This window comes from Rhizobium sp. FKY42, from assembly GCF_005222835.1.
Taxonomy (GTDB): Bacteria; Pseudomonadota; Alphaproteobacteria; order Rhizobiales; family Rhizobiaceae; genus Neorhizobium.
On record NZ_STGA01000044.1, the window covers coordinates 1 to 228,939 of the forward strand.

General features: G+C 57.6%; 216 protein-coding genes, 1 tRNA gene and 6 pseudogenes (1 of these 223 only partly in view). 113 read left to right on the forward strand and 110 right to left on the reverse strand.

Annotation, left to right across the window (positions count from 1 at the left end; genetic code table 11):
- Positions 1–788: 788 nt before the first annotated feature.
- The 4 genes from E8M78_RS16210 to E8M78_RS16225 form a co-directional block, all read right to left on the reverse strand.
- Positions 789–1,337, reverse strand: coding sequence for a formyltransferase family protein (locus E8M78_RS16210; protein ID WP_137136039.1), 549 nt, complete (start codon positions 1,335–1,337; stop codon positions 789–791).
- Positions 1,334–2,437 (reverse strand): GNAT family N-acetyltransferase, encoded by a 1,104-nt coding sequence (locus tag E8M78_RS16215; protein ID WP_137136040.1) that lies wholly within the window; start codon positions 2,435–2,437, stop codon positions 1,334–1,336. The genes E8M78_RS16210 and E8M78_RS16215 overlap by 4 nt, the downstream gene beginning before the upstream one ends.
- Entirely contained in the window at positions 2,434–2,610 is a 177-nt protein-coding gene (locus tag E8M78_RS23360; protein WP_170973448.1) for a hypothetical protein, read from the reverse strand. The genes E8M78_RS16215 and E8M78_RS23360 overlap by 4 nt, the downstream gene beginning before the upstream one ends.
- A 321-nt stretch (positions 2,611–2,931) precedes the next feature.
- Positions 2,932–3,153 carry a hypothetical protein gene (locus E8M78_RS16225; protein ID WP_137136041.1) on the reverse strand — a complete coding sequence of 74 codons (222 nt, stop codon included), beginning with the start codon at positions 3,151–3,153 and terminating at the stop codon, positions 2,932–2,934.
- Between the two features lie 20 nt (positions 3,154–3,173).
- Between E8M78_RS16225 and E8M78_RS23865 the strand changes: the two are divergent.
- Positions 3,174–3,317: pseudogene (locus tag E8M78_RS23865) on the forward strand (IS3 family transposase); the annotation flags it as partial.
- Between the two features lie 47 nt (positions 3,318–3,364).
- On the opposite strand, the gene E8M78_RS16230 reads toward E8M78_RS23865, so the two are convergent.
- The 3 genes from E8M78_RS16230 to E8M78_RS16240 form a co-directional block, all read right to left on the reverse strand.
- Positions 3,365–4,663, reverse strand: a complete 1,299-nt coding sequence (locus E8M78_RS16230) for an MFS transporter (protein WP_137136042.1) — start codon at positions 4,661–4,663, stop codon at positions 3,365–3,367.
- The gene (locus E8M78_RS16235; RefSeq protein WP_170973449.1) at positions 4,654–5,223 is read right to left on the reverse strand and encodes a 2OG-Fe(II) oxygenase; all 570 of its coding nucleotides are present in this window, start codon (positions 5,221–5,223) and stop codon (positions 4,654–4,656) included. Before E8M78_RS16235 ends, E8M78_RS16230 begins: the two co-directional genes overlap by 10 nt.
- 250 nt (positions 5,224–5,473) lie before the next feature.
- Entirely contained in the window at positions 5,474–6,316 is an 843-nt protein-coding gene (locus E8M78_RS16240) for a 2OG-Fe(II) oxygenase (RefSeq protein WP_137136044.1), read from the reverse strand.
- 228 nt (positions 6,317–6,544) lie between these two features.
- Between E8M78_RS16240 and E8M78_RS16245 the strand changes: the two genes are divergently transcribed.
- Positions 6,545–7,408, forward strand: coding sequence for a LysR family transcriptional regulator (locus E8M78_RS16245; RefSeq protein WP_205910254.1), 864 nt, complete (start codon positions 6,545–6,547; stop codon positions 7,406–7,408).
- A 220-nt stretch (positions 7,409–7,628) separates the two neighbouring features.
- Here the strand turns inward: E8M78_RS16245 and E8M78_RS16250 are convergent, their stop codons facing one another.
- The 6 genes from E8M78_RS16250 to E8M78_RS16275 form a co-directional block, all read right to left on the reverse strand.
- A complete protein-coding gene (locus E8M78_RS16250) occupies positions 7,629–8,015 on the reverse strand; it encodes a hypothetical protein (protein WP_137136046.1) in 387 nt (128 codons plus the stop codon).
- Positions 8,016–8,120: 105 nt separating this feature from the next.
- On the reverse strand, positions 8,121–8,543 hold the full coding sequence (locus tag E8M78_RS16255; RefSeq protein WP_137136047.1) for a secondary thiamine-phosphate synthase enzyme YjbQ: 423 nt from the start codon (positions 8,541–8,543) through the stop codon (positions 8,121–8,123).
- A gap of 13 nt (positions 8,544–8,556) precedes the next feature.
- On the reverse strand, positions 8,557–9,597 hold the full coding sequence (locus E8M78_RS16260) for a DUF930 domain-containing protein (protein ID WP_246658365.1): 1,041 nt from the start codon (positions 9,595–9,597) through the stop codon (positions 8,557–8,559).
- Between the two features lie 125 nt (positions 9,598–9,722).
- Positions 9,723–11,774: an RNA polymerase sigma factor RpoD gene (gene rpoD / locus E8M78_RS16265; RefSeq protein ID WP_062554043.1), complete on the reverse strand. Its 2,052-nt coding sequence runs from the start codon at positions 11,772–11,774 to the stop codon at positions 9,723–9,725.
- 395 nt (positions 11,775–12,169) lie between these two features.
- On the reverse strand, positions 12,170–14,206 hold the full coding sequence (dnaG, locus tag E8M78_RS16270; protein ID WP_137136303.1) for a DNA primase: 2,037 nt from the start codon (positions 14,204–14,206) through the stop codon (positions 12,170–12,172).
- Positions 14,207–14,654: 448 nt separating this feature from the next.
- The gene (locus E8M78_RS16275) at positions 14,655–15,104 is read right to left on the reverse strand and encodes a GatB/YqeY domain-containing protein (protein ID WP_137136048.1); all 450 of its coding nucleotides are present in this window, start codon (positions 15,102–15,104) and stop codon (positions 14,655–14,657) included.
- Positions 15,105–15,426: 322 nt separating this feature from the next.
- On the opposite strand from E8M78_RS16275, the gene carA reads away from it, so the two are divergent.
- On the forward strand, positions 15,427–16,632 hold the full coding sequence (carA, locus tag E8M78_RS16280; protein ID WP_137136049.1) for a glutamine-hydrolyzing carbamoyl-phosphate synthase small subunit: 1,206 nt from the start codon (positions 15,427–15,429) through the stop codon (positions 16,630–16,632).
- A 69-nt stretch (positions 16,633–16,701) separates the two neighbouring features.
- Here the strand turns inward: carA and E8M78_RS16285 are convergent, their stop codons facing one another.
- Together E8M78_RS16285 and E8M78_RS16290 are read right to left on the reverse strand one after the other, a co-directional pair.
- Complete coding sequence (locus E8M78_RS16285; RefSeq protein WP_137136050.1) at positions 16,702–18,096, reverse strand: MATE family efflux transporter; 1,395 nt, start codon at positions 18,094–18,096, stop codon at positions 16,702–16,704.
- A gap of 124 nt (positions 18,097–18,220) precedes the next feature.
- Positions 18,221–18,754, reverse strand: coding sequence for a DUF2306 domain-containing protein (locus E8M78_RS16290; RefSeq protein ID WP_137136051.1), 534 nt, complete (start codon positions 18,752–18,754; stop codon positions 18,221–18,223).
- 90 nt (positions 18,755–18,844) lie between these two features.
- On the opposite strand from E8M78_RS16290, the gene E8M78_RS16295 reads away from it, so the two are divergent.
- Positions 18,845–19,708: a LytTR family transcriptional regulator DNA-binding domain-containing protein gene (locus E8M78_RS16295; protein ID WP_137136052.1), complete on the forward strand. Its 864-nt coding sequence runs from the start codon at positions 18,845–18,847 to the stop codon at positions 19,706–19,708.
- Here E8M78_RS16295 and E8M78_RS16300 read toward each other — a convergent pair.
- The gene (locus E8M78_RS16300) at positions 19,703–20,611 is read right to left on the reverse strand and encodes a neutral zinc metallopeptidase (protein WP_137136053.1); all 909 of its coding nucleotides are present in this window, start codon (positions 20,609–20,611) and stop codon (positions 19,703–19,705) included. The two genes, E8M78_RS16295 and E8M78_RS16300, sit on opposite strands and share 6 nt — an antisense overlap.
- 199 nt (positions 20,612–20,810) lie before the next feature.
- The gene (locus E8M78_RS16305; protein WP_137136054.1) at positions 20,811–22,073 is read right to left on the reverse strand and encodes a phosphatase PAP2 family protein; all 1,263 of its coding nucleotides are present in this window, start codon (positions 22,071–22,073) and stop codon (positions 20,811–20,813) included.
- A 70-nt stretch (positions 22,074–22,143) separates the two neighbouring features.
- Between E8M78_RS16305 and carB the strand changes: the two genes are divergently transcribed.
- Positions 22,144–25,626, forward strand: coding sequence for a carbamoyl-phosphate synthase large subunit (gene carB, locus E8M78_RS16310; protein WP_137136055.1), 3,483 nt, complete (start codon positions 22,144–22,146; stop codon positions 25,624–25,626).
- Positions 25,627–25,725: 99 nt separating this feature from the next.
- On the opposite strand, the gene E8M78_RS16315 is transcribed toward carB, so the two are convergent.
- The 4 genes from E8M78_RS16315 to E8M78_RS16330 form a co-directional block, all read right to left on the reverse strand.
- Complete coding sequence (locus E8M78_RS16315; RefSeq protein ID WP_137136056.1) at positions 25,726–26,760, reverse strand: alpha/beta hydrolase; 1,035 nt, start codon at positions 26,758–26,760, stop codon at positions 25,726–25,728.
- Positions 26,761–26,887: 127 nt separating this feature from the next.
- Positions 26,888–28,348, reverse strand: coding sequence for a UdgX family uracil-DNA binding protein (locus E8M78_RS16320; protein ID WP_137136057.1), 1,461 nt, complete (start codon positions 28,346–28,348; stop codon positions 26,888–26,890).
- Entirely contained in the window at positions 28,348–29,580 is a 1,233-nt protein-coding gene (locus tag E8M78_RS16325) for a putative DNA modification/repair radical SAM protein (protein WP_137136058.1), read from the reverse strand. Before E8M78_RS16325 ends, E8M78_RS16320 begins: the two co-directional genes overlap by 1 nt.
- Before the next feature lie 85 nt (positions 29,581–29,665).
- The gene (locus E8M78_RS16330; protein ID WP_170973450.1) at positions 29,666–30,880 is read right to left on the reverse strand and encodes a pilus assembly protein TadG-related protein; all 1,215 of its coding nucleotides are present in this window, start codon (positions 30,878–30,880) and stop codon (positions 29,666–29,668) included.
- A 369-nt stretch (positions 30,881–31,249) separates the two neighbouring features.
- Between E8M78_RS16330 and greA the strand changes: the two genes are divergently transcribed.
- The 3 genes from greA to E8M78_RS16345 are packed head-to-tail and all read left to right on the forward strand — an operon-like array spanning position 31,250 to position 33,619.
- Positions 31,250–31,726 (forward strand): transcription elongation factor GreA, encoded by a 477-nt coding sequence (gene greA, locus E8M78_RS16335; protein WP_062554028.1) that lies wholly within the window; start codon positions 31,250–31,252, stop codon positions 31,724–31,726.
- A gap of 19 nt (positions 31,727–31,745) precedes the next feature.
- Positions 31,746–32,804 (forward strand): glycosyltransferase family 4 protein, encoded by a 1,059-nt coding sequence (locus tag E8M78_RS16340; RefSeq protein WP_137136060.1) that lies wholly within the window; start codon positions 31,746–31,748, stop codon positions 32,802–32,804.
- 5 nt (positions 32,805–32,809) lie between these two features.
- Positions 32,810–33,619 (forward strand): glycosyltransferase family 25 protein, encoded by an 810-nt coding sequence (locus E8M78_RS16345; RefSeq protein ID WP_137136061.1) that lies wholly within the window; start codon positions 32,810–32,812, stop codon positions 33,617–33,619.
- Positions 33,620–33,625: 6 nt separating this feature from the next.
- Here E8M78_RS16345 and E8M78_RS16350 read toward each other — a convergent pair whose 3' ends face one another.
- Positions 33,626–34,093, reverse strand: a complete 468-nt coding sequence (locus tag E8M78_RS16350; protein ID WP_062554025.1) for an Lrp/AsnC family transcriptional regulator — start codon at positions 34,091–34,093, stop codon at positions 33,626–33,628.
- A gap of 250 nt (positions 34,094–34,343) precedes the next feature.
- Between E8M78_RS16350 and trxB the strand changes: the two genes are divergently transcribed.
- From trxB to E8M78_RS16385, 6 genes are all read left to right on the forward strand, one after another.
- Positions 34,344–35,318, forward strand: coding sequence for a thioredoxin-disulfide reductase (gene trxB / locus E8M78_RS16355; protein WP_137136062.1), 975 nt, complete (start codon positions 34,344–34,346; stop codon positions 35,316–35,318).
- Positions 35,319–35,320: 2 nt separating this feature from the next.
- Positions 35,321–36,223 (forward strand): LysR family transcriptional regulator VtlR, encoded by a 903-nt coding sequence (locus E8M78_RS16360; protein ID WP_137136063.1) that lies wholly within the window; start codon positions 35,321–35,323, stop codon positions 36,221–36,223.
- Between the two features lie 339 nt (positions 36,224–36,562).
- Positions 36,563–37,729, forward strand: coding sequence for an FIST N-terminal domain-containing protein (locus E8M78_RS16365; RefSeq protein ID WP_137136064.1), 1,167 nt, complete (start codon positions 36,563–36,565; stop codon positions 37,727–37,729).
- Complete coding sequence (locus tag E8M78_RS16370; protein WP_137136065.1) at positions 37,726–39,636, forward strand: EAL domain-containing protein; 1,911 nt, start codon at positions 37,726–37,728, stop codon at positions 39,634–39,636. The genes E8M78_RS16365 and E8M78_RS16370 overlap by 4 nt, the downstream gene beginning before the upstream one ends.
- A gap of 488 nt (positions 39,637–40,124) precedes the next feature.
- Complete coding sequence (locus E8M78_RS16380) at positions 40,125–40,421, forward strand: metalloregulator ArsR/SmtB family transcription factor (protein WP_137136067.1); 297 nt, start codon at positions 40,125–40,127, stop codon at positions 40,419–40,421.
- 34 nt (positions 40,422–40,455) lie between these two features.
- On the forward strand, positions 40,456–41,577 hold the full coding sequence (locus E8M78_RS16385; protein ID WP_137136068.1) for an alkene reductase: 1,122 nt from the start codon (positions 40,456–40,458) through the stop codon (positions 41,575–41,577).
- Positions 41,578–41,626: 49 nt separating this feature from the next.
- Here E8M78_RS16385 and E8M78_RS16390 read toward each other — a convergent pair whose 3' ends face one another.
- Positions 41,627–41,890, reverse strand: coding sequence for a DUF2188 domain-containing protein (locus E8M78_RS16390; protein ID WP_137136069.1), 264 nt, complete (start codon positions 41,888–41,890; stop codon positions 41,627–41,629).
- A 324-nt stretch (positions 41,891–42,214) separates the two neighbouring features.
- On the opposite strand from E8M78_RS16390, the pseudogene E8M78_RS16395 reads away from it, so the two are divergent.
- Together E8M78_RS16395 and E8M78_RS16400 are read left to right on the forward strand one after the other, a co-directional pair.
- Positions 42,215–42,523: pseudogene (locus E8M78_RS16395) on the forward strand (calcium:proton antiporter); the annotation flags it as partial.
- 228 nt (positions 42,524–42,751) lie between these two features.
- Entirely contained in the window at positions 42,752–43,942 is a 1,191-nt protein-coding gene (locus E8M78_RS16400) for a PQQ-dependent sugar dehydrogenase (protein WP_246658374.1), read from the forward strand.
- Between the two features lie 61 nt (positions 43,943–44,003).
- Here the strand turns inward: E8M78_RS16400 and E8M78_RS16405 are convergent, their stop codons facing one another.
- Entirely contained in the window at positions 44,004–45,206 is a 1,203-nt protein-coding gene (locus E8M78_RS16405; RefSeq protein ID WP_137136071.1) for a pyridoxal phosphate-dependent aminotransferase, read from the reverse strand.
- Between the two features lie 312 nt (positions 45,207–45,518).
- Here E8M78_RS16405 and E8M78_RS16410 point away from each other — a divergent pair, with 312 nt between their 5' ends.
- From E8M78_RS16410 to E8M78_RS16420, 3 genes are all read left to right on the forward strand, one after another.
- A complete protein-coding gene (locus E8M78_RS16410) occupies positions 45,519–45,854 on the forward strand; it encodes a hypothetical protein (RefSeq protein ID WP_137136072.1) in 336 nt (111 codons plus the stop codon).
- Positions 45,855–46,006: 152 nt separating this feature from the next.
- Positions 46,007–46,918, forward strand: coding sequence for a DMT family transporter (locus tag E8M78_RS16415; RefSeq protein ID WP_137136073.1), 912 nt, complete (start codon positions 46,007–46,009; stop codon positions 46,916–46,918).
- Positions 46,919–47,333: 415 nt separating this feature from the next.
- Positions 47,334–47,549, forward strand: a complete 216-nt coding sequence (locus tag E8M78_RS16420) for a cold-shock protein (protein ID WP_006725577.1) — start codon at positions 47,334–47,336, stop codon at positions 47,547–47,549.
- A gap of 103 nt (positions 47,550–47,652) precedes the next feature.
- Here E8M78_RS16420 and E8M78_RS16425 read toward each other — a convergent pair whose 3' ends face one another.
- Together E8M78_RS16425 and E8M78_RS16430 are read right to left on the reverse strand one after the other, a co-directional pair.
- Positions 47,653–48,300, reverse strand: a complete 648-nt coding sequence (locus E8M78_RS16425) for an MBL fold metallo-hydrolase (protein WP_137136074.1) — start codon at positions 48,298–48,300, stop codon at positions 47,653–47,655.
- A 70-nt stretch (positions 48,301–48,370) separates the two neighbouring features.
- The gene (locus E8M78_RS16430; protein ID WP_137136075.1) at positions 48,371–48,562 is read right to left on the reverse strand and encodes a hypothetical protein; all 192 of its coding nucleotides are present in this window, start codon (positions 48,560–48,562) and stop codon (positions 48,371–48,373) included.
- A 330-nt stretch (positions 48,563–48,892) separates the two neighbouring features.
- On the opposite strand from E8M78_RS16430, the gene E8M78_RS16435 reads away from it, so the two are divergent.
- From E8M78_RS16435 to E8M78_RS16445, 3 genes are all read left to right on the forward strand, one after another.
- Positions 48,893–49,360: a MarR family transcriptional regulator gene (locus E8M78_RS16435; protein ID WP_137136304.1), complete on the forward strand. Its 468-nt coding sequence runs from the start codon at positions 48,893–48,895 to the stop codon at positions 49,358–49,360.
- Positions 49,361–49,362: 2 nt separating this feature from the next.
- On the forward strand, positions 49,363–50,067 hold the full coding sequence (locus E8M78_RS16440; RefSeq protein WP_062554011.1) for a response regulator transcription factor: 705 nt from the start codon (positions 49,363–49,365) through the stop codon (positions 50,065–50,067).
- Positions 50,068–50,167: 100 nt separating this feature from the next.
- Positions 50,168–51,520 carry an ATP-binding protein gene (locus E8M78_RS16445; protein WP_137136305.1) on the forward strand — a complete coding sequence of 451 codons (1,353 nt, stop codon included), beginning with the start codon at positions 50,168–50,170 and terminating at the stop codon, positions 51,518–51,520.
- Between the two features lie 13 nt (positions 51,521–51,533).
- On the opposite strand, the gene E8M78_RS16450 is transcribed toward E8M78_RS16445, so the two are convergent.
- The 4 genes from E8M78_RS16450 to E8M78_RS16465 all read right to left on the reverse strand — a co-directional run bounded on the left by E8M78_RS16450 (position 51,534) and on the right by E8M78_RS16465 (position 53,869).
- Complete coding sequence (locus E8M78_RS16450; protein ID WP_137136076.1) at positions 51,534–51,872, reverse strand: tRNA-binding protein; 339 nt, start codon at positions 51,870–51,872, stop codon at positions 51,534–51,536.
- Between the two features lie 3 nt (positions 51,873–51,875).
- Entirely contained in the window at positions 51,876–52,694 is an 819-nt protein-coding gene (proC, locus tag E8M78_RS16455) for a pyrroline-5-carboxylate reductase (RefSeq protein WP_137136077.1), read from the reverse strand.
- Entirely contained in the window at positions 52,694–53,194 is a 501-nt protein-coding gene (locus tag E8M78_RS16460) for a YbjN domain-containing protein (RefSeq protein ID WP_062554009.1), read from the reverse strand. The genes proC and E8M78_RS16460 overlap by 1 nt, the downstream gene beginning before the upstream one ends.
- 417 nt (positions 53,195–53,611) lie before the next feature.
- Positions 53,612–53,869, reverse strand: coding sequence for an accessory factor UbiK family protein (locus E8M78_RS16465; RefSeq protein ID WP_137136078.1), 258 nt, complete (start codon positions 53,867–53,869; stop codon positions 53,612–53,614).
- Between the two features lie 223 nt (positions 53,870–54,092).
- Between E8M78_RS16465 and lgt the strand changes: the two genes are divergently transcribed.
- The 6 genes from lgt to E8M78_RS16495 all read left to right on the forward strand — a co-directional run bounded on the left by lgt (position 54,093) and on the right by E8M78_RS16495 (position 60,048).
- On the forward strand, positions 54,093–54,935 hold the full coding sequence (lgt, locus tag E8M78_RS16470) for a prolipoprotein diacylglyceryl transferase (protein WP_137136079.1): 843 nt from the start codon (positions 54,093–54,095) through the stop codon (positions 54,933–54,935).
- Positions 54,936–54,953: 18 nt separating this feature from the next.
- Positions 54,954–56,057: a class I SAM-dependent methyltransferase gene (locus E8M78_RS16475; RefSeq protein ID WP_137136080.1), complete on the forward strand. Its 1,104-nt coding sequence runs from the start codon at positions 54,954–54,956 to the stop codon at positions 56,055–56,057.
- Positions 56,058–56,223: 166 nt separating this feature from the next.
- Entirely contained in the window at positions 56,224–57,015 is a 792-nt protein-coding gene (pgeF, locus tag E8M78_RS16480) for a peptidoglycan editing factor PgeF (protein ID WP_137136081.1), read from the forward strand.
- Between the two features lies 1 nt (position 57,016).
- Positions 57,017–58,171 carry a Xaa-Pro peptidase family protein gene (locus E8M78_RS16485; protein WP_137136082.1) on the forward strand — a complete coding sequence of 385 codons (1,155 nt, stop codon included), beginning with the start codon at positions 57,017–57,019 and terminating at the stop codon, positions 58,169–58,171.
- Positions 58,172–58,241: 70 nt separating this feature from the next.
- Complete coding sequence (locus E8M78_RS16490) at positions 58,242–58,979, forward strand: hypothetical protein (RefSeq protein ID WP_137136083.1); 738 nt, start codon at positions 58,242–58,244, stop codon at positions 58,977–58,979.
- 136 nt (positions 58,980–59,115) lie between these two features.
- Positions 59,116–60,048: a ribose-phosphate pyrophosphokinase gene (locus E8M78_RS16495; protein WP_062554002.1), complete on the forward strand. Its 933-nt coding sequence runs from the start codon at positions 59,116–59,118 to the stop codon at positions 60,046–60,048.
- A gap of 80 nt (positions 60,049–60,128) precedes the next feature.
- On the opposite strand, the pseudogene E8M78_RS16500 reads toward E8M78_RS16495, so the two are convergent.
- Positions 60,129–60,638 (reverse strand): annotated as a pseudogene (locus E8M78_RS16500) (EAL domain-containing protein); the annotation flags it as partial.
- Between the two features lie 509 nt (positions 60,639–61,147).
- Between E8M78_RS16500 and E8M78_RS16505 the strand changes: the two are divergent.
- From E8M78_RS16505 to pth, 4 genes are all read left to right on the forward strand, one after another.
- The gene (locus E8M78_RS16505) at positions 61,148–61,735 is read left to right on the forward strand and encodes a 50S ribosomal protein L25/general stress protein Ctc (protein ID WP_137136085.1); all 588 of its coding nucleotides are present in this window, start codon (positions 61,148–61,150) and stop codon (positions 61,733–61,735) included.
- Between the two features lie 257 nt (positions 61,736–61,992).
- Complete coding sequence (locus tag E8M78_RS16510) at positions 61,993–64,368, forward strand: EAL domain-containing protein (protein WP_137136086.1); 2,376 nt, start codon at positions 61,993–61,995, stop codon at positions 64,366–64,368.
- Positions 64,369–64,404: 36 nt separating this feature from the next.
- The gene (locus E8M78_RS16515; RefSeq protein ID WP_246658366.1) at positions 64,405–65,133 is read left to right on the forward strand and encodes a transporter substrate-binding domain-containing protein; all 729 of its coding nucleotides are present in this window, start codon (positions 64,405–64,407) and stop codon (positions 65,131–65,133) included.
- A 109-nt stretch (positions 65,134–65,242) separates the two neighbouring features.
- A complete protein-coding gene (gene pth, locus E8M78_RS16520; protein ID WP_137136087.1) occupies positions 65,243–65,974 on the forward strand; it encodes an aminoacyl-tRNA hydrolase in 732 nt (243 codons plus the stop codon).
- A gap of 4 nt (positions 65,975–65,978) precedes the next feature.
- On the opposite strand, the gene clpS is transcribed toward pth, so the two are convergent.
- Entirely contained in the window at positions 65,979–66,287 is a 309-nt protein-coding gene (gene clpS / locus E8M78_RS16525) for an ATP-dependent Clp protease adapter ClpS (protein ID WP_062553996.1), read from the reverse strand.
- Positions 66,288–66,535: 248 nt separating this feature from the next.
- Here clpS and ychF point away from each other — a divergent pair, with 248 nt between their 5' ends.
- Positions 66,536–67,639, forward strand: coding sequence for a redox-regulated ATPase YchF (ychF, locus tag E8M78_RS16530; RefSeq protein WP_137136088.1), 1,104 nt, complete (start codon positions 66,536–66,538; stop codon positions 67,637–67,639).
- 71 nt (positions 67,640–67,710) lie between these two features.
- Here ychF and E8M78_RS16535 read toward each other — a convergent pair whose 3' ends face one another.
- The gene (locus tag E8M78_RS16535) at positions 67,711–68,319 is read right to left on the reverse strand and encodes a LysE/ArgO family amino acid transporter (RefSeq protein ID WP_137136089.1); all 609 of its coding nucleotides are present in this window, start codon (positions 68,317–68,319) and stop codon (positions 67,711–67,713) included.
- A 93-nt stretch (positions 68,320–68,412) separates the two neighbouring features.
- On the opposite strand from E8M78_RS16535, the pseudogene E8M78_RS16540 reads away from it, so the two are divergent.
- Positions 68,413–69,317: pseudogene (locus E8M78_RS16540) on the forward strand (LysR family transcriptional regulator ArgP).
- Here E8M78_RS16540 and E8M78_RS16545 read toward each other — a convergent pair.
- Complete coding sequence (locus E8M78_RS16545; RefSeq protein ID WP_137136090.1) at positions 69,318–70,397, reverse strand: hypothetical protein; 1,080 nt, start codon at positions 70,395–70,397, stop codon at positions 69,318–69,320.
- A 235-nt stretch (positions 70,398–70,632) separates the two neighbouring features.
- On the opposite strand from E8M78_RS16545, the gene E8M78_RS16550 reads away from it, so the two are divergent.
- Positions 70,633–71,103 carry a MaoC family dehydratase gene (locus E8M78_RS16550; protein WP_137136091.1) on the forward strand — a complete coding sequence of 157 codons (471 nt, stop codon included), beginning with the start codon at positions 70,633–70,635 and terminating at the stop codon, positions 71,101–71,103.
- A complete protein-coding gene (locus E8M78_RS16555) occupies positions 71,100–71,567 on the forward strand; it encodes a MaoC family dehydratase (protein ID WP_137136092.1) in 468 nt (155 codons plus the stop codon). The genes E8M78_RS16550 and E8M78_RS16555 overlap by 4 nt, the downstream gene beginning before the upstream one ends.
- Positions 71,568–71,578: 11 nt before the next feature.
- On the opposite strand, the gene E8M78_RS16560 is transcribed toward E8M78_RS16555, so the two are convergent.
- From E8M78_RS16560 to E8M78_RS16605, 10 genes are all read right to left on the reverse strand, one after another.
- Positions 71,579–72,193, reverse strand: coding sequence for a LysE family translocator (locus tag E8M78_RS16560; protein ID WP_137136093.1), 615 nt, complete (start codon positions 72,191–72,193; stop codon positions 71,579–71,581).
- A 62-nt stretch (positions 72,194–72,255) separates the two neighbouring features.
- Entirely contained in the window at positions 72,256–72,798 is a 543-nt protein-coding gene (locus E8M78_RS16565) for an adenine phosphoribosyltransferase (protein WP_137136094.1), read from the reverse strand.
- A 90-nt stretch (positions 72,799–72,888) separates the two neighbouring features.
- The gene (locus E8M78_RS16570; RefSeq protein ID WP_137136095.1) at positions 72,889–73,767 is read right to left on the reverse strand and encodes a cytochrome c1; all 879 of its coding nucleotides are present in this window, start codon (positions 73,765–73,767) and stop codon (positions 72,889–72,891) included.
- Positions 73,768–73,789: 22 nt separating this feature from the next.
- The gene (locus E8M78_RS16575) at positions 73,790–75,061 is read right to left on the reverse strand and encodes a cytochrome b N-terminal domain-containing protein (protein ID WP_137136096.1); all 1,272 of its coding nucleotides are present in this window, start codon (positions 75,059–75,061) and stop codon (positions 73,790–73,792) included.
- An 11-nt stretch (positions 75,062–75,072) separates the two neighbouring features.
- Positions 75,073–75,651 carry a ubiquinol-cytochrome c reductase iron-sulfur subunit gene (gene petA / locus E8M78_RS16580; protein WP_137136097.1) on the reverse strand — a complete coding sequence of 193 codons (579 nt, stop codon included), beginning with the start codon at positions 75,649–75,651 and terminating at the stop codon, positions 75,073–75,075.
- A 392-nt stretch (positions 75,652–76,043) separates the two neighbouring features.
- The gene (locus E8M78_RS16585; RefSeq protein ID WP_137136098.1) at positions 76,044–77,912 is read right to left on the reverse strand and encodes an ABC transporter ATP-binding protein; all 1,869 of its coding nucleotides are present in this window, start codon (positions 77,910–77,912) and stop codon (positions 76,044–76,046) included.
- Positions 77,913–78,000: 88 nt separating this feature from the next.
- Positions 78,001–79,038 carry an ABC transporter ATP-binding protein gene (locus E8M78_RS16590; protein ID WP_137136099.1) on the reverse strand — a complete coding sequence of 346 codons (1,038 nt, stop codon included), beginning with the start codon at positions 79,036–79,038 and terminating at the stop codon, positions 78,001–78,003.
- The gene (locus E8M78_RS16595) at positions 79,035–80,561 is read right to left on the reverse strand and encodes an iron ABC transporter permease (protein ID WP_246658375.1); all 1,527 of its coding nucleotides are present in this window, start codon (positions 80,559–80,561) and stop codon (positions 79,035–79,037) included. Before E8M78_RS16595 ends, E8M78_RS16590 begins: the two co-directional genes overlap by 4 nt.
- A gap of 192 nt (positions 80,562–80,753) precedes the next feature.
- Complete coding sequence (locus E8M78_RS16600; protein ID WP_137136100.1) at positions 80,754–81,761, reverse strand: iron ABC transporter substrate-binding protein; 1,008 nt, start codon at positions 81,759–81,761, stop codon at positions 80,754–80,756.
- Between the two features lie 198 nt (positions 81,762–81,959).
- Positions 81,960–83,819: an ABC transporter ATP-binding protein gene (locus tag E8M78_RS16605; protein WP_137136101.1), complete on the reverse strand. Its 1,860-nt coding sequence runs from the start codon at positions 83,817–83,819 to the stop codon at positions 81,960–81,962.
- Positions 83,820–84,221: 402 nt separating this feature from the next.
- Between E8M78_RS16605 and E8M78_RS16610 the strand changes: the two genes are divergently transcribed.
- Both E8M78_RS16610 and E8M78_RS16615 read left to right on the forward strand, forming a co-directional pair.
- Positions 84,222–84,686, forward strand: a complete 465-nt coding sequence (locus E8M78_RS16610; protein ID WP_137136102.1) for a tRNA (cytidine(34)-2'-O)-methyltransferase — start codon at positions 84,222–84,224, stop codon at positions 84,684–84,686.
- Positions 84,687–84,839: 153 nt separating this feature from the next.
- Positions 84,840–86,117 (forward strand): hypothetical protein, encoded by a 1,278-nt coding sequence (locus tag E8M78_RS16615; RefSeq protein ID WP_137136103.1) that lies wholly within the window; start codon positions 84,840–84,842, stop codon positions 86,115–86,117.
- Positions 86,118–86,273: 156 nt separating this feature from the next.
- On the opposite strand, the gene E8M78_RS16620 is transcribed toward E8M78_RS16615, so the two are convergent.
- Together E8M78_RS16620 and E8M78_RS16625 are read right to left on the reverse strand one after the other, a co-directional pair.
- The gene (locus tag E8M78_RS16620) at positions 86,274–87,230 is read right to left on the reverse strand and encodes a flagellar hook associated protein (RefSeq protein WP_170973451.1); all 957 of its coding nucleotides are present in this window, start codon (positions 87,228–87,230) and stop codon (positions 86,274–86,276) included.
- Between the two features lie 123 nt (positions 87,231–87,353).
- A complete protein-coding gene (locus E8M78_RS16625; protein ID WP_137136105.1) occupies positions 87,354–87,611 on the reverse strand; it encodes a hypothetical protein in 258 nt (85 codons plus the stop codon).
- 149 nt (positions 87,612–87,760) lie between these two features.
- Between E8M78_RS16625 and hemF the strand changes: the two genes are divergently transcribed.
- The 3 genes from hemF (at position 87,761) to E8M78_RS16640 (ending at position 89,338) form a co-directional block, all read left to right on the forward strand.
- Positions 87,761–88,675, forward strand: coding sequence for an oxygen-dependent coproporphyrinogen oxidase (hemF, locus tag E8M78_RS16630; protein WP_137136106.1), 915 nt, complete (start codon positions 87,761–87,763; stop codon positions 88,673–88,675).
- 93 nt (positions 88,676–88,768) lie between these two features.
- Positions 88,769–89,041, forward strand: coding sequence for a hypothetical protein (locus tag E8M78_RS16635; RefSeq protein ID WP_137136107.1), 273 nt, complete (start codon positions 88,769–88,771; stop codon positions 89,039–89,041).
- A 96-nt stretch (positions 89,042–89,137) separates the two neighbouring features.
- A complete protein-coding gene (locus tag E8M78_RS16640) occupies positions 89,138–89,338 on the forward strand; it encodes a DUF1059 domain-containing protein (RefSeq protein ID WP_137136108.1) in 201 nt (66 codons plus the stop codon).
- A 6-nt stretch (positions 89,339–89,344) separates the two neighbouring features.
- Here E8M78_RS16640 and E8M78_RS16645 read toward each other — a convergent pair whose 3' ends face one another.
- The 3 genes from E8M78_RS16645 to E8M78_RS16655 are packed head-to-tail and all read right to left on the reverse strand — an operon-like array spanning position 89,345 to position 91,874.
- The gene (locus tag E8M78_RS16645; RefSeq protein WP_137136109.1) at positions 89,345–90,610 is read right to left on the reverse strand and encodes a CCA tRNA nucleotidyltransferase; all 1,266 of its coding nucleotides are present in this window, start codon (positions 90,608–90,610) and stop codon (positions 89,345–89,347) included.
- Positions 90,607–91,254 carry a CoA pyrophosphatase gene (locus E8M78_RS16650; protein WP_137136110.1) on the reverse strand — a complete coding sequence of 216 codons (648 nt, stop codon included), beginning with the start codon at positions 91,252–91,254 and terminating at the stop codon, positions 90,607–90,609. Before E8M78_RS16650 ends, E8M78_RS16645 begins: the two co-directional genes overlap by 4 nt.
- On the reverse strand, positions 91,251–91,874 hold the full coding sequence (locus tag E8M78_RS16655; protein WP_137136111.1) for a DUF1285 domain-containing protein: 624 nt from the start codon (positions 91,872–91,874) through the stop codon (positions 91,251–91,253). Before E8M78_RS16655 ends, E8M78_RS16650 begins: the two co-directional genes overlap by 4 nt.
- A 174-nt stretch (positions 91,875–92,048) precedes the next feature.
- Between E8M78_RS16655 and E8M78_RS16660 the strand changes: the two genes are divergently transcribed.
- From E8M78_RS16660 to E8M78_RS16680, 5 genes are read left to right on the forward strand one after another with little or no spacing between them, the layout of a single operon-like run.
- Complete coding sequence (locus E8M78_RS16660) at positions 92,049–93,062, forward strand: MoxR family ATPase (protein ID WP_137136112.1); 1,014 nt, start codon at positions 92,049–92,051, stop codon at positions 93,060–93,062.
- A gap of 42 nt (positions 93,063–93,104) precedes the next feature.
- Positions 93,105–94,019: a DUF58 domain-containing protein gene (locus tag E8M78_RS16665; RefSeq protein WP_137136113.1), complete on the forward strand. Its 915-nt coding sequence runs from the start codon at positions 93,105–93,107 to the stop codon at positions 94,017–94,019.
- Positions 94,019–96,826: a DUF4159 domain-containing protein gene (locus E8M78_RS16670; protein ID WP_137136114.1), complete on the forward strand. Its 2,808-nt coding sequence runs from the start codon at positions 94,019–94,021 to the stop codon at positions 96,824–96,826. The genes E8M78_RS16665 and E8M78_RS16670 overlap by 1 nt, the downstream gene beginning before the upstream one ends.
- A gap of 9 nt (positions 96,827–96,835) precedes the next feature.
- Positions 96,836–98,908: a hypothetical protein gene (locus E8M78_RS16675; RefSeq protein WP_137136115.1), complete on the forward strand. Its 2,073-nt coding sequence runs from the start codon at positions 96,836–96,838 to the stop codon at positions 98,906–98,908.
- Positions 98,909–99,328, forward strand: a complete 420-nt coding sequence (locus E8M78_RS16680; RefSeq protein WP_137136116.1) for a GNAT family N-acetyltransferase — start codon at positions 98,909–98,911, stop codon at positions 99,326–99,328. It begins immediately after the preceding gene.
- An 8-nt stretch (positions 99,329–99,336) separates the two neighbouring features.
- Here E8M78_RS16680 and E8M78_RS16685 read toward each other — a convergent pair whose 3' ends face one another.
- Positions 99,337–99,870: an N-acetyltransferase gene (locus tag E8M78_RS16685; protein ID WP_137136117.1), complete on the reverse strand. Its 534-nt coding sequence runs from the start codon at positions 99,868–99,870 to the stop codon at positions 99,337–99,339.
- A 244-nt stretch (positions 99,871–100,114) separates the two neighbouring features.
- On the opposite strand from E8M78_RS16685, the gene E8M78_RS16690 reads away from it, so the two are divergent.
- Entirely contained in the window at positions 100,115–101,098 is a 984-nt protein-coding gene (locus tag E8M78_RS16690) for a glutathione S-transferase family protein (RefSeq protein ID WP_137136118.1), read from the forward strand.
- A gap of 2 nt (positions 101,099–101,100) precedes the next feature.
- Here the strand turns inward: E8M78_RS16690 and E8M78_RS16695 are convergent, their stop codons facing one another.
- Positions 101,101–101,589 carry an NUDIX domain-containing protein gene (locus E8M78_RS16695; RefSeq protein WP_137136119.1) on the reverse strand — a complete coding sequence of 163 codons (489 nt, stop codon included), beginning with the start codon at positions 101,587–101,589 and terminating at the stop codon, positions 101,101–101,103.
- Positions 101,590–101,630: 41 nt separating this feature from the next.
- On the opposite strand from E8M78_RS16695, the gene E8M78_RS16700 reads away from it, so the two are divergent.
- From E8M78_RS16700 to E8M78_RS16710, 3 genes are all read left to right on the forward strand, one after another.
- Positions 101,631–102,584, forward strand: a complete 954-nt coding sequence (locus E8M78_RS16700) for a metallophosphoesterase (RefSeq protein ID WP_137136308.1) — start codon at positions 101,631–101,633, stop codon at positions 102,582–102,584.
- Between the two features lie 77 nt (positions 102,585–102,661).
- The gene (locus E8M78_RS16705) at positions 102,662–103,135 is read left to right on the forward strand and encodes a hypothetical protein (protein WP_137136120.1); all 474 of its coding nucleotides are present in this window, start codon (positions 102,662–102,664) and stop codon (positions 103,133–103,135) included.
- Positions 103,135–103,971 (forward strand): anti-sigma factor, encoded by an 837-nt coding sequence (locus E8M78_RS16710; RefSeq protein WP_137136121.1) that lies wholly within the window; start codon positions 103,135–103,137, stop codon positions 103,969–103,971. Before E8M78_RS16705 ends, E8M78_RS16710 begins: the two co-directional genes overlap by 1 nt.
- An 80-nt stretch (positions 103,972–104,051) precedes the next feature.
- Here the strand turns inward: E8M78_RS16710 and E8M78_RS16715 are convergent, their stop codons facing one another.
- The 3 genes from E8M78_RS16715 to E8M78_RS16725 all read right to left on the reverse strand — a co-directional run bounded on the left by E8M78_RS16715 (position 104,052) and on the right by E8M78_RS16725 (position 108,615).
- Positions 104,052–105,143, reverse strand: a complete 1,092-nt coding sequence (locus E8M78_RS16715; protein ID WP_137136122.1) for a helix-turn-helix transcriptional regulator — start codon at positions 105,141–105,143, stop codon at positions 104,052–104,054.
- Positions 105,144–105,349: 206 nt separating this feature from the next.
- A complete protein-coding gene (gene leuA, locus E8M78_RS16720) occupies positions 105,350–107,023 on the reverse strand; it encodes a 2-isopropylmalate synthase (RefSeq protein WP_137136309.1) in 1,674 nt (557 codons plus the stop codon).
- 407 nt (positions 107,024–107,430) lie between these two features.
- Positions 107,431–108,615 (reverse strand): benzoate/H(+) symporter BenE family transporter, encoded by a 1,185-nt coding sequence (locus tag E8M78_RS16725; protein WP_137136123.1) that lies wholly within the window; start codon positions 108,613–108,615, stop codon positions 107,431–107,433.
- 252 nt (positions 108,616–108,867) lie between these two features.
- Here E8M78_RS16725 and E8M78_RS16730 point away from each other — a divergent pair, with 252 nt between their 5' ends.
- A complete protein-coding gene (locus tag E8M78_RS16730) occupies positions 108,868–109,965 on the forward strand; it encodes a carboxynorspermidine decarboxylase (RefSeq protein WP_137136124.1) in 1,098 nt (365 codons plus the stop codon).
- Positions 109,966–110,015: 50 nt separating this feature from the next.
- Positions 110,016–111,254, forward strand: a complete 1,239-nt coding sequence (locus E8M78_RS16735; protein WP_137136125.1) for a saccharopine dehydrogenase family protein — start codon at positions 110,016–110,018, stop codon at positions 111,252–111,254.
- Positions 111,255–111,320: 66 nt separating this feature from the next.
- Here the strand turns inward: E8M78_RS16735 and E8M78_RS16740 are convergent, their stop codons facing one another.
- The 6 genes from E8M78_RS16740 to E8M78_RS16765 form a co-directional block, all read right to left on the reverse strand.
- Positions 111,321–112,205 carry a cobalamin B12-binding domain-containing protein gene (locus E8M78_RS16740; protein ID WP_137136126.1) on the reverse strand — a complete coding sequence of 295 codons (885 nt, stop codon included), beginning with the start codon at positions 112,203–112,205 and terminating at the stop codon, positions 111,321–111,323.
- Positions 112,206–112,434: 229 nt separating this feature from the next.
- Positions 112,435–112,671 (reverse strand): 30S ribosomal protein S21, encoded by a 237-nt coding sequence (gene rpsU, locus E8M78_RS16745; RefSeq protein WP_062553961.1) that lies wholly within the window; start codon positions 112,669–112,671, stop codon positions 112,435–112,437.
- 26 nt (positions 112,672–112,697) lie between these two features.
- Positions 112,698–112,985, reverse strand: coding sequence for a DUF1918 domain-containing protein (locus tag E8M78_RS16750; protein ID WP_137136127.1), 288 nt, complete (start codon positions 112,983–112,985; stop codon positions 112,698–112,700).
- A 312-nt stretch (positions 112,986–113,297) separates the two neighbouring features.
- Positions 113,298–113,507, reverse strand: coding sequence for a cold-shock protein (locus E8M78_RS16755; protein WP_062553960.1), 210 nt, complete (start codon positions 113,505–113,507; stop codon positions 113,298–113,300).
- A gap of 339 nt (positions 113,508–113,846) precedes the next feature.
- Positions 113,847–115,718: a HAMP domain-containing methyl-accepting chemotaxis protein gene (locus tag E8M78_RS16760; RefSeq protein WP_137136128.1), complete on the reverse strand. Its 1,872-nt coding sequence runs from the start codon at positions 115,716–115,718 to the stop codon at positions 113,847–113,849.
- Between the two features lie 457 nt (positions 115,719–116,175).
- A complete protein-coding gene (locus E8M78_RS16765; protein ID WP_137136129.1) occupies positions 116,176–116,763 on the reverse strand; it encodes an ATP-dependent Clp protease proteolytic subunit in 588 nt (195 codons plus the stop codon).
- 190 nt (positions 116,764–116,953) lie between these two features.
- On the opposite strand from E8M78_RS16765, the gene E8M78_RS16770 reads away from it, so the two are divergent.
- On the forward strand, positions 116,954–117,544 hold the full coding sequence (locus E8M78_RS16770; protein ID WP_137136130.1) for a HupE/UreJ family protein: 591 nt from the start codon (positions 116,954–116,956) through the stop codon (positions 117,542–117,544).
- Positions 117,545–117,652: 108 nt separating this feature from the next.
- Positions 117,653–118,465, forward strand: coding sequence for a DUF2076 domain-containing protein (locus E8M78_RS16775; RefSeq protein ID WP_137136131.1), 813 nt, complete (start codon positions 117,653–117,655; stop codon positions 118,463–118,465).
- Between the two features lie 43 nt (positions 118,466–118,508).
- On the opposite strand, the gene queF is transcribed toward E8M78_RS16775, so the two are convergent.
- Together queF and E8M78_RS16785 are read right to left on the reverse strand one after the other, a co-directional pair.
- A complete protein-coding gene (queF, locus tag E8M78_RS16780; RefSeq protein WP_062553955.1) occupies positions 118,509–118,973 on the reverse strand; it encodes a preQ(1) synthase in 465 nt (154 codons plus the stop codon).
- Positions 118,974–118,977: 4 nt separating this feature from the next.
- Positions 118,978–119,886, reverse strand: a complete 909-nt coding sequence (locus E8M78_RS16785) for a cation diffusion facilitator family transporter (protein WP_137136132.1) — start codon at positions 119,884–119,886, stop codon at positions 118,978–118,980.
- 257 nt (positions 119,887–120,143) lie between these two features.
- Here E8M78_RS16785 and E8M78_RS16790 point away from each other — a divergent pair, with 257 nt between their 5' ends.
- Positions 120,144–120,710 carry a tyrosine-protein phosphatase gene (locus E8M78_RS16790; protein WP_137136133.1) on the forward strand — a complete coding sequence of 189 codons (567 nt, stop codon included), beginning with the start codon at positions 120,144–120,146 and terminating at the stop codon, positions 120,708–120,710.
- Positions 120,711–120,766: 56 nt separating this feature from the next.
- On the opposite strand, the gene E8M78_RS16795 is transcribed toward E8M78_RS16790, so the two are convergent.
- On the reverse strand, positions 120,767–122,956 hold the full coding sequence (locus E8M78_RS16795) for an anthranilate synthase (protein WP_137136134.1): 2,190 nt from the start codon (positions 122,954–122,956) through the stop codon (positions 120,767–120,769).
- Between the two features lie 333 nt (positions 122,957–123,289).
- Between E8M78_RS16795 and E8M78_RS16800 the strand changes: the two genes are divergently transcribed.
- A complete protein-coding gene (locus E8M78_RS16800) occupies positions 123,290–124,168 on the forward strand; it encodes an extensin family protein (protein WP_137136135.1) in 879 nt (292 codons plus the stop codon).
- A 10-nt stretch (positions 124,169–124,178) separates the two neighbouring features.
- Here E8M78_RS16800 and E8M78_RS16805 read toward each other — a convergent pair whose 3' ends face one another.
- Positions 124,179–125,324, reverse strand: coding sequence for a GGDEF domain-containing protein (locus tag E8M78_RS16805; RefSeq protein ID WP_137136136.1), 1,146 nt, complete (start codon positions 125,322–125,324; stop codon positions 124,179–124,181).
- Positions 125,325–125,548: 224 nt separating this feature from the next.
- A complete protein-coding gene (locus E8M78_RS16810; protein ID WP_137136137.1) occupies positions 125,549–127,261 on the reverse strand; it encodes a formate--tetrahydrofolate ligase in 1,713 nt (570 codons plus the stop codon).
- Between the two features lie 460 nt (positions 127,262–127,721).
- On the opposite strand from E8M78_RS16810, the gene E8M78_RS16815 reads away from it, so the two are divergent.
- Positions 127,722–128,447, forward strand: a complete 726-nt coding sequence (locus E8M78_RS16815) for a LuxR C-terminal-related transcriptional regulator (RefSeq protein WP_137136138.1) — start codon at positions 127,722–127,724, stop codon at positions 128,445–128,447.
- A gap of 41 nt (positions 128,448–128,488) precedes the next feature.
- Complete coding sequence (locus tag E8M78_RS16820) at positions 128,489–128,956, forward strand: PAS domain-containing protein (protein WP_170973452.1); 468 nt, start codon at positions 128,489–128,491, stop codon at positions 128,954–128,956.
- Positions 128,957–129,018: 62 nt separating this feature from the next.
- On the opposite strand, the gene E8M78_RS16825 is transcribed toward E8M78_RS16820, so the two are convergent.
- The 3 genes from E8M78_RS16825 to E8M78_RS16835 all read right to left on the reverse strand — a co-directional run bounded on the left by E8M78_RS16825 (position 129,019) and on the right by E8M78_RS16835 (position 131,543).
- Positions 129,019–130,134 carry a DUF2333 family protein gene (locus E8M78_RS16825; protein WP_246658376.1) on the reverse strand — a complete coding sequence of 372 codons (1,116 nt, stop codon included), beginning with the start codon at positions 130,132–130,134 and terminating at the stop codon, positions 129,019–129,021.
- A gap of 83 nt (positions 130,135–130,217) precedes the next feature.
- On the reverse strand, positions 130,218–130,997 hold the full coding sequence (locus E8M78_RS16830; RefSeq protein ID WP_137136141.1) for a hypothetical protein: 780 nt from the start codon (positions 130,995–130,997) through the stop codon (positions 130,218–130,220).
- Between the two features lie 93 nt (positions 130,998–131,090).
- A complete protein-coding gene (locus E8M78_RS16835; RefSeq protein ID WP_137136142.1) occupies positions 131,091–131,543 on the reverse strand; it encodes a pseudoazurin in 453 nt (150 codons plus the stop codon).
- Positions 131,544–131,753: 210 nt separating this feature from the next.
- Here E8M78_RS16835 and E8M78_RS16840 point away from each other — a divergent pair, with 210 nt between their 5' ends.
- The 7 genes from E8M78_RS16840 to E8M78_RS16870 all read left to right on the forward strand — a co-directional run bounded on the left by E8M78_RS16840 (position 131,754) and on the right by E8M78_RS16870 (position 137,558).
- Complete coding sequence (locus tag E8M78_RS16840) at positions 131,754–132,704, forward strand: choline ABC transporter substrate-binding protein (protein ID WP_137136143.1); 951 nt, start codon at positions 131,754–131,756, stop codon at positions 132,702–132,704.
- A gap of 156 nt (positions 132,705–132,860) precedes the next feature.
- Positions 132,861–133,706 (forward strand): choline ABC transporter permease subunit, encoded by an 846-nt coding sequence (gene choW / locus E8M78_RS16845; protein WP_137136144.1) that lies wholly within the window; start codon positions 132,861–132,863, stop codon positions 133,704–133,706.
- Positions 133,703–134,761: a choline ABC transporter ATP-binding protein gene (gene choV / locus E8M78_RS16850; protein WP_137136145.1), complete on the forward strand. Its 1,059-nt coding sequence runs from the start codon at positions 133,703–133,705 to the stop codon at positions 134,759–134,761. The genes choW and choV overlap by 4 nt, the downstream gene beginning before the upstream one ends.
- On the forward strand, positions 134,758–135,252 hold the full coding sequence (locus E8M78_RS16855) for a HugZ family protein (RefSeq protein WP_137136146.1): 495 nt from the start codon (positions 134,758–134,760) through the stop codon (positions 135,250–135,252). The genes choV and E8M78_RS16855 overlap by 4 nt, the downstream gene beginning before the upstream one ends.
- Positions 135,253–135,610: 358 nt before the next feature.
- Positions 135,611–135,922, forward strand: a complete 312-nt coding sequence (locus tag E8M78_RS16860) for a metalloregulator ArsR/SmtB family transcription factor (protein ID WP_062553942.1) — start codon at positions 135,611–135,613, stop codon at positions 135,920–135,922.
- Positions 135,923–135,938: 16 nt separating this feature from the next.
- Positions 135,939–136,130, forward strand: coding sequence for a hypothetical protein (locus tag E8M78_RS16865; protein ID WP_137136147.1), 192 nt, complete (start codon positions 135,939–135,941; stop codon positions 136,128–136,130).
- A gap of 99 nt (positions 136,131–136,229) precedes the next feature.
- Positions 136,230–137,558, forward strand: coding sequence for an aspartate aminotransferase family protein (locus E8M78_RS16870; protein WP_137136148.1), 1,329 nt, complete (start codon positions 136,230–136,232; stop codon positions 137,556–137,558).
- Between the two features lie 42 nt (positions 137,559–137,600).
- On the opposite strand, the pseudogene E8M78_RS23870 reads toward E8M78_RS16870, so the two are convergent.
- Positions 137,601–137,837: pseudogene (locus tag E8M78_RS23870) on the reverse strand (CorA family divalent cation transporter); the annotation flags it as partial.
- 197 nt (positions 137,838–138,034) lie between these two features.
- Here E8M78_RS23870 and E8M78_RS16880 point away from each other — a divergent pair.
- From E8M78_RS16880 to ade, 3 genes are all read left to right on the forward strand, one after another.
- Positions 138,035–138,403, forward strand: a complete 369-nt coding sequence (locus tag E8M78_RS16880; protein ID WP_137136150.1) for a hypothetical protein — start codon at positions 138,035–138,037, stop codon at positions 138,401–138,403.
- A 304-nt stretch (positions 138,404–138,707) separates the two neighbouring features.
- Positions 138,708–139,814, forward strand: a complete 1,107-nt coding sequence (locus E8M78_RS16885) for a branched-chain amino acid ABC transporter substrate-binding protein (RefSeq protein ID WP_137136151.1) — start codon at positions 138,708–138,710, stop codon at positions 139,812–139,814.
- Positions 139,815–139,938: 124 nt separating this feature from the next.
- Positions 139,939–141,630: an adenine deaminase gene (gene ade, locus E8M78_RS16890; protein WP_137136152.1), complete on the forward strand. Its 1,692-nt coding sequence runs from the start codon at positions 139,939–139,941 to the stop codon at positions 141,628–141,630.
- 2 nt (positions 141,631–141,632) lie between these two features.
- On the opposite strand, the gene E8M78_RS16895 is transcribed toward ade, so the two are convergent.
- Both E8M78_RS16895 and E8M78_RS23365 read right to left on the reverse strand, forming a co-directional pair.
- Positions 141,633–143,432, reverse strand: a complete 1,800-nt coding sequence (locus E8M78_RS16895; protein ID WP_137136153.1) for a M23 family metallopeptidase — start codon at positions 143,430–143,432, stop codon at positions 141,633–141,635.
- Between the two features lie 157 nt (positions 143,433–143,589).
- Positions 143,590–143,727, reverse strand: a complete 138-nt coding sequence (locus E8M78_RS23365; RefSeq protein ID WP_170973453.1) for a hypothetical protein — start codon at positions 143,725–143,727, stop codon at positions 143,590–143,592.
- A 214-nt stretch (positions 143,728–143,941) separates the two neighbouring features.
- Here E8M78_RS23365 and E8M78_RS16900 point away from each other — a divergent pair, with 214 nt between their 5' ends.
- Complete coding sequence (locus E8M78_RS16900; RefSeq protein ID WP_137136154.1) at positions 143,942–144,859, forward strand: AraC family transcriptional regulator; 918 nt, start codon at positions 143,942–143,944, stop codon at positions 144,857–144,859.
- A 9-nt stretch (positions 144,860–144,868) separates the two neighbouring features.
- Here the strand turns inward: E8M78_RS16900 and E8M78_RS16905 are convergent, their stop codons facing one another.
- Positions 144,869–146,518, reverse strand: coding sequence for an alpha-glucosidase (locus E8M78_RS16905; RefSeq protein WP_137136155.1), 1,650 nt, complete (start codon positions 146,516–146,518; stop codon positions 144,869–144,871).
- Between the two features lie 181 nt (positions 146,519–146,699).
- Between E8M78_RS16905 and E8M78_RS16910 the strand changes: the two genes are divergently transcribed.
- The 3 genes from E8M78_RS16910 to E8M78_RS16920 all read left to right on the forward strand — a co-directional run bounded on the left by E8M78_RS16910 (position 146,700) and on the right by E8M78_RS16920 (position 150,205).
- The gene (locus E8M78_RS16910) at positions 146,700–147,611 is read left to right on the forward strand and encodes a sugar kinase (protein ID WP_137136156.1); all 912 of its coding nucleotides are present in this window, start codon (positions 146,700–146,702) and stop codon (positions 147,609–147,611) included.
- Positions 147,612–147,719: 108 nt separating this feature from the next.
- Entirely contained in the window at positions 147,720–148,769 is a 1,050-nt protein-coding gene (locus tag E8M78_RS16915) for a glycosyltransferase family 1 protein (protein ID WP_137136157.1), read from the forward strand.
- 173 nt (positions 148,770–148,942) lie between these two features.
- Entirely contained in the window at positions 148,943–150,205 is a 1,263-nt protein-coding gene (locus E8M78_RS16920) for an amino acid permease (protein WP_137136158.1), read from the forward strand.
- Positions 150,206–150,250: 45 nt separating this feature from the next.
- On the opposite strand, the gene der is transcribed toward E8M78_RS16920, so the two are convergent.
- Together der and E8M78_RS16930 are read right to left on the reverse strand one after the other, a co-directional pair.
- Positions 150,251–151,687, reverse strand: coding sequence for a ribosome biogenesis GTPase Der (gene der / locus E8M78_RS16925; protein ID WP_137136159.1), 1,437 nt, complete (start codon positions 151,685–151,687; stop codon positions 150,251–150,253).
- A gap of 33 nt (positions 151,688–151,720) precedes the next feature.
- Complete coding sequence (locus tag E8M78_RS16930; protein WP_137136160.1) at positions 151,721–152,401, reverse strand: tetratricopeptide repeat protein; 681 nt, start codon at positions 152,399–152,401, stop codon at positions 151,721–151,723.
- Between the two features lie 322 nt (positions 152,402–152,723).
- Here E8M78_RS16930 and E8M78_RS16935 point away from each other — a divergent pair, with 322 nt between their 5' ends.
- Positions 152,724–153,671 carry a polysaccharide deacetylase gene (locus E8M78_RS16935; RefSeq protein WP_246658377.1) on the forward strand — a complete coding sequence of 316 codons (948 nt, stop codon included), beginning with the start codon at positions 152,724–152,726 and terminating at the stop codon, positions 153,669–153,671.
- Between the two features lie 42 nt (positions 153,672–153,713).
- On the opposite strand, the gene sbmA is transcribed toward E8M78_RS16935, so the two are convergent.
- The 4 genes from sbmA to E8M78_RS16955 form a co-directional block, all read right to left on the reverse strand.
- The gene (gene sbmA, locus E8M78_RS16940) at positions 153,714–154,991 is read right to left on the reverse strand and encodes a peptide antibiotic transporter SbmA (RefSeq protein ID WP_137136161.1); all 1,278 of its coding nucleotides are present in this window, start codon (positions 154,989–154,991) and stop codon (positions 153,714–153,716) included.
- A gap of 134 nt (positions 154,992–155,125) precedes the next feature.
- Entirely contained in the window at positions 155,126–156,310 is a 1,185-nt protein-coding gene (locus E8M78_RS16945; protein ID WP_137136162.1) for a YbfB/YjiJ family MFS transporter, read from the reverse strand.
- Positions 156,311–156,415: 105 nt separating this feature from the next.
- The gene (gene map / locus E8M78_RS16950) at positions 156,416–157,171 is read right to left on the reverse strand and encodes a type I methionyl aminopeptidase (protein WP_137136163.1); all 756 of its coding nucleotides are present in this window, start codon (positions 157,169–157,171) and stop codon (positions 156,416–156,418) included.
- Between the two features lie 19 nt (positions 157,172–157,190).
- Positions 157,191–158,255 (reverse strand): LLM class flavin-dependent oxidoreductase, encoded by a 1,065-nt coding sequence (locus E8M78_RS16955; protein WP_137136311.1) that lies wholly within the window; start codon positions 158,253–158,255, stop codon positions 157,191–157,193.
- 310 nt (positions 158,256–158,565) lie between these two features.
- Between E8M78_RS16955 and E8M78_RS16960 the strand changes: the two genes are divergently transcribed.
- On the forward strand, positions 158,566–160,812 hold the full coding sequence (locus E8M78_RS16960) for a FepA family TonB-dependent siderophore receptor (protein WP_137136164.1): 2,247 nt from the start codon (positions 158,566–158,568) through the stop codon (positions 160,810–160,812).
- 63 nt (positions 160,813–160,875) lie between these two features.
- Here E8M78_RS16960 and E8M78_RS16965 read toward each other — a convergent pair whose 3' ends face one another.
- A complete protein-coding gene (locus E8M78_RS16965; RefSeq protein WP_137136165.1) occupies positions 160,876–161,895 on the reverse strand; it encodes an MBL fold metallo-hydrolase in 1,020 nt (339 codons plus the stop codon).
- Positions 161,896–162,183: 288 nt separating this feature from the next.
- Here E8M78_RS16965 and E8M78_RS16970 point away from each other — a divergent pair, with 288 nt between their 5' ends.
- The 11 genes from E8M78_RS16970 to E8M78_RS17020 all read left to right on the forward strand — a co-directional run bounded on the left by E8M78_RS16970 (position 162,184) and on the right by E8M78_RS17020 (position 174,065).
- Complete coding sequence (locus E8M78_RS16970) at positions 162,184–162,681, forward strand: invasion associated locus B family protein (protein WP_137136166.1); 498 nt, start codon at positions 162,184–162,186, stop codon at positions 162,679–162,681.
- A 107-nt stretch (positions 162,682–162,788) separates the two neighbouring features.
- Entirely contained in the window at positions 162,789–163,565 is a 777-nt protein-coding gene (locus E8M78_RS16975) for a 3-hydroxybutyrate dehydrogenase (protein WP_137136167.1), read from the forward strand.
- A gap of 21 nt (positions 163,566–163,586) precedes the next feature.
- Positions 163,587–165,059 carry a xanthine dehydrogenase small subunit gene (xdhA, locus tag E8M78_RS16980; protein ID WP_137136168.1) on the forward strand — a complete coding sequence of 491 codons (1,473 nt, stop codon included), beginning with the start codon at positions 163,587–163,589 and terminating at the stop codon, positions 165,057–165,059.
- A 3-nt stretch (positions 165,060–165,062) separates the two neighbouring features.
- Complete coding sequence (gene xdhB / locus E8M78_RS16985; protein WP_137136169.1) at positions 165,063–167,399, forward strand: xanthine dehydrogenase molybdopterin binding subunit; 2,337 nt, start codon at positions 165,063–165,065, stop codon at positions 167,397–167,399.
- A 59-nt stretch (positions 167,400–167,458) separates the two neighbouring features.
- Entirely contained in the window at positions 167,459–167,605 is a 147-nt protein-coding gene (locus E8M78_RS24145; RefSeq protein ID WP_348640126.1) for a DUF559 domain-containing protein, read from the forward strand.
- On the forward strand, positions 167,565–167,789 hold the full coding sequence (locus E8M78_RS24150; RefSeq protein ID WP_348640124.1) for a DUF559 domain-containing protein: 225 nt from the start codon (positions 167,565–167,567) through the stop codon (positions 167,787–167,789). Before E8M78_RS24145 ends, E8M78_RS24150 begins: the two co-directional genes overlap by 41 nt.
- Before the next feature lie 258 nt (positions 167,790–168,047).
- Positions 168,048–168,857, forward strand: a complete 810-nt coding sequence (gene xdhC / locus E8M78_RS17000) for a xanthine dehydrogenase accessory protein XdhC (RefSeq protein WP_137136170.1) — start codon at positions 168,048–168,050, stop codon at positions 168,855–168,857.
- Positions 168,858–169,200: 343 nt separating this feature from the next.
- The gene (locus tag E8M78_RS17005) at positions 169,201–170,157 is read left to right on the forward strand and encodes a LysR substrate-binding domain-containing protein (protein WP_137136171.1); all 957 of its coding nucleotides are present in this window, start codon (positions 169,201–169,203) and stop codon (positions 170,155–170,157) included.
- A 113-nt stretch (positions 170,158–170,270) separates the two neighbouring features.
- Positions 170,271–171,515, forward strand: coding sequence for a urate hydroxylase PuuD (puuD, locus tag E8M78_RS17010; protein ID WP_137136172.1), 1,245 nt, complete (start codon positions 170,271–170,273; stop codon positions 171,513–171,515).
- A gap of 1 nt (position 171,516) precedes the next feature.
- The gene (guaD, locus tag E8M78_RS17015) at positions 171,517–172,824 is read left to right on the forward strand and encodes a guanine deaminase (protein WP_137136173.1); all 1,308 of its coding nucleotides are present in this window, start codon (positions 171,517–171,519) and stop codon (positions 172,822–172,824) included.
- Positions 172,825–172,919: 95 nt separating this feature from the next.
- On the forward strand, positions 172,920–174,065 hold the full coding sequence (locus E8M78_RS17020) for an alpha-hydroxy acid oxidase (protein ID WP_137136174.1): 1,146 nt from the start codon (positions 172,920–172,922) through the stop codon (positions 174,063–174,065).
- A 64-nt stretch (positions 174,066–174,129) separates the two neighbouring features.
- Here the strand turns inward: E8M78_RS17020 and E8M78_RS17025 are convergent, their stop codons facing one another.
- The 10 genes from E8M78_RS17025 to E8M78_RS17070 form a co-directional block, all read right to left on the reverse strand.
- Positions 174,130–174,804 (reverse strand): hypothetical protein, encoded by a 675-nt coding sequence (locus E8M78_RS17025; protein WP_137136175.1) that lies wholly within the window; start codon positions 174,802–174,804, stop codon positions 174,130–174,132.
- A 130-nt stretch (positions 174,805–174,934) separates the two neighbouring features.
- A complete protein-coding gene (locus E8M78_RS17030; RefSeq protein ID WP_137136176.1) occupies positions 174,935–175,681 on the reverse strand; it encodes a metallophosphoesterase family protein in 747 nt (248 codons plus the stop codon).
- 1 nt (position 175,682) lies between these two features.
- Entirely contained in the window at positions 175,683–176,039 is a 357-nt protein-coding gene (gene uraH / locus E8M78_RS17035; protein ID WP_137136177.1) for a hydroxyisourate hydrolase, read from the reverse strand.
- Entirely contained in the window at positions 176,036–176,536 is a 501-nt protein-coding gene (locus tag E8M78_RS17040; protein ID WP_137136178.1) for an ureidoglycolate lyase, read from the reverse strand. The genes uraH and E8M78_RS17040 overlap by 4 nt, the downstream gene beginning before the upstream one ends.
- 6 nt (positions 176,537–176,542) lie before the next feature.
- Positions 176,543–176,911 (reverse strand): HepT-like ribonuclease domain-containing protein, encoded by a 369-nt coding sequence (locus E8M78_RS17045; protein WP_137136179.1) that lies wholly within the window; start codon positions 176,909–176,911, stop codon positions 176,543–176,545.
- Entirely contained in the window at positions 176,908–177,198 is a 291-nt protein-coding gene (locus tag E8M78_RS17050; protein ID WP_137136180.1) for a nucleotidyltransferase family protein, read from the reverse strand. The genes E8M78_RS17045 and E8M78_RS17050 overlap by 4 nt, the downstream gene beginning before the upstream one ends.
- A 32-nt stretch (positions 177,199–177,230) precedes the next feature.
- Complete coding sequence (gene uraD, locus E8M78_RS17055; RefSeq protein WP_137136312.1) at positions 177,231–177,731, reverse strand: 2-oxo-4-hydroxy-4-carboxy-5-ureidoimidazoline decarboxylase; 501 nt, start codon at positions 177,729–177,731, stop codon at positions 177,231–177,233.
- Positions 177,731–178,654, reverse strand: coding sequence for an allantoinase PuuE (gene puuE, locus E8M78_RS17060; protein WP_137136181.1), 924 nt, complete (start codon positions 178,652–178,654; stop codon positions 177,731–177,733). Before puuE ends, uraD begins: the two co-directional genes overlap by 1 nt.
- Positions 178,655–178,753: 99 nt before the next feature.
- On the reverse strand, positions 178,754–179,461 hold the full coding sequence (locus E8M78_RS17065; RefSeq protein ID WP_137136182.1) for a DUF1045 domain-containing protein: 708 nt from the start codon (positions 179,459–179,461) through the stop codon (positions 178,754–178,756).
- Between the two features lie 84 nt (positions 179,462–179,545).
- Complete coding sequence (locus E8M78_RS17070) at positions 179,546–180,748, reverse strand: FAD-binding oxidoreductase (RefSeq protein ID WP_137136183.1); 1,203 nt, start codon at positions 180,746–180,748, stop codon at positions 179,546–179,548.
- On the opposite strand from E8M78_RS17070, the gene mnmD reads away from it, so the two are divergent.
- A complete protein-coding gene (gene mnmD / locus E8M78_RS17075) occupies positions 180,747–181,472 on the forward strand; it encodes a tRNA (5-methylaminomethyl-2-thiouridine)(34)-methyltransferase MnmD (RefSeq protein WP_137136184.1) in 726 nt (241 codons plus the stop codon). The two genes, E8M78_RS17070 and mnmD, sit on opposite strands and share 2 nt — an antisense overlap.
- Here mnmD and E8M78_RS17080 read toward each other — a convergent pair whose 3' ends face one another.
- Positions 181,473–185,120 (reverse strand): response regulator, encoded by a 3,648-nt coding sequence (locus E8M78_RS17080; RefSeq protein WP_137136185.1) that lies wholly within the window; start codon positions 185,118–185,120, stop codon positions 181,473–181,475.
- Between the two features lie 371 nt (positions 185,121–185,491).
- On the opposite strand from E8M78_RS17080, the gene E8M78_RS17090 reads away from it, so the two are divergent.
- On the forward strand, positions 185,492–185,827 hold the full coding sequence (locus tag E8M78_RS17090; protein WP_137136187.1) for a hypothetical protein: 336 nt from the start codon (positions 185,492–185,494) through the stop codon (positions 185,825–185,827).
- A 346-nt stretch (positions 185,828–186,173) separates the two neighbouring features.
- Positions 186,174–187,859, forward strand: coding sequence for a DEAD/DEAH box helicase (locus tag E8M78_RS17095; RefSeq protein ID WP_137136188.1), 1,686 nt, complete (start codon positions 186,174–186,176; stop codon positions 187,857–187,859).
- A 62-nt stretch (positions 187,860–187,921) separates the two neighbouring features.
- Here the strand turns inward: E8M78_RS17095 and E8M78_RS17100 are convergent, their stop codons facing one another.
- Entirely contained in the window at positions 187,922–188,803 is an 882-nt protein-coding gene (locus E8M78_RS17100; protein WP_137136189.1) for a DMT family transporter, read from the reverse strand.
- 296 nt (positions 188,804–189,099) lie between these two features.
- Here E8M78_RS17100 and E8M78_RS17105 point away from each other — a divergent pair, with 296 nt between their 5' ends.
- The 6 genes from E8M78_RS17105 (at position 189,100) to E8M78_RS17130 (ending at position 193,934) form a co-directional block, all read left to right on the forward strand.
- Complete coding sequence (locus E8M78_RS17105) at positions 189,100–190,512, forward strand: circularly permuted type 2 ATP-grasp protein (protein ID WP_137136190.1); 1,413 nt, start codon at positions 189,100–189,102, stop codon at positions 190,510–190,512.
- A 6-nt stretch (positions 190,513–190,518) separates the two neighbouring features.
- Complete coding sequence (locus E8M78_RS17110) at positions 190,519–191,460, forward strand: alpha-E domain-containing protein (protein WP_137136191.1); 942 nt, start codon at positions 190,519–190,521, stop codon at positions 191,458–191,460.
- Positions 191,461–191,496: 36 nt separating this feature from the next.
- Positions 191,497–192,363 (forward strand): transglutaminase family protein, encoded by an 867-nt coding sequence (locus E8M78_RS17115; RefSeq protein WP_137136192.1) that lies wholly within the window; start codon positions 191,497–191,499, stop codon positions 192,361–192,363.
- 84 nt (positions 192,364–192,447) lie between these two features.
- Positions 192,448–192,909 carry a hypothetical protein gene (locus E8M78_RS17120; protein ID WP_137136193.1) on the forward strand — a complete coding sequence of 154 codons (462 nt, stop codon included), beginning with the start codon at positions 192,448–192,450 and terminating at the stop codon, positions 192,907–192,909.
- Positions 192,910–193,027: 118 nt separating this feature from the next.
- Positions 193,028–193,104: transfer RNA gene (locus tag E8M78_RS17125), tRNA-Arg, on the forward strand.
- Between the two features lie 89 nt (positions 193,105–193,193).
- Positions 193,194–193,934 (forward strand): hypothetical protein, encoded by a 741-nt coding sequence (locus tag E8M78_RS17130; protein ID WP_137136194.1) that lies wholly within the window; start codon positions 193,194–193,196, stop codon positions 193,932–193,934.
- A gap of 13 nt (positions 193,935–193,947) precedes the next feature.
- Here E8M78_RS17130 and arsK read toward each other — a convergent pair whose 3' ends face one another.
- Entirely contained in the window at positions 193,948–195,129 is a 1,182-nt protein-coding gene (arsK, locus tag E8M78_RS17135; RefSeq protein ID WP_246658367.1) for an arsenite efflux MFS transporter ArsK, read from the reverse strand.
- Positions 195,122–195,543: pseudogene (arsC, locus tag E8M78_RS17140) on the reverse strand (arsenate reductase (glutaredoxin)). Before arsC ends, arsK begins: the two are co-directional and overlap by 8 nt.
- 210 nt (positions 195,544–195,753) lie before the next feature.
- Between arsC and E8M78_RS17145 the strand changes: the two are divergent.
- The 5 genes from E8M78_RS17145 to E8M78_RS17165 all read left to right on the forward strand — a co-directional run bounded on the left by E8M78_RS17145 (position 195,754) and on the right by E8M78_RS17165 (position 200,166).
- Complete coding sequence (locus E8M78_RS17145) at positions 195,754–197,481, forward strand: glycosyltransferase family 39 protein (RefSeq protein ID WP_137136196.1); 1,728 nt, start codon at positions 195,754–195,756, stop codon at positions 197,479–197,481.
- A gap of 216 nt (positions 197,482–197,697) precedes the next feature.
- The gene (locus E8M78_RS17150; RefSeq protein WP_137136197.1) at positions 197,698–198,525 is read left to right on the forward strand and encodes an AraC family transcriptional regulator; all 828 of its coding nucleotides are present in this window, start codon (positions 197,698–197,700) and stop codon (positions 198,523–198,525) included.
- Between the two features lie 74 nt (positions 198,526–198,599).
- Positions 198,600–198,752, forward strand: a complete 153-nt coding sequence (locus E8M78_RS17155) for a DUF2256 domain-containing protein (protein WP_170973454.1) — start codon at positions 198,600–198,602, stop codon at positions 198,750–198,752.
- Positions 198,749–199,744 (forward strand): FAD-dependent oxidoreductase, encoded by a 996-nt coding sequence (locus E8M78_RS17160; RefSeq protein ID WP_137136198.1) that lies wholly within the window; start codon positions 198,749–198,751, stop codon positions 199,742–199,744. The genes E8M78_RS17155 and E8M78_RS17160 overlap by 4 nt, the downstream gene beginning before the upstream one ends.
- Positions 199,744–200,166 carry a DUF3429 domain-containing protein gene (locus tag E8M78_RS17165; protein WP_137136199.1) on the forward strand — a complete coding sequence of 141 codons (423 nt, stop codon included), beginning with the start codon at positions 199,744–199,746 and terminating at the stop codon, positions 200,164–200,166. Before E8M78_RS17160 ends, E8M78_RS17165 begins: the two co-directional genes overlap by 1 nt.
- Before the next feature lie 4 nt (positions 200,167–200,170).
- Here the strand turns inward: E8M78_RS17165 and E8M78_RS17170 are convergent, their stop codons facing one another.
- From E8M78_RS17170 to E8M78_RS17190, 5 genes are all read right to left on the reverse strand, one after another.
- On the reverse strand, positions 200,171–200,860 hold the full coding sequence (locus E8M78_RS17170; RefSeq protein WP_137136314.1) for an SDR family NAD(P)-dependent oxidoreductase: 690 nt from the start codon (positions 200,858–200,860) through the stop codon (positions 200,171–200,173).
- A 74-nt stretch (positions 200,861–200,934) separates the two neighbouring features.
- The gene (locus tag E8M78_RS17175) at positions 200,935–202,482 is read right to left on the reverse strand and encodes a cryptochrome/photolyase family protein (protein ID WP_170973455.1); all 1,548 of its coding nucleotides are present in this window, start codon (positions 202,480–202,482) and stop codon (positions 200,935–200,937) included.
- 71 nt (positions 202,483–202,553) lie between these two features.
- Positions 202,554–202,784: a hypothetical protein gene (locus tag E8M78_RS17180; RefSeq protein ID WP_137136200.1), complete on the reverse strand. Its 231-nt coding sequence runs from the start codon at positions 202,782–202,784 to the stop codon at positions 202,554–202,556.
- A 3-nt stretch (positions 202,785–202,787) separates the two neighbouring features.
- Positions 202,788–203,198 (reverse strand): DUF2325 domain-containing protein, encoded by a 411-nt coding sequence (locus tag E8M78_RS17185; RefSeq protein ID WP_137136201.1) that lies wholly within the window; start codon positions 203,196–203,198, stop codon positions 202,788–202,790.
- Positions 203,199–203,349: 151 nt separating this feature from the next.
- Complete coding sequence (locus tag E8M78_RS17190) at positions 203,350–203,781, reverse strand: hypothetical protein (protein ID WP_137136202.1); 432 nt, start codon at positions 203,779–203,781, stop codon at positions 203,350–203,352.
- Positions 203,782–204,025: 244 nt separating this feature from the next.
- Between E8M78_RS17190 and E8M78_RS17195 the strand changes: the two genes are divergently transcribed.
- From E8M78_RS17195 to E8M78_RS17215, 5 genes are all read left to right on the forward strand, one after another.
- Positions 204,026–205,387: an NAD(P)-dependent oxidoreductase gene (locus E8M78_RS17195; RefSeq protein WP_137136203.1), complete on the forward strand. Its 1,362-nt coding sequence runs from the start codon at positions 204,026–204,028 to the stop codon at positions 205,385–205,387.
- A gap of 20 nt (positions 205,388–205,407) precedes the next feature.
- Complete coding sequence (preA, locus tag E8M78_RS17200; protein WP_137136204.1) at positions 205,408–206,721, forward strand: NAD-dependent dihydropyrimidine dehydrogenase subunit PreA; 1,314 nt, start codon at positions 205,408–205,410, stop codon at positions 206,719–206,721.
- Between the two features lie 156 nt (positions 206,722–206,877).
- Positions 206,878–207,633: an alpha/beta fold hydrolase gene (locus E8M78_RS17205; RefSeq protein WP_137136205.1), complete on the forward strand. Its 756-nt coding sequence runs from the start codon at positions 206,878–206,880 to the stop codon at positions 207,631–207,633.
- Between the two features lie 160 nt (positions 207,634–207,793).
- The gene (locus E8M78_RS17210) at positions 207,794–207,994 is read left to right on the forward strand and encodes a type II toxin-antitoxin system VapB family antitoxin (RefSeq protein WP_137136206.1); all 201 of its coding nucleotides are present in this window, start codon (positions 207,794–207,796) and stop codon (positions 207,992–207,994) included.
- Positions 207,991–208,365 (forward strand): type II toxin-antitoxin system VapC family toxin, encoded by a 375-nt coding sequence (locus tag E8M78_RS17215; protein WP_137136207.1) that lies wholly within the window; start codon positions 207,991–207,993, stop codon positions 208,363–208,365. The genes E8M78_RS17210 and E8M78_RS17215 overlap by 4 nt, the downstream gene beginning before the upstream one ends.
- A gap of 20 nt (positions 208,366–208,385) precedes the next feature.
- On the opposite strand, the gene E8M78_RS17220 is transcribed toward E8M78_RS17215, so the two are convergent.
- On the reverse strand, positions 208,386–209,018 hold the full coding sequence (locus E8M78_RS17220) for a TetR family transcriptional regulator C-terminal domain-containing protein (RefSeq protein ID WP_137136208.1): 633 nt from the start codon (positions 209,016–209,018) through the stop codon (positions 208,386–208,388).
- A 291-nt stretch (positions 209,019–209,309) separates the two neighbouring features.
- Between E8M78_RS17220 and E8M78_RS17225 the strand changes: the two genes are divergently transcribed.
- A complete protein-coding gene (locus E8M78_RS17225; protein WP_137136209.1) occupies positions 209,310–210,563 on the forward strand; it encodes a Zn-dependent hydrolase in 1,254 nt (417 codons plus the stop codon).
- A 31-nt stretch (positions 210,564–210,594) separates the two neighbouring features.
- Positions 210,595–212,049 carry a dihydropyrimidinase gene (hydA, locus tag E8M78_RS17230; protein WP_137136210.1) on the forward strand — a complete coding sequence of 485 codons (1,455 nt, stop codon included), beginning with the start codon at positions 210,595–210,597 and terminating at the stop codon, positions 212,047–212,049.
- Between the two features lie 281 nt (positions 212,050–212,330).
- On the opposite strand, the gene E8M78_RS17235 is transcribed toward hydA, so the two are convergent.
- Positions 212,331–212,744: a cupin domain-containing protein gene (locus E8M78_RS17235; RefSeq protein WP_137136211.1), complete on the reverse strand. Its 414-nt coding sequence runs from the start codon at positions 212,742–212,744 to the stop codon at positions 212,331–212,333.
- A 133-nt stretch (positions 212,745–212,877) separates the two neighbouring features.
- Here E8M78_RS17235 and E8M78_RS17240 point away from each other — a divergent pair, with 133 nt between their 5' ends.
- The 7 genes from E8M78_RS17240 (at position 212,878) to E8M78_RS17270 (ending at position 222,108) form a co-directional block, all read left to right on the forward strand.
- Complete coding sequence (locus tag E8M78_RS17240) at positions 212,878–213,672, forward strand: ABC transporter ATP-binding protein (protein ID WP_137136212.1); 795 nt, start codon at positions 212,878–212,880, stop codon at positions 213,670–213,672.
- Positions 213,659–214,549, forward strand: a complete 891-nt coding sequence (locus tag E8M78_RS17245) for an ABC transporter permease (protein WP_137136213.1) — start codon at positions 213,659–213,661, stop codon at positions 214,547–214,549. The genes E8M78_RS17240 and E8M78_RS17245 overlap by 14 nt, the downstream gene beginning before the upstream one ends.
- Positions 214,546–215,412 (forward strand): ABC transporter permease, encoded by an 867-nt coding sequence (locus tag E8M78_RS17250; protein WP_137136214.1) that lies wholly within the window; start codon positions 214,546–214,548, stop codon positions 215,410–215,412. The genes E8M78_RS17245 and E8M78_RS17250 overlap by 4 nt, the downstream gene beginning before the upstream one ends.
- Positions 215,413–215,437: 25 nt before the next feature.
- Positions 215,438–216,430 (forward strand): ABC transporter substrate-binding protein, encoded by a 993-nt coding sequence (locus E8M78_RS17255; RefSeq protein ID WP_137136215.1) that lies wholly within the window; start codon positions 215,438–215,440, stop codon positions 216,428–216,430.
- 314 nt (positions 216,431–216,744) lie between these two features.
- The gene (locus E8M78_RS17260) at positions 216,745–217,950 is read left to right on the forward strand and encodes an efflux RND transporter periplasmic adaptor subunit (protein WP_137136216.1); all 1,206 of its coding nucleotides are present in this window, start codon (positions 216,745–216,747) and stop codon (positions 217,948–217,950) included.
- 14 nt (positions 217,951–217,964) lie between these two features.
- Complete coding sequence (locus E8M78_RS17265) at positions 217,965–221,300, forward strand: efflux RND transporter permease subunit (protein ID WP_137136217.1); 3,336 nt, start codon at positions 217,965–217,967, stop codon at positions 221,298–221,300.
- A 121-nt stretch (positions 221,301–221,421) separates the two neighbouring features.
- Positions 221,422–222,108, forward strand: a complete 687-nt coding sequence (locus tag E8M78_RS17270) for a Crp/Fnr family transcriptional regulator (RefSeq protein WP_137136218.1) — start codon at positions 221,422–221,424, stop codon at positions 222,106–222,108.
- A gap of 29 nt (positions 222,109–222,137) precedes the next feature.
- Here the strand turns inward: E8M78_RS17270 and E8M78_RS17275 are convergent, their stop codons facing one another.
- From E8M78_RS17275 to E8M78_RS17320, 10 genes are all read right to left on the reverse strand, one after another.
- The gene (locus E8M78_RS17275; RefSeq protein WP_137136219.1) at positions 222,138–222,956 is read right to left on the reverse strand and encodes an MBL fold metallo-hydrolase; all 819 of its coding nucleotides are present in this window, start codon (positions 222,954–222,956) and stop codon (positions 222,138–222,140) included.
- Positions 222,953–223,570 carry an urease accessory protein UreG gene (ureG, locus tag E8M78_RS17280; RefSeq protein WP_137136220.1) on the reverse strand — a complete coding sequence of 206 codons (618 nt, stop codon included), beginning with the start codon at positions 223,568–223,570 and terminating at the stop codon, positions 222,953–222,955. Before ureG ends, E8M78_RS17275 begins: the two co-directional genes overlap by 4 nt.
- A gap of 61 nt (positions 223,571–223,631) precedes the next feature.
- Positions 223,632–224,303: an urease accessory protein UreF gene (locus tag E8M78_RS17285; RefSeq protein ID WP_137136221.1), complete on the reverse strand. Its 672-nt coding sequence runs from the start codon at positions 224,301–224,303 to the stop codon at positions 223,632–223,634.
- Positions 224,303–224,791, reverse strand: a complete 489-nt coding sequence (gene ureE / locus E8M78_RS17290; protein ID WP_137136222.1) for an urease accessory protein UreE — start codon at positions 224,789–224,791, stop codon at positions 224,303–224,305. Before ureE ends, E8M78_RS17285 begins: the two co-directional genes overlap by 1 nt.
- 19 nt (positions 224,792–224,810) lie before the next feature.
- Complete coding sequence (gene ureC / locus E8M78_RS17295) at positions 224,811–226,523, reverse strand: urease subunit alpha (protein WP_137136223.1); 1,713 nt, start codon at positions 226,521–226,523, stop codon at positions 224,811–224,813.
- A gap of 64 nt (positions 226,524–226,587) precedes the next feature.
- Complete coding sequence (locus E8M78_RS17300) at positions 226,588–227,007, reverse strand: lysozyme inhibitor LprI family protein (protein ID WP_137136224.1); 420 nt, start codon at positions 227,005–227,007, stop codon at positions 226,588–226,590.
- A gap of 28 nt (positions 227,008–227,035) precedes the next feature.
- On the reverse strand, positions 227,036–227,341 hold the full coding sequence (locus E8M78_RS17305; RefSeq protein ID WP_137136225.1) for an urease subunit beta: 306 nt from the start codon (positions 227,339–227,341) through the stop codon (positions 227,036–227,038).
- 11 nt (positions 227,342–227,352) lie between these two features.
- Positions 227,353–227,655, reverse strand: a complete 303-nt coding sequence (locus E8M78_RS17310; protein ID WP_137136226.1) for an urease subunit gamma — start codon at positions 227,653–227,655, stop codon at positions 227,353–227,355.
- 21 nt (positions 227,656–227,676) lie between these two features.
- Positions 227,677–228,504: an urease accessory protein UreD gene (locus E8M78_RS17315; RefSeq protein ID WP_137136227.1), complete on the reverse strand. Its 828-nt coding sequence runs from the start codon at positions 228,502–228,504 to the stop codon at positions 227,677–227,679.
- Positions 228,438–228,939, reverse strand: partial view of a polyhydroxybutyrate depolymerase gene (locus E8M78_RS17320; RefSeq protein ID WP_137136228.1) — the 3' end only. The gene runs 707 nt beyond the window's last position; 502 of the gene's 1,209 nt are visible here — the last part of the coding sequence; its start codon lies off the right edge, out of view; it ends in the stop codon at positions 228,438–228,440. Before E8M78_RS17320 ends, E8M78_RS17315 begins: the two co-directional genes overlap by 67 nt.

A 228,939-nucleotide genomic window follows, 5' to 3' on the forward strand; every position in this document is an offset into this window, starting at 1 on the left:
GGTTCACATGGCTCAATTCTCAATGGAAATTATGCGCCTAACCGGCTCAGTTTCGCGCGGAAACCAACAGTTTCAGTCAAAAAGCTGGAAATGCCGCTTGAGTAGTTTGCGTTCTCTTTCGTCTTTTCAAAAAAATGTCTTAGAGCATCCATCCGGTCAGCCTTAGCCGATGTCCGTTGGTTGTAAATGTACTGCGCCAACCTCTCCCGCGCTAAAAAAAGCCGATCAAAGTTGGCCCATCTGTAAATTAGGTAATAGCAGCTCGAGTCGTATTTTAACTCAAGGGATCCTCGATATTGCGTGTACTCAATCTCGTAGTTGGTCAGATCATTGTTTGGAATCATTACTATCGAGCGTTGTTCGGAACCAATCGAGAGAGCTTCTCCCTCAACGCCCGCTGGAACAACCCTCTTAACAAATACAATGTTTGAAGGTCCGTTCCTGAGCAACGCGACTGTGTAGTCTCGCCGCCTTAAAACAGCAGGATCAGATAGGCTTATCTTCGTGGGCACCGGTGTACGCGTGGCCAATGATAACGCTTTACGAATTATAATAGACCTTATCCCCATCGCTTACCCTTCGCGGCACATCGGAGTTCCAATCGACAGCTATCTTCATTACGGTATGCATTGAAACTAGTGGGTCAAGCCAGAGCATTTCTTGGAAGTGGCAACGTTCGCGATAGATAAGCGAGCCGGACTTCGTATGTAAAACAATGGAAGCTGACAGCGAGTGGCGATCAATCGCTCTTATCTTCAAACCTTCTTCAAACCCTCTTTGAAGCCTCTTCAAACCCGCTCCTGCTCCTCCGCCGGAATGAAGCCGTAGACTGCCAGATGGTCTGCGGCTTTGAGCAGTAGCTCCAGTCCCATCGGGCCGAGCGCCCTCCTCCACAGATCGGCCGGTGTTTCGTCCGTTCCGATGAAGCACCAGTCCTGGAAAGCTATCGGCCCGCCATCCATGGCGTCGGTCAGATGATAGACCGTGCCGCCCGTAACACGATCTCCTGCCGCAACAGCATCAGCCACCGCATGCCTGCCGGGATGAAGCGGCAGCAGCGACGGGTGATAGCCAATGCAGTATTTTGCCTGATCCCTTATGTGGGCGGGCACGAAGACGAAGGCGTGGGCGCAGAGGATGAGATCAAACGCCTGCCCTGCCAGCGCATCCAGCCCACAACCGCCGTAACTATAGGCCGGAATATCCGCCGCCATCGCCATCTGCCAGAGCCGGTCCTGCGGGTTCGGCACGGCGACGAATGCGACCTCATAAACAGGCAGCAGCGCCTTGAAGACTTCGGCTGCCAGCCACTTCTGGCCAATAATGCCAATCCTCATGGCGCGTCCTCCGCACCCTCGACATAGCGGAAGCCTTGGATGGCTCGCAGATGCCCGCCATATCCGGTTTTCATGCCGCGCCCGAGCGCGCTCTTCTGCTTGCCTGGACCATAGAGCACGGCAGAGACTTGAGCCCACATCCGATCCCGGCGCAGCGCCGCCGCCAAACCGGGATGTGAGGTATGGAACAGCGTCAGAAGCGGCTTGCCGTACCGGTTGTTTCCCCGTCGCCATTGCGCACAAACCGCATTGAGGAACCGCACACCGACACCCGCACCCTGCCATTCCGGCATCACCACAAGGCGGCAGGCTCTGGCTTCCGCCATTCCCGGCCGCGTGGAGAAAGCCACATGCGCCACCGGCTCGCCCTCCACAAAGCCGACATAGCAGGTGGCCGCAATCATGTGCGGCAGTTTCAGATAGTGATGCGGCTCAAAATGCGGCCACCATCGCCAGTTGGTTTCGCGGATCTCCAGCTGGATCTTGGGTCGTCGCCGAAGATACCTCCCGGTAAACGCACCCGTTGCCGTGTCATAGATCCAGTCCGGATCGAGCCAGTCGATGATGTCATAATGGCAGGACAGCAGAACCGCCCTGCCACCCGTTCGCCGCCATGCCTTGCCAAAGGCCAGCGCACCAATGCGGGCGATCTGCCGATCGACCACACTGGTGAACTCATCGATGACGACTTCGGACGGTTGTTCGCAGATGATCCGGGCAAGCTCCGCCCGGAACTTCTCACCATTGGACAGCACATGGAAGGGCCGCAGCCAGGCGGGCACAGAGCCCAGCCCGACTGCCGCCAACGCTGCCGTCACATCATCAAAGGCCCGCTCCGGCGCGATGGCCTCAATGATCGGCTGATCGTCAGGCCAAGCCGCCTGATACCGCCGATCTTGCGAGAACACCCGCGCGCCGAGGCTTGTTTTGCCCGAACCCGACGGCCCGACGATGAGGCCAAGCGTCCAGTCCATGTCTTCAATCGGCAAGTCGGCGCTGATGGTAAACTGGTGCGCTTCCTCGACATTGAAGAGGGATTGAACCCGGCTGCTTCGATAGGTGTCGAACTCCGGGCTGGTGTGGGTGATCTCCAGCCTCATGTTACCACCACCTTGATCCTGGTGGTTCGAATGGCCGTCAGCGCATTGAACAGTGCCTCCTGAGACGCCTGATCCGGGCAGATCAGGATCACCCCATATTGCGACCGATACCTGAAGCCGTTTCGTTTAGGAGCCTTTGCAGGCAAAGGCGGCAGTTCGTCTTTCTCGTCCATAAGAAGCCTCGTCACCCTGTCGCTCGCGGCGATCTGAGACGGGCTCCGCTGGCCTCAAATGGTTGACTGTACCGCATCGGCGGCACTTGATTTCGATGGTGGCGGCAATCGCGCCACGATCCATTTTGAAGAGTAGTGCGCGGCAGCTGCCGCAGCGCATTTCCTGCATTGTTTCAATGTCTCGACTCAGTCACTGATCTCCACCTCGGCTTTGCCGGGGTCGGATGTGACAGTTATCGATCAGATCCCGTCGAGCGAGTCTGTACGCCAATCTTAGTCCCGCTTTCGGAGCCTTGGCTCCGGCATCCGTCAACCGAATCTCTAAGTCTTTGCCGCCAGTTCCGGCGTCATCAGCCAGCCTCCCTGTTCGTCGAATGTGAACTCGTGGGTGATGGTCTGGGCGACGAGATCGCGCCCGCTCCATCCGCCAAACCCGATCAGCTGAACCGGCGCTCCGGCCATGGCCGCAGGATCGCCCTCAATGGTCAGGCTGCCGGTGATCGTGGCGCGTGCCAGTGCGGTGGCTTCAGCCTTGCTCTTCACCTTGGCCTCAGAACCGGATGCTGCCGGAAACAGGAGCCAGTATAACGAAACGACTCCGCCGCAACCACAGTCCTGCCTTTAAGGCGAAAGTCGTGCCGCCGTGATTAAGGGCGAAACTGGTCGAGCTCGCGCAGCAGTTCGACGTGCATCAGAACCAGATCAGAGATCGCCACGTTCAAAGGCCATGATTGTGCAGCTGTTGAAAGCGTCTTCAATCTTCTGAAGCCGGAGCGATTATGTTGCGGTTTTTATCTCCTTTAGAGACTGAGGCGTCCAAATCAATGAGACGCGGTCTGGGTACGGCTGAAAGAAATACCCAGTAGCCGACGACCGAGAACGCCGCGAGCGAACCTAAGGCAATCTGATAGGATTGCGTCACTCCGAACGTCGGTGACATTGCGGAAACGAGCAAACCAAATCCCCACTGCCAGATAAAAACTCCGACAAACAACAACAAATTGAAAAATGCTATTGCACGCCCTGCTTCTGCTGGCTTGGATCGCTGGCCCACCAGTGGATGAGTGACCGATAACGGCCACGCGGCAACGCAATAGAGGGCGAACATGTACCAATCGGCCTTGTCACCCATGATCGTGATAACAATCAAAATCGTGATGCTCGCCGGCGTCCATCTGCGCAACAGGCGCTCTGCGTCCTGGGCAGACGTGTTGAACTTCGGAGAAAGGTAGCCCATGAGTAAAAATGTCACGAGCATGATGATGTTGATGAACAGAAGTTCCAGCGATGCCCCGCGAGCATCTTCCCCCCTCAGCTGCGTCAACCAGGGACCAATCCATAAGGTCTGCACAGCCACAAGGATTGCATAGTTGAAGAACCCAAGGGCACCAATCTTCCAAGTATAGGAAGTGGACATGATATTTTTATAGCCGAGGAAGAAGCTTCGGATACCTGCTGTCCCTTGGGGATTATGCTTCGGTGCCTTAACCGCAACCAGCAGGGCAACCGCCGCGAACAAAAGGCCCAGGGCCACGAACAGAGACGGCCAGCCGAATGAGGTTGCAAGGCTTTCGGATGGTAGCGTGCCGAGTACAAGACCGAGCGCACCCGCCATCAACATCCATGAATTAAGGCGCTGTTGCTGGGCGGCCGCCGTCCAGAGGCGGGCTGCCGTGAGCGGCGCAATAAGACAGGCGCTGACACCGATACCACTGAGCAATCGAGCGCCGAAAAGTCCATTGAATGAACTCGAATTGGCAAACAGGAAGCAGGACAGCGCGGCAACACTCAATGAAACCACGAGAACGAGCCGGACACCGAACCGATCCAGTAGTGCGCCCATAGGCAGCTGCATGATCGCAAAAGACACGAAATAAGATCCGGCAAGCAAACCTAGCTGGGCCGAAGATAAAGAAAACTCCGCCGTCAACATGGCCGCCAGCGCGGCTGTCACCCCCCGTAACTGGGATGACAGCAAATATCCAGCAGCAAAGACCACGAGGACGAAAATACCCAGCTGGCCGTTGGCCCGGTCTTGTTCTTTCAGCTCCATACCGTCAAAGGCTCCTTCTCGCCTCGATAGCCAAGGAAACCAGATATGGTTAGTCGATCCACGCCTTCGCCGGGCAAAACTGCGTGGAGTTTTCGGGCATTGAAGAGGATCAAATCGCCGTTTTCGGGTTTGGCCGAATAATCGCAAGGTCCGAGTTGTTCGAGCGGAATTGCATAATCGCCACCCCGCCGCTCCAGGAACTCGGCATCCGAAATCTCGTCGTTCCACATCCCTATTTCGCCGCCCTTCTCTGGCACATCAATGTAGATGTTGATCGCAAATTGGCTGATCAGGGATTCAGCTTCAGGCGTATTGGGTGCATGTCGTCCGAACATGTCATGATGCGCTTTGAGTGGAATTCCAGGCTTCATGCAGCGCGAAAGTCCTACAAACATTTTTTTCCCGAAGAGCGTTTGAAGCGTGCACCCCTGCGCCCAGGTTTCGTCCATCGCACAACGAAAGGTGTCCATCGGGCAAGGATAAGGCGCACAGGCGGCTCTCAGGAGATTGATGTTATCCATCGCCGTCTCAAAATAGTGGTCGATGATTTCCTGCTTCATGCCGGTCTCGAAATACGACATGCCGATACGGCCGACCTTCGGTGCGTTCAGATAGTCGTTATAGCCCGTGGACTTGAGCCCCTTGGTGATCTGCTTGCAGGCATCGCGCGAAATGAAATCAGGAATCCGGAGAACCTGAATTTCATTCCGGATCAATGCCCCCACGTCTTCAGCGGTCAGCCTGGAAGAGACACGGACCGGGTCTGTTGCGGATGCGGGAGCAGTCTTTTGAATAGCCACGTTCATGGGTTCAGCTCCAATATGTGAGCGGGCATTCTTCCCCGCGATATCCGATGAAGAATGAGACCGCCATACGCGACGATCCGCGCGGAGATGCGACGGCGTGGATCTTGCGGGAGTCGAAAATCAAAAGATCGCCCCGACCCGGCTTGATGACCACATCGGGCGGCGGAAGGTCTTCTATGGCAATGCCATATTTGCCTTTGCGACGTTCATTGAACTCTTCAGTGGTCATGTTTTTGTGCCACATCAGGAGTTCACCCCCGATGTCTGGCACCTGGAAGTAGATGTTTGCGGCAAATTGCGCAGTGAGCGACTCTGCTTCCTCAATGCCGGGAGCATCTTCAGAAAAAATGTCATGATGCGCGAGGAAGGTCGTATTGGGTTCGACCATGCGCGAAAGGCCTACGAACATTTTCCGCCCAAATATCGTTTGGAGATTAGCACCTGCGGGCCAGATTTCGTCCAGCAGCGCGCGCAGCGTGTCCAGCGGAGAGCCGAACGGTTCACAGGCCTTGCGAAAATCGTTTTGGTGGACACTGGCGACAGTGAAGTATTTGTCAATGAGTTCTGGTTTCATTTCGGTTTCGTAGAAGGCCATGCCGATTTTACGAACTTCCGAAACGTTTATATAAGGCTGAAAGCCAAGGCTCGTCTGCCCCTTGCTGATAAGGTCACAAGAAGGGCCGTTGGCAAACCCCTTCACCTTGACGACGCGCACTTCACCCCTGGCCAGCGCTGTAATATGATCCTTGTTAAGGCTATATTTGGTAGTCTCAATTACATAATCTCTATTGTCTGTTTCTTGGAAATCATGACAGTTTTCTTTTTTCACTGCCTGCAAATTATTCATATCCTCTCCTGATAAAATATTTTTATTATAATAAAAATTTTTGATAACAATATTATAGGACGCTCACGGTAAACCCCCGGAGGTTTCCGTCTTCGATGTTCCGACTTTTTCCTTTTATTGATGAGCGCAACTCTTAGTGTAAATAGAAACTCTTGAAAATCGCTCCGGAGGCAACTCTGTTTGGCGTCTGCGTCACGAATGTAGAAAGCAAAGATGCTTACATTAGAAATGCGTCTCTTTATTCGCCTTTCCGAACTAGGAACTTTCGCAGCCGTTTCCGACGAAGAAGGCATTAGTCCCTCTGCTGTGTCCCGAGTAATGACGCGGCTTGAAAATCGGCTGGGCGTAAAGCTGGTTCACCGCTCCACGCGAAGACTGGTGTTCACGCCAGAAGGCCATGTTCTTTTAGGCTACGCTCGTCAGATGACTATTTTGGCTGACGCAGCGGCAGCGGACATCTATCAAAAGGCCGGGCAGGTCAAAGGCCACCTGCGGGTGAACTGCGGAACCGCTTTTGCGCACTACAAACTGGCCCCCATACTCCCCGAATTTCTATCGCGATTTCCGGATTTGACGATTGATGTGGCCGTTTCGGACCAGCGGATCGACCCGATGGAAGAGCAAATCGACGTCACAATTCGGGTCGGTTCCTTACAAGATAGCGATCTGGTTGTTGCGCGCCTGGGAACCGTGAAAAGGATCATCGCCGCAAGCCCGGCCTACCTTGAACGTAGAGGCGTCCCGAAAACTCCAGCCGCTCTGAAGAACCATAATTGCCTGCTGCTTACAGGATTTGCAGGGCAAGCATTGTGGCCGATGATCAGCGACGGGGTCGTAGAAAAAGTGGCCGTTAGCGGATCGGTTTCATCGGATAGCGCAGACACATTGCTCAAAATGGCGATAGCTGGTGTTGGAATAATCAGGTTGGGAGATTTTCTAGGCGAGCCCGCTCTGGCTGACGGTCGCTTGATCAAGCTTCTGGAGGGGCAACACGATCCGGACCCAAAACCCCTTTCCGCACTCATGTTGCCAGGACGCCAAAACATTCCGCGAGTGCGGGCCTTCGTCGATTTCCTGAAGAAACATGTTTAGGCGCTTTTTTTTGAGATATTGATTGAACTAAGCAGATACAAATATTGCGACTACATCGAAATAATTTCCGATCTCCCCTTCATAGACTTCCTTTATATTGTTGTACTTGTCCCAACAGACCGGCTTCTGATCCACCTTCTCGCGACAAGCACAATGCCGTCGACATAGGGCCGAAACCCTCGCTATCGACGGCAAGAACAGATCAAAACAAGCCCGTTGTTCAGCGGCTCACGACCGGGCAACCACGCTCGTTGGCGAAGATGATGCGGTTTGGTCCGCCGCGATCATAGCCGTTGACGACAACGACACGACGATTGACATCAACCACATGCGCGCGGCGAAGGCCCATGCGGGATGCCTTTTCCTCAGCCATCCAGGAAGCACAGCCCCGGTCGCGATCACGGTCGCGGCCCCAGTCACGGCCACGATCACGACCCCAATCACGATCCGGGCCACGGTCCCAGCGCGGTCCTTCATCACGACGACCATCGAAGAACTGAACCTGAATGCGCAGCTCGTCAGAAGCTGAAGCACTGGCAAACGGCGCCAGAGCAGCCGTGGTGACAACGGCTACAGCAAGAACGGTCTTGGTGATGATCTCTTTCATGAGCGGGCTCTCCGGCTATTCCTTGGCCTCTTCGGCGATGATGGAGAAATAGCACCAAACTTCTGAACAGGTTCCGAATTTCGCGTTCAGAAAACATTCATCTGCTCACGAAGACAAATGCAAGACAACCTCACGCTGATGCGGTCTGTCACGATGTTCGAAAAGATATATGCCCTGCCATGTACCAAGCGCCAGACGACCGGCCATGACGGGAATTCCAATCGAAACCTGTGTCAGCGCCGATTTTACATGAGCAGGCATATCGTCCGGCCCCTCTGTCGTATGGATCATCCACCGCATTGAGGCATCGTCGCTGGGTGGAACCAGCCGCTGAAAGAAATGCTTCAAATCGGTCTGGACGTCAGGATCGGCATTCTCCTGAATGATCAGCGAGCAGGACGTATGCCGGACAAAGACCGTCAACAGGCCTTCCAGGATGCCGGACTGCCGCACAAAAGCGCTCGCTTTCTCGGTAAACTCGTAAAGCCCCTGGCCCCGCGTGGGGATCCTCAGCGTCGTCTGCGGCATGCCTGCCCCTTTCTTAATGAACCGGAAATCGGCGCGCCGCCCATTGGCTGCGAGGCACCTTGTCTCCCACGGCGAACTGGAAGCTCGTCACCCGCGTGGCGTCGCCATCCACCTCGCATCGATAGTGAATATCGTACCAGACGCCGGACGCACGAAAGGCTGCGAGATCGACCTGCATGACATTGCCTGTTTGCAGGCGGATATTCGGCAGATATTCCGGGTCGAACCTCTCTTTGCTGTGTTTCAACTGCTCACGCAATTCCGTTGCGCACAACTGCGATGCCCGCTGCTCACGCGGAACACCAGCCATTGCCATCATCGCTACCATTTCGCCGCTGGCGGAGGCGGAGTAGAGTTTCTTGGCCTCTCGCAGGGCAGTCTTGGTCTGGGCTGGCGGTGGCTTGCGTTCAGCATCGGCGGGCTTCTCCGGCTTTGCCTGCGGCAGGGGAACAACAGAGGCAAGAGCCTCACCCTGCCCCGCATTGGCCGGCGTGTCGACTTCCGGCAAAGCGATGTCCGGCTGTGCTGCAACAGGCTTTTCAACCTGATCGGCTGTCTTGGCGTCCGCGGGCGGCGGAGGTTCCTGCGACGCTTCGACGGGCTTGGCTTCAGCCTGTGCTTCGTGCGCCACAGGCGGCGCAGGCTCTGCCTTGGCTGCCTCGGCACCATCGCCATCAAGTGCCTTCTCCGGACCACTATCCTTTTCACCGAATTGGAATGCAGGTCGAAGCACCGGTGTCTGCATCGTAGTCACGGGCTTTTCCGGGTCTGGTTTTTCCTGCGGCGGCGGCGGCGGAGGCGGTGATGGAGGTTCTTTGGCCTTTGGTGCGGGAGGTTGCTCAGGCGACTTTTCCGGCTCAGGTTCTGGCGGCGGAACGATCTCGACTGAAACCGTCTCTTCCGTCGGCTGCGGCGGATCGGAATGAGGCAGACCGATCAGAATCACGCCAAGAACCACCACATGAATGACAACAGACGCCACGGTTCCCAGCGGGTAACCGGGCTTTGGAGCGGCCTCATTCATTGGCGACTGATGGTCAGGTTCATCCTGCATGCATCCACATGTAGGCGGATAGGCGCAGACAATCGAGAGCCTTGCGCATCAAAAGCAAGTGCACCAACAAAAAACCCGGCGGAAGGTCAATTCCGCCGGGTCGTAATCTTTCAGACAGGATCGGTTTAGCTATCCAGGAAGCTGCGCAGCTTGCGCGAGCGGCTTGGGTGCTTCAGCTTGCGAAGGGCCTTCGCTTCGATCTGGCGGATACGCTCGCGGGTAACCGAGAACTGCTGTCCGACTTCTTCCAGCGTGTGGTCCGTGTTCATGCCGATACCAAAGCGCATGCGCAGAACACGCTCCTCACGCGGCGTCAGCGACGCCAGAACGCGTGTCGTGGTTTCGCGCAGGTTTGCCTGAATGGCAGCATCGATCGGCAGAAGTGCATTCTTGTCCTCGATGAAGTCTCCGAGGTGGCTATCTTCTTCGTCGCCCACGGGGGTTTCGAGAGAGATCGGCTCCTTGGCGATCTTCAGAACCTTGCGCACCTTCTCCAGCGGCATGGCCAGCTTTTCGGCCAGTTCTTCCGGGGTCGGCTCGCGACCGATTTCGTGCAGCATCTGGCGCGAGGTACGAACGATCTTGTTGATCGTTTCGATCATGTGCACCGGAATACGGATCGTGCGTGCCTGGTCAGCGATCGAACGCGTAATGGCCTGACGAATCCACCATGTCGCATAAGTGGAGAACTTGTAGCCACGACGATATTCGAACTTGTCGACCGCCTTCATCAAGCCGATATTGCCTTCCTGAATAAGATCCAGGAACTGCAAGCCACGGTTTGTGTATTTCTTGGCGATGGAGATGACGAGACGCAGGTTTGCCTCGACCATTTCCTTCTTGGCAATGCGCGCCTCGCGCTCGCCCTTCTGCACCATATGCACGATACGGCGGAATTCCGTGACCGAAATACCGGTTTCCGTCGCCAGATTCTGGATTTCCTGACGGATGTCGCGGATCGTCTGGTTTTCCGACTTGGCGAATTCCTTCCAGCCGCGCGCAGCGAGGTTGGCGATGGACTTCATCCAGTGCGGATCGAGTTCGGCACCCTGATACTGCTCCAGGAAGCTCTCGCGCTTCACGCCATAGGACTCGGCAAGACGCAGCAGGCGACCTTCGTTCTGCACGAGGCGCTTGTTGATGTCATAGAGCTGCTCGACAAGGCTGTCGATACGATTCTGGTTGAGCGACAGCGACTTGACCGCCGTGATCAGCTGATCCTTCAGTTCCTTGTAGCGACGCTCCTGACCGGAAGAAAGCGTACCCGTGCAGGACAGGCGGGCTTCCACCTGCTGGTCCTGCAGCTTGCGCAGCTTCTTGTAGGTATCGGCAATCAGATCGAGCGTTTCCATGACCTGCGGGCGAAGTTCCGCTTCCATGGCAGCAAGGGAAAGGCTCGATTCATCATCGTCCTCTTCCTCTTCTTCCGGCATGGGCATGTCGCCGCCGACATTGGTGATATCGTCGTCATTGGCCGGAGAACGCGACCGGCGCGTCTTTTCCTTTTCCTCGGCAGCCTTACGGTCGGCCTCGATCTTTTCCGGGCTCTGGAACTGCGGCGCAGCCTTGGCTTCCGGACCAGAATAGGTGGTTTCCAGATCGATGATTTCGCGAAGCAGCGTCGTGCCTTCGTTCAGCTCGTCACGCCAGATGATCAGAGCCTGGAAGGTCAGCGGGCTTTCGCACAGACCCGCGATCATGGTTTCGCGGCCAGCCTCGATGCGCTTGGCGATGGCAATTTCGCCCTCGCGCGACAGAAGCTCGACAGACCCCATTTCACGCAGATACATGCGCACCGGATCGTCGGTACGGTCTGTCGGCTCGCGCTTCTTGGTTGCGGCAACAGCTGTGCCGGTCGTGGTGGTCAGTTCGCCACCTTCGCTTTCGGCCTCGTCGTCGCTGCTGTCTTCCTCGGCTTCCTTTTCCTCGGCGTCATCGTCTTCCACAACGTTGATGCCCATGTCGGACAGCATCGCCATCGTGTCTTCGATCTGCTCGGAGGTCACTTCTTCCGAAGGAAGCACCGCGTTCAGCTCGTCCATGGTCACATAGCCGCGCTTCTTCGCGAGCTTGATCATTTTCTTGACCGCGTCATCCGAAAGGTCGAGAAGCGGACCGTCGCTTGCGCCGTCGCGTTCGTTTTCAGCTTCTTCGTTTTCTTTGACTTTTGTTGCCATGTATTTCGTCTTTCCTTGGACGTCATTCGCAGCGCTTCGGCTAAGCCGCCACAACACAGTTAAAACAGCGTCGCGAATCGCACCAGAACACGTACCGGGTGGACAATTAATTCCCGATTAACCAAGGCGGAATTGAGCCACAAAACAAAAGCTGGTTATCGCGAAGGCGAAGGACCATGCTCGTATGTCGGTGTGCTTCACTCCGCCTATGAATGTCTAGGACGGTGATTCCCACAAATTTCCCTCCCGTCAAGCCTTTATCGGGCCAACACAGTGATTAAAGTGGAAAAATGCCTAACCACCGTGCTTCCTCACACCACATCACGGTTGTCGCTTAAATGGTGATCATTTTGCGTATGGCAAGATGCCCGAACGTACCAAGAACCGATCAGGCCTCAATTTCCATGGCTGACCGCCGCACCTTTCACGCGGCCTGACATGACACCGAACCCGTCGATAATAGCTTCCTGGTTTTCCATGCGGGTGATTTCCAGCTGAACTTCTGAAAGCGCACGTAACAAAGGCTCGATATTGTCTTCATCGCCGGCTTCCGTTGCGATCGCAATTTCGCGCTCAAGCCCCATTTTTTCGAAACGCAGAGCCTTGGTCCGTTTGTGCAGCGAAAGCGCCTGCCGATATCCCTCGCGTGCGTCTTCAATGGCGGCCTGTTCGGTTGCAATCCAGAGGCGCGCGTTACGAACCTGCTGATCCAGCGCCGCCACCAGTTGCTCGAAACCCTGGGCGCTCAGTTTTTCCAAAAGATAGTCCCGCGATAGATGCGGACCAGCCGTAGCTGCAACCGGCAGCATGGCGGACCAGAAGCGCTGGAGATCGCGATTCTCAAAATCGATGGCAGCGATCTCATCATATTCCTCCAGCAGCAATTGCGGGTGGTTGACGATGGTGATTGCCAGAACCACCTCGCGCAGAGCCGGAAGCTCCCGATATCCACGAACGACACCCGTCCGGGCCAAACGATCCGATACGCTCATGCCGCGGCTCGAGCCTGCCGCCTGCCCCTTGTTGCCGAAGCCACCGCCAGCACCACTCCCTGGCCGTCGGCCCTGCCCTCGCTGCGGCTGCCCGCCGAAGGCCTGTCCTCCAAACCCTTGCCCACCACCATATTGGGGGCGAAAAAGCGCGTTCAGCCGCTCGCGAACATCCTGCTGGTAAAGACGGCGCACGCTTTCGTCCGCAATCACCGAGACGATCTGCTTCAGGCGTGCCTCGAGCTCGGCCTTCTTCTCCGGCGTCTCGAAACCGCCACCCGCTGTCTCGCGCGACCAGATCATCTCGGAAAGCGGCTGGGCCTGTGCCATGACACGGTCGAACGGCTCCCGCCCCTCATGCCGCACGAGATCATCGGGATCCTTGCCATCGGGCAGAAGCGCAAAACGAACCGAGCGGCCGGGTTTCAAGTGCGGAAGCGCCAGATCGGCGGCACGATGGGCAGCACGAATACCGGCACCGTCGCCATCGAAGCAGAGAACAGGCTCCGATGTCATGCGCCAAAGCAGCTCGAGCTGGTTCTCCGTCAGCGCAGTGCCAAGAGGTGCCACGGCATTTTCAACACCCGCCTGATGCAGCGCAATGACATCCATATAGCCTTCGACGGCAATGATCGTGCCCTGCTCCGCCTGCCCTCGGGCGCCGATCTGCGCTGCCCTGCGGGCCCGCGTAAAGTTGTAGAGAACATTGCCCTTGTGGAAGAGCTCGGTCTCGTTGGAGTTCAGATATTTCGCAGGCGCATCCGGCGACATGGCGCGTCCGCCAAACGCTATCACCTTCTCGCGCGACGAGAGAATGGGAAACATGATGCGGTCACGAAACCGGTCGTAGGAAACGGCGATACCCTCGCCATGCACCACCAGGCCACAGGCTTCGATCTGATCCCTCGGAATGCCTTTGCTCGCCAGATGCTCCTTCAGCGCGTTGCGGCTGTCGGGAGCATAGCCGAGGCGGAACGTATCGATGGTCTTCGCACTCAGGCCACGGTCGCGCAGATAGGCCCGAGCCTTGGCTCCGACAGCGCTCTGAAGCTGATCCTGGAAAAAGCGGGTCGCCATTTCCATGACATCGATGAGGGTGGCGCGTTCCTTTTCGCGCTTTTCCGCTTGCACATCCGGCTGCGGCATTGCGATGCCCGCGAGATCGGCGATGGTCTGGACCGATTCGACGAAGCTCATGCCCTCGATTTCCTGCAGAAAGCGGAAATGGTCGCCGGAGACACCGCAACCGAAACAATGATAGCGTCCCTTGCGATCCTCGCAGTGGAAGCTCGGGCTCTTTTCACCATGAAATGGGCAGCACGCCCAGAAATCACCGCGAGAGACATTCGTCTTCTTGCGATCCCATGTGACGCGGCGCGCAATCACCGTCGAGATCGGCACCCGGTCGCGTATCTCGTCTAGGAAAGTGTTGGAAAAGCGCATCGGACCCTCAAGATTATCCATCCATGTAGTACGTGCCGGGGCAATGCGCCATCATCATCGACGGCAGCCCCCACTATCCACAGCTCCAAACGAGATAACCTCTCACTTCTTACCCGGCTTGTGACAAAACTAAGGCACATGCTGCAGAGCAAAAATTATAATTTTGTAATTTGATTGTTGGCGGCTGCAGGCGTTTTCTACAAGTGCCTTCTCGACGTCCCACTCTCCATCGGGAAGGCTGACAGAAAAGGCGCAGATGCAGCCCCCCCCCCGCTCGCGCCTTTAGCAACCGCTCTTCCCTGGGGCGCGTTGCGAATGTCCAGGCGTAGAGAGGCAGGGCCATCCCTAAGCCCTGCCTCGCTTGCCTTTATGGAACGACCTCCAAACGAAAAGGCTGGATCCTTGTCCCCGGATCCAGCCTTTTCGTGTTTCTGAACGTAGAAAGTGCTTACTTCAAAAGCTCTTTGACCAGCCCCGATGCCTTTGCAAAATCCATCTGGCCGGCATAGCGCTCCTTCAGGACACCGATGACCTTGCCCATGTCGCGCAGACCCTGAGCCCCAATTTCTGCAATCACCGCCTCGCAGGCAGCGCGCACGGCCTCGTCAGACATCTGTGCTGGCATGAAGGAACGAATGATTTCGATTTCCTCCCGCTCTTGCGCAGCAAGTTCCGCGCGACCGCCCTCGTCATAGATCTTGGCCGATTCCTCGCGCTGCTTGATCATCTTCTGCAGGATCTGCAGGATCTCATCGTCGGTTACCGGATCCTTGCCTACGCCACGATGGGCGATGTCGCGATCCTTGACCGCGGTCTGGATCAGGCGGACGGTGGAAAGGCGGCGACTATCCTTGGCCTTCAAGGCTTCCTTCATCGCATTGGAAAGTGTGTCGCGCATCATCTTCTTCTTATCTCCTTATAAAGGCGTCCGCGCATTTCGTTTCGCTGAAGCAAGACGCCTTTGGTGGGCGATCTCTTAAACCACCCGGCGATGCGGATCAATTCGGAGGTTGGAATACTTGCGTCTACCCTGTTCAAATGACAGATTACCTGGAGAACTCGGATTGACCATCGCAAACACTTTCACTATTTTCCCGCACCTGCACGAGAATTGTATCCAAAGCCAGGCGCGACCTTCCGCGCGCCATTTTTCGCGACCATAGATGGCCCTATGGCTCTGCCGCTTGAAGTGGCCGGGCAACGGGCGGAGACAAACTGTTATGACCAATACTGCACCCTGGACCTCTCGCAAGCCAACGGCTGTCCTTGTTCTCGCGGATGGCACGGTGATTGAGGGCGTCGGGATTGGCGCCACAGGCAAGGTGACGGCAGAAGTCTGCTTCAACACTGCGCTGACCGGCTATCAGGAAATCCTGACGGACCCCTCCTATCTCGGACAGATCGTTACCTTCACCTTCCCGCATATCGGCAATATCGGCACCAATGATGAAGATGTGGAAGACCTGACGCCCGCAGCACGCCGCGGCGCGGTCGGCACCATCTTCAAGGCGGATATCACCGAGCCATCGAACTATCGTACGGCGAAGCACCTGAACGACTGGCTGGCAAGCCGCGGCATCATCGGCCTTTCTGGTATCGATACACGCGCGCTGACCGCCTGGATCCGCGAGCATGGCGCTCCGAACGCAGTCATCGCCCACGATCCGAACGGCGTGTTCGACATCGAGGCGCTGAAGGCGGAAGCCCGCGCGTGGAGCGGTCTGGTGGATCTCGACCTCGCCAAGGAAGCGACCTCCGGTCAGTCTTCGCAGTGGACCGAAAAGCCATGGGTCTGGAATGAAGGTTATGACGAGCTGAAGGCCGAGGACGCCAAGTATCACATCGTCTGTGTGGACTACGGCGTGAAGCGCAACATTCTGCGCCTCTTCACGGGTCTTGATTGCAAGGTCACCGTTGTTCCTGCAAACACGACTGCAGAAGATATCATGGCGCTGAACCCGGATGGCGTGTTCCTGTCCAACGGTCCTGGCGATCCGGCAGCAACTGGCAAGTATGCGGTGCCGGTCATCCAGCAGATCATCAAGACGGAAACGCCGACATTCGGCATATGCCTCGGCCACCAGATGCTGGGTCTGGCACTCGGTGCCAAGACCGAGAAGATGCATCAGGGCCACCATGGTGCAAACCATCCGGTCAAGGATCATACCACCGGCAAGGTCGAGATCGTTTCCATGAACCACGGCTTCGCGATCGACTCGAAGTCGCTGCCGGAAGGTGTGGAAGAGACTCACATTTCTCTGTTCGACGGAAGCAACTGCGGCCTGCGTCTCGCAGGCAAGCCTGTCTTCTCGGTCCAGCATCACCCGGAAGCTTCGCCCGGCCCGCAGGACAGCCACTACCTGTTCCGCCGCTTCATCAACCTTGTGCGCGAGCGCAAGGGTGAGGCGGCACTGGCCGAACGGTAGAATTCATATTCATGAACCAAGATGGCCCGGTTGTTCTTCCGGGCCATTTGCATTCGAACTACCGGAAAATCATCCCCAGCGCCTGACCAGAATGCGGAAGCGCACGCACAGCATCACGGCTGCTGCCGTTAGGCCCGTCACAAACCCGATCCAGACGCCCGGCCCGCGCCATTCCAGAGGAAAGGCAAAGACCCAGGCAAATACGAAACCGATGGGCCAGTAGGCGATCAGGGCGAGCACCATCGGCACCTGCGTATCTTTCAAGCCGCGCAGAAGCCCTGCAGCAACCGCCTGAAGGCCGTCGAATAACTGAAATGCGCCTGCCAGCATGATCAGCGGCACCGCAAGCTCCAGAACACGCTGGGCATCAGGCAGGCTGGTATCGAGGAATAGCCTCCCAAGCGAAGCCGGCGTGACTGCGAAAACGGTACTTCCAATCGCAGAGAAGCCTAGGCCCACCACCAGCACAGTCACCGCCGCGCGCTTGACGCCGAGATGGTCGCCGCGACCATAGGCAAGGCCGACGCGCACAGTGGCAACCTGCGCCAGGCCAAGCGGCACCATGAAGGCAATAGATGCCAGTTGCAGGGCGATGCCGTGCGCCGCCAGTTCCAGCTTTCCAAGCATGCCCATCAGCAGTGACGCTGCCGTAAACAGGCCCGCCTCGGCAAGAATGGTAAAGCCGATCGGCAAACCCACCGAAAAGATCTCTCGAAAGGCGCTCCAGTCCGGACGCCAGAAACGCACGAAAATCTCGTAGGCGCGCATTTCCTTGCGGCTCTGGATATAGATCACCAGCAGCGCAAACCCCAGAAGGTTGGCGCTCAGCGAGGCGATCGCGGCACCGTTGAGCCCGAGTTTCGGCATGCCGAGATTGCCGAAGATAAGGCCGTAATCGACCACGGCATTGAAGGCGAACATGCCAAGCGTGACGTAAAGCACGATACCCGCCCGCTGCAAGGCACTGGCAAAGGAGCGCAGCACCATCACCAGCAGCGCCGGAAACATGCCCCATTGCAGGATGCGAAGATAGGATTGTGCAAGTTCAGCAACGTCAGGCGCCTGCCCCAGAGTCAGCAGAATCGCCTTGGAGAAGAACAGGATCGGTGCGGTGACGATGCCGTAGGCGATCACCACCCACATTCCCATCCGCACCGAACGGCGTGCCAGTTTCTGGTCCCCTCGCCCGACAGCCTGCGCCACGAGCGGAATCACAGCATTTGAAAAACCGCTGCCGAAAATGAAGACGACGAAGAACATCTGGCTTGCAAGCACCACAGCCGCCAGTTCGGTCGTTCCCAGCCAGCCAACCATTACCACGTCCGTCGTATTGATCGCCATCTGCGCCAATTGCGCGCCGACAAACGGAACGCCAAGCCCGATTGTCGACTTCACATGGGAGCCCCACGAATTATCAGACATCGATGAGGGCTGCGCTGACGCAAGAACGGTGGACATGACCATGCTCCGGAAACGAAAAAAGGCCGCTGCACGGAAATTGGGCAGTCGGCCTTAGCATGGACTTAGATCACGTCCTCCAGAGTAGCAACCCTTTTGCCTAATAAAGTAGAAACTTTGAATAAGGCCATCAGTTTGCGTGATGGTTCGCTCGAACCGAGCCTCCATTCGAGAACGGTCTAATTTTCCGGTTCTGTTGAAGATAGAAAACCAGCAAGGCAACAGCGGAAATCACAATCAGCATGGCCAGTTGCAGGGTCGAAGTGTCCTTGATGACAACAGCATGCATCAGTCTATGAGGAACAAGCGTGAACCCGCCGGCCACGACGATGCCCCAGAAATAGAGCTGACGAACGGTCGCGGTATGCGCGCGGATGTTTCCCGCACGCGCAGTACGGTAAACGCGCCAGCTGCTGAAAATCACCATGACCGACAACAGATGGATTGGAGAAAAGCCCCAGATCATATCAAGGCTATGGATGAAGAAACTGGAGCCCGCCGTAACGAGCATCAGGATCAGCCAGATCTTGCCGAACAGCCTGTGAAGCGGTGTTCCTCGTCCTTTCCAGATGAGAAGGAAAGCGCCGAGAACTGCGGCCGGCAAAACAGCTGCCACGTGGATTTGGACGGCGAGAGGCGCTTCAAGAAGAGGGGCAAGCATCATGACGGCTGTTCTCCGGTTGAATTTGTCCCCGAGATTGGCGAAAACCTGGGTTCGGCCAACCGGATTGGCGTCAATGTGAGGGTAAAGTTCGTGAGAAGCGTCTATTTACAATCCACGCTTCGCGAATTGCAGCGCTTTTTCGGATCGCCACGCTTCTGGGCGACAATCGTGATTGTCAGTATCGTGTTCACGGTTGTCGGACCGTTCGGCACCGGCGCATCGATGCCCGTCCTCCGCCGCCTGGCATTTTGGCTTTTCCTGCAGGTGACGGCCTTTTCCATCGCAAGCTTCGTCATCGTGCTGGCCCTCGCGATCTTGGGTCGTAGCGGCAGACACCGGCTAACCATCATGATGATCGGCGCGATCATTGCAGCCTTGCCTATCGGCCTTGCGGTGGAAGTGTTGCAAGCCGGGTTTACGGGTCAGCCCATATCTGTCCGGAGCGCGATGGAGCAGATCACGGTTTCGCTCTTGCTCAGCCCCCTGCTCTGCGCCCTGACCTATCTGACGATGAGCCCGCCTGCCTCTGAGAGGCAATCCGACGAGCAGATGGATTTGCGGCACGAGAGCAAACCTCCCGCTGTTTCTCAGCCGGAATCGTCATCAGCATCCGGTGCAAAACATCCTGCCGATCCGGCAATCCTGTCGCGGCTGAAACCGCAAAACCGTGGCAGGCTGCTGAGGCTCGCCGTGCAGGATCATTATACGGAAGTGGTAACGTCACGCGGCAAGGAACTGATCCTGTTGCGCTTCAGCGACGCGCTGAACGAAACCACGCCGGTTGCGGGCCAGCGCATTCACCGCTCGCATTGGGTGGCCGACGACCATATCGCCCATCTGAAACGCGAAAACGGTAGGCTGTCGGTCGTGACAAAAAGTGGCGAGGAACTCCCCGTCAGCCGACCCAACGAAGCGGCGATCCGCCTCAAATTTTCTGACCGGCAACCTTCATAGCTGCTGGTAGCTCGGCGTAAAGGTATCGCAGGACTGCATGTTGCCGCTTGCGAAACCCTTGCGGAACCATTTTACGCGCTGCGCCGAGGTTCCATGGTTGAAGCTATCCGGAACCACATAACCCTGCGAGCGGCGCTGCAATGTATCATCACCAATCTTCTGCGCTGCATTCAGGGCTTCTTCAAGATCACCCTTTTCGAGAATACCCTTCTGATCGGTGTACTTGCCCCAGACGCCGGCAAAACAATCTGCCTGAAGTTCGACACGCACAGACATCCTGTTCGCATCCATCTCGCTCATGGACTTGCGCATCTGGTTGAATTTGGGCAACACGCCGATCAGGTTCTGGACGTGGTGACCGACTTCATGAGCGATGACGTAGGCTTCGGCGAAATCGCCAGGAGCGCCAAACTGGTTTGATAACTGTTTGAAGAACGACGTATCGAGGTAGATCTTTCTGTCGCCCGGACAATAAAACGGGCCTGTTGCTGCCGACGCAAGTCCACAGGCAGATTCAACGCGTCCCGGAAAGAGCACAAGCTTCGGCTCGTCATACTGACCGCCACGCTGCTGGAAAATCTGCCTCCAGGTATCTTCGGTTTCCGCCAGGACAGTCGAAATGAATGCTTTCATTTCATCGTTCTGCGAGGTGCGCTGAACCTGCTGCTGGCCGGATGAACCACTGCCAAGATCGATATCGCCTCCGGAAAGAAGCGTGAGCGGATTGATGCCGAGGATGAGGCAGACAATCACGATAAAAATCAGCCCGCCGATCCCGATGCCACCGCCGCGACCCCCGCCGCCGATTGGAATGCGAAAGCCCGGACCGGAACTGAACCCGCCGCCGCCATCCGCGCGGCGATCTTCGATATTGTCCGATTGCCGTCTGCCACGCCATTCCATCGCTGCACCCTCTGCCGCTTTGCCGTATCCCGCGCGCACGATAATGGCGAAGTTAAATCATCGTTCCACATCGCCGCCTGCGATCTTCATCGGGTCGATCAACAGAACCTTATCTGTGTTCTTGCGGCAGGGTAAAGAGGCCCAAAGGCAGCATTTCGGCCTACGCATACTGTCAATATCGATGTTGCACCAACCCGGTTCAGAAAACGGACTCTGATCCCTGCCATTGCTGGCGTTGCGCAACCAAGCCCCGCCAACGGAATTTGAATGCCTGGTGAGCAACGATCACGACCAGAGCAGATACGTAGCCATCCAGCGCATAGTGCCAGCCGAGATAGACGGAGCTTGCCAGTATCAGTGCGCAGTAAGCGAAAGCGATTGTGCCCAGCCGTCGGGAGTAATCCCACAAGTAAAGAGAGTTCATCACGATCAACCCGACATGCACGCTGGGAAAGGCGGAAATGCCACTGCCGAACGCGGCTAAACCGCTTTCGTGCAGGGACCACAGATACTCCTGAAAAAGACGGGCCGATATGGAGGAGGTATCCGTAGCGAGCGCTGCGAGAAGGGTTTCGAAGCACGCATGATCCTGCGTGACGAAACCGTAGAAGGCCGGACCGGCCGAGATCCAGATACCTGCAACAATGTTTCCGAGGAAAATCCAGGTAAAAAAGTAGGAGGCGAAATACCTCACCCGGATACCATCGGCTTTGGGAGATGTCGCAACAAAAAACAATGCGCCAAAGCAGATCGCATACCACACGATGCCGTAGTTGAATTGTACGACAGGCAGGATCTGGCGGGCGTATGGAATTGACCAAAGCAATGACCACGGATGCACGCCCCCGTGAAGCCATCGATCAAGGTCCGCCAATTGACGATCATACAAAAATCCATGCGTCAGGGTTGGCAACAAGGTCTTGATGGAAGTGAACGCTCCGAAGAAAAGCGAAACTGAAAGCAACAGAATCATGCCGGCCAGGAGGCGTCCAATCCGGCGCAAACTGAACACGACCCGATAAGCAAGCCACCGTTTTTGATTATAACGCGTCACAACAAGAATCATGTCACCTGCCAGCACCAGGCAAGGCATGAAAAGAAAGAGAGTGCCCATCCGCTGCTGAACATAAACGAGCAATGACGCTGGGCTCTCGTTCGACAGGGAAAGTGTGATCGCAAGCGAAATCAGGCAATAGATCCATATGGCCACATGGACCGGGGCATCCTTGCGAACGGCGTCCCAGATGACGCTGGCAACTGATTTCGGTAGGAACACCTTGGCGCCTCTGGACTGATGAAGTACCTTTTTCACGAAATTGCCCGCCGACAATGAACTCTGACAGTTTATGAAATCTTGCACTCGCTGGGGATGAAGCAGAATAACAGCCCTCAGCCAGAATTTTGGGGGTTCCTTCCGCGGCAACATTTCCCTATAAGCCGCTTCTAGCCTTAAAAGACCCATCCATTGCGCCCGGCCGGTGTACCCTCACCCTGGCCGGTTTTTCGCGCAAGCTGTTTATGGAATTGAGCCGATGCCGAAGCGCCAAGATATTAAGTCAATCCTCATCATCGGAGCAGGACCGATTGTCATCGGTCAGGCCTGCGAGTTCGACTATTCAGGCACCCAGGCCTGCAAGGCGCTGAAGGAAGAAGGCTACCGGGTCATTCTGGTCAACTCCAACCCGGCAACGATCATGACTGATCCGGGCTTGGCCGACGCGACCTATGTCGAGCCCATTACGCCGGAAGTCGTGGCAAAGATCATCGCCAAGGAGCGTCCGGATGCGCTTCTGCCGACCATGGGCGGGCAGACCGCGCTCAACACCGCTCTCTCCCTGAAGCGCATGGGTGTTCTTGATCGCTACAATGTCGAAATGATCGGCGCAAAGCCGGAAGCGATCGACAAGGCCGAAGACCGCGCTCTCTTCCGTGAGGCCATGGCGAAGATCGGGCTGGAAACACCCCGCTCCATGCTGGCCAACGCGACAGAAATCAAGGACGCCGACCGCAAGAAGCACGAGGCAGAGCGCGCCAAGCTGCGCGAAACACTGTCCGGCGATGCGCTGGACAAGGCTCTGGACGAACTGGAGAACAAATGGAACCTGGGCGAGACAGACCGCAAACAGCGGTACATGGCGCATGCCATGGCAATTGCCGCGCAGGCGCTCGATCACGTTGGTCTGCCGGCCATCATTCGCCCGTCCTTCACACTGGGCGGCACAGGTGGCGGCATTGCCTATAACCGTTCGGAATTCTTCGACATCATCAATGGCGGCCTCGACGCTTCGCCGACCACCGAAGTTCTGATCGAAGAATCGGTTCTCGGCTGGAAAGAGTACGAGATGGAGGTCATCCGCGACCGTGCGGATAACTGCATCATCATCTGCTCCATCGAAAACATCGATCCGATGGGCGTTCACACGGGTGACTCCATCACTGTCGCACCGGCCCTGACGCTGACGGACAAGGAATACCAGATCATGCGCAACGCATCGATCGCGGTATTGCGCGAAATCGGTGTGGAAACCGGCGGATCGAACGTTCAGTTCGCCGTGAACCCGAAGGATGGCCGCCTCGTCGTCATCGAAATGAATCCGCGTGTGTCCCGCTCCTCCGCGCTCGCTTCCAAGGCAACCGGCTTCCCGATTGCCAAGGTCGCGGCCAAGCTCGCCATCGGCTACACGCTGGATGAGTTGGAGAACGATATCACCGGTGGCGCAACGCCCGCCTCTTTCGAACCATCCATCGACTATGTCGTCACCAAGATCCCGCGCTTTGCCTTCGAGAAGTTCCCGGGCGCAGAGCCGACGCTTACCACCGCCATGAAGTCGGTCGGTGAAGTCATGGCCATTGGTCGCACCTTTGCCGAATCGCTCCAGAAAGCTCTGCGTGGCATGGAAACAGGCCTGACGGGTCTGGATGAAATTGAAATTCCGGGTCTCGGCCAGGGTGACGACAAGAACGCCATCCGCGCCGCCATCGGCACTCCCACGCCGGACCGTCTGCGCATGGTGGTGCAGGCGCTTCGCCTCGGCATGTCGGAAGCCGAAGTACACGAAGGCTGCAAGATCGACCCGTGGTTCATTGCTCAGTTCAAGGCCATCGTGGACATGGAAGCGCGCGTGCGCGAACACGGCCTGCCGCAGGACGCAGACAACCTTCGCATGCTGAAAGCCATGGGCTTCTCTGATGCCCGCCTCGCCTCGCTGACGAACGGCAAGCCGAAGGATGTGGCGATGCTGCGCAACAGTCTGAACGTTCGCCCGGTCTTCAAGCGCATCGACACCTGCGCGGCCGAATTCGCTTCGCCGACGGCTTACATGTATTCGACCTATGAGACACCCTTCGTCGGTGCTGCCCGCTCGGAAGCCGAAGTCTCCGACCGTAAGAAGGTCGTCATCCTCGGTGGTGGCCCGAACCGCATCGGCCAGGGCATCGAGTTTGATTATTGCTGCTGCCATGCGGCCTTCGCGCTGAAGGATGCAGGCTTTGAAGCGATCATGATCAACTGCAACCCGGAAACCGTATCCACCGACTACGATACCTCCGACCGTCTCTACTTCGAGCCTCTGACGGCCGAAGACGTGATAGAGATTCTTCGTGCAGAACAGGAAAAGGGCGAAGTTGTTGGCGTCATCGTGCAGTTTGGTGGCCAGACGCCGCTGAAGCTCGCCGAAGCGCTGGAAAAGAACGGTATTCCGATCCTCGGCACGGCACCCGATGCCATCGATCTCGCTGAAGACCGCGATCGCTTCCAGAAACTACTGATGAAGCTCGATCTCGCCCAGCCGAACAACGGCATCGCCTACTCGGTCGAGCAGGCACGTCTGGTGGCGTCCGAAATCGGCTTCCCGCTGGTGGTTCGCCCGTCCTACGTTCTGGGTGGCCGCGCCATGCAGATCATCCACAACGAGACCATGCTCCAGGCCTACCTTCTGGACACGGTGCCGGAACTGGTGCCGGAAGACATCAAGCAGCGCTATCCGAACGACAAGACGGGCCAGATCAACACGCTTCTCGGCAAGAACCCGCTGCTGTTCGACAGCTATCTGACCAACGCCATCGAAGTCGACGTGGATGCGCTGTGCGACGGTGAAAACGTATTCGTCTCCGGCATCATGGAGCATATCGAGGAAGCCGGCATTCACTCCGGCGATAGCGCCTGCTCGCTGCCATCCCGCTCCTTCTCACCGGAATTGCTGGACGAACTGGAGCGCCAGACGACCGCTCTTGCCAAGGCGCTGAATGTCGGCGGTCTGATGAACGTCCAGTACGCGATCAAGGACGGCACGATCTACGTTCTGGAAGTCAACCCGCGCGCCTCGCGCACCGTGCCATTCGTCGCCAAGACCATCGGCGCGCCGATCGCCAAGATCGCCGCCCGCATCATGGCCGGTGAAAAGCTGGATGCCGCTATCGCTGCATATGGCACAAAGCCCGACCCGCGCAACCTTAAGCATATTGCCGTCAAGGAAGCTGTGTTCCCGTTTGCCCGTTTCCCGGGTGTGGATACACTGCTCGGCCCGGAAATGCGTTCGACCGGCGAAGTCATCGGTTTGGACCGCAGCTTCCCGCTCGCCTTCGCCAAGAGCCAGTTGGGTGCGGGCGTGGAACTCCCACGCGAAGGCTCCGTTTTCGTCTCGGTCCGCGATGACGACAAGACCCGCGTCCTGCCGGCCATCAAACTGCTGGTCGAGATCGGCTTCAAGGTTCTGGCAACCGGCGGCACGCAGCGTTTCCTCGCTGAGAACGGCATCGAAGCTGTGAAGGTAAACAAGGTTCTGGAAGGTCGTCCGCATATCGAGGATTCAATCCGCAACCGTCAGGTTCAACTGGTCATCAACACGACCGATAGCAACAAGGCGATCTCGGACTCCAAGTCGCTTCGTCGTGCTGCCCTGATGCAGAAGGTGCCCTACTACACCACCATGGCCGGTGCCATGGCCGCCGCAGAAGCGATCGAAGCCCTGAAGAAGGGCCAGTTGGAAGTCGCACCGCTTCAGAGCTACTTCTGAAACTGATAATAGGAGCCCGGAGAGCTCAGTCATCGCCTCTCCGGGCTCCTTCCTCTTGCGCCAAACCGAACCCGGCAAGCAGCCATCGCGACCCGTCACTCAGGCCGTTCGACGATCGGCATACTGGGCGGTGTCCTTGATATTCCATTCGGACTGGAATGCTGGCCGCGGCTGGTCCTGCAGGTATAGCTCACCATTGATCAGCTTGCGTGTTGGCAAAGCGCGCCGATCAATCGCCCCCTCAAGGGTCATAGCCAGATCTCGTGCGAAAACACGATCGCCGAAATGCCAGGAATGCGTCCAGCTTGATCCATCGCTGACAGCAGGCGGCTTGAGCCCGCTGAAATAATCAGAACAATTGACATTTACAGCCTTGGAAGAAGCGCCCTCAGGTAAACCGACGCGGCCAGTGCGTGGCGCCGTGCCGAGCCGCTTGGCATTCGAGACCGCCAAGGCAGCATCGTATGGCGAGGAATAATTTGTCAGCCTCATGATGCGTCGGAACATCGGATTACTCCAGTCGCTGGTCTCGGTCAGGCTTCTTGCCGAAACATCTGCGCCGATGAAGGCGACCTGGCCGATACGCCAATCGCGCTTGAAGAGTTCGCCATTTTTTTCCGCCTGCACGAAGGCTTCCATGGTGACATAGGCGCCGGCAGAATGCGCCAGAACATGAATGTTCGTTTCGCATTTGGCCTTCTGGCCTTCCGACAATAACCTGATGCCCTTCGTCACAAGCGATAGGGCAACCTCAGCACCATCGGCGCGGTCCTCCCGATAGTTGAGGACCTGATTGGCGCTTGGCCAGTCGAAGGAGATGATTTCCCCGCGCCAACCTTCCGCCCGAAGATTGTTTCGCAGACGTCGCATGCGATTGAGGACTGCCTCGATCGTATTGTTATAGCCGTGGACAAAGATCAGGACATCGCCTTTCGGACTGATCGAGAGCGGGTTCTGATCGCCATCTGCGAGACCCTGCACCTCGCGCATCCACTCCCCCGGCGACCCAATCACATCTTTCGGCCCATACTGGGACTGATCGGAAGGCACTTTGAGATAACGCACCGGTCCCGGCTCGCTGTCAAAAATGCCCCCAGTCAACTTTCGGGCAGTCATCACATAATCATAATGCATTTTAGCCCCCTCAAACATAAGTTGAATTAACAAACTTATAATTGCACAAGGACAAAGACTTGCAAGACCGTGGGCGCAAGCAGTTCATTGCAGGATTTGAAAACAGCTTCGACCTGGCTAGGGACTTTTACTGACGCTCCATCAGCCGCCGGACCGACGCCATGTCAGACTTGAACTTTTCCAGTTCCGCCGCCTTTCTGGCCTCGTCTGGAATTCGCAATAGATAGGATGGATGGACAGTGACAAACAGCGTGCAGCCACTGCTCATGGCGATAGGCTTTCCCCGCACATCCTGAAGCTTTTCCTTGCGATCTGTCAGAGCGTAATAGGCCGTCGCCCCCATGGCCACCACCAGAGACGGCTTGATCAGTTCCACCTCTTTCGTCAGCCACCACCGACAGGCCTGTATTTCCCCTTGGGTCGGCTTCTGGTGAATACGGCGTTTCCCCCGCGGTTCGTATTTGAAGTGCTTCACCGCGTTCGTAACGTAAAGCGCACTGCGATCCAGGCTCACCTCATGGGCAACTGAATCGAAAAGCCTACCCGCCGGACCAACGAATGGACGGCCAGCCAGATCCTCCTGATCCCCGGGCTGTTCACCGACGAACATAACCTTGGCCGATTGCGAGCCTTCACCGAAAACGGTCTGGGTTGCCCGGCAATGCAATTCGCACCGGTTACAGTAACGGGCATCCTGACGCAGAGCTTCCAGTGTCCCCTCAGGAAATGATGGCTCATTTAGTTCGCCAGCAGCCATGCGGTCCTGAAGCCGCTGGTGAAACGCTGGCGGTTGGGAGGCGGCACGTTCGGCCATCTCGCGCACCTTGGCTTCCGCATTGGCAATGAGGTCGGGAATAAGGTCCGCCTCCGGAAGGTTCTTCCAGTATTTTTTCGGCATTTCTGCCGTCATTGCCTTCACCTTCAGCCGCGCAGGATTGAAGATATTGGCATAATAGATGCGCCAGAGCTCATCGGCGTCGTCGCGGATTTCCGGTTTCTCGGAGGGTTCGTCGGAAACTGTCAGTTCATCCCCATCCCAGGCAGCCGACCCCTTGGGCGTTGCGATCACCCAGTCCATGTCGAAAAACCGACGTTTGAAGAACGGTGCCATCCGGGCCACGATGTAATGATCCGGCTCGAACCAGGCAAAGAACGCTCGTCGCCGCTCCATCGGATCGCGAGAAGGAACCTCCTTGAAACGCACGAAGGCCTTCATCTTGTGGCTGTCGCGGCGGACAGATTTCTCCAGCTTCCGCGCAGCGATGACATCCGGGTCTGAAAGGATACCGATCAGATGACGCTCGAATCGAATGCGCCAGAGCACCCGATACAGCAGCGCAAAGCGGTCAGGATCCGAATGACAGATCACCGTCTGCGCCAGATCGAGGAACGCTGGTGGCACGCTGGGCGGACAGGCTGTTGGCGACGGAACGGGCAATTCGCTCTCGCCAAAACCCAGACCGCTCTCGAGGGATGAGCCGCTTTCCCACACCACATCGGCGGGGCTGACATCGCACATCAGAAGAATACGCGCCGCATTGCGCCATTCCGTAAAGTCGCCGCATCCATTGAGACGGATCTTCAGCATCAGAATAATGTCAATTGCTCGGGCTGCGGCGAGAACATCTGTCGCAAATCACTGCGATCGATCATCCGGTGCGGCGTCCAGCCATCTGCTACGATGAAGGGCTGCACCTTCCGCAAGGACACGCCGAGACGACCGAGATCTTCAATCCGAAGCCGACGGAAGCGCCGCGACGACAGGATGGACCTGACCGTCTTGGTACCGAAGCCCGGCACCCGGAGAAGCAGTTCCTTCGCCGCCTTGTTGACATCGACTGGGAAGCGATCCCGATGCGCAAGCGCCCAGGCCAGCTTCGGATCCAGTTCCAGGTCGAGGTTTCCGTCTTCGGTTGCAGATGTGATTTCGCCGATATCGAAGCCGTAGAAACGATAGAGCCAATCCGCCTGATAGAGACGATGCTCCCGCACGAGCGGCGGCTTGATGAGGGGCAGCTTGGAGGATGCATCCGGTATCGGACTGAACGCCGAATAATAGACACGCTTCAGCCCATAACTTCCATAGAGACGGGCGCTCGTGCCGAGAATAGTCGCATCATTAGCGCCGTCTGCCCCGACGATCATCTGTGTGCTTTGTCCGGCCGGCACGAACTTCTTCCGGCGTTTGGTCTTCAGAGTCGGCTCGGATGCATCCTCGATCTTCAAGCGAAGATCACCCATGGCGCGGCGAATACCCTCGGGTTTCTTTTCCGGAGCAAACTGGCTGATGCCTTTGTCCGTGGGCAATTCGATGTTGATCGACAGACGGTCGGCATAAAGCCCCGCCTCCTCGATCAAGGCCGCAGACGCTTCCGGAATTGTCTTCAGGTGAATATAACCGCGAAAATTGTACACGGTGCGCAAGTCTCGCGCGATCTTGACCATCTCTTCCATCGTATGGTCAGATGAGCGGATAATGCCGGAGGACAGAAACAGGCCCTCAATGTAATTCCGGCGATAGAACTCCATCGTCAGCCAGACCACCTCTTCCGGCGTAAAGCGCGCGCGCTCTACATTCGAGGACGACCTATTGATGCAATAGGCGCAGTCATAGATACAGAAATTCGTCAGCAGTATTTTCAGAAGCGAGATACAGCGGCCATCGGGCGCATAGGCGTGGCAGATGCCAGACCCTTCTGTCGATCCCAAGCCGCCAGACGTCGTTGAATCGCGCCGCGTCGTGCCGCTGGATGCGCAGGACGCGTCATACTTTGCTGCATCGGAAAGGATGGCCAGACGTTCTTTCAGTGACTTCTTCATCACTGATGTTCACTAAACGTTCCAATCCTGACTGTCAATGCTGTCCGCAGGAACCAACTAATCGGGCTTGAACACGCGCCCTCACCTATTGAACGAGGCGCACTTTCCCCATGACCTGAGAGTAGATTTTGTCCAACGCGGTTCCAATCGCTATTCCGTTGTCGGCCATGAAATGGTTTTCGGGCTTCGACGCACAGGCCTCTATCGCGGCTGGAATACGCTCGAACGCTTCCTGGACACCGACGTCGCCGGATGGCGGGTAATAGGTTTGAACCGTAAATATTTCGACTCCATCGCTGCGAAGCGCTGTGCACTCGTCATCATAGAAGGGTCCAAAAGTTCTGGCCGGGACCGTGCTATCCAGTCCATCCGTCAGGAAGACAAAGTAGGTGTTGCGTTTGGCCGCCGAGGAACCGTCGCCAATGTTGCGGATTTTGGGACGCACGAGTCTCAACCCCTGCTCAAGGAAAGACCAGCCGTCATCCGTTTTAGAGCCTGGTCCAATGATCACACCGGGAGGGAAGGTCGGCTCCACCTCCAAGGCTGCGCCTATCGTCGCGAGTTGATCCGCACTGCTGGAATTTTCAAGCAATGCGTTGAATGTGGTTCCAACCGTATAGACGCTATAAGTTTGCAGTCCTGTCTGGCCGGAGCTTTTCGCCCGGGCGGCGAAGGCAGCCATCGAACTGCGAATGAAATCCATCTTCAACTTAATGCCCATTTCCTTTGCGACTTGAACTCCATCCTTGTAACCCGCTTTTCGTAGCAGACTGTCATGGCAAGCAAACTGACAACCACCGGAAACCGCCTGCCAGCGAACCATATCTGAATCTGTACCGGGAATGGACATGGAGTTTGAAACATCGACCAGAAACACGATCTGAGAATAGGCGGAAGAACCGACCGAAGCTGACGCCGAGAAGGCTATATCTTTGGAAGGCATGTTCCAGAGGGAGCCAAAGTAAAGCGGCACATTGACCTTGCCAGTTACTTTGACCCTCCTATCGGTCGCGGTTGGACGGGTAATTGCCATGTCTTTGATGGAGTAGCCAGATCCCATGTTTCCGACCACATGGGAGTTTGCCAGTGAAAGCAGGGCATCCTCTCCAGATATCCCTTTATTATATGCAATCGCAGCGGCAAGCGCAGCCGCATCAGCACTCTCTTGCGCGCGCCTCAACTCAACAGTCAGAACACTATAATCGACGGCAAAACCTGCACCTAGAAGTAGAATTGGTATCAAAAGCGCAGTTAGAATTCCAAAATTACCGTTAATACAGCAAATTATATTTCTTAACATCATAATTCACCTTAAATAACAAAATTGATCATGTATTACGAATATTAATCAATGGTAAAGTCGTGATTTTGACGAAATTATAATATAAACATCATAGACTTATTATATATTATTCTGATTATATATTTATGAGTATAACAGAAATGACAATCGGCCTTTGCAACACAAATGCGGTCATGAGCGAATTCTATGAAGTCCTCCCCTGTTCGACCGCAGAAGAAACCCTATCTCGAATTTGCTGGCTTTCCGCTTTGCGATTCTGCTATGTTCAGGGTCAGAAGAGTTTTCACATGGTTCCGGAGTCCTGCTTCGGGACCTGTTTCTTTTTGTGTCTGCCAGTTGTAGGCATAAGACTGAGGAAAATGAGAAATGGTTGAAAAGGTACCGATGACGCCGTCTGGCTTCACCAAGCTGCAGGAAGAACTGCGCTGGCGCCAGCAGGAGGAACGTCCCCGCATTATCGAGGCCATTGCGGAGGCACGCGCCCACGGCGATCTTTCGGAAAACGCTGAATATCATGCCGCGAAGGAAGCGCAGAGCCACAACGAGGGCCGCATTACGGAACTCGAAGACCTGACGGCGCGCGCGGAAGTCATTGACCTGACCAAGATGTCTGGTTCCAAGATCAAGTTCGGCGCCAAGGTCAAACTCGTTGACGAAGACTCTGACGAAGAGAAGACCTATCAGATCGTTGGCGATCAGGAAGCTGACGTCAAGGAAGGCCGCATCTCGATCTCCTCACCGATTGCCCGAGCACTGATCGGCAAGGAAGTGGGTGATTCGATCGAGGTCAACGCGCCGGGCGGCTCGAAGGCTTACGAGATCCTCTCCGTTTCCTGGGGCTGATAGAAGGCGCAAAGCACTCGTGCCCTCACTTCTTTCTCAGGTCGAGATCATTGCCCCGCACTTCAAGCGAAGATTGTCGGGCGTCACCTCGACCGTCATCCAGCTTGTCCCGGTCCAGAATGCACTCGGCCAGAAGGTCATTACCTTCGGGCCGGGACTGCCTTCGTCTTTACCTTCCATGAAGGCATGGCAAGTGCCTCAGCTTTGGAAGCCGCCTTCGGGCCAATCCTGTCGCGTCTGGCACGCCCGTCGCAACATCGAAATGCTGCCCGGCATCATCCTGCGAGATGTGTTTCGAATGCCGCTCAGGCTCCTGTTCACCTCGGCCTCGCAACGGCATCATAGCGGCTGGACGAAGTGGTTGATCTCGCGCATGGATGGCGTCATTGCCGTCTGCCAGAAAACGGCTTCATACCTTGAGCGTGAGAGCACGGTAATCCTTCACGGCATTAATCTCGAGCGGTTCTCACCGGCTCAGGACAAGGCTGCCGCAAAGTCGGCTGTCGGCCTTGATCCCGGTTTCCGCTATATCGGCTGCTTCGGTCGCGTCCGACATCAGAAGGGGACCGATCTTTTTGTCGACGCTCTGCTCCACCTACTGCCATCTCATCCGAATTGGAAAGGCGTGATTGCCGGTCGTGCCACTGCAAAGCACATAGCTTTCGAGGAACAGCTGAAGCAAAAGGTCAAAGCTGCCGGGCTTTCAGACCGTATCCTGTTCGTCGGTGAACACACGAATATTCCCGACTGGTATCGCGCTCTGGACCTGTTCGTTGCGCCGCAACGCTGGGAAGGCTTCGGCCTGACCCCGCTGGAAGCCATGGCGAGTGCGGTTCCGGTTATTGCATCCGATGTCGGTGCATTTCCGGAACTTGTCGTGGAAGGTCAAACCGGCCATATCGTTGGGCGCGGCTCCGTCGAGAATTTTGTGAAGGCTCTCGCTCCATACCTCGAAGATGATGGAAGCCTGGCGCAGGCGAGCAGCAATGCCCTGATCCATGCGCGCCAGAATTTCTCCGTAGAAGGAGAAGCGCGGGCAATCGGCGAAGTCTATGCTCGCCTGCTGGCGCGCGGTTGATCCCGATGCAGGTCTTCGTCATCAATCTGGACCGCGCCACAGATCGCATGCAGCGCATGCAGACTCTGCTGGACGGTCTCGGTCTCACTTGGACCAGAATTCCGGCGGTGGATGGCAAGGCACTTGAGGCAGAAGCCTTACGCACGTGGTCTGCCGTGCGAAACGACGGAAGCCTGATCCTGACACCCGGCGAAGTGGGCATTCTGCTGAGCCAGAGACAGGCTTGGCAAAATACCGTTGAGCAAGGCGAGCCCTGTGTCGTGCTGGAAGATGATGTCCATATTGCAGACAGCGCGCGTCACTGGCTGGCGCGTACGAACTGGCTGCCAGCCGATGCGGATATTGTCAAATTCGAAACCACCTTGCGTCCCGTCGCGGTTGATCGCCAGGAGGTCGATGCGGGGTCTGGCCTACGGCTGGCGCGTTTGAGATCGGGCCATCTGGGTCTGGCGGGTTACATCATCACGCCCAAAGCTGGACACCGACTTCTGAAAGCCATCGGACAAAGCGCGCATGCGGTTGATCATCTGGTCTTCGATCCGGTCTCGCCTCTGTTTGACGAGCTGGTGATCTACCAGACGCTTCCAGCCCTCTGCATCCAGGATCAGTTCCTGCCCAGCAAGCAGGTTGGGCTTGGCGGCGAAATCGAGCGGGCGTGGGCCGTGGAGAAGAAAAAACAGAAGAGAACGCTTCTTCGGAAACTTGACCGCGAAGTTCGGCGCCTCGCATTGCAGGCGGCGTTTGCCTGGCGCGGCAATCGGTTCAACCCGTTCAGCCGGGTTCGCAATCTTCGCGTTCCTTTTGCGCCAGACTGAGAGAGATCAGATCTCGACCAGCCCCAGTTTCTTGACCTGTCGAATGGTCAACATGGTGCGGACCGTGTCCACATGCTCGTTGGCCGCCAGGACCTCGATGACGAAATCCTGGAACTTGGTCAGATTTTCGGCCGTGCAACGCAGCAGAAAATCGCTGTCGCCGGACACCATCCATGCTTCGCGCACGATCGGCCAGCTTTCGGCCAGAGCAGCGAAGGCCTTCAGATTGGCTTCTGACTGATGCTTTAGACCGATGAGACAAAAAGCCACCAGATCATATCCGAGTTTTGGACCATTCAGGATGGCGGCATAACCTTCAATGATCCCCATCTCCTCGAGCTTGCGAACGCGTCGCAGGCAAGGAGGCGCAGAAATGCCAACGCGCTCAGCCAGTTCCACATTGGTCATGCGGCCATCACGCTGCAATTCACGCAAGATCTTGATGTCAGTGGTGTCGAGTTCGACTCGCAGCACGCGGAACTCCTCTGATATGTTTTCCAGTGGTATTAGCCATTGCGGCCCCGAACGCAAGAAATTCACGCCAATGTGCACCGAAAGACGCGCCTAATATTGTGCAGAACGCAAAGCTGGCCTGCCTGTGATGCAAGGCTGCCCTTGAACTGGCGCGGTGTTCGATCATAAATGGGGGCGAGTTCATATAATCGATGGATTGCCGCTGCTGAAACAGCGCTCTTCCCACTGCAATCCCTGAAGGATAAAAATCATGTCTGCCCGTCACACGCAGGTCCTGATCATCGGCTCCGGCCCCGCAGGATACACTGCCGCCATCTACGCCGCCCGCGCCATGCTGAAGCCCGTTCTCATTGCCGGCATGGAACAGGGTGGCCAGTTGATGATCACCACCGATGTCGAAAATTATCCCGGCTTTGCCGACCCTATCCAGGGTCCATGGCTGATGGAACAGATGCTCAAGCAGGCGCACCATGTCGGCACGGAAATCGTAAACGATCTGGTAACGAAGGTTGAGCTGTCGCAGCGCCCATTCGTTGTCAGCACCGATTCCGGCCAGACCTGGACGGCCGACACGCTGGTGATCGCAACCGGTGCCAAAGCAAAGTGGCTGGGCATTGAAAGCGAACAGCAGTTCCAGGGCTTCGGCGTTTCGGCCTGCGCAACCTGCGACGGCTTCTTCTATCGCAACAGGGATGTGATCGTGGTTGGAGGCGGCAATTCCGCCGTCGAAGAGGCGCTATACCTCTCCAACATCGCAAAGTCTGTCACGGTGGTTCACCGCCGGGATAGCTTCCGCTCGGAAAAGATCCTGCAGGAGCGCCTGTTCCAGCGTCCCAACGTCAATGTTCTCTGGAACTCGGAGATTGCGGAAATCATAGGCGAGCCTGCCAAGCCGCCAATGCCCCCATCGGTCACCGGTGCCCGGATCCGCGACACCAGAACCGGAGCGATAACCGAGATGCCGATCCACGGCGTTTTCGTGGCTATCGGCCACGCTCCGGCAACGGAACTGTTCAAGGATCAATTGAAGCTGAAATCCAACGGCTATCTTTGGACAGCGCCAGATTCGACAGCGACCAGCATTCCCGGCGTCTTCGCTGCGGGCGACGTGACCGACGACACCTTCCGCCAGGCTATCACGGCTGCTGGCATGGGCTGTATGGCTGCCCTTGAAGCAGAAAGGTTCCTTGCCGGAATTCAACCTATGGCTCAGGCTGCGGAGTAAATATGGGAGCGCCACTCGATTGGGATAAATTGCGTATCTTCCACGCGGCAGCGGAGGCGGGTTCTTTCACGCATGCGGCGGATAAATTGCACCTATCCCAGTCGGCTATCAGCCGTCAGGTCAGCGCGCTGGAACAGGATGTGGGCGTCAAGCTCTTCCACCGCCATGCGCGCGGCCTGATCCTGACGGAACAGGGCGAGCTGCTCTACCGGACGGCACACGATGTCTTGCTCAAACTGGAATCCGTTAAGGTTCAGCTGACCGAGACAACGGAAAAGCCGAGCGGGAAGCTGCGTGTCACCACCACGGTTGGCCTCGGCCAAGGCTGGCTGACCGACAAGGTGCAGGAGTTTCTGCAGCTTTACCCGGAAATGTCGATCCAGCTCATCCTCGATAACGAGGAGCTGGATGTGAACATGCGCCACGCCGACTGCGCCATCCGTCTGCGTCAGCCGCAGCAATCGGATCTTATCCAGCGCAAGCTCTTCACCGTGCACATGCATGTCTATGCAGCGCCCTCCTACATCAATCGTTTCGGAGAGCCGCAGACCATCGAGGATCTGGACACCCACCGCATCATCACCTTCGGTGAACCGGCGCCAAACTACCTGCTGGACGTAAACTGGCTCGAATATGCCGGTCGCTCGTCCGATAATCCCCGCCTGCCGCACCTGCAGATCAACAGCCAGACTTCCATCAAGCGCGCTTGCCTGCTCGGCATCGGTATCGCCGTCCTGCCGGATTACATCGTCGGTCGCGACCCGGGCCTTATCCAGCTTGCCATCAATGCAGATATTCCGTCGTTCGATACCTATTTCTGCTATCCCGACGAGATGAAAAACGCGGCAAAGCTGAAGGTCTTCCGCGACTTTATCGTCGCCAAGGCGAGGAATTGGAACTTCTGAAGCATCAAACCGCAGGCTTTCCGTTTTCCGCTGCGTGAGAGTAAAAGACGCACCCGCGCAAACTCTTGTCAAAGTTGCAAAATTAAACCCGAGTTTTGTCGCGACGTCCGCTCAACATTAGGCTTGCAGCATATTTTATTTCGTATCTTATAGAATAAAGGGAGAAGATTGGAGTAATGCGTCTTTCTGATGCAATATATTCAATTTCTTTTAACTCGCCTCTCCTAAAGTCCTCGAATGAATTGCCGAAATGCTCCGATCTACAAGATGTTACCGGAGCAAGATGCTTGAATTTTCGGCAATCCCGAGTGTTCGCTGTCTTTGGAGAATTGGACCGGTATGTGGGTTGAGCGGTTGACATGGGCGGATGAAGGTCACTCGAAGCATCTGACCGGTACCTTCAGCCGCAGTCCCCAGCTTGTTTTCTGCTTTGGTACTTTGGCAAGCCTGACAAGCGGCAGCCCTTACCTTTCCGCCATCGCAGACCTCAAGAACAAATATCCGGATTGCCTCATCATGGGGTGCTCCACCGGAGCCTTTATCGACAAAACCGAACTCGGTGACGAAGGCATGTCAGCGATTATGGTTGGATTTGAGAAAACACGTCTGCGAGCAGCAAGCAGGCAAATCGACAGCTTTCCCGACAATCGCGAACTCGGTCTGGCTTTGGCGAACGATCTTGCCGAGCCGGACCTTGCTGCCATCTTTGTTCTGGCCGATGGTTTGAACCTGCAAGGCTCTGCCCTTCTCAGGGGCATCAACGAAGTGTTTTCCGGCAAGGTTGTCGTGACCGGCGGGATGGCAGGAGATGGTGTCGATTTTGCCCAGACGCGCGTGCTTCTGGGCGATGACTCTGTAGAGAGGACCGTTGTCGCAATCGGCTTCTATGGTCACAGTATCAGGGTTTCCAGCGGAAGCGCAGGCGGCTGGGCTGCCTTCGGACCAGAGCGTATCGTTACGCGCGGCGAAGATAATACGCTGTTCACGCTCGATGGGGTTCCGGCACTGGATGTGTATGAGCGCTATCTTGGAGAGGAGGCAGCCATGTTGCCGGCATCGGCCTTGCTCTATCCTCTGATGATCTGGGACCCAGCCAAGCCTGACAAGACGGTAATTCGAACCGTTCTGGGTATCAACAGGGAGGCGCGCACCATGACCTTTGCGGGCGACATGCCCACAGGATGGCGCGCACGACTGATGCAGGGGCGCGCGCAAAGCCTGATTGATGGCGCAGCGGATGCGGCCTATGCTGCCATTGCAAACCCCGCTTCGGCGGACACGGCGCATGCGAGCCGCCTTTGCCTGATGGTTTCCTGCATTGGCCGTCAGCTCGCTCTTGGTCAGCGCACATCAGAAGAAATTGCCAGTGTCGCAAACGTGCTTGGTGAAGGTACAGTACTGGCAGGCTTCTATTCGAATGGCGAATTCTCCCCGCCGAAAAGCGGCGATGAATGCCATCTGCACAATCAGACCGTGACACTAACCCTGTTGTCTGAAACGGCATGACGGATCGACACCCTCTCCTTTTGAAACAGCTGGAGCGCGTTACAGCGGGTGACACCGTTGACCTGCCCCGTTTGCTCTCCCTGATCAGCGACGCCTATTTCGACCATGAACGGGAGCTGAAGCGCGCAGACCGCGCCCACAGGATCATGTCGGATGAGCTGGAGGAGGCCAATCGCAGTCTTCGCGAAGCAATGTGCGAAGATGTCCAGAACAAGCGGTTCTCGCAGTCGCTAGACCATATGCCGCAAGGACTGGCGCTCTACGACAGAAGCGGCCTGCTGATCTACGCCAACAAACAGTTCATCGCGCACTATTGCCTGCCGAGCGATTTCAATCCTCTGGCGAAACCGCTCGATGAAATACTGCGTCGAAGCAAAGCCCTTTCCGGCGCGGGTGAGCAGGAACATGTGCGCCTGATACAGGAATGCCTTTCACTGCCAATCGTGCGGTCGTCGGTGATCGAGCAAAGATGGCCGGACGGCCGCACGATAGCAATTTCTCGCGATCCCATAGAAGGCGGCGGTTATCTGGATACCCAAACAGATGTATCCGAGAGCCATCGCGCACGGCAGCAGATTGCGCACCTGGCAAATTATGATGTGTTGACCAACATCCCCAACCGGCGCCTTTTCCAGCAGCGGCTGGAGGAAAGTGCTGAGGCCGCGTCGGCAGGTGAACTGGTTGGTATTCTCTGCATTGATCTCGATCGCTTCAAAGCGGTCAACGATACGCTGGGCCACGCGGTGGGAGACGACCTCCTGTTGGCGGTTACCAGGCGATTGCGCAACCGACTGCGAAAGACCGACATGATCGCGAGGTTGGGCGGTGATGAATTCGCAGTCATTCTTCGCGATCTGCAAAGCAAGGATCAGGCATCAAAACTTGCAAGTCGTCTGATCACCAGTCTGTCCAGTCCCTTCAGCATCAAGGGATACCGGATCAGCATTGGTGCCAGCATTGGCATCGATTTCCTTGAAGAAGGGAGATCCTCAGCAGAGGCCGCTCTTCGTAATGCTGATCTTGCGCTTTATGAATCGAAGAACAACGGACGCAATTCTCACCACCTTTTTCAGCCAAACATGCATGACCGGCTGACAGAAAAACACCGCCTTGAGCAGGAGCTTCGGGAAGCTCTGGTGAAGGATGAATTTACTGTCCATTACCAGCCTCAATTCGATGCAAAGACAGGTCGGTTGAAAGGGTTCGAGGCCCTTGTTCGCTGGCACTCGCGGACAGGAAAGCTGATACCACCGGATGTCTTCATTCCACTGAGCGAAGAGATTGGCCTGATCAACGAACTCGGAGAATGGGTCATGCGCCGCGCCTGCCAGGATGCAGCCCAATGGCCTGAACCGGTTACCATCGCGGTCAACGTATCTCCGGTACAATTTCACGGAGGTCGCCTCACCCAGATCGTACGCGACATTCTGAAGGAAACGGGCCTCGATCCTTGCAGACTGGAGATCGAGGTTACCGAGAGCGTCACGATCGCTGATATTTCGAGTACGCGCCACGTTCTGGACGAACTGAGGGAGCTGGGTATCTCAATCTCGCTGGATGATTTCGGCACCGGCTATTCTTCTCTCAGCCAGCTGCGGAATTTTCCATTCAGCAAAATCAAGATCGACAGAGGTTTCATCAACGACCTTGGCAAGACGGATGACAGCCTTGCGATCATTCGTGCCGTTGCAAGCCTCTGCGGGGCGCTTGGCCTTGTCTCTGTTGCCGAAGGCGTGGAAACCGATGAGCAATTGCAGATCCTGAAGGATGAGCATTGCGACATCATTCAGGGATACCTCACCGGCAGACCCATGAATCTCGAGGCAACGCTTGCTCTTCTGGCCGATCACTTTTCAGAGCAGAACGAGGGCCCCCGCGCCAAGGGCCAGGCTCAGCACGCGCGGTAAAAAAGACGGGCATGTCAAGAGTGATGCAGTATCAGCATAGCTGCCCTGCACAGAAAAGCATTGCTCCCTGCTCAAGAAAGCATCATATCGCACACAGCTGATGCACATGGCGGCTTTCCTCCCAGTTCCGCCGCAGCAGCTGTTCCCCTCTGGAGGTTTATTGACCTTCACACTTACAAGGGCCCTGGAGCGATCCGGCGGCCCTCTTTTTTTAAGCTTCCATTGCCCTTGTTGAACAAAATTCTTGCCTCAGACGATCACGGCCCCTTGCTGTGGACGAGTGCAGCTTCCATATTCTGAACAGCTGTCCCGGCGGCCTCCTGTCGCCCCTCAGCTGTTCCCCTCTGGAGGTTTGGTAAACCTTCATCCTCACGGGCCCGAAGAAATTCGAGGCCCTTTTTTTTGCCCAGTCGCCTTTAAATCGTAAAATAACGATCTATATATCGCTCAGAAACGATTTATCCGGTCAGAGAACAGGAGGGCTAGGAATGGACAAGACAGAAATTCTGAAAGCGCTCTCTCACCCTGCCCGTGTCGAGTTTCTGGAATGGATGCGCGAACCGGAGGCACATTTCTCCTCCCAGGCTCATCCCCTGGAGATGGGCATCTGCGCCAAACAGTTTGAAATGCGCTGCGGCTTGTCCCAATCCACCGTATCCGCCCATCTGGCCACGCTTGAGAAGGTCGGCCTCGTGAAAACGAACAAGGTGGGCCAGTGGACCTTTTATCATCGTGATGAGGACAGAATTCGGTCCTTCATCGATCACCTGAAGACCTCGCTCTGAGGCAACCTCCCCTTTTCAATCTATGAGGAATATCATGCCTACACTGTTCGACAGCGTGAAGTTTGGCGATATCGAGCTTCGCAACCGCATCGTCATGGCGCCCCTGACTCGCAATCGCTCCCCGAAGGCGGTCCCGAACGACCTGAATGTCGTCTATTATGAGCAGCGCGCAACAGCCGGCCTCATCGTATCAGAAGGAACCGCCATCACGCATCAGGGCCAAGGTTACGCCGATGTCCCCGGGCTCTACAAGCCGGAAGCCCTGGCTGGCTGGAAAAAGGTCACTGACGCCGTCCACTCGCGTGGCGGCAAGATCGCTGCACAACTCTGGCATGTCGGTCGTATTTCCCACGTGTCTCTGCAGCCAAACGGTGCGGCGCCCGTCGCTCCCTCTGCGATCCCTGCGAAGTCGAAAACCTATATTCTGAACGAAGACGGCACAGGCGCCTTTGCCGAAACCTCGCAACCCCGTGCGCTGGAACTTTCCGAGCTGCCGGGTATCGTGGATGATTTCCGCAAGGCGGCCCGCAATGCCGTCGACGCCGGTTTCGATGGTGTCGAAATTCACGCGGCCAATGGCTACCTGCTCGATCAGTTCATGAAGGATGGCGCCAACCATCGGACCGATGCCTATGGCGGCTCCATCGAGAACCGTATCCGGCTGACCCTTGAGGTGGTCGATGCCGTGGCGTCGGAGATTGGCGCGGGCAAGACCGGCATTCGCCTGTCTCCGACAACGCCCGCCAACGACATCAGCGACAGTGATCCGCAGGCCGTGTTCAATGCCGTCGTCAAGGAACTGGCCAAGCACGATCTGTCGTTTATCCATGTGATTGAAGGCGCAACAGGCGGCCCGCGTGACCACCAGTACGCAGGCACATCGTTCGACTACGCCGCCTTCAAGGCAGCCTATATCGAAGCCGGCGGCAAGGGTGCCTGGATGGTCAACAATGGCTATGACGCAGAGACTGCCGCCAAGGCAATCGAGACCGGCCATGCGGATCTGGTCTCCTTCGGCAAGCCATTCATCGCCAACCCAGATCTCGTCCGCCGCATCAAAGATGGCGCTGCCTGGAACGACGTGAACCCGCAGACGCTCTATGGCGGGGGTGCCGAGGGCTATACCGACTACCCGACACTGGAAGCAGCCGAGTAAGGCGCTTTAGGAAGGCCCGCTCCGGCGGGCCTCACCGACCCCCAAAGCATCACCGCATCGGGCGGCCTTCGCCGATGTCTTCCACCTCGGCCTCGGGCCTGTCTCCGCCATCACTATGCTCGACATGCCAGATGCCCTTGGCATCCTGCCAGCTGATCTCCTCTGAATCCCCACCGACCTGCTGCTCCGCGGCGACGATCTTGGCCGCCTGTAGGGCATCGGAATGCGTGGCAAAGGTCTCGGAATAGACGTCACCTTGGCGATAGGCCCAGCCACCGTCATGCTGCACCACCTGATAGACGACTTTGGTCATGGTTTCCTCCTGATCGAGTTCGTTTTGGGTTGCACCTGCCGGAAATCGAAAAGCAGCACTTCCGGTTCCGGAAGAATGCGACAGGCAGAAATTCAATACCCTAGGAGCAGGCTGAATAGACGCTAACCTGCTCGCTTGATGGTTATGCGCACTGCCATAGATATTGCTCCCATCACACCGGAGCACATCTCAGCATGCCATCTCTTCTCAGCCGCGAAAAGTTTCTTGTTCTGGCAACACTGGTCGCAGTGTCAGGCTTCTTTGCGGAGCACACTATTCTGGAGATGGGCAAGCTGGCGGCCATCATCGCCGCGATTGCAATGATCGGCGGCACCCGAAATTCTCACAGCGCTTCGAGCAGCGCTCAGAAACCGCATGCAGGCCACCGTCAACATTGCCATGGGCGCGTCGCTCTCAACGGTGCTCCTGACGGCGCCAGTGATGGAGGGCATTGCCCTCTACAGTGGTCAGCCCTTCGTGATGGCGATGACGCCCGTTCAGACGGTGATGGTCACCATCACGCTGATTGCCGCAGCGATCAACCTCAATGACGGCGAGACAAACGCCATCGAAGGCATGACGCATTTCGTTCTTTTTGCCACTTGCGTCATGCTGACAGTCCTGGGACTTTGAGAATGATTTGAGCATGTTACCGGCAGGCGTGGATTCTGGCCCGGAACAACCTGAATCAGAACATGAAGAAATGTTTTCGATAAAACAAACTTGAACGCTTCGTGTAGAGCAAAAGGCGACACCTGACCCTAGATCAGATCAAACGTCGCGGAAGCGGCAGTCCATTGATTGATTTGGGAGAACATGATGAACCGCTTCAAAGTCCTGGCCGCAGCGACCTTCCTCGGCATGACAGCAGTCGCGCCGATGTCCGTGCAGGCGCAGACCGCAACCGCGAAACCCGCAGAGACCAAGCCCGCCAATGCGCCAGACCAGAAGCCAGCCTTCGCCGGTCAGACGCGCGCACCGCAGCCAGCACAGATGGTGAAGGTCAAAAAAGAAGTGGTGGCGCAAGGCCTCCCACATCTCTGGGCCATGGAGTTTCTGCCTGACGGCCGGATGCTGGTAACCGCGAAACAGGGCAAGATGCATATCATCTCGAAGGACGGGAAGCCCGGCCCTGCCATTGACGGCGTCCCGAAAGTTCTGGCAAGCGGTCAGGGTGGCTTGCTGGACGTAGCACTTGCGCCAGATTTTGCCTCATCCGGCATAATCTTCTTCTCGTTCTCCGAAGAGCGGGAAGATGGCAATGGCACCTCCGTCGCCTCCGCCAAACTCGTTCCCGACGCAAATGGCGGCGCGAAGCTGGAAAACGTGAAGGTCATTTTCCGCCAGACGCCAAGTTATGACGGCAACAAGCATTTCGGCTCTCGCCTCGCATTCGGGGCTAAAAACGAACTCTACGTGACGGTCGGCGAGCGTTCGGACCCGGAACCCCGCGTCCAGGCGCAGGATCTTTCAAGCGGTCTTGGCAAGATCTTCCGCATCACGACGGATGGCAAACCATTCGCTGGCAATCCGTTCGCGAACCAGAAGGACGCACTCCCGGAAATCTGGTCACTGGGCCATCGTAACTTGCAATCCGCAACAATCGACGACAAGGGCCGCCTATGGACAGTGGAGCACGGCCCGCGCGGCGGGGATGAGTTGAACCGGCCCGTAGCTGGCAAGAACTATGGCTGGCCGGAAGTAACCTATGGTGTGGAATACAGTGGTAGACCAGTCGGTGAAGGCATCACTCAAACATCAAAGACCGAGCAGCCGGTTTACTACTGGGATCCGGTCATCGCGCCTTCAGGCATGGCTTTCTACAATGGCAATGCCATTCCTGAATGGAAAGGCGCCTTCCTCGTTGGCGGCCTTGTCAGCCAGGGTGTTGTTGTCCTGCACATGGAAGGCGACAAGGTGAAATCCGAAGAGCGCGTGCCGCTGGACGCGCGCATCCGCGATGTCAAGGTCGGTCCCGATGGCGCGGTCTATGCCGTCACCGAGCAGCGCGGCGGTGGAGCTTCAACCATCATCAAACTGACGAAGGCTTGACCCATACAATAAAGGGCTCGTCGCACTGACGAGCCCTTGATTTCAAGGCAACACGCAAGGCTTACCTGCAATTGTTGCAGAAGCGCTGAATACGACGGCAGGCTTCCTCAAGCAGATCTTCCGACGTTGCATAGGAGATGCGGAAGTTGGGGCCAAGACCGAAGGCAGAGCCGTGGACAACCGCCACGCCTTCCGTTTCCAGAAGTTCGGTTACGAAATCTTCGTCCGTTTCCAGAACCTTGCCCGAAGGTGCGGTCTTGCCGATCAGGCCTGCGCAGGAAGGATAGACATAGAACGCGCCTTCCGGCGTCGGGCAGGAAATACCCTGTGCCTGGTTCAGCATCGAAACGACGAGATCACGGCGCGCTTCGAAGATTTTCTTGTTCTGCGCCACGAAATCCTGCGGACCGTTGAGAGCTTCGACAGCGGCCCACTGTGCGATGGAAGCTGCGCCGGAAGTCTGCTGACCCTGGATCATATCCATAGCCTTGATCAGTTCCAGCGGACCAGCCGCATAGCCAATACGCCAACCCGTCATGGCATAGGCCTTGGAAACGCCGTTCATCGTCAGCGTGCGATCATAGAGCTTCGGCTCGACCTCCACCGGCGTCACGAACTTGAAGTCGCCAAAGGTCAGGTGCTCGTACATGTCATCGGTCAGGATCCACACATGCGGATACTTCACGAGAACGTCCGTCAAGGCCTTGAGCTCGTCATGGCTATAGGCCGCGCCCGATGGGTTGGATGGCGAATTGAAAACGAACCACTTGGTCTTGGGCGTGATCGCCTTTTCCAGATCTTCCGCCTTCAGCTTGAAATTGTCTTCCTGCTTCGTCTTCACGAAGACCGGAGTACCGCCGCAGATGGACACCATTTCCGGATAGGAAACCCAGTAGGGAGCAGGAATGATGACTTCATCGCCCGCGTTCAACGTTGCCATGAAGGCGTTGAAAAGAATCTGCTTTCCGCCGGTCCCAACGATCGTCTGCGCAGCGGTGTAATCGAGACCGTTTTCGCGCTTGAACTTGGCGGCAATCGCCTCGCGCAGCTGCGGGATACCGGAAACCGGCGTATACTTCGTCTCACCGCGATTGATGGCGTCGATGGCGGCTTTCTTGACATTATCCGGCGTATCGAAATCCGGCTCACCTGCGCCGAGACCGATGACATCGCGGCCTTTCGCTTTCAGCTCGCGCGCTTTCTGGGAAACGGCGATAGTGGCGGACGGCTTCACGCGGGAAAGTGCATCGGCAAGAAAGGCCATGGTGGATAGATCCTAAGACTGTTGAAACGGCAGACCAGCTCGGTATTGCCGGATGTTTCTATGAATAATGTTCGTGCGCGTTTCAAGCAGAAACGGTAATTTTCAAAATCTGATCGAATACTGAAACGGCCGCCAGGCCTAAGCTGGACCAGCATGATCAGAGCCGCTTTTCGCAAGCAACGTCACCCCCGTTAACCAATGTCTTGATTTTGCCACAATAAATGCCGGTGCCTGCCTCAATCTTGTCTTTGTGGCGTCTCTTTCGCACGGCTTTTTCTAAAATCAGGTCAAGTGCAACGAAGGGAAGAGAAAATGTTTCTGGATGATGAGGAAGCGACGGTTCGCATTCGTATCCGGCAAAGCTTCTCGACGCTTTGGGTTGCCGCAACAGCGCTTCTTGCCTGCGTGGTGATGATGCTGGCCATGATCGGCAATGCCCGCGCCGCGGACATGCGAAGCATAAGCGAGATCGTCACCCCACAACTACTACTGGGTAATACCGCTGGCTTTGATACGCGTGCGATTTTTTCGGCCCTGATTGTGGTATTCTCTGTCGCTGCGGCGGGACTGTGGCTCCGGATCTTTCGGATGCCTGTCCCCGGCACATCTCTGGATCGGTTCGACGATCAGACCAGCAAGTCACGATAGCCCGCCCTCTCTCGCTTGAACCTTATCCGCACTCCTGCTAAAGCCCGGCACAACACAGGGCGCGCCGCAGACAGACGAAGCGGCATCCATATTCCCGGTCTTATCTGATCGGTGAATGTTCCGGCGCCTGACCTCCAGGTATCAGGCCCGCAATGACACGCGTACAGGCAAATCTCGTTCTTCTTCTCGCCGCAGCCATTTGGGGCGGCGGCTTCGTGGCCCAGGCAACGGCCATGGATGCGATCGGCCCGTTCTGGTTCGTGGGCCTGCGCTTCGCCATCGCCGCCCTTGCCTGCCTTCCCTTCGCGCTGCTTGAGCACCGCAAACTCGGCAAGCCTGCCCAAGGCCGCGATTTCGGCGCCTTCGTGCTCGTCGGGCTTGCGCTGTTCGGAGGCGCAATAACGCAGCAGATCGGATTGCAGACGACGACCGTCACAAACTCCAGCTTTCTGACCGGACTGTATGTCGTCTTCGTCCCTGTCATCTCTATTATTCTGTTTCGCAAGGCCCCTCACTGGATCATCTGGCCAGTTGCATTAATGGCGCTTGCGGGGATCTTCCTTCTGAGCGGTGGCACGCTGGCACATATGACCGTTGGCGATCTCTGGAGCATTGTCTGCGCTGCCTTCTGGGCCATGCAGATTGTGCTCGCCGGCCACTTCATCGCACGCTCGCCGCGTCCGCTTGGACTGTCGGCAACGCAATTTGCCACCTGCTCCGTTCTGTCGCTGTCAATGGCAGTCGCACTCGAGCCGATTTCGCTCGCCGCCATCGAAGGCGCCTTGATCGAAATCCTGTATGTCGGACTGATATCCTCTGGTCTCGCCTTCGTACTCCAGGTCATTGGGCAGCGCTATACGACTGCACCGCAGGCAGCCATTTTCCTGTCTTCAGAAGCACTGTTCGGCTCGTTTTTCGGCGCCCTTTTCCTCGGGGAAAAACTGCCTGCTATCGGTTATGTCGGCTGTGCCCTCATCTTTGCGGCCATGCTAATCGTGGAAGTTGTGCCGGAACTGCTAAAGCGGAGACGGGGCGGCAAAAGCATCGGCGCAGACTTCACTTAAGCCGAATCGCGTTGCATCTTTTTGGCACGAAATCGACCGCAAGATACAGTTCCGACACACAATCTCATCCTTTGGTTGCGGTAATTTCGCTGATTTTTCAGCATGAAGAGCAATAGTTCATGTGTTGCTAATTAGTTGCACAAAAGTTTTTCTTGCCAAGTAGCGATTTACACAGCACTCTGTGCATGTTCGGGCAATTTACGAGCATGGGAAGAGCTATAATAAGCGCTCCGGAAGCGCCAAAACTTCCGGGTAGGAGATAGGAGGCAGATCTGCAATGATCCTTACTCATATTTCCTGCGGTAACACGGGCCCCTTTCCTCCATTTTCGAAATGCCTGCCGCCAAGCCCCTCGTGGGCAATATCGTGATGCTGTCCGCCGCTGAACACGGACAGAGGAAAAAGGACCTGATGCATGGCCGAGACTGGCACTGTAAAATTCTTCAATACGGACAAGGGCTTTGGTTTTATCAAGCCAGATAACGGCGGCGCCGATATCTTCGTCCACATCTCTGCTGTACAGGCTTCTGGCCTGTCCGGACTTACCGAAAACCAAAAAGTAAGCTTCGACACGGAACCGGATCGTCGCGGCAAGGGCCCGAAGGCAGTCAACCTGCAGATTTCTGGCTGATATCCGCTACGGATCTCACGAGTTGAAGCCCGGCAGGAATGCCGGGTTTTTTTATGCCCGATTGAGAGATATCCGGCGCCCTTGAGGGCACCGGAGGATCAAGTCAAATTCCTTGAAGGAATGGATTGCTGCGGCGTTCGTCGCCAATTCGGCTGCCGGGACCGTGACCGCAGATAAAGCCGAAGTCATCGCCCAGAGGCAGAACCTTGTCGCGGATCGATGCCAGCAGCTGATCGTGGTTGCCGCCCGGAAGATCGGTACGCCCAATCGAACCATTGAACAGCACATCTCCCATGACAATGAAGCGCATGTCCTTGTTGACGAAGATGACATGGCCTGGCGCATGTCCCGGGCAGTGCAGCACATCGAAGCTATGGCTGCCGAGCGTCACCACATCACCGTCCTCGAGATAGCGGTCGGAAACCAGATTTCGTGCTGGCGCCTTATAGCCGAATTCCTTGGCTCGGCTTTCGAGCGCATCGAGAAGATACTGGTCATCCTGATGCGGACCAATCACGGGAGCCCCAGTCATTTCCCTCAATTCATCGGCACCGCCCGCATGGTCGATATGGCCATGCGTGATCCAGATTTCCTTGATGGTTATGCCTTCCCGACGGGCAGTTTCGGCAATGCGGTCTGCATCGCCACCCGGATCGACGACAACGCCTTCCTTCGTTTCGGTATCGAAAATGATCGTGCAATTCTGCTGGAAGGGAGTGACGGGAATAATCCCTGCTTGGAGCTGTCCCATGATGCCTCACTGAAGGATGCTTGCGAAAGGTTCCCTATAGCGCCCTTCGCACTGCCCTGCAGCGAAAAAATCACTCGGAGACGAAGTAGCTGCCTTCGGCGGATACGGAGGGAGCAAAGGCGGCCGCACCGATCAGGAGAGAAGCAACCGCGATCTTCAGCGCGAATACGGCAACGAAAACGGGGCGAAGCGGGTGATGTGTTGTTTCGGTCATGCTGCGGTCGTCCAATTGCTCCGCTATATCGCTTGTGATCAGGGCCATGGTCTCTCTCCTTATTCCGGCCAAAAAACGGCAGAGCGCAGAGAAAGGTTCCGCTAATGATCCAACTCAAAATATGATGTTGCATGAATTCAACACGTGCCTTGAGCCAGGCTGACGTGCGCTTTGTCCTTGTGGGTTGGCAGGATACTGACAATCCGGAGAGGAGCCCATAATCCTGTTGATTCTGGAGGCACTTCGCGCTTTATCAGGCGCGATGAAACCAGAAAGACAACCGTGACGCGGAAAGCGCCGCCATCGGTTTGCCGAAGAGGAAACATAAACGTGCCATCGGGTTCGACAGGGAAAGCCGCTGCAAAGGTTCACCCGCCAATGCCTGCCGTCGATGAGGCGCAGATCGATTTCGAAACGATAGAGCTGTTCTTCTTCGCCTATCGGGATTTCGTGTCCGATCCCGACGCTATTCTCTCCAAGATTGGCATGGGGCGTGCCCACCACCGCGTGGTTTACTTCGTCTGCCGTCAACCCGGCATGATGGTGACGGATCTTCTCGATACCTTGCAGATCACCAAACAGAGCCTTGCGCGCGTTCTCAAGCAATTGATTGATAGTGGCTATATCCGGCAGATGGCAGGCGCAAAAGACCGGCGCCAGCGACGGCTTTATCCCACATTGGCGGGGCGCGAACTGGCGCTGGCTCTTTCGGAACCGCAATCCCGCCGCATAGCGCGCGCATTGGAAGAGTTGACGCCGGAGCAACGCGGTGGTGTGCTAGCGTTTCTAAAGGCTATGCGTGGTCGCGAAGAAGGCGTAGTGCCGGTTGAAACCGAGGTAGAGTGAGTATGGCGAATGCAGCAGTGTCACCATCCGATGACGCCGCCCACCTGCTGGTGGTCGATGATGACCGGCGTATTCGCGATCTCCTCCATCGCTACCTGATGGAACAGGGCTTTCGCGTCACGGTGGCGGGCGATGCTGCCGAAGCCAGACGCCGGCTCGAAGGAATAGAGTTCGACCTCATCATTCTCGATGTCATGATGCCGGGCGAGACGGGCATATCGCTCACCCAGTCCATGCGCGAAAAGCGGGCAATCCCGATCATTCTACTCACAGCACGGGCCGAAGCGGAATCACGTATAGCCGGACTGGAAGCGGGTGCCGACGACTACCTGCCGAAGCCCTTCGATCCGCGCGAACTCGTCCTGCGTATCAACAACATCCTGCGACGCAACTCCAATCCCGAGGTTCCCAAGATCGATCAGATCATGTTCGGTCCCTTTACCTTCTCCATTGCCCGCAAGGAACTGCGCCGCGCCGCCGAGACGATTCGTCTGACGGACCGCGAACAGGAAATCATGCTTCTGTTTGCGCTGCGCGCGGGAGATACGATTCCGCGCCATGAACTGATCGGTGACGATGCCGAGGTGGGAGAGCGAACGATAGACGTGCAGATCAACCGACTGCGCCGGAAGATCGAAGATGATCCGGCCAACCCGGTCTACCTTCAGACCGTTCGCGGCATAGGCTACCGCCTGAGCATTGACTGATCTTCGTCCACCACTCAACCGCTCTCTCGATCAGGTCAAGCGGCTTTCCGCAACCCTATCCCACGCAGCCGGTAGCCTGAAGCAGCGGGTGGAGCCTGTGATGGACCGTCTCCAGCCTCCCGGCTGGACGAAAGCAACCCGATGGCTGAAACGTCGCATGCCAACCGGTCTCTACACCCGGTCTGTTCTGATCGTCATCATTCCGATGCTTCTATTGCAGACTGTTGTATCCGCCGTTTTCATGGAGCGGCACTGGAGAAACGTGACCGAGCGCCTGTCGCAGGCCGTAACGCGTGACATCGCGGCAATCATCGAGATCATCAAGACCTATCCACCCGCCAATGGCGATTATTCCGAGATAACCCGCATCGCCCGTGACCAGCTATCGCTGAACATATCGGTTCTGGCCGATACCCAGCTGCCGCCTCCACGCCCGAAGCCGTTCTTTTCGATCCTGGATGATATCCTTGCGGACCAGATCAATCAGCAGATCCGCCTGCCCTACTGGATCGATACGGTCGGCGACAGCCGTCTGGTGGAGATCCGTATCCAACTGGATGACAAGGTCCTGCGCGTCTTCACCATTCGCAACCAGACCTATGCCTCCAACACACACATCTTCCTGGTCTGGATGTTCGGCACATCGCTTCTTCTGATCGGAATTTCCATCCTGTTCCTGCGCGGTCAGATCCGGCCCATCCTCATGCTGGCGGATGCCGCCGAAAGCTTTGGCAAGGGCCAGCGCAATGATGGCTTCGTGCCGCGTGGGGCCGATGAAATTCGCCGCGCAGGCATTGCCTTCAACCAGATGCGCGAGCGCATCGAGCGGCAGATTGAGCAACGCACTGCCATGCTGACCGGCATCAGCCACGACCTTCGAACGATCCTCACCCGCTTCAAGCTGCAATTGGCACTGGCTGGCAACAATCCGGATCTGCATGGCATGGAGGCGGATGTCGAGGATATGCAGAGCATGCTGGAAGGCTATCTCGCCTTTGCGCGTGGCGAGGCCGAGGAGGATTTTGGTGAACTTCGCCTGAGCGAATTGCTGGAAAAGATCAAGACTGACTTCAGTCTTTACGGGAAAGAAATGAGCTACACGATTGACGGTGAGGATCTTCTGTCCGTGCGCCCGAATGCCTTTATGCGCCTGGTCGGCAATCTCGCGTCCAACAGCCAGCGCTATGCGAACCGCCTGACAATCGAAGCCCGACACAGCGCCAAATGGCTGACATTGATCTTCGATGACGATGGCCCCGGCATTCCGGAAGCCTCACGCGAGGATGTGTTCAAGCCTTTCTACCGGCTGGATGAAGCACGCAACCTCAATGCATCCGGCACGGGACTCGGGCTTGCCATCGCCAGAGACATTGCCCGTGGCCATGGTGGCAATGTCACGCTGTCGGATAGCCCTCTCGGTGGCTTGCGCGCCGTGGTGCGCGTACCAGCCTGAAGACTGGACAAGATCACATCATCTTCTTGCCGTCCGGCACACCGCGCTCGACGCTGGCCAGTACGATTGCGCCATTCTCATCGGCAAAACCAAGCGTCAGCACTTCGGAACGCACCGGCCCGATCTGACGCGGCGGAAAATTCACGACGCCTAGAACCTGCCGCCCGAGCAGGGTTTCAGGCGTGTAATGCACGGTGATCTGTGCCGAGGAACGCTTCACGCCGATCTCTGGACCAAAGTCGATCCGCAGCTTGTAGGCGGGTTTGCGCGCTTCTGGAAAATCCTCGACCTCGACAATGGTGCCGACACGGATATCGACCTTTTCGAAGTCGTCGAAGGTGATCTCGGCCATGTTTCAGCTTCCGAGTTCCTGCGCCCGCGTGCGCGCCGCTTCAATTGCCTTGTCGAACAGCGGCTGCATGGCATCATCCGCCATCAGCACCGAAAGGGCCGCCGCCGTCGTTCCGCCGGGAGACGTCACGTTCTTGCGCAGTTGAGCCGCCTCGTCGGGCGATTGATGCAGCAGTTCCCCTGCCCCTGCCACGGTTTCCCGCGCCAGGCGCATAGCAAGATCTGCGGGAAGACCAAGCTTGCGGCCTGCTTCCGCCATGCATTCAACGAGATAGAACACATAAGCCGGACCGCTGCCTGAAACCGCCGTGACGGAATCGATATCTGCTTCCGTCGCGACCCACTCGACAGGACCGCTGACCTTCAGAAGATCATGCACGGATTGCTTCTGCTCGGCGGAAACCTTGGCATTGGCGAAGGCACCCGTCACGCCGCGACCGACCATCGCAGGCGTGTTCGGCATGGCGCGAACCATGCCCGCATCTCCAAGCGCATCTTCGATCGATTTCAAGGTTTTGCCAGCCGCGACCGATACCACAACGGTTTCAGGCCCCAGCAGGCCTTTCAGCGGCGGCAGGACCGCATCCATCACCTGCGGCTTGACCGCAATGAACAGGACCGAAGCGGAAAGACCCGCAGGCGCTTGCGTGGCATGGCGTACACCGGCCTCAGCCAGTCGGCCCTTTGTCGCATCGGAGGGCGCCGGATCGATCACCAGAATGGTATCCGGTGAAACGCCATTCTTCAGCCAGCCAAACAACATGGCGCCACCCATGTTGCCGGCGCCAACCAGCACGATAGGATTTTGGGCAGACACGGGCATCAGCACTCACCAACAGTCTCGAACAGCACGGCCTCCATGGCCGATTTTGCATCGAGCCCGGACCAGACGACGAACTGGAAAGCCTGATAATAGGTTTCGCAGGTCTCCAGCGCGTTGGAGAGCAGAACCTCGACCTGCTGGTTTGTCGGCTCCGCGCCGCCTGCCAAAAGCAGAGATTGGCGGAAAATGACCACATCCTCCTGCCGCCACAGATCGAAGTGCCCCATCAACACCTGACCGTTGACCTGTGACAACAGCCGGATAACCTCGTTCACACGAATTTCGGGCACTTTCAGATCGAAGGCACAGGCCAGATGCAACGCTTCGAACTCTTCCATCCAGGAAAAGGAAACGTGATAATCCGTCCAGTGACCCTCTACGGTCATGGCAATCTCGTCTTCGCCGGAACGCTCGAACGTCCAGTCGTTCGAGGCGGCGACGAACTCGATCATGTCGACCGGGTTCGAGTGACGTTCCGTCTGGATCTCAATTAGGCTCATGCGGCACCTTCTAAACCGGAATGGAAGCGGCATTCGTGCAAGGACTACGCACCAACAGACGCACACACAATAACCGGAAACTGATAGTCTCGATGTTCCCCGCAACGACCACACTAGAGCGTCAGCCCTGTCTGGAGCTTGTGGCCGCTGTTTCGAATCATCATTTAAAATCAGTGTATAGGCACAGAATCCGAGTACCAGTCCCTCGTGCCACATTTTGCGGGGACGACTCAAAAATCACCCTCTCACGAGGGTTAAGATTTCATGATTAAGCGACTCTGTGACTTGCGTTTTTCCAAGCTGTCCACAGGCCCGAAATTTGTTTGTACGAGCTGCTGGATGAGGCCGGTCAACACTAAAAAAGGCGCATCCCCTGTTAACAGGAATGCGCCTTCGAATTTTGCTCGGCGAAACGTTTCAGCCGTTATTGGCGAGCCTGGCTTCCAGCGCCTCGATCCGCGCCTTCAGGGCGTCGTTCTCGTCGCGCGCCTTGATTGCCATTTCGCGCACGACCTCAAATTCCTCGCGTTTCACCACGTCCAGCGAGTTGATGAAACGCTCCATCTGCGCATGGATTGCCGTTTCTGCTTCCTTGCGCACACTTTGCGCCGCTCCCGCCGCATCCGTCATCAGGCGGGCGAATTCATCGAGAATGCGATTGCTGCCGGTCGACATGGATCTCTACTCCTTATGCGGGCCGCCGCCGCGGCAAGCCGTTGATCTTCCCAACTGAGGTAGGCGCAGACGAACCTGCTTGCAAGATTTTTGGCACTCTGCGGATCGGATTCCTGTAATTGTCTGAGGATGACCAGAGCTTTGGCGAGATAGGCCTTGACCCGTTCCGGCACGAAAGTCATCTTCCGCGAAAGAAATGGCTTTCCGGCCGAGGTATTTTCATTTGTACTCAGCACCTGGTCTTCTCGCCATACTACCCTATCCGAACATAGACCCGATCGCTTTCTCGATCGGCCCTCTTGCCGTGCACTGGTATGGTATCGCCTATGTCGTCGGCATCATGCTGGGCTGGCACTATGCCAAGCGCATGGTTGCCAGGCCGGAGCTATGGCCGAATGGAACATCGCCGATGACCGCGGAAAAACTGGACGATTTCCTCGTCTGGGTTGCCGCTGGTATCATTCTGGGCGGACGGATCGGCTACATCCTCTTCTACGATATGGGCGCCGTGATCGAGAATCCGGTCCGGGCCATCCAGATCTGGAATGGTGGCATGTCCTTCCACGGAGGATTGATCGGCACCACTCTGGCGATGATCTTCTTTGCCAGACGCAACGCCATCCCGGTCTGGAGCATGTTCGATACGGTCGCGACCGTTGCGCCCTTCGGGCTCTTCTTTGGTCGCCTCGCGAATTTCGTCAATGGCGAACTTTGGGGCCGTATCAGCGATGTTCCATGGGCCATGGTCTTCCCAACGGGTGGGCCGTTTGCACGCCACCCCAGCCAGCTGTATGAGGCCGTGCTCGAAGGCATCGTTCTTCTGCTCGTTCTTCGTGTCCTGACCCATCGCGTCAAAGCACTGCGGAAGCCCGGTACGGTGGCAGGTGCCTTTGCCTGCGGCTATGCGCTGTCGCGCATTTTCGTCGAATTCTTCCGGGAGCCAGACCCGCAGCTCGGTTATCTCGCGTTCGGCTGGCTGACCATGGGAATGGTGCTTTCCCTGCCCATGCTGGCCATCGGCATCTGGGCAATCCTCCGCGCACGTGTCGCGGTTCCCACTCCTTGAGGCGAAGACGAGGCAAGCATGACCACGCCGCTCGCAGACAAAATCAAGAACCTGATCAAGCTCAACGGCCCCATCAGCGTTACAGACTATTTCGCCCTGTGCCTTGCCGATCCGGAACACGGCTACTACCGGACGCGCGAGCCTTTCGGCCAGTCGGGTGATTTCATCACGGCTCCGGAGATCAGCCAGCTTTTCGGGGAAATGATCGGCGTCTTCCTGGTTCACGCATGGCAGCAGCACGGCAGCCCGACACCCGTCAATCTGGTGGAGATCGGGCCGGGACGCGGCACGATGATGCTGGACATCATGCGAGTCGTGCGGCGGCTTGCGCCGGCACTGTTTGACGGACTTCAGATCCATCTTGTGGAAACCAGCGATCGTCTGCGCGGTGTACAGAGGGTGACGCTGGAAGCCTTTTCCGCAAAGATCAACTGGCATCGCGGTTTTGACGATGTCCCGCCCGGTTTCACGCTGATTGCCGCCAACGAGCTGTTCGATGCCATACCCATCCGTCAGTTCGTGAAAACCGGCACCGGTTTCCGCGAACGCCTTGTCGGCCTCGACGCGGATGATGAATTGGCCTTTGGCGTTGGCATGGCCACCATCGATCCTGCCCTTCTTCCGCAGGGAAGTGGGGGCGAACCGGAAGGCACGGTCTATGAGATTGCCCCTGCACGGCAGGCGGTGATGCAGGCCTTGTGCGACCGGCTGACACAAAACGGCGGCACCGCAGTCATCATCGATTATGGCCACATGGCAACCTCCTTCGGCGATACGCTGCAGGCGGTCCTTCGTCATGAATATGATCATCCCCTCGCCCATCCCGGCGAAGCGGATCTGACCAGCCATGTGGATTTCGAGGATCTGGCGCGTGTTGCTCGCAGCTCGAACCTGCAGATCAACGGCTGCCTTCATCAGGGCGATTTCCTCTACGGCCTGGGCCTGGCTCAGCGTGCGCAGGCGCTGGCCTCCGGCAAGGCCGAGCAGGAGCAAAGAGCAATCGCGCTGGCGGCAGACCGCCTGGCAGGTGCCGGTGAAGGCAAGATGGGCGAGTTGTTCAAGGTCATGGCAGTCTCCTCGCCCAAGGTAGCGCTGGCCCCGTTCAAGCCGGTCACCCGCTGACTTTGATCTTCTGAACTGAGCGGTTGACAGGTTCGCAGCGGTCGGGCCAGAGTCCGCACCGAACGAAGCAGTGAACGGCGTATCGAGATACATCCGCCTGCCTCGCATGTTGAGCGCAACTTTTGGCTCAAGCCGCGTCGGATCACACCTCAAGCAGCGGAAACCCATGCCAGATCACGTCCTATCGCCCATCCAAAGCCCGCTCCTGTCGCAACTCGAAACCCACGGCATTCGCCACGGCTTCTTCACGAAGGGAGGCGGCGTCTCAGATGGCATCTATGCCAGTTTGAATGTCGGCCTCGGCTCGAATGACGACGCCAACAAGGTGCTGGAAAACAGACGCCGTGTCGCCGCCTGGTTCGGGCAACCACTGGAACGGCTGGCGACCGTGCATCAGATCCATTCGACCGATGTCATCGTCATGGATGACCGATATGACGGATCGCGCCCTCAAGGCGACGCCATGGTGACGGCAACACCCGGACTGATTCTCGGCGTCCTTGCCGCCGATTGCGGTCCCATCCTGTTTGCAGATGCTAAGGCCGGGATAATTGGCGCGGCCCATGCCGGTTGGAAAGGCGCGCTCGGCGGGATCGCGGAAAACGTCATCGGCGCGATGATGTCGCTGGGCGCGAGCCTTGAGAACATCACGGCGGCACTTGGCCCATCCATAGGCCCGGCGAGTTATGAAGTCGGCCCGGAATTTGTGGAGCGCTTTGTCACGCAGGATGCACGGTTTCAGCGTTACTTCACACCATCGACCAAGGCGGGGCACGCCATGTTCGATCTGCCATCGCTCACGACGCAGCGGCTTCTCGACGCGGGCATCCGGGCTGAAAATCTCGCAATCGATACCTATCCCGATCAGGATCGCTTCTTTTCCTACCGTCGAACGACACATGCCATGGAACCGGATTACGGCAGACAGATTTCAGCCATTGCAATAATGGAGACGTGACATGGCGCTGCATTTCGACAGAGGCGAATATACCGAGCGCCTTCGACGCCTGACAGAGGTCATGGAAACGCAGAAGCTGGACGCGCTTTTGCTATTTGCGCAGGAGAGCATGTACTGGCTGACTGGCTACGACACCTTCGGCTACTGCTTTTTTCAGTGCATGGTCGTGAAGGCAGACGGCTCTATTTCGCTCCTCACCCGTTCTGCGGACATGCGGCAGGCTCGACATACGTCGACGGTCGAAAACATTGTCATCTGGGTGGACCGGGTGAATGCTGATCCGACGCTGGACTTGAAGAACCTGCTAAGCGATCTCGACCTTTTGGGCGCAAGGATCGGCGTCGAATACGATACGCATGGCATGACGGGCCGGGTTGCGCGGCTTCTCGATAACCAGCTTTCCACGTTTGCATCCTTGAGCGATGCGTCCAATCTCGTCGGCGAACTGCGCCTCATCAAGAGCCCCGCAGAGATCGCGCATATCGTTCGCGCGGCCGAACTGGCGGATGATGCGCTGGATGCCGCGCTCGATCTGATCGCTCCCGGCGCAGATGAGGCAGAGATTCTGGCTGCCATGCAGGGCGCGGTTCTGAAGGGTGGCGGAGACTATCCCGCCAACGAATTCATCATCGGCTCTGGATCAGACGCGCTTCTCTGCCGCTACAAGGCAGGTCGCCGCAGACTGGATGCCATCGATCAATTGACGCTGAAATGGGCGGGCGTTTCCGCACACTATCACGCTGCGATGATGCGCACCGTACTCATCGGCGAGGCAAGCAGCCGCCATCGCGAACTTTATAATGCATGCCGGGAAACCCTGCTCGCAATCGAAGATGTTCTGAAACCCGGCAACACGTTCGCGGACGTATTCGACGTGCACGCCCGCATCATCGATGAGCGGGGCCTGACACGGCATCGCCTGAACAGCTGCGGCTACTCGCTCGGTGCGCGCTTTTCGCCGTCCTGGATGGAGCAGCAGATGTTCCATGCCGGAAACGAACAGGAGATTCGGGCCGATATGTCGCTGTTCGTGCATATGATCATCATGGATTCCGATAGCGGTGCCGCCATGTCGCTCGGCCAGACCTATCTCACCACAAATGACACACCGCGTAGCCTTTCGCGACACAGTCTGGATCTCATTGTGCGTGAATGAGACACCGGCGTTGACTTGAAGCTTTTCTCGCCTCTACTCTCTTTTCCCGGGAGACGGCAGGAGGAACGGGATGCGAAAGCACCAACTGCAGGTTTGGGCACCGCTGGCGGCCATTCTTCTCTGTGGCTGCAACACGTCCGATGCTCTGACACCCAAGGTCGATGTTGGTGGTGGATTGCATCCGACAAGCCCGGTGACTCAAGCCGAAGCGCAGCGCATGGCCGGAAGCCCCGGACCGCAGGCAAGATCATTCCCGCCAGCCCCCTCCTATCCGGCCGGACCGCAAAATTCCCAGCAGGCGCAATCCCGTGCCATGATTGAAGGCGCTTCGGGCTCAAGCCAGACCACGGTCCAGAGCGCACCTCTTTCATCTCCGCAGCCACCCGCTTCCGCGCAAAGCGCACCAGCCGTTGCATCTGTCCCCGCCGCCTCGACAGCGGAGACAGAAAGCATCCGTTTTCTTCCCATCATCGGTGCTCCCGTTCAGGCCGTCACCCCCTTGTCGAAAGAGCTCGGCTCCTCGGCTCGCGCGGCTGGCCTGACCATCAAGGCCGCGGCGGATTCCTCTGCCGGACATATCCTCAAAGGCTATCTCTCCGCTTTTGAGGACGGTGGCAAGGTGACGGTCGTCTATGTCTGGGATGTGCTGGACGGCGCAGGTGCTCGCCTCAACCGGATCCAGGGACAGTTATCCACACCCTCGCGCGGCGGCGCGGATCCGTGGACCTCTGTTCCAGCTGAACTCATGCAATTGGTCGGCCAAACCACGATAAAGAGCTATCTTGAGTGGCGAAACAATCGAGCCTGAGCATTCTGAGTTGAGGTAAATTTACCACCTCTAACACTGGTTACATAAAAATCCAGCCTCTGAAGCTGAACAGTCTTGCATTCGAGGCACGCCTCGGTAAAAGGCCCGCATCCAGCGTCAAAATAGGCGGACCCAAATGAAGGTTTTCGCAGGCAATTCGAACCGGCATCTGGCCGACGCGATCTGTTCTTACCTTAATGTACCTCTTGGAAGAGCCAGCGTACGGCGGTTTGCCGACCAGGAAATCTTCGTGGAGATCCAGGAAAATGTACGTGGTGAGGACGTTTTCGTCGTCCAGTCCACATCGTTTCCCGCAAACGACCACCTGATGGAACTGCTCATCATGATTGATGCGTTCCGTCGCTCCTCCGCACGGCGCATCACCGCAGTGCTGCCCTATTTCGGTTATGCCCGCCAGGACCGCAAGGCGGGTCCGCGCACGCCGATCTCGGCCAAGCTGGTCGCAAACCTGATCACGGAAGCCGGTGCGGACCGCGTTCTGACGCTTGATCTTCATGCGGGGCAGATCCAAGGCTTCTTCGATATCCCGACGGACAATCTTTACGCCGTGCCGATCCTGGCGCGTGACGTGAAGGAACACTATGACCTGAAGAACGTCATGGTCGTTTCGCCGGATGTCGGCGGTGTGGTTCGCGCCCGCTCGCTTGCGAAGCGCCTGGATTGCCAGCTGGCGATTGTCGACAAGCGCCGTGAGCGTGCTGGCGAATCCGAAGTCATGAATGTCATCGGTGACGTGACCGGCAAGGACTGTTTGCTGATCGACGATATCGTCGATTCCGGCGGCACCCTGTGCAACGCCGCCGAAGCACTGTTGAAGAACGGCGCAACCAGCGTTACCGCCTACATCACACATGGCGTTCTGTCGGGCGGCGCAGTCGCCCGCGTCAGTTCGTCGAAGCTGAAGGAACTGGTGATCACGGACTCCATTCAGCCGACGACGGCGGTCCAGTCCGCTCCCAATATCCGCGTCGTGACCACAGCCGGCCTGCTGGGCGAAGCCATCAACCGGACGGCGCTTGAAGAGTCGGTCTCCAGCCTGTTCGACTAATGTAATCACGACCCGATGTTAGCATCATTGGCCGCACGGCGCTTGAAGCACCGTGCGGCCAATGTGTTTATGGGCTCTCGTCAGGCCACGTGCGGCAGGGCATTTACATCCGCAAATTCTTCAACCGGATTGACCAGACCATTGATGCCGGAATGGGGCAAAGGCTTGCCGAAGAAGAAGCCCTGCATTTGCTCGCATCCCTCTTTGCGTAGAAAATCCGCGTGTTCAGCCGTCTCAACCCCTTCCGCCAGGACAGGGATGTTGAGGCTGTGCGCAAGAATGACCGTAGAGCGAACGATTGCTGCAGCCAGACGATCATGGTTGACCCGATCCACGAAGGAGCGATCGATCTTGATCTTGTCGAAAGGAAAGCTCATCAGGGTCGAAAGGGATGAATAGCCGGTGCCATAATCATCCATGGCGATCTTTACGCCGAGATCCTTCAACTGTCGGATGATGATCAGCGCCCGCTCCTGCTCCTCAATGAGGCCGGACTCAGTTATCTCCAGTTCAAGGCGATGCGGCGAAAGGCCAGTCTTTTCGAGCACCGTCGCGACCTTGAGCGGGAATTGCGGATCGGAGAGCTGCTGAACCGCAGCGATGCCCGGCAGATAACCAAGCATCGCGAGAAAATGGGTGGTCCATATCGCGCCTCCACTGACAAAGCCCGTCAGCAGGACCCATACCAGCCGTTCGCTGCGGCTGGATGCTTTAAACGAGCGTGCGAAAAGGCGCATGCTGAGGTAGGATCCGAAGATACAGACCAGGGCAACAGCCGCAACATAACGAAGGTCGTGATCCTGGATCAGGCAGGAGATTACATACAGCATTGAACCGACACACATTTTAACATTTTAAACATCTAATAAAATGTAAAAAGCTTTCGAGAGAAGGGTAACCGAATTATCATGTTATAATTCGTTGACTTGGGAGCGCACGGCCAGCGCTTGCACATTGAGGACATATCGTCTATAGCGCGGGCGTCCGCGTAGACACCCTTGGAGGCAACGCGGATGAAGCGCGTCGGACGATGCCCTTCAAATCCGGCAGGGACTGGTTCCCGGTCCGGGTTCTCCAATAACCTCGAAAAGGATATGCCATGAGCAACGCTACTTATGAGCTCAAGGCCGAGGCGCGCGATCGGGTTGGTAAGGGGTCCTCCCGCGAACTTCGCCGCAACGGTTTGATTCCTGCTGTCATCTATGGCGACAAGCAGGCCCCGATTTCTATCGCACTGTCCACGAACGAAGTAACCAAGCGTATCCACGCTGGCGGTTTCATGACCACCGTTGCTACGATCGATGTGAACGGCCAGAAGATCTCGGTTCTCCCGAAGGACTACCAGCTGGACCCGGTTCGCGATTTCACGATGCACGTCGACTTCCTGCGCGTTTCCGCAGACAGCCGCGTTACCGTTGAAGTCCCGGTTCACTTCATCAACGAAGACAAGTCCGCCATCAAGACCGGTGGTGTGCTGAACATCGTTCGCCACGAAGTCGAACTCGTATGCCCGGCAAACGACATTCCGGAATTCCTGACGGCTGACCTCACAGGTCTGCAGCTCGGCGATTCCATCCACATCTCCAACATCAAGCTTCCCAAGGGCGTAGAGCCGACGATCGACCGCGACTTCACCATCGCTTCCATCGTTGCTCCGGTTGCTGCAGAAGGCGAAGCTTCAGAATAAGCTTCATTATCAACTTCTGATTGATTTTAACCCGCCAGGCGACAGCCGGGCGGGTTTTTTGCTGTTTACCACCGCTTAAGGCTCTTGCGTCGAAACATTTCCAAAATCGCAATACTGCACGTTAAGGTGACGCTTGATCGTGCCATCATTGAACGGGATTCGCCCGGTTTCAGTGAAATTTAAAGAATACATGCCACGGTCCGGGAAGCTTACGTCGAGATCCGGCGACACTGCTGGAACGCGCGAGGGAGAAACTGATGACACGATCTGTCGAAAGCCGCTTCATTGCGATCATTTCTGCAGCTCTGGTCATCGTTGTTGCTCCGCTTTTCTCCCTGTTTCTTGCTTTGTCTTCCCAGCAGGCCAGCGAGAGCCAGCATGAGCGTATTCAGGTTCTGATCGGGGCCAATGCCCAGGCGCTTTCCAAACCGCTCTGGGATCTCGACATCGAGAGTATCCGCCAGATTACCGAGCAGCTTGTGGGCGAAGGTGCGATCCGCGTCGTTCAGGTCACTGACACGATCGGCAAATTCGATGTCACGGAAAGCAACCTTCGCGATAGCGGCGAAGATCTGGAGAAGATGTCGCGGCCTATCGTCTACCGTGCGCCCGACAGTATCCAGCGCATTGGCACCATCACCATCCATTATGATAGGGTTGGGCTGTTTTCGGCATTGAACCGGATGGAGATCACATTGATCTCCATATTCGCGGTCGCGATCCTGGTGGTATTCGCAGCGGCGATCGTGGGCAACCGGCTCATGGTCATAAGGCCCCTCCTCCGCCTGACGGCAGCAGTGGAGGCGACGCGTCGCCTTGGCTCGCGCCACCACGTCGACTGGCGCTCGAAGGACGAGATGGGCCGGTTGGCGAAAAGCTTCAATGAAATGCAGATCCAGCTGGACCGTGAGGAGCGGGAACTCAAGCGCGCCCACCAACAGACAACCGAGATCTACAATCTGACTCCGGCCATGCTCTTCTCGCTGGATGCCGATGGCATGATCTGGGCGGTCAGCGATTATTGGCTACTTGCTACAGGCTACAGCCGTCGCCATGTCCTGGGCCGGCACTTCGTTGATCTCATCATTCCGGAAGATCGCCGTACCTATCTCGACCGCGGGACAGGAACCAACGGCAGCAACGCCAGCCATGGCGTAACAGTACGTTTTCAATGTGCAGATGATCGCATCATCGACGTCTTGATCATGGAAACGCTCCTCAAGTCGACATCCGCCGAACTACCGACCTCTCTCAGCGTCATGACAGATGTCACAGAACTAAAGCAGTCTGAAATCCGCAACCATCATCAAGCCATCACCGATCACTTGACCGGCCTTCTAAACCGTCAGGGGTTCGAGATCGCGCTCGACGAAAAGATCGCCGAGGCCGACGAAAGCAAGACCGATGTCGCCTGCCTGTTCATTGATCTCGACCGATTCAAGTCGATCAACGATACGTTGGGACATGCGGCCGGAGACCGTGTGCTGTGCGAATTCGTGGAGCGTGTGTCTCCGCTGATCACCGCCGAAGATTGCGCCTCCCGTTTGGGCGGGGACGAATTTGCTCTTCTCATTACCGGCAAGGATGCAAAAGCGAGAGCATCGCGGATCTGTACGCAGGTCGTCGCGGCTTTCGACACCCCTTTCGAGCTCGACAGCGCCTCGGTGCGCCTTAGCGCCAGCATCGGCCTTGCGGTCTATCCGGAGCACGCCCAAAGCGCCGCAGAACTTCTTCAGCGGTCCGACATGGCCATGTACGCCCGCAAACGCGATGGCAAGAACGGCGCCAGCATCTATGATGAGGCAATACTGGATCGCACACGCCAGAGGGCCGAAATCGAGGCTGATATCGAGGCGGCACTCGCGAACAGCTGGTTCGAAGCGCATTTCCAGCCCATCGTCGATACGCGTACCCGCTCTACCATGGGCTTCGAGGCCCTGATGCGCCTGCGCCATCCCCGCAAAGGTTTGCAGTCTCCAGCCGCCATTGTCAGCGTTGCCGAAGAAACCGGCTCGATCGATAGGATTGGCAATGAGATCCTCGAGGATGCGCTGGAAAATCTCGCAAAGGTATGCCGCATACCAGGCATGGAACGCTGCTACGTGGCCGTGAACTTCTCGCCACTACAGTTCGAACACAGCCTGCCGACACGCATCGCAGCCCATGCGTCACGTTTCGGCCTCAGTCCCAGCCAGGTCGTGATAGAGATCACCGAAGCGGTTCTGATGCACGACAACCCGGAAATCCGTACAATCCTGGATCAGTTGCACAGTTTCGGCTGCCGCATCGCACTGGACGATTTCGGAACCGGCTATTCTTCGCTGAGCTATTTGAGCCGCTTCCCGGTCGACATCGTCAAGATCGACCAGTCCTTCGTGAAATCTCTCGGGACCGATGCAGTCGAGATCAAGCAGAAAAACCGCATGCTGATGGAAGGTATCACTGCCATCTCGCATAAGATGAACTGTATCGTGGTCGCCGAGGGAGTGGAAACAGAGGAGCAATTCACGCAGTTGCGCGCCATCGGCGTGGATTGCGCGCAGGGCTATCTCTTCTCCAAGCCCATGGCCGTACCGGATCTCATCACGAATCTGAACACAACCGCGAACTTGCTGGAATCTCGCATTGCATAAGCTTAAACTTTATTAGAGAATAAATTGGGGGTGAGTGTGGGACGACTTCTCCTGACAGGCATACTGGCGCTGATGGCATCGTCGGCGCACGCCGAGCATCTGACCTTCACCACGGAATCCTACCCCCCCTACAGCTTTCTTTCGTCGACCGGAAAACCATCCGGCGTCGGCGTCGATCTGGTGGATGCGATCATGCGCGCCAGCAGCGTGAAGGCCAGCTACACAATCGAAGTCATGCCTTGGGCCAGAGCTTTGGCGCTTGCGGAAACCTCCAAGAACTATTGCGTGTTTGCGGCCGCCCGCACTAAGGAACGCGAGAAGACCTTTCAGTGGGTGACCCCATTCTTCTCGGATATCAACTTGCTCGTTGCGCTCAAATCATCGCCTGTGGATGCCCGTACGATTGAGCAGGCAAGAAAATATACCGTCAGCACCCAGCGAGGCGATTATACGCAAGGACTGCTGAAGGAGAACGGGTTCGAGAAAATCGACATCAGCGCAAATTTCGAGACGTCGCTGGCAAAGCTGATGGCGGGCCGCATCGACCTGATCCCGATGTCGGAATCGGTCTACAACAAGCTGATCCGTGATGGTGCAGAATTGCGTCGTCTGATGATCTTCTCGGAGCAAAAGCTTGGTATTGCCTGTAATCGCCAGATCTCGCCCAACCTGATCGCCAGAATGCAGGCCGCTCTGGATACGCTGCGCTCCACCGGGGAGCAGGATCGTATCCTGCGCAAATACGGCCTCCAACCTCCTCGTTGAACTGCGCAGCCACATGTCTGCCCAACGTAGACCAGCCTGACGACATCGCTCTTGACTCTGCCGCCCTTTCGGGGTGGGAAGGCATTTGAGAGCAAGGGTCCGCACTATCATGATCATCATCGCAGGCTTGGGAAATCCAGGCAGTCAATATCGCGGCAATCGTCACAACATCGGCTTCATGGCCGTTGATGCAATCCAGCGGTTGCCTGGCTTTGGCTCCTGGTCGAAGAAGTTCAGGGCCGAGATTTCCGAAGGCGACATCGACGGCGAAAAGGTGCTGCTGATGAAGCCGCAGACCTTCATGAATCTCTCCGGTGAAGCCGTCGGTGAAGCCATGCGCTTCTACAAGCTCGGCCCCCAAAACATTGTCGCGGTCTACGACGAACTTGACCTTCCTCCCGGCAAGGCACGCATCAAGACGGGTGGCGGACACGGCGGACACAACGGCGTAAAATCGCTGGATGCCCATTGCGGCAAGGACTATCGACGCCTTCGGCTGGGCATAGGCCATCCCGGCTCAAAGGAATTGGTGCACAATCATGTTCTGGGCGACTTCGCCAAAGCAGATCAGGCCTGGCTTGAGACACTGCTCGATGCGATCGCCGCCAACATCGGCCATCTGGTGAAGGGTGAAGATTCGCAACTGATGAACAAGATCGCGCTGGCGACCGGCGATCAGAGTGCAGACGCGACGACAAAACCTGCAAAGGCGCCAAAGCCACCCAAGCCCGCCAGCCAGTCCCACATCCATCAGGCGCGAGGCAATCGCGGTCCTGCCCTTCCGGCGTCCGGCCCCATGGCAGACATGCTGAAAAAGATGTTCGGCCCGAAGGGGGAGTGAAGGTTCACTCCTCCGGTTCAGTGATGAACATCAGCGGAAACCCGGCCTCCTTGGCGAGATCTACCGCTTCCTTCGCCTTCGTCTCGGCAATATCCTTGGCGCAGACCACGACAACAGCAAGCCCCATGCGATGCGCCGTCATCATCACGCGATGTCCGGCCTCCGCACTCATTCGGAAAACCGACTTCAGCACGATCGTCACGAATTCGCGTGGCGTGTAATCGTCGTTCAGGAGAATGACCTTGTAGAGCTTGGGTCTCTCGAGCTTGGGCTTTGCCTTGGTCGTCGGCTTGACAGTCGTATTCTCACTCATGGCCGCGTTCCCAACGGGCTGACTTGTCGCTCACAAGCGATCAGCACGAATATTGATAGAAGGCAAGGTGCGCGACGGGTATCAACCCCGCGTAAAACCAGATCATAATGCCTGCAAAGGTCGCGGACAAGTCGCACAGCCCTTTGAGGACGGGATTTAAGCCTCTGCTCTGATCGCTTGCCCTTGACCCGATGGCCTTCTTCCCCCATAGCCGAGGCCAAATCGAAATCAACGACGGGTCAACCCTTATGGGCTTTAAATGCGGCATCGTCGGCCTGCCCAATGTCGGCAAGTCGACACTCTTCAACGCGCTGACGAAAACGGCTGCTGCACAGGCCGCCAACTATCCCTTCTGCACCATCGAACCCAATACGGGTGAAGTGGCCGTGCCGGATGCACGCATGCAGAAACTGGCTTCCATCGCAGGCTCGAAGGAAATTATCCCGACCCGCATTTCCTTCGTGGATATTGCCGGCCTGGTGCGCGGCGCCTCGAAGGGTGAAGGTCTCGGCAACAAGTTTCTGGCCAACATCCGCGAAGTGGATGCTGTGGTCCACGTCCTGCGTTGCTTCGAGGATGACGACATCACCCACGTCGAAGGCCGCATCAACCCGGTCGGTGATGCCGAAACCATCGAAACGGAGCTGATGCTGGCGGACCTCGAAAGCCTTGAGCGCCGCGTGGAACAGACCCGCAAGCGTGCGACCGGCAAGGACAAGGAATCGCTCGCGCAGCTTCCGGTCATGGAAGCCGTGATCAAGCTTCTCAATGAGGGTAAACCGGCTCGCTTGCTGCTGAAGACACTGGGAACAGATGAGATTGCCGTTCTCAAGGGTCTCAACCTGCTAACCTCCCATCCGGTTCTCTATGTTTGCAACGTCGCGGAAGCAGATGCCGCCACGGGTAACAAGCATACCGAAGCGGTTGCTGCCATGGCGAAGGAACAGGGCGCAGAATGCGTCATCATTTCCGCTGCCATCGAAGCCGAAGTCGCTCAACTGCCGGAAGAGGAAGCCACGGAATTCCTCTCCGCGCTTGGCCTTGACGAAGCGGGCCTCGATCGTTTGATCCGCGCTGGCTACCACCTGCTCGATCTGATCACCTACTTCACCGTTGGCCCGAAGGAAACGCGTGCCTGGACCATCGTTCGCGGCACCAAGGCGCCACAGGCAGCAGGCGTCATCCACTCGGATTTCGAACGCGGCTTCATCCGCGCCTTCACCATTTCCTATGACGACTACATCGCCTTCAAGGGCGAAGTCGGTGCCAAGGAAGCGGGTAAGGGCCGCGATGAAGGCAAGGAATATGTCGTGAACGACGGCGACGTCATCCATTTCCGCTTCAATACCTGATCAGGGCAACCTTCACTCGACACAGGCCGCCGCTGCACCCGCACCGGCGGCCTTTTCGTTTTCCGGCAGTCTCAAATCTCGAGCAGCAGCGTCATGGCAATCGCCCACATGATGAGGGCAATGCAAGTGTCGAGAACGCGCCACGCCAGAGGGCGTGCAAAAAGCGGCCTCAAAAACGTTGCGCCGTAAGCAAGCGAGAAGAAGAAGGCCAGTGAAGCCGTCGAGGCACCCGCGGCAAATATCAGTTCTTCGCCCGGAAACCGCGTCGAAAGCGTTCCCACCAGCACGACCGTATCCAGATAGACATGCGGATTAAGCCAGGTGAAGGCAAGACAGGTGGAGATCACCGTCGAAAACGGCAGTCCGGCGCCCTCCTCAATCACGAGGCTGGCAGCTCCCGTCACGGCTGAACGGAGACTGCGCGCGCCATACCACAGCAGAAACGCCGCTCCCGCATAGCGCATGACGGGATCAATCCATGGTGCAGACGCAAGGATTTGCTGAAAACCGCTCACACCGAAGAAAATGAGCAATGCATCGGAAAGTGCGCAGGTCAGGGCAACGGCCAGAACGTGCTCGTTTCGCAAACCTTGCCGCAGCACGAAGGCATTCTGAGCCCCAATCGCGACAATGAGGCTAAATCCGATACTGAAACCAGTCGTATAGGCCGTTGAGATCACACCATTACCTCAGATTGAATGGTATGGAATTAAGCGAACAAACGAGTTAAGTAAAACGAAGGATACTAAAGAAACTTAAGGAAAACTAATTCAATGCTGGACTATGGCAGCTTGCAGGCGGTGGCAATGGTGGTGCGCACCGGCAGCTTCGAGAAGGCCGCCCAGCAGCTCTCCGTCACGCCCTCTGCGGTTTCCCAGCGGGTGAAAGCGCTAGAAGAGCGGATGGGCACTATCCTGATTGTTCGCGGCCAGCCATGCACGGCAACCAGCGAGGGCGAGCTGGTCTGTCGCCATGTGGAACAGGTTTTGATGCTGGAGCAAGAGCTTTCCAGCACCCTCCCTGCCCTGCCTTCCAAACGCGACATTCAGGACCGGGTCACCATTCCGCTGGCGGTCAATTCAGACAGTCTCGCAACCTGGTTTCTCAGCGCCGCCGCCACCGCCAGTTCCAGTACGGGCTATCTGTTCGATGTTATCGTGGATGATCAGGATCATACGACGGAAATCCTGAAAGCAGGCCGAGCTATCGGTGCAGTCACGGCGCAGCCGGAACCTGTTCCGGGGTTCAGGACCTATCCGCTCGGTTCGATGACCTATCTTGCGACCGCATCCCCGCATTCCGGCAGAGATATTTCAGTAACGGACTGACAAAGGATGCGCTGCAGAAAGCGCCGGGTATTGTCTTCAATCGTAAAGACAGACTGCAGGACATCTGGGCTCGCAAGGTCACCGGCCAACACTTTACTTTTCCCAACCACTGGCTTCCTTCCAGCCACGCCTTCATCAATGCCTGCCAGCTGGGACTGGGATGGGGCATGAGCCCGCTTCATCTTTTGGCCCCTCATCTCGCCAACGGCACACTTGTGGATCTGGCACCCGAATATCCTGTCGAAGTTACGCTGTACTGGCAGATCAAATCCTCCGCCGCGGGACAGCTGAGAGCACTGACTGAGACAATCACTGCCTGTGCCAGAGCGACCATGAATGGAGCTGGATAATCACGCCACAGGCGGCAGGCGATCCGCCATGGCGCGCGGCACCAGTTCCAGAACTCGGCTTCGCAAAAAGCGCCAGCCAACGCCCACCAGAAGCACGACGATACCAACGAATGCAAGCGCCATGAAGACGATGAGATCGCCGGTCAGTTGTTGATCCCTCAAAAGGCCTGCGACCGCCACAATCAACGCCACCAGACCTGACGTTGCAAAGGCGCGGCGATCAATGATGATACCCATCAACATGAGGCAAGACACCACGCAAATGACAGGAAGCGCCAGTTCACCCTGCCATGTGTCCGGCGTAATGCGCAGAGCACCTGTCCGCAGATAGACCACGAAGGATAGTACTGCATAGAGCAATGCAGGCGCGGTCATCAGATGCAGCCAGAAGGCAATATCCGCACTGCGGGAAGCCCGATAGCGATCCGCCAGGTCGAAACGCATGGCAATCGCAAACAGCCCCCCCGCCGAGATCAACAGGATGCAGACGAGCGTGAAGGGATAGCCTGTGATGAAATGCTCAACGCCGAGAAGCCGTTCCAGAAGGGCAAACACCAGCATCATGATCAGGCCTAAGCATGAGGTGATGAACAGCGCGACCGCAAGCGGCACGCGGTAGCGCAGCGCATACAGCCCGAGCACGGCCGGAAACGCGGCAAGATAGGCAGCAAGGCCGAGGGATGTATCCGCATCGACATAATCATCGAGCATCACCATGCCTGAAACCCAGGTGACAACCACCGTCGAGATGGTCAACACCACGGCAGGCAGCGCCAGACGCTGGCGGGCAACCAGTATTTCAGAAAGCAAGATGATCGCCGGCGTGATGACGAAGATATTGCCGAGCCCCCACAATCCGGCAAACAGAATGAGGATACCGATGCTGATCAGGACGTCATGAAAACCCCGTAAGAAGCGCGGAGCCTCCGTATCGGGCGGGCTTTCAAGCAGACCTTGCGCCTGGGAAGGCTGCGGTAGCGAAAGAGCCTCAGCCAAATGGCGTTCAAGGTCTTGAACGTGAGCCGGACTGACCAGCCCCTTGGCCACAGCGCCCTGTAGCGCAGAACTCAGCGTGCTCATAATTTCGCTTACCCTCGGGTTTCATCGGGTGTAGCCCGGCCAATATCACCTGCATAATCTGCCGTGCCTGCCATTGTCCATGCGCGCAAACGACCTATCCCTTCGTAAGAATCTTCGAATTCACGTAAACTTTGCCGCAAATCTGAAAATCAATTACCCCGTGCACTCACCATGGACCCGATGAAAAAATCATTGCATAACATGCCCCCGCCCAGTTTCAGGAAGGAACCCAAGCATGACTGATGGGAAGCTTCACTTCGAAGACTTCACCCCGGAGCGCGCATTTCCGCTCGGGCCGCTTACGGTCAGCGCTGAAGAGATCATCGAATTCGCTTCCGAATACGATCCGCAACCAATGCATCTTTCCGAGGAAGCCGGCAAGGCGAGCATTCTAGGCGGCCTGGCGGCTTCCGGCTGGCATACGTCCGCGCTGCACATGCGCATGACAATCGACAGCTTTCTGATCAACTCCACCTGCGAAGGTGCGCCAGGCGTCGACTTCATGGACTGGAAAAAGCCGGTTCTGGCAGGCGATACCCTCTCCGGACAGGCGGTGGTTCTGGAAGCAAGAACACTCCGCTCGAAGCCCGGCATCGGCTTGATCCGCATGCGAAGCGAAGTTGACAACCAGCACGGCGAAACCGTCTGCGTGCTGGAGCAGGCAATCATGTTCCGCATGCGTGATACGCAGGAGACCGCACAATGAGAATGGAAGAATTGAACGCGGTCGGAACACGCCTGAACCTCGGCACGATGGCATTTACCGCTGAAAACATCATCGAGTTCGCACGGAAGTTCGATCCGCAACCATTCCATATGGATGCCGAGGCCGCCAAGGATTTCGTGTTTGGTGCCCTCTGCGCATCTGGTTGGCAAAGCGCGGCAGGCTGGATGAAAACCTTTCTGGCCTACTGGACCAAGGAATGCATCCGATTGCACAAGCAGGGGATCGCCCCGCCCAAGCTTGGCCCCTCGCCCGGCTTTCGCAAGCTCCAGTGGCTTAAGCCGGTCTATGCCGGCGACCGGATTACCTACTATACAACGCTGCTCAACAGCCGCGAACTGGCCTCACGCCCCGGCGTCTGGCTGAACTCGACCCTGAATGAAGGCGTCAACCAGAACGGCGAAACCGTCATTCGCTTCGAAAGCAGCGTTCTGGAATTCACCTGAGGAGCACGATTTCAACGGGACACAATCACCGTGGCCCCGGCTCCCATCATCAAAGCGCCTGTGCCTCGGTTGAGACGGCGCAGGACCACCGGATTGCGCAGTAATCCGCGTGTACGCACGGCCAGCAGAATGTGCCCGCCAATCACAACGGCCTCGACGATCAGGATTGCCGCCGCCAGCAGACTGAAATCGCCGAGCGAGAGATGAGTATCAACGACGTTTGGCAGCAGAGCGATGTAGAACAGCGGCATCTTGGGGTTTCCAAGATTGAGAAACACCCCCGCCAGATAACCGCGCCATAATTCGCCGTGACCCGGCAGTTCCCGCGCCTCTGGCAGCCGCACGGGCGCTGTCCACAGCCGAAAACCCATCCAGATGAGATAGGCGGCGCCGAGATAGCGCAAGCTCACCATGGCCCAACCCATCTCGGTAGCGAAGGCAGATAGGCCGAAGGCGGCAAGCGTGAGAAAGATGAGGATACCCGTAACAGTTCCCAATCCATAGGCGAGCCCGGATGCCGCTCCCTGATGCAGTGTCCGGGCCAGAATAGTCATATTGTCCGGACCGGGACTCGCGGCAAAGACGAAGAACGCAAGTGCGAAGGCAAGCAATGCGGCGAATTCCATCTGCCTCTCCTCTGGAGATCAAGGTCACTCCAATTGCAGCAGAGCAGAGGGTGTGCCTACCGTCAATGCCCGTCGAAGGACACGAGCGTGCGAACCTCGACGCCAAGCGCCTCCAGCTTCTTGCGCCCACCCAGTTCCGGCAAGTCAATGACGAAACAGGCGGAAACCACCTCGGCCCCCAACTGACGCAGCAGTTTCACAGCGCCTTCGGCAGTGCCGCCCGTCGCGATCAAATCGTCGCAGAGAATGACCTTGTCCCCCGGCTTCACCGCATCGACATGCATTTCCATCTCGTCCACGCCGTATTCGAGGCTATAGGCCACGCGAACGGTTGTGTGCGGCAGCTTGCCCTTCTTGCGGATTGGAACGAAGCCTGCCGAAAGCTGATGCGCCATGGCACCGCCGAGAATGAACCCGCGCGCCTCGATACCCGCGATCTGGTCGACAGCCAGATCCGCATAGGGACGCACCAACTCATCGACTGCGCTTCGAAACGCTGCAGCATCCCCAAGCAGCGTCGTGATATCGCGGAAGATGATTCCCGGCTTCGGATAATCGTGAATGGCGCGGATCGAGGCAGCAAGGGTCTGTGGGATATCAGCCATGGGATTCAAACGTCCAGAAGGGTGAACAGGGATGCCGCCAATAAAAAAAGGCGGCCGAAGCCGCCTTTCTAGAGAATATGAGCGCTGGGCTCAATGTTCCTTGTTTGCATAAACCGACTTCTTCGTCAGGTACACCAGGATCGTGAAGATCGCCAGGAACACCATGACCATGAAGCCTGTGCGCTTGCGGTCTTCGAGATGCGGCTCCGCAGCCCACATCAGGAAAGCAGAAACGTCCTTGGCATACTGGTCCAGCGTCTGCGGCGAACCGTCGTCATAGGTTACCTGACCATCCGAAAGCGGAGATGCCATAGCCAAGGCAACTGCACTGCCGAAATAGGGGTTGAAATGTGTACCGGTCGGCACTTCAACACCCTGCGGCGGTTCCTGGTAACCGGTCAGCAGCGAGTAGATATAGTCCGGGCCGCCTTCCTGATACTGCGTGAAGATATCAGCCACGAACAGCGGAAAACCACGGGTTACACCGCGGGCCTTCGCGATTAGCGAAAAGTCCGGAGGCGCGGCGCCGCCATTGGCTGCCGCGGCAGCCTGGCTGTTCGGGAATGGAGACGGGAAGTAATCGGACGGAACCGCTTTGCGGGTGAACATTTCACCTTCATCATTCGGTCCGTCCTGCACCTCGTATTCAGAAGCGAAGGCCTTTACCTGCGCATCCGAATAGCCAAGATCCTTGAGCGTGCGGAATGACACCAGCTTCATCGAATGACAGGCTGCGCACACTTCCTTGTAGATCTTGAGGCCGCGCTGAAGCTGCCCCTTGTCATACTTACCGAACGGACCGGCAAATGACCAATCCACATTCTTCGGCTTCAGGACGGGGAAATGCCCCCCCTGAATTGCGTGCTGCGTTGCTTCCGCCAGACCGTGTCCCTCTTCGGCCCGTGCCGAAGAGGTGCCAAAGGCTGCCAGAGAGGCGACCAGAGCGAGGCTCGTTACAAGCTTTTTCATTATCATTGTCCTCTCTCTCGTCTCAGGCCTGAGCCGCCGCAGGTTTACCCTGCTTCTCGAGAACCGCTTCGGTAATCGAGTTTGGAATTCTGCGCGGCGTTTCGATGAGGCCAAGAAGAGGCATGATGATAAGGAAGAAGCCGAAGTAATAGGCCGTTCCGATCTGCGAGAACACAACATACAGGCCTTCTGCCGGCATGGCGCCCAGCCAGCCAAGCATGATGGAATTGGCCACGAAGATCCAGAAGAAAAGCTTGTACCACGGACGATACACAGCAGAGCGGACCTTGGACGTATCCAGCCATGGCAGGAAGAACAGCACAATGATCGCACCGAACATCACCAAAACGCCACCCAGCTTGGAATCGATCGGACCGACGTTGAAAGTGATCGCACGCAGCATGGCGTAGAACGGCAGGAAGTACCATTCCGGAACGATATGTGCCGGGGTCTTCAGCGCATCCGCCATGATGTAGTTATCCGGGTGGCCCAGATAGTTCGGCATGTAGAAGACGAACCAGGCATAAACCATCAGGAATACGGACAGGCCGAGCGCATCCTTCAACGTCGCATAGGGCGTGAAGGGCACCGTATCGGTTTTGGTCTTGACCTCAACGCCCGTCGGGTTGGTCTGGCCCGTCACATGCAGCGCCCAGACGTGCAGGATGACGACACCCGCGATCATGAACGGCAGCAGGTAATGCAGGGCAAAGAAACGGTTCAGCGTCGGCTGATCAACGGCAAAGCCGCCGAGCAGGAACTGCTGGATCCACTCGCCCACCAGCGGGAAGGCCGTGAAGAAACCGGTGATGACCGTTGCACCCCAGAAAGACATCTGGCCCCAGGGCAGAACATAGCCCATGAAGGCGGTTGCCATCATCAGCAGGAAGATCACCACGCCCAAAATCCAGAGGATTTCGCGCGGCGCCTTGTAGGAACCGTAATACAGACCGCGTGCAATGTGCAGATAAACTGCAATGAAGAAGAACGAGGCACCGTTGGCATGCATGTAGCGCAGCAGCCAGCCGTGGTTCACGTCGCGCATGATCTTTTCGACGGAATTGAAGGCAACGGTGACTTCCGCCGCATAATGCATGGCCAGAACCACACCGGTCAGGATCTGCACCACCAGCATGACAGCCAGCATGCCACCGAAGGTGTAGGCATAGTTCAAGTTGCGCGGAACCGGATAGGCGACGAAGCTGTCATACACCAGACGCGGCAGGGGAAGCCGCGCGTCGATCCATTTTTCGACAGCCGTCGATGGTTGATAGTTGGAATGCCCACCACTCATGTCGTGTCCCCTCACCCGATCCGGATCACAGTATCGGAAGCAAATGTAAATGTCGGAATTGCAAGGTTCTGCGGGGCTGGACCCTTGCGAATACGGCCCGCCGTATCATAGTGCGAGCCATGGCAGGGACAGAACCAGCCGCCGAAATCACCGGCCTGACCGAGCGGAACGCAACCTAGATGGGTGCAGGAACCGATCATGACGATCCAGTTTTCCTTATCCTTGCCCGCGGAACGGTCCAGATCCGTTGCCTTGGCATCGGCCGCAAGGTTGGCGTTGCGCGCAACCGGATCCTTGAGGTCCGCCAGAGCCACGGCCTTGGCTTCCTCAACTTCCTTCGGCGTGCGATTGCGGATGAAAATGGGCTTGCCGCGCCACTTCACCGTCAGCGACATGCCCGGCTGGACGCTGGCCACATTCACCTCGATGGAGGCGAGCGCAAGCGTCGAAGCATCAGGCCGCATCTGATCGATAAAGGGCCATGCAACCGCAACGGCACCAACCGCACCCGCCATACCTGTTGTCAAATAAAGGAAATCACGGCGTGTGGGCTCGCCCACGGTGCCGCTATTCGTGTCGTGCTCGCTCACGTTCAACCCATCCTCTGCGCAGAAATGTACTGAATTTGCATTGCCCCTCACCCTTGCGAGTCCAATTCGGACACAATTGGTCGCTATTCTCCCCGAAATTTGTCTAAGCGTGATCGGAGGATATGTCCAGCCTCCCCTCTCAGCTATAGGCAGATTGTCGCGCCCAGATGGCGCAACGCAACACCGCTCCCCCCTGGAACGATGGTCACGGCACGCCCTGTCCCGGACCTTATCAACTCTCACTAGCATGATTCGCTGGAACGGGGCTGTGCGCCAGTGAGATAGAATGTCGCACATCTTGCGAATGTCAGGTTTTACACCCATAAAGGCGGCCCGCATACCACACTTGATATAAATCAAGTCGAGATGGCGCTCCCCAAAGAGTGTATGCTTCAGTTCGGACCCGGCTCAGCCGCAATGAAGCCGCCGGATTGCCGCGCCCATAGTTCCGCGTAGAGACCGCCGCTTGCAATGAGTTCCGCATGCGTGCCTTGCTCCGCGATGCGGCCTTGGTCCATCACAATCAGCCGGTCGAGAGCAGCAATCGTGGACAGGCGATGGGCGATGGCAAGCACCGTCTTGCCCTGCATCAGCGCATCGAGATGCGCCTGAATGGCCGCTTCCACTTCCGAATCGAGCGCGGATGTCGCCTCGTCCAGAACGAGGATAGGGGCATTTTTCAGCATGACGCGCGCAATGGCGATGCGCTGGCGTTGGCCACCGGAAAGCTTCACACCGCGCTCTCCCACATGCGCATCGAAGCCGGTACGGCCGCGCTGATCCTGAAGCTTCTCGATAAAATCATAGGCTTCGGCGCGTTTTGCCGCCTGCACCAGCAGCGCTTGATCGGCATCCGGACGTCCGAACAAGATGTTGTCGCGGACGGAACGATGCAGAAGCGACGTATCCTGGGTGACCATGCCGATCTGGGCGCGCAGGCTCTCCTGCCGGACCTTGGAGATATCCTGCCCGTCGATGAGGATGCGCCCGCCTTCGACGTCGTAGAAGCGCAGAAGCAGATTGACCAGCGTGGACTTTCCAGCACCCGAACGCCCAATAATGCCCACCTTTTCCCCAGGGCGTATCGTCAGATTGAGATTTTCGAGCACGCCTGTTCCACGGCCATAGTGGAAGCTGACATCTTCGAAACGGATTTCCGGCTCGCGCACCACGAGCGTCGGAGCGTTTGGCGGATCCGCGAGATCGATTGGCTGAGAAATCAGGTCGGCTGCATTCTGCACGGTACCGTAGTTTCGCATGATGCCGTTGAACTGCGTCATCAGGCGCCCCAGCAGAAAGTTCAACCGAAGCACCAGTGCAAGCGTGAAGGCCACGGCACCGGAACTGATCCGCCCATCCAGCCAGAGATGAATGCACAGTGCGGCCATGCTGGTGATCATCACGCCCGAAAGCAGCGCCATAGACGCGCGCACGCCGGTAATGAACCGCGTGAACATCAGCGTCGTGTTCTGGAAGACCTCGAAGCCCTCGCGCATATAGCGATCATTGGCTTCGTCTCGCCCGAACAGGCGTAGCGTCTGGATATTGCTATAGGCATCGACCATGCGCCCGCTCAGCATGGACGAAGCTTCTGCCGTCTCGCGCGAATGGAAGCGGATGCGCGGCACGAAATAACGCGCAAGCATCGAGAAAATGCCAACCCAGACCAGCACGATAACCGCCAGACGCCAGTCGAGACCGCCGACAAGCGTCAGCATTGAGACCGAATAAATGCCGACGAACCAGACACTTTCCATGAGGGAGGTGACAAGATCACCCGTCGCCTGCCCACCGGACCAGACCTTGGTGACGATACGCCCTGCAAAATCATTCTGGAAAAACGAAAGCGATTGGCGAGCCACATGCTGGTAACTCTGCCAGCGCACGAGATTGTAGAAGCCGGGTGTTATGATCTGCTGGTCCACCAGTGCATTGGCCATGGCCACAAGAAAGCGCACCACCGCAATCAGAACCAGCATGCCAGCCAGTTCCCAGCCATGCGCGGCCAGAAGACCGGCCCATCCGGCGGCTCGATCCGTTCCCGCCAGAATATCAACTAGCCGGCCGACAAACCAAAAGAGTGCCGCCTCAATGGCGGCGGTCATTCCGCCCAGCACGAGCATGGCGATAAAGGGCGATTTGGCTTGGCGGATGTAGAACCAGATGAAAGCAATCGTACCGGATGGCGGACGCAGATTGTCCTTGTGTGCGAAGGGATCCAGCCAGGTCTCGAAACGGCGTGCGATGGATGAAAATATCATGGAACCCGATATAGGCGGATTCCACGACGAGGCAAAGTTAAAGCCTCTTCATCTTGCAGCCGGGTCATCTTGCAACAGGGAAGGAAAATCATTCCACCAGCACATGCGCCTTTTCCGCCACATCGAGGCGCACATAGGAACCGGGTGACGGAAGTGCCACGCTGGAGGTCTTGATGCGGATGGGCGGCAAAGCTGCGCCATTCAGCGCAACGGCGATTGAGGAGGTGGCGCCTGAAAATTCCACATCGACAACCTGCCCCGTGGTGTCGTCGGAGCCGCTATCGCTTGCGATGCGGATCTGCTCGGGCCGAAGCATGATCTCAACCTTGCCCTTATGATCACCGGCAATGGACACATTGCCGAGGGCACAGTTGGCAACATTACCCTTGGCGATGGCCGGAAGCAGCACGGCATCGCCCATGAAAAGAGCCGTGGCGCGATCCTTCGGATGGAAGTAGAGCTCCTGCGGCGTACCCGCCTGCGCCACCCTGCCCTCCCGCATCACCACCACGCGATCAGCGAAGGATAGTGCCTCTTCCTGATCATGCGTTACCAGAATGGTGGTGACGCCCGCCGATTGCAGCAGACGCGACACCGTCTTGCGCATGTTCTCGCGCAGGCCAGTATCGAGCGCGGAAAAAGGTTCGTCCAGAAGCATCAGTCGAGGACGACAGGCCAGCGCACGCGCAAGCGCCACACGCTGCTGTTGCCCGCCGGAAAGCTGGTGCGGCCGCCGCGACAGCATGCCCTGATCCAGTTCCACCATATCCAGAAGAGACAGGATTCGCTCGTTGCGCTGACGATCAGCACGGGCAATGCTGAAGCCGATATTGTCCCCGACCGTCAGGTGGGGAAACAGCGCGCCATCCTGCGCGACGATGCCAATCGAGCGAAGATGTGCCGGCACGCTTGTCGTGGCATCGGCCAGCCGCTCGCCACCGGCAGAAATCCGCCCGCTATCCGGCGTCTCGAAGCCTGCAATCATCCGCAAAAGCGTCGTCTTGCCGGAGCCGGAGGGACCAACGACGGCGGTGCGCATGCCAGACATGGCTTCGACACTGACCTGATCCAGCGCCTGCACCTTGCCATAGCGCTTGGAAACGTTTTCGATGGAAAGCACAGTCATTGTCCTGCCACCCGCTTGGACTGGAGATGAAGATAAAGCGTCATCGGCATGGAAAGCACCACCATCATCACCGCATAGGGCGCGGCGGAAACATAGTCGATCTCGCTCGTCAGCGACCAGAAGCGGGTGGCAAGCGTATCCACGCCAAGTGGCGAAAGCATCAGCGTCGCCGTCAGCTCGTTGGCGATACCGAGAGCGGCGAGTGCCACGCTGGCCGCGGCTCCCGGTGCCGCAAGCCGGAAGGTAATCTCGAACACTGCCCGCCGCGGTGGCCTCCCAAGCGCGGTCGCAGCTCGCTCCAGCTCCACCGGCGCCTGGGCAATGCTGGCGCGCAAGCCCACCATGGCGCGGGGTAGAAACAGAAGCACATAGGCCGCCAGAAGCGTGGCGAATGTCTGGTAGAGCGGCATGAAGTAGCGCACGGTAACGGTCACCAGCGCCAGCGCCACGACGACACCCGGAAGTGAGCCGACATAATAATGGCACGCTTCCAGAACCCGCTGCAAACGACCGGGCGCCCGCACGGAGAGCCAAGCCATCGGTGCGGCGAGAGCAGTCGCCAGCACACCGCCAAGCAGGGACAGCACAAGCGTCTGAAGCAGGGCGTTGCCCAGCATGTCGGCCTGCCAGATGGCAAGCCCGCCGAGCCAGAGCCAGCGTCCCAGCGTGTAAAGCGGCACACCGATGGCAAGAGCTGCGACAATTACCGGCAGCAGAAAGCACGGCAGCGTCAGCGCGCCGAGTGCATGAACAACAGACGGACGGGCCGTACCAGTGCCAACCCGCGCATAGCGCTCATTGCCGCGCAGGATTATTTCCAGCAGCAGAAGAAGCAGGCAGCAGAGTACCAATACCCCGCCCAGCATATTGGAGGCAGGGCTGTTATAGGAAGACTGGAACTGATCGACGATCGCAGTCGCGAAGGTATCGAAGCGGATCATCACGAACAGCCCGTATTCTGAAAGCAGATGCAGCGCAATCAGCAACGACCCACCGCAGATGGCAAGGCGAAGCTGCGGCAGGACCACACGCAGGAAAACCTTGAACGGTGACAGACCAAGCGAAGCACCGGCATCTTCCAGCGCCGGATCGAGCCTTCGCAGCGAGGCGGCGACCGGCAGATACAGAAATGGATAATAAGCCAGAACCGCCACGAAGACGGCACTCCACAGGCCGCGCATGCCGGGCAGGAACGTGATCCAGGCATAGCTGTGAACGAAGGCCGGAATGGCGAGAGGCGCAACGGCAAGCCCCGCAAAGAAACGCCTAAACGGCAGATCTGTCCTCTCCGTCAACCAGGCAAGCCCCACCGCCACGACAATCGAGATCGGGATGGTGACGACTTCGAGATAGACCGTATTGATCAGCAGTTCACCAACGCGCGGACGAAACACCAGTTCGCGGACTGTCTCCCAACCGACATCGAAAGTCACCAGCACAATGAAACCCAGCGGCAGCAGACTGAACAGCGCGACACAAAGCGCCAGCAGCGTCGCGACCGGATGCGGACGAAGCGCAGGCAGAAACCGATGTCCGCCGATGCGGCCACTCGACCGCCTCAGCGATGAGGCACGCTGCAACAAGGGTTCGCTCGCTCCGTTCAGGCCGCGCTCTCAAAAACGCGCGGGAAATGCCAAAACGACCGGGCCTTACGGCCACGGTCGCTCACTCTGATTAAAAGTTTGTCGGTCAGAACTCAACAGGCTTGAGGCCGATCAGAGAATGCCCGCCGCTGTCATGAGTTCGACAACCTTCTTGCTGTCCAGCTTGGAGGCGTCCACCTTGGGCGCCTGAAGATCCTTGATCGGAACCAGTTTGGCATTGGCATCACCGTTGATGGCGTATTCAAAGGAAGTGCCGTTCTTCAAAATGTCCTGTCCGCCTTGGCCAGTCACAAACTTCAGGAACTCCTGCGCTTCCTTCTGATGCTTGCTGGACTTCAGAACACCACCGCCGGACACGCTCAGGAAAGCGCCCGGATCCTGATTGCGGAAGTAGTGCAGGCCGACATTCTTGCTGTTCTCGCCGGTCTTGGCCTGATCGCCGAACCAGTAGTAGTGATAGATCACCGCACCTTCGACTTCATGCGCGTTGACGGCCTTCATGGCAACGCTGTTGCCCTTGTAGGCAACGGAATTTTCCTTCATCGCCTTCAGCCACTGCGCGGTTGCCTGCTCACCCTTTGTAGCAAGAAGAGCGCCGACAATCGCCTGAAAATCGGCACCGGCGGGAGACGCACCCCAGCGACCCTTCCAGGCCGGATCGGCGAGATCCAGCATGGACTTCGGCAGCTTGTCTTCCGTCAGCTTCGTCTTGTCATAGGCAAAAACCGTGGAGCGGCCGGCAATACCCGTCCAGTTGCCATTGGCAGGACGGAACTGTTCCGGAACCTGGGCAAGCGTGGCAGCATCCACCGGCGCAAAGAGACCGGCCCCATCGACCAACGTCATGGCAGGCGAATTCTCAGTCAGAAACACATCCGCCGGAGAAGCCGCACCTTCCTGGATCAACTGATTGGCAAACTGCATGTCGCCGCCCTGCCGCATGGTTACCTTGATGCCCGTTGCCTTGGTGAAGGCTTCGATCCACTCACGACCGAGGCTCTCATGCTGGGCATTGTAAATGACGATGCCTTCGCCATCCGCCGCATGGACGATGCCTGCGAAACCTGTGCCTGCAAGCGCAATTGCAAACAGCGTGGACAAGCGGCTGAATGACTTCATCGATAAATCTCCTTCAACGAGTCCTGCGGCTCCGCAGGTGTGAGGCTCTATAGATTTATTTGATTCGGACTTTCAAGTTTGAACACCCGCTCATGCAAGGAAATTGGACGAACTGCGTCAAGATATCGCCGCACCTCTAAGAATGCGACGATCATACGATGAAGAACGCTTCGCGTTTCGCCGCTCGATTGAGGCGACCTATTCGGCCGCTTCTGTCTCGTCCTCGATGTCCTCGTCGCCCAGAAAACCACCGGACTGCCGGTTCCAGAGATCGGCATAGACGCCACCATGGCTAACCAGCTCCGCATGCGTTCCCTGCTCGATGATGCGGCCCTGATCCAGAACGATCAGGCGATCCATCTGCGTGAGCGTGGAGAGCCGGTGTGCGATGGCAATCACCGTCTTATCCTCGATCAACTTGAACAGGCTTTCCTGAATGGCCGCTTCCACTTCAGAGTCCAGCGCCGAGGTCGCCTCGTCCAGAATAAGAATTGGCGCATCTTTCAGGAAAACGCGGGCAATGGCGATGCGCTGGCGCTGGCCGCCGGAGAGCTTGACGCCACGCTCGCCCACATGGGCGCTTAAGCCCGTGCGGCCCTGCTGATCGGCGAGCGTCTGGATGAACTCCCAGGCATTGGCGCGCTTTGCTGCCTCGATCACTTCCTCATCGGTCGCCTCGGGACGGCCATAGGCAATGTTGTCGCGGATCGAGCGATGAAGCAGAGAAGTGTCCTGCGTCACAACGCCGATATTTGCCCGCAGACTGTCCTGCGCGACGTGCGAGATATCCTGTCCATCGATCAGGATCTGCCCCTTCTCGACATCGTAGAACCGCAACAGCAGGTTCATCAACGTCGTCTTGCCCGCACCGGAGCGTCCCACAAGACCGACTTTTTCACCTGCACGAATTATCAGCGAGAAATCCTCGATCACGCCCTTTTTCTTGCCGTAGTGGAAACGGACGCCGTCGTAGACAATCTCCCCCTTGGGAACAGTGAGCGCCTTGGCCGCCGGTTTATCGACGATGTCATGCGGCTTGGTCATCATGCCCATGCCGTCATAGATCGTGCCGATGCTCTCAAACAGTGCCGCCACTTCCCACATGATCCATTGCGACATGCCGTTGATGCGCATGGAAAGGCCAATGGCAACCGCAATGGCGCCGACAGAGACATTGCCCTGCAACCAGAACCAGACGCCGAGAGCCGCAACGGAGAACTGAACAAGCGCGTTGTTAACATCGACTGCCATGTTGAGCAGAGAAATCTGCCGCATCTGGCGGTGAACCGTGCCCAGGAACTCATCCATGCCTTCCCGTGCATAGGTCTCCTCACGCCCGGCATGGGAGAAGAGCTTCACCGTGGCAATGTTGGTATAGCTATCCACGATCCGGCCCGTCATCATGGAGCGCGCATCCGCCTGCTCGCTGGAGCTCTTGCGCAGCCGCGGGATGAAATAACGCAGGATCAGACCGTATATGACGATCCACGCCACAAGCGGCACACCAAGCCGCCAGTCCACCGTCGCGACCAGCGCGAGCATGGAGACGAAGAAGCTGATGGCATAGACGAAGACATCGATGATCTTGAGCGTCGCTTCTCGCACGGCCTGCGCCGTCTGCATGACCTTGGTGGACACGCGACCGGCAAACTCGTTAGCAAAGAAAGCCATCGAGTGGCGCAGCAGGAAACGGTGCATTTGCCAGCGGGCGATCATGGGGAATTTGCCAGCCAGAACCTGATGCATGGTGAGCGTATGCACAACGCCAAACCCGGGAAGAGCCAGCAGCAGGAGCGCCGCCATGCCTGCCAGACGCCAGCCTTCATTGGCCAGAAACGTCGCGCGGTCGGCATTGCTCAACCAGTCCACGATATTGCCGAGGAACTGGTAGAGAAACACTTCCAGTACGGCGATGCCCATGGAGCAGAAGCCGAGCAGCAGCAACCAGGGCCAGACCGGCTTGGTGTAATACCAGCAAAAGGCCAGAAGTCCCTTGGGTGGCAAAGCCGGATCACCCGCCGGATAAGGGTTCACACGTTGTTCGAACCAGGAAAACATGAAGAGGAGCTCCGTCGATCGGAACGCATTGCCTGCGCTGTCAAACACTTTTCGCGGGACATGGTGAGGCGAATGCAGAATTCAATTGGCGAGGCCAGGACGCGGCCACGAGATGGACTAGAAACGGGAGTTTTGCGAGAACCGCTAAGCGCTCACACCAGTGCCACAAGATTGGGCTGGAGAAGGCGCATACGCACGGTCATATCCATGTAAGGCCTCCTTGTCTGGTGTGATGGTTGTCTGGCATTCGGGTTGTGAAGCGTGTAGCACCTTCGGGAAAAATTGGGAAGCCGCAATCTCGGAGCGCCCTTCAATGTCTGCTATCCTGTGAAGGTTGCGTGACAGGCCCTGTGGATGAGCAACTCCCCCGTATCTCGTTCGTTTCTGAATTGGTGACTTCGCATGACCACAGCCCTACGCATCGCGCTCTATCAGCCGGATATTCCCGGCAACACCGGCACCATCCTCCGTTTGGCGGCCTGCATGGGCATCGGCGTCGACATCATCGAGCCCGCCGGCTTCGTGCTGTCAGACAAGAACCTGAAAAGGGCCGGCATGGATTATCTCGCAAGCGTCACCATGACGCGTCACGTCAACTGGCAGCGGTTCGACGCGTGGCGGCTGAGCGAAGGCCGCAGACTTGTGCTTGCATCGACAAAGGCTGCAGAGCGCTACACCGATTTTCCCTATGCTGAAAACGACATACTACTCTTTGGAAGAGAGAGCGCGGGCGTGCCGGATGATGTTCACGATACGGCCGACGCGAGGATCATCATCCCCATGGTCGAAGGACAGCGTTCGATCAATGTGGCTATGTCCGCAGCCATGATCACCGGCGAGGCTCTGCGGCAAATCGCCTGGCGATGAAAAGCAGCTAGAAGTAGTATTGGCGAACGCGAAAGTTTATGACACACTCTGTGTGCAGCGCACAATCATGATGGCGTGAGCGGGCCTGAACGTCTGCCGCACCAGTGTCACGAACATAATTTAGGAACGAACACCGAAACCGGAGACACGTCGATGTTCCCTTCAGCCTTTACGCATAACATCACGCAGTTTGCCCGTACCCTCAGCCTGCCAGAGCGTTTCCAGCACTCACCCATCCGCAATCTCTCGCTGGAACATCTGCGACGCCGCAACGCAACGCTCGACTCCCTGTTCTACGACGTCAAATGCGTGACGGCGGAAGAAGCATTCTATATCAGCAGTTGTCTTGCAGCCGAGGGCGCGATCCTGATCGTTCCGCCAACAGGAGCCGAGCCCCTGCGGCTTTGCGATACTGTTGACGATTTCTTCCAGGCGGGTGGAGCAACGATCGAGACGCTTGCGATCGCAGGTGTCGGCAGCTCTGCTCTCGGCTCCGCGGCGCTGGGTCGCAATATCGCAGATGCGACAGGAAAACCGGTCGCCGTGGTCATTTCGGGTTACGGCCTTGCAGATGCGGTGACCGAAGCCATGGGCGGCTACTTCCTGTTCGGCTACATGAACTCGGTGCGCCATGCCTTTGAACAACTGGATGAATTCTTCGGCCGTCCGCAATTCGGCGTCGCCACCCGTCTGAGCACGGACAAGCTTTGCCAGGGCAGCCTGGACACCCAGACGGTGCGGGCTCTGCTGGTCGATCCTCGCCTGTCGCTGAAGCTCCTCGTCGGCCATTCGAAGGGCAATCTGGTCCTGTCGGAAGCGCTTTACGATCTGGCCGAGAATGAGAAGGAACGCGCCCGCCAACTGGCGGAAGCACTCAAGATCGTGACGATCAGCGCCCGCATCGCCATGCCGCCGCTGTTCAGCGATGTCATCGACATCATGGGCGAATGGGACTGGTTCGGTGAACTGAATTCGCGCAAGTCTATTTCGACCGACCACATTGTTCCGCAAGCAATGCATCACACGAACACGGAACTGCCGAACCACATTCCTGTCACGACGATCCTCACCGAACTCCTGTCCAGACCGGCCATCACGACGGCACCGGAACAGGATCAAAACGCTGGGGCGGAGACAGTTAAACTGCAGTCCGGATCCACTGAGCAGGCTACTGCACTTGACGTGGCCCAGCCGGAGGCGGTGGAAGCCAGCCCGGACATTCCGACCGAGGCAGCAAGTGAACCGCTCGCGGAAACCGTTGAGCAAGCAGATGTCGCAATCGAAGCGACCTCTTTGCCAGCCGAACCGGAAAATACGCACGAAACCCTCGCGACTACTGCTCCAGTTCCCGCAGCAAATGCCGCAACAGAAAGGCCTGTTGCGGCACCCCTTCCCTTCAAGCCGAAGCGCGGCTTTCGCAGAGGAAAGTAAGCGTTCGGCGCTTCACTGAGCGACAGCAGAAGAACAAATTGAAGAGGCCGGTAGAACGCTCTACCGGCCTCTTCTCTCGAACCACCTCCCTCGGCATTACTAGGGACAAGGGGCATGCCGAAGGCAGGTTCGAACACAAACACTTATTGCAGGCACTTATTGCAGGGCACGCAGCGTAGCCGCCATTGTTGCATTGGTAATGTTGAGGCCTGTTTCTCGAAGTCTCGCCTGCACCGAGAGCGCGGCAAGCCTTGCGGCGTCTTCACCCATGCCCGCATCAATCATGGATCGAACCTCGCCATCAACACTGTCCATGATCCGCGCAACCGTCGCTGATGCGCCGCCGACACGAGCGCCCGCGGCATTGACGTCCACGGTGGCATCGGTCAGGCCGCGCATCATGCTGCCAACGGCGGAAAGCATGCCCTCGATCTCATCATTCCCGACCGAGCGTGACACCGATATCTCTCGGGAGGACGGAGGAACTGCTATCTGCGCACCTGCTTCGAGCAGGTGATAATCATACGGCGCACCCGATCTGGTGATGCCGGAATAGGATCGCGTCAACAGTCCGTCGCTCGCATCCTCCTTGGCAACGAGGGTCGATTTCGCCGTATCGAAATCGATGATGTTTATCGCCACGTCGCCATTCCGATCAGAGCTGACGGAGCCCACCAGCGACTGGACCTTCGGCACTTTACCTGTTTCGCTCTGAAGCCAGTTCTGACCCTGGAAAGATCCCGCCTGGGCGATGTCCAACAGTCTGCCCTTCAGGTCGGAAAGGGCCGAGTTTACACCGTCTTTATCGACGCCGGGCGTCTTTGCGAGGTAGAGCTTCGACTGAATGTCGGACATGACCTCGGTGGCTGCATCGAGCGCGACGGACGCCTTATCGGTCAACGCCGCGGAAAGAGCCTGCGCATCCTCGACGCTGGAAAGCGAAATGCTGCTGGACTTCATCGTGGTTGCGATGGACCAGTAGGCCTCGCTACCTGCCGTTTCCGAGACCCCGCCTGCTGGCCCGGCCCGCTCTGATCTCACAAGCTGTGCGCGCGTCGACTCGGTCCGTCCGGAAATCGGTAAACGGGTCAAATCAGTGAGGATACTCGACATCATAACTCCGCTGAGCAGAACCGGCTACAGGTGGCCGGTTCAGTGCATCTTTTAGCGAAGAATGTTTTTGGGTTCCGTTTCGGAAATAGTTAAAGCTTTACGGAATAGTGCACGATCGCTGCATCAATCAGCACTAGGTAGTCGCCGCATGGTGAATTCGATCTCGTCGCCGTCGAGCTGACGCCAGCTTTCAACCTCCGTCCAGTAGGCGGCCTTGGGAAAGGCATCGAACCACTCGCGTGCCTTCTGGCGGGCTTCCGGTCTGGAAAGCCGAAAGGTTTCCCGTACAAAATGGCTCCGACCGGCTTCACCCTGTGACTGCCGGTGTCGGTCGATCCGTCGTTTCAAGCCGTCGAGCGGCGGTGCTGTGAGTTTCGCCATGCGCTCTTACCTCTGACAGTCTGATAGTAGCAGAAAGAGATAAAGCGAGTCGAATCGTCTGCGACACCGGTTGCGATTGCGTCCGGGCGCCTGCCTGTTTAGAACCCCTCCAGTTCATCACGCATGTATCACTGGATTTCGAGGACAAAATGGAACGACCGCAGATTCCAATCGGCTTGCCCGATGACATCGAGGACAAGAAGCTGCGGGCACGTCGCTGGTTCGAGAGCTTGCGGGATGAGATCTGTGCCTCGTTCGAAGCATTGGAAGATGAGCTGTCCGGCCCATTGTCGGATCGCGCTCCCGGTCGCTTCCAGCCAAAGGACTGGCTACGCGAAGACGGTGCCGGGGGGGGTGGCCGCATGTCAATGATGGAAGGCCGCGTTTTCGAAAAGGTTGGCGTCCATACGTCCACGGTGCATGGCGAATTCTCGAAGGAGTTCCGCAAGCAGATGCCGGGCGCGTCCGAGGATCCGCGTTTCTGGGCATCGGGCATCTCACTCATCGCGCACCCGGTGAACCCGAATGTTCCCGCCGTGCATATGAACACGCGCATGGTCGTCACCTCGGGCCTCTGGTTCGGCGGCGGCGCAGATCTGACCCCCGTGCTCGACAGGCGCCGGAAGCAGGACGATGCTGATTCGCAGGCTTTCCATCGCGCCATGGAAGAACCGTGCCGAAAGCACGCACACGTCGCAGATTACGAAAGGTTCAAACTGTGGTGCGACGACTATTTCTTCCTCAAGCATCGCAACGAGGCACGCGGGATCGGCGGCATCTTCTATGATTGGCTCTATCCCCGCGAAGAGGCTGGCGGTTGGGAGGCAAATTTCGCCTTCACCCAGGATGTCGGAAAGGCATTTCGCGATATTTATCCGCAGCTTGTCCGTAAGAACTTCAACACGCAATGGACCGAGCAGGACCGCGATGAGCAACTGGTTCGCCGCGGACGATACGTGGAGTTCAATCTCCTCTACGACCGTGGAACGATCTTCGGCCTGAAGACTGGCGGCAACGTCGAGTCCATCCTGTCGTCTCTGCCCCCCTTGGTGAAATGGCCCTGACGCGCCCGTGAAGGGGTGTGACTGCAAAGTCCATTGACAAACTAGAGATCCGTATCATCCTCATCCGCGTTACTACACTGGAGGAGGATCATCATGGTCGCGTCAGGCAGCGTAGCAGTCCCCCCGAACACCTCCCAGCAGACGGACAAAAATCGTTTGCTGGCAACTCCCGAACTGATTGATCGATTGGCTGCGGAACTCAGAGCCCGCAGTGACACAGACCTGCCTCATGCGTTCTATGTGGCGCAGGTTCGCCAGCAACTCGCATCGCAGGCGAACGAAAACATCCCCGGTTCGTCGGAACAACAGCGTCGGGCGGGCTCGGCTCACCCCTCCGTTTTCCACGCTTGGGCGCTTTCGGACTAAACACAGCTTTCGGGAACCGTCAGGTTTCCCGCCCGTTTAGACCTCGAAGGCACGTTGAGGAGCGTGTTTCCGAGAGTTAGAAACGGGAGATACATCATGAGACAGTTTGAATGCGGAACGCTGGTTCCCGGTTGTGATTGGCATACCCGCGCGGATGAGGACGCTGAGATCGTGCGCCGCGCGGTGGATCACATGCGCACTGCCCATGGCGAGACACTTATTCGCGAAACCATGGTCGAGCACATCAAGGAGCGCATCCGCGACGAACGGGCCGAGCCTGTACAACCCGCTGGCTGATAGCGGTCAGTGGCCCTGATGAATGATCGTTGCCAGCCGGGCGGTCAATGCTGCCCGGTCGTCAATAAAGTTGCGCTCGACCCACTCCGCCTCGAGCTGCCCCAGCACCTTTCCAAATTCCGGACCCGGCTTCAGTCCCAGTTCAACGAGATCTGCACCGCTGATTGGAAAGTGCGGCTTCACAAAAGCGATGGCCCGCTTCAACAGGGCGTCAAGCTTGGCTGCCTTCAGCATTTCGGCATTGTCGTCAACGGCCTTTGCCCTTGCACTGGCCAATGCAAGCCGCAGCCTCATAATGATACCGGTCCCGCCATTCTGATAGAGCGCGCGATCAAGGGCAGCACCTGCCATGTCTGGCGTGATTGAAGGTGCGGCAGCGAAGGATTGAAGACTATCCGCCTCCGCGCGTGAAAAGCGCAGCCTGCCTGCCATCACGCGAATACGCTCGCTATCCGGTGGGATGATCGCAGCCAGCCGCAGCATGGGATCCGGCTGCCATTTCAGGGCAGTCTCCGTCGCGACCAGACCATGGATCGCGTCGATGCCCCATTTTTCCGTTTCAGGCAGCACCGCCGTCAGCACGCCGGAGGTGCGCATCCACAACAGGGCGCGCGAAGGATCAGGCGCTGCCAGCAGCTTTCGCAGTTCCGACCACACACGCTCGGCAGACAGACTGTCCAGTTTCTTCTTGGCCCTCGCACTGGCGCGCAGACCATCGGCATCCGGCCTTCCCGATCCGTAATAGGCAAAGAACCGGAAAAACCGCAGAACGCGCAGGTAATCCTCGGCAATGCGCTGATGCGCATCTCCGATAAACCGCAAGGTCTTCGTTTCGATGTCAAGCAGGCCGTTGACGAGATCGACGACCTGGCCATCGGCCGTCGCATAGAGCGCATTGATGGTAAAGTCTCGCCGTTCGGCATCCGCCTGCCAGTCGGTTCCGAAACTCACCTTTGCGCGCCGCCCGTCGGTTTCCACATCCTGACGAAGTGTGGTGACTTCAAAGCCGCGCCCATCGATGACAAGCGTAACGGTCCCATGGTCTATACCGGTCGGCACAGCCTTGATGCCCGCACCAGCAGCCCTTTCCATCACCACTTTAGGAATATTGGTCGTGGCAAAGTCGACATCACTGATCGGGGCACCCATGAGAGCATTGCGCACCGCGCCGCCCACGATACGGCCCTCTCCTCCATCTGCATTCAGCAGCGCAAACACGCGCTGCACGGCTGCATCCTGCAGCCATGCCGATTGACCGAGATTCACCGTCATGCGTAAAGCCTTTCATAGAGCGTGCGCAGAATGCCTGCGGTAATGCCCCAGATATTCCATTCGCCATAGGGCATTCTGTAAAAGTAATGGGTCGTGCCGTTGAAGTCGCGGCTGTCGCGCTGATGGTTGGCGGGGTCCATCAGAAAGGACAGCGGCACCTCGAATACATGCTCCACTTCCGTCGGGTTCAGTTGAAGCTCGAAACCTCGTTCAACCACTGACAGCACAGGCGTGATGCGGAAGCCCGTGGCGGCAAAATAATCGGGCAATCGCCCCACTGGCTGGACGAAGCGTGGATCGAGGCCGATTTCTTCCTCAGCCTCCCGCACGGCTGCCCTTTCAACAGAACCATCCTCCGGATCAACGGCACCGCCCGGAAAGGCAATCTGACCCGAATGCTTGCGCAATGTCGCGGTACGTTTCGTGAAAATGATCTTCGCGCCGTCGGCGTCATCGACAACGGGTATCAGCACTGCCGCATCTTTCAGCTTGCGGGCAGCAACCTCCGCAATGATAGCAGGGTTGAGTATATGGTCCCCATGCTCGGCAGATGCGAGGTCAAGCGGGCTGCCCGACTGGTTAAGGGCGCGACGCCGGAACTCGGCAGCGGAGTAGAAGGCTGGGTTCAGCAGCAGCTCGCTCATTGGCTCAAAGCATCCAGTTCATCCGCGGGCATCACCGGAAAAAGACAGGCACCGGATCGTAGCGCGAACATCTCTCTGCCACCGATCTCGACCGTCTCGCCGCGTTCGACCAGATCATACATCACGGCACGCGATACAAGCGCCTCCAGCCGCCCGCGGACCAGGACATAGGGTTTCAGCTGCCGCTTCTCGCCAACAATCTCGAAACGAAGAGGATGCTCGGCATCGACGGTTACGAGGTCACCGACATTTGTGCGAAACGTGATGACCGGCAATCCGCCCTCGTCGGCCACATTCATCTCGACGGCCAGAAACGGCGCATCCTCCACGCGAATGCCGACTTTTTCCACAGGTGTGACGAGATAGGTCTTGCCGTCCTCATCCTTGCGCAAAACCGTGGAAAACAGGCGCACCAGCGCCGGCCTGCCAATCGGTGTACCAAGATAAAACCAGATGCCGTCAGCACGAATTTCCATGTCCAGATCACCGCAAAAAGGCGGGTTCCAACGCTCGACAGGCGGTAAACCCCGTTCACGATTGCCGGTCTGATCGGCAGCGCGTGCAATCATGGCTGCCAGTCCCGCAGCGTCGCCTGCCGCTCTTATTGTCTCGTCTGCCATAATTTCATTCACGCTTGCTGTTAATGCAGTGCTCTGTCACGAGATAGTCATTCACAACGTCCTTGTCAGCCGCTATCGCGGGAATAAGTTGAAAAGGGCGAATTCTACACTTGATCGAGACGATTCGTTCGCCCGGCATAATGCCGGGTCAGAAGAGCCAGATGGAGACCGAAAATGGGCGTCATGACTTCCACCGAAACTCCGCTGGACGAAAAGGCGATCGTCGCTGCCGCCGGGCAGGCGCTCGCCGATATCTCAACGGTTCGATCGGAAGTCTCCAAGGTCATCTTCGGCCAGGAGCACGTTGTCGAAAACACCCTTGTTGCCGTACTTTCCGGTGGTCACGCCCTTCTCGTCGGCGTGCCGGGCCTTGCCAAGACGAAGCTGGTTACGACCCTTGGCACAGTGCTGGGGCTTGATGCCAACCGCATACAGTTCACGCCGGACCTGATGCCCTCGGATATCCTCGGCACCGAAGTGATGGATCAGGATGAAAACGGTCGCCGGTCTTTCCGCTTCGTCAAGGGGCCGGTCTTCGCGCAGCTTCTGATGGCGGACGAAATCAACCGCGCCAGCCCGCGCACCCAGTCCGCACTGCTGCAATCCATGCAGGAATATCACATCACGGTCGCTGGCCAGCGTTATGATCTGCCCTCGCCGTTCCATGTTCTGGCAACACAAAACCCGCTGGAACAGGAAGGCACTTACCCACTACCGGAAGCGCAGCTCGACCGTTTCCTCCTGCAGGTGGATGTTCTTTATCCGGATCTCGCCGCCGAGCGCCAGATCCTGCTGGAGACCACCGGCATTGCCGAGGCACGGGCAACCAAGGTCATTGAGGCATCGCGCCTCCAGGAAATCCAGAAGCTCGTCCGCCAGATGCCGGTGAGCGACAAGGTGGTGGATGCGATCCTGTCCATCGTGCGCTCCGCCCGTCCGGGTCAGGGCAATACGATGATAGACCGTCATGTGGCCTGGGGGCCGGGTCCGCGTGCCGGTCAGGCATTGATGCTATGCGCGCGCGCCCGTGCGCTCTATGAAGGCAGGCTCGCACCCTCTATCGATGATGTGCACGCTCTTGCCGAACCTGTTCTCCAGCACCGCATGGCCCTGACATTTGCCGCGCGTGCCGAGGGCATGTCGGTCCGTGATGTCATCAGCGGCCTTGTGAAGCAATCGAACGCCTGATCGGCGATCCTGTAACATGCGTCATCGTTCAAAGGAGCAGGCGTGGCATCCATAGGCCAGATCGTTTCCCAGACACCCGGCAGTGAAGTTCTTGCGCGTGCGCGCCAGCGGGCAGCACTCGTGCCGGATTGCATGGTGGAGGCGAAGCGGATTGCCAATACGGTGATCTCCGGCTGGCATGGTCGCCGCAAGCGCGGCATCGGCGAAAATTTCTGGCAGTTCCGCCCCTATACCGATGGCGAAAATCTTTCCCGCATTGACTGGCGACGGTCTGCTCGAGATGACCACGCTTATGTGCGCGACCGTGAATGGGAGGCAGCGCATACAGTCTGGCTCTGGGCCGACATGTCCCCTTCGATGATGTACAAGTCCACCTATGGCATGGTGTCAAAGGAAAGCCGGGCGCTGGTTCTGATGCTGGCACTGGCTGAAATCCTGGCGCGGTCGGGTGAGCGCATCGGCTGCCCGGGCGTGATGGAGCCGGTTTCCGCCCGCAACGCCGCCGAGAGACTGGCAACTGCGATCATGCATGCGCCGCCAACCGAAGGCCTGCCGCGAACGGACATGATCCGCGGCGCAAGCGATGTCGTTCTCATCGGTGACTTTCTGGACGATGCGGACAAAATCATGGAACGCCTCTCGCCGCTGGCAAAACGCAGTCTGCGCGGCCACGTGATTGAGGTAGCCGATCCGGCGGAAGAGATTTTCCCCTATGCGGGACGCACGGAATTCACCGATCCGGAAACGGGCGAAAAGCTGACCTCCGGTCGTGCCGAAACGCTGCGAGACGATTACCAGCGCGCCTATCTCGCGCGCCGTGAAAATCTTGGGCAGTCGCTGCGCCGGATGGGCTGGAGTTTCATCTTCCATCGCACCGATCACCTGGCTTCAGAGGCACTGGTGGCCGTTCACGGTCATCTGTCCGGCAATCCGCCGCGCCTGGCAGGAGGCCGCTGATGGGAGCCCTCGCCTTCGCAAGCCCATTCATATTGATCGCGCTTGTGGTTCTGCCTGCCATCTGGTGGTTGCTGCGTTTGACACCGCCGAAGCCGCAGTCGGAAGTGTTTCCGCCGCTGGCCATTCTCGCCAAGGTTCTGAAGCGGGAAGAAACCCCTGCCCAGAGCCCCTGGTGGCTGACGCTTTTGCGGATACTGATGGCGGCAGCCCTGATTTTTGCCATCGCGAACCCCATTTTGAACCCACGGACCGGCTCCTTGAACAATGGGGGGCCACTTGCTCTGATCGTCGATAACAGCTGGTCCACGACTGCGGACTGGCAGCGCCGCGTGGAAACGGCAGCGATGCTGATTGACGATGCGGAGCAGGCCAATCTGCCGGTCTCCATCGTGTTCACGGCGGATGCGACGCATGACGGGGTCCCTGCAAGTGCTGCCGCTGCCCGTGAGAAGCTGGCCGCAGCACAACCAAAGCCACTTCCGCCCATGAGAGAACGAGCCGCAGATGCGCTTGTTGAGGCGTTCAATGGCTCCCGGCCTGGTACGCTCGCATTTCTCAGCGATGGCATAGCCACGGCTGAAGACGAGAACATGGCGGCAGACCTCTCCAGTCTTTCGGCTGCGGATGTGCGCCTGATCACTGGAGACGGCACGAACGCGGTTGCGCTGACACAGGCCGCAAACGATTCCGGCGCCATGAAGGTAACCGTCGAGCGCCTGTCGCGTGATGGCGCCCGCAGCCTCACCGTCAACGCGCTCGATCAGCAGGGTCGTTCGCTTGCGACGGCACCGTTGAACTTCGTCGCAGGCGCCGCAACGGCGACCGCCGAAATTGCAGCACCGTTCGAACTACGCAATGACTTTGCAAGACTTGCGATCGATGGTCTGGCCACCGCCGGATCGACCCACCTTCTGGATGACGGTTTCAAGCGCCGCCGTGTTGCCCTTCTCTCCGGCGATAGCAGCAATGAAGTGCAGCCGCTTCTTCAGCCACTTTACTATATCAGCCGCGCCTTGCAGCCCTATGCCGATATCATCGAGCCGAAGAGCTCGGATCTGACGGCATCGCTGCCGGAGGTTCTGAATACCAACCCGTCCGCCATCATCATGGCAGATATTGGCCGCTTGCCTGCGGAAACCTATGAGCCGCTGCAACGCTGGCTGTCGCGCGGTGGCGTGTTGATCCGTTTCGCCGGTCCGCGTCTCGCAGCGGCACCAGCAGACGATCCGCTGGTTCCTGTCAATCTGCGCCGCGGCGAGCGTGCGCTGGGTGGCGCTCTTTCCTGGGCGGAACCGCAACCGCTCGCCGATTTCCCGTCTATCGGACCCTTTGCCGGAATGCCCCGCGCGGAGGACGTTACGGTCAACCGGCAGGTGCTTGCCGAACCCTCGCCGGATCTGGCAGAGCGCACCTGGGCAAGCCTTGCTGATGGAACGCCGCTGGTGACGACGCGTGAGGTGAACGCCGGTCGCATCGTGCTTTTTCACGTCAGCGCCGAAGCAACCTGGTCAGACCTGCCTCTGTCCGGATCCTTCGTTGAAATGTTGCGCCGCCTGATGCAGGTTGCCCGCGCCGGTGGAGCACAAACCGCTTCGCAGGGCGGAGAGGCGGCCGTCGCTCTGCCTCCCTATCGTCTGCTGAACGCGGAAGGCGTTCTGACGACCCAGATCGACTCGGCAAAACCGCTGACGACGGCACCGGGCAAGGTTACATCCGCGTCTTTCGATCATCCGCCGGGGCTCTATGGCAATGAGGACGGTTTCAGCGCCGTCAACCTTCTGCCACCCACAGCCAAGCTGGAACCCGTCAACATCTCTGTCGAGGGCATGACCGTCGCCCGCGAGGGTCTCATTGGCCGCGAAGCCGTGTCGCTAAGGCCTGCGCTGTTTACGCTTGCGCTGATGCTCCTGCTTCTCGATACGCTGATTGTCCTCCTCATGAATGGTGCCTTTTCCAGAGTTACACGGCGCGGCCGGATTGCGGCCGTCTTGGCTGCCTTGATTGCTCTGCCCTTTACCCTGCCCGCTCCAACCGCCCATGCGGCGGATACGAGACCCGGTGACGAACAGGCACTGGAACGGCTGGATACGACCCATCTTGCCTATGTCATCACCGGCGAGCCGGAAGTTGACCGCATATCTGAAGCGGGCCTCGAAGGTCTGACCCAGTTTCTGACCTTTCGAACGGCACTGGAACCCGGCGCACCGGTTGGCCTCGACATTTCAAAGGATGAGCTGGCCTTCTACCCGATGATCTATTGGCCGATCTCCGCAACCGCACCCATGCCCAGTGCGGCCACGATTTCGCGTATCGATGCCTATATGCGAAACGGCGGCACGGTTCTGTTCGATACCCGCGATCAGATTTCGTCTTTCGATGGCAGCTCGACCTCGGCCAATGGCCAGCGGCTGCAGGACATTCTGGCCAACGTCGATATCCCGGCACTGGAGCCGGCGCCCGCAGACCACATCCTGACGCGCGCCTTCTATCTGTTGTCCAATTTTCCGGGTCGCTACAGCGGAAGCCCCATGTGGGTGCAGGCTCGCCAGGAAGCGCGCAATCCGGATCGGCCGCTCGCTGCCTCCGGGGATGGTGTCAGCCCGATCCTGATTACGGCAAACGATCTGGCGGGTGCCTGGGCGATCGATGAAAACGGCATCCCGCTGCTGCCGACCGTGCCCTCGGACGAAATGCAGAGGGAATATGCCTATCGAACCGGCGTGAACATCATGATGTACATGCTGACCGGCAACTACAAGGCGGATCAGGTGCATGTGCCGGATCTGCTGCAGCGGCTCGGCCAGTAGGATATCGGGATGAATATTGAATTGTCACCCTTTCTGCCGTGGTCTGTTCTCGCCGTTCTCGGCCTCCTCGCGCTGGTGCTGGTTACCCTTTCGCTTTGGCGCGGCATGCGGGGCGCAACGCTTCGCGCCGTCGCGCTTGCTGTTCTTCTCCTGTCGCTGACCAATCCAACCCTGACGCAGGAAGACCGCGAGCCACTATCGACCATCGTTCCTGTGATTGTGGACCGCTCCCAGAGCCAGCAAACTGCCGAGCGTACCCGCCAGACCGATCAGGCATTACAGGCACTTACCGACCGTCTTTCACGCTTTCCACGCATCGAGCCTCGCATCGTTGAAGTGAAGGATGAGGATACCGACACACCCTCGACCCGTCTCTGGTCCTCGCTCAACGCAGCAACCGCCGATGTTCCGCCTGCGCGGGTGGGCGGCGCGATCTTCCTGACAGACGGACAGGTGCATGATCTGCCCGGCACCAATCAGGATCTTGGCTTCACTGCGCCCATCCATGGCCTCATCACCGGCCGCGCAGGCGAATATGACCGACGGGTACAGGTTGTGAAAGCGCCACGCTTTGGCATCGTGGGCGAAGAGCAGGAAATGACCCTGCGCGTGGTGGATGAAGGTCCGGCACCGGGCGGGGCTGCATCTGTTACGATCCGTATGAATGGTGAAGTGATTGGCACTCTGCAGGCGAATCCGGGCGTCCCGCTCCCCTTCCGCTTCAATGTGCCACGCGGCGGCAACAACATCATGGAGTTCTCCGTGCCGGAAGTGGCAGGCGAAGTCAGCGCCGCCAATAATCGCGCCGTCCATGTCATCGATGGAATTCGCCAGAACCTGCGCGTTCTGCTGGTATCCGGCGAACCACATGCAGGTGAGCGAGCCTGGCGTAACCTGCTGAAATCAGATGCCTCCGTTGATCTGGTCCATTTCACCATTCTTCGGCCAAGCTTCAAGCAGGATGGCACGCCGATCAACGAGCTTTCGCTGATCGCCTTTCCAACACGCGAATTGTTCATCGAGAAGATCAATGATTTCGACCTGATCATCCTCGACCGCTACCAGAATCTCGGCACGACCCCCATCCTGCCGATGCTCTATTACGATTACATCGCGCAATATGTGGAAAAGGGTGGCGCCCTGCTCGTTGCAGCGGGCCCGGAATATGCCGGCGAATCCTCCATCGCCTTGACACCACTTTCCACCGTCTTGCCTGCTTTGCCGAGCGGCAGCGTCCACAATGCCCCGTTCTTCCCGCGCCTTTCGGATGAAGGCAAGAAGCATCCCGTGACGCGTGGACTGGATGGCGCAGCCGCAGAGCCGCCCGCCTGGGGACGCTGGTTCCGCACGGTGGATGTGGATCCGCCACAGGGCCAGACTGTCATGCTTGGCGAGGGCACCCGCCCCCTTCTGGTTCTGAACCGGAAGGGCGAAGGCCGCATTGCAACTCTGTTATCGGATCAGGGATGGTTGTGGGCGCGCGGGTTTGAAGGCGGCGGCCCGCATGTGGCTCTCTACCGGCGCATCGCACACTGGCTGATGAAGGAGCCGGAGCTTGAGGAAGAGGCTCTGACCGCCCGCACCGTCGGCCGAACCCTGGAGGCGACGCGCCAGACCATCGGCGACGATCCGGGGCCAGCCACCATCCGCTATCCTTCCGGAAAGACGGAGACGGTCGTCTTCACCGCCGCTGGACCGGGGCTCTACCGGATCGAGAAGCGGATGGATGAAACCGGCCTTTTCGAGATCCGAAACGGCGAGTTGTCCACGCTTGTCCACATCGGCAATGTCGATGCACCTGAATTTCAGGCCATGATTTCGACCGGCGATGTACTCGCGCCCTATGCCCAGAAGACGCGTGGCCTGATCAGCCGCGTGGCCAATGGCGACGGTGTGACGATACCAGACCTGTTGCCGGTTCGGGGTGAGGTCAGGATCAATGATCCGAACCGTATGGTCATCCGCATGACGGACGAGACTGTGCTAAAGGGCATCGATTCGACACCGCTTTTTGCCGGTTTTGCAGGACTGGCAGCGCTTCTCTTGGCGATTTCCGCCATGTGGTGGCGCGAAGGACGGTAAATGGCGTTTGATCTGGTTGTTTCCGACATCGTGACGCCGGATCTGGAAGAGGCCATCCGAAAGCCGCTGCTCGATTATAACACTGCCCGATTTGGCGACAGTGGTAAGCGCGACCTTGCGATCTGTCTGCGGTCAGAAAACGGAACAGTCGTCGGCGGTCTCATCGGATGGACCGCGCGAGACTGGCTTTACGTGCAGCTTCTCTACATTCCTGAAGAAAACCGGGGCCATGGCCTTGCAGGTCGACTTTTGTCCATGGCGGAAAAAGAAGCCAAGGTGCGCGGCTGCGTCGGTTCCTATCTCGATACAATGAACCCGGACGCGCTGCAAACCTATCTGAAATACGGCTACAGGGTTATCGGCAAGAATGGCCCCATGTCCGGCGGCCAGTTCATTCATTGGCTGAACAAGGTTTTCTGAAAAACAGCTTATTCGGCGGCCATAGCCAGCGCCACCGGCTGCCAATCCTGCCAGGCAATTTCGCCCTTCAGGCGAGCATGAACATTTTCGCCAAGCGGCACCACCAGAATGCGCGCCGGATCGGTCGGTCCTGGGAAAGTCAGGGCGTTATAAGCGACGCGTTCGAAACCAAGCGGCATGTAATAGGGCGCGTCACCAACCAGAATGACGGCCTCAGAGCCCTTGCGCCGTGCAGCTTCAATTGCGATGCGGACCAGTTCGCGCCCGATACCGCGGTTCTTGTGCGATGGCCGTACGGCAAGCGGCCCCAGCAGGTGCCCGTCCACCTCGCCTGCCCTCACGGCGGTCATCCGCACAGAGGCAATCGTCTCGCCGTCATCTGCGCAGATGAAAGACAACGAACGATCATGCGGACCCTGTTCGCGAATACGCTGCGATGACTTGGTAAATCGACCGGGACCAAAAGCCTCGGCATTGATCAACTCAATGATTTCATCGTGAGAAGCATCTTCAGTGAGGTAGACAAGATCGTGCTTGTTCATGAGCAGCCAGACCAGAAAAGACAAAACAACAGCATTGTGAACGACGCCAAGGGGGCGTCCGGCAGTTCAATCAACGTCGTCGAAGTGTCAGGGTCTGGGCCATTAACGATTTCCTCGCTTGGAAAATCGCAATAACAGTAAAATTTATGGTCGTCTATCGAAAACACACTGTCTTCATTGCGGAACTCGCTTTTCATTCGAGGACTTGTATCGTTGCAACGACGACAGCGAGGAGATTGAACGCATGGGAATGCTTGTCGAAGGCCAGTGGCAGAATGTCTGGTATGATACGAAGTCGACGGGTGGGCATTTCAAGCGCGATGCCTCCCGCTTCCGCAACTGGATCACGCCGGATGGCTCTCCGGGTCCGTCCGGTGAAGGCGGTTTCCAGGCGGAGGCGGGCCGCTACCACCTTTATGTATCACTCGCCTGCCCCTGGGCGCACCGCACGCTGATCTTCCGCAAGCTGAAGCAACTGGAAGACATGATCAGCGTCTCTGTCGTCAGCCCTCTGATGCTCGACAATGGCTGGGAATTCAAGCTGGAAGACGATGCGGATGCGACACCTGACCACTTGTTTGGCAGCCAAGCGCTATGGCAGCTCTATGTGCGCGCGTATTCGACCTATTCAGGCCGCGTAACGGTGCCGGTTCTATGGGACAAAAAGAACGACACGATCGTTTCAAACGAATCGGCGGAAATCATCCGCATGTTCAATTCGGCCTTCGATGCACTGACCGACTCGACCCTGGATTTCTATCCGCCGTCACTCAGAACGGAAATCGACGCACTGAATGCTCACATCTATGATGCGGTCAATAACGGCGTCTACAAGGCTGGATTTGCGACGACGCAAGCTGCCTATGAGGAAAACGTCACTGCGCTGTTCGATATGCTGGATGAGCTCGACCGCCGCCTGGCAAGCCAGCGCTATCTCTTCGGCAGCCAGTTGACGGAAGCGGACTGGCGCCTGTTCACCACCCTTGTGCGGTTCGATCCGGTCTATGTCGGCCACTTCAAATGCAACATTCGCCGTATAGCCGACTATCCGGCGCTCTCAGCCTATCTGCGGGATCTGCATCAGCACCCCGGCATCAGGGAGACGGTCAACCTGCGGCACATCAAGCATCACTACTATCGAAGCCACAAGACCATCAATCCCACAGGTGTGGTGCCGGTTGGACCACAACTCGATCTCGACGCTCCGCACGAGCGTGATCGCGTCTGACGCTACCAGATCTCCTGCTTTGGCCGCTCACCAGAAAGCTCCTTCAACCGCCGCAGCGTTGCGGCGGTCACATCCGCAGGCAGCTGGTCGAGAGAAAAGAACCCGCTCTCGGCAATTTCCCGGTCAGGTGCTCGTGGCGCCGTTTGCCGGACATTCACCCGATACAAGATCACGTGATCCCGCTTGCTGGCGCGACTGTTCTGATAGACCTGAAACAGCTGCGGCTCGCCATCGATCTCCAGATTGCCCTCCTCGCGGAGTTCTTTTGCCAAAGCGAAGGCTACGGTTTCGCCGTGTTCCACGCCCCCGCCGGGAAGATACCAGCCCGGAACATAAGTATGACGAACCAGAAAGATGCGGCCTTGCGCATCGAAACAGGCTGCGCGAACCCCAAGCGTCATGCCTCGCGTGAAGGCAAATAGCCGATGAAGGACCGAAACGATAAGCCTCGTCCGTAATCCGCTGATTTCCTGTATTCCTTCATTGCTCATGCGGGTTGCCCCCTTGGCCTGCAAGCTCTATGTCTCGAGCAATGTACACCTTCGCGCACATTTCAGATGTTCACCTCGGCCCGCTTCCTCGCCTGACAGTGCGCGAACTGGCCTCTAAACGCATCACCGGCTTTATCAACTGGCACCGCAACAGGCGCAAGCATCTGCTTGTGAATACACTGGATCTGCTGTTGAGCGATATACGCACGCGGCAGCCGGACCATCTGATGATCACCGGCGATCTTGTCAATCTCGCAACCTCCATCGAGATCCAGCTGGCGGGCGAATGGCTGCGCAGCATCGGCGATCCGCTCGATACGACCGTGGTGCCCGGCAATCACGACGCCTATGTGCCCGGCGCTCATGATCGCTCCGTACGCGAATGGTATCCGTTCATCGCCGCGGACAATGATCCGAATGACTGGTCGGACGAGGATCACATTTTTCCAACCTATCGCCGCCGCGGACCGATTGCCATTATCGGTTGTTCCACCTCGAATGCGACCCTGCCCTTTTCCGCCAGCGGCCTGTTCAGCAGCAGGCAAGCCCGCGAAACTGTCAATCTCCTGCGCAGGGCGGGAGAAGAAGGTCTTTTTCGCGTCGTGATGATCCATCACCCACCCATTCGTGGCGCGGCTGCTTCCCACAAGCGCATGCTGGGCATTCGCCGTTTCAATGCGGCAATCTCCACCGGCGGCGCGGAGCTTGTCCTCCACGGTCATACGCATCTCAATACGCTCTACCATTTGAAGACACATGCAGGCAGCGTGCCGGTTGTCGGCATCGCTTCAGCCTCGCAGGGGCCGGGTGGACACAAACCTCCAGCCGCCTATAATTTCTTCACATTGTCGGGCCAACCTGGATCCTGGAACCTCGCATGTGATCGGTTCGGACTGACTGAAGGAGCGGATGCCATTGCTCACGAGCAACGCCGTGTTCTTTACGGGACACCGGCACCACTTCTGGAACCGCCACCTCTTGGATTGGAAGTATAGCCAGTTTGGCGAAAGCCTTGGCCTGTAGAGATAATTCGGAAACTTTGACGATTGACAGATTCGGTACCAAGGAATTCATGGACGTAAAGCCACACAACACGGACATTCGACGGGACCTCGTTTCCCTGCTGCCCCGTTTGCGGCGTTTCGCGCTTGTTCTCGCGCAGAACGGGGCGAAGGCGGATGATCTTGTGTCCAAGGTGTGCGGCCAGGCTCTCCTGAAGGCACCTTTTCAGGATACGGAAGACCGGCTTGATCTGCGTCTGTTTGGCGCGATCTGCTCCCTATGGCGAACGGAAATCCGCAAGAAGAAGGCATCCAGCGAGACAGTCGTCTGCCTCCATTCCTCTACTACCACTTCACCACAATTGCCGATGATCCTCTCCGCGGAACTGGCTGCGGCCTTTCTGCTCTGCGCGGTTGAAGAACTTTCCTATCGCGAAGCGGCAGCAGTCATGGCAACGACGGAGGACAGCATCGCCGAAACGGTTCTAGCCGCCCGACGCGAACTCGCCATTGTCACCGAAAGCGACGCGGAGCGCAGAGCCTGATGTCCGACAATCTGCGCCAGCCCTCGCTCGATGCCCGCCTGTCCGCCATGCTGGATGGAGAAGTGACTGAGGCGGAGAAGTCTGAACTCGATGACCTTCTCGCGAATGATCCAAACGCAAAGCTGACCGCGGACAAGCTCCGGCAAGCCACGGAACACGGCCGAACGCTGTTCAATGAAATGCTGAAAGAGCCTGTTTCGCTCAGTCTTGTCAGAAGCATCAAGACGGCGCCGGAAGGCCGCCGCGCCTTGCGCTTTCCAAAGCAAGACACGGTAAGGCAAAAGCTCAAGCCCACCTACCGCCTCGCAATCACCTCGTCCGTCATCATGTTCGCGCTCGGAGCAGCGGCCGGCTACATGGTCGGCGCTCCATCCCACATGATGACCTATGCAGACATTGCGGGTGATCCGAGCAAAGCCTGGCTGGATGATGTTGCATCCCATTACCGGCTCTTTTCCCGTCAGTCGCGACATCTCGTGGAAATTCCGGCAAACGAATCCGCGCATATCGTCGAATGGCTGATGGCGACCACGGGCATTTCGTTCCGCATACCGGATCTCACCTCGGAAAAGCTCGTTTTCATGGGTGCTCGCCTGTTTTCGGCAGGTGGAAGGCCCGTGGGGGAACTGATCTACCAGAACCGGGATGGCGAGGTTATCGCGATATCCTTCACCAAATTCATTTCGCCCATGCCGGAAAAAGACATGCGCGAGAGCATCCGAGACGACATTGGCATGGTGACCTGGCAGGGCTTGCAGGCAAGTTACGTGCTCACCGGCCCCTCTTCCGATGCCGATCTGGAAGGGCTCGCAACCAAGATCGCCGGCATTATCTGACAGCAGGGTTCATGCAAGGAGCGTTAGGCTGAAAGCCTGGCATTTCACCCCCGATGGAATTCGGCGATACACATCTGATATCAACCGAGACGAATGTTTCCGAGCAGGAGACAGAGTTCGGCTTGGCGTTGAGTGCCCGTCTTTTTAAGGATCGATCGCATATGTGCACGGGCGGTTTCGTAGTGAACCCCGCAGCGCTCGGCTATCGCCCTGATATCTTCGCCCTCGCCTAAAAGGCAAGCAACCCGACATTCCGAGAGTGTGAAGCCAAAAAGTTTTCGCAGTACATCGTGCGATATGGACTGAGGCTGGTCAACGTCCTCCAGCAGTACCATCGCGCAGGCGTCCGCGAAAACGTCGCGCAGATTGGAGCCAACCCGCTCGATGCGTGCCAATATAGGTCTTTTGTCCCCGCGCTCGAATGTTACTACTTGGCGAAGCGTCGGGTCCGCACTGCCGATGACTCTGTTTAGCGCCGCTTCAAAGACCGAGGCTTCTCTTGAAGAGGCCACTGTCAGCTTATTGCGAAAAACATGGACGTCGTCCTTCAAAAGTCCTTCAGCTTTCTGATTTGCTGCCACGACAGAACCGCGACGGTCCACGAACAGGCATGCAACATTTGCACGCTCAAAGGCTGCCAGATAGCCCCGCATTTCGCTTTCCGCGAAGATGGACATGATGCGCGACGCCATCTGTAGCTGAGAGCGAAGAGCGCTGAAGTGCTCCCGATCTTTGTCGGAAAATCCTCCATCAGCCAATTTGCGGTGGAGGACAAAAAAGCGATCATTGGTTCCAGACGAAAAATTGACAACCGCAGAATGCTGAAATCCGAATTTCGCGACAAACTTATAATATTCCAGCTCGAATAAATCCTGCTCGGAAGCAAAATCGGATTCAAGAACCACCCCGGACCGCTTCATCAATGGCATGAATTTCGCACGATGATCGCGGTGGGTCCAACCATTGCGCTGGTGTTCATCCATGATGGAGGACATGCTATTGGTGAACATGAGCCCCGTTACCGAACCACGATCAGCAGGTGCCATGACGTTGATACCTGCGGCTCCACTGGCAGCAGCTATTTGCTCCAAAAACGGTTGCCATCTATGAGGTTCGACAGCAACATCCTGTAGCTGTCCCAAAAGAGTATAGAAGGCACCTACATCTTTCATTGTCGGTACTTCATAACTGATTTTTCAGGGTCTGCGTCATTCCCTTCCTCCGTCGAGAAACAAGCCTAAACCGAAAGCAATTCTAGCCGAAACGCAAGGCAGCTACGACGCACGCGACCTGTACAAACGGAATAAATTTTCACGCAAAACGCCCGGCGTAAAAACCGGGCGCTGCAGGGTCAACCCCAATTCCATCCTGTGGCTGTTTAGTTGCCTGCGAGCACGCGGTTCGCGGCCGAGACGATCGCCTCAAGCGAGGCCGTCACGATATTGGTGTTGATACCCGCTCCGAACAGCTTGCCCCCCTGGTACTCCATCTCGACATAGGCGATGGCCGACGCATTAGAGCCATGCTGGAGGGAGTGCTCGGAATAATCCGCAACCGAGAGTTCCTTGCCGAGATAGATCGAAAGAGCATTGATGAAGCCGTCGATCGGCCCCGTGCCCTTCCCTTCGATGCGCTTGGTCTCGCCATTGTCGGTGATTTCAGCCGCCACGATACGGATCCCTCTCTGGTCGGTTCCAGCAGGATAGGTGTGGTGATCCACGAACTTGATGCGCCCTTCCGGCTGATCGACATAGCGCTCGATGAAGCGCTCGTAGATACGCTTGGACGGCAGTTCCTTGCCTTCCTCATCGGTGATCCTCTGGATATCCTCGCGGAATTCGACCTGCAGGTTTCGTGGCAGGTTGATGCCGTAATCCTGGGAGAGGATATAGGCGATGCCACCTTTGCCCGATTGCGAGTTGATGCGAATGATCGCCTCATAGGTACGGCCGACATCCTGCGGATCGATCGGCAGATAAGGTACTTCCCAGACAGGCGAATTGGCCTGCTTGATCGCCTTCATTCCCTTGTTAATCGCATCCTGGTGAGAGCCTGAGAAGGCAGTATAGACCAGCTCGCCAACATAAGGATGACGCTCGGGGATCGTCATTTCGTTGGAATATTCGTAAACCGCCTTGATGCGCTCGATATCAGTGCAATCCAGCTCAGGATCGACGCCTTGCGTATACATGTTCAGCGCCAGTGCGACGACATCGACGTTGCCCGTGCGCTCGCCATTGCCGAACAGTGTGCCCTCCACGCGGTCGGCACCGGCCATCAGGCCCAGTTCCGTTGCAGCAATGCCCGTGCCGCGGTCGTTGTGCGGATGCAGCGAGATCAGCACGTTTTCACGGTTGTCGATATTGCGGCACATCCATTCGATCTGGTCCGCATAGATGTTGGGCGTTGCCATCTCAACCGTGGAAGGCAGGTTGAGGATCAGCTTGTTGTCAGCCGTCGGCTTCACCTCTGCGATGACGGCGTTGCAGATCTCCAGCGCCACTTCCAGCTCTGTGCCGGTAAAGCTTTCCGGCGAATACTCAAAACGATAGCCTCCGCCTGCCTTGGCAGACATGTCCATGATCATCTTCGCAGCATCGACAGCGATCTGCTTGATACCTGCAACGTCCTTGGCAAACACCACGCGACGCTGCAGTTCGGAAGTTGAATTGTAGAAGTGAATAATCGGCTGATGCGCGCCTTCCAGCGATTCAAACGTACGCGTGATCAGTTCCGGGCGGCACTGCACCAGAACCTGCAGGGAAACATCCTGCGGCACACCACCTTCTTCAACACACCAGCGGGCAAAGTCGAAATCCGTCTGCGAGGCCGAAGGGAAACCGATTTCAATTTCCTTGAAACCCATATCCAGCAACAGCTTGAACATACGCGCCTTGCGATCGTGCCCCATCGGGTTGACCAGCGACTGATTACCGTCGCGCAGATCCACGGAGCACCAGATCGGCGCCTTGTCGATCACCTTTGATGGCCAGGTACGATCCGGAATATTGATCGTGGGATAAGGGCGATATTTGCGGGATGCGTCCGGCATTCCCCGGCTCTGGCCCTTGTCCCGGCCTTGGCTCAATGTCGCGGCTTGCGTTGCGGGAGTATTGGCACTCATTCGTCTTCTCCTTCGCGTCCAGCGTCACGCTTATGGCATCAGCCTGTTACAGCGTTGAAACGGTGGATCAAGACCTCTATCGAGGCATTCGGTCTGCAAATCAGGGATTTTGTGAAAAGGAGCTCTAGCCGGCAGGCTCTTTCGGCCGCCGGGCGCTCCTTAACGGACCCGGCAACCGCCGATAAGGCCGAGAAGAAGAAGCGAGTTTAGGGCAGCAGAAGACGCGCGGTGTGCCATCTGGCCCGCGACGCAAGAAGTCGTAAATGTGCTGCCCGTGATCTTCATGGAGAATTTGATAACGCGGGATGCGGTGATGCGCAAGATGGGTTGCGCCTTCAGTGACTATTTTGCTGCACGAAGCGGCGAAGGCCCAACATAAACGCACCTGCGACCAGCCCCCAGAAGGCACCGGAAACACCCAGGAAAGCTGTTCCGGAAGCCGTGACCAGAAAGGTTATGGCCGCCGCCTCGCGGTGATCTGCATCCCGAAAAGCGGCCTGGGCAGAGCTGGAAAACGCTCCCACAAGCGCAAGTCCGGCAACAGCCTGCAGAAGAATGGGCGGAGCAAAGGCAACAAAGGCAATGATGGCGGATGCCAGAAGGCCGAACAGAATATAGCCAATGCCGCCGATGATCGCAGACCAGTAGCGCCGCTTCGGATCGGGATGCGCCTCATCACTGGCGCACATGGCCGCAGTGATCGCTGCGAGATTAACGGGCACAGCTCCGAAAAGCGCGGCAACCAGCGAGAATACACCGGTTGAAGCAAACAGCGGGCCGGGAGCCGGCTCGTAGCCATAGACTTTGAGGATCGCAATGCCGGGAATGTTTTGCGAGGCCATCGTCACGACGAACAATGGAATGGCGACTGAGACGAAGCCATGCCAGGTGAAGGTCGGCATCACGGGCACAAGCGTCGGATGAATGGAGCTGCCCAGCTGCGAAAGCATGTCCGGCGGAAGATCAACGCCAAAGACGAGTACAAGCGCAAAGGCACCGAGTGCGGCGGGCACCGCCCAGAGCCGTTTCCACATCAGGAACACCATCCAGGTTCCGACAATCGGTAGCCCCAGCCAAGGGTTGAAGGCAATGGCCTTGACCGGCGCAAGGCAAAGACTGAGCAAGATACCCGCCAGCATGGCATTGGCAAGCGAAGCGGGTATCATGCGCATGGCTTTGCCCAGAGGCTGGAACAGGCCCGACAGAATGATCAGCACGGCGCACAGGACAAAGGCGCCAGCCGCTGCGGAAAAACCGCCTTCTATCATTCCAACATTGGTCAGAAGCGCCGCACCGGGTGTCGACCACGCACAGCTGATCGGCATGCGCTTCCAGAGTGGAAAGATGATGCCGAGCAATCCCATCAAAGCTGCCAGCACGAAAAGCGCGGACGCCACCTGATCCGGCGCCGCCCCCATGGCTGTCAGCCCTTGCATGACAACGGCAAACGAACTGATGAACCCGACAAAGGCAACCAGCGTCCCCATGATGGTGGCCTGGATGGAAAAGTCTTTCAGCATGGCATGCAATCCGCGGCAGTGAATCCGTATCGGAAGTCACACCAGATTGCAGCGATGCGAGCAAGCTTATTGCGGGGTAATTCAGTTCTCTGAGCAGATTCTCTGAAAGCCGCCCAAAATCCAAGAATCCTTGAGGTTTGCCTGCTTTGCCTCTTGCCTTCTGCCCCCCTTTTGCATAAGCCCCCAGCCGACGCATTCGGGGCGTCCCGTTCACTTCCGCCGGAAACGGCTGGGTTCACGAAGGATGAAGCCTTGATCCAGACTCCATATTATCTAATCGACAAGTCTAAGCTTCTCACCAACATGGAGAAGATCGCGAAGCTGCGCGAGCTTTCGGGCGCAAAGGCCCTCCTGGCTCTGAAATGCTTTGCCACCTGGTCCGTGTTCGACTTCATGCGCGATTACATGGACGGCACGACGTCATCCTCGCTCAATGAGGTGCGCCTTGGCCATCAGCGGTTCGGCAAGGAAACGCATGCCTATTCGGTTGCCTATGCCGATTACGAGATCGATGAGGTCGTCTCCCATGCCGATAAGATCATCTTCAACACCATCGGTCAGTTGCAGCGCTTTGAAAAGCAGTCTTCCGGCATCATTCGCGGCCTGCGTCTCAACCCTGGCGTCTCGTCGTCCAGCTTCGATCTGGCAGATCCTGCCCGCCCCTTCTCTCGCCTCGGCGAGTGGGACTTGAAACAGGTCGAGCCGGTCATGGACTTCATCACCGGCTTTATGATCCATAACAACTGCGAGAACGGCGACTTCGATCTGTTCGACAAGATGCTCGGCCAGATCGAAGAGAAGTTCGGCCCGCTTATGAAGAAGGCGGAATGGGTGAGCCTCGGTGGCGGCATTCATTTCACCGGCGAGAACTATCCGCTTGAAAAGTTCGCCGAGCGCCTGAAGCGCTTCTCCGGGGAGTACGGCGTACAAGTCTATCTGGAGCCCGGCGAGGCCTCCATTACAAAATCGACGACGCTGGAAGTCACCGTTCTCGACAAGCTCTACAACGGCAAGAACCTTGTCGTGGTGGATTCGTCCATCGAGGCACACTTGCTGGATCTTCTGATCTATCGCGAAAATGCCAAGGTTCATCCCAACCAGGGACCACATCGTTACATGGTCTGCGGCAAGTCCTGCCTGGCTGGCGATATTTTTGGCGAATTCGATTTCCCGAGTGAGCTGAATGTCGGCGACCGCATTTCCATACAAGACACCGCCGGTTACACGATGGTCAAGAAAAACTGGTTTAACGGTGTGCAAATGCCGGCAATCGCCATCCGTGAACTGGATGGCAGCATCAGGACGGTTCGTGAATTTTCTTACACGGACTACGAAGAAAGCCTTTCCTGAAATACCTCAGGTTGGTCTCTGACGATTGGACATAGGAGTTGGTCCCTATCATGAGAAAGAACGTGCTCATCATCGGCGCGGGCGGCGTCGCGCAGGTGGTCGCCCACAAATGTGCGCAGAATAACGACGTGCTGGGCGATCTCCATATCGCATCCCGCACCAAGTCGAAGTGCGACGCGATTATCGCGAGCGTACACGAAAAGAAGGCCATGAAGCAGGAGGGCGTTCTTGAAGCCCATGCGCTCAACGCCCTCGATATCGAAGCCACCAAGACGCTGATCACCAGGCTTGGCATTCAGATCGTCATCAATGTCGGCACAGCCTTCCTGAACATGTCAGTCCTGCGGGCTTGCATGGATACCGGCGCTGCCTACATCGACACGGCCATCCACGAAGAGCCGAACAAGATCTGCGAAACGCCACCATGGTACGGTAACTACGAGTGGAAGCGCGCCGCAGAATGTGAGGAAAAGGGCATCACCGCCATCCTCGGCGCCGGTTTCGATCCGGGCGTCGTCAACGCCTATGCCAAGCTGGCCAAGGACGAGTATCTCGACAAGGTCACCGATGTCGATATCGTCGACATCAATGCTGGCAGCCACGGCAAGTACTTCGCCACGAACTTCGATCCGGAAATCAATTTCCGTGAATTCACCGGCGTCGTCTACTCCTGGCAGAAGGGCCAGTGGCAGGTGAACAAGATGTTCGAGATCGGTAAGGAATATGACCTGCCGGTTGTCGGCAAGCGCAAGGCCTATCTCTGCGGCCATGACGAAGTCCATTCGCTGGCCAAGAACATGGACGGCGCAGACGTCCGCTTCTGGATGGGCTTCGGCGATCACTACATCAACGTCTTCACGGTCTTGAAGTCGATCGGCCTTCTCTCCGAACAACCGGTCAAGCTGGCCGATGGCTCTGAAGTCGTGCCGCTCAAGGTCGTCAAGGCCTGCCTGCCGGACCCGGCATCGCTGGCACCAGAGTATGAAGGCAAGACCTGCATCGGCGATTACGTGAAGGGCCTGAAGGACGGAAAGGAAAAGACCGTCTTCATCTATAATGTCGCCGACCATAAGGAAGCCTACAATGAAGTGGGCAGCCAGGGCATTTCTTACACGGCAGGCGTTCCACCGGTCGCAGCGGCCATGCTGGTTGCAACAGGCGAATGGGATGTGAAGAAGATGGCGAATGTGGAAGAGCTTGCTCCGAAGCCGTTCATCAACCTTCTGAACAAGATCGGTCTGCCGACACGCATCCAGGATGAGAACGGCGATCGCGCTGTCGAATTCTGAAACGTCACGCCGTAAGCGTATTCCAGGATCCGCCGGAGCAATCCGGCGGATTTTTTTTACCCAGTTTTATGCAATACGACGGGAGAGATAGGCGGAAAAATCGTGCATGTCCTGAAGCAGGATGATCCGTTCCGGCGCGATAAACGGCTGCGATACCGGACCGCCGATGACAATATCCGCATGGGCCGGAACTGTCGCATGCAGGTCAGCGAGGATTTTCTCGAACGCCCGGTACGCCAGGGAGATACTGCTGAGACAAACGCAACGGGCGCCATGGCGCTCTGCCGCATGCGCGATCTCCATGACGGAGAGATTTGGGCCAAGGTACAGCACGTTCCATCCGGCTTGCCTGGCGAGGACTGCGGCGCAAAGCGCGCCGATTTCATGCGCTTCACCCTCCGGTGTCGTGGCGATGATGAGAGGCGCAGACGAACAGGGGGCCTCATAAAGATCGAGGCTGTCGAGCAACAGCTTCCTGATCTGCATGCTGGCAAAGTGTTCATCGGCAACCGACAACCGGCCTTCAGCCCACAACGCACCCACCAGGTTCATGAGGGGTGAAACCGTTGTGAAAATAAAGTCTTCCGTCTCCTGAAGACGTCGGCGATCGGTCAGCCAGAGCGCGAAATCCGCGAACCTGCCGACACGAAGAAGTTCGACCCCGGGACGCAGCGCGTTTCGGAGCACGACATCCTGTGTCATGGATTGCAGATCCTTCGCGTCCAGTCTGACGAGCGTACTGATCCGGTAGCCAGCATCAATGCAGAGTTTGAGGGATCGAAGCCGTTCGGCATGGCGCAGGGTATAAGTATGTGGCTTCAGTTCCGCGCTGGTAAAGTCGGTCAAACCATAGCGCTCTTCCCAGACGCGTATCTGACGACTGGATAGGCCGGCATGCCGTGCCGTATCAGCAAGATTTAAAAGAGTTTGGTCAACATCTTCGGTCAACACGTCGAATCATCCGCCGTAATGCTTTCGGCGAGTATGGAATATTTTCCGCAATTCACAACAATTAAGGTTGAAAAGATAAAACGAATAAAACCTGAGCAAGTAATAGATGTGCGCCACAAGTATTTATGACAATGGCACACATCTTGATATCGAGCCGATACCCAAAGTGTTTCGTTTTATCGCATGTCGTTAGCGCGCAACCGCTGCACACTTATGGCTACGACATGCTTTAGCGCGGGCGAACAGCCTTCTTCGGCATGGGCAACAGGCCTTCACGCTGCATCTGCTTCTTCACAAGTTTGCGATGGCGGCGAACGGCTTCTGCTTCTTCGCGAACACGGCGCTCGGAGGGCTTCTCGTAGGAAGTCCGGGCACGCATCTCGCGGAAGATGCCTTCACGCTGCATGCGCTTCTTGAGCACACGAAGCGCCTGTTCGACGTTGTTGTCTCTGACGATGACCTGCAAGATGGCTCCTTGGTGCAGACGTGCTGCTACTTCTTGATTTTCATTGAATTGAGGTTGATCCAGCCGGACGCGGGCTTTTGCTCTCCACCGGCTTTTGGTGGTTGCTTCCCGGAACTGGACAGTGAGGCGTCAATGTCATCTTCGCCGACGGTGCGGTCGAAGCTTTCCTCACTGAACCGAACACGGTAGCGCGTTGGCCCACCACTTTGCGACTCGGGCTGGACCGATATAATCTGCCCCTTGCCCTGAGCTTGGCCGGAAGGACCTGCCTTCAGAACGATGCGATCACCAGCTATGTAGCGGTTTCTCGCCACGGCACTCTCCTTCTGCATTTCATTACAGCGCGGCGCGTTCAATTGAACGCGCGAACGACGCTGTAAGACTTTGACTTGATGCATGTTCGTTCCGCTCAACCGGATCCGGTTAAGCACGACATGCATTGGCTGAACAAAAACAAAAGGCCGGGAAGAACCCGACCTCATAATGCTTCCTGCTTCAACGCCAGTACATCCGTGGTCGAAGAGAGCAGTTTTCAGCCAGCAAACTCGAATGCGCGAGGCGCACCGAGAAATCCGGGTACCGATCCCTGACGCCTCGCCACTCGAAGAGTGACAGGCAGCGGGAAATCAAGCAGCCTGAAGGTTGTCTGCAGAGCTCTTGCCAGAACGACGGTCCTGGACGATTTCGAAGCTCACCTTCTGACCTTCCACCAGAGTGCGCATGCCAGCGCGCTCAACAGCAGAAATATGGACGAAAACGTCCGCATTGCCGTTCTCAGGCTGAATGAAGCCGAAACCCTTGGTGGTGTTGAAAAACTTGACTGTGCCGATATTCATAACGATTTCCTTTCATCAAATCGTTGTAGGGCCCACGATACCTTGCGGGCAAAGATCGAAGATTTGAGAGGAAATCTGACGAGAGCATCAAGCTCCGGGACGACGTCACAAGCAATTGTCGATGGGCTGAGGGTACGCTTTTATTGGATATATTCAACCTCAACGGCTGTATTTATTTGCAGACCTGCACAAAATTAAAGGTAACTACCTGAAATAAAACCCCTAAATTTTCAATTCCGATGAACGTAGGCGGCGTTGTGTGACGATTTTCTCATCGAATTCTAACCCGGCTGCCTAGCAGCCGGGTCTTCTCCTCAGCTTTTTCGATAAAGGAAGCAATTAGGAGGCCCGGAGGAAAGGCAAAGACCCTGCGCTGGCGGCGGCTTGCTTTGACTGCCGCGTCGTTCTATCCTTGTCATCACGGCTTTGATTGAGCTGGAATCTACCAACCATGCTGCTGAGCAGATTCGAATCAGCGGCCAGAGAATTGCTGATCAGGGTCGTTTCCTCCACCATCGATGCATTCTTCTGGGTCATTTGATCAATGGAGTTGACCGCATCGCTGATCTCCGAAAGACCGATCGCTTGCTCTCGCGACGCCGTGGTAATGGCCTCTACCTTAGCATCGATTTCCCCGACGAATGTTTCAATCTGCTGCAAGGCTCCGCCCGTCTCGACAACGAGTTGCACGCCGGCGGCAACTTCTGTCCTTGACTTTGCGATGAGGGCATTGATTTCCTTCGCCGCGGTCGCCGAGCGCTGGGCAAGATCGCGAACCTCTTGCGCAACGACGGCAAAGCCCTTGCCGGCCTCCCCGGCGCGCGCAGCTTCAACCCCCGCATTGAGGGCGAGAAGATTGGTCTGGAAGGCAATCTGGTCGATCACATCGACAATCTTGCCGATCTCGCCAGATGCGCCTTCGATACGTTTCATCGCGTCGATTGCATCGGCAACAACACCGCTGGACTTCGATGTGCATGTCCGCGCATCCCGCACCAGATTGCGCGTTTCAGATGTACGCTCCACCGAAGCCTTCACTGTCGAGGTAACCTCTTCGAGAGATGCGGCGGTTTGCTCAAGGGCCGCAGCCTGCTGCTCGGTACGCCGCGAAAGATTGTTGGCCGCCTCGCTCATTGCCATGGCACTGCCGTTGATCTGCGCAGTCTTCAGAAGAACCTGCTCCAGTGTCTGCTGAACTGTAGCGATGGAATGGTTGAAGTCTTCGCGCAAGGCTTCGAACTGCGTGGCAAAAGCCTCATCCAGCGGCTTGGAAATATCGCATTCCGCCAGTCGGCGCAGACCCGCGCCCAAACTGTCGACGACCTGCTTAAGCTGTACCGCCTCCTCGAGCCGGTGCCGTTCCTGCAGGGCCTTTGCCTCGTCTGACAGGAGACGGCCAGCCTCCATCTCCTCTCGAAGACGTTTGCGTTCCAGCGCTGCGGCGCGAAACGTCTGAACCGAACGCGCCATGTCGCCGATCTCGTCGCCACGCTGCGCGAAAGGAACATCCTGGCTATAGTCACCGGCGGCAAGACGGCTCATATATCCGCCGATGGCAGTCAACGGCCCGATGGCACGCATCTTCATGAACCACAGCCCCACCAGAAAGATGAGAAGCGACAGGATGCTGCCTCCCAGAGCAAGTGCGCCGAACTTTCTGTTGGCCTCTTCCGCCTCTGCTTCAGTGGCTTTCATCCATGCATTCGCCATATCGACCAGACGAACGACCGCGGCCTGATGGTCACGAAACTTCTGTTGCAAGGCATCGAAGCTTATGTGGGCAGTCTCGACATCGGCATCGGCTGCGAGCACGGCAAAGCTCGCGTCAATCTGCTTCCAGAAAGCATCACCTTTGACGAGCACATCATTCAGAAGAAAAGACTTCAGTTCATCCGGCAAATTGGAAGCCTTCCAATAAGAACGCCTTTCCTCATAGTCCTTCTTGAGTTTGTTGATCAGTTTGACGTTATCCGGAAGCTCGTCACGATGGATCACCACTTCCGTCGCCAGTCCATAGGCCTCCACCAAGTAAAGCGGCGGAGGAAGAATATCTGCCACCAGATCTTTTCCATCGACGATCTGATTAAAAACCGGACCACCAACTTTCAACTCACCTAAAACAATACGCTGGATACCGAGCGAGCCGAGAATCCCTGTTGCTACAATAATACCAAACAAAACGGTCATGCGAGAGATGGTCAATGTGAACATGAAAATCCTCATCCGCGTGATGGAACCTGTTATGATGCCTCCATCCTGGCACTTCTTCTAAATCCAAAAATATGCATATATTTATTAACGCAATCTATATCCTGTTTACCGTCTTAAGGAGAGACTACAGCTCGGCGAGTATAAAAGTATATCTGCAGGCAATTTCGGATGATGTGGATAGTTGTTACCGCTATCATGAGCTTCACTCACTTTTTCCCGCATGGATTGCTTTTTGCCCGCCAAAGGTAGCATGGCTAGCTATCTGTCCGTGCATCGCCATCTACAGGACATCCAGCGGCGTGAGTGGTTGTTAACCGAACGAAATCGACATCGGGACACCAAAGGGCACAAGAATTTTTTGAGCAATTGCTCAAAAAAGATCAATTTGCGGCAAAGAAAAAGCCGTGCCGGAGGAACTCCGGCACGGCTTCTCGCAGAATAAGAACTTAGCGTAACGTCAGTCGATCTCGGACTGACTCTCGACGATGCGGTTGACGAGGCCGTAGGACACAGCGTCTTCCGCGCCCAGCCAGTAATCGCGATCAATATCCTTGGCGATTTTTTCCTCGCTCTGGCCGGTAGCCTTGGCGAAGATCTTGATCAGGCGCTGGTTCATCTTGATGATTTCGCGAGCCTGGATCTCGATATCAGAGACCATTCCACGCGTTCCACCAGAGGGTTGATGAAGCAGGAAGCGGGTGTTCGGCAAGCAGATGCGGCGCTCTTTCGGCGCCGCGACGTAGATCAACGCACCGGCAGAGGCTACCCAACCCGTACCGATCATCCAGACGTTCGGCTTGATGAACTTGATCATGTCATGAATCGAATCGCCTGATTCGACGTGACCGCCGGGGGAGTTTACGTAAATGCGAATGTCTTCATCGCTCGCGGCAGCCAGCGCAACAAGCTGGGTGCAGACCTTCTGGGCCAGCTCTTGGGTAATCGGGCCATAAATGAAGATCGAACGCGACTTGAAAAGATTCGCCTCCGTTTCCTTGCCGAGCGGCAATTCCTTCGTCTTGTCGTCTTCATTCTCGTCGTTCATCGAACAGTCTCCAGAGTGAATTTGCTCTCCTCGGACATAATGTGTTCGCGCGCACAAAACAATCAGCCAGCGACGTTATGATGAATATGGCCTTCGTCATTTTACGCATAGACAACTTTTTAGGCAGTGCCTAATCTCGCGCCGAACGCAATGAATTCCGTTGCGCCGCGCATTTCGAAGGGGAACATTCATGTTCAAACGTCTTTCACTGGCTGTCGCAGTATCCGCCCTGACCGCCGTCCCGGCATTCGCACATCTTGATCCACTGGAACATGGTTCGATCGCGGCAGGGCTGTCCCACCCCCTCTTCGCAGCAGACCATGTTCTGGCCATGGTTGCGGTTGGCCTCTGGGCGGCCCAGATCGGCACGGATCCCGAGCGTCGTCAGGCTCTCTGGCTTGTTCCCTCCGCCTTCGTGGGCATGATGATTCTCGGCTTTGGTCTTGCGGTTATAGGGGCGCCCCTTCCCTTCGTCGAACCCGCAATCCTGGCCTCTGTGATCGGCCTTGGCCTACTGGTGGCCCTGGCTGTGCGCGTGCCTCTGGCAGCATCGGGAACGATCGTTGGCATGTTCGCGCTATTCCACGGCTACGCGCACGGTGGCGAGTTGGGGTCCGCGGCGGCACTTCAGTTTGGCCTGGGCTTTGCCGTCGCAACGGCTTTCCTGCACCTGATCGGCGTCGGACTTGGCGTGACGACCGCCCGCCTGTCTCCCGCCATCGGTCGCATTGCAGGCGCAGCAACGGCTCTTGCCGGTCTTTCGCTTGCATTTGGTGGCTGAAGTAAGGCTCTCTTACCAAGATTTAAGCTTCGGGCCTGCTGACAAGGCCCGAATTTCTCCCTACTTCCTCCTCATGGCTGTCGTTAAACGAGCCTTGAGGAGCTGACCATGTCACCTGAAGAACGCCAACTTCTGACTGAACTGTTTCAACGAGTCCGAGGTGCCACTGCCACGCCGCGCGACCCGGAAGCGGAAACGCTGATCGCGGGTGCCGTTCGTCAGGAACCCGCCTCGCCCTACTATCTGGCACAGGCCGTCATCGTGCAGGAGAAGGGTCTCGAAGCCGCATCCAAACGGATTTCAGAACTTGAGGCGCAAGTTCGGCAGTTGCAGGAAAAACAGGCAGCTGCGCCGCGCGAAACGGAGCAGCGTGGCGGCTTTCTCAGCTCCATCTTCGGCTCCAGCCAGCCGCCGCAACCGCCCGCACAATCGCGACAGCAGCCATCGCTTCGTCCCTACAATGGCGCACCAAGCGGCCCTTGGGGTCAATCGCTCGAAGTGCAGCAGCAACCAGCCTATGGACAACCGGGAGCAATGGCACCATCCGGCCCTTGGTCTTCCGGCGCTTCCGCCCCTGCCATGCGCGCGCCGTCGGCTGGCAGCAGCTTCCTGACGGGCGCGCTCGGCACGGCCGCTGGCGTTGCAGGCGGCATGCTTCTTGCCAACTCCCTTAGCGGAATCTTCAGTCATCATATGAGCGGGCTTGGTCTGGCCTCTCCGGCAGCCGAAGGGTTCAGCAGCAACCCGATCGAGGAAACCACGGTCATCAACAACTATTATGGCGACGCCCCTCCAGCCCAGGCCGATCCAATTCCGGCGCAGGCTGACCCTAAGCCGGACAATGATCTCCAGCAGGCATCCTATGACGACTGGAGTGCCGACGCCAGTGATTCCGGCGGCGACGATAGTAGCTTCGCGTGATGGACAGAAGCCGGGTTCAGCGCCCGGCTTCCCTTAACTGTTTTCACCCACGGCCGCGATAGGTCGGCACGCCCTGATCCGGCAACCAGACACCTTCCGGCGCTGCACCGGTCTGCCAGAAAACATCGATCGGTATTCCGCCGCGCGGATACCAGTAGGCACCGATGCGTAGCCATTTCGGCTCCAGCAGATCAACGATCCGCTTGGCGATGTACACGGAGCAATCCTCGTGGAAGGCGCCGTGATTACGGAACGAGGTGAGGAACAGCTTCAGCGATTTCGATTCCACCAGAAAACCATTCGGGATGTAATCGATCACGATATGCGCGAAATCCGGCTGTCCGGTCATAGGGCACAGCGATGTGAATTCCGGCGCGGTGAAACGCACGACGAAATCCGTTCCTGCATTGTTGTTGGGCACCTTTTCCAGCACCGCCTCTTCCGGGCTGGTTGGCGCATCCACCTGGCGGCCGAGCTGGGAGAGCCCGCTGACATCGGTCTTGCTCATCTGACTAACCTTCTATCTGAACTTTGACACCATGGGCACGCTCGCCCTCGGGCTCCACGTGAATGGCCAATGATGCACCGGGAATAGCCTGCTTGATCGCATCTTCCAAGCGGTCACAAATATCGTGCGCCTGGCCCACTGTCATCATGGCTGGCACCACAAGATGAAAATCGATGAAGGCAGCCGCACCAGCGCGCCGTGTTCTAAGATCATGAACGCCCAGCGCTCCTGCGGAATGGGCAGCAATCGCCTCCTTGATTGCTACCTCTTCTTCCGGCTCGACCGCCTTGTCCATCAGCGCGCCGAGAGATGAAGTAATCAGCTTGTATCCCTGCCAGAGAATGTTGACTGCTACGATCAGCGCCAACAGCGGATCCAGGATGGCGTAACCCGTCAGAACAGCCAGAACCAGCCCGACAAAAACGCCGCCGGAGGTAACGACATCCGACATGACATGATGACCGTCCGCCTTCAGGGCAGGAGAACGGTTGGCCGTCCCCACGCGGATGAGAACAGTCGCCCAGACCGCATTGATGACACCGGCAAAGCCATTGATGCCAAGACCGAGCCATGGCGCTTCCGGTAGCGCGGGCTGCAGGATCCCGGCATAGGCTTCCTTGACGATCAGAAGTGCCGCAACCACGATCAGCACGCCCTCCAGGACCGCGGATATGTATTCTGCCTTGTGATGCCCGAACTGGTGGTCGTCATCGGCGGGGCGCTGCGCATACCGAATGACGAAATAGGCAACCACCGCCGCAGTCACATTCACCGATGACTCAAGGCCATCTGAAAGCAGAGCCACGGATCCCGTGACCCACCAGGCCAGAAGCTTCAGGCTCATGACAGCTAAGGAGAGTGGAATACCCCAGAAGGCAAGGCGCTGAACGAGTGTGTGGTTTGGCTGTGACATCATGTTCTCTGCGTATGCGAATGATTTGCAATAGCTCTGAAACGGCGAAACCGCCGGGGCGTCAGCGCCCGGCGGTTCCTGTTGGGTCTCTATCGCTCACTTTTGCTCGGCTGTCAAAGCATCGTGATGCTGGTCCAGTAGCAGCACTTGGGAGGAAATGTTGGTGGCCTTGCAACAGACATAAATTCGCCACAGGCCAGGCTCTCTGGTCGTAACCGCTCCAGACAAGACGAAATCCAGACAGGACGCATATTCCCATGATAATCATCAGAATTGCAAAAAAAGTTACACTGGCGGTTGGCGCCGCTGTGCTTGGGCTTGGTGTCTATCTCGGCTATCTTCAACTTGTTGGAAATTTCCACGAAGTCATTCCCGGAAAATTCTACCGCTCCGCGCAGCTTTCTCCTGAAAACCTTGGAAGATACATCGACGAATACAAGATCAAGACAGTCATCAACCTTCGCGGCGGCAATCCCAATGCAGCATGGTATCGGGCAGAGGAAGCCATGGTGACTGAGCATGGTGCGAAGGAACTTAACTTCGAGATGTCCGCGCGCAAACCGCTGGGGCTGGATCGCACATTCCAACTGCTGGACCTGATGCGCAGCGCGGAAGGTCCGGTGCTGGTTCACTGTCGCAGCGGTGCCGATCGTACGGGTTTCGCCACCGTCCTGTACCTCCAGCAGATTGCCGGCGTCGATGAGGAAACGGCAGAATGGCAGCTTTCGCCACTCTTCGGTCACTTGAACCTACCCTTCCTCAAGGAATATGCGATGGACGATACCTGGGAAGCCTTTGAGAAAGTCATCGGACTCCATAGCTGATCGGAACAAAAAAGGGGCGAGAAACCGCCCCTTCCAAAAGCAAGATGAGGCAGCGATTACGCCGCCTGCTCCTTGGCCTTCCGCGCCAGATGCGCCACGACGTTCTCAATCATCCGCATACCAGCGTCACCGCCAAGCGTCATGATCGATTCCGGATGGAACTGCACAGCTGCGACCGGCTCCTTGGCATGCTCAATGCCCATGATGGTGCCGTCTTCACTTTCGGCCGTGATGATGAAATCCGGGTGAAGCGTTTTCGGGTCGGCAAAGATGGAGTGATAACGTCCGACCGTCACCTCCTTGCCGAGGCCCGAGAAAACAATTCCCGGCTCCAGAACGCGAATACGCGATGGCTTGCCATGCATGGGTACGGCCAGATGACGCAATTCCCCACCATATGCTTCCGCCAGCGCCTGCAGGCCAAGGCAAACACCGAAGATCGGCAGACCCTTGGCTCGCGCCGCCTTGATCGTGTTCTTGCAGTCGAAATCCTGCGGATTGCCCGGTCCGGGTGATAAGACGACGAGATCAGGCTTGATGCGGTCGTAAATTTCGGCAGGCACTGGCGTGCGCACTGTAGAGACTTCGGCGCCGGTCTGGCGGAAGTAGTTCGCCAGCGTATGAACGAAGCTGTCTTCATGGTCGACCAGCAGAATTTTCACACCCTTGCCAACAGCCGCAACATCACGGCCCGCCTTGGCCGCATTGCCCGCGCGCGCATCACGGATTGCAGAAATCATGGCAGATGCCTTCAGTTCGGTTTCAGCCTCTTCCTCGTGCGGATCGCTGTCGTTCAACAGCGTCGCTCCGGCGCGCACCTCCGCAATACCATCCTTGATGCGAATGGTGCGGAGCGTAAGCCCCGTATTCATATCGCCGTTGAAGCCTACCATGCCGATGGCGCCGCCATACCAGGCACGCGGGCTCTTTTCGTGCTTCTCGATAAAGCGCATGGCCCACAGCTTCGGAGCACCCGTCACGGTGACTGCCCAGGCATGGCTGAGGAATCCATCAAAGGCATCCATGTCGGGACGCAGGCGGCCCTCGATATGGTCCACCGTATGGATAAGACGCGAATACATTTCGATCTGGCGACGACCAATGACCTTTACTGAACCCGGCTCGCAGACGCGGCTCTTGTCGTTGCGGTCGACATCCGAGCACATGGTCAGTTCGGATTCGTCCTTCTTCGAGTTAAGCAGCTTCAAAATCTGCTCACTGTCGGAGATTGCATCCTCGCCACGGCGAATGGTTCCCGAAATCGGGCACGTCTCAATGCGTCGGCCCGAGACACGGACGAACATTTCCGGCGAGGCGCCCACCAGATATTCCTGATGACCGAGGTTGATGAAGAAGGAATAGGGCGACGGGTTGATCGCCTTCAGCCGATTGGAGATCTGCGAAGGCTTGCTGTCGCATCGCTCCATGAACTTCTGCCCCGGCACTACCTCGAACAGGTCACCGCGACGGAAGCTTTCCTTGGCCTTGACCACGAGTTCGGAATACTCGCCGGGACGATGATCGCCCTTCGGCGGGATGACATCCGTGGTGCGGAACGGATCGGGCGCAATTTCCTCGCTCTTGCCAACGGTGGTCAGGTCGCCGCGGCTGAAGTCGTAGCGGTCGATCCAGGCCTTGGCGGAATAGTGGTCCACGACGAGGATCTCGTCCGGCAGGAACAGTACCATGTCGCGCTGATCGTCCGGTCGCTGCAGCGATAGCTGGATTGAATCGAACTGGAATGCGAGATCATAGCCGAAGGCACCGAATAGGCCGATTGCACTGTCGGCATCGGAGTAGAAAAGATCAACAACTGCACGCAGCACCGTAAAGACGGTCGGCATCTTCGAGCGCTCTTCTTCCGTGAAGGCGCGCGTCGGCAGATTGACGGAGAGATCCAGGCGGCGCGCAGTACGTTCCCCCAGCGTCAACTCGGTCTCGCTTGCCAAACGCTCTGCAATGAGTTGAAGCAGCACTTCGCCGCGCCCGTTATAGGCCTCGATCCAGACCTGACGTCCGAAGGAGGAGATGCCGAGCGGCGGATCGACGATGGCCGTGTCCCAGCGCGTGTAGCGACCCGGATACTCGTAGTTTGAGGAGAAGACGGCGCCCCGACGCTCATCAAGCTTGTCGACATAGCTGGAAATTGCATCGACATAGGGTGCAGCACGACGTTTGCGGCTGACCTTTATACCACCGCGGGTCTCGTAGACCTCGGATCCATCATCTTCAATAATCGTGACCATAATCCACCTCTGAATATCCCGCGTTCTTATCCTGTCCTCGACAACCGCGAAAGCTGTTTTGCGGCGCAAGCGTTCGGCGTTTGCCCGGTTTGCGAGGGGGGTCTTGGGGAACAAGAAAGCCGCCTCGGTGGTCGGGCGGCTTTGTCTTGTCTTTGAACATGACTGGTCAAGGCCGCTTAAGTGCGCGCCCACCACCAGATAGCCATGATCAAAGACGTTTTCATGTCTGGATTGATAGCGGCTCCAAACCCGCTTCGCAAGAGCCTCCAGCAGGGAGCATGCGACCAATTTGATCCTTAAGCGTTGTTCGCCGGCACCTGGAGGACGATGTTCATGATGATGCGCATAGCTGCAGCCTTGTTGGCCACGATTTCGCTCACGGCGGCGAACCTGCCGACAGAAGGCCCGCGTCCTGAAGCAAAGCCAGCTGAGGCCCAAGGCTCGTCGGAAAAATCTCTGTCGGACAATACGGGCATTCCGGAGACGAAAGACGTTCCAACACCTGCAGCAAAGCCACAGCCGCCGGCAGAGCCTGAAACGCCTGGCAAGCAGCCAGCCAGTGAACCTCAATCGGCGTCCAAGCCAGCCACAGATGTCGAGACCGAGAGCAAGACACCGGAAGAACCTGCCGTCCAAAGCATCATCAAGGAGGATTCGCAAGCCTATGCTGCCTGCCTGTCGGAATTGAAATCAATGGGGGCCGAGTTCTTCGAGGCCGAACCGATCTCCGAGGAAGACGGCACGTGCGGAATTGAAAAGCCGATCAGGCTCACAAGTCCCCTTCCCGGCATCAAACTCTCCGATCCTTCCCCCTTGCGATGCGAGACAGCGCTGGCGCTATCCCACTGGCTGAACGATACGGTACAGCCGGCCGTGAAGGTTGCGTTTCCGGACAAGAAAATCATCGGCGTTCGCAATGCTGCATCCTATGCCTGCCGCAAGCGCAATCACGCCGAGACAGGCAAGATTTCAGAGCATGCGAAAGGCAATGCGATCGACGTGATTGCACTGGAACTCGACAAGGGTGACGTGATTGGAATGAAGCCTAAAGCGGAAGACCCGACAATGGAGGGCGCGTTCCAGAGAACAGCAACAACGGGTGCGTGCCTTCACTTCCGCACCGTTCTATCACCGGGAAGCGACGCAACCCATGAGGATCATCTGCATCTCGACGTGCTAAGCCGGAAGGATCAATATCGGTATTGTCGCTAAACTTCTGTGCTCAGGCCGGAACCTTCGGTGCATCCGCGTTTCGGGGGTCGTGAAGCAGCGCACAGCCGCGGCCTGCACGTTTGGCGCGATAGAGTGCCTCGTCTGCTTCCACCATGGCGCGCTCAAGATCGACCGCTTTCGGATCGAACAGCGAAATGCCGATACTGACACCGACAGATGCCTGACCTGCGCATGTTACGCTCGGCATAGAAATCGTCTGAATGATCCGCGCACCAATGACAGCGGCTTCCTGCCGACTGTGACAGTCGACAAGCACGATGAACTCGTCTCCGCCCATACGACAGATGGATGCATTCGGGAGACAAATGGAAAGACGTCGTGCCGACTGCCTGAGAATTTCATCGCCCACACCGTGCCCCAAGCGGTCGTTGACCTGTTTGAAGCCATCAAGATCAAGATATAGAAGAGCCTTGGTCGTTGAGGTCTGCCGCATCGACTGCGCCTTTTCCGCAAGGCCTCGCCTGTTCAGAAGACCCGTGAGCGGATCCAGTAGCGATTGCGTTCGGCTCTCGATTTCACCCGCAATTGCCCGGACAGTCGTTTCGCGCTGCTGGCGCATGATCCAGATGGCAATACCGATGAAACCAATGCCCTGAATGAGAATGAGCGGAGTGAACTCGGGATGATGAATACAGAAAGGGATCTTGAACGATGTATCGATCAGGATCACCTGGGTCAGGGCCAGACGCGGCGCCGCATAATTGCGTGCAATGATGCCGGCACAAGACCCGAGGCCGGAAGCGATCACCACAATGAGCATCGGCGTATCATTGCTGAAGCCAAGGACAACCATAGTCGCAGCCATCATTGCTGCCCAGCCGATTCCGGAGATGACAACGAGATCGGCCGCGAATGTGCGCAGCGATTTTATGTTTGTCGCCGAAACGCGTACGATCCCAAAGGCAAGATCGAGAAGTGCGACACACACGAGAATGGGGTTCTCGATACGCGCATAGGCCAGCATGGTGATGAAGATGGAGTTGATAGAGCCGAGAATAGCCGGGAGAGTGGACGACGCCAGCGTCGCGCAGAGCCTGCTGCGGGTTTCCTCCGAAATGTCGGAGCCCATGTCAGCGATCCAGTTCAGGATTGGCGTTCGGGGCTGCAACAGATTAGGGTTATGCGATAGTGGCATGCCTTCACTCCATCAATAGCTCAAAGCATAGAGAGGAATTACTGAAGACAAGTTAGCAAACTTGCACAAATTTCTTGCCCGAACAGAACAGAAAACTATCGTGAATCATAAATTAATCTCGAAAATTCGCGTAAAAATCATTGGAATCCATATTATAACTATGATTAACAATCATATTTGAGTGCTGACATCAAGCTACAGCTTTGGATGACTAATTCCTCATCCTAAAAAAGCCCTTCGATCTGCCCGAGTTCGTTCAAGGCAATTCGCTCTGCCGAAGGTGATCGAGGTAAACCGGGCATGGTTCGGATCTCGCCCGTGATGGCGACCACGAAGCCCGCGCCCGCCGAAAGCCTGACCTCCCTGATTGGCAGACTATGTCCCGTCGGCGCTCCGAGCAGAGAGGGGTCACTGGAAAAGGAGTATTGCGTCTTGGCAATGCAAACCGGAAGACATCCATAACCCTGCGCTTCGAAAGCCAGCAACTGTTCAAGAACCGATGCGTCGGCAGTAACCCCGTCGGCGCGGTAGATCTCCCGCGCAACCCTCTCGATCTTCGCCAAGAGCGGCAGGTCATCGCCATACAAGGGACGAAAGTCTGCTTCACCGGAATTCGCCAGTGCAGCCACCTTTTCAGCAAGTTCAGAAATGCCTGCAGACCCCTGCGCCCAATGACGGCAAAGTACAGCATCGACACCCTGACCATTCGCGTAATCAACAATGGTCTGAACCTCTGCATCGGTATCAGACGAAAAATGATTGATGGCCACGATAACGGGAACGCCGAACTTGCGGATGTTCTCGATATGACGACCAAGATTGACGCATCCCGCCCGAAGGGCGTCGACATCTTCGCGCCCAAGATCCGCCTTCGCAACGCCGCCGTTCATCTTCAACGCACGAATAGTTGCGACCACCACGGCGGCCGCAGGCTGCAAACCTGCCTTTCTGCACTTGATGTCGAAAAATTTCTCTGCACCGAGGTCCGCGCCGAAGCCCGCTTCGGTCACAACAAAATCCGCGAGCCTCAAGGCAGCCTTTGTCGCCACGATGGAATTACAGCCGTGCGCAATGTTGGCAAATGGCCCGCCATGCACGAAAGCCGGATTGTTCTCCAGCGTCTGCACGAGATTGGGCTGCAAGGCATCTTTCAACAGCACGGCCATGGCACCGTCCGCCTTCAGATCCCGCGCGAAAATAGGCGTCTTGTCACGGCGATAGCCAACGATGATGGCGCCGAGACGCGCTTCCAGATCCGCAAGGTCTTCGGCAAGGCAAAGGATAGCCATGACTTCGGAGGCAACAGTGATGTCAAAACCGGTTTCACGCGGAAATCCGTTTGACACACCGCCGAGCGAACCGACGATCTCCCGGAGTGCCCGGTCGTTCATGTCGACCACACGCCGCCAGGCAATGCGCCGAAGATCAAAGTCGAGAGCGTTACCCCAGTAGATGTGGTTGTCGATCAGGGCGGCCAGCAGATTGTGTGCCGCGGTAATGGCGTGGAAATCACCCGTAAAGTGCAGGTTGATATCTTCCATGGGAACGACCTGCGCATAGCCACCTCCGGCAGCACCCCCCTTAACTCCGAAGCAAGGCCCCAGCGACGGTTCGCGCAGGCATATCATGGCGCTCCTGCCTATCCGGTTCAGTCCATCGCCGAGACCCACAGTCGTCGTTGTTTTGCCTTCGCCAGCGGGCGTCGGATTGATCGCCGTTACCAGGATGAGCTTACCATCGGGTCTGTCACCAAGAGAGCGCAGAAAAGCTGCTGCCACCTTTGCCTTGTCATGACCGTATGGAACCAGAGATTGGACCGGTATTCCAATCGCAGATCCAATCTCCGTGATCGGCTTCATGGCAGAGTTACGCGCAATTTCGATGTCAGACGGCACGATCACACCAAGTCTCCGTTTCCGATGCGTTTCAATCTGCATAGCGCATTGCATCGCTGGCGCCTACCAGTGCCGGGATGCCACTCAAAACGAGTTTTGTTCGCGTAGAGGATGATCTGATCCAAAGGGTAGACAGTGACGCCGTTCTCATAGACAATTACTTGTGCGCTCAATACTTTTTGCTCCACTGATCAAAATTTATTGAATTTTTCGTCGTAACTCTTCCCGTGTTTACAGAACCCTCACCAGATTGTATCAGCAAGACCCATGCAATCTCGAAAAATGAGAGCAAGGATTGGACAACGGCCATCGTGTCGAGCAAATACTCATCCAACCGAGACCAATTGCATCGAATTGATACAGGCGGGCTCCAGGTTAAATCGTATTGACTCAGTCGAACCCCAGTATAGATGTGAAAATGCGAAAATAACGTTGGCAAGGTTTTACGGTTCGGCTATCGTCGACCCATTGCAGTTTAGCGCAGGCAAACGATCGGGAATTCATGATTACGCTTGAACGGCATTCGCTTTTGAGTCGGGAAATTTCTACGGCGGATTCACGCGCGGCGGTCGTGGCTGTTCTGGCGAAACTTGCAAAACAATTTGGCTTCAAATACTTCGCGCTCATGAGCGCGCCTGCGGCGTCGGACTCTCTACTGGAACCACTTATCGTAGAGGCGAATGTCCCTCGCGCCTACCTTCGCGACTTCGACCGTCTGAGGCTGCTCACTGCTTGCCCGCTGGTCCCGCTGTTGAAGAACATGGCTCTTCCGCTGTGCTGGAGTTATGAAGAGCAGTATGATGACGGTTGGCCGCTGGATTTTCCGGAACCGTTTCGACGCCTTGCGAAAACCTACGGCATGACCACCGGCGTCGCCATGCCTTTCAGTTCGTCAGATGGATCCATGTTCGTCATGCGCCTCGACGGAGACCGTCCGGTTCTGACCCTGCCTCAACTCAATGAGGTTGGAATGCTGATGCTTCAATGTTTCAGGGTCTTCGATCGCGTGCGCCGCACGGAACCGCCACCGAAAAGCATTCTGACGGCCCGCGAACTGGAGGTGCTGAAATGGACCTCACAGGGGAAGACGTCGTCCGAAATTGGTGACATTCTTTCCTTGTCCGATCATACCGTTAATGCGTATCTGAATAAGGCAATCAAGAAACTGGATTGTGTAAATCGAACCCAACTGGTAGCAAAAGCTATCCGCCTACGTTTAATCACCTAACAACGGGGCGTATTAGATAAGTGTCAATAAGGGTTCGACCATTGCTGTCAAAATCCGGATCCATTGCTGGAAAGATCGACACGCTGCAGGACTTCGGTTTGTCGACAGACGAATTCTTTGAAATTTTTTCTACCTTCAATCTTGTAGGTTTATGGCGTCTCGACCTGGATAGCGGTCACACATTTTGCAGCGCCACCTACAGCAAACTTTACGGCATCAGGCATACGGATGGTCCCATCAACATGATGGATATCATTGCCCGTATTCACCCGGATGATCTGAGCAGCGTCATGGAGAGCCACGAGGTTGCCTCTGCCCATCCCATGGCTTATCAAAAGATCCACCGCATTTCATCGGACAGGATCACCTACCGATACGTCTGCTCGATTGGTCGCTTTCGCACAAAGCCCGGCACCAGCGGCGAAATCGTCGGTATTGCCTTCGAGGTGCCGCCCCATCGGTGCGACTTCCGTTATGAAACAGACAGTACCGCCGACCTGAAGCTCTGAACCTGGGTTCAGATTGGCGTATCCTTAATGCAGATTCAGCCCTGAATCCCGACGGCAAACGCCTATCGATCGAGAATGGCTCTGATCTCCACGAGATTGGAACGCGTGCGCAAGGTGTAGAAACCGATCGTCGCCAGATGTGACGGCATGATCAACCCATCTTCCGCACCGTTGGAAATGATCAAAGGACGAATCTTCAGGGCACCGCGGAACTGTTCCAGTGTATCGTTCCAGATCGAACCCAGATTGCGCTCACGAATGACTTGATTGAAGTCGGCACCCGCCGCACTCATGATGGCATAGTAGCCATAGAGCTGGCCATAGGCGAACCAGAACCGGTCGTCTGCCCGCGCGTCAAACCATCCGCCATTGTAGTTTTCAGAACGCTCCCGCAGGATCGCGGAGGTTGACCCCAGGTCGTTTGCAATCCGGTCTACGAACTGGACCAGATTGTCGGCGCGGCCATCGAAAACGGCATTGCAGGCGGCCAGATCGCCGTTGAACTTGCGAAGACTGTCAATGGCTGCACGATAATAGCTGGGGGTCGGCGTTTTGAATCCAAACGGCTGGAGACCGAAGTACCAGGAATATTCGTCGAACTGAAGGTTACCGCGCGCATCCTGCAGGTTTCCGTTTATCCCGGATGTGCCGCGCACGCGGCCCAGCGAATCGACCAGTTCGACGGCGGTGCGGCGAACGGTCTGGTTCACGCCGCGCTGGAACGCAGCCTTGTTGTCGAGAAACGGTGTACGATCCCAATCGAGCCCGAAGAACCCGAGCCGGTACATCAGCATGGACGAGATCCATGCGTTCTGGTTCACGTTGGTATCCGTCAGATCGGCTGCAACTTCCACAATGCCGGACGGCTGGCATTGACGCGGCTGAGCGGGAGCAGGAGACGTAGCAGCGGTCGTCGGCTGGCTGGCTGGCTGCACTGAAGAGGGCAGTTCCTGTCCGGCTCCCACATTGCGTGTCTGGAACGTGTAGCGATCAACGAAATTCGGATCAAAGCCGCTCCACATCTGCGTCTGCCATACGAAATAGCCATACAGACCAACGAAGAGAACAAGGAAAGCGGCGAGCGGCAGCTTGATCAGCAGATTGCGTTGCCGGTACCAGCCGTGCGCAGCCATGATCGGCCACAAAAGCCATGCGCCAAAGAGCTTCACGCCTCGCATAATGGTTTCCTCTGAGCGTCGCAAAAAGGCTGAAAATGCACTCATGCCCGATGGCTCTCCTGTCGTTTTCGTTCAGGTAAGCATCAATGGCCCGCTTGTCGAGTGGTTGACAGCTTGCGTTGAAACGCTTCGTCGAGAACTGCCCTGCGGTGAGCGATGCCCCGAACCGACAAAAGCCCCCTCTCCGCTCGCTGGCGCAAGGTATCGAAATGCGGTAGCGCGAAGTCGGACCGTGCATGTCGACCGGCTTCCAGCGATGTCAGGGCAAGGATATTTGCTTCCGAATCCACAAGGATCTTGTTGTAGAAAAGGTTGGCGCTTGCCGTCATGTCGATCACGCCGTCGACCAGATCCTGCAGCACGTCGATACGTACTGAAATAGCAGCGGCCGGATCACCCTTGCCGACAGGGATCGACTGCAGTTGCGTGAACCGCTCTTCCAGCTCCTGTTCCAGCAGGATCAGTTGTCGCTGCAGGAATTCACGATGATGTATGATCAAGACAAGAAGCCGGTGACTTTCGGCAAGCCCATCCAGGAGAACTTTCGCCGTCTCCTGATCGCTGTGCTGGCGCTGCTGCAGTCGCGAGCGAAGCCATCTTTTGACAAGATCTCCGGTCGCCGATGGTCTGCGTCCTGATGCGTCATCAATGGCAAGCGCGGTTTGACGGGCGATCTGTTGTGCAAGACGCGCAAGATGGCTTTCGATCCAGCGCCATTCCAGCAGACATATATCAACCTGTTCCAGTGCTGCAGGGTCCAGCGCTTCCGCTGCCAATTGCTGCACCGCCGTTTCCAGCCCTTCGCGAAGCGAAAGCATGCGCCGTTCCAGAGGGTCCGGCGCAATGGGCTCAGCTTTCTGCATTGGCGTTTCCATACTGACTCCAGCAGACCACTCACATGCTGAAGTTTTTTACAGAGAGCTCGGCCTGACACAAGACGGCGGTGCGCTGTAAATTTAGAAGCCGAGCGTCTTCAGTTCGGCATCCAGCCTGTCTCGTGTCTTTTTCGCCATCTTGGCGGCCTTCACCGTCTCAATGTTGGCAGGCTTTTCCCCGGCCACGATGAGCGCAACCATGCCCATTCCCCAGTGTGGCGTGCACTTGATGACATAAGCACCTTCCTTGTCGATCTTGAGAACCAGCTCCTGGTTCATCTTGCCCTTGGTTTCCTCGACACCCTCGGGAAGCAATTCCTTGACTGTCGCCGCATCATGCCCCTTGTCGACGGGTACAAACTTCACGGTGTCGCCCACGGCAACCTTCACCGCAGCGGGTTCGAACACCATGGCCTCGCCATCAGCCCCCTTGTTCAACATCTTGATTTCGTGCTCGGCGGCCTGCGCCGTTCCTGCAATCAGGGCTGCGAATACAAGTGCTGTGGCGGCAAGACTTCTGTTGAAACTGGTCATGATCGTTTCCTGTTTATCCGGCGGAGCAATTCCGCCTCTGAATTTCAGGAGAACCAAATACGCTGGCGTCAAAAACTCTCCTTGATCAAGATCAATCGCGCTCCGCTGCAATTGTCGCAAATCCACCGCCTTTTCCGGCGCGTTTGGGCAAGCTTGCTTGCGTAGGTCAGATATTGATAATGCTGGGGAACCAAAAAACGGAGCAGTTCAATGCACGCAAAAACCTCGCTGAAACTCTCGCTATCTGTCAGCCTTCTGATAGCGGTATCCGGTCAGGCGCTCGCCGCCGAACCTGCAAGCTGCAGCTCCGTTCGATTTTCGGACGTCGGCTGGACGGACATAACCGCCACGACCGCAACCGCATCGGTGATCCTGGAAGCGCTCGGCTACAAGCCGCAGGTTCAGGTTCTGTCCGTGCCGGTCACCTATCAGTCACTCAAGAACAAGGATATCGACGTTTTCCTCGGCAACTGGATGCCGACGCAGGAAAACGATGTTCGGCCCTTCCTGAATGACAAATCTGTTGAGTCCTTCGGTCCCAACCTTGAAGGCGCGAAATACACCCTTGCAACCAACGCCAAGGGTGCTGAACTCGGTATCAAGGACTTCAAGGACATCGCGAAATTCAGCAAGGAACTGGGCGGCAAGATTTATGGCATCGAGCCCGGTAATGATGGTAACCGCCTGATCCTCGACATGATCGCCAAGAATACTTTCGGCCTCAAATCCTTCGAGGTCGTGGAATCCTCCGAACAGGGCATGCTGGCGCAGGTCGCCCGCGCCGACCGCTCCAAGGAGCCCGTTGTTTTCCTCGGATGGGAGCCGCATCCGATGAACGCGAATTTCAAGCTCACCTATCTGATCGGCGGCGATGATGTGTTCGGCCCGAACCTCGGCGGCGCGACGATCTTCACCAACACACGCGCAGGCTATACCAAGGAATGCCCCAATGTGGGCAGGTTCATCACCAATCTGAAGTTCAGCCTGGCCATGGAAAACGAAATCATGGGCGGCATTCTCAACGATGCGCTCGAGCCGCAGGCGGCTGCCAGGAAATGGCTCAAGGCGAATGGCAAGGCCGTTGAGCCTTGGCTGGCCGGTGTGACGACCGTGGATGGCAAGGAAGGCTTAGCTGCGGTCAAGGCCAAGCTCGGCCTCTGATACGGCCTACCAAAGTCAGGCGGCCCGGTGGGCCGCCTCGCATGCTTCTGGCATTTCCGCGCTGGGCTCTCCTGCCCGGCCGGCTTCATCGCCGGGTTTAGCGCCTCCCAGGCGTCTTGCCCTTTCGTCGTGACGACTCAACACGGGAAGAAGCCTTTGGAATTCCTGACTGAACACCGTATTCCTATTGGAATGTGGGCCAAGAAATTCGTAGACTGGCTGACACAGAACGGCGCCTGGTTCTTCGACCAGCTCTCTGCCCTCCTCTCCAAAGTTATCAACGCTCTTCTGTTTCTGCTGCAATGGCCGCATGCGCTGGTGATTGTGGCGCTGATGACAGGCCTGTCCTTCTATCTGCGCAGGTCAATTGGCCTTGCACTGTTTACCTGTCTCGGGCTCCTGCTGATCATCAATCAGGGCTACTGGAAGGAAACGACCGAAACACTCGCGCTGGTTCTGGCTGCCACGGCCGTCAGTATGGCGATCGGCATTCCGCTTGGCATCGCTGCTGCACGCAGGCCATGGCTCTATGAATTCATGCGTCCGATTCTGGATCTGATGCAGACCATTCCCACCTTCGTCTATCTGATTCCAGCCCTCATCCTGTTCGGGCTCGGAATGGTGCCCGGGCTGATCGCCACCGTCATATTTGCGGTTCCCGCTCCTATCCGCCTGACCCGGCTCGGAATCGTCTCAACGCCGGGAGCGTTGACGGAAGCAGCCATTGCCTTCGGTGCCACGCCTTCTCAGGTCTTGCGCAAGGTGGAACTGCCCTTCGCCATGCCGCAGATCATGGCTGGCCTGACCCAGACCATCATGCTCTCGCTGTCCATGGTGGTGATTGCGGCTCTGGTCGGCGCCAATGGTCTCGGCGTTCCGGTCGTCAGGGCTCTCAACACCGTCAACATCGCACGTGGCTTTGAGGCCGGGCTCTGTATCGTCATTCTCGCCATCATTCTGGACCGTATGTTCCGCACCGATACCGATGGAGAAGGCGCATGAGCGACGCAATCATATTCGGCGCTGTCGACATCGTCTTCGGCGATCGCTGGCAACAGGCGCTGTCTCTCGTCGACGAGGGAAAGACACGCGACCAGATCAGCGCGGAAACCGGTCAGGTTCTGGGGGTTGCCAACGCATCGCTCACCATTCGCGAGGGCGAGATCCTGGTGCTGATGGGGCTGTCGGGTTCCGGAAAATCGACACTTCTTCGGGCAGTAAACGGTCTGGCGCCGGTGGTCCGCGGCAGCGTGACCGTGATGAACGACAAGGGAAGCGTAGACCCCTATCGCTGTTCCGCCAAGGCGCTGCGGGATCTGCGCATGAACACGGTCTCCATGGTGTTCCAGCAGTTTGGCCTGCTTCCGTGGCGAACCGTTGCAGACAATGTCGGATTTGGTCTGGAACTCGCGGGCGTCGGGGAAGCAGAACGCAAGCGCCGGGTGGCCGAACAACTGGAACTGGTCAATCTTGCCAAATGGGCGGGCCGCAAGGTGGGAGAACTGTCCGGCGGCATGCAGCAACGCGTCGGTCTGGCCCGCGCCTTTGCCACAGGTGCACCGATCCTGCTGATGGACGAGCCGTTCTCGGCACTTGATCCTCTCATCCGCACCCGGCTGCAGGATGAGCTTCTGGAGTTTCAGGCGAGACTGAAGAAAACGATCCTGTTCGTCAGCCACGACCTCGATGAAGCCTTTCGCATCGGCAATCGCATCGCGATCATGGAAGGTGGTCGCATCATCCAGTGCGGCACGCCGCAGGAGATCGTCAGGGCGCCCGCGGACCAGTATGTTGCCGATTTCGTTCAGAACATGAATCCGATTTCGATGCTGACGGCGGCCGACATCATGCGGCCAGGCACGCAGGGACCATCTCAGTCGCTGCCGATCACCGGAACGACGAGGCCGGCAACACCGCTCGTCGATATTCTCGATGCGCTGGCGCGACAGCCAGGCGTGATCGGCGTGATAGACAATGGTGAAATCATCGGCTCCATTTCCGCAGACGAGGTGATCACGGGGCTTACTCGCCACCGCCGCAGGGAGGCGCTGTCATGAACGAAAAAACCTCCGTCCTGCGCCCGACAGATGACGAGGCGCGCCAACTGGCGCGTCGGCTCATTTCAGAGGCACCCCATGTGGCGCTTTCCGTTCTGGAGCCGACAACGGGCTGGCCCAGCATCAGTCGTACGATCATTGCTCTCGATGAAGACGGCGTGCCTTTCATTCTCGTCTCCGCACTCGCAGCCCACACCGGTGCATTGAAGACAGATGGGCGCTGCTCGTTTCTGGCAGGGGAACCTGGCAGGGGGGACCCACTCGCCCACCCTCGCCTCAGCGTCCAGGCTCAGGCCCAGCAAATTGCGCGTGAGCACCCGTATTTTTCCGCGTTGCGAGATCGCTTTCTCAACCGCCATCCGAAGGCCCAACTCTATATCGACCTTCCCGATTTCTGCTTTTTTCGCCTGATGCCGCAATCAGGCTCCTTAAATGGCGGTTTCGGGAAAGCTTTCCGCCTCGAAGGTCAGGATTTAGTAGGCAGAGCATAGACCGGGCTACAGGCAGGGTTGCGCAAGAAATCATGGATGATTTCTTCGGTCGAAAAAAGATTCACATGAAAAACACCTTCCTAAATTAGGTTCTCCTTCTGGTTGTGTATTTATCACTTTTTCAGCATAGTCGACAATGATCAAACACTTAGATTTAACGTTTTATCTTGCCAGTTAAGCGATTAAATAGTTGATTCGCCTAAAATGTCATACTTATCAGGACCTACCAGTAGGTGTGCACTCGATACGTAGAATTTAGGGATATACAATGGGTGCCTGAAGTTGGTATTTTATAGTTACATTGTTATCTCGCATTAGGAGATAACAACGTAACTGGGGAAGACTTGAGGGAACAAGAATGATGTCACTGTCAGAGAATTCCGCCGCGGCTGCAAACCTGCTGTCTGCTATGGCAAATCCCAAGCGACTGATGATCCTGTGCTGCCTTGTAAAGGGCGAAGTTGCTGTCGGCGCATTGGCAACCAAGGTTGGCTTGAGCCAGTCGGCGCTGTCTCAGCATCTCTCCAAGCTTCGCGCACAGAAGCTGGTCAACACCCGCCGTGATGCGCAGACGATTTACTATTCGAGTTCTGCTGAGTCGGTGATGAAGGTTCTGGAGACCCTCGAGTCGCTGTACACCGAAGCTGAACCGGCGAAATCAGCTGCCTGATTTTTTTTGAGCGGCAATGACAGCGCTGACATCGGGGGATGTCGGCGTGGTGGGACGCGTACAGCGTCCCGCTCTTGCAGCCAACATGGCTACAAGATTCCTGAACGTCAAGATTGTACCGGGTGGATTGGCACAATCGCAGCTTCCTGCGATAGCTCGACGCCTCGAGCGCCACGTCCATGCGTTCATTCCGCCAGGTCTTGCTTGACCATTGAACAGCGATTGTTAACCTCCTCTTCCAGCCCGACCTGTCATAGGTCAGGTCGGGAATGGCCTCCCCGGAATTGCTGGGGCCATGGAGATCCTCATGTCAAATCGCCTCAACACTGTGCCGAACGACCTGCGGGCGTTCTGGATGCCATTTACCGCAAACCGCCAATTCAAGAAGGCACCTCGCCTTTTCGTCAGTGCCAAGGATATGCACTACACAACGCATGATGGCAGGCAGGTACTCGATGCGACGGCAGGTCTCTGGTGTGTGAATGCGGGCCATTGCCGCCCAAAGATCACCGAAGCGATTCGGGAGCAGGCTGGCGAACTCGACTACGCGCCAGCGTTCCAATTGGGGCATCCCAAGGCGTTCGAACTTGCCAATCGCCTTGTCGATATCGCACCCGAAGGTCTGGATCATGTGCTCTATACCAATTCCGGTTCCGAATCGGTCGATACGGCGCTGAAAGTTGCCATTGCCTATCATCGTGCCAAGGGGAACGGCGCCCGTTTCCGACTGATTGGCCGCGAGCGCGGCTACCATGGCGTCAACTTCGGCGGCATTTCCGTCGGTGGCATTGTCGCCAACCGCAAGATGTTCGGCACGCTGCTAACCGGCGTCGACCATATGCCGCACACGCATCTGCCGGGCAAGAATGCCTTCACCCGTGGCGAACCGGAACATGGCGGCGATCTTGCGGCAGAACTGGAACGCATTGTGACGTTGCATGACGCATCAACCGTTGCGGCTGTGATCGTCGAACCCGTGGCCGGTTCTACCGGTGTGCTGATCCCGCCGAAGGGATACTTGCAGAAACTTCGCGAGATCTGCACCAAGCACGGCATCCTCCTGATATTCGATGAGGTCATCACCGGTTATGGCCGCCTCGGCGCACCCTTCGCGTCGCAATATTTCGACGTGAAGCCGGACATTATGGTCACCGCCAAGGGCCTGACCAACGGCGTCATTCCAATGGGCGCTGTCTTCGTGACCGCCGAAATTCACGATGCCTTCATGAATGGGCCGGAACATCTGATCGAGTTTTTCCACGGCTACACCTATTCCGGTAACCCGATTGCCTCTGCCGCAGCGCTCGCCACGCTCGATACCTACAAGGAAGAAGGCCTGCTGACCCGTGCGCAAGAGATGGCCTCCTACTGGGAGGACGGACTGCACTCGTTGAAGGACTGCAAGAACGTTATCGATATTCGCAACATCGGATTGATCGGCGCCATCGAACTCGACCCCATTGCCGGAGAGCCGACCAAGCGCGCCTTCAACGCGTTCCTGGCGGCCTATGAGGATGGCCTGTTGATCCGCACGACGGGAGACATCATCGCCATGTCGCCGCCGTTGATCATAGAGAAACATCACATGGACGAAATCTTCGGCAAGCTGCGGACGATCCTGAACAACAATATTTGACAAGGCATGCGGGCGGAGGCAAATCCTCCGCCCGCCAAAATGTCACAACCAGCCGCGCCGCTTGAAATACAGAAATGGCAGCGCTGCTGGCAGGATCATCAGGACGACGGCCCAGGGATAAGCCAACTGCCAATGCAGTTCGGGCATGGCCTGAAAGTTCATGCCATAGACGGATACAACCAGCGTAGGCGGCAAGAACACGACGGACGCGACCGTGAAGATCTTGATGATCTGGCTCCGCTCCAGATTGATAAGCCCCAAGGTTGCGTCCAGCAGAAAAGTGATCACGCAGGACAAGGCGATCTGTGTCACGCTCGTAGATACGCAGCATGGGCATGCTCCTTCGCAGGCTTGATCTTGCCTGCAGGGAACAGAAACGCTATCCGACAGGCAGGAAAAATGATGTCGATAGTCGGCTGTCGGGGTCCATTTTCGGGTTCCTGGAATGAGATGAAGAACTCATCACGATCCCTCACATGCGCCCGAACTGGTCGCAGTTCAAAACGCTTTCGACCCTGACATCGGAAGGGAGTGCCGTGAAACGCTTCAAGCACCTGACCTTTTTCGTCCTGCCTTTCCTATTGATGGAAACTGGAACCGCATGGACGATCGATTGGGGCAATGCAGGCCGCGGCACAGAGGGAAAGCCGGTGCCAGGCCAGGCGATGTCACCGCCTCCAATAAATGAACCGAGCTTGCCCGATGGCAGCTTCAATTGCGACACGGTGACCCGGATGTCCTGGGAGCAAAGCCGCGCGCTTGAAAACACCGGCACCGGCCCCCGGCAGGTCAGGCGCTGTAGCCGCGACGGATTGAGCATTGAGGTGACACCGCCCTCCAATTGATCAAGGCATAAAAATTCGAGTTTTCTAAATCAACCGAAAGCAAGCTTCATCGGTGAACTCTGGCGAGCCTGAAGCCTACGCAGCAGGCAAATGCGCATTTTCTACGCAGAAATTGATATTTTCTTGCTTTCGATCCTCCGAATTTCTACAGAAGGTTGCCGCCTGAAAGCCAAAAATGGCTCGGGTGAAAGACTGCACTTCCACTCGTATTGGCGCCGGAGGACCGCCCCTTCGGGACACGAGCGCCGGAAGAGCGCGGTCGCCAGATGGGCCACACATTGGCTCGACCCAAGGAGAAGAACTGATGAACCTCAAGACCCTGCTGACCGCAACGACGGCAGCCTGCCTTCTGATGGCTTCTACTGCCCGCGCCGACATCGTGATCGGCCTCATTGCGCCAGTCACCGGCCCCGTCGCAGCCTATGGTAACCAGGTAAAGAACGGCGCAGAAACCGCTGTCGCGGAAATCAACAAGAAGGGCGGCATTCTGGGAGAAAAGGTCGTCCTCAAGGTCGCCGACGATGCGGGCGAGCCAAAGCAGGGCGTATCGGCAGCCAACCAGCTGATCGGTGAAGGCATTCGCTTCGTCGTCGGCCCGGTCACCTCCGGTGTGGCCATGCCCGCCTCTGATGCGCTGGCCGAGAACGGCATTCTCATGGTCACCCCGACAGCAACTACACCTGCCCTGACGAGCCGCGGCCTGACCACGGTGCTACGCACTTGCGGACGCGACGACCAGCAGGCGGAAGTTGCGGCCAATTATGTGCTGAAGAGTCTGAAGGACAAGCGCATTGCCATCATCAACGACAAGGGTGCCTATGGCAAAGGTCTGGCGGACGCCTTCAAGGCAACGCTCAACAAGGGTGGCGTCAAAGAAGTCATCAACGACGCCATCACTCCCGGCGACAAGGATTTCAGCGCGTTGACGACCCGCCTGAAGGCTGAAAATGTCGACGTCATCTATTTTGGCGGCTACCATCCGGAAGGTGGTCTTCTGGCCCGCCAGCTGGCCGACCTCGGCATCAAGCCGCTGATCATCGGCGGTGACGGCCTTTCCAACACGGAATATTGGAGCATCGGCAATAAGGCTGCAGCTGGCACCATGTTCACCAACGCTTCCGATGCGTCCAAGAGCCCGAACTCCAAGGCTGCTACCGAAGCGCTTGCCGCACGCCAGATCCCGGCAGAAGCCTTTACCCTAAATGCCTATGCAGCTGTGGAGGTCCTCAAGGCAGGCATAGAAAAGGCCAAGGCCAAAGAAGACGCCCAAGCCGTTGCCAAGGCCCTCAAGTCTGGTGAAAAGATCACGACCGCAATTGGCGACCTCACCTATGGCGAGACCGGCGATCTGACCTCCCAGACTTTCGATCTTTTCAAATGGGAAGACGGAAAGATCGTTGCCGCCAAGTAAGTTTGAAGACGGGGCGGCTCCGGCCGCCCTGTCCCAGCCATGCCTGAGCCATCGATTCTCATCGCAATTATCGTGAATCGGCTATAGTCTCCTTGCACTGCAAGAAGACCAGGAGACAGCGAAAATGCGCCTTGAAACCTACATCGATCAGGGAACAGGGCGGGAGCCCGCCGATATCGTTTTGAAGGGCGGCCACTTTTTCGATCTCGTCACCGGCGAACTCGTGCAGTCGGATATCGCGATTTGCGGTGATCGCATCGTCGGCACAGGTGAGGCCTATCGGGGAAAGACGGAAATCGATATCTCCGGCCAGATCGTGGTGCCGGGCTTCATCGATACCCATCTCCATATCGAAAGCTCGCTGGTCACGCCGCATGAATTTGATCGCTGCGTTCTGCCCTATGGCGTAACCACCGCGATTTGCGATCCCCATGAGATTGCCAATGTCATCGGCACCGAAGGCATCCAGTTCTTTCTCGATTCCTCGCTTGAGACAATCATGGATATCCGTGTCCAGCTTTCCTCCTGCGTGCCAGCCACACATCTGGAGACCGCAGGCGCCGATCTTCCCATCGAGCGCCTCCTGCCCTTTCGCCATCATCCGAAGGTCATCGGGCTCGCGGAATTCATGAACTTCCCCGGCGTGATCCATAAGGACCCGGTCTGCATGGCAAAGCTTGAGGCGTTTCAGGGCGGCCATATCGATGGTCACGCCCCGCTCCTGTCCGGCCTTGGCCTGAACGGCTACCTGTCGGCGGGCATTCGCACGGAACACGAATGCACGACGGCCGAAGAAGCCTTGGAAAAGATCCGCAAGGGCATGCACATTCTGGTGCGCGAAGGCTCGGTATCCAAGGATCTTCATGCGCTGATGCCCATCATCACGGAGCGCCTGTCGCCCCACCTGGCGCTGTGCACGGATGATCGCAACCCGCTGGATATCGCCGAGGAAGGCCACCTGGATTTTATCATCCGCACGGCCATTGCCCACGGTGTCGAACCGCTCGCCGTCTACCGCGCAGCCTCCATCTCCGCTGCACGCGCCTTCGGCCTGAAGGACCGCGGATTGATCGCACCCGGCTGGCGTGCAGACCTTGTGGTGGTCGATAACTTGGCCAACTGCAAGGCGCAGATGGTTTTTTCGGCTGGCAGACTCGTGAACGACGATTTGTTCGCAACCCGCAAGCCGGTTGCGCCTGTGGGCTTGGATAGCGTCAAGGCGCGAATCGTGAAGGCGGCGGATTTCTCCGTTCCCGCACGGCAGGAGGAGCAGCCGGTCATCGGCGTCCTACCGGGCAAGATCATCACTGAGCATCGGCGCTTCCGCCTGCCCTCCTCCGGCAATCAGAGCACGGTGGATCTCGCCAACGATATCATCCGTGTTGCCGTCATCGAGCGGCATGGCAAGAATGGCAACCACGCCAACGGTTTCGTGCAGGGCTTCGGCCTGAAGAAGGGTGCCATCGCCTCAACCGTCGGGCATGACAGCCACAATATCTGCGTCGTCGGCGTATCCGAGGAAGACATGGCGCTTGCCGCCAACCGTCTGGGAGAAATCCGCGGCGGCTTCGTCGTGGTGGAAGACGGCAAGGTGACGGGCGAAATCGCCCTCCCCGTGGCGGGCCTCATGAGCCTTGAACCCTACGAGACGGTTCGCGACATTCTTCATGAACTGAGAAAGGCTGCCTATGCCCTTGGCACGACCCTGACGGAGCCCTTCCTTCAGGTCGCGTTCCTGCCGCTGCCGGTGATCCCGCACCTGAAGATATCGGACAAAGGCATGGTGGATGTCGACAAATTTGCCCTGATCGGCTGAGGCTATTTCCGCTCACCGACTGGTGTCAAAGCGGATGCTGCAGAATGGGCCACGGATGTGGCAGTCGCACGAATGGTGCTGGCAATGGTTTCCACACGGCCAATCTGCTGACGGAACTCTTCCAGTGCCCTGCCCCGCAGTGTCGTGCCCGCTGGCATCTCCACCTTGGTGGGATCCTTGTAGGTATCGCCGACGCGCAGTTCGTAATAGAGATGCGGTCCAGTGGACAGCCCGGTCGAACCCACATAGGCGATGACCTGCCCCTGTGCCACGTGATCGCCCACCGTCAGCCCCTTCGGCGTACCCTCGATGTGGGCATAGGTCGTGGTATATCCGCCATCATGCTGGATGCGGATGTATTTTCCGTATCCGCCTTCGGAACCGATCTTCACCACAACACCATCACCCGCCGCAACGATCGGCGAGCCCATGGGCGCACGATAATCGACACCGTTGTGGAATTTGCGGGTTCTGAGGATTGGGTGCACGCGCCAGCCGAAACCGTCGCCCAATTGACCGGCGGAGACGGGCTTGTGCATCAGCGTCTTCGAGACCGAGTGTCCCGCATCGTCGAAAAATTCCGGTTTTCCGCTATCGGAAACGTAGCGATAAAAACGGCGATCCCTGCCTTTGCCCTTCAGCGTCACGGAAACCAGCTCCTGCTCGCCCCGCTCTGCTGTGCGGAATACGAAATCCAGTTGCGGTACGTCGGCCGTTTTGGACCAGTGAATGCCATTGGCGCGCAACAGCTGGACGATCTGCAGACTGACCTTCACTGGCACGTTTCTGCGCGCCAGATGCTCGATAAGCTTCGGATAATCGGCTGCAGCATCCTGCAATGCGGCGATATCCTTCGGCACGGCCTGCGCAGGCCCGGAACGCGCCTCTGCCGCCGGATGCGCCAGCGCTTCGGCCACCATGCGGTCATAGGGCCGGTGATCGGTTACCAGCTGAAAGTGGCCATCATCGCAGCGTGCCAGAAGACGTTCCCGACCATCTGCCGCCACATGACGCGCAAACAGGATTTCCGAAAGCCCAGGCCGGGCAGGACGTTGACCGATGATCAGGTCGAGCTGTTCGCCCTTGCGGACGATATCGGCACCCAAACCAAAGGCGAGCTGGGCAAAATCCTGCTCGGAAACTCCGATGACACCTTTGATATCGCGAAGCCGTTCCGGCTGGACCGGCAGGGAGACAACCCGCCTGACAGGCATCGCCTCCTGCGCGGGGGTCACCGTCACATTGGACTGGTCAGCGAAACGTACCGCCTTTGTTGCATCCGCAGCATAGCCGAGCCCGGAATGGCGCAACAATTGCCGGGCATCCAGCGCATCCTTGAGAACCAGATCGAACGAGCTTGCACTCGAATCTGCCCCCTGCGCAACCACCGGAGTGCTGGAGGTCGACGAACTCGGCGCATTTTCATTCAGATCGAGAGAAATATCGAAATAAGAGGTCTGTGAGATCGAACCGTCTCCCATCCGCTCCACAAGATCGAGCGTTTCCGACCGTCCGGTTCGGGGCATCCACAGCCGAGCCTTCTTCGGGCTGGCAACAGACTGCCTCCGTGTACGAGCCAGCACAACGGGCTTTTTCTGCTCTGGCCCTATGGGAGAAGCGACATCCGAAAGCGGTTCGAGGAGGGCGGTTGAGCTGAGGGTTACGAGAAGAATAGCGGCGATGGCACATCCGCTGCTTCGCATCCAGAACCGTCGGGTTTTCAGTCGAGAGGAGCCGGGGGAAAGGTCATGGCTGACGCAACTCTCATCGCGCACAGCAACTGTGCTTCCCCTCGCACCCATGTGAAATGATCCCGCCGCCGTCAAAAGTTAGAGCGGGGTTCGATCTGATTGGATCAATTCTGTTGGCCCAAACCGGGTCGAACCCCGCTCTGAGCAGACGTTATCATTCCACATGGCGAAAATGTGTCGGACCTGGATTTTGAACAGGAGATCGCGCTCATCCATTTAGAAAGCGTCGACGAAGCTCCTCATCCCGCCGCCGCTCGACGGATCTGCGATACCGCACCATGAACTGCTCGACATGCTCTTGAACCCAGACAAGTGGGCTTTCGAGTAACCGCTGGAAGTTGTGCATCTCCGTCTCCTTTCTTTGGATTGTTTGCTGTGTGTCTGCACTTTGCTTATGCCAGACCAAGACAGGAATCCGGTAGATCGTTCCTCCGACATGATTGCACAAAAATCCGAAAGGCCAGATTTGTAAAATTCCGAGATCGCGCATATGTGGAAGGAAAGCGTGAGAAATCCGCGATTAAATCTCAAAGATTCAAGGTATATTCGAGGTGATACAAATGCATCAACTTCAAACCCTTGCCGATATCATTGCACGACACACCGAGAATGACGGAGTTTTTGCAACCGAAATTCCTCGTTTGAGCCTTGTGCGCATGTCCAAGCGCACAGAACCTATGCAGGGTGTCCAGCACCCTTCACTGTGTCTGATCGCGCAAGGCACCAAGCAGGTGCTGCTGGCGGATGAAGTGTTTGAATATGGCCCGGCACGTCACCTCATTGCCTCGGCAGACCTGCCCATCACCGGCCAGGTGATTGAGGCGAGCCCGCAAGAGCCCTATCTCAGCATCAAGCTCGATCTGGATCTGTCGGTGCTGGGCGCGATGATGATCGAAATGCCACCCGCGCCTGAAGCCTTCACCACCGCTAAAACCTGTGGCAAGGCAATTTGTCTGAGCCGAACCGATCCGCAATTGCTGGAGGCTGCCGTGCGCCTTCTGCGTTTGCTCGACACGCCGGAAGACATTCCGTTTCTGGCTCCGCTTGCCGAGAAGGAATTGTTGTACCGCCTGATGCGCGGGGACCAGGCGAAGAAGCTTCATCGCATGCTGATGCCGGAAAGCCGCTTGCAACAGGTGAACCGCGCGATTGCATGGATACGGCAAAACTACGCAAAGCCCTTCAGCGTAGACCGCGTGGCGCAGGAAGCGCGCATGAGCACATCTTCCCTGCATGAGCATTTCAAGGAAGTGACCGCCATGAGCCCGCTGCAATATCAGAAGCAGCTCCGGCTTCAGGAGGCACGGCGGCTGATCCTGTCGGAGGCGCTGGACGCGGCAAGTGCGGCCCACCGCGTGGGCTATGACAGCCCATCGCAGTTCAGCCGAGAATATCGTCGCCTGTTCGGAGCGCCGCCGATACAGGACGTATCCCGCCTGAAGACGGAGCCGGCGAGTTTTGCGCCGGCATCCGCATAATTTTAACCGTCACAGCCTGGCGCAGAAGGCACCCAAAGCGCCAAGCCGCACCACCTTCTCTTCCAGTGCCGGGGCAAAACCTGGCATCGCAAGCGGGGTCGCAGATGCAAACTGTGCAGGCAACAGGAAGTCCTGCACTGAGCGCGTCAGGTTGAACACGAAGAGCAATCGCTCATTGCCCTTCTCGCGTACAAAAGCCAGAAGATCGGCCTGCGTATCGAGGAAGGTCAGGTCACCGTCGTGAAGGCTTGCATGCGCTTTACGAAACGCCAGCGTCTGCCGATAGTGGTGGAGGACGGAATTGGCATCCGTTTCCTGCGCATCCACGGCTAGTTTCGCATGGGCGGGCGGCACGGGAAGCCAGGTCTTAGCCCCCGGAGAGAAACCGCCATGCGGTGCATTGGCTTCCCAGACCATGGGCGTGCGGCATCCGTCACGACCCTTGAAGGCGGGCCAGAAACGAATGCCGTAAGGGTCCCGCAGATCCTCGAAGGCCAGTTCCGCCTCTTCAAGACCAAGCTCCTCGCCCTGATACAGGCAGATGGATCCGCGAAGGCTTGCAAGCACGCTGATGGCGAGCTTTGCGATGCGCTCCCGCTCATCCGGCGCTTCCATGAAGCGCGTCACATGACGGATCACATCATGGTTGGAAAAGGCCCAGCAGACCCAGCCATCGGTCACGATCTCCTGGCATTTTGATACGACACTGCGGATGTGATCTGCCGTGAAGCGCGGGCTTAAGAGATCGAACGTGTAGCACATGTGCAGCTTGTCATTGCCGCTCGTGTAGATCGACAGCGTGGAAAGCGAACGGTCGCCATCGCCGACTTCACCCACGGTGGTGCGGCAATCATATTCATCGAGAAGAGAGCGAAGCTTTTTCAGGAACTCGATATTTTCCGGCTGGCTCTTGTCGTAGAGATGGTTCTGCATCGAGTAGGGGTTGGTATCGGTCTCCAGACCCGTCGAATCTGGATGGTAGACCATGGGCGGATTATTCCGCAGCTGCTTGTCGTGGAAGTAATAGTTCACGGTATCCAGACGGAAGCCATGAACGCCGCGATCCAGCCAGAACTTCACTGTGGAGAGAACCGCCCTCTGCACATCAGGATTGTGGAAGTTCAAATCCGGCTGCGAGATCAGGAAATTGTGCATGTAATATTGCTTGCGCACACCATCCCATTCCCAGCCCGGACCGCCGAATATCGACAGCCAGTTGTTGGGCGCCGTTCCATCCGGTTTCGGATCGGCCCAGATGTACCAGTCCGCGCGGGGATTGGTTCTGCTCGCCCGGCTCTCGATGAACCAGGGGTGCTGGTCGGACGTGTGCGAAATCACCTGATCGATGATGACCTTCAACCCCAGTCTTTCGCACTCGGTCATCATCTCGTCGAAGTCTGACAATGTGCCGAACATCGGATCGACATTGCAGTAATCGGAAACGTCATAGCCCATGTCGGCCATGGGAGACGTGAAGAATGGCGACAGCCAGATTGCATCCACGCCGAGCGAGGCAATGTAAGGCAGGCGTTGCGTTATCCCTTTGATATCGCCGATGCCATCACCGGTCGTATCCTGGAATGACCGTGGATAGACCTGATAGATAACTGCGCCGCGCCACCAGTCGGGATCGCCCTTGCGTGCCGTTACTGTCGTCATGCCTGCTCGTCTCCTTCAATCGTTTCGTCTCGTCAACAAACTAGCCAGACTGCATGAAAAGACAAAGGCAAAGCGGTGGATGTTTGGCATCAATTTGAAAAAGCGAACCGATCAGATCATTCGCGACTTGTCATACAGCTTTCTCCGTCCTATTCCCGGATGAACGGGTGGAGACGGCAAGATGACGAAGCGGGTTCTTTCGATCGGCGAGTGCATGGTGGAACTCTCGCAGGCAGGCCAAGGCCTGCTGCGCAAGGGCTTTGCAGGGGATACGTTCAATACTGCCTGGTATCTGCGCGCCGTGCTGTCTACAGACTGGCAGGTAGATTACCTGACCGCTCTCGGCGATGATCCGCTGTCTGAAGAACTGCTGGCCTTCATGCAGAAAGCCGGGATAGGCACAGGCCTCATTCGCCGTATTCCAGGCAAGACACCCGGTCTCTACCTCATTTCGCTGAAGGACGGCGAACGCACCTTCAGCTACTGGCGCGATACCTCAGCCGCCCGTCAGCTTGCCGATGATGCCGACCATCTGCGCAAGGCGATTGAAAGCGCTGATGTGCTCTATTTCTCCGGCATCACGCTCGCTATCCTTTCTCCCCATGCGGCAGACACGCTGCTGTCTGAACTGCGCCGCGCGAAAGCGGTGGGCAAACATGTGATCTTCGACCCCAATATTCGGCCTCGTTTGTGGAGCGAAAAGCAGCGCATGCTGGACACGATTACGGCCGGTGCCGCAGCCTCAACAATCGTGCTGCCAAGCTTTGATGATGAGGAAACGCATTTCGGCGATGCCAATGTGGCCGAAACAATCGAACGCTACCAAGCAGCCGGCGTGCAGCGCGTTGTCGTCAAGAACGGCTCGCAAGGAGCCACGGTTGCCGAAGGCTCTCAGCGCACTTTCGTACCTGCCGTGCCGCCGGAAAGACTGGTGGATACGACCAGTGCCGGCGATAGCTTCAACGGCGGCTTCATTGGAAAACTTCTGGATGGCGCACCGGCCGCGGAAGCGGCAGCGCGCGGCGCGGCAGTGGCATCCGTGGTGATTGCCCATCACGGCGCCCTGATCGAGCCCGCACTCCTCCCCTCCTGAAACCCGTGACATCACACTGTAACAGAACGCGCCGATAGAAAAGGTCGTCAGGCCATTGCGGCGCGGGTCGAGCGCGTCTGCTGACCGCCTGAATCAAGGGGCGCGAGCATGACCAGGATCACCATCGTCACCGATGCATGGTACCCGCAGATCAACGGCGTGGTTCGCTCCATCGAAAACACCAACCGCGAACTGGAACGAATGGGCGTTGAGGTCTCCATGATCACGCCGCAGGGGTTTTCCAGCATACCCTGCCCCACCTATCCGGAAATCCGGCTGTCCGTCGCAACCTATGCATCTGTCGCCCGCGCGATCGAAGCCTTCGGGCCGTGTTCGGTTCACATCGCCACCGAAGGGCCGCTGGGCCTGCTCGCCAGACGCTGGTGCCTGAAGAACAACATGCCCTTTTCCACCAGCTATCACACCCGTTTTCCGGAATATGTCGCCGCCCGCTTCCCCATTCCGATCTGCTGGCTGCGCGCTTTCGCTCGCTGGTTTCACAATGCGGGCAATGGCTGCATGGTTGCCACGGCAAGTCTGGAACGCGAACTCTCCAAATTGGGCCTTCGCAATCTGCGCCGCTGGAGCCGAGGCATCGATCAATCGCTATTCCGGCCAATGCCGCAGGAAGTGGAACCCTTCGGCCTTGCGCGCCCCATCTTCATGACGGTTAGCCGCCTCGCGGTCGAAAAGAACATCTCCGCCTTTCTCAGCCTTGATTTGCCGGGCTCGAAAGTGGTGGTGGGAGACGGGCCGGAACGCGCAAATCTTGAGCGACGATTCCCAAACGTACACTTTACCGGCATGAAAACCGGCGAGGATCTGGCGCGGGCCTACGCGCAGGCCGATGTCTTCGTCTTCCCGTCCCTTACCGACACCTTCGGCAATACCATTCTGGAGGCTCTCGCCAGCGGCGTGCCAGTGGCAGCCTATCCGGTGACTGGACCAATCGATATCATAGAGGATGGCAGCGGCGCAGGCGCCCTCAATGAGGACTTGCAGGCTGCCTGCCTCGCTGCCTTGTCCTGTTCGCGTAACGATGCACGTCGTCTTGCGGAACACTATTCATGGCAGGCAGCCACCCGGCAGTTTCTGGAAAACGTGCTGTCCGCCTGCCGCACGGAGAAGCTGCGCTACCTCTCGCAGGATCCGCTTTAACACCGAGATGGAAGACGCCGCTCGGAACCGGCCTCCTATCAGCGTCGCTGAAGACCTGACGAGTAATTCTGAAACAGACCTGTTTTTGCCAATGGGACCGTTGCCGAACGCGAAGTTTGGCCTATCGTCGCCTCGGATTAGGGACATGGATCTTCAGGAAAGAGCTTGCCAACATGGCGCTGAAACAATCGCTGACTACCCTCAAAGGCGCCGGCCTCATGCTCAACATCGTGATCGGAGCCGGCCTACTGGCGCTGCCGGGAATGGTTGTGCGCGAGGCCGGTCTCCAGGCGATCTGGGCATGGGGGCTGTGTGCGCTTGTGAGTGTGCCCCTGCTGCTTGTCTTCATCATCATGGGCATGCGCTTTCCTGACGCGGGGGGAATCACGCATTTCGCCAAGCTCGCCTTTGGCCGGAAGGCCTATGCAATTGCTTCAGTCATCCTGCTCGGCACCTTCCCGTTCGGCATGCCTGCTATTGCCCTGACGGGAGGTCACTATCTGACGGAAGCCTTCGGCGGAACGCCCACACTCTACGCAGCAGGACTGATTGTCGCCGCTGCGGCGTCTCATATTCTGTCCACCGAAATGGCTGCCCGCCTATCTGCCGCCATCGCATCCATCGTACTTGTCAGCCTGCTGGGCCTGATGGTCGTTGGCCTTGCCACGGTCGACTGGTCAGTCGGCACCCGTCATGTCGCCAGCATCGCGGAGCTGGACGCAAAAATCGTTCTTGCGCCTTTCATGATGATCTTCTTCGCCTTTACCGGCTGGGAGCTGGCGGCGGGGCTTTCGGAAGAGTTCAAGAACCCGGCCCGTGATTTCCCTCGGGCCATGTTCCTGTCCTTTGTCGCCGCCTGTATTCTCTATTTCGGCATGGCACTGACAGCGCAGAGCATTGTCATAACCGGCTCTTATGAAGCTGCCTTTTCCTCCCTCCTTGCCCATGCGGTCGGCGAAAACGGACGTATTGTCATGGGATTGCTGGCGGCAACGATCATCTATGCCAACCTGATGGGGTGCATCTGGGCCGTTTCGCGAATGGTCTATGCGCTTAGTCGCGAAGGACTGCTACCGGTACGATTACAGACGACGCCAAAGGGCGTTCCGCTGTCCTCCGTTCTCATCATCTGTATGGTGCTTCTCTGCGTCGTGGGCGCAGATGCTGCCGGACTCTTGCATCTGGGGCTGATGCTCGAACTGGCCGCGCAGAACTTCCTGCTGCTCTACGGAGTCAGCGGCTTGGCACTCATCAAGCTCTCAAGCCGTCTTTTCGATCGGCTTGCGGCGCTGCTGACAGTGGGCCTCGTTCTCGTTTTGATGATTGTACAGGGCCAATCGCTCTTCTACCCGCTCGGGCTGGCGCTGGCCGGTATCGTGCTGGAACGGCTGAGCTCCAGTCGCCCGATCTTGCGCCAAACCATGCCTGCGGAGTAAGGGCCGAACGCCCTCACGACAATAGCATCGTTGAAAAACCTCGGTTCAGCGTTTCTTGCGCTTGTGCTCGTACGGGTTTTCCGCTGACTTGAAGTGAATGCGGATCGGCACACCCGGCATCTGGAAGTCTGCGCGCAGACCGTTGATCAGGTAGCGGACATAGGATTCCGGCAAGGCGTCTGAACGAGTGCAGGAAATCATGAAGGCAGGCGGACGAGCCTTGACCTGCGTCATGTATTTCAGGCGAATGCGGCGCCCGGAAACAGCCGGTGGCGGATGCTGGATCTGCGAGCTTTCCAGCCAGCGGTTCAGCCTTGCGGTCGAGATACGCTTGTTCCAGACCATGTCGGTGTCGATGATGTTCTGCATCAACTTGTCGAGGCCGTAGCCGGTCTGTCCGGAAATCGGCACGGCGCGGATGCCGCGTGCCTGTGGAAGCAAACGCTCTGTCTTCTCGCGCAGGTCTGTCAGGAACGCCTGCGGATCTTCGACGAGATCCCACTTGTTGAAGGCAAGCACCGCGGCACGACCTTCGCGCAGCACCAGATCGACAATCTGCAGATCCTGCTTCTCGAATGGGATCGTTGCATCGAAAACGATAACGACGGTTTCAGCAAAACGGATGGCGCGCAGCGCATCGGCAACCGAAAGCTTTTCCAGCTTTTCCTGAACGCGCGCCTTGCGGCGCATGCCGGCCGTGTCGAACATCTTGATCGTACGACCGCGCCAATCCCATTCAACGGAGATGGAATCGCGTGTAATGCCGGCTTCCGGTCCTGTCAAAAGACGGTCTTCACCCAGAAAGCGATTAATCAGCGTGGATTTTCCGGCATTAGGACGACCGACGATTGCAACCCGCAGCGGCTTTGTATCGTCATAGGCGGGTTCGAAATCCTCGCCCTCGTCACCCTCGCCTGCAAAGTTGGCAGACGAAACATCGACATCCGTCTCTGCTTCGTCATCCTCGTCTTCGCCGAATGCCTTTTCCGGCCCCAGCGCCTCAACGATAGCGTCGCGCAGATCGATCATGCCCTGCCCGTGTTCTGCCGAAATCGGAACAGGTTCGCCGAGGCCGAGCGTATAGGCATCGTAAAAGCCGCTATCTGAACCGCGTGCTTCCGACTTGTTGGCGACCAACACGACCGGTTTGCCACGACGACGCAGCATTTCACCCAAAGTCTTGTCGAGCGGCGTCAGGCCCGTCTTGGCGTCGACCACGAACAGCGAAAGATCGGCCTCGTCGATTGCCGCTTCGGTCTGGGCGCGCATGCGTCCTTCGAGCGTATCGGGTCCAGCCTCTTCGAGACCTGCCGTATCGATGATGCGGAAGCGCAGATCCACAAGCTTTGCGTCACCAGGGCGACGGTCGCGCGTTACACCGGGCGTATCATCAACCAGCGCCAGCTTCTTACCAACCAAGCGGTTGAACAAGGTGGATTTTCCAACATTGGGACGCCCGACAATGGCGACGGTAAAGCTCATTTCAGGTTCCCTTTCCGGGCCTTCTCAAGTCTATCAGGATTTCGCAGCCGGCGGCGCGGAGGATAACAGTGTATCCAGCAGAATCTGTGCACGGTTGGCAATGTTGCGCGGCGCCTGCGCGTCGTTCGCAATATCTTCCAACCACTGCTTGGCCTTGGCAGTATCGCCAGCCTTCATGGCAGCAAGACCCAGCACTTCCCGCGCGGAGTTCCGCAGCGCGTGGCTGCCCGTCGCCATGGGCTCAACTTCCGCGGCAACCTGCGCATAGGTGCTGGTATCCACCATCAGATAGGCCGCGCGCATCTTGGCGATGTCACGCAAGACGGCAGGGATAGCGCTGTCGGCAGCCACCTGCTGGAAGGCCTTGATGGCACCTGCCGCATCACCCTTCTGGGAAAGAAGCGTGGCGGCGCGCATGCGGGCCAACATCGGATAGGCACCAGAGCCATCCTTCTCAAGCTTTTCAAGCGCGGCAATGGCCTCGTCCGTCTTGTTCTGCTTGGCAAGGTTCAGCGCTGCCAGAAACTGATCACCATATTGCGATGCGTTGTTCGAGTGCCAATACTCATAACCGCGATAACCCGCGGTGCCGAGAACGATCAACGCAGCGCCCGCAATGATGAAGGGACGATAGGCACGCCAGACCCTGCTGATCTGCTCCGAGCGCAGTTCCTCATTCACTTCGCGGATAAAGCTGTCGTTCTCGTGTGCCATACCTTGCTCCGGCCAAATGATGGCCCATAATCTCGAAAGCCTGCCTTCTAACCTATTTTTCACAGGATGTAAGGGCGTAGATGCCGCAAAGCGCCATGGTTTTGCGCTGAATACGGAGAATTCATCAACTTCGTAAACGGCGCTCGGAGAGAAAATCCGCCATCAGCGCTCGTGGCCCGCAATCTCTCTTCAATCATTTCAGTCTACGAAGCATTACGAACTCTCCCCGACTTTGCCGCATTCCGAACGCAGGAAAGCGGGCTGATTCTTGCCACAGGTTTCTACAGTGCGTTTTTTTGGCCCTGCCCTTCTCACATTCCTTATCGCAATTCCGGGCAACACCCTTGCACAGGACAAACCGAAACAGCTGGTGATGATCTCGTTCGATGGCGCCGGAAACAATGCGCTGTGGGAGCGCAGCCGCGCACTTGGCAAACGGGTCAACGCGCATTTCACCTACTTCCTCTCCTGCACGCTTGTGATCGACCGCGCCCGTGCCAGAACCTATCAGGGGCCGGGACAGAGGCCCGGAAAATCCAACATCGGTTTTGCCCAGACGAAGGATGAGGCGCTCACCCGTCTCGATCACGTCTGGAACGCCCGGCAGGAAGGCCACGAGATTGCAAGCCATACCTGCGGCCATTTCGATGGGCGCGAATGGAGCAAGGCCGATTGGCAGCAGGAAATGCGCAGCTTCCGCTCGCTTTTGGGGTCAGCCTGGGCCGATCTCGGTGCGCCGGATAAAGAGCCCGCAGGCTGGCGGGATTTTGTCAAGAACGGCATCAAGGGCTTCCGCGCGCCCTATCTTTCCACCAGCGAGGCACTGACAGAGGCCGAGCGAGAGGAAGGCTTCACCTATGATGGCAGCGGCATCAGCAAGGGTCCGATGCTGCCAACGCGCGAAAACGGCGTGCTGATGTTCGGACTGCCGCTCATCCCGGAAGGACCGGAACGGCGCAACATCATCGCCATGGATTATAATCTTTTTATCCGTCATTCAGCTGGTGTGGAAAATCCCAGCCGCTCGCCGGAGTTCGAGGAACGCAGCTATGCGGCCTTTCGTGCCGCTTTTGATCGGCAATATTCCGGCGATCGTATCCCGCTTCAGCTCGGTTTTCATTTCGTGGAGATGAATGGCGGCGCCTATTGGCGGGCCATGGAACGTCTGGCGACCGAGGTCTGCCAGATGCAGGATGTCGCCTGTGTGACCTATGGAGAGGCCATGCAGGCGCTTGGCACGCGAAACGCGCAAAACCCTTCAACGCTCTGAACGGAAAAGGCCACCCGGTTTCCCGCGTGGCCCCCCTCTTCTTCAGGTCGGCTTGTTGGCCGCCATCTCGCCATCGCTATCTTCGCGGGCGAGATAACGCTGGTCGATCTCCGGCAAGGGCTCACCATCAATTGCAGCTTCGAAGGCCTTCAGGCGCTTATGGATGGAAAGAAGCTCGATAATCGTTGTCCAGGAATTGACGAGATACTGGAACGAATTGCTCACCTGTCCAAAAGCGGTGGCGATCTGCTGGTAGATACCGTAGGTAATCTTGCCCGCAACAATGGTCGGCACCAGCATTAACAGCAGGAAAATGGCATCCGCCTGAATGTAGAAATAGCGGAACATGTTGAAGTAGAGATAATGCCAATACATGCGGAAATAGTTCTTCCGCACATTGCCAAACAGTTCCCGCACAGCGATGGGTTGCGCCCGCTCGGCGTGGTCCTCACCATAGACCAGTTCCTTACGGTAAGCGGCCTCAACGCGCTGATTGCGGAAGTGAAGCCCCGGTAACTTTATACCGACCAGAGCAAGCAGAATTGTGCCGAACACCGGCCAGATAATGGCGAGCCACATCAGCGCATGGGGCAGTTCCCCGATAATCGGAAGCTCGGAGACATAGCTCGACAAACCGTAGAGGATCGGCAGGAAAACCACGAGTGTCATGACGGAATTGATCAACGAGATTCCCAACCCCTCCAGGGTGGCTGAGAAGCGCATCGTATCTTCCTGAACACGCTGCGATGCACCTTCAATGTGGCGCAACTGCTCCCACTTCGACATGTAGTAATTGTTCATGGCCGTGCGCCAGCGGAAGATATAATGGCTGGTGAAGAAGTCTGTCAGAATGGAAACGCCCATCGACAGAAAGGCAATCTGGGCGAAAACAATCTGCAGTTCATAAAAATCCCAGGTGGTGATGCCTGGCTTTTGCGACAGCGCGTTCTGCAGAAGATCACCAAAAGGCCGACGGAAATTGTTGATGACGACCGATATCTGCACACTGAAATAGGTCACGGCAATGATCAGCAGGCTTCCCCAGATCGACCACCATTTCCACAGATGATCTTTGGCGATCACCGTCCAGGTCGCGCCGAATGCCAGCAGACACAGCGCAAAATAGCCGTAGAACCAAACGTTTGGCGGAAAGGCGAAATAGCTGAGATCGTAAGGTTCAGGCGTTCCGTCCGGCACGGTAAAGCCAAGCCTTGCACCCAGGCCGTCCACGAAGAAATACCAGGCCAGAACACAGACCAGCGACCAGACGACCCCGGAGGCGAAGTAGAATTTCGGTTTGGGAAAAAACGAGTGAAACACGGAAGCGAGTTTCCTTGTACTGCGCCGGAAACGGCCGCATGAGATTGATTTGTGCGCGAAACTAGGACAGTTCATGCAACGCAGCAATGCCGCAGCCGTTATCTTACGCATTTGTAAGGCGGATAGCGGTTTGCCTATCTGCCACGCAGCGGCTCGAACGGGCGCACGACCGGCAAAGCAAGGACGAAGGCGACCAACAGCACAAGGGCGGCGATCACCGACGCCAGCGTGAAACTGCCGCTCCATTCCGTTGCCCATCCGGCAATCAGAGGCCCGAATATCTGACCGACGCCAAAGGCCGCCGTCATCAGCGCCAGCGCCCGGCGCGGGCTTTCCGGCGCAAGCCTGCGGACAATTTGCAAGCCGTGCGAGGTGACCGTCATGAAGGTCAAGCCCAGCAACACACCTCCCGAAAGAATGCCAATCATAGGTGGCAGCCAGACGGAGCCGAGAACGCCAGCAGCTGTTAGAATGAGGCAGACCAGATAACTGCGTACAAGGCCAAAACGGTCCGCGAAGGGCTGCCAGAGAAACAATGATATGGCTGCAGTTCCTCCAGTGATGAACCATGTTCCCGTTTCTACGATCGGTCCGGCATTGGCCGCCCGCGCAATGGCCACCAGAAATGTTGCCGTCACCACGTAGCCGAAACCAAACAGACCATAGGAAATCGTCAGCAGCACCAGCGGACGATCCCACCGCATGGGAGGCTCCGCTTGAGCGCTATGCGCGGCAACCGGCTGCGGCAGCAATTTCGATACGATCAGCAGAACCAGCAGCACGACCAGCGCACCGCAGATCCAGTTTACCCGCCAGCCATCGGCAGCGTTGCCTAGCATAAGGTGTACGAGAAATGCCAGAATGGACGAAGCTGCGATACCCGCCCCCACGCCCCCAAAATGCAGCGCGCCAACACTTGCTCGCCCCTGCCCGTGGGCAAGAACAATCGATGAGGTGAAAATCATGGCGAATGCGCTGGCAAGTCCGGCGCAAAACCGGATCAGGACAAAGGCTGGAAGCCAGATCGTCGTTGCCATGGCAACCAGCAGCAGCGCTGTTGCCAACAGTCCGCCAAGCGCAAGCCTCCGCTCAAAACCCGTTGCCCAGCCTTGCGAGGCCAGCAGCGCACCGGCCAGATAACCGGCGAAGTTCCCTGCCGCAATGAGACCGGCATCCGCGGCAGATAGCGGAATGCCGCTCATCATGCCCGGCAGGACCGGCGTGTAGAAAAATCGACCGAAGCCCATCGCCGTCGCCATGGCCAATCCACCGGCAACACCAATTCTCAGTGCAGAAGTCGGTCTCTGTGTCCTGCTCATGCCCCTCTATGGCAGGCGCTGCCATAGACCACAATCAAAGATAGGATATGACAAGCATCAACATTCTTGATGCTTCACAAATCAGAGATGAAGGAGCTTCGAAGCCTATTCCGCGAGGGTAAGGATCAGCGGGCCATTCCGCGTCACCACAATCGTATGCTCGAACTGCACGGTCGGTGCGCGCGGATCGCCGTAAAGCGTCCAGGGGTCGCCATTGCCGCCGTCTTCGGCCCAGGTTGCGCCCAGCGACAGAAAGGGCTCGACAGTGAAGACAAGCCCCTCCTCCATGGTTCGCGTCTCGTCCGGATCCGGCCACGTTGGGAGTTCAGAGGGCTCCTCATGCAGCGAACGGCCAACGCCATGGCTGGCAAGATTGGTAATCAGCGTATAGCGGTTCTTCTTGGCAAAAGCACCGATGGCGTTGCCGATGCCTGCCATGGGCTTGCCGGTCTTCACCTGCTGCAGACCGGTCCACAGTGCCCGGCGACCGTCACGCACCAGCTTTTCGATCTCGCGCTTCACCGGCGGCACGGCGAAGGAAGATCCTGTATCGCCGAAGAACCCGTCCTTCACGGCAGAAACATCGATATTGACGAGATCACCCGCTTGAATGACGCGGTCACCGGGAATGCCGTGAGCAACCTCTTCATTGACGCTGATGCAGGTGGCACCCGGAAACTGGTAGCAGAATTCCGGTGCCGATTGTGCTCCGTTCTCTTCCAGAAGCCGGCGCCCAATGTCGTCCAGTTCTTTTGTGGTGATGCCGGGCTCCAGCGATTTGCCCATCAGCTCTACAGCTCGGGCGCACAACCGCCCGATGGCCTTCAGCTTGTCCAATTCGTCTTCGCTGGAAACAATCATCGCATCATCCATAAACCGCTCAGGCGGCGGGTTTCGCCCCTTCCGGTTGCGAGGTCAATTCTTTTCTGACCAGAGGCGCAACCTTCGTGCCGAAGAGTTCGATGCCCCGCATGATCTGATGATGCGGCATCAGGCCGATTGCCATCTGCAGCAGAAAGCGGTCATTGCCGAACACACGATGCGCGGCCACGATCTTCTCCGCGACGAGTTCGGGATCGCCCACGAACAGGTTGCCGGGGGCTGATCGGGCACGATCGAACTGTGCGCGGTTGGTGGGTGGCCAGCCACGCTCCCGCCCGATGCGATCCATGACCGCCGCCTGCGGCCCGTAGAACTGGTCGGCTGCAGCTTCCGTCGTATCGGCAATGAAGCCATGAACATTGATGCTGGTCTTCAGCTTTGCCGGATCCTGACCTGCACGCCGCGCTGCCTCGCGATACAACTCAAAGAAGGGCGCAAAGCGCGCATACTCTCCGCCGATAATCGCAACGGCCAGCGGAAGCCCCATCGCGCCAGCCCGCGCCACGCTTTGCGGCGTGCCACCGACAGCGATCCAGATCGGCAACTTCTCCTGAAGCGGACGCGGATAGACACCGCGATTGTTGATTGGCGCGCGCAATTCGCCGGACCAGTTGACGATCTCCTGGTCGCGGAGCGTCAGCAGCATGTCCAGCTTTTCGGAAAACAAATGGTCGTAATCGTTGAGGTCATAGCCGAAAAGCGGATAGGATTCGATGAAGGAACCCCGACCGGCCATGATCTCGGCCCGTCCACCCGACAGAAGATCCACCGTTGCGAATTGCTGAAAGACACGGATCGGATCATCCGAGCTGAGAACCGAGACGGCACTGGTCAACCGTATGGTCTTAGTCTTGACCGCCGCCGCCGCCAGTACAGTAGACGGAGACGAAACAGCATAATCCGGACGATGGTGTTCACCGAGCCCGAACACATCCAGCCCAACCTGATCAGCAAGCTCGATTTCTTCCAACAGATGCTTCAGCCGTAGCGCCGCATCGGGTCCGCGTTTTCCTGTCGCGGCGTTGGGGTCAACATCCGCAAACGTGTAAAGGCCAAGCTCCATGGCGGTCACTCCTTCTTTCATACCATCTCATTAGGCACCCGGCAGTCTCGATGAAACAGGAAAAATTAGAAGGTAGCCTTCTATAATCTGGATGGAATAGACCCGCTAATATGAATCTCACTTCAATATCTTGGATACATTCGCTTACAGATGTCTTGAGCAGCAACGTAGCCGTCCGACCATAGATTAAGATAATACTAAAATATGTATCATCGATACTTATTCACAATTCTGCGCTGTATCCGGATTGATCAGCAACAGGATTTTGCATAAATCATGAATATATGAGTCATATTTCAGGCGGAGTTCTATGAAGTTGCGTTGGATTGCCGACGGTGTTTCGAGTTTGCGGATCATCAGAACGGGTTGCCGGGTTGCCGGTGCGACAGCCATTGTTTCGTTTGTGGCAAGCGGCCCGGCGGCCGCACAGGACGCTTCAGAAGAGATTGTGCTCGACAAGGTTCTGGTTCTGTCAGCAGAACAGCAGCTAAAGCAGATGCCAGGCGTTTCGACAATCACGGCAGATGATCTGAAAAAGACGCCGGTCGTCAATGACATCTCCGAGATTATCCGCAAAATGCCGGGCGCAAACCTGACGGGGACAAGCGCTTCCGGCCAGCGCGGCAATCAGCGGCAGATCGATCTGCGCGGCATGGGCCCTGAGAACACGCTCATTCTGATTGATGGCAAGCCGGTTCTCTCCCGCAACTCCGTACGCATGGGGCGCGGAGGGGAGCGCGATTCCCGCGGCGACAGCAACTGGGTTCCACCGGAAGCCATCGAGCGGATCGAAGTCATCCGGGGGCCGGCAGCCGCGCGCTATGGTTCTGGGGCCGCAGGTGGCGTGGTCAACATCATCACCAAACGTCCGGAAAAGCTTTCGGGTAGCGTCACGGTCTTTGGCAACATGCCGCAGAGTTCCAAGGAAGGACGCACGGCAAGAACCAATGTGGTGGTCGGGGGACCGGTGACCGATGTCATGTCGTTCCAGTTCATGGGTAATTACAACCGCACCGGCAACGACGCCTTTGACATTAACGCCAGTGGCAATTCCAGCAATCAGACCTATCCGGCTGCGGGCCGCGAGGGCGTAACCAATCGGGATCTGCGCGGGATACTGACCATCGAACCGACGGACGATCACGCCATAGATCTTGAGGCATCTTACAGCCGGCAGGGCAACCTGTTCGCAGGCGACTCCCAGAATGCCGCGACGGGCGCCAGCATTGATCGACTGAGGTCTCTGGTGGGTAAGGAAACCAACAAGCTGGAGCGAACGACCCTGTCCGCAACACATCGAGGTACTTACGATTTCGGCGAGTCCAACAGCTACATTCAATGGGAACGCACGCTGAATACGCGTCTTCTGGAAGGTTTGACTGGCGCCGGTGAAGGGACCATCTCCAGTGATCTGACCTATGGAACGATCGACCTCGATATTCTGTCAGCAAAGAGCGAGTGGGTCCTGCCGTTCGAAGCCCTGTTTGAGCAGAAACTGACCCTGGGAACCGAGTTTCGTGGCGAATGGATGCACGATGCCGTGTCCATAGGTCAGGCGGTCACCGGCAACGTGGTGCTTCCGGGCGTAGCCTCGAATCCGTCAGCCAGAGATCCGGACATCGATACATGGCTTGTCGGGCTCTATGCGGAAGACAATATCCTGATTACCGACAAGCTGACCCTCACTCCCGGCTTGCGCTTCGATCATCACAGCGAATTCGGCGGCAATTTGAGCCCCAGCCTCAACGCCTCCTATGCCCTGACAGAAACGATCTCGCTCAAGGCGGGGATCGCGCGGGCCTTCAAGGCGCCCAATCTCTATCAGCTCAATCCCAATTACATCATGTTCTCGAACGGCAACGGCTGCGCCGCTGTCAACGGCGTCACCCGCTCATGCTACGTCATGGGCAATAGCGATCTTCAGCCGGAAACCAGCATCAACAAGGAAATTGGCATAAGCTATCATGATGATGCCGGATGGAGCGCCGGGATCACCTATTTCCATAACGATTACAAGGACCGCATTTCCACGGGCCTCACCCCGGTTTCGGGCACTGGCTCCAGCACCGTCAATGTATTCCGTTGGGAGAACGTCCCCGAAGCGGTGGTCTCCGGTCTCGAGGGCCATCTCTCGGTTCCGATCCGGGACGACTTGACCTGGGCGACGAACTTCACCTCGATGCTGGAATCGAAGAACAAGAGCAATGGCCAGCCTCTGTCTCTCGTTCCCGACTACACCATCAATACATCGCTGGAATGGAAGGCGCACGAGAACGTCAGCCTGATCCTGTCGGCAACCCACTACGGCGAAACACCCTCGCCCACCATTCGTGCATACAATGGAACCGCGGTCGAAAATCCGCAGGCTCGCAAGCCCTATACGCTGGTCAATGTCGGTATGAACTATCAGATCAACGAGACCTACCGACTGGCGGCAGGCGTCAACAATATCTTCAATCAACAGGTTCTGCGTGAAGGTAGCGGCAACAATGCTGGCGCCAACACCTATAACGAGCCGGGGCGCGCTTTCTACGTTTCTCTCTCGGCAAGCTTTTGATTGGGCTGAGCAAACAACCATCCGTGCAGGGGGCAAGCAAGTTTCCCCTGCACGGAAATTCCATTATGGTGTCTTCTGACGATCTCCGGCCTTGATGCTCTCGGCCTGCGCCAGCGCACAGTCAGTCAGAAGCTGGAAAGCCCCAAGCGCATCGCGCCCTGAAACAAATGGATGCGGCTGGCCACTCTTTCGAGCTGAAAGCTGCTCCATGCTTTCCAATGCGCCATCGCGCGCCGGGTGGTTAGACATGAAGATGTCGACCGACTGTTTCTCGGCGATGTCCCGGAAACGCGAGGCAGACGCAGCATAGGCGCGCATTCTCGCTTCGTTGGGACCGAAGTTCAGCCCGGTGCCGCCCCAAAGTGCGACCATGTGCGTCTCCGCTCCATCCTGGACCGGGAAGATAATCGATACCGTCCCTGGTGTGTGTCCGGGCGTGACATAAAGCTGAACGGTCGTATCACCAAGGGTCAGGCGCTCGCCGTCCTTGATGGAAACATCCCGCTTTGGCGGCACGCCCCAGCGAGGATTGGAAAACTGAAGCTCCGGTTTTTCCAGTTCCTGCCAGTCTTCCTCGCTCATCACGACCTTGGGCTTGTAAGTCTCAACCAGATATTTCTGGCCGCCATAGTGATCACCATGACTGTGTGTGATGATCAAATACCGGATCTCGCCTGGATCGAGCCCCAGCTTGCGCAAACCGCCTTCAATGAACTGCTGTGATTCCTTGTCGTTGTTCAAGGCATCGATCACAATCAACCCTTCAGATGTCCGAAGGACCCAGCTGGCAACGCCACGCGTACCGAGGAAAAAGAGATTATCGAAGACTTTTTGCGGCTCGATAATCGCTGCGGCAGCCCGCTGTTCGCGCTCCTGTTGGGTCGGTTGCGGACGCTGCTGCGCGTTCTGAGGACGCCGTCCGGCCGTCAGCAAAGGACGCGAAAGATCACAGATATCCGCCAGCCCAGGATAGCGGATCCCCGCTTCAAGACCTCTCTGCACCAAGGCTTCCGGTGTGAGAGCGTTGGCCGCGGCAGGTTGTGACAAGCTCAATATAAGCAGCGGCAGTACAGATTTTTTCATTGAGCATCCTTGAACTTACTCTTCGACCGAATCTTGCAGAGATACAATCGAAACACGAAACATGACTATCATCATCCAGTAATATGTCAAAGCGCACAGTATGTTTGAGCGCAGGATCAAGCACTGCACTGCACGGCGCCATCAACCCTTCGTGAGCCGTTTCGGGAAAGGGTTGATCCGATCGTTAACCATTCGCTAACTCTCTGGCGGTTCAATCGCACGCTGTCACGCCAAGGCGGAGGCTACCCGTTTTGGCTGTATTTTCACTGTACCCATCAGGAGAGTTCGATGTCCCCAAAGACATACGCCCTAGCCGCTACCATCGCCTTGCTGTCTACCTCCGCCTTTGCCGCTCAGCCAAACCGGATCAAGCAGTTCGATGCCTGGGGGGTGTATTCTTATGGCGCGGGCGGGACAAAGAATTGCTACGTCCTCTCGGTGCCCGTCGAACAGCGCCCGACCAATGTCAGTCACGGCGACAACTTTTTCCTCGTGGCGCCACAGGCCGGACAGTCGGGCATGATGCCGCAGGCCATCATGGGCTATGACCTGAAGGAGGGCTCGAAGCTGACGGTCACCATTGGCAGCGACACCTTCACAATGCTTCCCAAGGAGAAAGCGGCTTGGGTGCGTGATCCTCAGAGAGAGCCGGCCCTGGTAGCCGCCATGCAGAGCGGCAGCGACATGACTGTCCAGGCCACATCAGCACGCGGCACAGATACCAGCTATACCTATTCGCTGAAGGGTGTATCGGCAGCGCTGGGCGCCGTCAGAAATTGCCGCTGAAGCACGGCTGACCCAATCGGTCACACGACGGCGTTGCCAGCCGTGCCGCTTTAGGCATACCTTCCTGTCATGCACTGCAACAAAGCCGTGAGACAGGGAGATAGAGCATGGCCAGAAGCGTCGTCGTAACCGGATCCACCAGTGGCATCGGGCTGGGAATCGCCCGCGCCTTCGCAGGCGAAGGCGCAAATGTGATCATCAACGGTTTCGGCAAGGCTGAAGACATCGAGGCCGCTCGCGCTGAACTTGATTCGCTCTCTACTGGCCGCGTTCTCTACCACGGCGCAGACATGACCAAGCCGGATGAGATTGCGGACCTTATTGAAACGGCGGCCCGTGAGTTCGGAACTATCGATGTACTGGTCAACAATGCCGGGATCCAGCATGTGTCGAAAATTGAGGATTTTCCGATCGAAAAGTGGGATCAGCTGATCGCGATCCTGCTGTCTTCCGCCTTCCACACCATGCGCAACACCATTCCTTTGATGAAACAGGCGGGTAAGGGGCGCATTATCAATGTAGCATCTGCGCACGGACTTGTTGCATCCCCGTTCAAATCTGCTTATGTGGCAGCTAAGCACGGCGTTTTGGGTCTCACCAAAACCGCTGCACTGGAATTGGCCGAAAGCGGCATTACAGTGAACGCCATCTGCCCCGGCTACGTGCTGACGCCTCTCGTGGAGAAACAGATCCCCGACACGGCGCGCGAACGTGGTATCTCGGAAGAGGCGGTCAAGACGGACGTCATGCTCCGTTTGCAGGCGACGAAGGAATTCGTCTCCATCGAGGAAGTGGCAGCAACCGCCATCTTTCTTGCCAGCGACGCAGCACGACAGATTACCGGCACACACATCTCCATCGATGGCGGTTGGACCGCCCAATAAACCGTTCATAAGGGAACAGGCATGACATCAGCCATCCGCTTCATTCTCAATGACGAAGAGATTTCGTTGAGCGATTTCGCACCTACGGAAACGCTTCTGGATTATCTGAGGCTGAGGCGGCGGCTGACCGGCAGCAAGGAAGGCTGCGCCGAAGGCGATTGCGGCGCATGTACCGTTCTAGTAGGCCGGTTGATCGGTGGTGCCCTGCGTTACGAGAGCGTCAATGCCTGCATCCGCTTCGTCGGTTCGCTGCACGGCACCCATGTGGTGACAGTGGAGCATCTGGCAGGCAAAGATGGCAAACTGCACCCGGTGCAGCAGGCCATGGTCGATTGCCATGGTTCGCAATGCGGCTTCTGTACGCCGGGCTTTGTGATGTCGCTCTACGGCCTCTGGATGACGACGGAGAACCCGACACGGGCTGAGATCGAAACGGCCCTTCAGGGCAATCTCTGTCGTTGCACAGGCTATGAGCCCATCGTGAAGGCTGCAGAACAGGTAGCTTCTCAACGACCGAGCGCCCTGTTTGATCCCATTGAGCGGGATCGCGCCGAGATCATGGCCAAGCTCTGGACGATCCGTTCCTCCAGCGACACCATTCGCATCTCGAAAGGCAACACACAGGCCATCATTCCCGGCACATTGGCCAGCCTGGCCGAGGTGCTGAATGAGCATCCCGGCGCAACCATCGTCGCGGGCGCAACCGATGTGGGCCTCTGGGTGACGAAGCAGATGCGGCCAATCAACCCGGTCGTCTTCATCAACCACCTGACGGATCTGCAAACCATCACCGAAGATGAAAGCGGCATCGTGATCGGCGCAGGCGTGACCTATTCCCAGGCCTTCGAGGTGCTGGAAAGCCATTATCCGGCACTCGGACGCCTGATCGACCGTATCGGCGGCCAGCAGGTGCGTAATATGGGGACAATTGGTGGCAACATTGCCAATGGCTCGCCCATTGGCGACACACCTCCCGCCCTCATCGCTCTCGGCGCTGAACTGACACTGCGCTCTGCCTCCGGTTCGCGCTCCATGCCGCTGGAGCAGTATTTCATCGACTATGGCAAGCAGGATCGGCAGCCCGGCGAATTCGTCGAGAAATTCACGGTTCCGCTACCGGATGAAGAAGCCTTTTACGCCGTCTACAAGATTTCCAAGCGGCGGGACGAGGATATCTCCGCCCTCTGCGGTGCCTTCTACCTCAAGCTGGATAGCGAGGGCTGCGTGGAAACCTGCCGCATCGCCTTTGGTGGAATGGCCGGCACACCCAAGCGCGCGACACATGTCGAGAATGGACTGGCGGGCAAGCCGTGGAGCTGGAACACGGTCGCTTCCGTGCGTGACCTTTTCGATGAAGATTATACACCGCTCACCGATTGGCGGGCGACAGCCGAGTATCGTGCGCTGACAGCCAAGAATCTGCTGACGCGCTTCTTCCTGGAAACCGCTGGCCAACCCCAGGAACTCGCTCGCTTCGAGCCAGAGGAGGCTTGATCCATGGATACCACCACCTTCGAAGCCAAGAACACCATCAACGGCCCGATGCACACTTCGCTGCGCCATGATTCCGCGCACAAGCATGTTACGGGCACAGCCGAATACATTGACGATATTCCCGAACCCGCAGGCACACTGCATGCAGCATTGGGTATGGCCGACCGTGCCCATGCTGAAATCCTGTCCATTGATCTCGCTGCGGTCAAAACTGCTCCGGGTGTGGTAACGGTTCTGACGGCGGAAGACATTCCCGGCGTCAACGATGTATCCTCCAACGGCAGCGGCGACGAGGCACTGTTGGCGACGGACAAGATCGAATTCCACGGCCAGCCCATCTTCATCGTGATCGGAGAAACCCGAGAGCAGGCTCGTCGTGCAGCGCGGCTTGCGAAAATCGAGTATCGCGACCTGCCGCACTGGACCGATATCGACAGCGCTCTGGAAAATGACGCACCGCTTGTGGTCAAACCCATGACTCTGAGACGGGGCGAGCCGGAAACGGAAATCGAAAAGGCGCCGCTTCGCGTTCAGGGCCAGATGTATATCGGCGGCCAGGAACATTTCTATCTGGAAAGCCAGATCGCGATGGCCATTCCGGGTGAAGACGAGGATATTCTCGTCTGGTCCTCCACCCAGCATCCGAGTGAAGTGCAGCACATGGTGGCGCATGTTCTGGGCTGCGCCAACAATGCGGTTGAGGTGAAGACGCGCCGCATGGGCGGCGGTTTCGGCGGCAAGGAAACGCAGGGCGCGCATTTCGCCTGCCTGGCAGCGGTCGCCGCGAAGAAGCTGAACCGCGCCGTCAAATTCCGTCCCGACCGGGATGAGGACATGATGGTGACCGGCAAGCGCCACGACTTCCGCGTTGATTACGACGTCGCCTTCGATGAGGAAGGCCGCATCCATGCGGTGGACGCCACCTATGCGGCACGCTGCGGTTTCTCTTCGGATCTTTCTGGCCCCGTGACCGATCGCGCGCTTTTCCATGCGGATTCCAGCTATTTCTATCCGCATGTGCATCTGACATCGAAGCCGCTGAAGACACACACCTGCTCCAACACCGCCTTCCGCGGCTTTGGCGGCCCGCAAGGCATGGTGGGCGGTGAGCGTATCATCGAGGAAATCGCCTATGCAGTCGGCAAGGATCCGCTGGATGTTCGCAAGCTGAACTTTTACGGTGAGCCCGGCTCTGGCCGCACGCTGACGCCCTATCATCAGGAGGTGGAAGACAACATCATCCTGAAGCTCGTGGAAGAACTGGAGGCCTCCAGCGATTACCGTGCGCGACGTCAGGCCATTGTCGAATTCAACGAAAACAGCCCTGTCATCCGCAAGGGCATTGCCCTGACGCCGGTCAAGTTCGGCATCTCCTTCACCATGACCGCCTACAATCAGGCAGGCGCGCTGGTCCACATTTATCAGGATGGCTCCATCCACCTGAACCATGGTGGCACCGAAATGGGCCAGGGGCTTTATACCAAGGTGGCGCAGGTGGTGGCCGATACGTTCAACGTCGATATCGACCGCGTGAAGATCACCGCCACGACCACGGGCAAGGTGCCGAATACATCCGCCACCGCCGCCTCTTCCGGCTCGGATCTGAACGGCATGGCAGCCTATGATGCAGCGCGCCAGATCAAGGAACGGCTGATTGATTTCGCCTGCCGCCAGTGGAAGGTCGAGAAGGATCAGGTCGAATTCCTTCCCAATCGCGTACGGGTGGGCGAGGACATTGTGCCTTTCGATACTCTGGTGCGCGCAGCCTATTACGACCGCGTGCAGCTTTCGGCCGCCGGCTTCTACAAGACGCCGAAGATCCACTGGGATCGCGCGGCGGGCAAAGGGCGTCCCTTCTACTACTTCGCCTATGGCGCGGCCTGTTCCGAGGTGTCCATTGATACGCTGACCGGCGAATATCTGGTGGACAGAACCGATATCCTCCACGATGTCGGTAAGTCGCTGAACCCGGTGATCGATATCGGCCAGGTGGAAGGCGCCTTCGTGCAGGGCATGGGCTGGCTGACGACGGAGGAATTGTGGTGGGACAAAAAGGGCCGCCTGCGCACGCATGCGCCCTCCACCTACAAGATCCCTCTCGCCTCCGACCGCCCGAAGATCTTCAACGTCAAGCTGGCGGAATGGTCTGAGAACAAGGAAGCCACCATCGGACGCTCCAAGGCAGTTGGCGAACCCCCTTTCATGCTGGGTATCTCGGTGCTTGAGGCGCTCTCGATGGCCGTTGCCTCGATCGCGGATTACAGCGTATGCCCGCGGCTCGATGCACCCGCCACGCCCGAACGGGTTCTGATGGCCGTGGAGCGGTTGAAGGCGATGTGACGGGATCAGCCATGCCGCATTTCGAGGTTCCGGTTCGCAATCGTCAAAATGCACGACGCATGCGTCGGGCGCTGACTGAACCGGAACTGAAATTCTGGAACGCTGTGCGCGCGCACCGATTGATGGGCTTAAGCTTTCGGCGACAGATGCCGATTAACGGCTATATTGCAGATTTTGCATGCCCCCAAGCACAAGCTGATTATTGAAATCGATGGTGCCACACATTCGATGGATCAACAGATTGCACGAGATGAACGCCGGGATTTAGAACTGTCGGCGCTCGGATGGCAGGTAATCCGCTTCACCAATGATGAAGTGCTCAATCAAACAGATGATGTTTGCACGCATATACTGAAGGTTATCGGGATTGATCACTTTGATGAATCGTAGCGTCGAAGTCGGAGCTTTACCCCCCTCTGTCCTGCCGGACATCTCCCCCTCAAGGGGGGAGATCAGCAGAACGGTTGCCCGCTCGCTCCTACAGCAATGCCAAGCGAAGGTTTCAACATCACAAAACAGCCAGAAGACTAGATGTGAACGGGAGGGCGCCCCAAGTCGATCTCCCCCCTTGAGGGGGAGATGTCCGGCAGGACAGAGGGGGGTGCAGTCTGCCTCAAGCTCACGAGGGACGCAGGGAAGTGAACCTAGATGAGCAGCTTATCGATATTCCTCAGCCGTAACCCCAACGCCGTTCTTGTGACCGTTGCCAGCGCGAAGGGCTCGACGCCGCGGGAGGAAGGCGCGTTCATGCTGGTCTCCGAGGCGGAATGCTTCGGCACCATCGGCGGCGGGCAGCTGGAATTCATGGCCATCGACAATGCACGCGCCCTCCTCACCGGCAGCGGCCTGCCGCAGATGGATGTGCCTCTCGGGCCGGAAATCGGTCAATGCTGCGGCGGCCGCACCCTGCTCTCCTTCCAGAATATGACGCCACAGCTGGCAGCTGACCTTGAGTCACGGTTTGCCGCAGAGTCAGGCGCCAACCCGCAGGTCCTGCTGTTCGGCGCGGGGCATGTGGGAAAGGCACTTGCCCTTGCTCTCTCGCCCCTGCCCTTTCAGGTAACGGTCGTGGAGACACGCGCCGAAGCGCTGGAGGAACTTCCGCCGAACATATCATCCAGACACATGGCCATGCCGGAATCCTTGATCAAAGATCTACCAGCAGGCACCGCCGTGATCATCCTCACCCATGATCACGCGCTGGATTTCCTCATCGCAAAGGAAGCCCTTGCCCGTAATGATCTGGCCTATGTTGGCATGATCGGCTCATCCACCAAAAGGGCGACCTTCAAAAGCTGGCTGCAGCGCGAGACAGACGGCACCGTGTCAGCCGAAAAACTGGTCCTCCCCATCGGCGGCACGATGGTCCGCGACAAGCGCCCGGCGGTGATTGCGGCGCTGGTGGCCGCGGAACTGCTGGAGACCTATGGGCGCCGTACCACAGACCTCGGCTTATAAAGGCGGCAGCCTGCGCTCAACGATGCGCTTCCATAAATCCCCGCGTAGTCGATCGGAACGGAGATCTCCTACACTGATCGCGAGATCCTGCTGTAGCTCGTCAGGCACCGATTCCATCTCCTCCGAGGGCAAGCGCAACAGCCTGCCCATGAGATGCGTGCACCAATTCCGGAACGCAGTTTTGCGCCGGGCAGAACCAAAGGTCCAGACCGCCATGATGGCCTCCAACACTAGATTTTTTCATGTCTGGCTCGACAAATGAGCCCATATCCGATGACATACCACCCGTTTCCTGCGCTCTACCAATTCAATCTGACGAGCGATCCAGAAAGAGAACTTATCGATGAAACTGTCGCGACAATTGCCGCTCAATGCGCTGCGCGTCTTCGAGGCGGTCGCACGCTGTGGCAGCTTCACGAAGGCTGGTGCAGAACTGGGCATGACCCAGACCGCTGTGAGCTATCAGATAAAACTGCTGGAAGATCATCTCGAGCGGGCCGTTTTCGTGCGGGAGGCACGCGGCATATCGCTGACGGCGACCGGTGAACTTCTGATCCCGAAGGTGACGGATGCGTTTTCAATGCTGTCCGAAGCAATAGCCGACGCGAAGCACGAGGCAGAAGGCGTGCTGGAAATCCGCTCTACGCCAACCTTCGCCTCCCATTGGCTCGCCCGCCATATCGGGTCGTTTCAACTTTCCCATCCCGGTCTGGCGGTTCGCATCATGCGTGCAGAGAAACCGGTCGATTTTAGAACTGACAATGCCGATGTGTTCATTTGGCGGGGTGACATCCCTCCCGCAGATGCGGAGGCGCTTGAGCTTTTTCGTATTCACTTCGCACCAATGCTCAGTCCACGATTGGCGGAAAGCATTGGCGGCTTGCAGAACCCATCCGACCTTCTGAGATTACCACTGATCATTGGCGGTGGAACGTGGTGGCAGGCCTGGTTCAGGAAAGTGGGCGTAGAAAATCCAGAGACTAACATGACCACCATCGACACTTTTGGCGCTCTGGATCTCGAAGGCAATGCCGCGATAGCAGGCAATGGTGTCGCGCTGCTGAGCCCGTTCTTCCACCGTGAGGAACTTGACGCTGGCAGACTTATCGCACCCTTCGACACCTACATGCTCGATAACCTGAAATACTGGCTCATCTATCCCAAAAACCGCCGCAGATTGGCGAAGATTCAGGCCTTTCGCGAGTGGCTGCCGAAGAAGCTGGCAAACGACCTGAGACTGCTGCCGCAGGAGCTTTCACCAAACGCGAGCATCCTGCCCCCTGAAAATTGCGCCCCGTAGCAGCCGCGAATACAAACAAAGCTGAATATCTGCTGCAATGCACCCTTTCCGCTTTCCTTCGTTTCAGAATTTTCGCAAAGTATCATGTCGGGGAATGAATCGGGAAAACCGAAATGTATGAATATGCCATAGCCTGGGAATGGCTGAGTTTCGCCGTGCGCTGGCTGCACGTTATCACCGCAATCGCGTGGATTGGCTCATCCTTCTATTTCATCGCGCTGGATCTCGGGCTGGTGAAGCGGCCGCATCTGCCGCCGGGAGCCTATGGCGAAGAATGGCAGGTGCATGGCGGCGGCTTTTATCACATACAGAAATATCTGGTGGCACCCGCGCAGATGCCCGAACACCTGACATGGTTCAAATGGGAAAGCTACGTCACCTGGCTCTCCGGCTTTGCCATGCTGTGCGTGGTCTATTACGGCGGAGCGGATCTCTTCCTCATCAATCACGAGGTTCTGCCGCTTGCACCATGGCAGGCGATCCTGTTGTCGCTGGCCTCGCTCTCCATCGGCTGGCTTATTTATGACCTGCTCTGCAAATCTCCGATTGGCGAGAATACCTGGGGGTTGATGGCAATTCTCTATGTGGTGCTGGTCGCCATGGCCTGGGGCTATACGCAGATCTTTACCGGTCGCGCTGCCTTCCTGCATCTTGGTGCCTTCACCGCCACCATCATGTCGGCCAACGTCTTTTTCATCATCATCCCGAACCAGAAGATCGTGGTCGCGGATCTGATTGCTGGCCGCACGCCGGACCCGAAATATGGCCGCATCGCCAAGCAGCGCTCGCTGCACAACAACTATCTCACCCTGCCCGTCATCTTCTTCATGCTGTCGAACCATTATCCGCTGGCCTTCGGCACGCAGTTCAGCTGGGTTATTGCGGCTCTGGTGTTTCTGATGGGCGTCACCATCCGGCACTGGTTCAACACCACCCACGCCCGCAAGGGAAAGCCAACCTGGACATGGCTCGTCACGGTGCTTCTCTTCATCCTCATCATGTGGCTTTCCACTGTGCCGAAGGTGCTGACGGGTGAGAAGCAGGCGGCGGTGCTTTCCCCCACGCAGCAGCAATTCGTGGCCGATGCGCATTTCGGGAAGGCCAAGGAAATCGTGCAGGGCCGCTGTTCCATGTGCCATGCGGCAGAACCGGTCTGGGAAGGCATTCGCTTTGCGCCCAAGGATGTGAAGTTCGAAACAGACGCCGAAATCGCCCGCCACGCGCACGAGATCTATATTCAGGCCGGACGCAGCCACGCTATGCCGCCGGGAAACGTGACAGAAATTTCGCCTGAGGAGCGCAAGCTGCTGACGGCCTGGTACGAAAGCGCCGTGAAGGGCGCCGGAGCAACACAATAAGATGACATCTACTCTTCTTCGCGGACGCCTGTTTTCCTTTCACCGCGCGCCGGAAAGCCTCACCGACGCGGCAAGCTATCTCTATGAGGAAGATGGCGGCCTTCTGGTGCAGGACGGACGCATCGCGAAGGTGGGCAGCTATACGCAGGTAAGGGCTGCTGCACCGGAAGGCGTGGAGGAAGTGGACCATCGACCGCATCTCATCCTGCCGGGCCTTATCGATACTCATGTGCACTTTCCGCAGATGCAGGTGATTGCCTCCTACGCCGCCAACCTGCTGGAATGGCTGAACACCTATACCTTCCCCGAAGAATGCCGTTTTGTGGAAACGGCCCATGCTGAACGCATCGCCATGCATTTCTATGATGAGTTTCTTCGGCAGGGCACCACCACCGCCGTTGCCTATTGCTCTGTCCATAAAGCTTCGGCCGATGCCTTCTTCGGTGAGGCCATGAAGCGCAACATGCTGATGGTTGGCGGCAAGGTGATGATGGATCGCCATGCGCCGCAAGGTCTTCTGGATACGCCGCAGCTTGGCTATGACGAGACCCGCGCCGTGATTGAGCAATGGCATGGCAAGGGACGCAACCATGTGGCGATCACGCCGCGCTTTGCCATCACCTCGACACCGGAACAGATGAGCGCAGCCCAGGCGCTGGCGACAGAATTCCCGGATCTGCATATCCAGACGCATCTGTCCGAGAACCATGACGAGATCCGTTTTACCTGCGAGCTCTACCCGGACGCGACCGATTACACCGATATTTATGCCCGCTATGGCCTGCTGGGCAATAAGACACTGCTCGGCCATGCCATCCATCTGTCGGAACGCGAGGCGGATGTGCTGTCGGAGACCGGATCCATTGCGGTGCACTGCCCCACTTCAAACCTCTTCCTCGGTTCCGGTCTCTTCCCGCTGAAGGCAATAAGACGCCGGGAAAAGCCTGTGCGCGTGGGCGTGGCAACGGATATTGGCGGTGGCTCCAGCTACTCCATGTTCAAGACCATGGATGAGGCCTACAAGATCCAGCAATTGCTAGGCGAGCGGCTGAACCCGCTGGAGAGCTTCTACCTGATGACGCGCGGCAACGCGGAAGCGCTTTCGCTGGTAGACCGGATCGGCACGCTGGGGGAAGGCACCGATGCCGATGTCGTGGTGCTGAACGCCTCTGCAACGCCTGCCATGCGGCTGCGTATGGAAACCGTCAGCACTCTGCACGAAGAGCTGTTCCTGCTACAAACGCTGGGCGACGACCGTGCAGTGGTGGAAACCTATGTGGCCGGAAAAGCGATGAAACCTCGGAGTTAGGTAAGCAGCAAAGGCCTCCCAAATCATACTTTTTGCTTCCTTCAGACCGCGCTTATGCTAGTTGTTGAACAACCATCTGGAGGAAATGAAGACCTATGACTGCCCCGCTGACGATTGCCGATCTAAAGGCGCTTGCGCGCCGCCGCGTGCCGAAAATGTTCTTTGAATACGCGGATAGCGGCTCCTGGACGGAAGGCACCTATCGGGCAAACGAAGACGACTTCGCAGCCATCAAGCTGCGTCAGCGTGTCATGGTCGACATGACCAACCGGTCATTGAAGAGCACCATGATCGGTCATGACGTCGCCATGCCGGTGGCTCTGGCGCCGACGGGCTTCACCGGCATGCAGCATGCGGATGGTGAAATGCTAGCGGCGAAAGCGGCGGAAGAATTCGGCGTTCCCTTCACACTGTCAACCATGAGCATCTGCTCGATCGAGGATGTGGCCTCCGTTACGACCAAGCCGTTCTGGTTCCAGCTCTATGTGATGCGGGATCGTGATTTCGTCCAGAACCTGATCGATCGTGCAAAGAAAGCCGGTTGCTCGGCACTGGTCGTGACCGCCGATCTGCAGATCCTTGGCCAACGCCACAAGGATCTTCACAATGGGCTTTCGGCACCGCCGAAATTCACGCCCAAGCACGTATGGCAGATGGCAACGCGCCCGCAATGGTGCCTTGGCATGCTGGGCACGAAGCGCCGCACCTTCGGCAACATCGTCGGCCATGCCAAGAATGTATCCGATCTCTCGTCACTCGGGTCCTGGACGGCGGAACAGTTCGATCCGCGTCTTTCCTGGAAAGACATCGAGTGGATCAAGCAGCAGTGGGGCGGCAAGCTCATCATCAAGGGCGTTCTGGATGAGGAAGACGCCCGCGCCGCCGCCGATACCGGAGCGGACGCCATCATCGTTTCAAATCACGGCGGCCGCCAGTTGGATGGCGCGCCATCCTCCATCAGCATGCTGCCGAAGATCGTGGCTGCCGTGGGCGATCGTATCGAAATTCATGTCGATGGCGGTATTCGGTCTGGCCAGGATGTGCTGAAGGCGGTGGCTCTCGGCGCGCGCGGCACCTATATCGGTCGCCCCTTCCTCTATGGTCTCGGTGCCATGGGTAAAGAAGGGGTCGATCTTGCTCTGAGCATCATTCGCAAGGAACTGGATGTCACCATGGCGCTCTGCGGCAAGCGCGATATTCAGGCGGTCGATCGCAGCATATTGGCTCACAACCCTTATTGAGATTAATGCCCCCCGCATTCAACTGATCGCATGGCGGAATGCGGGGATGCCAGTTTCAACTCAATTACTTGGACGCCGTGTCCGCAACGCGTGCGTCCTCGATAACATACTTGATAAGACCCTTCTCCCGGATCTGACGGAAGAGGATGTAATGTTGCGGGAACGCTCCGCCGGTTGCGGCGTCCTTCTGACCAACCCAGGACGATGCAACATCCGGTCCCGCCACATCGGCGGTGAAGACATTGCCATCATGCGCCCCCACAAGCGTATAGGGCGCTGCGCTCGGCATGCGTGCCACGAAGGTTGCGGCCAGATCACTCTGCATGTAGCCAGACAGTTGCAACATCGTGTCCGGAGAATGCGGAAACGCAACACCGTTGTTGGACGTGCTGTTGTGCCAGTAGCAAAGCGGCATCAGATAGCAATCGCCGCCCGTGGTCACTGAACCATCGCTGTTCGGTGTCATGTGGCCACCGACACTGAAATTCGGATGCGATGACGTTCCCGTCGGCAAAGGCGATGTCGCATAGCAGTGATCGTTGGAATTGGTGCCAATTCCATTGTTGATCAGCAGCTGTTTCCACGTCACCCCATTGATTTTGGGATCAGGGGTACTCCCTACGACGTTATAAAGATCACCTGTATAGATGACCACAGTCGCGGATGTGGATTCGATAATGACGCCCGAGTGGCGTTGCGCGAATTCAGCCAGCGCCTGAGCAACTGAAATATCTTCCATGGAAAAATCCCCCATATAAAAAACCGCAGAATTACGACCTGCGGTTTTAAAAATATAGGGACACACCTAAGCGTACAATGCGTTGACCTTTGCACTGGTCACCGCTGCGTTTGCGCAAACCACTATTCGCTTACGAAAGCCAGCCGGTGGCGAGTGCAGCCGCCCATTCCGGACGACCGTTGGCCTCAGCAATCGCGGACTGGTGCAGATGATCATATGCAACGAGTCGAAAGGTAACGCTCCATTTTCCCTCCACCCGTTCACAGATTGCATAGGAGGCAAGCGGGGAACCGGTTTCCACCCGATGCGGCACGGGCTCCTCGTCGGAATAGGCGGGACAGCCAACGCTGCCGGGATTGACGATCAACCGCCCATTGGAAAGCATTACGGCGCGCGGCACATGCGAATGGCCACACAGGATCAGCGATTGGGAGATTCCATCGGCAAGCGCCTCGATATCCGCACGCGCTTTTTGATAGACGTATCCATCTCCGCTGACGGTCTGGAGCCAATAGGCATCATCCGCCTGCGGTGTGGCATGGCAGAGATAGACCTCGTTCTTCCAGACCAGCGATACCGGCAGACTGCGCAGCCAATCCAGATGCTCGGGCGTCAGTTGCGCAAATGCTGCCGCATCGGACTGCCCCATGTCACTGACTGCCTGCTCGACCAGATATCGATCATGATTGCCTCGGACTGTCGGCAGATCGAGAGAGAGCAGAAGGTCCGCGGTCTTTCCGGCGTCCAGCGGGCCGGAAAGACAATCACCGAGATTGACGATGGCGTTGGTGGGAATACCTTGCTGACCGATATCCGTGAGCACCGCCTCCAGCGCCGCACAGTTCCCGTGAATGTCGGCGATGGCGGCAAAGCGCATGTCAGCTGCCTCGATAGGTTGAATAGCCGTAAGGCGAGATCAGCAGTGGCACATGGTAATGGCCACTTTCGTCCGCGATGCCGAAACGGATGGGAATGACATCCAGAAATGCGGGTTCCGCAAGGATGGCTCCGGAACGGCGCAGATAGTCACCGGCATGGAAGACAAGTTCATAGGTTCCCTTGCGGAACGTCTCGCCAACCAGAATCGGACCGCCATCCACCCGCCCATCGGAATTGGTGATGACGGTCTTCAAATGGTGACGCGCCTCACCTTGCAGATGGAAAAGGTCGATCGTTAGACCTTCCGCCGGTTTGCCAAGGGCAGTATCAAGAACATGGGTGGTCAATCCGGTCATAGGCTGGGCTCGCTGATGCTGTAGGGTTGATCAAAAAAGAACTCTTCCAGATTGTTGCCCGGCCCGTCGCGGTCAACGACCAGAAAATCGGAAACCTCACCGATCGTCATCAGCGGGTGATGCCACACATTGCGGCGATAGTTCACACCCTGGTCACCGTGCGCCAGAAACACCTGCGGCTCCCCCGGTCTGCCTTCATCATCCTCGGAGACGACGACGAGATAGGCACGACCATTCAAGGGTGAAAAGCTCTGGCTGCCGTACGGGTGGCGCTCCATCATCGTGAGCGTATACGGGAAGGGCCGAGGCTGGCCTCGGAAGATATTGATGATGACACGAGCGCCTTCCCCCGAAATGTCCGCTTCTGCCAGTGCATGAAACCGCTCCGTATTGCCACCATTGATGAACTTCATACGGGCGGGATCGGCCTCGATCACCTGACCGAAGGGCGCAAACGCGGCTTGAGTGAGCGGCTTGATGGGCAGGGTTCTGGACATCTGGAATTATTCACCTTGGGCATGGATATGGCGCAGAGCGCGAAGCTGGGCAAGGAGTTGGGGAACGGTGCGGCTGGCAGCAACCCACAGCGCCTTGGGATCAAAATTCGAGAGATCCTGAAGTATGTGATTGCGAAGATCGACAAGTCCCGACAAGCCAAGATCTGGATGGTCGGCCGCAAATTCCGGGTTCCGTTTGAGGATATCGGACGCCGCCCCTCCAATAATCATGAGATTCATGCTTATGGCACGCTGCTTGACGATATCGCTTCGAAAATCGTCCGCAGTCATATCGGCAATGAAGGCACCTGTGTCGACGCAAACCGGCGTCATCTGGTCAATCGTTTCCAGCAGACGCTCTTGAGCACGGCTCATACCGCAACAGCCTCTGCCAGTACGCGATCCCGGACTCTCGGGCGAAGCCCCTTGCTGGTTGCAAGATCAACGCGCATCTGCAGCAGGTTCTCCAACTCGTGCTGAAGACCGCCAAGATCGAAAAGCGTGGTGTCCTCCAGTGTATCGACCAGAATATCCAGATCGCTGTCGTCGCGATCCTCACCGCGCGCAACAGAGCCGAAGATGCGAGGGTTCGCCAGCCGGTGGCGGGCGACGAGCGCCCGGATCGCCTCCCTGTTTTTCTCCAGCACTTCCGATGGGCGCATGTTCAACTCCTGTCGACCATTCTACCCCATCCTCATGCGGAAGGCAGCATGCTTTCAAGCCGCAGGAGTGCGATACGCTCCACCTGCCCGCAAGCAGTCGAAAACTCTTCTTCCCGACTGTTGTTCACCCGCTTCTCGAAAGCAGACAGAATATCGTGCCTGTTCAACCCCTTGACCGCAATGATGAAGGGAAAACCGAATTTCTGCGTATAAGCGTCGTTCAGCTCGGTGAAGCGGGCATGCTCTTCCGGCGAAAGGCGATCCAGGCCAGCGCCTGCCTGTTCTTTCCGGCTGTCTTCGGTCAGCTCACCCGCAATCGCCAGCCTGCCCGCGAGATCCGGGTGGGCGCGCAGGACGCCTAACCGCTCATCCTCGGATGCTACGCGAAACACCGCCACCAGCGCCGCATGAACCCGCTGCGAATTCAGGGTGTCGCCCCGCACCAGATCATCGTCAAAGGCCCGTTCAGCGATGAAGGGTGAATGTTCGAAAACACCGCCAAAGCGGTCGACAAAGTCTTCCCGTGTCATGATCAGATCGTGTCCGGCTTGTGGTGCTCGTGCCAATGGCGGGCAATCTCTATCCGCTTCGGGATCCATACCTTCTTGTGTTCGAGCACATATTCCATGAAGCGCCTCAGCGCGGCGATACGGCCCGGACGACCGACAAGGCGGCAGTGCAGACCGACGGACATCATCTTGGGCGCGCCCTCCTTGCCTTCCTGATAGAGCGTGTCGAACGTGTCCTTCAGGTAAGTATAGAACTGGTCGCCCGAATTGAAACCCTGCGGCGTGGCAAACCGCATGTCATTGGCATCCAGCGTGTAGGGGATGATGAGGAAAGGTTTGCCATCCACGCCTTTCACCCAGAACGGCAGATCGTCCGCATAACTGTCGGAGGAATAGAGGAAGCCGCCCTCCTCCTGCACCAGCCGCAACGTGTTGATGGAGGGCTTGCCCTGATACATCCCATACGGACGCTCACCAGCAACTTCGGTGTGAAGCCGCACCGCATCCAGAATGTGCTGGCGCTCCAGTTCTTCCGGATAGTCCTTGTATTCGTGCCAGCGATAGCCGTGGCTGGCGATTTCCCAACCTGCCTCGTTCATGGCAGCAACCGCATCCGGGTTGCGCATCATGGCAAGCGTCACGCCATAGACCGTGCAGGGAACTTTCAGCTCCGTGAACAGGCGGTGCAGACGCCAGAAGCCGGCACGCGAACCATATTCATAGATGCTTTCCATGTTGAGATTGCGTTGTCCCGGCCAGGCTGCCGCCCCAACAATTTCTGAGAGAAGATTTTCCGACGCCGGATCGCCATCCAGAATGCAACTTTCGCCGCCTTCCTCGTAATTGATCACGAACTGGACCGCGATGCGCGCGCCACCCGGCCATTTCGGGTCCGGAATATTGCGGCCATAGCCAATGAGATTGCGCGGGTAAGTGTCTGCCACCATCGAAAATCACCTTCTCAAACAGGGTTTCGACGGTAGCACTCGCCAATCAAATGTCGAGTGTTTCTAATGCATTGCACAAGACATTTTCAATTTGCCCTTTCAGGCAATCCGCCGCGCAGAGACACTGCCCAGAGGATGGAGCGAGTGTACCAGAAACGGCGCACCCGGTTCTGTCTCGACAAACAGCGCAAGATTGAACAGAACCTGCGGGCGCTGGAGAATGGGCTCGAAATAGCGCTTCAGCACCTGTTCGAAGACCGGCATTTCCGCAGCCCCCACGGGGCCGGTCAGCGTCATGTGAAAACGGAACTCGTCCATCACATGCGGATGGCCAAACCGGTGCAGGTTGGAAAACTGCGATGCCGACAGGCGCTCCGTATCGACCCGATCCAGTTCCGCTTCCGAAAGCGGAGCCCGGAAAGAATCGAAATGCATCACGACGCTCGATGCCAGATGGTTGAGGTCCGGGCATGGGCGATCGGGCACAAGCGCGAAACGGTTTCCAAGCCGCACAACTTCGAGACGCGGCAAAGGCACCGGCTGATGCTGACCCGTGAAATGCAGTAGGTGCCTGAGTAGCATGGGTTCGGTCATGCCATCGGCCAGCCGGAAGGGCGGCTTCAGCGTCGCGTGAAAGCCATAGCGACGCGGCACCGCTGTGTTGAAGGCAATCTCGTGCAGGCCGAGTTCCCGGATGAACGGCAACTCCATGGCCTCACCGGAAAATGCATTTCGCCCAAGCCATTGCGATGCGGCAATGGTCAATGGATCTGCCGCCGTCGGCGTGAAATTAATGGCATACCGCATCTGCTAACCTCCAAGGTCCCCCGACCTCGCCGAGCAGCAGATAGGTGATTCAGATGACAGCGTGACGACACGGATATGTCGACATCATTCTGTCGATGCAACTTTCAGATGATGCGCCAGCAGGTAACTACCCGGAACCACCATTGGCTGTCCTGCCATCCCGCGCAGAACCATATCCGCCAGACGATGGGCAATACCGAAGGAGACCTTGAAACCACCCGTCAGTGCGAAAACATTGGGCGCATCGGGATGCGGGCCGATCATCGGATCGCGGTCCACCGCCCTTGGCCGCAAGCCGGCCCACCGCTCCACCACTGGCGCCTCGGCAATCGCCGGACATAGAGCCCGCGCCTTTTCGACAAGCGCGTCCAGCCGATGATCCGTGTCGAACGGCGCATCGAACTCTTCCTCGCTCGTACTTCCGATTGCGACCCTGCCATCCTCGTGCGGCACCACATAGACACCGTTGAGATAAATGATCGGAGCGTCTGCCGGAACATCAACCTGCACCAAGGCCGCCTGCCCTTTCACGCCACGCCCCAACGGTCTGGAAAGCACCGGCCCCAGCCCATCCAGCAGAGCAAATGAACCGACGCCTGCCGCAACCACAGCCTGACCGAACAGGATATCCTCGCCATTCGACAGGACAGCTCGATCGGCGAGAAGCTTAGGCACGGCCTCACCATCCAGCCTGCTTACGGTCGGCAACTGGTCGCAGGCAGCCACGAGCGCGACGATCAGACTGCGCGGCGACACACGTCCTGCCAGACCATCCTCGATCAAACCGGCTGCACACATGTCCGGAGAAAGCCAATCTGGATCTGCAGGTGCATCCAGCACCCGCCAGTCGAAACGCCTCTCGCCGTTCTGCCATCGAAGAACTGCATCCTCGCCATTGCGTTCTGCAATTTCTCGCAGATGCGGCTTGGGCAGCGGGATCAGCCGCCCGCACCGGCTATAACCGCAGGAAAGGCCTGTTTCAGCCTCCAGCCGCGCTATCTCCTCTTCGAGTTGCACGAGCGCATCGAACTGAAACTGCTTCTTCTCATTCCATCGGTCAGGTGTGTGCGCCATCAGGGCACCGAGCAGGCCACCGCTTGCACCCGAGGCGGGCGCCTTTGCATCGACAAGCAGGGTCTTCACTCCAGCGCGGCCAGCCTTCAGCGCAAGCCACAGCCCCATGACACCTGCACCGATGACGAGAAGATCGACAGTGCGCCTTGCCGATACGGATTGACCGCCGGAGGGCAGCACATTATCCGCATGGGTCAGAAAAGGATGAACCATGACGGCTCCCGGACAGACTGAAAACGAGGCGGCACCGCTGGAATGGCGCGAGGGCGATATGCCCTATTCCACCCAGTTTGGCGATCACTTTTATTGTCAGACCGATGGCAGGCTCGAATGCAGCCACGTGTTTCTGGCTGGAAACGGTCTGCCGCAGCGCTGGCAGAGACCGGGCGAATTCCGCATCGGCGAACTCGGCTTCGGAACGGGCCTGAACTTTTGCGAGACATGGCGCCAGTGGCAGCAGACGGCACCTTCAGAGGCAAGCCTGCATTTCACCTCTTTCGAACTGCTGCCGATGGCCGCAAACGAAATAGACCGCGCGCTTGCCCATTGGCCGGAGGTGGATGCTGAGCGCAAGGCACTCACCGCCCTCTGGCCGGAACAGCCCGAAGGCATCATCTCGCTGCGCCTGAACGACCGGGTTCGCCTCACTGTAGTCTGCGGCGAAGCGGGTTCAAACGTTCCCCGTTGGGATGGCGCGTTCGATGCATGGTTTCTGGATGGGTTCGCACCGTCCCGCAATCCGGCCATGTGGTCGCTGGAGCTTATGACGGCAGTCTGTGAGAAAGCCGCCATGGACGGTACATTTGCCACTTATGCAGCGGCAGGCTTCGTGCGGAGAAACCTGCAGGCGGCAGGCTTTGTCGTGGAACGACGACCGGGTTTTGCGGGCAAGCGAGAAATGTTGTGTGGTATCAGGCCTTCACCCGATCCAGCATGATCAAACCTGAAAGGCGCCGTCGGCTTCCGAGTCCGGTGAATACCACTCACTGATCTTGGCGATCAGGATTTCCGGACTGATCGGCTTGGAGAGGTAGTCATCCATTCCCGCTGCCAGACAGAGATCACGGTCGCTTTCCAGCGCATGGGCCGTCACGCCGATAATGGGGGTATGGCCACCGTCCGACCGCTCGATTTCCCGGATGCGGCGGGTTGCCTGATGTCCGTTCATCAGCGGCATCGAGACATCCATCAGGATGAGGCGCGGTCTTTCCTGCGTCCAGGCGGCAACGGCCTGCTCTCCATTTTCCACCATGCGGAAGCGCACGCCCATGGATTGCAGGATCTGGGTGAAAACAATCTGGTTAACCTCATTGTCTTCGGCCACGAGAACTTCAAGCCCTCTGGACGACCTACGAGCACCGTTGCCCTTCAGGACCGAACCAAGCAGCGCAGCACTGGCAACAGGCTTGACGGGCCTAGATGAAACTTGCCTTGCAGCCGCCGAAGCGTCGCTGTCTCGCCTGCCATTTCGCACCACATCGACGAGCGTGGAGTGCAGCAACTGCCCGCGCGCCGGCTTCATGAGATGCGCCTGAAGGTTGAGACCTTCGTTGCCCACCTCTGCATGCGCCGTGTCCATGGATGTCAGGAAAATGATCGGCAGATCGGCCAGCCGGGCATCTTTGCGAATGGCTGCTGCGACCGCAAGCCCGTTCATTTCAGGCATCTGGTAATCGAGGATGAGGGCATCGACCCGTACACCAAACTGGTCCGCCGCCTTGAGAACGGCAAGCCCCTCCTCACCGCTGGCGGCCGCAACGCCGTCGAAGCCCCAGGATGCAAGTTGTTCGGAGAGGATCTGCCGATTGATGGGATTGTCGTCGATCACGAGAATTTTTGCGTTCTGCACGCTGGCTGGCGTGGTGAGTACCACAGCGCTTCCCGGTGCCGCGTCAAAGGGTAGAACGGCCGAAAAGATGGACCCCTGCCCGATCTTGCTCTCAACCCGGATCGTACCGCCGAAGATTTCAACCAGACCGGCCGTGATGGACAGTCCCAGACCGGTTCCCTCGTGCCGTCGCGTTGATGAGCCGTCAACCTGTGAGAACTTCTCGAAGATCCGGTCCAGTTCGTCATCCGGAATGCCGATACCAGTATCCTCGATACTCAAGTGAAGAGAAACGCGGTTGTCTTCGCTCCACTCCGCATGGACATCCACCAGCACATGCCCCTGCTCCGTAAACTTGATTGCATTGCCCAGCAGATTGGTGACGATCTGCCGGAAGCGCCCGGCATCGCCAAGCACGCGAAGGCCCCCACCGCTTGCCTTGACGATGAGCTCGATATCCTTTTCCGCCGCAGAGGAGGACAGAAGCGTTGCGACATCCTCCACGGCGTCGATGACATCGAACGGCACCTTGCGCAGCGTCATCTGCCCTGCATCGATCTTCGAGAAATCCAGGATATCGTTGATGATCGTCATCAGCGTCTTGCCCGATTTCACGATGATCTCGGTAAACGTCTTCTGCTTGGTATCGAGATTGGATTTGGAAAGCAGCTCAGCCATGCCAAGGACGCCATTCATCGGCGTGCGGATCTCATGGCTCATATTGGCGAGGAATTCCGATTTCGCCTTGTCGGCAGCTTCCGCCCGCGCCAGCAGACGCTGAAGCTCCCGCTCGCGGTGGCGAATCTCGGTGACATCGGTGTAGACGGCGAGATACTGCTTCTCTCCGCTCTTCTTCATTTCGAGGTCGATGAAACGATCGCCACCGATACACATGGAGACTTTCGCACTTGCCCCGCCGACAGGCCCCTGCGCCCACTCCAGCAACTGAAGGACCACCTTGTCGGCGTCTGGAATATTGCCTCGCTCGATCAGTCGCTGGTAAAGCGGTCGCCATTGCTTACCCACCTGAAGATCGTCCTCGGGAAGATCCAGAAGGCGGTGGACCGCATCATTGCAGAATGCGATGTCCTCGCCATGCATGATGAGAATGCCCTGCGACATGGCGCCAGTGGCATCGCGCATCATGTCCGCGTGTTTGTCTAGCGCCTCTCTTGCCTCCAGGGCTTCCTGCTCCCGGCGGCGGATTGCGGTGATATCCACACAGGTGAACAGGATCTTGTCGCCGCTCACATGCATCCGGTCCACAAGAATTCGACGACCATTGGGATTGGACAGTTCGAATTGCGGAATGGGACCGGGATGGCGCAGCATCTCCTTTCGTTGACGGATCAATGTCTCAACATCAACATTTTCGTGATCGTACATTCCCCGCGCGAAATTGAACCGCAGGAAGTCCTCATAGTGTTCGCCGGTCCAGTTGCGGAACTCGTCGCCGTCTGCCCGCCAGAACTCGTTCAAAGCATTGTTCACATATTCAAGGCGAAGATCGCTATCGAGGATAGCAATACCAACGGGAAGCGCCTCAAGAATGGCCTTCAGCTGCTCATGCAAATATTCGGCGCGACGCTGGGCATCCCTCACAAGGCTGACATCGGTCACCGAGCCGACAATGTAGGTTTCTCCCGAAGGCGAGGAAATGCGACCAAGTCGGGTGATGGCCGCCATGACGCGTCCATCCTGGAAAATGACATCCTCGTCTTTTTCGATCCGGCCGCCCTGTTGCAGCAACCTCTCGTTTTCCTCGCGGTAGAGCTCTGCCGCCTCAGGGAACATCTCCTCCTCGGTCTTGCCGATGAATTTTTGCCGGTCGCCTCCCAGCATTTCCTCATAGATACGGTTGACGTAGACGATGCGGCGGCGGCTATCCCGCAGAAACACGGCGACCGGTAGATCTTCAAAGGCAGCGCGGTAGATCTGGCTTTCTTCCACCTCACGCGCCAGGCGCATTTCCTGCACCTTCTGGTCTGTCACATCCTGCCGCAGCATGATCATCCAGCGATTGTCCAGCCGCTTGTTCACGCTGCGCAGCCAGCGGCCATCCGGCATCGGCTCCACGGCATGCCATTCCGGCCTGCGCAGAAGCTCAAGACGAGCCTCGACAGCCTCGTCGCCCATCAAGCTGGCTTCTGTGCCATAGTCGTCTACCGCCTCACCGGCGCGGAACGCATCTGCAACAATGTCGCAAAGCCTGCGTCCAATGGACAAAGGCGTATTGAGCGCCTCAAAGTGCAGGCGTATGTGTTCATTGAAAAAGACCAGCGTCTCGTTCTGGTCGTAGATCGCAATTCCGGCGTTGAGAAGATCGAGAGACGGTCCGAGGACGGCCAGATCCGACAGATCGTCGGGCAGGGTACGGCCATCCGGGACGAGCGGCGCCTTTGACGCTGCATACGGCAGATAGAGAACAAAAAGAAAAGCGCTGTCGTCATGTGACAGGAAACGTTCGATCTGGATGTCATAGAGCGGACGGCCGGAATTTTCCCTTTCGGTCGCGACTTCTTCCGTCCCGAAGACAAGAGCCCGCCTCTGCTTGTCTTCAAGCTCTGAAGTCTCAGTCAATCCACGGATATCCTCGGCGCGACGGCCCTTGAACAGGTGAAGCGGAATGCCGCAGAAGCTTGCATAGGCGTCATTGACCGCCACATAGCGCAGGCTGCCATCCTTGATGAAGGCAGGCGTCGTCAGATCGCCGATCCGGCGGCAGGCCTTCTCCAGTAAAGCGCTGTCGTTCTCCAACTCATCCCCCACGAACCACGCAGAAGTACGGATCGATGATTCGCATGTTGCGCGGTTTCTTATGAATTGACACGGGTATAGTTAATCAACGCTTGATAAACCGGGACATAAGCCACAGGAATTCTGCATTTGAACCGGTGAGCGGACCCGAGAAGTATCGAACCCATCTTTATTGGCATTCACAGATTTGCCGCGCATCTGCCAAAGTCAGGCCATATTGCCAGCACTGCGAGCAGATTTGATCCATCAGAACAATTTCACGTTTCGTCTGGCTGAACGCCTGTTCAGACTTCTCCTGAGCCTTTTCCATCAAACTGCCGCCTTTATATTTCACTCTCGGAATGTGCCCAGATGGGTGAAAGGAAAGATCCATGTTCGCATTGAGCAAAGTCATAACGTCCGGTCTGGCGGTTGCAACAGTGACAAGCGCGCTGGCGGTCACGGCGCCTGCGGCGGAAGCCCGGGACGATTTCGCGGCTGGCCTTGCCGGTGGCCTCGTCGGCGGCCTGATTGGCGGCGCCATTGCCTCGCAGCCTCGCGGTCCGGTTTACGAAGGCCCAGTTTACATCGATCCGCCGTCGCCGCCGCCGCGCCGCGTTTACTACGAGCGCACATATTATCGCCCGGCGCCTGCACCACGCTGCCATTATGAATGGCGCGAGAATGATTGGGGCGAGGCATTCCGGGTGCGGGTGTGCCCTTACTAATTCCAAGTACCAATCCTGAGCCTGCTGGCTGTGCCGCTTGGCCTTGGAACGGATGATAATTGCGTGAGCCCGTGCCAATATGGCCGCGGGCTCTTGACTTTTTGTGTGCAAAGCAGCACATGCAGCCCAGCTTTCACCTTCCGGCCGCCGCGTGAGCTGGCCCTGCGACGAAAATGGCTCGCGAAGAAGGCAAGCGCCACGAGTATTGGCCTTATTTGGCCAGCGCTGGAAAGCAGTTTCCACACACAAGTTCCCAATTCACGCGGGGTTCTTGACGCCAGATGAAACCGGTTCGGCATGGTGCCTGACCGGGCATCCTCGTTTGGCGCCCCGAAAGGTATTCGACTTGACGAATTTCCATGAGCTTGGTCTTTCCAAGCAGATCGTAGCCACTCTCTCCCAGCTGGGCTACGAAACGGCGACCCCAATCCAGGAGCAGGCGATCCCGCTTCTTCTCCAGGGCCGCGACATGATTGGCCTTGCCCAGACAGGCACAGGCAAGACGGCAGCATTTGGTCTGCCGCTCATCGAGATGCTTTTGAAGGACGCAAAGCGCCCCGACAACCGTACCACCCGCACGCTCATCCTGGCCCCGACCCGCGAACTCGTGAACCAGATCGCTGCAAATCTCAAAGCCTATGTTCGCGGCACGCCGCTCAAGATCAACTCCGTCGTTGGCGGCGCTTCGATCAACAAGCAGCAGCAGATGCTGGAAAAGGGCACCGATATCCTGGTTGCCACGCCTGGCCGTCTGCTCGACCTCGTCAGCCGCCGAGCCATTGGTTTGACGACCGTGCGTTATCTCGTGCTTGACGAAGCGGACCAGATGCTGGACCTCGGCTTCATCCACGATCTGCGCAAGATTTCCAAGATGGTGCCGAACAAGCGCCAGACGCTGCTGTTCTCGGCCACTATGCCGAAGGCGATTGCCGATCTGGCAGGTGACTACCTCAAGGATCCGGTCAAGGTCGAGGTTACCCCTCCGGGCAAGGCTGCCGACAAGGTCGAGCAGTATGTCCACTTCGTGGCCGGCAAGAACGACAAGACCGTGCTTCTGAAGAACGCCCTTCTGGCGAATCCGGATGGCCGTTCCATGGTGTTCCTGCGCACCAAGCATGGCGCAGAAAAGCTTTCCAAGCACCTCGCAGATCAACAGTTTGCCGTTGCCTCGATCCATGGCAACAAGAGCCAGGGCCAGCGCGAACGGGCATTGAAGGCCTTCCGCGATGGTGAGATCAAGGTGCTCGTAGCGACCGACGTGGCAGCCCGCGGCATCGACATTCCCGGCGTTACGCACGTCTTCAACTATGACCTGCCGGAAGTGCCGGATGCCTATGTTCACCGCATTGGCCGCACCGCTCGTGCAGGCCGCGATGGCATCGCGATTGCGTTCTGCGCACCGGATGAAACGCGTCTGTTGCGCGATATCGAGCGACTGATGAACATCGAAATCACCGTCTCATCGGGCCAGCGTCCAGCTGAAATGCGCAGCCCCGCGCGCCCGAGCAAGGCTCGCAATGGTGGGGGTCGTGATGGTGGCAATCGCGAAGGTGGCAATCGTGAAGATGGCAATCGTGAAGGTGGCCAGCGTTCTGCAAACCGCAACCGCGGCGAAGCTCGTCCGGCACGCCGGCCCATCTTCGCTGATGGTGAGGCAGCACTGGAGCGCGGCGAAGGCCGTGGAAACAGCCGCCCTGCCCGCCAGCGTAACGAAGACTTCCGCGGCCAGCGTCGTGGTGAAGAAGCGCCGCGTTTAGAAGCAGACAATGATCTGGCCGCCACGACGGACTTCGGACAGGGCCGCAAGAAGCAGTTCGGCGGTCCGCAGGGCGAAGGTCGGCCTCATCGCGCCGATGGCCGTCCGCAGGGCCATGGCAAGCGTGACCACGCAAGCCACGGCGCACACGAGCCGGGTGCAAAGCGCCCGCATCGTGGTGGACAGGGACGCCCCGGCCAGGCCAAGACCGGCGGCAACGGTGGTCCTGTCAAGTTTGGTGGCGAAGGGCAGCAAAAGCGCCGCGATCGCGCCTGATCGATCACACATATCCTGATTTGAGGAACCCGCTCTCGGCAACGAGGGCGGGTTTTGCCGTCTCAGGCGTCCGGATTGCGATTAACCAGATAGACGCCCGCCACCACGATCACTGTTCCAATCACCATCGGCACGGTTAGCGCCTCGCCAAACAGCACTGCGGCTTCAATGGCAACCAGCGGCGGCATCATGTAGATCAAGGATGCCGCGCGTGAGACCTGTCCGCGACGGATCAGGTAGAGAAGCAGGCCAACAGCGCCCATGGAGATGCCGAGCACCGACCAGGCCATGGCGCCGATGGCGGGCAGCGTCCAGTCAAAGCGGCCGGTTTCCAGAGCATAGGCAAGCGGCGCGGTAATCGCAAAGGCACCGAGATATTGCAGCGTCGCAATGCTGCGCAGATCCCCCTCACCGAGGAATCGCTTCTGGTAGAGCGTGCCGAGCGTGACAGACAGCATGGCAACGAGATTGACCAGCACTGGCACCGCAAGTCCTGTCAGGCCGTGCTGCAGAACCCCGGCAAACTGAGGCGACACAGCGATTGCTATGCCTGCGAAACCGAGCGCCAGACCGGCAATCTGCGTGCGGCTGATCCTCTCTCTCAGGAGCAGGAAGGCACAAGCCGCCGTCAGCAGTGGCTGAAGCCCGGCAATGACGCCCGAAAGACCAGCCGGAACGCCCTGCCCGATCGCCCACCAGAGCCCTGACAGATACAGGCCATGCAACAGAATGCCGGACAGAAACGCATGCAGGCCCTGCTTCAGCGTGCGTGGCCATTGTGCTTTCGAGACCATAACGAAACCGGCAAAGACAACCGCTGCGAGCGCGTGCCGAGCGCTGAGAAAGGTCAGAGGGTCAGCATGAACGGCAGCAATCTTGGCAACGATCCACCCTGTTGACCAGAGAACGACAAAGATGGCGGGGGCCAGACGGTCAAGCATCACTTTAGCCTTGAATTGAATGCTGATAGATTGTGCAGATGCTGCTCAAACCTCATGCAGGAACAAGGCAAAGCAGAAGTGTTGAACAATTACGGAAATGGGAAAGATAGCAAATGCAGTGCTTTTGCCTGAGGGTTAGGCCATCGACGCGCCCATTCTTCGAGCATTCTGGCGCGACTTTGCGCTTTGTCTCAAGCCATCGCACAGCATTGCCTAATAAATTTGTTTTTCGATGACGCATGGTTCTTGCAATGCTGTTTGCGTTGTACTCTTATGGTCCAAAATCGGGGAACGCACCATTGGCATTTGATGAAATGTTGACTGCGGAAGACCTTCCGCGCCCACCATACAAGACTTACCAGGAGTGGTATTCCGCACAGGATCCTGCGCATCTGATCCAGAAATCGCAGGACGCGGAATCAATCTTCCGAAGGACCGGCATCACATTCGCAGTCTACGGGCATGCCGATTCTTCGGAAAAACTCATCCCCTTCGATATCATTCCCCGCATCATCTCAGCGCGCGAATGGCGCAAGCTGGCCCAGGGCATCGAGCAGCGGGTTCTGGCGCTGAACGCCTTTCTGGACGACATCTACCACAAACAGGAGATCATCCGCGCAGGGCGAATCCCGCGCGAGCTGATTGAGAAGAACGAAGCCTTCCTTCCGGAAATGATCGGCTTCAAGCCACCGGGCGGGGTCTACACCCACATCGTCGGCACCGATATCGTGCGCACCGGCGAAGACCAGTTCTATGTGCTGGAAGACAATGCCCGCACGCCATCCGGCGTCTCCTACATGCTGGAGAACCGGGAAACCATGATGCAGATGTTCCCGGAACTCTTCGCCATGAACAAGGTGCAGCGGGTGGAGGACTACCCCTATCTGCTGCGGCAATCGCTGGCATCGCTCGCCCCTCCCGGCTGCAAGGGCAAGCCGCGCGTGGCGGTTCTGACGCCCGGCATCTACAATTCCGCTTACTACGAACACTCCTTCCTGGCCGATACCATGGGTGTCGAACTGGTCGAAGGATCGGATCTGCGCGTCATAGATGGCAAGGTGAAGATGCGCACCACGCGCGGCTATGAAGCCATCGATGTGCTTTACCGGCGCGTGGACGATGACTTTCTCGATCCGCTGACGTTCCGGCCGGATTCAGCGCTCGGTATTCCCGGCATCATGGATGTCTACCGCTCCGGCAACATCACCATTGCCAATGCGCCGGGAACCGGCATTTCGGACGACAAGGCGATCTACTCCTACATGCCGGAAATCGTCGAGTTCTATACCGGCCGCAAACCGCTGCTGGAAAACGTGCCCACCTGGCGCTGTTCGGAGCCCGACAGCCTGAAATACGTTCTGGAGCATCTGGAAGAACTGGTCGTGAAGGAGGTTCACGGCTCCGGCGGCTATGGCATGCTGGTCGGGCCGACAGCATCGAAGAAGGAGCGAAGCGATTTCGCCGAAAAGCTGAGCGCCCGCCCCTCCAACTACATTGCCCAGCCAACGCTTTCGCTGTCCACAGTGCCGATCCTCGTCAACAAGGGCATTGCGCCCCGCCACGTGGATCTGCGCCCTTACGTTCTGGTATCCGACAAGGAGGTCAAGATCATTCCGGGCGGGCTGACCCGCGTCGCCCTGAAAAAGGGATCCCTGGTGGTCAATTCCAGCCAGGGCGGCGGCACCAAAGATACGTGGGTTCTAGAGGACTGAGCGAATATGCTGGGAAGAACTGCGAACGGCCTCTACTGGATGTTCCGATATATCGAGCGCGCCGAAAACATCGCGCGCCTTGTCGATGCGGGTCTGCGCGTCTCGCTGACGCGGACAGGCTCAACGGATGAGGATTGGGATGGCGTGCTGCAAAGCGCAGGCGTGCGCGACGAATATGTGGACCTGCACGGCAAGGTGACCACAGCGAACGCGATCGACTATCTGTTGCGTGAAAAAACGAACCCTTCCAGCGTCATGTCCTGCATCGATTCCGGTCGCAACAATGCGCGCATGGTACGCACCGCGCTGACCCGTGAAACCTGGGAAGCGACCAACGAATGCTGGATCGAACTCAAGCAGCTCTTGGAAAAGCGGGTGAAGCCTGCGGATCTGCCGGCTGTGATCGATACGATCAAGCGGCGTGCGGGTCTGATCCGCGGTGCCTTCCACGGCTCCATGCTGCGCAACGATCTTTATAACTTCTCACGCATCGGCACCTTCATCGAGCGTGCGGACAATACCAGCCGTATTCTGGACGTGAAGTATTACGTGCTGCTGCCAGCCGTGAGTCAGGTGGGCTCATCGCTCGACAATTTCCAGTGGGAATCCATCCTGCGGTCGGTTTCGGCGCACAGGTCCTACGGCTGGGTCTATGATGCGGAGTATCGCCCTTCCAACATCGCCGACTTCCTCATTCTCAATCGCCGCATGCCAAGGTCGCTCGCCTATTGCTACGAGAAGATCGTCAGCAATCTGCGCTATCTGGCGGAGGATTACGGCGAGCGTCACACAGCGCATGATACTGCGGATAGCATCCGCACCATGCTGAAACGGGGCGAGATCGGCGATGTGATGGATCAGGGTCTGCACGAATTCCTTGAGGATTTCATCAGCCGCAACAATCAGCTCAGCGTCGAAATTTCGGAAGGCTACCGCTTCTACCGTTGAGCGGGGCATGGGCACACCGGGGGACGGATTGGCCATATGCGTTTAAAGATTTCTCATACGACCGAATATCTCTATGAAGAGCCGGTTGCCTATGCACTCCAGCGTCTTCGACTACACCCGCAGTCGAGCCATATACAAACGGTGCTCCACTGGTCACTGAGTGTCGAGGGCGCCAAGGTCGAGGCTGGATATAACGACCAGTTCGGCAACCGGGTGGATCTTGTCTCGATCGAAGGTGGGGAACACACCATTCGCATCATCGCCACAGGTGAAGTGGAGACGATCGACCGTGCAGGCGTGCTCGGTCCCCACCACGGGTTTGTGCCGCTGTGGCTCTACCTGCGGGAGACGGAACGCACTAAGCCGGGCAAGCTCGTCAAAGAACTGGCCCGTGGCGTGACCGGCGATAGCGAGCTTGCGCAGATGCACGCCTTGATGGAAATGATCCACGCGAGCGTGGAATACAAACCCGGCTCTACCTCTTCTGAAACTACCGCCGAAGAGGCTCTCGAAGCAAAGGCTGGCGTCTGTCAGGACCATGCCCATATCTTTGTTTCGGCGGCGCGTCATTTGAAACTTCCGGCGCGTTATGTGTCCGGCTACCTGATGATGGAAGACCGGATTGAGCAGGCGGCAACGCATGCCTGGGCAGAGGTTCATATTCCGGGCCTTGGATGGGTTGGCTTTGATGCGGCCAACAAGATATGTCCCGATGAGCGCTATGTCCGCATTGCCTCCGGCCTCTGCTATAGCGATGCAGCTCCGGTTTCAGGCATGCGCATTGGTTCCGCAGGCGAAAACCTGACGGTGACGCTGAGGGTCGAAGGTCCGGGCCAGAGCCAGTCGCAAAGTCAGTCAAGCGACCTGGCCGGCGTGCAATCCCAAAGCCAAAATCAGGCTTGAACAAAGCCGCCGACGCAAAGGGGTGCGGCGCACAAGCTCCGCACCAACTGGCTGCTGCACAATGTCTCTCTGAAAGGGGAGCCGATGCTGTTCGGAAAATCTGTCTTCCAGTCCATTCTGACACGGCTTGACGACGAAGATGCGCAAGAGGCCGCTGCCCAGCCGCAGGCCAGTTTTCGTGTGTCTGGCCTGCCAATGGGGTTCGTCACGGAAACTTGGGAGAGGCCTGAGCCCGCGCCGACAGAGAACCTACATCGGCTTTATGGCCTTGATGAAGAACAGACGCCCTCCAAGGCTGAGAAGCCCCCTGCGCCTGAGCCTATCATGCCGCCGCATCTTGCGCGTTTGACGGACACGGAAATCGCCGAGGATCTTGCCCTCAAACCTCAGGATACGCCGGAAAAACTGATGGCGCGACGACGTGCTTTCGCCAAGCTCAATCATCCAGATCGCGTGCATCCCGATTTCCGCGCGCAGGCGACACGCCGGATGACAGTCGCGAACATGTTGATCGATCAGGCACTTCGCCTGCATCCGCATCGCTGACGGATGAACATTCTCAGTGACACACCACTTTTTTGCAGTCCGGGCGATTGATGCAGCCTCTGACCTTTGTTATGAACCTCGCACCGGCACAGTTGCCTTCAACAGGCGATTCTGAAAAGCACCCGTAGCTCAGCTGGATAGAGTGTTGGATTCCGATTCCAAAGGTCACAGGTTCGAATCCTGTCGGGTGCGCCATTATAAAAATTGCCAATCTCCTCCTCGAAGCATAATGTCGTAGCATACAGTCTGTTGCTTTTAGATTTGGTTCTGCTGAGGTTATTTTTATGTCTATATCTCACATTGCAGAAGATGTATCTCAGCTATTAACCTCAGCAACTGAATACGAAAAATTAGGCCTTGGTATCGCGATATCACTTTTGATTGCGCTGGCAAATGCTTGGCTCTCAAGTATTTTTCGAGCCAGGACATACTCTAGGATAGGGAAACGCAAGGCAACTGCAGATTTACATCAAGAATTTAATAGCGAATTGATGACGAAACATCGCCACAATGCTGATTTGATTCTCAAGAATTACTGCGATACGGCAATAGAGAACTTAGAAGATGTGATCCAGGAGCGCGAAAAAATTCCTGAAGAAACAGCATGGGAAAAGGCGATTCCCGTTTTTGTTCTAATGCGCTTCTATCAGAGAATTTCTGCTCTCCAGCAAGATGGCGCCCTCCGAAGTGAAGTTCTATTCGATCTGTTTGGCGAGACATTTGCTTGGTGGTTCGTTCTATACTTCGATAAGGGCTGCAAAGATTGGAGCTCCGCTCATCGCGACTTGGCTTGGCTGAACGAATGGATGACAAGACATGCCAGTTCACGCGAGCCATTATGGAAGTTTTGGAAGTGGAGAAGGTTACTCAACCGCAGATCGGACAGCGATAGAAGGATCCAGGAGCTGGAGAGGTGGCGTATCAAAGCATCAGAAGAGAGGATACGAAGGCTGGAGCGAATTAAATGTCAAAGAAGCTGTCAGCCCCAGAACCAGGAGGGGGAGCGCGGCAAAAATGACGGGTAGCGACTTTAGAAATTCAACGGCCGACCATCCCGAAAGCGAGAATACTGATCAGACCACACAGGCCAAGCAGTGAAAGTGAAACACTTATGCCGGTGTTCTCCATCAGAAAAGCAAGAGCGAACGGGGCCAGGGCAGATGCAATGAGACGCGCAGATGTAACGCGTCCCTGCAGGGCACCATAACCGGCGCTTCCGAATAGATAGAGCGGCAGCGTGCCCGAGGTAATACTGAAAAGCCCGTTGCCGAAGCCGAAAAGGCAGGCGAAGGCAATGGCATGTACCACCGAGGGGGCGCCCAGAAGCAGGACCAGCGGCGACACGGCCATCAGCAGTGCCGAGAGTAGAGCCAGCGTCAGCGGTGTGAGATCCTTGCCCAGAAGCATGTTGATAAGACGGCTCGCCACCTGCGAGGGTCCAAACAGGCTGCCGGCAAGAACGGCGATACCGCCCAGCCCCAGCGCCGTGAGCAATGGCACCATATGAACCAGCACAGCCGAGCTTAAAAGCGCCTGCATCGAGAGGGCGAAAGCCATCAGCAGAAATCCCTGCCGACGCTTGTCGGGTGAAAGAAGTCCCGGCACCTGGTTCGATGAGGCCGCTGACGTTGCCTGCAAGCTGCGCGTTCGACGCAGTCGGCGCGCGAGCCAAAGATGCGCCGGCAGGCACACCAGCAGATTCAAGGCCGCGTAAAGCTGATAAACCTCCTGCCAGCTCATCCAGCGACCGAGCGCTGAGGTGAGTGGCCAAAAGAGAGTGGACGCAAACCCGGCGATCAATGTGAGATAGGTAATGCTGCGCGTGGCGGCGGCGGGCTGCAATTGCACCAGCAAGGCAAAGGCTGCTCCGTACTGCACGAGATTGGCAGCCACTTCGAGCATAAGCAGACAGATCGCGAAGGACCCCAGGCCGGAAGACAGTGAGCAGATCATCAGGGCAAGACTGGCAACGACACTGCCAAAACACATAACCTTGCCCGCACCGAAGAGATCGAAAGCCTTGCCGATCCATGGCGCAACCAATCCGCCCGCCAGCAAGGCACAGGATAGAAGACCGAAGATCCACTCGGTGGAATGACCGAAATCACGCGCAATAGCTGGCGCCAGAATGCTGAAAGAATAGTAGAGCGTTCCGTAACCGATGATCTGGGTGATGCCGAGTAGAACCACGGCAGCAACCGGCAAGCGGACGTCAGACAATCCTTTTGCCTTCAGCATCCAGCACCGGTTCACCATCCTCCTTGCGGAACTCGCCTTGAGGCGCCGCAGGCAGGAGGTCCAGCACCAGTTCCGAGGGGCGGCAAAGCCGTGTGCCAAGAGGTGTCACGACGAAGGGCCTGTTGATGAGAATGGGGGTATCGACTATGGCTGTCAGCAATGCATCATCGCTCAGGCCAGGATCATCGAGCCCCAGATCCAGATAGGGCGTGCCCTTCTCACGAATGGCATCGCGGACGGAAAGTCCCGCTGCCGATATCATCTGCCGCAATCCGTCTACCGAAGGAGGGGTATCGAGATAAGCTAGATCGTCGGTTCGATGCCATGATGCCGGATGAGCGCAAGCGTATTGCGAGACGTCCCACAGGCGGGATTATGGTAGATGGTGACATCCATGGTGGGTCTGGGCTCTATGCTGTTCGGCGGGACGCGGCAAACGTTGCTCATTCTTGAGCAGGACTCAAGCCCTCACAGAGAAGGTTTGATCGAGCGGCCACTACGATGACCAGGCGGCCTCGCCAATCCGCCCAGAGCATTCCTTGTGCATGCAATCAGTTTGACATAATCACCCGGTAGTCAGGCGCCGGATGGGAGTTACCGGCAGCCATGAAGATCGATTTCGGCGTTAAATCCTCAGGGGAAGCGGGAGATGCCGGTGCGTTTCCCATGCCCTCCAGCTCGTCGCCTGCGAGAGCCGAGGAAATAGCTGTCGAGTGGCGTCGGCATGTCCTCAACCTCATCATCATCGGCCTTGTCAGCCTCTTCCTGTTCGCACCCGGCATCAACCTGATGCCACTGACGGATCGCGATGAGGCGCTCTATGTTCAGGCCAGTCGGCAAATGCTGGAAACAGGCGACTGGGTCGATATCCGCTTCCAGCAGGAGCCCCGCTACAAAAAGCCGGTCGGCATCTATTGGCTCCAAGGCCTGTCAACGCAGATATTTGGCGAAGGGGCTGCCAGCCCTTTGTGGATCTATCGCCTGCCCTCCCTCTTAGGCGCCTTTCTCACGGCCTTTTTCACCTATGCCATTGCAACACGAATGGGTGGACCGAAGGCAGGCCTCATTGCTGGCCTTCTGGCCGCAAGCACGGTCGAACTCTCCTTCGAAGCACGCATCGGCAAGACAGATGCCATGCTCTGCGCCACGATTGTCGCGTCGCAATTCGGGCTCGCCTACGCCTATCTCGACCCGCAGCGCAGGCAGGTTCTGTGGCGCAACGGGCTGTTCTGGATAGCGCTTGGCTTGGGCACACTGATAAAAGGTCCGGTTGCGCCCATGATTGCGGGGCTCACCATCCTCGGGTTAACGGCGGCCGAGCGAAACCTGTCGCTGATCCGTGCACTCTCGCCCGTACGCGGCCTCCTGGTCTATCTGCTGGTGGTCCTTCCCTGGCTCGCCGCAATTGGCTGGATTTCCAAAGGTGCTTTTTTTGCACAGTCCATCGGTCACGACATGCTGGGCAAGGTCGCGACAGGACAGGAAGGTCATGGCGCGCCACCCGGAACCTATCTCCTCGTTGGCCTCGGCACCTTCTGGCCCCTCTCCATCTTTGCCTCGCTTGCCATTCTCTGGGGCTGGACACAGCGAACAAGACCTGAAGTGCGCTTCCTTTTCTTCTGGGCGGTTCCCGCCTGGTTGATCTTCGAATTAATCGCAACAAAACTGCCGAACTATATCCTGCCCATGATGCCCGCCCTGGCCGTATTGACCGGCCTTGCCCTGACAGACAAAGGCCTGCGGACAGAAAGCCGCTGGTTCCGGTTCACCTATGTTGGCATCGCCGCGCTCGGTCTCTTGCTTGCAATCGCCCTGAACGCGGTTTTCTATGTCTCGGAACACAGGATATCCTGGCTCGGGATCGCGCTCGGCTGCGCACTTGCCCTGGTGGCCGTTGCGGCCTGGCGTCTCATGGTGGCAAGCAGGATGCGGGAGGGGATCGCCGCCTCCATTGCTTCTGCCGGTCTGGCTTACATTTTGGCATTCGCCATAATCCTGCCAGGTGCCGAACGCCTTTGGCTGACGGATCGCATCGCCGATGCAGCAAAAAAGATGGTCACCTGCCCGGCGCCCACCATTCTCAGCGTCGGTTACGAGGAGCCCAGCCTCGTCTTTCGTCTGGGTACAGGCATGCAACGCCTGGCTGCCGATGATGCAGCAGCAGCATTTCACCGAGCCTCCTGTGCTTTTGCAGCGGTTACCGTCGATAACAGCGCAAATTTCCAGAAGAGCCTGCTTGCACTCGGAGAGGTAACAAGCCCGCTCCAGATCGTCGAAGGGCGAAATTTGAACGGCCTCAACCCTCGCCAAATGCAGATCTTTCTGAAGCCTTGAGGCTAACAGACGCCAAGGCGAACCTTAATAGAAATAAAATTGAAGACTGTGTTCAATAGAACTCGTTTGAAACACGAGCAGTTCTGGCTCACCAAATTCATGAGAATTTTTAGGCTTAGATGTTGCCGTCTGCAAGTGAGGACGGTCAGCAACCAAAGTTCGCAAGAATAAATACTATAATCCAATTCACCCACGGGTCGAGCGGCAGAGGATATAATGAATATATCTCGCACAATCTTCAAGGAAAGCTCCCAGCTGCGCTGCCAGCGTCATTGGCCGGAAGTAGAGAGGTTCGATGCCCGTATTGCACGAACGAGCTTCGCCACCCATGCCCATGAGGGGTTTGTGATTGGGATTGTCCTCACCGGTGTACAGTCATTCATCCATCAGGGGATCGATCATGTTGTCCCGGCCGGTTCGATCACCTTCCTTAATCCGGGTGAACTGAGCTCGGCGGAAGCCTTGAAGGGGCACAGCGTCCAGTATCAGACCCTCCATGTGCCTGCCGAGGCTATGGAAAGCATAGCACCTCCAGGTTTTCGGTTCCCGATGCCCGTGCTCTACAATCATTCGATTGCACGACGCCTTACGGAACAGCTGGCAATACTGGATGCAACACGGGAGAAGGCTGTCTGGCATGCACGCCTGACGGAATTTCTCCATCAATGCACAGCGCTCTTCCTCTCCCGCGAAGTTCCTGATCCTGAAATCGAGGATGCACGTATCACCACGATCCGCAGCTACATTGAAGACAATCTGGTCTCCTCCCTGGAACTGGAAACCCTCTCGCAGCAACTCGACCTCAGCAAGTTCCACTTTCTGCGCCTGTTCCGCGCACATGTCGGGGTCACGCCGCATGTTTACATACAGGCGCGCCGGACGGCCCGCGCCAAGATGCTGCTGCGGCAACATCCTCCGGCCCAGGTCGCAGCGCTTTGTGGTTTCGTAGACCAGAGCCATCTCACGCGCTGGATAAGATCCTGCTATGGCACGACCCCCAGCGTCTATCACAAGCAGTTTCGCGGTCTGAGCAAGCTCGCCTGATTCCTGATCCGCTGTCAGCCCCAGGCCGTAATCACCATTGTGTGACGGTATGACGAGCAACAAGCGAGACCTGCGTGGCCAAGCAGATCAAGAAACAAAACCTGCCTTCCAAAATCTGCATCACCTGCGGGCGTCCCTTTTCCTGGCGCAAAAAATGGGAGCGAGACTGGGAGAATGTCAAATATTGTTCTGACCGCTGCCGAACCTCGAAAGGAAGCGCGTCATGACAAGGCCTCGTATCGCTATCATCGGCGCAGGACTGGCGGGCGTTACGTTGGCACGGCGACTCGATGAGCATGCTGACGTTCTGGTCTTGGAGAAAAGCCGCGGCACCAGCGGGCGCATGGCCACCCGCCACAAGGACGGCGTGAGTTTCGATCACGGAGCGCAATACTTTACCATTCGGGATGCCGCTTTTCATGCACTTCTCGAACCGGCCCTTGATGAGGGTATCATCGAGACCTGGAGCAGGCCGGTTCACCACCTGACCGCAACGGGCGTGTTGGAGGAACGCGAAGACCGCTCACCGCGCATCGTGGCAGTGCCCGGCATGTCGAGGCTGGCGAAGTGGCTGGCGAAACCGTTGAAAGTTCAATTCGAAACGCGGGCGATCGCACTTGAAGGCAAGGTCGGCGACTGGAAGCTCGATTGCGATCACGGCAGCGTCGAGGGCAGGTTTGATTGGGTGGTTTCGACCGCCCCTGCCCCGCAAACCGCCTGCCTGCTGCCGCTTCATCCTGCCAATCAGGAGGCACTTGAAGGTGTCCGCATGAACGGCTGTTTTACCCTGATGCTCCAGCTGAAACCGGACATCGATCTCCCGTTTGCGGCGGCCCAGATTTCTCATCCGATCCTTGGCTGGATCGCCCACAACAATACCAAACCGGGCCGTGAGGCGGGCAATCATCTCGTCGTGCATGCCAACAATCGTTGGTCTGATACCAATCTGGAGGAGCCGCCGGAACAGGTGCAAGCGCGGATGATTGCCGCATTGGAAGCATTGTTACCTGCGGTCAGGAACGCTCTTATCGCCCCTCCTGTCCTCCACCGCTGGCGTTACGCCAATGTAGAAACGCCGCTGGGGGAACCGTTCCTGCTGGATATGGACCGCCATCTTGCGGCCTGCGGGGACTGGTGCCTCGGCAACCGCGTCGAAGCGGCATTTCTCAGCGCCAACGCTCTGGCAGACGCACTCCTCTTGCAAATGGAAACCGCCTGATGTCGACGAAGCGCCTTACTCAAAGCCTGACCTTTAGCGGCGCCCTACCCTTCTACCTCCTGCTGATCCCCGGCTTCATCGCGCCGGATATTCGTTTCCACGCGTTCTTGACCTATGGCGCAGTCATCGCTTCCTTCATGGCTGGCACGCTCTGGGGTTTGACGCAACGCGACCGTGATCCGCCAGTACTTCCGATTGTGGCGAGCAATCTTCTCGCGCTGGCCACCTGGGCGTCTTTGCTTGTCCCGTCGCAGCTTGTCGCGACAGGTCTTCAGCTCATCATCTTCCTGGCCTTGCTGGAGGTGGACCGCCGGATTGATGCGGAGGGGCGCGAGGCACCCTGGTACTTCACCATGCGCGTTCGCATTACCACGGCGGTCGCAATCGCCTATGTCATTCAAATTGCGATATTGGTGACCTGAAGCATCACCACTCGATCCGTGATCCGTCATAGGCAAAGAACTGGCCAGATTGCTGCGGAGCGAGACCGTTCAGCACCGTCAACAGGTTCGTGGCAGCAACCGCAGGCTCGGTGCGCTCATGTCCGCCGGAATATTTCTCTGAAAGCGATGTCGCCACCGTACCCGGATGCAGGGGCACGATTACCGCTTCCGGATTGGTGCGCGCCAGTTCAATCGAGGCGGTGCGAAGGATCTGATTGAGCGCCGCCTTGGAAGCGCGATAGGAAATCCAGCCACCAAGATTGTTATCGCCAATGGAGCCGACGCGGGCAGAGAGGAAGCCCATCAGCCCGCGCTCCTTTTTCGGCAGAAGCGGCGCGAAGTATTTCGTCACGAGAGCCGTACCGACGGCATTGAGCGCAAACTGGCGCATCATCGCTTCTGCCGAAATCTGCCGCAGCGATTTCTCCGGGCCTACACCATCGACAGTCAGACCGCCGGTCGCACAGAAGATCAGATGAAACGGCCCTTCCAGCTGTGCAACTGCCGCCGCAACACTTTCCTCGTTCGTCACATCAAGACCGGTGCCGCTGCGCGAGAGCGCAACCACTTCGCCACAGCCAATGTCACCCTTCAGCACGGTGGAAAGCGCACTGCCAATGCCGCCACTCGCACCAATAACCAGCGCGCGGTAGCCTTGCGGAAGCGAAGTCATGGAAAACATGCGAAGGTCTCCTCAAACGTTCTATGCTGCTTTACGCAGAAAGGAGAGGACCGGTTTTCCAGCCATTACACCTTCTCGTTCGCTTCCAGCTTTTTGAGGAAGCCTTGCGCGCTTTTACGGTAGGTGCCACGCTGCTCATCGCTCATTCGCCGCCAGGTGGCATAGGGCTGCGCCAGCCGCCGATTGCCGGAAAGCTTCTCGCCATTGCGATCGAGAAAATCCCAGTAGAGGGCATTGAAGGGGCAAGCGCCCTCACCGACCTTCTTCTTCACATCGTAGCGGCAGTGCTGGCAATAGTCAGACATCTTGGAAATGTAATTGCCGCTGGCCGCATAGGGTTTCGAGCCCAGAATTCCGCCATCAGCAAATTGCGTCATGCCGATCACATTGGGTGCCTCCACCCATTCATAGGCATCGGCATAGACTTCCAGATACCATTCATGCACCTGAAACGGATCAATGCCCGCCAGCAGCGCAAAATTTCCGGTAATCATCAGCCGCTGGATGTGGTGCGCATAGGCGTGATCAATGGTCTCGCCAATCACGGTCGAAAGGCACTTCATATCCGTCTCGCCTGTCCAGAAGAAACCGGGCAGCGCGCGTTTCGCCTCCAGGAAATTAAGTTCCGTATAGCCCGGCATTTTAAGCCAGTAGACGCCGCGCACATATTCCCGCCAGCCGATGATCTGGCGAATGAAGCCTTCAACCGCATTCAGGGGCGCACGACCAGCGCGATACTCTTCCTCTGCCGCACGGCAGATGGCCAGCGGGTCCAGAAAACCTATATTGATGTAGAAGGAGATCAGCGAATGATTGAGGAAGGGATCGCCGACCAGCATGGCGTCCTGCGTCTCGCCAAATTGCGGCAGAAAACTCTTGAGAAAATCGGCAAGCATCTCTTCCGCCTGCGCGCGGGTGACCGCGAAGCCAAAACGATCCAGCCTGCCAATATGATCGCTGAACCGCTCCTCCACCAGCGTGATCACCTCCTGGGACAGCGCGTCCGGCTTGAAGCTCTTGTGCCTGGGGCGAAGGAGGTCAGGGCTGGCAGGCTTCCTGTTTTCGGCATCGTAATTCCAGCGTCCACCCGCCGGGTGGTCTCCCTCCATCAGAAGACCTGTCTTGCGCCGCATCTCCCGATAAAAGAACTCCATGGTGAGTTCCTTGCGGCCCGATGCCCAGTCGCGAAACTCCTTGTGCGAACAGAGGAAGCGGTCGTCGGCGCGGATATCGACATCCAGGCCCAGCAATTGCCGCCAGCCTTTCATATCCTCCAGCACGCGCCATTCGCCGGGCTCGGTGACAATCACGCTCAAAGGCGAAAGCTCGGCCACTGCGGCCCGTAACTCCTCACGGAAGGAACCCTTGTTGCCCTCGTCATCCAGGCGGCGATAGCGAACGGTGAAGCCTTTTTCGCGCAGCTCCTCGGCAAAATGGCGCATGGCGGAAAAGATGAAGGCGATCTTCAGCTTGTGATGGCGTACATAGGTTGCTTCCGCCATCACCTCGCACATCAGGATGACATCCTGCGCCGGATCGGCATCGTGAAGACTGGCGAGATTTGGCGACAACTGGTCGCCCAGAATGAAGATGAGATGTCTGATGGATGGCATGAACCGGACTTCGCAACGGGAAAACTGTCCTCGTTACGAAGCCCGATGGCAGACAGATTACCGCTCTCGCGTCACGCCTTCCGGCTCATCAGCGGAATAACCCGACCTGTCTCTTCCGGCGCATCGCTATAAGGCAAACGCGTCCGGCCAATGGGGAAGCGAACAATCTTGTCGGTTTCTTCCAGCTCATCCGGACGGCGTGTGAGAAGTTCATAAAGCTCCGGCACGAGACCATCGCCATTCTGCTGGGCAAGCTTGTGAAGGCCGATGAAGAAAGTGCCGTCGCGGCTGTCGTGATTCATGGCTTACGCGTTCCGTTCTTTCATGGTCTGCAATGCCCGCTCGAGGCTCGACTTCGAACCATTTCTCAAAGGAATGAAAGCCTTGCTGAACTTTTTGCAACCGGTCTTCACCCGCAGGCATGCATCGTGGCTGATACAGTCGATCGGGCAGAAAACGCAGTCTACCGAAGGCAGCAGCGTATCAATGCGCGAAACGGCTTCTCTCAAACCGCCATCGTGGTGGATGAGTTCCGCCCCATAGCTTTCGGCAATCTCGCGCAAATGCGCCACCTGGCAATCCCTGCCGCCGACATAGAGAAAGCTTTTCACGCCAGTGGCATCGTCGATCTTCTCGATCGTTTGCAACTGAGCGGTCTTGGCCAAAGCCTTGCCCTCTTGCTTGCCTGCCGGTTTGCGCTTGTCCTTCTTTGCCACGGCTCGTCTTCCCTCGTCTTTATATGCTTGCCCTTGGTGGACACTGCGAGGCGGACCATAGATAACATGACAAAAAGAGTAAAGATTAAACTTGATAAAAAGGATCATATTTCTGCACAGCTCTGTGAACAGCGCTGATAGCCGTGTGTCTTCAGTCGCGATGACGTGACGTGATACGGGCTTCGATGGCGGGCGCGCAGTCGCCGCGCAACCGCTTCAACATGCTAAGCGGCGTCCGAACCCGAACCAGCGCCTGCACGAAGGCCGGTGATTCCGGCTGCGCGAAGACGACCGCCATCTTGTTGTCCTTCAACTGCCGCTTGGCGCAGGTGATGAAAATTTCCTTCTCACCCAGGCAAAGGTAAAACTGCTCCGGCAGGAATTCCAGCAAGTGGCCGTGCAACAGCGCGCCTTCGGTGGAAAGCTTGGTGATGCGCACCTGCATGGTGGAAAAATTCTTCATGCCTTTGGACGAATAGATCGCCCGCACCAGAAGATTGGTTTCGCGATAGTTGAGATCGATGCGCCCAAGCGTTTGATAATGTTCGGCAAGATAGTGCCGCGATTTCTGTGTTCCCGTCATGCGCAGCACTCCATCAGCAATCACGTTAATGAAGCATTAGGCATAACCTCGGAGCAGCAAACGGACAATGCCGATCAAGGGTCAGGAACACGATGCTACAAGCCTCGCGCAAGTCTCTCTCCTCCCTTTCCCTCGCCAGACTTGCGTTCTGCCAATTCCTCAAAATTTGACCGATTGATAAATTTTTTGGCCGTGTTACGTTTTCTTCAGTTGCGTAACAAATTCCAAAAAAGAGGGAAGCAACATGCACAGACTGGGAAGCGGTATCGCGGGAGGCCGTCTGGCGCCCGCGGAGTACGAACAGAATTTTTCAGATCTTCATCCGCGCTTCGACAAGCACGAAGCACTGGTGGCATCCGACCGATGCTATTTTTGCCATGACGCGCCGTGCATGACGGCCTGTCCCACCGAAATCGATATTCCGCTGTTCATCCGGCAGATATCGACAGCAAACCCCTTGGGCGCTGCCCGCACCATCTTCTCCCAAAACATTCTGGGCGGCATGTGCGCTCGCGTCTGTCCCACCGAAACGCTGTGCGAACAGGCCTGCGTGCGTAACACCGCAGAGGATCGTCCGGTCGATATCGGCCGCCTGCAACGTTACGCCACCGATATTGCGATGGAACAGAACCGCCAGTTCTTCCACCGCGGCGCGGCCACCGGCAAGACGATTGCTATCATCGGCGCGGGTCCGGCGGGCCTCGCCTGCGCCCATCGTCTCGCCATGCACGGCCACACGGCGGTGATTTTCGACGCACGCGAAAAGGCGGGTGGCCTCAACGAATATGGTATCGCCACCTACAAGGCGACGGACGACTTCGCCCAGAAGGAAGTGGATTATCTGCTTGCCATCGGCGGCATCGAGATCCGCAACGGCCAGGCGCTGGGCCGCGATTTCTCCCTTCAGGATCTGACCGCGGATTACGACGCCGTGTTCCTCGGCATCGGCCTTGCGGGCGTCAACGGTCTTGGGCTGGAAGGCGAAGAGCTTTCGGGCGTAAACGATGCGGTGGATTTCATCGCTTTTCTGCGTCAGGCAGACAACAAGGCGGATGTGCCGATCGGCCGCCGCGTCGTGGTTCTCGGCGGCGGCATGACCGCTATTGATGCCGCCGTGCAGGCCAAGCTCCTGGGCGCGGAAGAGGTCACCATCTGCTATCGCCGCGGCAAGGAGCATATGAACGCTTCCGAATTCGAGCAGGATCTCGCCGCCTCCAAGGGCGTCACCATTCGCCACTGGCTCGCCCCAAAGCGCATCCTCGGCAAGGATGGCGCGGTTGCCGGCATCGAGCTGGAATATACCGCCCTGCGTGACGGCCATCTCGTCGGCACCGGCGAAACGGGTGTGATTGCCGCCGATCAGATCTTCAAGGCAATCGGCCAGTCCTTCAAGGCAAGCGGCCTCGGCGCGCTGGCCATGGAGAAAGGCCGCATCGTGGTGGATGATCACTGTCGCACCTCCATGGAACGGGTCTATGCCGGGGGCGATTGCGTCAACCGGGGTGAAGATCTCACCGTTTCCGCCGTGGCCCATGGGCGCGATGCCGCCGAAGCCATTCATTCCGCCTTTGCCGTTGCCGGGCAACCGGCTGTGGCTGTTGCTTGAACCCGGTGGAGGATTGAACAATGGCTGATCTGCGCAATAATTTCGTCGGCATCAAATCGCCGAACCCCTTCTGGCTAGCCTCTGCCCCGCCGACCGATAAGGCCTATAACGTCGAGCGCGCCTTCAAGGCGGGCTGGGGCGGCGTAGTCTGGAAGACGCTGGGCTCCGAAGGCCCGCCCGTCGTCAACGTCAACGGCCCGCGCTACGGCGCCATCTGGGGGGCCGATCGCCGCCTTCTGGGCCTCAACAATATCGAACTGATCACCGACCGTCCGTTACAAATCAACCTGCAGGAAATGAAGCAGGTGAAGATGAACTGGCCGGATCGGGCGCTCATCGCATCGATCATGGTGCCTTGCGTGGAGGAAGAGTGGAAGGCCATCCTGCCGCTGGTGGAGGAAACCGGTGCCGATGGCATCGAGCTCAACTTCGGCTGTCCGCACGGCATGAGTGAGCGCGGCATGGGGTCTGCCGTCGGTCAGGTGCCGGAATATATCGAAATGGTGGTGCGCTGGTGCAAGCAATATACCCGCATGCCCGTCATCACCAAGCTGACCCCGAACATCACCGATATCCGCAACCCGGCGCGTGCCGCAAAACGCGGCGGCACGGATGCCGTTTCGCTGATCAACACGATCAACTCCATCGTTTCGGTCGATCTCGATAACTTCGCGCCGGTGCCAACCGTTGGCGGCAAGGGCAGCCACGGGGGCTATTGCGGCCCGGCGGTGAAGCCCATCGCGCTCAACATGGTTTCAGAAATCGCCCGCGATCCGGAAACCTATGGCCTGCCGATCTCCGGCATTGGCGGCGTGACGACCTGGCGCGATGCGGCGGAGTTCCTCGTGCTGGGGGCTGGCAATGTGCAGGTCTGCACCGCCGCCATGACCTATGGCTTCAAGATCGTTCAGGAAATGATCTCCGGCCTCTCCGACTGGATGGATGAGAAGGGCCACCGCTCGCTGGACGACATCACCGGACGCGCCGTGCCCAACGTGACCGACTGGAAATACCTGAACCTCAATTATGTGGCGAAAGCCCATATCGATCAGGATGCCTGCATCAAATGCGGCCGCTGCCACATTGCCTGCGAGGATACATCGCACCAGGCAATCACCAGCATGGTCAATGGCGTGCGCCACTTCGAGGTGATGGAAGACGAATGCGTGGGCTGCAACCTCTGCGTCAACGTCTGCCCGGTCGAAAACTGCATCACCATGGTGGGTCTGGAACCGGGAACGCTGGACCAGCGCACCGGCAAGATGGTTGAACCCACCTACGCCAACTGGACCACGCATCCCAACAACCCGATGGCCCAGGTGGCCGCGGAGTAAGCGGGATTGGGGGAGAGATTGGGCGGGGCATGGTGGTGCCCCGTTTTATTTCTGGATTGTTGGCACAAGCGCGCCGACCGACTTGGCGCCAGAAGCGGTCATTGACAGTGAGACCTGCCACCTTATCCTCGTCAGCGGTTGCAAGGGGACGACTCCATGTCTGAGGTAACAGAACACACCATAGATCGGGGCGATGGCGCTCGTGTCCAGCTATTCCAGGCGCATGGGTCGGACCAACAGAGCGGAGCTATACTGTTCGTCCACGGCAATCAGGGAGGACTTCTTTTAGGTGGGAGGGAGGCGGTCGATGATGGATCGCTTGTCAGGTTCTCCTCTCGCCTCGGTGTAACAGCTGCCGCTGTATCGCAACCCGGCTTCGGTGCATCGGACGGTCCGGCGGACTTCTGTGGACCGGCTACCCAAAAAACAATTGTGGCGGCATTGAATTTCCTCAAGCGGCAGCCGCTAGTCGATCCAAAGCGTATCGTCCTTTATGGAAACAGCCGTGGGGCGGTCGCATCCGCCATGGTGGCAACTAAGGTGCACGATCTTAAAGCCATCATTCTGACTGGGGGCGTCTATGACTTGCGAGATGCATACAAAAACAGTTCGCGAGGCCTACAACAAGCCATCCAGAACGAAGCAGGTCTCTCAGACGAGGCATTTCTGGATCGGTCTGCATTCTATCATGCTCACAGCATCCGATCAGAAACCCTAATTCTTCACGGCAAATATGATGATCGTGCATCTATCGATCAGGCTGAGCGATTTTCCGAGGCTCTTGAACGTGCAGGTGTCACGGTAAGATTTCACGCGCTTGATGGCGGCCATCGCCTTCCTCGCGATCAGGTCACCCCCATTCTCCGCGAATTCCTTACGCGCGTGCTCGCTCCAGCGGCGACTGTTCAATGATCGTTAGTTCGCTTCGGGCCGAGAGGCGTCTGCCGCTCATCGCTCGATCACCCGCAAGTAAGCTTCGGCGGCGCGATCCTGCTCCCAGCTAGGGCAACTTCTTAGGCATAGTATTTAGCACCAAATGATGCTATTTTTGAGGCTTTACTGGAGTCAATATATGAGATCCACCATCAACCTCGATGATAAATTACTCGAAAAAGCCCGCGCGTTGACTGGAACTCAGGAAACAGCGGGGCTCGTGCGCCAAGCCTTGGAGACACTGGTGCGGGTAGAAGCGGGGAAGCGCCTCACAGCATTGGGTGGAACCATGCCGGATGCGGAAGCGGCACCACGCCGCAGAGCTAATTCAGCGCAATGATTTTGGTCGATACGTCTATCTGGATCGACCACTTTCGATCCACCGAAGATGAACTCAACCGGATTATCGAAGCGGATCAACTCCTTTGCCATCCCTTTGTAATCGGAGAACTTGCTCTTGGAAGCCTGCGGAATCGGGAGGGCGTTCTTGAGCTTTTAGAAACACAGCGGAAAGCCGTTGTTGCCACCCATGACGAAGTGATGCTGCTGATAACTCGCCACTCCATCTTCAGCATGGGGATTGGCTATACTGACGCCCATCTGCTTGCGAGCACATTGCTGGACAGAAGAACCTCGCTTTGGACACGAGACAAGCGATTGGCGGCTGCGGCGCAAAAAGCAGGCGCGACGCTTCATCTGCCGATGGCGTGAGATCGGTTCGGCATCCTCGACTACCTGATCCCCAACCCCCGCAGGAACAGTTCTTCCAGAAAACGGGCGGCATCCTCAAAGCGGCCCTCGCCTGATTTGTCTCCCAGCACCGCCTGCACCTGCACATCGAAATCCGCGTAGTGCTGCGTGGTGGACCAAATCGAGAAAATCAGGTGATAGGGATCGCATTTGGCAATCTTGCCAGCCTTGATCCAGGCGCGGATCACCTCCGCCTTTTCATCCACCAGTTCCTTCAGCGGTCCCTTCAATCCATCCTCGATATGCTGCGCGCCTTGAATGATCTCATTGGCGAAGAGGCGGCTTTCGCGCGGATAATCGCGAGACATTTCCAGCTTGCGGCGAATGTAGGAGCGGATCTCCGTTTCCGGATTGCCCTCCGAATCGAAGGCGCGCAACGGCTCCAGCCAGGTAAAGAGCATGCGGTCCAGCAGCGCCCGGTGGATGGCCTCCTTCGTACGGAAATAATACAGAAGGTTTGGCTTCGACATGCCCGCCGCTTCTGCGATCTGGTCAATCGTCGCGCCGCGAAAACCGTGTGCGGAGAAGATATCGAGGGCCGCCTCGAGGATTTTCTCCTCCTTCTCTTCCTGAATGCGCGTCCGCCGCTGCGTTTTGGCCGCCCGTGGAATCATTCTTCTACCTTGCCCCTCTCGCACCGCAGAACGCATGAGCATATGCACAAAATTTACCCCGCAAGAAGACTTGCCGGAAACTTGTTCATTTTTTCATCGACAGCGCGATTTTGCGCTTGAGTGCGGCGGTGGAAATTGTAAGCTTTTACCAATCGGTCAAATATCAATGACCCGCTCGGCAAAGGCAAGCCACTGGCTCGCTGAATGTCAAAAGAAGGTGGGCGATGACCATTAGGGAACAGCAGCCGCATCGCACGATCCAACGGCTGAAACAGATGAAGGAATGAACGTATGGTGGCGGCACCAGGCGAAAACCTGCGCGTGAACGGCGACAGGCTTTGGGACTCGTTGATGAATATGGCGAAGATTGGCCCCGGCATTGCGGGCGGCAACAACCGCCAGACGCTGACGGATGCCGATGGCGAAGGCCGTCATCTTTTCCAGCAATGGTGCGAGGCCGCAGGGCTGACCATGGGCGTGGACAAGATGGGCACCATGTTCGCCACCCGCCCCGGCACCGACCCGGATGCCCTGCCCGTCTATGTCGGCAGCCACCTCGATACACAGCCAACCGGCGGCAAATATGATGGCGTGCTGGGCGTTCTCGCAGGCCTCGAAGTCATCCGCACGATGAACGACCTTGGCATCAAGACCAAGCACCCGATCGTCGTCACCAACTGGGCCAATGAGGAAGGCGCGCGCTTCGCACCGGCCATGCTGGCTTCTGGCGTTTTTGCGGGCGTCCATTCTCTGGACTATGCCTATGGACGCAAAGACCCGGACGGCAAGACCTATGGCGATGAGCTGAAGCGCATCGGCTGGCTCGGCGAGGAAGAAGTGGGCGCGCGCAAGATGCACGCCTATTTCGAATATCACATCGAACAGGGCCCGATTCTCGAGGCCGAAAACAAGCAGATCGGCGTCGTCACGCACTGCCAGGGCCTGTGGTGGCTGGAATTTACGTTGACCGGCAAGGAAGCGCATACCGGCTCCACGCCCATGAACATGCGTGTGAATGCGGGCCTCGCCTTTGGCCGCATCATGGAAATGGTGCAGGAGGTTGCCATGTCTGAACAGCCGGGCGCAGTTGCCGGTGTTGGCCAGACCTTCTTCACGCCCAATTCCCGCAACGTGCTGCCGGGCAAGGTGGTCTTCACCGTCGACCTGCGCACGCCCTCACAGGAAAAGCTGGACCGCATGCGCGCCAAGATCGAGGCGGAAGCCGCCAAAATCTGTGAGGCGCTTGGCGTTGGCTGCTCGGTGGAAGCGGTCGGCCATTTCGATCCCGTCACCTTCGATCCGGTTCTGGTAGAGCGGGTTCGCAACGCGGCGGAAAAGCTGGGCTACAGCCACATGAACCTCATTTCCGGCGCAGGCCACGATGCCTGCTGGGCAGCCAAGGTGGCGCCGTCCACCATGGTCATGTGCCCCTGCGTCGGCGGCCTCAGCCACAATGAGGCGGAAGAGATTTCCAAGGAATGGGCCGCCGCAGGCTGCGATGTCCTGTTCCACGCGGTGGTGGAGACGGCGGAGATCGTCGCCTGAGCAACGAAGAATAGATCGAGGGAGCAGACCAATGAGCACAGTCATCAAGAATGGTACCATTGTCACGGCAGACCTGACTTACAAGGCTGACGTCAAGGTGGATGGGGGCAGGATTGTCGAGATCGGCCCTGATCTTTCCGGCGATACGGTTCTGGATGCGGACGGCTGTTATGTCATGCCGGGCGGCATCGATCCGCATGTCCACCTCGAAATGCCCTTCATGGGCACCTATTCCGCCGATGATTTCGAAAGCGGCACCCGCGCGGGTCTTTCGGGCGGCACCACCATGGTGGTGGATTTCTGTCTGCCTGCCCCGGATCAATCGCTCCTTGAAGCGCTTCAAATGTGGGACAACAAGACCTCCCGCGCCACAGCAGACTATTCCTTCCATATGGCAATCACCGGCTGGAACGAGCGCATCTTCAATGAGATGAAGATCATCGTTCAGGAGAAGGGCATCAACACCTTCAAGCACTTCATGGCTTACAAGGGTGCGCTTATGGTGAATGATGACGAGATGTTCGCTTCTTTCCAGCGTTGCGCGGAACTGGGTGCCCTGCCGCTGGTGCATGCGGAAAACGGCGATGTCGTTGCCTCCATGACTGCCAAGCTTCTGGCAGAAGGTAATGACGGGCCGGAAGGCCATGCCTATTCCAGACCACCGGAAGTGGAAGGCGAAGCGACAAACCGCGCCATCATGCTGGCCGATATGGCAGGCGTTCCGCTCTACGTAGTTCATACATCGTGCGAGCAGGCGCACGAAGCCATTCGCCGCGCCCGCCAGAAGGGCATGCGGGTCTATGGCGAGCCGCTGATCCAGCACCTGACGCTGGATGAGAGCGAATATTTCAACAAGGATTGGGACCATGCCGCCCGCCGCGTCATGTCGCCGCCCTTCCGCAACAAGCAGCATCAGGACAGCCTCTGGGCTGGCCTGCAATCCGGTTCGCTGTCCTGTGTGGCGACCGATCACTGCGCCTTTACGACGGAGCAGAAGCGCTTCGGCGTCGGCAATTTCGCCAAGATCCCGAACGGCACCGGCGGCCTGGAAGACCGCATGCCGATGCTGTGGACCTATGGCGTCATGACCGGTCGCCTGACCATGAACGAGTTCGTGGCTGTCACCTCCACCAACATTGCCAAGATCCTCAACATGTATCCGAAGAAGGGCGCAGTTCTGGTGGGCGCGGATGCCGATCTGGTGGTCTGGGATCCAAAACGCTCCAAGACGATTTCGGCAAAGAGCCAGCAATCCTCCATTGATTACAACGTCTTCGAGGGCAAGGAAGTCACCGGCCTGCCCCGCTTCACGCTGACCCGCGGTTACGTGGCAATAGAGGAAGATCAGGTAAAGACGCGCGAGGGTCACGGCCAGTTCGTCAAGCGCGAGCCCTTCACTGCCGTCAACAAGGCGCTTTCCACCTGGAAGGAACTGGTTGCGCCGCGCAAGGTGGAACGCACCGGCATTCCGGCAACGGGGGTTTGAGGCGGCCAATGTTGGTGCGGGCTGTGATTGATACCCCCCTCTGTCCTGCCGGACATCTCCCCCTCAAGGGGGGAGATCAGCAGAACGGTTTACCGCTCACTCAATCGATATCGCAAAGAGCTCGCCAAAAATCCGCCTATAACCGTGGGCGGACGATACGGTGCCGCGAGTCCATCTCCCCCCTTGAGGTGGGGTCCGAAGGACGGGGCGAGACGCGTGGCTCGACCAACAGCGGCAAGGCAGAGGGGGGTGCCCTCTACGTCTCTGGTAGCGAACGGATCTCAAATCTTCACCAGCCCATCCAGCTCCGGCAGCAGCACCACGCTTTCCTGTTCGTTGGGGTCCGTGCGGGCAATGATGGCTGTCGCCGGTTCATCGGAGGTATTGGCCGGAAAGTGCGGAACGCCTGCCGGGATATAAAACAGCTCGCCCGCGCTCACCACCACATGATGCTCCAGATTGTCGCCGTACCAGGTGTCCGCCTTGCCAGCCAGCATATAGATCGCCGTTTCATGGTTCTCATGCAGATGCGCCTTGGCGCGCGCGCCGGGCGGCATGGTGAGAATATGCATGCAGATGCCCTTCGAACCCACGGTTTCTGCAGCAATTCCCTCAAAATAGCTAAGCCCCTGCTTGCCGTCATAGGTATTGCCCGGCTTCACCAACCGGCAGGTGGGCTTCGATGATCCGTCCATTTCCAAACTCCTTAATCCCTCTGGTCCCCACGCTTCTCGCCGCTCACCCAAGGGGCGCGACCGAAGCATTTGCAGCGAAGATAACAGATAAAATGCAACTGACTATTTCTCTCTCTCGTGGAGTGGCGCATCCATGACCGCCTCCTCTACACCCGTCGTCACCGCCCGCGATCTTGGCCTGACATTTCAGACCAATGATGGCCCGGTGAACGCACTGACCAATGTCAATCTCGATATCCGCAAGGGCGATTTCGTTTCCTTCATCGGACCATCGGGGTGCGGAAAAACCACCTTTCTGCGCGTAATCGCCGACCTTGAGAAGCACACGAGCGGATCGATCGAAATCAATGGAATGACTCCGGAAAATGCCCGCCTTGCCCGAGCCTACGGCTATGTCTTCCAGGCGGCGGCACTTTACCCGTGGCGCACCATCGAAAAGAACATTGCACTGCCGCTCGAGATCATGGGCTACAGCAGTGCCGAACAAAAGCAGCGGGTGGAACGCACGCTCGATCTCGTCAACCTTTCCGGCTTCGGCAAGAAATATCCGTGGCAATTGTCCGGCGGCATGCAGCAGCGTGCCTCCATCGCCCGTGCGCTCGCCTTCGATGCCGACCTGCTGCTGATGGATGAACCATTCGGCGCGCTGGACGAAATCGTTCGCGACCACCTCAACGAACAGCTGCTGAAGCTCTGGGACCGGACCAACAAGACGATCTGCTTCGTCACCCACTCAATTCCGGAAGCTGTCTATCTTTCCACCAAGATCGTGGTCATGAGCCCGCGCCCCGGCCGGGTAACGGATGTGATTGAATCGCCGCTGCCACGTGAACGCCCGCTGGATATTCGCGATACGCCGGAATTTCTCGAAGTCGCCCATCGTGTGCGCGAAGGGCTGAAGGCAGGGCATAGCTATGACGAGCACTGAGCCCTCTCTCTTTCGCGATCGCATCCTGCCGGTGCTGACGGTTATCGCCGTCATCCTCGTCATCTGGCATGTGGCCGTGATCTACCTGAATGCACCTTTCGTGCGTGATCAGGCGGCGCGTGCGGGCACTACGGTTACGCTGGGCGAAATCATCCCGCAGACCTTCGCCCAGGAGCGGCCTATTCTGCCGGCTCCGCATCAGATCATTGCGGAACTGTGGGACACGACCATTGCCAAGCCGATCACCTCCAAGCGAAGCCTGGTCTACCATGCCTGGGTAACGCTATCGGCAACGCTGATGGGATTCGGCATGGGCACGGTGCTTGGCATTCTGCTGGCGGTTGGCATTGTCCATAACCGGGCGATGGACAAGTCGCTGATGCCCTGGGTTATCGCCTCACAGACAATACCGATCCTTGCCATTGCGCCGATGATCATCGTGGTTCTCAACTCCATCGGTATCTCAGGTCTTCTGCCCAAGGCGCTGATTTCCACCTATCTTTCCTTCTTCCCGATTGTTGTGGGCATGGTGAAGGGCCTGCGCAGCCCTGACGTCCTGCTGCTGGATTTGATGCACACCTATAATGCCAGCCGCACGCAAACCTTCTGGAAGCTGCGTTGGCCCGCCGCCCTGCCTTATCTGTTCACCTCGCTGAAGGTGGCGATTGCCATCTCGCTGGTCGGCGCAATCGTCGGTGAGCTGCCGACCGGCGCGGTCGCCGGACTTGGTGCCCGTCTTCTCTCGGGCTCCTATTACGGCCAGACGATCCAGATCTGGGCTGCCCTCTTCATGGCGGCGGCACTAGCAGCCATTCTGGTTTCCATCATCGGCCTTGCCCATACGCAGGTGCTGAAGCGCATGGGAGCCAAGCCATGAACGAATATATTCTTGCCGCGCTCGCCATCTGGATCGGCGCCTGGACCCTGAACGAGTGGCTGGTGCGCCAGCGTCCATCCTCGACTGAAGCAAAGCGGGCCATCGGCATCATCGTTCCCGTCATCTTCGGAGCAACCTTGCTGGCGGTCTGGGAATGTCTGGTGCATGGCTTCCAGATCCCGCCGATCCTTCTTCCGGCCCCCAGCGCCATCTGGGTGAAGCTCATAAATTCGGTCCCTGTCCTCTGGGCAGATTTCCAGCAGACGTTCCTCAAATCCGTCATCACCGGCTATATCGCAGGCTGCGGGCTTGGTTTTGCCGTGGCGCTGCTGATCGATCGTTCGCCGTTCCTGCAAAAGGGCCTGCTGCCCATCGGCAATTTCGTCTCGGCGCTTCCGGTCGTCGGCATCGCGCCGATCATGGTCATGTGGTTCGGCTTCGACTGGCCCTCCAAGGTGGCGGTGGTCGTCATCATGACCTTCTTCCCCATGCTGGTGAACACGGTCCAGGGTCTTGCCTCCGCCAGCCATATGGAGCGGGATCTGATGCGCACCTATGCGGCAAACTGGGGACAGACGCTGATCAAGCTGCGCCTTCCGGCCGCATGGCCGTTTATTTTCAATGCGCTGAAAATCAACTCCACGTTGGCCCTCATTGGCGCTATCGTGGCGGAGTTTTTCGGAACGCCCATCGTCGGCATGGGCTTTCGCATCTCCACGGAGGTGGGGCGCGCAAATATCGATATGGTCTGGGCCGAAATCGCGGTCGCCGCGGTGGCTGGCTCGGTCTTCTACGGTCTGGTGGCACTGGCAGAACGCTGGGTCACCTTCTGGCATCCGTCCGTCCGTGGGGGACGGGCGTAACAACCAAAAGAAAAAGGGAACTGACATGACGCTGAAAATTGCATCGCTGCTGCTGGGAGCAGCCGTTTCGCTCACCGCCCTTCAGGCGCACGCCGCCGACAAGGTAACCCTGCAGCTGAAGTGGGTGACGCAGGCCCAGTTCGCCGGTTACTACGTCGCCAAGGAAAAGGGCTTCTACAAGGAAGAAGGTCTCGACGTCGATATCAAGCCGGGCGGCCCGGATATTGCTCCGCCGCAGGTTCTGGCCGGTGGCGGCGCTGATGTCATCGTCGACTGGATGCCGTCCGCACTCGCAACGCGCGAAAAGGGCGTGCCGCTCGTCAACATTGCCCAGCCTTTCAAGAAATCCGGCATGATGCTGACCTGCCTGAAGGAAACCGGCATCACCAAGCCAGCCGATTTCAAGGGCAAGACGCTCGGCGTCTGGTTCTTCGGCAACGAATATCCCTTCCTGTCATGGATGAACACGCTGAAGATCAAGACCGATGGCTCGGCAGAAGGCGTGAAGGTGCTGAAGCAGGGCTTCAACGTCGATCCTTTGTTGCAGAAGCAGGCTGCCTGCATTTCCACCATGACCTATAACGAATACTGGCAGGTTATCGACGCGGGCATCAAGCCCGAACAGCTTGTGACCTTCAAGTATGAAGACGAAGGCGTCGCTACGCTGGAAGACGGTCTTTATGTCCTGGAAGACAAGCTGAAAGACCCGAAATTCAAGGAAAAGATGGTCAAGTTCGTTCGCGCTTCCATGAAGGGCTGGAAATACGCCGAGAAGAACCCGGATGAAGCAGCCGGTATCGTTCTCGAAAACGACTCCTCCGGCGCACAGACTGAAAAGCACCAGAAGCGCATGATGGGCGAAGTGGCCAAGCTGACGGCCGGCTCCAACGGCGCTCTGGACGAAGCCGACTACAAGCGTACCGTAAAGACGCTGCTGGGTGGCGGTTCTGACCCGGTCATCACCAAGGAGCCGACGGGCGCCTATACGCTCGACATCACCAAGGCGGCCCTGAAGTAAACACACATTGAAACAGGCGTGACGCGCGGTGGAAACACCGCGCGTCCGCTGAATCATCAATTTTCCCGATCTATTGCATTTACTACGGCTGATTGATCCTTTCCTTGTCTATGGATAAAGTCACTTACGTTTTGTTATGGGGTGACCTTGCGCCGCATTGTTTGCGTAACCACCTGAGAGCAAGTGCCGGCAGGTGTGGGGGGAAACCAGGCGGGCGCGAAGGGGTGCGGTGAAGGCAGATCAGTCACGAACGTGGCATGTCCGGCCTTATCAATTTGCATGCAGCATGTTTTAGAAATGGGTCGGACGGGATGATGAATTCTCGCAAAATATCGGGTGCACTCTTTATCGCTGCCTTGGCATCGACGGCATTGATTTCGCCGCTTGCCGCGCAGGAGCAAAAGCCCGCACAGGCCACAACACAGGCAGACAAATCCAACCTGCCTGCCATTGTCGTGACGACGGTCTCAGAACGAGACCTGAGGGACAGCGTGGTCGCCAGCGGAACCATCCGCGCCGTAGAAGAAGTCTACGTCCAGCCTCTGGTCGATGGGTTGTCCATCAAGTCCTTGAAGGTTGATGTCGGTGACAAGGTGAATGCCGGCCAGGTTGTGGCAGAGCTGAACAGTGACAGTTTGTTGCTGCAGAAGAGCCAGCTTCAGGCAAACAAGGCGAAGGCAGAAGCGGGCCTTGCGCAATATCGTGCGCAGGTTATCGAGGCTCAGGCCAATGCCGATGATGCCATCCGCCAGCGTGACCGCACGCAGAACCTCAGCCGCAGCGGAACTGCCTCCACTGCACAGGTCGAACAGACGGCTGCAGCCGCAGAAGCGGCTATCGCGCGCCTGAACGCGGCCAAGCAGTCCATAAGCGTCGGTGAGGCTGATATCAAGGTGGTGCAGGCGCAGATCGACGATATCAATCTCAAGCTGGAACGCACGGATGTGAAGGCACCGGTTGCGGGCATCATCTCCAAAAAGGATGCAAAGGTCGGGGCCATTGCCTCGGGCAGCGGCACGCCGCTGTTCACCATGATCCGTGATGGCGATGTCGAACTGGTAGCTGATGTGCCGGAGAGCGAAATAGGTCGGCTGAAGGCAGGTATGACGGCGAAGGTTACAGTGGCTGGGACGACCCAGGCGCTTGACGGAAAAATCCGCCTCATTTCCCCCGTGGTCGATCAGACAACCCGCCTGGGCGCTGTCCACATTATTGTGAATGACGAGAGTGCCGCCAAGGTAGGCATGTATGCGAATGCCGAAATCACCATCAAAGAGACCCGTGGCCTGGCACTTCCGCAGTCCGCCGTCACAACGGATCGCAAGGGTTCCTTTGCCCGTCTCGTGCAAGGCAATGTCGTCAAGCAGGTCAAACTCGATATCGGCATTCAGGAGGCTGGCTTCGTTCAGATCCTCGGCGGCCTGAAGGTCGGTGACCAGGTGGTGGCCAAGGCGGGCGCTTTCGTCCGTGATGGCGACCATATCAAGCCCATCACCTCTGCCAACGCCGCATCGAATTGACAGGAGCCCACGGAATGAATTTCTCTGCCTGGTCGATCCGAAATCCGATCGCGCCGCTTCTGGCTTTCGCGCTGCTGCTCTTCATGGGCATCCAGTCCTTTTACAAGCTACCGATCACCCGGTTCCCGAACATCGACGTCCCCGTCGTATCGATTTCCGTCACGCAAAGCGGCGCTTCGCCGAGTGAACTGGAAATGCAGGTTACCAAGGAGATCGAAGACGCCGTTGCTTCCATCAGTGGCGTCGATGAAATCACCTCCACCGTCACGGATGGCTTGTCCACCACGGCGGTGCTTTTCCGTATTGAGAAGAACACATCTGAAGCCGTCCAGGATACCAAGGATGCGATCGACCGCATCCGCTCCAATCTTCCCGCCTCCGCTGAAGAACCAATTGTTTCGAAGGTCGAGGTTGAAGGTCAGGCTATTCAGACCTTCTCCGTCACCTCACCGAATATGACGCTGGAAGAGCTCTCCTGGTTTGTCGATGACACGGTCAAGCGGGCCCTTCAGGGTCAACCGGGCATTGGCCGTATTGACCGTTACGGCGGCGCGGACCGTGAGGTGCGCATTGCACTTGAACCGGCCAAGCTTGACTCCTACGGCATCACCGCAACGGAAGTGAACAGCCAGCTTCGCAGCGTCAACGTGGACCTGGGCTCCGGTCGCGGCCAGGTGGGCGGAAGCGAGCAGGCCATCCGCACGCTGGGGGATGCCCGCAAGGTATCGGATCTCGCCGACACGACGATCGCCCTCTCCAACGGGCGTTTCGTGAAGCTTTCCGATCTCGCAACGATCACCGACACCTACGAGGAGCAGAAATCCTTCGTGCGCTTCAATGGTGAGCCGAGCGTCACCTTTGCAGTGTTCCGTTCCAAGGGCTCCAGCGAAGTGACCGTTTCGCGCACGGTTGCCGAGCAACTGGATGCCATCCGCAAGGCGCATCCCGATGTCTCCATCAAAATGGTGGATGACAGCGTCTATTTCACCTACGGCAACTACGAGTCGGCAATCCATACCCTGATCGAGGGAGCGATCCTTGCCGTTATCGTGGTCATGCTCTTCCTGCGCAACTGGCGCGCAACGCTGATTTCTGCCGTCGCATTGCCCCTGTCCGCCATCCCCACCTTCTGGGTGATGGATATGATGGGCTTTTCGCTGAACCTCGTCTCGTTCCTGGCTCTGACCCTGGCGACGGGTATTCTCGTCGACGATGCGATCGTGGAGGTCGAGAATATTGCCCGCCACATCAAGATGGGCAAGACACCCTACCGCGCAGCGCTCGAAGCGGCAGATGAAATCGGCCTTGCGGTTATCGCAACGAGCTTCACCATCATTGCCGTATTCGTGCCGGTGTCCTTCATGCCGGGCATCCCCGGCCAGTACTTCATCCAGTTCGGCCTTACCGTTGCTTTCTCGGTGTTTTTCTCGCTGCTTGTGGCGCGTCTCATCACTCCGCTGATGGCCGCCTACCTGATGCGTGCGGAAGACGCGATGGACGACCATCATGACAATGATGGCCGCCTCATGAAGGCCTATACCAGACTGGTAACCGGCACGACAAAGCGCTGGTACATGCGCTATGCGACACTGGCGGGTGCGATCGCCTTCCTGGTTGGTTCCATCATGCTGTTGATGCAGGTGCCCGGTAGTTTCCTCCCACCGGAAGATCGCTCGCGCATCACGCTCTCGCTCGAATTGCCGCCAAATGCGTCTTTGGAAGACACGGCGGAAACCACCACCAAAATCTATCAGGCCATCAAACCTCTGGAAGGCGTGGAAAGCGTCTTCGTTCTGGGCGGCGCTTCGCCGAAGGGCGATCTGGAACTGCGCCGCGCCACGGTCAACGTCATCCTGGGCAAGATCGATCATTCGCTGCTCAAGACGCTGGTCAACAAGGGTCTCGGCAATCTTCCGCTGATCGGCCAATATGTTCCGAAGATAAAGGATAATGGCCGTACCAAGCCACAGTGGGAAATTGAAAAGGAACTGTTTGCGAAGCTGCGCTCCATTCCGGATGTTCGTATTACCAAACTGAACGACCGCGGCGAGCGAGAGCTGTCGTTTAACTTCCTCGCCAGCAATGGTGACGAGCTGGACGAGGCCGTTGCAAAGCTCGAGAGCAATCTTCGCGCGTCGCCAATTCTGGCCAATGTGTCTTCGGAAGGTGCCCTGCCCCGTCCTGAGTTGCAGATTCGTCCCCGCAAGGATGAAGCGGCCCGCCTAGGCATTACTCCGCAACAGATCTCTGAAAGCGTTCGCGTCGCCACGATTGGCGATGTGGATGCCGCACTGGCAAAGATTTCGCTGGATGATCGTTTGATACCGATCCGCGTTCAGGCATCGCTCGATGTCCGACGTGACCTCCAGGCCATTCGCAACCTGAAGATCAAGACGGCAAGCGGCACGACCGTTCCGCTCTCGACCGTTGCGGATGTGGATTATTCGGAAGGCCCAAGCTCGATCAAGCGCAACAACCGCAGCCGCGTTGTATCCATCGGAACGGATATCCCGCAGGGTACGGCGCTTGATACGGCAAAGGCGGAGTTCCGTAGCATCGTTGAGCAGACGCAGCTGCCACCAAGCGTTCGGCTGGCGGAAAGCGGTGATGCCAAAATCCAGTCGGAAATGGTGCAGGGCTTTGCCAACGCCATGCTTCTCGGCCTGTTACTGGTGCTCGTCGTGCTGATCCTGCTGTTCAAGGATGTCATTCAGCCGTTTACCATCCTCTTCTCGCTGCCACTGGCGATCGGAGGCGTGGCGGTCGGCCTGATCGTGACGAACAACTCCCTGTCCATGCCCGTTCTCATCGGTATCCTGATGCTGATGGGTATCGTCACCAAGAACGCCATCCTGCTGGTCGATTTCGCAATCGAGATGCGCCGTCACGGTATGGAACGCATCCACGCCATGGTGGAAGCGGGTCGCAAGCGTGCCCGTCCCATCATCATGACCTCCATCGCCATGTCAGCAGGCATGCTGCCTTCTGCACTGGGCGTGGGTGAAGGCGGTTCCTTCCGCGCGCCCATGGCGATTGCGGTGATTGGCGGTATCATTGTCTCCACGGTTCTCAGCCTTGTGGTCGTGCCTGCCTTCTTCCTCATCATGGACGACCTCTCTCTGCTGCTTGGCCGCATCTTCGGTCGCTTCGTCGGCAAGAAGGAGCAGGAAGATCCAATCCTGAGCGAGGAAGAACTCAGCAAGGCCACGCTGGAAACGCAGGCCAAACTTGCAGAACTGCAGGCCAAGCTGGATACCATCCAGCCGGCGCCACGGCAGAACAACGAAAAGGCGCATGACGCACCTGCCGGCAATAATGTGCTGAGGCTGCCGCCACTGGCTGCAGAATAGGCTGAAGCCCATCCCTATCCACGGAGGCCCGATTGACATCGATCAATTCGGGCCTCGTTTCGTTGTGCTACTAACAAACCATTCAACGCACGGAATCCAAAGGTTGATGGGGAACGCAAAGATGCTGGACAAGAGCAACAAGGCCACAACACGGGAACGAGGCCTACTGGCAAAAACCGCTTTTATGCGGTCTCTCTCTCCAAATGCGCTGGCAACCCTTCTGGACAGTGCGCAGATCATGTCGCTCGCCGCCCGTGCCTCGATTTTCCGCGAGGGTGAGAATGCACAGGCATTCTACTGCCTGCTGACGGGTTATGTGCGGCTGTACCGCATGGGCAAGGATGGCAGACAGGCAGACTTCCGCATCTGTGGTCCCGGAGACGTGTTTGCAGAATGCCTTATCCCGCAGGATGCCCGCTATCCCTATAGCGCACAGGCAGCGGAAAATATTTGTCTGGCAAAACTGGATTGTCGGGAAGTGCGCCTGCTGGCGGAGCGTGACGCGACGGTTGCGAACGCGCTGATTGCCACGCTCTCCGAACATCTTAGGGCAACGACAGAGGTTCTGGTCAATGATCGGCTGCACACCGCGCCCCAGCGCGTGGCCGATTATCTGCTGGAACGTTGTCCCGTCGATGCAGGCTCGGCTTCCATCCGCCTGCCCTTCCAGAAGAACCTTCTGGCGGGAATGCTGGGTCTTGCCCCTGAAGCGTTGTCTCGCGCCTTCTCGGCTCTGCGACGCGCCGGCGTCAGCGTCCGTGGTCGTGTCATCCAGATCAGCGATGTAAAGGCACTACGGGAGATCTGATCAGTTCGAATTTACTCGGTCGATGGCGGTCAGCGCGGTACAAGACGCCAGGCCTGCCCTGAAAATTCTACCTTCACATACCCGGAAATATGTCCGCCGGAGGCCACCCAGCCTTCGCGGGTCGCACGCTTGAAGATCCTTCGGCGGCTGGCAGCACCCTGGGCAGCGTCCACATCGTAGATGAAGCAGAAATCGGGATCGTCCATCTGGAGTGCCGGGGCGTGGACCAGATCACCCCATAGCACGAGCCGATGATCTTCCTCTCCGATCAGATACCCAGCGTGACCGGGGGTATGCCCCGGCAAGGGAAGAAGCTCGATCTGAGGCAAAACCTGCCCCGCATCTACAGGCCGGACGCGATTGCCATAGATGTCCAGCAAACGCCTCGCTATGTCAAATCCGCCGCGCCGGTATACCGGCATAGCCTCCTTGAGAGCGGCATTGCTGTAGAAGTCGAGATCAGCCTGCGGTGCAAACACCTGCGCGTTGGGAAAATAAGCACCGTCGTCACCAAAAAGGCCAAGCGCGTGATCTCCATGCAGATGGGTCAGCAAAACGTGCTTCACATCCGCCTGGTCAATCCCGGCAGCCTCAAGCGCTGCACGCCCGTGGCCAAGTTTCGCCCCCCAATAGGGACCCGTTCCAGCATCGACCAGAGTGATCCCATCCGGCCCCGAGAGAACGAACAGATTCACGTCCATATCGACAGTGGCTCCCTGCCAGGCAGCAACGGCAGCATCGCGCACCGTCTGGCTGGAAGCGTGGGCCAGATGCTCAATCGGCGCCTGATAAACGCCATCGACAAGCCTTGTCACCTCGTAACAACCGAAACGGCGAGCGGCACTCACGCCGCCAACCCGCCATGCGTCTCAAGGAAGCGAACGATGTGATCAACGCCTTCGCCGCGCTTGAGGTCGGTAAACACAAAAGGCTTCGCCTCACGCATGCGGGTTGCATCGCGGTCCATCACATCAAGATCGGCACCCACGTAAGGCGCCAGATCCTTCTTGTTGATGACCAGCAGATCGGAGCGGGTGATACCCGGACCGCCTTTGCGCGGTATCTCTTCGCCCTGGCACGTGGAGATCACATAGATGGTGATATCCGCGAGATCCGGCGAGAACGTCGCCGCCAGATTGTCACCACCTGACTCGATGAACACCACATCAAGATCGGGGAAGCGCTCGTTCAGGCCCGCGATTGCCTGCAGATTGATCGTTGCATCCTCGCGTATGGCGGTATGCGGGCAACCTCCGGTTTCGACACCCACGATCCGGTCTGAAGACAAGGCCTGCATGCGCACCAGCGCCTCGGCATCTTCCTTGGTGTAAATATCGTTCGTCACCACGGCAACCGAATAGGTCTCGCGCATGGCTTTGCACAGTTTCTCTGTCAGCGCCGTCTTGCCGGAGCCCACAGGCCCACCAATGCCAACGCGGAGAGGTCCATTGGATGATTTCATGATCGATACCTCGATAGTCTCAAAATAGAATAGCCTGGGGGCTGGCCCGTGCAAGACAGGTTCAGGAGCGAAAAAGCCGCGAATTCTGCCGCTCGTGGCGAAGGGATGCGATATCCGCCTGTACGGTGGCAGAACCGAGATCATCCAGCCCCGCTGCCGCTGCACGCTCGGCAACCTCACCCGCAATCGTTTCCAAGGCCGACAGGATGCGAAGACCATCCTGCTGACCCGCTACACCGAGACGGATACCGGCGGACACACCTTGGGAAACACCGGCATGCAGGAATGCTGCAATGGCCTGCTCCGCTCCTATTCTATGCGCAGCAGCTACGGCACCCACGGCAACAGGATAAGGACAATCGGGAGGCAGCAGCCCGAATACTGACGCAGGCCATGCTTCCGCCGCCGCCAGAAACGCCTTTCCGAGGGACAGCGTTTCCATATGCCGCTCAGCCGAACCCGCCAGCGCCAGTCCAAGCTCTGCCAGCTCGGCCAATTTCACCTGCTCCTCAACGACTTGCGCCGCGAGCGACACGAACACGGCATCGTTCCACAGCATTCCGTGTCTGACTGACGTAGAAAGCCATGCCTCCAGCCCGACGGCATCTGTGACAAGCCGGTCATGAACCGCCCGCTCAAGACCGCTGGAATAGGCAAAGCCACCCACCGGAAAGGCAGGCGAAAGCCAGGTCATCAACCGCAGCAGAGCTTGTGTTTCAAAAGCAGCAGACATCAGTCGTGATGATGCCCGTGGTGGTGGTCATGAGAATGGCCGTGCGAATGCCCGCCGTGACTGTGATAGGCCCCGCGCGCTGGCTGGAAAGGCTCTTCCACATCCGTCACCGTCGCGCCCAGACCTTCGAGCATGGAGCGGATCACATGATCGCGCAGGATCAGAATACGTCCCTCCTCGATCTGCGCTGACAGATGCCGGTTGCCCAGGTGCCAGGCGAGTTCAATCAGGTGCAGCGTATCGCGCGCCTTTACCTCGAACAGCTTTTCTGCCGCCGCCTTCACTTCCACCGTATCGCCATTGTCCAGCACAAGCCGGTCACCATCGTGAAACAGTACAGCCTCCTTCAGGTCCAGCATCACCATGTCACCATTGGAAAGGTGCAACAGCTTACGCCGCAAATGGCGCAGATCGTGCGCAAGCGTCACCGTATCGATCGGCGGATCACTAACTTCGCCTGCGGGACGGTAGGAATGGACATGCTGCATGGATTGAACTTTCAGATGTTTAAAACAGGAAATACCGCTGCGCCATCGGCAGAACCGTTGCCGGTTCGCAGGTCAAAAGCTCGCCATCGGCACGCACTTCATAGGTTTCCGGGTCCACCTCGATGTGCGGTGTCAGATCGTTGAGGATCATGGATTTCTTGGAAATGCCGCCGCGCGTGTTCTTCACCGCCACCAGCTGCTTGGCAACGCCGAGACGATTGGCGAGGCCGTTATCCAATGCAGCCTGCGAAACAAAGGTCACGGAGGAATTCGTACGCGCCTTGCCGTAAGCGCCGAACATGGGGCGATAATGCACCGGCTGCGGTGTCGGGATCGAAGCGTTCGGATCGCCCATGGGTGCCGCCGCAATTACGCCGCCCATCAGCACCATATCCGGCTTCACGCCGAAGAATGCCGGGTTCCAGATGACGAGATCGGCGCGCTTGCCCACTTCGATGGAGCCGATTTCATGGCTCACACCATGTGCGATGGCCGGGTTGATCGTATACTTTGCGACATACCGGCGAACACGCAAATTGTCGTTGTCGCCGGTTTCGCCCGGAAGAGCACCCCGTTGACGCTTCATCTTGTCTGCCGTCTGCCAGGTGCGGATGATGACCTCGCCCACGCGGCCCATGGCCTGACTGTCCGACGAGATGATCGAAAACGCGCCGATATCGTGCAGAATATCTTCCGCCGCGATGGTTTCCTTGCGGATGCGGCTTTCGGCGAACGCGATGTCTTCCGGAATGGATGGCGACAGGTGATGGCAGACCATCAGCATGTCCAGATGTTCCGCCAGCGTATTGACCGTATAGGGCCGCGTCGGGTTCGTGGAAGACGGGATGACGTTCAGCTCGCCGCAGATCTTGATGATATCCGGCGCGTGGCCCCCGCCCGCCCCTTCCGTATGGAAAGCGTGGATGGTGCGGCCCTTGATGGCACCGACGGTATCTTCCACGAAGCCGCTCTCGTTCAGCGTGTCGGTGTGGATCATCACCTGCACATCATATTGATCGGCAACCGAGAGGCAGCAATCGATGGCGCCGGGGGTCGTGCCCCAGTCCTCATGCAGCTTGAGCGAAGTGGCGCCGCCCAGAACCATTTCCTCCAGCGCCTTGGGCAGCGAGGCATTACCCTTGCCAGCGAATGCGAGGTTCATGGGGAAAGCGTCGGCCGCCTCGATCATACGGGCGATATGCCACGGTCCCGGCGTGCAGGTGGTGGCCAGCGTGCCATGAGCGGGGCCAGTGCCGCCGCCCAGCATGCAGGTCAATCCGCTCATCAAGGCTTCCTCGATCTGCTGCGGGCAGATGAAATGGATGTGGGCATCCATGCCGCCAGCAGTTACGATCTTGCCTTCGCCCGCAATCGCCTCGGTGCCGGGGCCGACGATGATGTTAACGCCCGGCTGCGTGTCCGGATTGCCTGCCTTGCCGATGGCAACGATGCGGCCATCCTTGAGGCCAATATCGGCCTTGTAGATGCCGGTGTGATCGACAATCACAGCGTTGGTGATAACGGTATCGACAGCACCATCTGCACGGCTGACCTGGCTCTGGCCCATGCCATCACGGATAACCTTGCCGCCGCCGAATTTTACTTCTTCACCATAGGTGGTGAAATCCTTCTCAACCTCGATGAAAAGCTCGGTATCGGCGAGGCGCACCTTGTCGCCCACGGTCGGGCCAAACATGCTGGCATAGGCAGCGCGGGAAATCTTGTAAGGCATGGGCTATTTTGCTCCATATGCGTGGACGGACCGGCACCCCTCGCGCCTGATCCAGTCCAGGTTTTTATTGACCGATTGTCTCGGCAAGTGTTTTCAGTTCTTCGGTGCGAACCTTGGAAAGCTCAGCCTTGCAGGACATCAACAGCATGGGCTCCATCGTTCCGCCGCGCGCAGCAAAGCCTTCCGCCTCGCACTGGCCGTCCCGATAGTTTATCCAGGCACGCTGAGCCTTCAACAGGGCCTCTTCTGCGCCACGCTGGTTAGCGTCCAACTGCTTGTCCCAATCGACCATCACCTTGCGGGTCGCCTTCCACTGCTTGTTCAACGCCGCATCGGCAGCATCAAAATCCTGTTCGGCGCAGTAATTCATCTCCATCTGGGTCTCGGATTTGGCGCAGTCGAAATTCGGCTTCTCTTCCGCAGAGGAAGGCCCATCCTGCAAGAGAACACATCCGCACAGCATGAGGCCAAGAAAGAGTTTCATCGGATGCTTCGCTTTCTGCATGGTGCGTTCACAGAGCGCCCATGATCTTCTGCCGGAAACCGTAAACTTCGCGCTTGCCGGAAAGCGGAATGAGGGTCACCTCACGCGTCTGGCCCGGTTCGAAACGCACAGCCGTTCCTGCCGGAATATCCAGCCGCATTCCGCGCGCCTTGTCCCGGTCGAAAGAGAGGCCCGCATTGGTTTCGAAGAAATGATAATGGCTGCCCACCTGAACCGGACGGTCACCCGTATTGGAAACCTCTATGGTCATGGTTGGCGCACCGCTATTCAGCTCGATATCGCCACTTGCGGAAATGATTTCGCCTGGAATCATGGTCTTTGCCCTTACCTAATCGGCTCATGAACGGTCACCAGCTTGGTGCCGTCAGGAAAAGTTGCTTCCACCTGCACATCGTGGATCATTTCCGCGACACCTTCCATCACCTGATCGCGGGTAATGACATGCGCGCCCGCCTCCATCAGGTCTGGTACGGCGCGGCCATCGCGGGCACCTTCGACCACGAAATCGGTAATCAGGGCAATGGCTTCCGGGTAATTCAGCTTCACGCCACGTTCCAGCCTGCGGCGGGCCACCATGGCTGCCATGGATATCAGAAGCTTGTCTTTTTCTCTTGGGCTGAGGTTCATGGGTTCCCCGATTATTGTCTCTCAGATGTTCCAGACTTTCGGCACGTTTGCGTCTTTTCGCAAGAGCGAAATCACCGGAACAAGAATTTTTCGCAGCGCGAAACCGTGTGATGCTGCGGCACGGATAATCAGCTTGTCTTTCCAGAGGCTTGCGCCAGCATATCCATCCTGCAGCAGAGGTTGAAGGCGCGGCAGAAGTGCCTCACAATCGGCAGCGGAATAGAAGACAGTGGCAAAGGCCACCTTGCCGGAAAGCACCGAAGGCTGCTCCCCCAGACGGGCGATCTCGCCCTCCATCCGCACTTCCTCCGCATGGATGAGACGACCCGCACGGCGCACGCGCCAGCGATCCCGGAAATGACCGTTCTCGGCGCTTTCACCCATGGCGGTACGACCGAGAATAACGGCCTCAACCGCCAGAAATTCCGCCGTTTCGGCAAGATCAACATGGAGTTCGCGGGTGAGTGAAGCGCGGTCGAAGAGAATGCTTTCCTGCGGCAGCCAAGCCACGCGGCTGCCCTCGCCGGCCTCAATTTCACTTTTCAGAAGCGCGGTATCGGCGGCAGCCTTGTAGATCTTCTCGTTCGCCTGCGTGGTCACGGTCACATCCGTGCCAGGACCGGCGCGCAACGACCATTCCAGTCGGTCGCCACCGGTCAGTCCGCCGGAGCTATTGATGAGAATGGCTTCAAGGGAGGAATCAAATGTATCCGGCAGGCGGATCTTTCCGCAGCCTTCCTGATAGAGTTCGGCGAGCCGCGTGCGGCCCGCCAGCTGTTTGGTTACAAGGCGCCCTTTGCCCCGAGCCCGCTGCGGCGCGGCTGGTCGTTTGGCTGGCTGTTGTTGCACGTCATCCCCTCGGCATTATCATAAGCGGATATCTCTCCAGCCCCACAGTCAACCGCCTGAACCTTTGCCTTGGCAGCTGATGGCTGAACAGTGGCGACGACATCCGTATTGTCGGCCTTGCGGAAGAAATCCCACATGCGATAGGCCGGATCGACATTCGGATCGAAACTCGGCTTCTTCACTGCCGAGACCTTCACAACACCTGCCGCTTGCCCCTCGCTGGCCGCAGCGATGACGTTCGCCTTCGCATTTGGCTTCGGCCAGTCATGGCTGCCGTTTTCGAATTCATAGGTCGCAATGCGCGCCCCGTTCTGGCAGGTATCGAAAAGGCTATAGGTCACACCGTCGATGGTCTCTGGCTTTGCATTGGCCTTGCACCCATCCAGCTCCATCCATCGTTGAAGGGCGGTCTTGAAACTATATTGCCAATAGGGC

What these genes read in the sequence shown, in the direction of transcription:
- preA (WP_137136204.1), top strand. Translation starts at nt 205,408, where the DNA reads ATGGCTGATCTGCGCAATAATTTCGTCGGCATCAAATCGCCGAACCCC.
- E8M78_RS16490 (WP_137136083.1), top strand. Translation starts at nt 58,242, where the DNA reads ATGCGAAAGCACCAACTGCAGGTTTGGGCACCGCTGGCGGCCATTCTT.
- E8M78_RS16895 (WP_137136153.1), bottom strand. Translation starts at nt 143,432, where the DNA reads ATGGGTGCGAGGGGAAGCACAGTTGCTGTGCGCGATGAGAGTTGCGTC.
- E8M78_RS17070 (WP_137136183.1), bottom strand. Translation starts at nt 180,748, where the DNA reads ATGGTTCATCCTTTTCTGACCCATGCGGATAATGTGCTGCCCTCCGGC.
- E8M78_RS16675 (WP_137136115.1), top strand. Translation starts at nt 96,836, where the DNA reads ATGAATATTGAATTGTCACCCTTTCTGCCGTGGTCTGTTCTCGCCGTT.
- E8M78_RS16955 (WP_137136311.1), bottom strand. Translation starts at nt 158,255, where the DNA reads ATGGAGCTTGGCCTTTACACGTTTGCGGATGTTGACCCCAACGCCGCG.
- E8M78_RS16435 (WP_137136304.1), top strand. Translation starts at nt 48,893, where the DNA reads ATGCCTGCCGTCGATGAGGCGCAGATCGATTTCGAAACGATAGAGCTG.
- E8M78_RS16615 (WP_137136103.1), top strand. Translation starts at nt 84,840, where the DNA reads ATGTTCCCTTCAGCCTTTACGCATAACATCACGCAGTTTGCCCGTACC.
- E8M78_RS23365 (WP_170973453.1), bottom strand. Translation starts at nt 143,727, where the DNA reads ATGCACAACTTCCAGCGGTTACTCGAAAGCCCACTTGTCTGGGTTCAA.
- E8M78_RS16710 (WP_137136121.1), top strand. Translation starts at nt 103,135, where the DNA reads ATGTCCGACAATCTGCGCCAGCCCTCGCTCGATGCCCGCCTGTCCGCC.
- E8M78_RS16685 (WP_137136117.1), bottom strand. Translation starts at nt 99,870, where the DNA reads ATGAACAAGCACGATCTTGTCTACCTCACTGAAGATGCTTCTCACGAT.
- E8M78_RS16705 (WP_137136120.1), top strand. Translation starts at nt 102,662, where the DNA reads ATGGACGTAAAGCCACACAACACGGACATTCGACGGGACCTCGTTTCC.
- E8M78_RS17160 (WP_137136198.1), top strand. Translation starts at nt 198,749, where the DNA reads ATGACAAGGCCTCGTATCGCTATCATCGGCGCAGGACTGGCGGGCGTT.
- E8M78_RS16865 (WP_137136147.1), top strand. Translation starts at nt 135,939, where the DNA reads ATGACAGCGCTGACATCGGGGGATGTCGGCGTGGTGGGACGCGTACAG.
- E8M78_RS16575 (WP_137136096.1), bottom strand. Translation starts at nt 75,061, where the DNA reads ATGAGTGGTGGGCATTCCAACTATCAACCATCGACGGCTGTCGAAAAA.
- E8M78_RS16715 (WP_137136122.1), bottom strand. Translation starts at nt 105,143, where the DNA reads ATGAAAGATGTAGGTGCCTTCTATACTCTTTTGGGACAGCTACAGGAT.
- dnaG (WP_137136303.1), bottom strand. Translation starts at nt 14,206, where the DNA reads ATGCGCTTTTCCAACACTTTCCTAGACGAGATACGCGACCGGGTGCCG.
- E8M78_RS17310 (WP_137136226.1), bottom strand. Translation starts at nt 227,655, where the DNA reads ATGAACCTCAGCCCAAGAGAAAAAGACAAGCTTCTGATATCCATGGCA.
- E8M78_RS16840 (WP_137136143.1), top strand. Translation starts at nt 131,754, where the DNA reads ATGCACGCAAAAACCTCGCTGAAACTCTCGCTATCTGTCAGCCTTCTG.
- mnmD (WP_137136184.1), top strand. Translation starts at nt 180,747, where the DNA reads ATGACGGCTCCCGGACAGACTGAAAACGAGGCGGCACCGCTGGAATGG.
- choV (WP_137136145.1), top strand. Translation starts at nt 133,703, where the DNA reads ATGAGCGACGCAATCATATTCGGCGCTGTCGACATCGTCTTCGGCGAT.
- E8M78_RS17205 (WP_137136205.1), top strand. Translation starts at nt 206,878, where the DNA reads ATGTCTGAGGTAACAGAACACACCATAGATCGGGGCGATGGCGCTCGT.
- E8M78_RS16930 (WP_137136160.1), bottom strand. Translation starts at nt 152,401, where the DNA reads ATGGCACACGAGAACGACAGCTTTATCCGCGAAGTGAATGAGGAACTG.
- E8M78_RS16475 (WP_137136080.1), top strand. Translation starts at nt 54,954, where the DNA reads ATGACCACGCCGCTCGCAGACAAAATCAAGAACCTGATCAAGCTCAAC.
- E8M78_RS17040 (WP_137136178.1), bottom strand. Translation starts at nt 176,536, where the DNA reads ATGTCCAGAACCCTGCCCATCAAGCCGCTCACTCAAGCCGCGTTTGCG.
- E8M78_RS16725 (WP_137136123.1), bottom strand. Translation starts at nt 108,615, where the DNA reads ATGCTGAAAGACTTTTCCATCCAGGCCACCATCATGGGGACGCTGGTT.
- E8M78_RS23360 (WP_170973448.1), bottom strand. Translation starts at nt 2,610, where the DNA reads ATGGACGAGAAAGACGAACTGCCGCCTTTGCCTGCAAAGGCTCCTAAA.
- E8M78_RS16250 (WP_137136046.1), bottom strand. Translation starts at nt 8,015, where the DNA reads ATGAAAGAGATCATCACCAAGACCGTTCTTGCTGTAGCCGTTGTCACC.
- E8M78_RS16900 (WP_137136154.1), top strand. Translation starts at nt 143,942, where the DNA reads ATGCATCAACTTCAAACCCTTGCCGATATCATTGCACGACACACCGAG.
- ureC (WP_137136223.1), bottom strand. Translation starts at nt 226,523, where the DNA reads ATGCCTTACAAGATTTCCCGCGCTGCCTATGCCAGCATGTTTGGCCCG.
- E8M78_RS16415 (WP_137136073.1), top strand. Translation starts at nt 46,007, where the DNA reads ATGACACGCGTACAGGCAAATCTCGTTCTTCTTCTCGCCGCAGCCATT.
- E8M78_RS16325 (WP_137136058.1), bottom strand. Translation starts at nt 29,580, where the DNA reads ATGAAGAAGTCACTGAAAGAACGTCTGGCCATCCTTTCCGATGCAGCA.
- E8M78_RS16440 (WP_062554011.1), top strand. Translation starts at nt 49,363, where the DNA reads ATGGCGAATGCAGCAGTGTCACCATCCGATGACGCCGCCCACCTGCTG.
- E8M78_RS16585 (WP_137136098.1), bottom strand. Translation starts at nt 77,912, where the DNA reads ATGATATTTTCATCCATCGCACGCCGTTTCGAGACCTGGCTGGATCCC.
- E8M78_RS17195 (WP_137136203.1), top strand. Translation starts at nt 204,026, where the DNA reads ATGCACAGACTGGGAAGCGGTATCGCGGGAGGCCGTCTGGCGCCCGCG.
- carA (WP_137136049.1), top strand. Translation starts at nt 15,427, where the DNA reads ATGACCAATACTGCACCCTGGACCTCTCGCAAGCCAACGGCTGTCCTT.
- pth (WP_137136087.1), top strand. Translation starts at nt 65,243, where the DNA reads ATGATCATCATCGCAGGCTTGGGAAATCCAGGCAGTCAATATCGCGGC.
- E8M78_RS16255 (WP_137136047.1), bottom strand. Translation starts at nt 8,543, where the DNA reads ATGCCGCAGACGACGCTGAGGATCCCCACGCGGGGCCAGGGGCTTTAC.
- E8M78_RS16635 (WP_137136107.1), top strand. Translation starts at nt 88,769, where the DNA reads ATGGTCGCGTCAGGCAGCGTAGCAGTCCCCCCGAACACCTCCCAGCAG.
- E8M78_RS16755 (WP_062553960.1), bottom strand. Translation starts at nt 113,507, where the DNA reads ATGAATATCGGCACAGTCAAGTTTTTCAACACCACCAAGGGTTTCGGC.
- E8M78_RS16830 (WP_137136141.1), bottom strand. Translation starts at nt 130,997, where the DNA reads ATGCAGAAAGCTGAGCCCATTGCGCCGGACCCTCTGGAACGGCGCATG.
- E8M78_RS17215 (WP_137136207.1), top strand. Translation starts at nt 207,991, where the DNA reads ATGATTTTGGTCGATACGTCTATCTGGATCGACCACTTTCGATCCACC.
- E8M78_RS16505 (WP_137136085.1), top strand. Translation starts at nt 61,148, where the DNA reads ATGAGCAACGCTACTTATGAGCTCAAGGCCGAGGCGCGCGATCGGGTT.
- E8M78_RS16430 (WP_137136075.1), bottom strand. Translation starts at nt 48,562, where the DNA reads ATGGCCCTGATCACAAGCGATATAGCGGAGCAATTGGACGACCGCAGC.
- hydA (WP_137136210.1), top strand. Translation starts at nt 210,595, where the DNA reads ATGAGCACAGTCATCAAGAATGGTACCATTGTCACGGCAGACCTGACT.
- E8M78_RS16650 (WP_137136110.1), bottom strand. Translation starts at nt 91,254, where the DNA reads ATGAGCGAGCTGCTGCTGAACCCAGCCTTCTACTCCGCTGCCGAGTTC.
- E8M78_RS16880 (WP_137136150.1), top strand. Translation starts at nt 138,035, where the DNA reads ATGCGCCCGAACTGGTCGCAGTTCAAAACGCTTTCGACCCTGACATCG.
- E8M78_RS16855 (WP_137136146.1), top strand. Translation starts at nt 134,758, where the DNA reads ATGAACGAAAAAACCTCCGTCCTGCGCCCGACAGATGACGAGGCGCGC.
- der (WP_137136159.1), bottom strand. Translation starts at nt 151,687, where the DNA reads ATGAGCTTTACCGTCGCCATTGTCGGGCGTCCCAATGTTGGAAAATCC.
- E8M78_RS16810 (WP_137136137.1), bottom strand. Translation starts at nt 127,261, where the DNA reads ATGCAGATTGAAACGCATCGGAAACGGAGACTTGGTGTGATCGTGCCG.
- ade (WP_137136152.1), top strand. Translation starts at nt 139,939, where the DNA reads ATGCGCCTTGAAACCTACATCGATCAGGGAACAGGGCGGGAGCCCGCC.
- uraH (WP_137136177.1), bottom strand. Translation starts at nt 176,039, where the DNA reads ATGACCGGATTGACCACCCATGTTCTTGATACTGCCCTTGGCAAACCG.
- E8M78_RS17170 (WP_137136314.1), bottom strand. Translation starts at nt 200,860, where the DNA reads ATGACTTCGCTTCCGCAAGGCTACCGCGCGCTGGTTATTGGTGCGAGT.
- E8M78_RS16275 (WP_137136048.1), bottom strand. Translation starts at nt 15,104, where the DNA reads ATGCGCGACACACTTTCCAATGCGATGAAGGAAGCCTTGAAGGCCAAG.
- E8M78_RS16345 (WP_137136061.1), top strand. Translation starts at nt 32,810, where the DNA reads ATGCAGGTCTTCGTCATCAATCTGGACCGCGCCACAGATCGCATGCAG.
- E8M78_RS17300 (WP_137136224.1), bottom strand. Translation starts at nt 227,007, where the DNA reads ATGAAACTCTTTCTTGGCCTCATGCTGTGCGGATGTGTTCTCTTGCAG.
- puuE (WP_137136181.1), bottom strand. Translation starts at nt 178,654, where the DNA reads ATGGTGGCAGACACTTACCCGCGCAATCTCATTGGCTATGGCCGCAAT.
- E8M78_RS16800 (WP_137136135.1), top strand. Translation starts at nt 123,290, where the DNA reads ATGATGATGCGCATAGCTGCAGCCTTGTTGGCCACGATTTCGCTCACG.
- E8M78_RS16305 (WP_137136054.1), bottom strand. Translation starts at nt 22,073, where the DNA reads ATGGGTCTTTTAAGGCTAGAAGCGGCTTATAGGGAAATGTTGCCGCGG.
- E8M78_RS16905 (WP_137136155.1), bottom strand. Translation starts at nt 146,518, where the DNA reads ATGACGACAGTAACGGCACGCAAGGGCGATCCCGACTGGTGGCGCGGC.
- E8M78_RS16920 (WP_137136158.1), top strand. Translation starts at nt 148,943, where the DNA reads ATGGCGCTGAAACAATCGCTGACTACCCTCAAAGGCGCCGGCCTCATG.
- E8M78_RS16815 (WP_137136138.1), top strand. Translation starts at nt 127,722, where the DNA reads ATGATTACGCTTGAACGGCATTCGCTTTTGAGTCGGGAAATTTCTACG.
- E8M78_RS16795 (WP_137136134.1), bottom strand. Translation starts at nt 122,956, where the DNA reads ATGGTCACGATTATTGAAGATGATGGATCCGAGGTCTACGAGACCCGC.
- E8M78_RS16625 (WP_137136105.1), bottom strand. Translation starts at nt 87,611, where the DNA reads ATGGCGAAACTCACAGCACCGCCGCTCGACGGCTTGAAACGACGGATC.
- pgeF (WP_137136081.1), top strand. Translation starts at nt 56,224, where the DNA reads ATGCCAGATCACGTCCTATCGCCCATCCAAAGCCCGCTCCTGTCGCAA.
- E8M78_RS16385 (WP_137136068.1), top strand. Translation starts at nt 40,456, where the DNA reads ATGCCTACACTGTTCGACAGCGTGAAGTTTGGCGATATCGAGCTTCGC.
- E8M78_RS16660 (WP_137136112.1), top strand. Translation starts at nt 92,049, where the DNA reads ATGGGCGTCATGACTTCCACCGAAACTCCGCTGGACGAAAAGGCGATC.
- E8M78_RS24145 (WP_348640126.1), top strand. Translation starts at nt 167,459, where the DNA reads ATGCGTCGGGCGCTGACTGAACCGGAACTGAAATTCTGGAACGCTGTG.
- E8M78_RS16975 (WP_137136167.1), top strand. Translation starts at nt 162,789, where the DNA reads ATGGCCAGAAGCGTCGTCGTAACCGGATCCACCAGTGGCATCGGGCTG.
- E8M78_RS16775 (WP_137136131.1), top strand. Translation starts at nt 117,653, where the DNA reads ATGTCACCTGAAGAACGCCAACTTCTGACTGAACTGTTTCAACGAGTC.
- E8M78_RS16240 (WP_137136044.1), bottom strand. Translation starts at nt 6,316, where the DNA reads ATGAATAATTTGCAGGCAGTGAAAAAAGAAAACTGTCATGATTTCCAA.
- E8M78_RS16230 (WP_137136042.1), bottom strand. Translation starts at nt 4,663, where the DNA reads ATGGAGCTGAAAGAACAAGACCGGGCCAACGGCCAGCTGGGTATTTTC.
- hemF (WP_137136106.1), top strand. Translation starts at nt 87,761, where the DNA reads ATGGAACGACCGCAGATTCCAATCGGCTTGCCCGATGACATCGAGGAC.
- xdhC (WP_137136170.1), top strand. Translation starts at nt 168,048, where the DNA reads ATGAGCAGCTTATCGATATTCCTCAGCCGTAACCCCAACGCCGTTCTT.
- E8M78_RS17110 (WP_137136191.1), top strand. Translation starts at nt 190,519, where the DNA reads ATGCTGGGAAGAACTGCGAACGGCCTCTACTGGATGTTCCGATATATC.
- proC (WP_137136077.1), bottom strand. Translation starts at nt 52,694, where the DNA reads ATGCCCGTGTCTGCCCAAAATCCTATCGTGCTGGTTGGCGCCGGCAAC.
- ychF (WP_137136088.1), top strand. Translation starts at nt 66,536, where the DNA reads ATGGGCTTTAAATGCGGCATCGTCGGCCTGCCCAATGTCGGCAAGTCG.
- E8M78_RS16485 (WP_137136082.1), top strand. Translation starts at nt 57,017, where the DNA reads ATGGCGCTGCATTTCGACAGAGGCGAATATACCGAGCGCCTTCGACGC.
- E8M78_RS16210 (WP_137136039.1), bottom strand. Translation starts at nt 1,337, where the DNA reads ATGAGGATTGGCATTATTGGCCAGAAGTGGCTGGCAGCCGAAGTCTTC.
- E8M78_RS16545 (WP_137136090.1), bottom strand. Translation starts at nt 70,397, where the DNA reads ATGAGCACGCTGAGTTCTGCGCTACAGGGCGCTGTGGCCAAGGGGCTG.
- E8M78_RS17250 (WP_137136214.1), top strand. Translation starts at nt 214,546, where the DNA reads ATGAACGAATATATTCTTGCCGCGCTCGCCATCTGGATCGGCGCCTGG.
- greA (WP_062554028.1), top strand. Translation starts at nt 31,250, where the DNA reads ATGGTTGAAAAGGTACCGATGACGCCGTCTGGCTTCACCAAGCTGCAG.
- E8M78_RS17130 (WP_137136194.1), top strand. Translation starts at nt 193,194, where the DNA reads ATGTCTATATCTCACATTGCAGAAGATGTATCTCAGCTATTAACCTCA.
- E8M78_RS16765 (WP_137136129.1), bottom strand. Translation starts at nt 116,763, where the DNA reads ATGAACGACGAGAATGAAGACGACAAGACGAAGGAATTGCCGCTCGGC.
- E8M78_RS17115 (WP_137136192.1), top strand. Translation starts at nt 191,497, where the DNA reads ATGCGTTTAAAGATTTCTCATACGACCGAATATCTCTATGAAGAGCCG.
- trxB (WP_137136062.1), top strand. Translation starts at nt 34,344, where the DNA reads ATGTCTGCCCGTCACACGCAGGTCCTGATCATCGGCTCCGGCCCCGCA.
- E8M78_RS16560 (WP_137136093.1), bottom strand. Translation starts at nt 72,193, where the DNA reads ATGGAATTCGCCGCATTGCTTGCCTTCGCACTTGCGTTCTTCGTCTTT.
- E8M78_RS17005 (WP_137136171.1), top strand. Translation starts at nt 169,201, where the DNA reads ATGAAACTGTCGCGACAATTGCCGCTCAATGCGCTGCGCGTCTTCGAG.
- E8M78_RS16805 (WP_137136136.1), bottom strand. Translation starts at nt 125,324, where the DNA reads ATGCCACTATCGCATAACCCTAATCTGTTGCAGCCCCGAACGCCAATC.
- map (WP_137136163.1), bottom strand. Translation starts at nt 157,171, where the DNA reads ATGATTGTTTCCAGCGAAGACGAATTGGACAAGCTGAAGGCCATCGGG.
- E8M78_RS16695 (WP_137136119.1), bottom strand. Translation starts at nt 101,589, where the DNA reads ATGAGCAATGAAGGAATACAGGAAATCAGCGGATTACGGACGAGGCTT.
- E8M78_RS16380 (WP_137136067.1), top strand. Translation starts at nt 40,125, where the DNA reads ATGGACAAGACAGAAATTCTGAAAGCGCTCTCTCACCCTGCCCGTGTC.
- E8M78_RS16410 (WP_137136072.1), top strand. Translation starts at nt 45,519, where the DNA reads ATGTTTCTGGATGATGAGGAAGCGACGGTTCGCATTCGTATCCGGCAA.
- E8M78_RS16320 (WP_137136057.1), bottom strand. Translation starts at nt 28,348, where the DNA reads ATGCTGAAGATCCGTCTCAATGGATGCGGCGACTTTACGGAATGGCGC.
- E8M78_RS17245 (WP_137136213.1), top strand. Translation starts at nt 213,659, where the DNA reads ATGACGAGCACTGAGCCCTCTCTCTTTCGCGATCGCATCCTGCCGGTG.
- E8M78_RS16910 (WP_137136156.1), top strand. Translation starts at nt 146,700, where the DNA reads ATGACGAAGCGGGTTCTTTCGATCGGCGAGTGCATGGTGGAACTCTCG.
- E8M78_RS17165 (WP_137136199.1), top strand. Translation starts at nt 199,744, where the DNA reads ATGTCGACGAAGCGCCTTACTCAAAGCCTGACCTTTAGCGGCGCCCTA.
- E8M78_RS16600 (WP_137136100.1), bottom strand. Translation starts at nt 81,761, where the DNA reads ATGAAGTCATTCAGCCGCTTGTCCACGCTGTTTGCAATTGCGCTTGCA.
- ureG (WP_137136220.1), bottom strand. Translation starts at nt 223,570, where the DNA reads ATGAAATCATCCAATGGACCTCTCCGCGTTGGCATTGGTGGGCCTGTG.
- leuA (WP_137136309.1), bottom strand. Translation starts at nt 107,023, where the DNA reads ATGCCGGACGCATCCCGCAAATATCGCCCTTATCCCACGATCAATATT.
- E8M78_RS16970 (WP_137136166.1), top strand. Translation starts at nt 162,184, where the DNA reads ATGTCCCCAAAGACATACGCCCTAGCCGCTACCATCGCCTTGCTGTCT.
- carB (WP_137136055.1), top strand. Translation starts at nt 22,144, where the DNA reads ATGCCGAAGCGCCAAGATATTAAGTCAATCCTCATCATCGGAGCAGGA.
- E8M78_RS17150 (WP_137136197.1), top strand. Translation starts at nt 197,698, where the DNA reads ATGAATATATCTCGCACAATCTTCAAGGAAAGCTCCCAGCTGCGCTGC.
- E8M78_RS16425 (WP_137136074.1), bottom strand. Translation starts at nt 48,300, where the DNA reads ATGGGACAGCTCCAAGCAGGGATTATTCCCGTCACTCCCTTCCAGCAG.
- E8M78_RS16460 (WP_062554009.1), bottom strand. Translation starts at nt 53,194, where the DNA reads ATGAGCCTAATTGAGATCCAGACGGAACGTCACTCGAACCCGGTCGAC.
- E8M78_RS17145 (WP_137136196.1), top strand. Translation starts at nt 195,754, where the DNA reads ATGAAGATCGATTTCGGCGTTAAATCCTCAGGGGAAGCGGGAGATGCC.
- E8M78_RS17265 (WP_137136217.1), top strand. Translation starts at nt 217,965, where the DNA reads ATGAATTTCTCTGCCTGGTCGATCCGAAATCCGATCGCGCCGCTTCTG.
- E8M78_RS16655 (WP_137136111.1), bottom strand. Translation starts at nt 91,874, where the DNA reads ATGGCAGACGAGACAATAAGAGCGGCAGGCGACGCTGCGGGACTGGCA.
- E8M78_RS16445 (WP_137136305.1), top strand. Translation starts at nt 50,168, where the DNA reads ATGGACCGTCTCCAGCCTCCCGGCTGGACGAAAGCAACCCGATGGCTG.
- E8M78_RS17065 (WP_137136182.1), bottom strand. Translation starts at nt 179,461, where the DNA reads ATGCGGTATGCCATTAATTTCACGCCGACGGCGGCAGATCCATTGACC.
- xdhB (WP_137136169.1), top strand. Translation starts at nt 165,063, where the DNA reads ATGGATACCACCACCTTCGAAGCCAAGAACACCATCAACGGCCCGATG.
- E8M78_RS17050 (WP_137136180.1), bottom strand. Translation starts at nt 177,198, where the DNA reads ATGCGCCCATCGGAAGTGCTGGAGAAAAACAGGGAGGCGATCCGGGCG.
- E8M78_RS16550 (WP_137136091.1), top strand. Translation starts at nt 70,633, where the DNA reads ATGACTGATGGGAAGCTTCACTTCGAAGACTTCACCCCGGAGCGCGCA.
- E8M78_RS16400 (WP_246658374.1), top strand. Translation starts at nt 42,752, where the DNA reads ATGACAGCAGTCGCGCCGATGTCCGTGCAGGCGCAGACCGCAACCGCG.
- E8M78_RS17220 (WP_137136208.1), bottom strand. Translation starts at nt 209,018, where the DNA reads ATGATTCCACGGGCGGCCAAAACGCAGCGGCGGACGCGCATTCAGGAA.
- E8M78_RS16760 (WP_137136128.1), bottom strand. Translation starts at nt 115,718, where the DNA reads ATGTTCACATTGACCATCTCTCGCATGACCGTTTTGTTTGGTATTATT.
- E8M78_RS16785 (WP_137136132.1), bottom strand. Translation starts at nt 119,886, where the DNA reads ATGTCACAGCCAAACCACACACTCGTTCAGCGCCTTGCCTTCTGGGGT.
- E8M78_RS16555 (WP_137136092.1), top strand. Translation starts at nt 71,100, where the DNA reads ATGAGAATGGAAGAATTGAACGCGGTCGGAACACGCCTGAACCTCGGC.
- E8M78_RS17030 (WP_137136176.1), bottom strand. Translation starts at nt 175,681, where the DNA reads ATGCGCTTTGCCGCCATCGCCGACATTCACGGGAACTGTGCGGCGCTG.
- E8M78_RS16495 (WP_062554002.1), top strand. Translation starts at nt 59,116, where the DNA reads ATGAAGGTTTTCGCAGGCAATTCGAACCGGCATCTGGCCGACGCGATC.
- E8M78_RS16825 (WP_246658376.1), bottom strand. Translation starts at nt 130,134, where the DNA reads ATGCGAGGCGTGAAGCTCTTTGGCGCATGGCTTTTGTGGCCGATCATG.
- E8M78_RS16670 (WP_137136114.1), top strand. Translation starts at nt 94,019, where the DNA reads ATGGGAGCCCTCGCCTTCGCAAGCCCATTCATATTGATCGCGCTTGTG.
- E8M78_RS16235 (WP_170973449.1), bottom strand. Translation starts at nt 5,223, where the DNA reads ATGAAGCAGGAAATCATCGACCACTATTTTGAGACGGCGATGGATAAC.
- E8M78_RS16645 (WP_137136109.1), bottom strand. Translation starts at nt 90,610, where the DNA reads ATGACGGTGAATCTCGGTCAATCGGCATGGCTGCAGGATGCAGCCGTG.
- E8M78_RS17225 (WP_137136209.1), top strand. Translation starts at nt 209,310, where the DNA reads ATGGTGGCGGCACCAGGCGAAAACCTGCGCGTGAACGGCGACAGGCTT.
- E8M78_RS17210 (WP_137136206.1), top strand. Translation starts at nt 207,794, where the DNA reads ATGAGATCCACCATCAACCTCGATGATAAATTACTCGAAAAAGCCCGC.
- E8M78_RS16700 (WP_137136308.1), top strand. Translation starts at nt 101,631, where the DNA reads ATGTACACCTTCGCGCACATTTCAGATGTTCACCTCGGCCCGCTTCCT.
- E8M78_RS16770 (WP_137136130.1), top strand. Translation starts at nt 116,954, where the DNA reads ATGTTCAAACGTCTTTCACTGGCTGTCGCAGTATCCGCCCTGACCGCC.
- E8M78_RS17180 (WP_137136200.1), bottom strand. Translation starts at nt 202,784, where the DNA reads ATGAATCACGACAGCCGCGACGGCACTTTCTTCATCGGCCTTCACAAG.
- E8M78_RS16290 (WP_137136051.1), bottom strand. Translation starts at nt 18,754, where the DNA reads ATGATGCTTGCCCCTCTTCTTGAAGCGCCTCTCGCCGTCCAAATCCAC.
- clpS (WP_062553996.1), bottom strand. Translation starts at nt 66,287, where the DNA reads ATGAGTGAGAATACGACTGTCAAGCCGACGACCAAGGCAAAGCCCAAG.
- E8M78_RS16215 (WP_137136040.1), bottom strand. Translation starts at nt 2,437, where the DNA reads ATGAGGCTGGAGATCACCCACACCAGCCCGGAGTTCGACACCTATCGA.
- E8M78_RS16465 (WP_137136078.1), bottom strand. Translation starts at nt 53,869, where the DNA reads ATGTCGACCGGCAGCAATCGCATTCTCGATGAATTCGCCCGCCTGATG.
- E8M78_RS17270 (WP_137136218.1), top strand. Translation starts at nt 221,422, where the DNA reads ATGCTGGACAAGAGCAACAAGGCCACAACACGGGAACGAGGCCTACTG.
- E8M78_RS17020 (WP_137136174.1), top strand. Translation starts at nt 172,920, where the DNA reads ATGACTGCCCCGCTGACGATTGCCGATCTAAAGGCGCTTGCGCGCCGC.
- E8M78_RS16570 (WP_137136095.1), bottom strand. Translation starts at nt 73,767, where the DNA reads ATGAAAAAGCTTGTAACGAGCCTCGCTCTGGTCGCCTCTCTGGCAGCC.
- E8M78_RS16390 (WP_137136069.1), bottom strand. Translation starts at nt 41,890, where the DNA reads ATGACCAAAGTCGTCTATCAGGTGGTGCAGCATGACGGTGGCTGGGCC.
- E8M78_RS16690 (WP_137136118.1), top strand. Translation starts at nt 100,115, where the DNA reads ATGGGAATGCTTGTCGAAGGCCAGTGGCAGAATGTCTGGTATGATACG.
- E8M78_RS17190 (WP_137136202.1), bottom strand. Translation starts at nt 203,781, where the DNA reads ATGACGGGAACACAGAAATCGCGGCACTATCTTGCCGAACATTATCAA.
- E8M78_RS16330 (WP_170973450.1), bottom strand. Translation starts at nt 30,880, where the DNA reads ATGTTAAGAAATATAATTTGCTGTATTAACGGTAATTTTGGAATTCTA.
- queF (WP_062553955.1), bottom strand. Translation starts at nt 118,973, where the DNA reads ATGAGCAAGACCGATGTCAGCGGGCTCTCCCAGCTCGGCCGCCAGGTG.
- E8M78_RS16860 (WP_062553942.1), top strand. Translation starts at nt 135,611, where the DNA reads ATGATGTCACTGTCAGAGAATTCCGCCGCGGCTGCAAACCTGCTGTCT.
- E8M78_RS16620 (WP_170973451.1), bottom strand. Translation starts at nt 87,230, where the DNA reads ATGTCGAGTATCCTCACTGATTTGACCCGTTTACCGATTTCCGGACGG.
- E8M78_RS16680 (WP_137136116.1), top strand. Translation starts at nt 98,909, where the DNA reads ATGGCGTTTGATCTGGTTGTTTCCGACATCGTGACGCCGGATCTGGAA.
- E8M78_RS16915 (WP_137136157.1), top strand. Translation starts at nt 147,720, where the DNA reads ATGACCAGGATCACCATCGTCACCGATGCATGGTACCCGCAGATCAAC.
- E8M78_RS16640 (WP_137136108.1), top strand. Translation starts at nt 89,138, where the DNA reads ATGAGACAGTTTGAATGCGGAACGCTGGTTCCCGGTTGTGATTGGCAT.
- E8M78_RS16565 (WP_137136094.1), bottom strand. Translation starts at nt 72,798, where the DNA reads ATGGCTGATATCCCACAGACCCTTGCTGCCTCGATCCGCGCCATTCAC.
- ureE (WP_137136222.1), bottom strand. Translation starts at nt 224,791, where the DNA reads ATGCAGCATGTCCATTCCTACCGTCCCGCAGGCGAAGTTAGTGATCCG.
- E8M78_RS16315 (WP_137136056.1), bottom strand. Translation starts at nt 26,760, where the DNA reads ATGCATTATGATTATGTGATGACTGCCCGAAAGTTGACTGGGGGCATT.
- E8M78_RS16365 (WP_137136064.1), top strand. Translation starts at nt 36,563, where the DNA reads ATGTGGGTTGAGCGGTTGACATGGGCGGATGAAGGTCACTCGAAGCAT.
- E8M78_RS16360 (WP_137136063.1), top strand. Translation starts at nt 35,321, where the DNA reads ATGGGAGCGCCACTCGATTGGGATAAATTGCGTATCTTCCACGCGGCA.
- E8M78_RS16510 (WP_137136086.1), top strand. Translation starts at nt 61,993, where the DNA reads ATGACACGATCTGTCGAAAGCCGCTTCATTGCGATCATTTCTGCAGCT.
- E8M78_RS16870 (WP_137136148.1), top strand. Translation starts at nt 136,230, where the DNA reads ATGTCAAATCGCCTCAACACTGTGCCGAACGACCTGCGGGCGTTCTGG.
- E8M78_RS16610 (WP_137136102.1), top strand. Translation starts at nt 84,222, where the DNA reads ATGACCACAGCCCTACGCATCGCGCTCTATCAGCCGGATATTCCCGGC.
- E8M78_RS16960 (WP_137136164.1), top strand. Translation starts at nt 158,566, where the DNA reads ATGAAGTTGCGTTGGATTGCCGACGGTGTTTCGAGTTTGCGGATCATC.
- E8M78_RS17120 (WP_137136193.1), top strand. Translation starts at nt 192,448, where the DNA reads ATGCTGTTCGGAAAATCTGTCTTCCAGTCCATTCTGACACGGCTTGAC.
- E8M78_RS17305 (WP_137136225.1), bottom strand. Translation starts at nt 227,341, where the DNA reads ATGATTCCAGGCGAAATCATTTCCGCAAGTGGCGATATCGAGCTGAAT.
- E8M78_RS17260 (WP_137136216.1), top strand. Translation starts at nt 216,745, where the DNA reads ATGAATTCTCGCAAAATATCGGGTGCACTCTTTATCGCTGCCTTGGCA.
- E8M78_RS16405 (WP_137136071.1), bottom strand. Translation starts at nt 45,206, where the DNA reads ATGGCCTTTCTTGCCGATGCACTTTCCCGCGTGAAGCCGTCCGCCACT.
- E8M78_RS16835 (WP_137136142.1), bottom strand. Translation starts at nt 131,543, where the DNA reads ATGACCAGTTTCAACAGAAGTCTTGCCGCCACAGCACTTGTATTCGCA.
- E8M78_RS16420 (WP_006725577.1), top strand. Translation starts at nt 47,334, where the DNA reads ATGGCCGAGACTGGCACTGTAAAATTCTTCAATACGGACAAGGGCTTT.
- E8M78_RS16260 (WP_246658365.1), bottom strand. Translation starts at nt 9,597, where the DNA reads ATGCAGGATGAACCTGACCATCAGTCGCCAATGAATGAGGCCGCTCCA.
- rpoD (WP_062554043.1), bottom strand. Translation starts at nt 11,774, where the DNA reads ATGGCAACAAAAGTCAAAGAAAACGAAGAAGCTGAAAACGAACGCGAC.
- E8M78_RS16790 (WP_137136133.1), top strand. Translation starts at nt 120,144, where the DNA reads ATGATAATCATCAGAATTGCAAAAAAAGTTACACTGGCGGTTGGCGCC.
- E8M78_RS16300 (WP_137136053.1), bottom strand. Translation starts at nt 20,611, where the DNA reads ATGGAATGGCGTGGCAGACGGCAATCGGACAATATCGAAGATCGCCGC.
- E8M78_RS16590 (WP_137136099.1), bottom strand. Translation starts at nt 79,038, where the DNA reads ATGACTGTGCTTTCCATCGAAAACGTTTCCAAGCGCTATGGCAAGGTG.
- E8M78_RS16370 (WP_137136065.1), top strand. Translation starts at nt 37,726, where the DNA reads ATGACGGATCGACACCCTCTCCTTTTGAAACAGCTGGAGCGCGTTACA.
- E8M78_RS16735 (WP_137136125.1), top strand. Translation starts at nt 110,016, where the DNA reads ATGAGAAAGAACGTGCTCATCATCGGCGCGGGCGGCGTCGCGCAGGTG.
- E8M78_RS16605 (WP_137136101.1), bottom strand. Translation starts at nt 83,819, where the DNA reads ATGTTTTCCTGGTTCGAACAACGTGTGAACCCTTATCCGGCGGGTGAT.
- guaD (WP_137136173.1), top strand. Translation starts at nt 171,517, where the DNA reads ATGACATCTACTCTTCTTCGCGGACGCCTGTTTTCCTTTCACCGCGCG.
- E8M78_RS17045 (WP_137136179.1), bottom strand. Translation starts at nt 176,911, where the DNA reads ATGAGCCGTGCTCAAGAGCGTCTGCTGGAAACGATTGACCAGATGACG.
- E8M78_RS16885 (WP_137136151.1), top strand. Translation starts at nt 138,708, where the DNA reads ATGAACCTCAAGACCCTGCTGACCGCAACGACGGCAGCCTGCCTTCTG.
- E8M78_RS17025 (WP_137136175.1), bottom strand. Translation starts at nt 174,804, where the DNA reads ATGGAAGATATTTCAGTTGCTCAGGCGCTGGCTGAATTCGCGCAACGC.
- E8M78_RS17240 (WP_137136212.1), top strand. Translation starts at nt 212,878, where the DNA reads ATGACCGCCTCCTCTACACCCGTCGTCACCGCCCGCGATCTTGGCCTG.
- E8M78_RS17175 (WP_170973455.1), bottom strand. Translation starts at nt 202,482, where the DNA reads ATGCCATCCATCAGACATCTCATCTTCATTCTGGGCGACCAGTTGTCG.
- E8M78_RS17090 (WP_137136187.1), top strand. Translation starts at nt 185,492, where the DNA reads ATGTTCGCATTGAGCAAAGTCATAACGTCCGGTCTGGCGGTTGCAACA.
- E8M78_RS16450 (WP_137136076.1), bottom strand. Translation starts at nt 51,872, where the DNA reads ATGGCCGAGATCACCTTCGACGACTTCGAAAAGGTCGATATCCGTGTC.
- xdhA (WP_137136168.1), top strand. Translation starts at nt 163,587, where the DNA reads ATGACATCAGCCATCCGCTTCATTCTCAATGACGAAGAGATTTCGTTG.
- E8M78_RS16965 (WP_137136165.1), bottom strand. Translation starts at nt 161,895, where the DNA reads ATGAAAAAATCTGTACTGCCGCTGCTTATATTGAGCTTGTCACAACCT.
- puuD (WP_137136172.1), top strand. Translation starts at nt 170,271, where the DNA reads ATGTATGAATATGCCATAGCCTGGGAATGGCTGAGTTTCGCCGTGCGC.
- E8M78_RS17235 (WP_137136211.1), bottom strand. Translation starts at nt 212,744, where the DNA reads ATGGACGGATCATCGAAGCCCACCTGCCGGTTGGTGAAGCCGGGCAAT.
- E8M78_RS17255 (WP_137136215.1), top strand. Translation starts at nt 215,438, where the DNA reads ATGACGCTGAAAATTGCATCGCTGCTGCTGGGAGCAGCCGTTTCGCTC.
- E8M78_RS16945 (WP_137136162.1), bottom strand. Translation starts at nt 156,310, where the DNA reads ATGAGCAGGACACAGAGACCGACTTCTGCACTGAGAATTGGTGTTGCC.
- E8M78_RS16245 (WP_205910254.1), top strand. Translation starts at nt 6,545, where the DNA reads ATGCGTCTCTTTATTCGCCTTTCCGAACTAGGAACTTTCGCAGCCGTT.
- E8M78_RS16285 (WP_137136050.1), bottom strand. Translation starts at nt 18,096, where the DNA reads ATGGTCATGTCCACCGTTCTTGCGTCAGCGCAGCCCTCATCGATGTCT.
- E8M78_RS17285 (WP_137136221.1), bottom strand. Translation starts at nt 224,303, where the DNA reads ATGTCTGCTGCTTTTGAAACACAAGCTCTGCTGCGGTTGATGACCTGG.